This window comes from Lysobacter hankyongensis, from assembly GCF_039543145.1.
GTDB classification, from domain to species: Bacteria; Pseudomonadota; Gammaproteobacteria; order Xanthomonadales; family Xanthomonadaceae; genus Lysobacter_I; species Lysobacter_I hankyongensis.
The window spans coordinates 549638-777694 of record NZ_BAABJE010000001.1 but is presented as its reverse complement, the minus strand read 5'-3'; the positions used below and the strand labels follow the sequence as shown (position 1 = coordinate 777694).

At 67.2% G+C, this 228057-nt stretch carries 189 protein-coding genes, 2 rRNA genes and 3 pseudogenes (1 of these 194 running past the window's edge); 99 read left to right on the top strand and 95 right to left on the bottom strand.

Annotated elements, in window-relative coordinates:
• Positions 1-211 precede the first annotated feature (211 nt).
• The 3 genes from ABD974_RS03515 (at position 212) to ABD974_RS03505 (ending at position 6267) form a co-directional block, all read left to right on the top strand.
• Positions 212-3070: ribosomal RNA gene (locus ABD974_RS03515) — 23S ribosomal RNA — on the top strand.
• 122 nt (positions 3071-3192) lie between these two features.
• Positions 3193-3306: ribosomal RNA gene (rrf, locus tag ABD974_RS03510) — 5S ribosomal RNA — on the top strand.
• Between the two features lie 156 nt (positions 3307-3462).
• A complete protein-coding gene (locus ABD974_RS03505) occupies positions 3463-6267 on the top strand; it encodes an XVIPCD domain-containing protein (RefSeq protein ID WP_345301862.1) in 2805 nt (934 codons plus the stop codon).
• Between the two features lie 69 nt (positions 6268-6336).
• Here the strand turns inward: ABD974_RS03505 and ABD974_RS03500 are convergent, their stop codons facing one another.
• On the bottom strand, positions 6337-7974 hold the full coding sequence (locus ABD974_RS03500) for an electron transfer flavoprotein-ubiquinone oxidoreductase (protein ID WP_345301861.1): 1638 nt from the start codon (positions 7972-7974) through the stop codon (positions 6337-6339).
• 81 nt (positions 7975-8055) lie between these two features.
• Between ABD974_RS03500 and ABD974_RS03495 the strand changes: the two genes are divergently transcribed.
• From ABD974_RS03495 to recG, 5 genes are all read left to right on the top strand, one after another.
• Entirely contained in the window at positions 8056-8676 is a 621-nt protein-coding gene (locus ABD974_RS03495) for an alpha-ketoglutarate-dependent dioxygenase AlkB family protein (protein WP_345301966.1), read from the top strand.
• Positions 8677-8816: 140 nt separating this feature from the next.
• A complete protein-coding gene (rpoZ, locus tag ABD974_RS03490; RefSeq protein WP_345301860.1) occupies positions 8817-9119 on the top strand; it encodes a DNA-directed RNA polymerase subunit omega in 303 nt (100 codons plus the stop codon).
• A 143-nt stretch (positions 9120-9262) separates the two neighbouring features.
• Positions 9263-11437, top strand: coding sequence for a RelA/SpoT family protein (locus ABD974_RS03485; protein WP_345301859.1), 2175 nt, complete (start codon positions 9263-9265; stop codon positions 11435-11437).
• Between the two features lie 88 nt (positions 11438-11525).
• Positions 11526-11909 carry a RidA family protein gene (locus ABD974_RS03480; RefSeq protein WP_345301858.1) on the top strand — a complete coding sequence of 128 codons (384 nt, stop codon included), beginning with the start codon at positions 11526-11528 and terminating at the stop codon, positions 11907-11909.
• A 66-nt stretch (positions 11910-11975) separates the two neighbouring features.
• Entirely contained in the window at positions 11976-14096 is a 2121-nt protein-coding gene (recG, locus tag ABD974_RS03475; protein WP_345301857.1) for an ATP-dependent DNA helicase RecG, read from the top strand.
• Positions 14097-14114: 18 nt separating this feature from the next.
• On the opposite strand, the gene ABD974_RS03470 is transcribed toward recG, so the two are convergent.
• Both ABD974_RS03470 and ABD974_RS03465 read right to left on the bottom strand, forming a co-directional pair.
• Positions 14115-14468 carry an ArsR/SmtB family transcription factor gene (locus ABD974_RS03470; RefSeq protein ID WP_345301856.1) on the bottom strand — a complete coding sequence of 118 codons (354 nt, stop codon included), beginning with the start codon at positions 14466-14468 and terminating at the stop codon, positions 14115-14117.
• Between the two features lie 2 nt (positions 14469-14470).
• Positions 14471-14860 (bottom strand): rhodanese-like domain-containing protein, encoded by a 390-nt coding sequence (locus tag ABD974_RS03465; RefSeq protein WP_345301855.1) that lies wholly within the window; start codon positions 14858-14860, stop codon positions 14471-14473.
• 114 nt (positions 14861-14974) lie between these two features.
• Here ABD974_RS03465 and ABD974_RS03460 point away from each other — a divergent pair, with 114 nt between their 5' ends.
• Genes ABD974_RS03460 through ABD974_RS03430 form a run of 7 tightly spaced genes read left to right on the top strand, consistent with a single transcriptional unit; the run spans position 14975 to position 22477 of the window.
• On the top strand, positions 14975-16246 hold the full coding sequence (locus ABD974_RS03460) for an NAD(P)/FAD-dependent oxidoreductase (protein ID WP_345301854.1): 1272 nt from the start codon (positions 14975-14977) through the stop codon (positions 16244-16246).
• A gap of 28 nt (positions 16247-16274) precedes the next feature.
• A complete protein-coding gene (locus tag ABD974_RS03455; protein ID WP_345301853.1) occupies positions 16275-16478 on the top strand; it encodes a YgaP family membrane protein in 204 nt (67 codons plus the stop codon).
• Complete coding sequence (locus ABD974_RS03450) at positions 16475-17575, top strand: efflux RND transporter periplasmic adaptor subunit (RefSeq protein WP_345301852.1); 1101 nt, start codon at positions 16475-16477, stop codon at positions 17573-17575. The genes ABD974_RS03455 and ABD974_RS03450 overlap by 4 nt, the downstream gene beginning before the upstream one ends.
• Positions 17568-20846 (top strand): efflux RND transporter permease subunit, encoded by a 3279-nt coding sequence (locus tag ABD974_RS03445; RefSeq protein ID WP_345301851.1) that lies wholly within the window; start codon positions 17568-17570, stop codon positions 20844-20846. Before ABD974_RS03450 ends, ABD974_RS03445 begins: the two co-directional genes overlap by 8 nt.
• Positions 20843-21304 (top strand): OsmC family protein, encoded by a 462-nt coding sequence (locus tag ABD974_RS03440; RefSeq protein ID WP_345301850.1) that lies wholly within the window; start codon positions 20843-20845, stop codon positions 21302-21304. Before ABD974_RS03445 ends, ABD974_RS03440 begins: the two co-directional genes overlap by 4 nt.
• A 53-nt stretch (positions 21305-21357) precedes the next feature.
• A complete protein-coding gene (gene trxC, locus ABD974_RS03435) occupies positions 21358-21804 on the top strand; it encodes a thioredoxin TrxC (protein WP_345301849.1) in 447 nt (148 codons plus the stop codon).
• 34 nt (positions 21805-21838) lie between these two features.
• Positions 21839-22477 (top strand): protein tyrosine phosphatase family protein, encoded by a 639-nt coding sequence (locus ABD974_RS03430; protein ID WP_345301848.1) that lies wholly within the window; start codon positions 21839-21841, stop codon positions 22475-22477.
• 37 nt (positions 22478-22514) lie between these two features.
• On the opposite strand, the gene ABD974_RS03425 is transcribed toward ABD974_RS03430, so the two are convergent.
• Positions 22515-23378 carry an MBL fold metallo-hydrolase gene (locus ABD974_RS03425; protein WP_345301847.1) on the bottom strand — a complete coding sequence of 288 codons (864 nt, stop codon included), beginning with the start codon at positions 23376-23378 and terminating at the stop codon, positions 22515-22517.
• Positions 23379-23478: 100 nt separating this feature from the next.
• Here ABD974_RS03425 and ABD974_RS03420 point away from each other — a divergent pair, with 100 nt between their 5' ends.
• The 4 genes from ABD974_RS03420 to ABD974_RS03405 all read left to right on the top strand — a co-directional run bounded on the left by ABD974_RS03420 (position 23479) and on the right by ABD974_RS03405 (position 27696).
• Complete coding sequence (locus ABD974_RS03420; RefSeq protein WP_345301846.1) at positions 23479-24426, top strand: nucleoside hydrolase; 948 nt, start codon at positions 23479-23481, stop codon at positions 24424-24426.
• Positions 24427-24594: 168 nt separating this feature from the next.
• Entirely contained in the window at positions 24595-24837 is a 243-nt protein-coding gene (locus ABD974_RS03415) for a type B 50S ribosomal protein L31 (RefSeq protein ID WP_345301845.1), read from the top strand.
• A gap of 284 nt (positions 24838-25121) precedes the next feature.
• Positions 25122-26426, top strand: coding sequence for a citrate synthase (locus ABD974_RS03410; RefSeq protein ID WP_345301844.1), 1305 nt, complete (start codon positions 25122-25124; stop codon positions 26424-26426).
• A gap of 208 nt (positions 26427-26634) precedes the next feature.
• A complete protein-coding gene (locus tag ABD974_RS03405; protein WP_345301843.1) occupies positions 26635-27696 on the top strand; it encodes a hypothetical protein in 1062 nt (353 codons plus the stop codon).
• 84 nt (positions 27697-27780) lie between these two features.
• On the opposite strand, the gene ABD974_RS03400 is transcribed toward ABD974_RS03405, so the two are convergent.
• A complete protein-coding gene (locus tag ABD974_RS03400) occupies positions 27781-28371 on the bottom strand; it encodes a Dps family protein (RefSeq protein ID WP_425562622.1) in 591 nt (196 codons plus the stop codon).
• 81 nt (positions 28372-28452) lie between these two features.
• Between ABD974_RS03400 and hrpA the strand changes: the two genes are divergently transcribed.
• Together hrpA and ABD974_RS03390 are read left to right on the top strand one after the other, a co-directional pair.
• Complete coding sequence (gene hrpA / locus ABD974_RS03395; RefSeq protein WP_345301842.1) at positions 28453-32457, top strand: ATP-dependent RNA helicase HrpA; 4005 nt, start codon at positions 28453-28455, stop codon at positions 32455-32457.
• 214 nt (positions 32458-32671) lie between these two features.
• Complete coding sequence (locus ABD974_RS03390; RefSeq protein WP_345301841.1) at positions 32672-32920, top strand: hypothetical protein; 249 nt, start codon at positions 32672-32674, stop codon at positions 32918-32920.
• 114 nt (positions 32921-33034) lie between these two features.
• On the opposite strand, the gene ABD974_RS03385 is transcribed toward ABD974_RS03390, so the two are convergent.
• Positions 33035-34453, bottom strand: coding sequence for a S8 family peptidase (locus tag ABD974_RS03385; RefSeq protein ID WP_345301840.1), 1419 nt, complete (start codon positions 34451-34453; stop codon positions 33035-33037).
• A gap of 477 nt (positions 34454-34930) precedes the next feature.
• Between ABD974_RS03385 and ABD974_RS03380 the strand changes: the two genes are divergently transcribed.
• Genes ABD974_RS03380 through ABD974_RS03365 form a run of 4 tightly spaced genes read left to right on the top strand, consistent with a single transcriptional unit; the run spans position 34931 to position 38781 of the window.
• Positions 34931-35614: a YIP1 family protein gene (locus tag ABD974_RS03380; RefSeq protein WP_345301839.1), complete on the top strand. Its 684-nt coding sequence runs from the start codon at positions 34931-34933 to the stop codon at positions 35612-35614.
• Between the two features lie 28 nt (positions 35615-35642).
• Positions 35643-36854: an efflux RND transporter periplasmic adaptor subunit gene (locus tag ABD974_RS03375; protein ID WP_345301838.1), complete on the top strand. Its 1212-nt coding sequence runs from the start codon at positions 35643-35645 to the stop codon at positions 36852-36854.
• On the top strand, positions 36851-37561 hold the full coding sequence (locus tag ABD974_RS03370; RefSeq protein WP_345301837.1) for an ABC transporter ATP-binding protein: 711 nt from the start codon (positions 36851-36853) through the stop codon (positions 37559-37561). The genes ABD974_RS03375 and ABD974_RS03370 overlap by 4 nt, the downstream gene beginning before the upstream one ends.
• The gene (locus ABD974_RS03365) at positions 37561-38781 is read left to right on the top strand and encodes an ABC transporter permease (RefSeq protein ID WP_345301836.1); all 1221 of its coding nucleotides are present in this window, start codon (positions 37561-37563) and stop codon (positions 38779-38781) included. The genes ABD974_RS03370 and ABD974_RS03365 overlap by 1 nt, the downstream gene beginning before the upstream one ends.
• A 106-nt stretch (positions 38782-38887) precedes the next feature.
• On the opposite strand, the gene ABD974_RS03360 is transcribed toward ABD974_RS03365, so the two are convergent.
• Positions 38888-40495: an NUDIX hydrolase gene (locus tag ABD974_RS03360; RefSeq protein ID WP_345301835.1), complete on the bottom strand. Its 1608-nt coding sequence runs from the start codon at positions 40493-40495 to the stop codon at positions 38888-38890.
• A gap of 30 nt (positions 40496-40525) precedes the next feature.
• Positions 40526-41023, bottom strand: coding sequence for a hypothetical protein (locus ABD974_RS03355; protein ID WP_345301834.1), 498 nt, complete (start codon positions 41021-41023; stop codon positions 40526-40528).
• A 115-nt stretch (positions 41024-41138) separates the two neighbouring features.
• Here ABD974_RS03355 and ABD974_RS03350 point away from each other — a divergent pair, with 115 nt between their 5' ends.
• Both ABD974_RS03350 and ABD974_RS03345 read left to right on the top strand, forming a co-directional pair.
• A complete protein-coding gene (locus ABD974_RS03350) occupies positions 41139-43292 on the top strand; it encodes a RelA/SpoT family protein (protein WP_345301965.1) in 2154 nt (717 codons plus the stop codon).
• Positions 43293-43353: 61 nt separating this feature from the next.
• Entirely contained in the window at positions 43354-44865 is a 1512-nt protein-coding gene (locus ABD974_RS03345; protein WP_345301833.1) for a hypothetical protein, read from the top strand.
• 76 nt (positions 44866-44941) lie between these two features.
• Here ABD974_RS03345 and ABD974_RS03340 read toward each other — a convergent pair whose 3' ends face one another.
• Complete coding sequence (locus tag ABD974_RS03340; RefSeq protein WP_345301832.1) at positions 44942-47080, bottom strand: glycosyltransferase; 2139 nt, start codon at positions 47078-47080, stop codon at positions 44942-44944.
• Between the two features lie 126 nt (positions 47081-47206).
• Between ABD974_RS03340 and mrcB the strand changes: the two genes are divergently transcribed.
• The 5 genes from mrcB (at position 47207) to lepB (ending at position 54702) form a co-directional block, all read left to right on the top strand.
• Entirely contained in the window at positions 47207-49990 is a 2784-nt protein-coding gene (mrcB, locus tag ABD974_RS03335) for a penicillin-binding protein 1B (protein WP_345301831.1), read from the top strand.
• The gene (locus ABD974_RS03330) at positions 49987-50595 is read left to right on the top strand and encodes a tetratricopeptide repeat protein (RefSeq protein WP_345301830.1); all 609 of its coding nucleotides are present in this window, start codon (positions 49987-49989) and stop codon (positions 50593-50595) included. Before mrcB ends, ABD974_RS03330 begins: the two co-directional genes overlap by 4 nt.
• Before the next feature lie 9 nt (positions 50596-50604).
• Positions 50605-52761, top strand: a complete 2157-nt coding sequence (yoaA, locus tag ABD974_RS03325) for a DNA repair helicase YoaA (protein WP_345301829.1) — start codon at positions 50605-50607, stop codon at positions 52759-52761.
• Positions 52762-52889: 128 nt separating this feature from the next.
• Positions 52890-53657, top strand: coding sequence for a tRNA (adenosine(37)-N6)-threonylcarbamoyltransferase complex dimerization subunit type 1 TsaB (gene tsaB, locus ABD974_RS03320; protein ID WP_345301828.1), 768 nt, complete (start codon positions 52890-52892; stop codon positions 53655-53657).
• A 418-nt stretch (positions 53658-54075) separates the two neighbouring features.
• On the top strand, positions 54076-54702 hold the full coding sequence (lepB, locus tag ABD974_RS03315) for a signal peptidase I (protein ID WP_345301827.1): 627 nt from the start codon (positions 54076-54078) through the stop codon (positions 54700-54702).
• 99 nt (positions 54703-54801) lie between these two features.
• Here the strand turns inward: lepB and ABD974_RS03310 are convergent, their stop codons facing one another.
• Both ABD974_RS03310 and gshB read right to left on the bottom strand, forming a co-directional pair.
• The gene (locus ABD974_RS03310; RefSeq protein WP_345301826.1) at positions 54802-55686 is read right to left on the bottom strand and encodes an energy transducer TonB; all 885 of its coding nucleotides are present in this window, start codon (positions 55684-55686) and stop codon (positions 54802-54804) included.
• A gap of 3 nt (positions 55687-55689) precedes the next feature.
• Positions 55690-56631 carry a glutathione synthase gene (gshB, locus tag ABD974_RS03305; protein ID WP_345301964.1) on the bottom strand — a complete coding sequence of 314 codons (942 nt, stop codon included), beginning with the start codon at positions 56629-56631 and terminating at the stop codon, positions 55690-55692.
• 205 nt (positions 56632-56836) lie between these two features.
• Here gshB and pilG point away from each other — a divergent pair, with 205 nt between their 5' ends.
• The 9 genes and pseudogenes from pilG to ABD974_RS03270 all read left to right on the top strand — a co-directional run bounded on the left by pilG (position 56837) and on the right by ABD974_RS03270 (position 70451).
• The gene (gene pilG, locus ABD974_RS03300) at positions 56837-57238 is read left to right on the top strand and encodes a twitching motility response regulator PilG (protein ID WP_345301825.1); all 402 of its coding nucleotides are present in this window, start codon (positions 56837-56839) and stop codon (positions 57236-57238) included.
• Between the two features lie 19 nt (positions 57239-57257).
• Positions 57258-57626, top strand: a complete 369-nt coding sequence (locus ABD974_RS03295; RefSeq protein WP_345301824.1) for a response regulator — start codon at positions 57258-57260, stop codon at positions 57624-57626.
• A gap of 53 nt (positions 57627-57679) precedes the next feature.
• The gene (locus tag ABD974_RS03290) at positions 57680-58216 is read left to right on the top strand and encodes a chemotaxis protein CheW (RefSeq protein ID WP_345301963.1); all 537 of its coding nucleotides are present in this window, start codon (positions 57680-57682) and stop codon (positions 58214-58216) included.
• A 49-nt stretch (positions 58217-58265) separates the two neighbouring features.
• The gene (locus ABD974_RS03285) at positions 58266-60287 is read left to right on the top strand and encodes a methyl-accepting chemotaxis protein (protein WP_345301823.1); all 2022 of its coding nucleotides are present in this window, start codon (positions 58266-58268) and stop codon (positions 60285-60287) included.
• Positions 60288-60372: 85 nt separating this feature from the next.
• Positions 60373-62067 (top strand): annotated as a pseudogene (locus ABD974_RS19495) (FimL-related protein); the annotation flags it as partial.
• Positions 62068-62112: 45 nt separating this feature from the next.
• Positions 62113-64941 (top strand): annotated as a pseudogene (locus ABD974_RS19490) (Hpt domain-containing protein); the annotation flags it as partial.
• A 1053-nt stretch (positions 64942-65994) separates the two neighbouring features.
• Positions 65995-67872 (top strand): annotated as a pseudogene (locus ABD974_RS19485) (response regulator); the annotation flags it as partial.
• A complete protein-coding gene (locus ABD974_RS03275) occupies positions 67865-69937 on the top strand; it encodes a chemotaxis protein CheB (protein ID WP_345301821.1) in 2073 nt (690 codons plus the stop codon). The pseudogene ABD974_RS19485 and the gene ABD974_RS03275, both read left to right, overlap by 8 nt.
• Positions 69938-69959: 22 nt before the next feature.
• Positions 69960-70451 (top strand): chemotaxis protein CheW, encoded by a 492-nt coding sequence (locus tag ABD974_RS03270; protein ID WP_345301820.1) that lies wholly within the window; start codon positions 69960-69962, stop codon positions 70449-70451.
• 228 nt (positions 70452-70679) lie between these two features.
• Here ABD974_RS03270 and ABD974_RS03265 read toward each other — a convergent pair whose 3' ends face one another.
• Together ABD974_RS03265 and bioA are read right to left on the bottom strand one after the other, a co-directional pair.
• Positions 70680-71411, bottom strand: coding sequence for a 16S rRNA (uracil(1498)-N(3))-methyltransferase (locus ABD974_RS03265; RefSeq protein WP_345301819.1), 732 nt, complete (start codon positions 71409-71411; stop codon positions 70680-70682).
• Complete coding sequence (gene bioA / locus ABD974_RS03260; protein WP_425562621.1) at positions 71402-72787, bottom strand: adenosylmethionine--8-amino-7-oxononanoate transaminase; 1386 nt, start codon at positions 72785-72787, stop codon at positions 71402-71404. Before bioA ends, ABD974_RS03265 begins: the two co-directional genes overlap by 10 nt.
• A gap of 62 nt (positions 72788-72849) precedes the next feature.
• On the opposite strand from bioA, the gene nudE reads away from it, so the two are divergent.
• The 5 genes from nudE (at position 72850) to ABD974_RS03235 (ending at position 75833) form a co-directional block, all read left to right on the top strand.
• Positions 72850-73410 carry an ADP compounds hydrolase NudE gene (nudE, locus tag ABD974_RS03255; protein ID WP_345301817.1) on the top strand — a complete coding sequence of 187 codons (561 nt, stop codon included), beginning with the start codon at positions 72850-72852 and terminating at the stop codon, positions 73408-73410.
• Positions 73391-74200: a 3'(2'),5'-bisphosphate nucleotidase CysQ gene (gene cysQ, locus ABD974_RS03250; protein ID WP_345301816.1), complete on the top strand. Its 810-nt coding sequence runs from the start codon at positions 73391-73393 to the stop codon at positions 74198-74200. Before nudE ends, cysQ begins: the two co-directional genes overlap by 20 nt.
• A 122-nt stretch (positions 74201-74322) precedes the next feature.
• Positions 74323-75177 (top strand): nucleoside triphosphate pyrophosphohydrolase, encoded by an 855-nt coding sequence (gene mazG, locus ABD974_RS03245; RefSeq protein WP_345301815.1) that lies wholly within the window; start codon positions 74323-74325, stop codon positions 75175-75177.
• Entirely contained in the window at positions 75174-75518 is a 345-nt protein-coding gene (locus tag ABD974_RS03240) for a hypothetical protein (protein WP_345301814.1), read from the top strand. Before mazG ends, ABD974_RS03240 begins: the two co-directional genes overlap by 4 nt.
• A 12-nt stretch (positions 75519-75530) precedes the next feature.
• Complete coding sequence (locus ABD974_RS03235; protein WP_345301813.1) at positions 75531-75833, top strand: Mpo1-like protein; 303 nt, start codon at positions 75531-75533, stop codon at positions 75831-75833.
• A gap of 155 nt (positions 75834-75988) precedes the next feature.
• Here ABD974_RS03235 and ABD974_RS03230 read toward each other — a convergent pair whose 3' ends face one another.
• Positions 75989-76336 (bottom strand): DMT family protein, encoded by a 348-nt coding sequence (locus ABD974_RS03230; RefSeq protein ID WP_345301812.1) that lies wholly within the window; start codon positions 76334-76336, stop codon positions 75989-75991.
• A gap of 178 nt (positions 76337-76514) precedes the next feature.
• Between ABD974_RS03230 and ABD974_RS03225 the strand changes: the two genes are divergently transcribed.
• Genes ABD974_RS03225 through ABD974_RS03215 form a run of 3 tightly spaced genes read left to right on the top strand, consistent with a single transcriptional unit; the run spans position 76515 to position 80040 of the window.
• On the top strand, positions 76515-78023 hold the full coding sequence (locus ABD974_RS03225; protein ID WP_345301811.1) for an efflux RND transporter periplasmic adaptor subunit: 1509 nt from the start codon (positions 76515-76517) through the stop codon (positions 78021-78023).
• Complete coding sequence (locus ABD974_RS03220; protein WP_345301810.1) at positions 78020-78769, top strand: ABC transporter ATP-binding protein; 750 nt, start codon at positions 78020-78022, stop codon at positions 78767-78769. Before ABD974_RS03225 ends, ABD974_RS03220 begins: the two co-directional genes overlap by 4 nt.
• The gene (locus ABD974_RS03215) at positions 78766-80040 is read left to right on the top strand and encodes an ABC transporter permease (RefSeq protein ID WP_345301809.1); all 1275 of its coding nucleotides are present in this window, start codon (positions 78766-78768) and stop codon (positions 80038-80040) included. The genes ABD974_RS03220 and ABD974_RS03215 overlap by 4 nt, the downstream gene beginning before the upstream one ends.
• A gap of 238 nt (positions 80041-80278) precedes the next feature.
• Here ABD974_RS03215 and ABD974_RS03210 read toward each other — a convergent pair whose 3' ends face one another.
• Entirely contained in the window at positions 80279-81517 is a 1239-nt protein-coding gene (locus ABD974_RS03210) for a lipase family protein (RefSeq protein WP_345301808.1), read from the bottom strand.
• Positions 81518-81987: 470 nt separating this feature from the next.
• Between ABD974_RS03210 and ABD974_RS03205 the strand changes: the two genes are divergently transcribed.
• The 3 genes from ABD974_RS03205 to ABD974_RS03195 are packed head-to-tail and all read left to right on the top strand — an operon-like array spanning position 81988 to position 84018.
• Positions 81988-82944, top strand: coding sequence for an isoaspartyl peptidase/L-asparaginase family protein (locus ABD974_RS03205; RefSeq protein ID WP_425562627.1), 957 nt, complete (start codon positions 81988-81990; stop codon positions 82942-82944).
• A gap of 21 nt (positions 82945-82965) precedes the next feature.
• Entirely contained in the window at positions 82966-83592 is a 627-nt protein-coding gene (locus ABD974_RS03200) for an RNA polymerase sigma factor (RefSeq protein WP_345301806.1), read from the top strand.
• Positions 83593-83640: 48 nt separating this feature from the next.
• Positions 83641-84018 carry a VOC family protein gene (locus tag ABD974_RS03195; protein WP_345301805.1) on the top strand — a complete coding sequence of 126 codons (378 nt, stop codon included), beginning with the start codon at positions 83641-83643 and terminating at the stop codon, positions 84016-84018.
• Between the two features lie 84 nt (positions 84019-84102).
• Here the strand turns inward: ABD974_RS03195 and ABD974_RS03190 are convergent, their stop codons facing one another.
• The 7 genes from ABD974_RS03190 to ABD974_RS03160 form a co-directional block, all read right to left on the bottom strand.
• The gene (locus ABD974_RS03190; protein ID WP_345301804.1) at positions 84103-84591 is read right to left on the bottom strand and encodes a copper chaperone PCu(A)C; all 489 of its coding nucleotides are present in this window, start codon (positions 84589-84591) and stop codon (positions 84103-84105) included.
• A complete protein-coding gene (locus ABD974_RS03185) occupies positions 84588-84722 on the bottom strand; it encodes a hypothetical protein (protein ID WP_345301803.1) in 135 nt (44 codons plus the stop codon). The genes ABD974_RS03190 and ABD974_RS03185 overlap by 4 nt, the downstream gene beginning before the upstream one ends.
• Positions 84723-84866: 144 nt before the next feature.
• Complete coding sequence (locus ABD974_RS03180; protein ID WP_345301802.1) at positions 84867-85286, bottom strand: DUF2946 family protein; 420 nt, start codon at positions 85284-85286, stop codon at positions 84867-84869.
• A 39-nt stretch (positions 85287-85325) separates the two neighbouring features.
• Entirely contained in the window at positions 85326-85685 is a 360-nt protein-coding gene (locus ABD974_RS03175) for a hypothetical protein (RefSeq protein ID WP_345301801.1), read from the bottom strand.
• Positions 85682-86569, bottom strand: a complete 888-nt coding sequence (locus tag ABD974_RS03170) for a hypothetical protein (protein ID WP_345301800.1) — start codon at positions 86567-86569, stop codon at positions 85682-85684. The genes ABD974_RS03175 and ABD974_RS03170 overlap by 4 nt, the downstream gene beginning before the upstream one ends.
• Before the next feature lie 242 nt (positions 86570-86811).
• Positions 86812-87417: a hypothetical protein gene (locus tag ABD974_RS03165; protein WP_345301799.1), complete on the bottom strand. Its 606-nt coding sequence runs from the start codon at positions 87415-87417 to the stop codon at positions 86812-86814.
• A 63-nt stretch (positions 87418-87480) separates the two neighbouring features.
• Complete coding sequence (locus ABD974_RS03160) at positions 87481-87945, bottom strand: hypothetical protein (protein ID WP_345301798.1); 465 nt, start codon at positions 87943-87945, stop codon at positions 87481-87483.
• A 200-nt stretch (positions 87946-88145) separates the two neighbouring features.
• Between ABD974_RS03160 and ompR the strand changes: the two genes are divergently transcribed.
• From ompR to ABD974_RS03120, 8 genes are all read left to right on the top strand, one after another.
• Complete coding sequence (gene ompR / locus ABD974_RS03155) at positions 88146-88889, top strand: osmolarity response regulator transcription factor OmpR (RefSeq protein ID WP_345301797.1); 744 nt, start codon at positions 88146-88148, stop codon at positions 88887-88889.
• Entirely contained in the window at positions 88889-90166 is a 1278-nt protein-coding gene (locus tag ABD974_RS03150; protein ID WP_345301962.1) for an ATP-binding protein, read from the top strand. Before ompR ends, ABD974_RS03150 begins: the two co-directional genes overlap by 1 nt.
• Positions 90167-90301: 135 nt before the next feature.
• Complete coding sequence (locus tag ABD974_RS03145; RefSeq protein WP_345301796.1) at positions 90302-90682, top strand: diacylglycerol kinase; 381 nt, start codon at positions 90302-90304, stop codon at positions 90680-90682.
• Positions 90683-90751: 69 nt separating this feature from the next.
• Positions 90752-91483, top strand: a complete 732-nt coding sequence (locus ABD974_RS03140) for a TerC family protein (protein WP_345301795.1) — start codon at positions 90752-90754, stop codon at positions 91481-91483.
• Between the two features lie 96 nt (positions 91484-91579).
• Complete coding sequence (locus ABD974_RS03135) at positions 91580-91939, top strand: hypothetical protein (RefSeq protein ID WP_345301794.1); 360 nt, start codon at positions 91580-91582, stop codon at positions 91937-91939.
• 150 nt (positions 91940-92089) lie between these two features.
• Entirely contained in the window at positions 92090-92971 is an 882-nt protein-coding gene (lgt, locus tag ABD974_RS03130) for a prolipoprotein diacylglyceryl transferase (protein ID WP_345301793.1), read from the top strand.
• Positions 92971-93765: a thymidylate synthase gene (locus ABD974_RS03125; protein ID WP_345301792.1), complete on the top strand. Its 795-nt coding sequence runs from the start codon at positions 92971-92973 to the stop codon at positions 93763-93765. Before lgt (ABD974_RS03130) ends, ABD974_RS03125 begins: the two co-directional genes overlap by 1 nt.
• Positions 93766-93773: 8 nt before the next feature.
• Complete coding sequence (locus ABD974_RS03120) at positions 93774-94262, top strand: dihydrofolate reductase (protein ID WP_425562626.1); 489 nt, start codon at positions 93774-93776, stop codon at positions 94260-94262.
• 114 nt (positions 94263-94376) lie between these two features.
• On the opposite strand, the gene ABD974_RS03115 is transcribed toward ABD974_RS03120, so the two are convergent.
• The 8 genes from ABD974_RS03115 to lptD are packed head-to-tail and all read right to left on the bottom strand — an operon-like array spanning position 94377 to position 102176.
• Positions 94377-95045 (bottom strand): DUF1287 domain-containing protein, encoded by a 669-nt coding sequence (locus ABD974_RS03115; RefSeq protein WP_345301790.1) that lies wholly within the window; start codon positions 95043-95045, stop codon positions 94377-94379.
• Positions 95045-95887, bottom strand: coding sequence for a symmetrical bis(5'-nucleosyl)-tetraphosphatase (locus tag ABD974_RS03110; protein WP_345301789.1), 843 nt, complete (start codon positions 95885-95887; stop codon positions 95045-95047). Before ABD974_RS03110 ends, ABD974_RS03115 begins: the two co-directional genes overlap by 1 nt.
• Positions 95887-96270 (bottom strand): Co2+/Mg2+ efflux protein ApaG, encoded by a 384-nt coding sequence (gene apaG, locus ABD974_RS03105; RefSeq protein WP_345301788.1) that lies wholly within the window; start codon positions 96268-96270, stop codon positions 95887-95889. Before apaG ends, ABD974_RS03110 begins: the two co-directional genes overlap by 1 nt.
• 54 nt (positions 96271-96324) lie before the next feature.
• Positions 96325-97131 carry a 16S rRNA (adenine(1518)-N(6)/adenine(1519)-N(6))-dimethyltransferase RsmA gene (gene rsmA / locus ABD974_RS03100; RefSeq protein WP_345301787.1) on the bottom strand — a complete coding sequence of 269 codons (807 nt, stop codon included), beginning with the start codon at positions 97129-97131 and terminating at the stop codon, positions 96325-96327.
• 27 nt (positions 97132-97158) lie between these two features.
• The gene (locus ABD974_RS03095) at positions 97159-97509 is read right to left on the bottom strand and encodes a tRNA-binding protein (protein WP_345301786.1); all 351 of its coding nucleotides are present in this window, start codon (positions 97507-97509) and stop codon (positions 97159-97161) included.
• Positions 97506-98501, bottom strand: a complete 996-nt coding sequence (pdxA, locus tag ABD974_RS03090; RefSeq protein WP_345301785.1) for a 4-hydroxythreonine-4-phosphate dehydrogenase PdxA — start codon at positions 98499-98501, stop codon at positions 97506-97508. Before pdxA ends, ABD974_RS03095 begins: the two co-directional genes overlap by 4 nt.
• Before the next feature lie 4 nt (positions 98502-98505).
• Positions 98506-99816: a peptidylprolyl isomerase gene (locus ABD974_RS03085; protein WP_345301784.1), complete on the bottom strand. Its 1311-nt coding sequence runs from the start codon at positions 99814-99816 to the stop codon at positions 98506-98508.
• Positions 99813-102176, bottom strand: a complete 2364-nt coding sequence (lptD, locus tag ABD974_RS03080; protein WP_345301783.1) for an LPS assembly protein LptD — start codon at positions 102174-102176, stop codon at positions 99813-99815. The genes ABD974_RS03085 and lptD overlap by 4 nt, the downstream gene beginning before the upstream one ends.
• Positions 102177-102415: 239 nt before the next feature.
• Between lptD and ABD974_RS03075 the strand changes: the two genes are divergently transcribed.
• Both ABD974_RS03075 and ABD974_RS03070 read left to right on the top strand, forming a co-directional pair.
• Positions 102416-103207 carry a DUF4062 domain-containing protein gene (locus ABD974_RS03075; RefSeq protein ID WP_345301782.1) on the top strand — a complete coding sequence of 264 codons (792 nt, stop codon included), beginning with the start codon at positions 102416-102418 and terminating at the stop codon, positions 103205-103207.
• A 6-nt stretch (positions 103208-103213) separates the two neighbouring features.
• The gene (locus tag ABD974_RS03070; protein ID WP_345301781.1) at positions 103214-106060 is read left to right on the top strand and encodes an SUMF1/EgtB/PvdO family nonheme iron enzyme; all 2847 of its coding nucleotides are present in this window, start codon (positions 103214-103216) and stop codon (positions 106058-106060) included.
• A 101-nt stretch (positions 106061-106161) separates the two neighbouring features.
• Here ABD974_RS03070 and ABD974_RS03065 read toward each other — a convergent pair whose 3' ends face one another.
• From ABD974_RS03065 to ABD974_RS03045, 5 genes are all read right to left on the bottom strand, one after another.
• Positions 106162-108975 carry an SUMF1/EgtB/PvdO family nonheme iron enzyme gene (locus ABD974_RS03065; RefSeq protein ID WP_345301780.1) on the bottom strand — a complete coding sequence of 938 codons (2814 nt, stop codon included), beginning with the start codon at positions 108973-108975 and terminating at the stop codon, positions 106162-106164.
• Positions 108976-109072: 97 nt separating this feature from the next.
• Positions 109073-109984, bottom strand: a complete 912-nt coding sequence (locus tag ABD974_RS03060; RefSeq protein ID WP_345301961.1) for a histone deacetylase family protein — start codon at positions 109982-109984, stop codon at positions 109073-109075.
• 5 nt (positions 109985-109989) lie between these two features.
• A complete protein-coding gene (locus ABD974_RS03055) occupies positions 109990-110547 on the bottom strand; it encodes a cob(I)yrinic acid a,c-diamide adenosyltransferase (protein ID WP_345301779.1) in 558 nt (185 codons plus the stop codon).
• Between the two features lie 9 nt (positions 110548-110556).
• Positions 110557-111003 carry a hypothetical protein gene (locus ABD974_RS03050; protein WP_345301778.1) on the bottom strand — a complete coding sequence of 149 codons (447 nt, stop codon included), beginning with the start codon at positions 111001-111003 and terminating at the stop codon, positions 110557-110559.
• A gap of 11 nt (positions 111004-111014) precedes the next feature.
• Positions 111015-111614, bottom strand: coding sequence for a DUF6580 family putative transport protein (locus ABD974_RS03045; RefSeq protein ID WP_345301777.1), 600 nt, complete (start codon positions 111612-111614; stop codon positions 111015-111017).
• Positions 111615-111735: 121 nt separating this feature from the next.
• Between ABD974_RS03045 and ubiH the strand changes: the two genes are divergently transcribed.
• The 8 genes from ubiH to ABD974_RS03005 all read left to right on the top strand — a co-directional run bounded on the left by ubiH (position 111736) and on the right by ABD974_RS03005 (position 119063).
• Positions 111736-112977 (top strand): 2-octaprenyl-6-methoxyphenyl hydroxylase, encoded by a 1242-nt coding sequence (gene ubiH, locus ABD974_RS03040; protein WP_345301776.1) that lies wholly within the window; start codon positions 111736-111738, stop codon positions 112975-112977.
• On the top strand, positions 112974-114209 hold the full coding sequence (locus tag ABD974_RS03035) for an FAD-dependent oxidoreductase (protein ID WP_345301775.1): 1236 nt from the start codon (positions 112974-112976) through the stop codon (positions 114207-114209). Before ubiH ends, ABD974_RS03035 begins: the two co-directional genes overlap by 4 nt.
• Before the next feature lie 192 nt (positions 114210-114401).
• Positions 114402-114743: an ArsR/SmtB family transcription factor gene (locus ABD974_RS03030; RefSeq protein WP_345301774.1), complete on the top strand. Its 342-nt coding sequence runs from the start codon at positions 114402-114404 to the stop codon at positions 114741-114743.
• A gap of 103 nt (positions 114744-114846) precedes the next feature.
• Positions 114847-115851, top strand: coding sequence for an ArsJ-associated glyceraldehyde-3-phosphate dehydrogenase (locus ABD974_RS03025; protein WP_345301773.1), 1005 nt, complete (start codon positions 114847-114849; stop codon positions 115849-115851).
• 4 nt (positions 115852-115855) lie between these two features.
• Positions 115856-117082 (top strand): organoarsenical effux MFS transporter ArsJ, encoded by a 1227-nt coding sequence (gene arsJ / locus ABD974_RS03020; protein WP_345301772.1) that lies wholly within the window; start codon positions 115856-115858, stop codon positions 117080-117082.
• Positions 117083-117181: 99 nt separating this feature from the next.
• On the top strand, positions 117182-117961 hold the full coding sequence (gene lgt / locus ABD974_RS03015; RefSeq protein ID WP_345301771.1) for a prolipoprotein diacylglyceryl transferase: 780 nt from the start codon (positions 117182-117184) through the stop codon (positions 117959-117961).
• Positions 117962-118024: 63 nt separating this feature from the next.
• Positions 118025-118420, top strand: coding sequence for a hypothetical protein (locus ABD974_RS03010; protein ID WP_345301770.1), 396 nt, complete (start codon positions 118025-118027; stop codon positions 118418-118420).
• Positions 118421-118556: 136 nt separating this feature from the next.
• The gene (locus ABD974_RS03005) at positions 118557-119063 is read left to right on the top strand and encodes a hypothetical protein (protein WP_345301769.1); all 507 of its coding nucleotides are present in this window, start codon (positions 118557-118559) and stop codon (positions 119061-119063) included.
• A 33-nt stretch (positions 119064-119096) separates the two neighbouring features.
• On the opposite strand, the gene ABD974_RS03000 is transcribed toward ABD974_RS03005, so the two are convergent.
• The 3 genes from ABD974_RS03000 to ABD974_RS02990 are packed head-to-tail and all read right to left on the bottom strand — an operon-like array spanning position 119097 to position 123431.
• On the bottom strand, positions 119097-119840 hold the full coding sequence (locus ABD974_RS03000) for a phosphoadenylyl-sulfate reductase (protein WP_345301768.1): 744 nt from the start codon (positions 119838-119840) through the stop codon (positions 119097-119099).
• A complete protein-coding gene (cysI, locus tag ABD974_RS02995) occupies positions 119837-121579 on the bottom strand; it encodes an assimilatory sulfite reductase (NADPH) hemoprotein subunit (RefSeq protein ID WP_345301767.1) in 1743 nt (580 codons plus the stop codon). The genes ABD974_RS03000 and cysI overlap by 4 nt, the downstream gene beginning before the upstream one ends.
• Position 121580: 1 nt before the next feature.
• On the bottom strand, positions 121581-123431 hold the full coding sequence (locus tag ABD974_RS02990) for an assimilatory sulfite reductase (NADPH) flavoprotein subunit (RefSeq protein ID WP_345301766.1): 1851 nt from the start codon (positions 123429-123431) through the stop codon (positions 121581-121583).
• A 225-nt stretch (positions 123432-123656) separates the two neighbouring features.
• On the opposite strand from ABD974_RS02990, the gene cysD reads away from it, so the two are divergent.
• Positions 123657-124565, top strand: a complete 909-nt coding sequence (gene cysD, locus ABD974_RS02985) for a sulfate adenylyltransferase subunit CysD (RefSeq protein ID WP_345301765.1) — start codon at positions 123657-123659, stop codon at positions 124563-124565.
• Complete coding sequence (cysN, locus tag ABD974_RS02980; RefSeq protein WP_345301764.1) at positions 124565-126463, top strand: sulfate adenylyltransferase subunit CysN; 1899 nt, start codon at positions 124565-124567, stop codon at positions 126461-126463. Before cysD ends, cysN begins: the two co-directional genes overlap by 1 nt.
• A gap of 208 nt (positions 126464-126671) precedes the next feature.
• On the opposite strand, the gene ABD974_RS02975 is transcribed toward cysN, so the two are convergent.
• Positions 126672-126908, bottom strand: a complete 237-nt coding sequence (locus ABD974_RS02975) for a GlsB/YeaQ/YmgE family stress response membrane protein (protein WP_345301763.1) — start codon at positions 126906-126908, stop codon at positions 126672-126674.
• A gap of 143 nt (positions 126909-127051) precedes the next feature.
• On the bottom strand, positions 127052-128545 hold the full coding sequence (locus tag ABD974_RS02970; protein ID WP_345301762.1) for a M20 family metallopeptidase: 1494 nt from the start codon (positions 128543-128545) through the stop codon (positions 127052-127054).
• 578 nt (positions 128546-129123) lie between these two features.
• Between ABD974_RS02970 and ABD974_RS02965 the strand changes: the two genes are divergently transcribed.
• The 3 genes from ABD974_RS02965 (at position 129124) to ABD974_RS02955 (ending at position 131250) form a co-directional block, all read left to right on the top strand.
• Entirely contained in the window at positions 129124-129480 is a 357-nt protein-coding gene (locus ABD974_RS02965) for a ComEA family DNA-binding protein (protein WP_345301761.1), read from the top strand.
• Positions 129481-129650: 170 nt separating this feature from the next.
• A complete protein-coding gene (locus tag ABD974_RS02960) occupies positions 129651-130274 on the top strand; it encodes a HutD/Ves family protein (RefSeq protein WP_345301760.1) in 624 nt (207 codons plus the stop codon).
• A 175-nt stretch (positions 130275-130449) separates the two neighbouring features.
• Positions 130450-131250 (top strand): oxygen-binding di-iron domain-containing protein, encoded by an 801-nt coding sequence (locus ABD974_RS02955; protein WP_345301759.1) that lies wholly within the window; start codon positions 130450-130452, stop codon positions 131248-131250.
• A gap of 16 nt (positions 131251-131266) precedes the next feature.
• Here ABD974_RS02955 and ABD974_RS02950 read toward each other — a convergent pair whose 3' ends face one another.
• From ABD974_RS02950 to ABD974_RS02920, 7 genes are all read right to left on the bottom strand, one after another.
• Positions 131267-132907, bottom strand: coding sequence for a flavodoxin domain-containing protein (locus ABD974_RS02950; protein WP_345301758.1), 1641 nt, complete (start codon positions 132905-132907; stop codon positions 131267-131269).
• Positions 132904-133869, bottom strand: coding sequence for an FAD:protein FMN transferase (locus tag ABD974_RS02945; protein ID WP_345301960.1), 966 nt, complete (start codon positions 133867-133869; stop codon positions 132904-132906). Before ABD974_RS02945 ends, ABD974_RS02950 begins: the two co-directional genes overlap by 4 nt.
• A gap of 49 nt (positions 133870-133918) precedes the next feature.
• The gene (locus ABD974_RS02940; RefSeq protein WP_345301757.1) at positions 133919-134728 is read right to left on the bottom strand and encodes a DUF4198 domain-containing protein; all 810 of its coding nucleotides are present in this window, start codon (positions 134726-134728) and stop codon (positions 133919-133921) included.
• Between the two features lie 49 nt (positions 134729-134777).
• Complete coding sequence (locus ABD974_RS02935) at positions 134778-135317, bottom strand: DUF2271 domain-containing protein (RefSeq protein WP_345301756.1); 540 nt, start codon at positions 135315-135317, stop codon at positions 134778-134780.
• A gap of 53 nt (positions 135318-135370) precedes the next feature.
• On the bottom strand, positions 135371-136003 hold the full coding sequence (locus tag ABD974_RS02930; RefSeq protein ID WP_345301755.1) for a PepSY-associated TM helix domain-containing protein: 633 nt from the start codon (positions 136001-136003) through the stop codon (positions 135371-135373).
• On the bottom strand, positions 136000-136686 hold the full coding sequence (locus tag ABD974_RS02925) for a Fe2+-dependent dioxygenase (RefSeq protein WP_345301754.1): 687 nt from the start codon (positions 136684-136686) through the stop codon (positions 136000-136002). Before ABD974_RS02925 ends, ABD974_RS02930 begins: the two co-directional genes overlap by 4 nt.
• Before the next feature lie 61 nt (positions 136687-136747).
• Entirely contained in the window at positions 136748-139135 is a 2388-nt protein-coding gene (locus tag ABD974_RS02920) for a TonB-dependent receptor (RefSeq protein WP_345301753.1), read from the bottom strand.
• 243 nt (positions 139136-139378) lie between these two features.
• Here ABD974_RS02920 and ABD974_RS02915 point away from each other — a divergent pair, with 243 nt between their 5' ends.
• The 7 genes from ABD974_RS02915 (at position 139379) to ABD974_RS02885 (ending at position 151417) form a co-directional block, all read left to right on the top strand.
• Entirely contained in the window at positions 139379-140062 is a 684-nt protein-coding gene (locus ABD974_RS02915) for a histidine phosphatase family protein (RefSeq protein ID WP_345301752.1), read from the top strand.
• Positions 140063-140107: 45 nt separating this feature from the next.
• Positions 140108-141328, top strand: a complete 1221-nt coding sequence (locus ABD974_RS02910; protein ID WP_345301751.1) for an acyl-CoA dehydrogenase family protein — start codon at positions 140108-140110, stop codon at positions 141326-141328.
• A gap of 4 nt (positions 141329-141332) precedes the next feature.
• Entirely contained in the window at positions 141333-142364 is a 1032-nt protein-coding gene (locus ABD974_RS02905; RefSeq protein ID WP_345301750.1) for a phosphotransferase family protein, read from the top strand.
• 480 nt (positions 142365-142844) lie between these two features.
• On the top strand, positions 142845-144893 hold the full coding sequence (locus tag ABD974_RS02900) for a UvrD-helicase domain-containing protein (protein WP_345301749.1): 2049 nt from the start codon (positions 142845-142847) through the stop codon (positions 144891-144893).
• Positions 144893-147976 (top strand): helicase-related protein, encoded by a 3084-nt coding sequence (locus ABD974_RS02895; protein WP_345301748.1) that lies wholly within the window; start codon positions 144893-144895, stop codon positions 147974-147976. Before ABD974_RS02900 ends, ABD974_RS02895 begins: the two co-directional genes overlap by 1 nt.
• On the top strand, positions 147963-149792 hold the full coding sequence (gene drmB, locus ABD974_RS02890; RefSeq protein WP_345301747.1) for a DrmB family protein: 1830 nt from the start codon (positions 147963-147965) through the stop codon (positions 149790-149792). Before ABD974_RS02895 ends, drmB begins: the two co-directional genes overlap by 14 nt.
• Entirely contained in the window at positions 149792-151417 is a 1626-nt protein-coding gene (locus ABD974_RS02885) for a nuclease-related domain-containing DEAD/DEAH box helicase (RefSeq protein WP_345301746.1), read from the top strand. Before drmB ends, ABD974_RS02885 begins: the two co-directional genes overlap by 1 nt.
• 309 nt (positions 151418-151726) lie before the next feature.
• Here the strand turns inward: ABD974_RS02885 and ABD974_RS02880 are convergent, their stop codons facing one another.
• From ABD974_RS02880 to ABD974_RS02835, 10 genes are all read right to left on the bottom strand, one after another.
• Positions 151727-152050 (bottom strand): non-heme iron oxygenase ferredoxin subunit, encoded by a 324-nt coding sequence (locus ABD974_RS02880; protein WP_345301745.1) that lies wholly within the window; start codon positions 152048-152050, stop codon positions 151727-151729.
• Positions 152047-152586: a GNAT family N-acetyltransferase gene (locus ABD974_RS02875; RefSeq protein WP_345301744.1), complete on the bottom strand. Its 540-nt coding sequence runs from the start codon at positions 152584-152586 to the stop codon at positions 152047-152049. Before ABD974_RS02875 ends, ABD974_RS02880 begins: the two co-directional genes overlap by 4 nt.
• A gap of 20 nt (positions 152587-152606) precedes the next feature.
• A complete protein-coding gene (locus ABD974_RS02870; RefSeq protein WP_345301743.1) occupies positions 152607-153857 on the bottom strand; it encodes a cysteine desulfurase in 1251 nt (416 codons plus the stop codon).
• Positions 153854-155158 (bottom strand): Fe-S cluster assembly protein SufD, encoded by a 1305-nt coding sequence (sufD, locus tag ABD974_RS02865; protein WP_345301742.1) that lies wholly within the window; start codon positions 155156-155158, stop codon positions 153854-153856. Before sufD ends, ABD974_RS02870 begins: the two co-directional genes overlap by 4 nt.
• Positions 155155-155937 (bottom strand): Fe-S cluster assembly ATPase SufC, encoded by a 783-nt coding sequence (gene sufC, locus ABD974_RS02860; protein WP_345301741.1) that lies wholly within the window; start codon positions 155935-155937, stop codon positions 155155-155157. Before sufC ends, sufD begins: the two co-directional genes overlap by 4 nt.
• Before the next feature lie 61 nt (positions 155938-155998).
• A complete protein-coding gene (locus tag ABD974_RS02855; RefSeq protein WP_345301740.1) occupies positions 155999-156655 on the bottom strand; it encodes a hypothetical protein in 657 nt (218 codons plus the stop codon).
• 59 nt (positions 156656-156714) lie between these two features.
• Positions 156715-156960, bottom strand: coding sequence for a CBU_0592 family membrane protein (locus ABD974_RS02850; RefSeq protein WP_345301739.1), 246 nt, complete (start codon positions 156958-156960; stop codon positions 156715-156717).
• The gene (locus ABD974_RS02845; protein ID WP_345301738.1) at positions 156957-157370 is read right to left on the bottom strand and encodes an ACT domain-containing protein; all 414 of its coding nucleotides are present in this window, start codon (positions 157368-157370) and stop codon (positions 156957-156959) included. Before ABD974_RS02845 ends, ABD974_RS02850 begins: the two co-directional genes overlap by 4 nt.
• Entirely contained in the window at positions 157367-158854 is a 1488-nt protein-coding gene (sufB, locus tag ABD974_RS02840) for a Fe-S cluster assembly protein SufB (protein ID WP_345301737.1), read from the bottom strand. Before sufB ends, ABD974_RS02845 begins: the two co-directional genes overlap by 4 nt.
• Positions 158855-158864: 10 nt before the next feature.
• On the bottom strand, positions 158865-159311 hold the full coding sequence (locus ABD974_RS02835; protein ID WP_345301736.1) for an SUF system Fe-S cluster assembly regulator: 447 nt from the start codon (positions 159309-159311) through the stop codon (positions 158865-158867).
• A 194-nt stretch (positions 159312-159505) separates the two neighbouring features.
• On the opposite strand from ABD974_RS02835, the gene ABD974_RS02830 reads away from it, so the two are divergent.
• The 3 genes from ABD974_RS02830 to ABD974_RS02820 all read left to right on the top strand — a co-directional run bounded on the left by ABD974_RS02830 (position 159506) and on the right by ABD974_RS02820 (position 162749).
• A complete protein-coding gene (locus tag ABD974_RS02830; RefSeq protein ID WP_345301735.1) occupies positions 159506-159763 on the top strand; it encodes a hypothetical protein in 258 nt (85 codons plus the stop codon).
• 83 nt (positions 159764-159846) lie between these two features.
• Positions 159847-160317, top strand: a complete 471-nt coding sequence (locus ABD974_RS02825) for an SET domain-containing protein (protein ID WP_345301734.1) — start codon at positions 159847-159849, stop codon at positions 160315-160317.
• Between the two features lie 197 nt (positions 160318-160514).
• The gene (locus tag ABD974_RS02820; protein WP_345301733.1) at positions 160515-162749 is read left to right on the top strand and encodes a DUF5916 domain-containing protein; all 2235 of its coding nucleotides are present in this window, start codon (positions 160515-160517) and stop codon (positions 162747-162749) included.
• 533 nt (positions 162750-163282) lie between these two features.
• Here the strand turns inward: ABD974_RS02820 and ABD974_RS02815 are convergent.
• From ABD974_RS02815 to dnaE, 7 genes are all read right to left on the bottom strand, one after another.
• Positions 163283-163861, bottom strand: coding sequence for a DUF1439 domain-containing protein (locus ABD974_RS02815; protein ID WP_345301732.1), 579 nt, complete (start codon positions 163859-163861; stop codon positions 163283-163285).
• A gap of 98 nt (positions 163862-163959) precedes the next feature.
• Positions 163960-164247 (bottom strand): helix-hairpin-helix domain-containing protein, encoded by a 288-nt coding sequence (locus ABD974_RS02810; RefSeq protein ID WP_345301731.1) that lies wholly within the window; start codon positions 164245-164247, stop codon positions 163960-163962.
• A gap of 150 nt (positions 164248-164397) precedes the next feature.
• On the bottom strand, positions 164398-164769 hold the full coding sequence (locus tag ABD974_RS02805; RefSeq protein WP_345301730.1) for an HU family DNA-binding protein: 372 nt from the start codon (positions 164767-164769) through the stop codon (positions 164398-164400).
• Between the two features lie 251 nt (positions 164770-165020).
• Positions 165021-165692 (bottom strand): transglycosylase domain-containing protein, encoded by a 672-nt coding sequence (locus ABD974_RS02800; RefSeq protein WP_345301729.1) that lies wholly within the window; start codon positions 165690-165692, stop codon positions 165021-165023.
• A gap of 130 nt (positions 165693-165822) precedes the next feature.
• Positions 165823-166881: a polyphosphate kinase 2 gene (ppk2, locus tag ABD974_RS02795; RefSeq protein WP_345301728.1), complete on the bottom strand. Its 1059-nt coding sequence runs from the start codon at positions 166879-166881 to the stop codon at positions 165823-165825.
• A gap of 160 nt (positions 166882-167041) precedes the next feature.
• A complete protein-coding gene (locus ABD974_RS02790; RefSeq protein WP_345301727.1) occupies positions 167042-168001 on the bottom strand; it encodes an acetyl-CoA carboxylase carboxyltransferase subunit alpha in 960 nt (319 codons plus the stop codon).
• Positions 168002-168093: 92 nt separating this feature from the next.
• A complete protein-coding gene (gene dnaE / locus ABD974_RS02785; RefSeq protein ID WP_345301726.1) occupies positions 168094-171669 on the bottom strand; it encodes a DNA polymerase III subunit alpha in 3576 nt (1191 codons plus the stop codon).
• 129 nt (positions 171670-171798) lie between these two features.
• On the opposite strand from dnaE, the gene ABD974_RS02780 reads away from it, so the two are divergent.
• Positions 171799-172230: a hypothetical protein gene (locus ABD974_RS02780; protein ID WP_345301725.1), complete on the top strand. Its 432-nt coding sequence runs from the start codon at positions 171799-171801 to the stop codon at positions 172228-172230.
• Positions 172231-172341: 111 nt separating this feature from the next.
• Here ABD974_RS02780 and ABD974_RS02775 read toward each other — a convergent pair whose 3' ends face one another.
• The 15 genes from ABD974_RS02775 to ABD974_RS02705 form a co-directional block, all read right to left on the bottom strand.
• A complete protein-coding gene (locus ABD974_RS02775) occupies positions 172342-173844 on the bottom strand; it encodes a S1 family peptidase (RefSeq protein WP_345301724.1) in 1503 nt (500 codons plus the stop codon).
• A 424-nt stretch (positions 173845-174268) separates the two neighbouring features.
• Positions 174269-176152: a M48 family metallopeptidase gene (locus ABD974_RS02770; protein ID WP_345301723.1), complete on the bottom strand. Its 1884-nt coding sequence runs from the start codon at positions 176150-176152 to the stop codon at positions 174269-174271.
• A 59-nt stretch (positions 176153-176211) separates the two neighbouring features.
• A complete protein-coding gene (gene rnhB / locus ABD974_RS02765; RefSeq protein ID WP_425562620.1) occupies positions 176212-176874 on the bottom strand; it encodes a ribonuclease HII in 663 nt (220 codons plus the stop codon).
• Positions 176871-178037 carry a lipid-A-disaccharide synthase gene (gene lpxB / locus ABD974_RS02760; RefSeq protein ID WP_345301722.1) on the bottom strand — a complete coding sequence of 389 codons (1167 nt, stop codon included), beginning with the start codon at positions 178035-178037 and terminating at the stop codon, positions 176871-176873. Before lpxB ends, rnhB begins: the two co-directional genes overlap by 4 nt.
• A gap of 13 nt (positions 178038-178050) precedes the next feature.
• Complete coding sequence (lpxA, locus tag ABD974_RS02755) at positions 178051-178836, bottom strand: acyl-ACP--UDP-N-acetylglucosamine O-acyltransferase (RefSeq protein ID WP_345301721.1); 786 nt, start codon at positions 178834-178836, stop codon at positions 178051-178053.
• A 9-nt stretch (positions 178837-178845) separates the two neighbouring features.
• The gene (gene fabZ, locus ABD974_RS02750; RefSeq protein ID WP_345301720.1) at positions 178846-179328 is read right to left on the bottom strand and encodes a 3-hydroxyacyl-ACP dehydratase FabZ; all 483 of its coding nucleotides are present in this window, start codon (positions 179326-179328) and stop codon (positions 178846-178848) included.
• Positions 179325-180338, bottom strand: a complete 1014-nt coding sequence (lpxD, locus tag ABD974_RS02745) for a UDP-3-O-(3-hydroxymyristoyl)glucosamine N-acyltransferase (RefSeq protein WP_345301958.1) — start codon at positions 180336-180338, stop codon at positions 179325-179327. Before lpxD ends, fabZ begins: the two co-directional genes overlap by 4 nt.
• 45 nt (positions 180339-180383) lie before the next feature.
• On the bottom strand, positions 180384-182876 hold the full coding sequence (bamA, locus tag ABD974_RS02740; protein ID WP_345301719.1) for an outer membrane protein assembly factor BamA: 2493 nt from the start codon (positions 182874-182876) through the stop codon (positions 180384-180386).
• 173 nt (positions 182877-183049) lie between these two features.
• On the bottom strand, positions 183050-184435 hold the full coding sequence (gene rseP, locus ABD974_RS02735) for an RIP metalloprotease RseP (RefSeq protein ID WP_345301718.1): 1386 nt from the start codon (positions 184433-184435) through the stop codon (positions 183050-183052).
• Positions 184432-185604 (bottom strand): 1-deoxy-D-xylulose-5-phosphate reductoisomerase, encoded by a 1173-nt coding sequence (locus ABD974_RS02730; RefSeq protein ID WP_345301717.1) that lies wholly within the window; start codon positions 185602-185604, stop codon positions 184432-184434. The genes rseP and ABD974_RS02730 overlap by 4 nt, the downstream gene beginning before the upstream one ends.
• Before the next feature lie 77 nt (positions 185605-185681).
• Complete coding sequence (locus ABD974_RS02725; protein WP_345301716.1) at positions 185682-186518, bottom strand: phosphatidate cytidylyltransferase; 837 nt, start codon at positions 186516-186518, stop codon at positions 185682-185684.
• On the bottom strand, positions 186515-187309 hold the full coding sequence (gene uppS / locus ABD974_RS02720; RefSeq protein WP_345301715.1) for a polyprenyl diphosphate synthase: 795 nt from the start codon (positions 187307-187309) through the stop codon (positions 186515-186517). The genes ABD974_RS02725 and uppS overlap by 4 nt, the downstream gene beginning before the upstream one ends.
• Positions 187310-187321: 12 nt before the next feature.
• Entirely contained in the window at positions 187322-187879 is a 558-nt protein-coding gene (gene frr, locus ABD974_RS02715; protein WP_345301714.1) for a ribosome recycling factor, read from the bottom strand.
• A gap of 127 nt (positions 187880-188006) precedes the next feature.
• Positions 188007-189095, bottom strand: a complete 1089-nt coding sequence (locus ABD974_RS02710; protein WP_345301713.1) for a cation diffusion facilitator family transporter — start codon at positions 189093-189095, stop codon at positions 188007-188009.
• 78 nt (positions 189096-189173) lie between these two features.
• A complete protein-coding gene (locus ABD974_RS02705) occupies positions 189174-190763 on the bottom strand; it encodes a peptide MFS transporter (protein ID WP_345301712.1) in 1590 nt (529 codons plus the stop codon).
• A gap of 149 nt (positions 190764-190912) precedes the next feature.
• Here ABD974_RS02705 and ABD974_RS02700 point away from each other — a divergent pair, with 149 nt between their 5' ends.
• Positions 190913-192994 (top strand): S9 family peptidase, encoded by a 2082-nt coding sequence (locus tag ABD974_RS02700; protein ID WP_425562619.1) that lies wholly within the window; start codon positions 190913-190915, stop codon positions 192992-192994.
• Positions 192995-193206: 212 nt separating this feature from the next.
• Positions 193207-194430 (top strand): DUF819 family protein, encoded by a 1224-nt coding sequence (locus ABD974_RS02695; RefSeq protein ID WP_345301956.1) that lies wholly within the window; start codon positions 193207-193209, stop codon positions 194428-194430.
• A gap of 361 nt (positions 194431-194791) precedes the next feature.
• Here ABD974_RS02695 and ABD974_RS02690 read toward each other — a convergent pair whose 3' ends face one another.
• The 4 genes from ABD974_RS02690 to ABD974_RS02675 all read right to left on the bottom strand — a co-directional run bounded on the left by ABD974_RS02690 (position 194792) and on the right by ABD974_RS02675 (position 199632).
• Positions 194792-195190, bottom strand: coding sequence for a hypothetical protein (locus ABD974_RS02690; RefSeq protein WP_345301711.1), 399 nt, complete (start codon positions 195188-195190; stop codon positions 194792-194794).
• Positions 195191-195256: 66 nt separating this feature from the next.
• Positions 195257-197278, bottom strand: a complete 2022-nt coding sequence (locus ABD974_RS02685) for an alpha/beta hydrolase family protein (protein ID WP_345301710.1) — start codon at positions 197276-197278, stop codon at positions 195257-195259.
• Positions 197279-197369: 91 nt separating this feature from the next.
• On the bottom strand, positions 197370-197600 hold the full coding sequence (locus ABD974_RS02680; RefSeq protein WP_425562618.1) for a YbdD/YjiX family protein: 231 nt from the start codon (positions 197598-197600) through the stop codon (positions 197370-197372).
• On the bottom strand, positions 197575-199632 hold the full coding sequence (locus ABD974_RS02675) for a carbon starvation CstA family protein (protein WP_345301709.1): 2058 nt from the start codon (positions 199630-199632) through the stop codon (positions 197575-197577). Before ABD974_RS02675 ends, ABD974_RS02680 begins: the two co-directional genes overlap by 26 nt.
• A gap of 834 nt (positions 199633-200466) precedes the next feature.
• Here ABD974_RS02675 and ABD974_RS02670 point away from each other — a divergent pair.
• The 6 genes from ABD974_RS02670 to ABD974_RS02645 are packed head-to-tail and all read left to right on the top strand — an operon-like array spanning position 200467 to position 209342.
• Positions 200467-202311: an N-6 DNA methylase gene (locus ABD974_RS02670; protein ID WP_345301708.1), complete on the top strand. Its 1845-nt coding sequence runs from the start codon at positions 200467-200469 to the stop codon at positions 202309-202311.
• A complete protein-coding gene (locus ABD974_RS02665) occupies positions 202308-203660 on the top strand; it encodes a restriction endonuclease subunit S (protein ID WP_345301707.1) in 1353 nt (450 codons plus the stop codon). The genes ABD974_RS02670 and ABD974_RS02665 overlap by 4 nt, the downstream gene beginning before the upstream one ends.
• On the top strand, positions 203657-204436 hold the full coding sequence (locus ABD974_RS02660) for a hypothetical protein (RefSeq protein WP_345301706.1): 780 nt from the start codon (positions 203657-203659) through the stop codon (positions 204434-204436). The genes ABD974_RS02665 and ABD974_RS02660 overlap by 4 nt, the downstream gene beginning before the upstream one ends.
• 50 nt (positions 204437-204486) lie before the next feature.
• Complete coding sequence (locus tag ABD974_RS02655; RefSeq protein WP_345301705.1) at positions 204487-205887, top strand: GmrSD restriction endonuclease domain-containing protein; 1401 nt, start codon at positions 204487-204489, stop codon at positions 205885-205887.
• 15 nt (positions 205888-205902) lie between these two features.
• A complete protein-coding gene (locus ABD974_RS02650) occupies positions 205903-206244 on the top strand; it encodes a hypothetical protein (RefSeq protein WP_345301704.1) in 342 nt (113 codons plus the stop codon).
• Positions 206241-209342, top strand: a complete 3102-nt coding sequence (locus tag ABD974_RS02645; protein ID WP_345301703.1) for a type I restriction endonuclease subunit R — start codon at positions 206241-206243, stop codon at positions 209340-209342. The genes ABD974_RS02650 and ABD974_RS02645 overlap by 4 nt, the downstream gene beginning before the upstream one ends.
• Positions 209343-209861: 519 nt before the next feature.
• Here the strand turns inward: ABD974_RS02645 and ABD974_RS02640 are convergent.
• From ABD974_RS02640 to ABD974_RS02620, 5 genes are all read right to left on the bottom strand, one after another.
• Positions 209862-211094, bottom strand: a complete 1233-nt coding sequence (locus tag ABD974_RS02640) for a hypothetical protein (protein ID WP_345301702.1) — start codon at positions 211092-211094, stop codon at positions 209862-209864.
• Between the two features lie 152 nt (positions 211095-211246).
• A complete protein-coding gene (corA, locus tag ABD974_RS02635; protein WP_345301701.1) occupies positions 211247-212251 on the bottom strand; it encodes a magnesium/cobalt transporter CorA in 1005 nt (334 codons plus the stop codon).
• Positions 212252-212690: 439 nt separating this feature from the next.
• A complete protein-coding gene (locus tag ABD974_RS02630; RefSeq protein WP_345301700.1) occupies positions 212691-213146 on the bottom strand; it encodes an REP-associated tyrosine transposase in 456 nt (151 codons plus the stop codon).
• Positions 213147-213355: 209 nt separating this feature from the next.
• A complete protein-coding gene (locus ABD974_RS02625; protein WP_345301954.1) occupies positions 213356-214525 on the bottom strand; it encodes a lipoprotein N-acyltransferase Lnb domain-containing protein in 1170 nt (389 codons plus the stop codon).
• A 4-nt stretch (positions 214526-214529) separates the two neighbouring features.
• Complete coding sequence (locus ABD974_RS02620; RefSeq protein WP_345301953.1) at positions 214530-215441, bottom strand: CorC family transporter; 912 nt, start codon at positions 215439-215441, stop codon at positions 214530-214532.
• A 281-nt stretch (positions 215442-215722) separates the two neighbouring features.
• Here ABD974_RS02620 and ABD974_RS02615 point away from each other — a divergent pair, with 281 nt between their 5' ends.
• Positions 215723-218461, top strand: a complete 2739-nt coding sequence (locus ABD974_RS02615) for a M16 family metallopeptidase (RefSeq protein ID WP_345301699.1) — start codon at positions 215723-215725, stop codon at positions 218459-218461.
• Positions 218462-218615: 154 nt separating this feature from the next.
• On the opposite strand, the gene ybeY is transcribed toward ABD974_RS02615, so the two are convergent.
• Genes ybeY through ABD974_RS02600 form a run of 3 tightly spaced genes read right to left on the bottom strand, consistent with a single transcriptional unit; the run spans position 218616 to position 221001 of the window.
• Positions 218616-219107, bottom strand: coding sequence for an rRNA maturation RNase YbeY (ybeY, locus tag ABD974_RS02610; protein WP_345301698.1), 492 nt, complete (start codon positions 219105-219107; stop codon positions 218616-218618).
• Positions 219104-220009, bottom strand: coding sequence for a hypothetical protein (locus ABD974_RS02605; RefSeq protein ID WP_345301697.1), 906 nt, complete (start codon positions 220007-220009; stop codon positions 219104-219106). The genes ybeY and ABD974_RS02605 overlap by 4 nt, the downstream gene beginning before the upstream one ends.
• The gene (locus ABD974_RS02600; RefSeq protein WP_345301952.1) at positions 220006-221001 is read right to left on the bottom strand and encodes a PhoH family protein; all 996 of its coding nucleotides are present in this window, start codon (positions 220999-221001) and stop codon (positions 220006-220008) included. Before ABD974_RS02600 ends, ABD974_RS02605 begins: the two co-directional genes overlap by 4 nt.
• A gap of 112 nt (positions 221002-221113) precedes the next feature.
• Here ABD974_RS02600 and ABD974_RS02595 point away from each other — a divergent pair, with 112 nt between their 5' ends.
• The 4 genes from ABD974_RS02595 (at position 221114) to ABD974_RS02580 (ending at position 224861) form a co-directional block, all read left to right on the top strand.
• On the top strand, positions 221114-221803 hold the full coding sequence (locus ABD974_RS02595) for a TetR/AcrR family transcriptional regulator (RefSeq protein ID WP_345301696.1): 690 nt from the start codon (positions 221114-221116) through the stop codon (positions 221801-221803).
• A 49-nt stretch (positions 221804-221852) separates the two neighbouring features.
• Positions 221853-222782: an HlyD family secretion protein gene (locus ABD974_RS02590; RefSeq protein WP_345301695.1), complete on the top strand. Its 930-nt coding sequence runs from the start codon at positions 221853-221855 to the stop codon at positions 222780-222782.
• A gap of 76 nt (positions 222783-222858) precedes the next feature.
• Entirely contained in the window at positions 222859-223782 is a 924-nt protein-coding gene (locus tag ABD974_RS02585; protein WP_345301951.1) for an ABC transporter ATP-binding protein, read from the top strand.
• On the top strand, positions 223779-224861 hold the full coding sequence (locus ABD974_RS02580) for an ABC transporter permease (protein WP_345301694.1): 1083 nt from the start codon (positions 223779-223781) through the stop codon (positions 224859-224861). The genes ABD974_RS02585 and ABD974_RS02580 overlap by 4 nt, the downstream gene beginning before the upstream one ends.
• A 48-nt stretch (positions 224862-224909) precedes the next feature.
• On the opposite strand, the gene ABD974_RS02575 is transcribed toward ABD974_RS02580, so the two are convergent.
• From ABD974_RS02575 to ABD974_RS02560, 4 genes are all read right to left on the bottom strand, one after another.
• Positions 224910-225899 (bottom strand): hypothetical protein, encoded by a 990-nt coding sequence (locus tag ABD974_RS02575; RefSeq protein ID WP_345301693.1) that lies wholly within the window; start codon positions 225897-225899, stop codon positions 224910-224912.
• Position 225900: 1 nt separating this feature from the next.
• The gene (locus tag ABD974_RS02570) at positions 225901-226236 is read right to left on the bottom strand and encodes a PadR family transcriptional regulator (protein ID WP_345301692.1); all 336 of its coding nucleotides are present in this window, start codon (positions 226234-226236) and stop codon (positions 225901-225903) included.
• A 140-nt stretch (positions 226237-226376) separates the two neighbouring features.
• The gene (metX, locus tag ABD974_RS02565) at positions 226377-227492 is read right to left on the bottom strand and encodes a homoserine O-acetyltransferase MetX (protein WP_345301691.1); all 1116 of its coding nucleotides are present in this window, start codon (positions 227490-227492) and stop codon (positions 226377-226379) included.
• Positions 227493-227575: 83 nt separating this feature from the next.
• Positions 227576-228057 carry the 3' portion of an endonuclease/exonuclease/phosphatase family protein gene (locus ABD974_RS02560; RefSeq protein ID WP_345301690.1) on the bottom strand. 478 nt of this gene lie beyond the right edge of the window, so the window shows 482 of its 960 coding nt (coding positions 479-960); its start codon lies beyond the right edge, outside the window — the gene reads right to left on this strand; it ends in the stop codon at positions 227576-227578.

Here is a 228057-nt window from a genome sequence, read left to right as displayed (position 1 = left end):
GGATGAAGTCGCGCACACTTAAAGATTTGAATGGATCCTGGCGTTGAAGCCGGTTTCCTGTTCTTTGAAAACTTGGGACGTAACGAGCGTTTGAGACGAATGTCTAAACGTGTCGAAAGAGGCTAAGGCGAGCATCGCGAGATGCTTTATTAATGAAGTTGTAGTCGTTGTGTTCGCGACGACATGACCTTGAGGCGACTTGAGGTTATATGGTCAAGCGAATAAGCGCACACGGTGGATGCCTTGGCGGTCAGAGGCGATGAAGGACGTGGCAGCCTGCGAAAAGCGTCGGGGAGCTGGCAACAAGCTTTGATCCGGCGATGTCCGAATGGGGAAACCCACCCGTAAGGGTATCCTGCAGTGAATACATAGCTGCTGGAAGCGAACGCGGTGAACTGAAATATCTAAGTAACCGTAGGAAAAGAAATCAACCGAGATTCCCTGAGTAGCGACGAGCGAACGGGGACTAGCCCAAAAGTCGATTGAGCTTTAACAAAACGGCCTGGAAAGGTCGGCCATAGAAGGTGATAGCCCTGTATGTGAAAGGGCTCAGTCGATGAAATTGAGTAGGGCGGGGCACGTGAAACCCTGTCTGAACATGGGGGGACCATCCTCCAAGGCTAAATACTACTGACCGACCGATAGTGAACCAGTACCGTGAGGGAAAGGCGAAAAGAACCCTGGTGAAGGGAGTGAAATAGACCCTGAAACCGTGTGCGTACAAGCAGTCGGAGCCCGCAAGGGTGACGGCGTACCTTTTGTATAATGGGTCAGCGACTTACTGTTTGTGGCAAGCTTAACCGTATAGGGGAGGCGAAGGGAAACCGAGTCTGAATAGGGCGCATAGTCGCAGGCAGTAGACCCGAAACCGGGTGATCTAGTCATGCCCAGGGTGAAGGTTGAGTAACATCAACTGGAGGCCCGAACCCACTCCCGTTGCAAAGGTAGGGGATGAGGTGTGATTAGGAGTGAAAAGCTAATCGAACCCGGAGATAGCTGGTTCTCCTCGAAAGCTATTTAGGTAGCGCCTCGCGTGAATCTTCTTGGGGGTAGAGCACTGTTATGGCTAGGGGGTCATTGCGACTTACCAAACCATGGCAAACTCCGAATACCAAGACAGACTGCGCGGGAGACACACGGCGGGTGCTAACGTCCGTCGTGAAAAGGGAAACAACCCAGACCCACAGCTAAGGTCCCAAATTACCGCTAAGTGGGAAACGATGTGGAAAGGCACAGACAGCCAGGAGGTTGGCTTAGAAGCAGCCACCCTTTAAAGAAAGCGTAATAGCTCACTGGTCGAGTCGGTCTGCGCGGAAGATTTAACGGGGCTAAGCGGTAAACCGAAGCTTGGGGTGCATACTTCGGTATGCGCGGTAGAGGAGCGTTCCGTAAGCCGTTGAAGGTGGATTGAGAAGTCTGCTGGAGGTATCGGAAGTGCGAATGCTGACATAAGTAACGATAATGCGGGTGAAAAGCCCGCACGCCGAAAGCCCAAGGTTTCCTTGCGCAACGTTAATCGGCGCAGGGTTAGTCGGCCCCTAAGGCGAGGCAGAAATGCGTAGTCGATGGGAAGCTGGTTAATATTCCAGCACCTCGCGTAAGTGCGATGGAGGGACGGAGAAGGTTAAGTTGGCCGGGCGTTGGTTGTCCCGGTGAGATGGTTGAGGCGGTTCCCTTTGGCAAATCCGGGGGAGCAACGTTGAGACCAAGGACGAGTCCTATTGGACAAAGCAACTGATATCACGCTTCCAGGAAAAGCTCCTAAGCTTCAGCTTACGCAGACCGTACCGTAATCCGACACAGGTGGGCAGGATGAGAATTCTCAGGCGCTTGAGAGAACTTGGGTGAAGGAACTAGGCAAAATAGCACCGTAACTTCGGGAGAAGGTGCGCCCTCCATGGTTAATAGCTGAGGGGGGCCGCAGTGACCAGGCCGCTGCGACTGTTTATCAAAAACACAGCACTCTGCAAACACGAAAGTGGACGTATAGGGTGTGACGCCTGCCCGGTGCTGGAAGGTTAAGTGATGGGGTCAGCGCAAGCGAAGCTCTTGATCGAAGCCCCAGTAAACGGCGGCCGTAACTATAACGGTCCTAAGGTAGCGAAATTCCTTGTCGGGTAAGTTCCGACCTGCACGAATGGCGTAACGACAGCGGCGCTGTCTCCACCCAAGACTCAGTGAAATTGAAATCGCTGTGAAGATGCAGCGTTCCCGCGGCAAGACGGAAAGACCCCGTGAACCTTTACTATAGCTTTACATTGAACGTTGAGTTCGTCTGTGTAGGATAGGTGGGAGCCTTTGAAGCGATGGCGCTAGCTGTCGTGGAGGCAACCTTGAAATACCACCCTGATGTGCTTGACGTTCTAACCTGGGCCCGTAATCCGGGTCGGGGACCATGTATGGTGGGTAGTTTGACTGGGGCGGTCTCCTCCTAAAGAGTAACGGAGGAGCACGAAGGTACGCTCAGCGCGGTCGGACATCGCGCACTGTGTGCAAAGGCATAAGCGTGCTTGACTGCAAGATCGACGGATCAAGCAGGTACGAAAGTAGGTCTTAGTGATCCGGTGGTTCTGTATGGAAGGGCCATCGCTCAACGGATAAAAGGTACTCCGGGGATAACAGGCTGATACCGCCCAAGAGTTCATATCGACGGCGGTGTTTGGCACCTCGATGTCGGCTCATCACATCCTGGGGCTGTAGTCGGTCCCAAGGGTATGGCTGTTCGCCATTTAAAGTGGTACGCGAGCTGGGTTCAGAACGTCGTGAGACAGTTCGGTCCCTATCTGTCGTGGGCGTTGGAGATTTGAGAGGGGCTGCTCCTAGTACGAGAGGACCGGAGTGGACGAACCTCTGGTGTTCCGGTTGTCACGCCAGTGGCACTGCCGGGTAGCTACGTTCGGAAGCGATAACCGCTGAAAGCATCTAAGCGGGAAGCGCGCCTCAAGATGAGATCTCCCGGGGCACAAGCCCCCTGAAGGAACCATCAAGACTAGGTGGTTGATAGGCAGGGTGTGTAAGCGCAGCAATGCGTTGAGCTAACCTGTACTAATGATCCGTGTGGCTTGACCATATAACCTCAAGTTGCCTTAACCTCGACGACGCGTCGACGTTCGGCACAACCTCGTTACGTCCCAAGACCCAATGAGAGCGTGAGCGCTGCTTCGCAAGAAGCATGCGACCCTCCACCCTCTCCCTGGTGATAATAGCTGCGTGGAACCACCCGATCCCATCCCGAACTCGGAAGTGAAACGCGCATGCGCCGATGGTAGTGTGCATTTAGCATGCGAGAGTAGGTCATCGCCAGGGTCTTTACCCAAAACCCCGCAGCTAAGGCTGCGGGGTTTTTCTTTGCGCGACGATTTGAGCGAGGGATGAAATCGTCGCTCTACTTGACTTTGATGTAGCGTTCGCCAAGGCTTACTCAAACGAGCGCCATACCGGTATTGGCGCAAGGAGATGGTCATGCCCGATCCGAAAAACGATCCGGTTCCAGAGCAGGCACTAGGGTCGGATCCGACCACAAAGCCTGCAGGCGATCCGCCATTGGGGTTCAGGACACCGCTTTTTGGCGGAACATTGAGCGGAAGCGGCCGAGAGCTTTCACCGGGGCTCTTCCCGGGTAATGCCGATTACGTTTTCCGAAATGGGGATCTGCTGGGCGCGCATACGAAACTGCGCACCGACCCGGCGTTCGCGATCGACGAGTACGGTCTGAACGGTCGCTTTGGCGTGGGCAACGGCAGTCTCTTCAAGTTCGACGCATTGGCCTCTCCGAATGCGGGAACCTACCGATTTGGAAGCAATCTGCAACTCGGCGACAGCACTTTCATCAACGCCGATTGGAATCGCTCTAGCATAGGGCAGGTTTATGGTGCCGACGGCGCATTCAAGCTCGGGCGAGATGGCAATGGAACCGCGCAGTTCCGCGTCGACGAGCCCAACGGCACCGTGAGTGCCGGCACCAAACTGAAGTTCAATGACGATTTCCGGCTCAATGCCGACTGGAGTCGCACCGCCTTGGGCCAGGTCTATGGTGCCGACGGTGCGTTCAAGCTCGGTCAGAGTGGCAACGGGACCGCGCAGTTCCGGGTCGATGAGTCCAACGGGACCGCGAGTGCTGATACCAAGCTCATATTCAACGACGATTTCCGGCTCAATGCCGACTGGAGTCGCACCGCCCTGGGCCAGGTCTATGGTGCCGACGGCGCGTTCAAACTCGGCCGCGATGGCAATGGCACCGCACAGTTCCGGATCGATGAGCCCAACGGCACCGCGAGTGCCGACACCAAGCTGAAGTTCAATGACGATTTCCGGCTCAATGCCGACTGGAGTCGCACCGCCCTCGGTCAGGTCTATGGCGCCGACGGCGCGTTCAAGCTCGGCCGGGACGGCAACGGCACTGCGCAGTTCCGGGTCGATGAGCCCAACGGCACCTCGCTGTTCAACACGAAGCTGAAGTTCAACGATGACTTCAGTCTCAATGGCGACTACACCAACACCCGTAACGGCGCGATCTACGGTGCCGATGGTGCGTTCAAGCTCGGTCAGAGTGGCAGCGGTACCGCGCAGTTCCGGGTCGATGAGCCCAACGGCACTGCGAGTGCTGATACCAAGCTCAAATTCAACGACGATTTCCGGCTCAATGCCGACTGGAGTCGCACCGCCCTCGGCCAAGTCTATGGTGCCGACGGCGCGTTCAAGCTCGGCCGGGACGGCAACGGCACTGCGCAGTTCCGCGTCGATGAGCCCAACGGCACCGCGAGTGCCGATACCAAGCTCAAATTCAACGACGATTTCCGGCTCAATGCCGACTGGAGTCGCACTGCCCTGGGCCAGGTCTATGGCGCCGACGGCGCGTTCAAACTCGGCCGCGATGGCAACGGCACCGCGCAGTTCCGGGTCGATGAGCCCAATGGCACCTCGCTGTTCAACACGAAGCTGAAGTTCAACGACGATTTCAGTCTCAATGCCGACTACACCAACACCCGTAACGGCGCGATCTACGGTGCCGACGGTGCGTTCAAACTCGGCAAGGATGGGAACGGCACCGCGCAGTTCCGCATCGACGAGCCCGCCGGCACGTCGATGTTCAATACCAAACTCAAGTTCAACGACGGATTCGGCCTCAATGCCGATTACATGAACACGAAGGACGGCGCCATTTATGGCGCCGAGAGCACCTTCAAGCTCGGGAAAAACGGAAGCGGAAGCGGCGGATTCCGTGTCGACGAGCCGGCGAACAGTGCCTCGCTGAATTCGAAGCTGTTGTTCGGAAACGGCGATACGCTCAATTTCGATCTCGCCCGGACACCGGGAGGCAGTGTCTATGGCGCCGACGGCAGTTTCGGCATCGGTCGTGACGGCAAAGGGCTGGCCAGTTTCCGGATTGATGAGCCCAACGGCACATCCAACTACAAACTCGGCGCGAGTTTCGCCAACGGCAACGCCTTCAATGCCCAAGTGATGGCCGATCGGCTCGGCACATCGCTCGGCTTCGATGCCAAGCTCGGTTTCGACAAGGGCGCGGGCTCGCTGACGCTGGACGGGAAATTCGGCCCCAAGATCGATCTTGGCGCCTCCATCAATTACAAGAGCAAGGATCTCGAGTACGGCGGCGTCGTTCGCGCGGACAATGCGTCCGGTGCGTTCCGGCTTTCGGAGTTCGGCGCGAAAGTGTCGACGACCGGCAACGATCGCTACAAGTTCACGGCCGAGGCGGGTTATCGCCCCGATACCCGCGAAGCGTACGGGATGGTCGGGCTCACGATCAGTTTCGGTGGCGGATCGCGTCCTTCACGGCCGGTCACGCGGGCCTCGGAGCCTGCATTCGAACCGGTCGCCCGCATCGATGATGCTGCCGCCAATTTCCGCGAAAAGCAGGGGGTTCTGCTTCGTCCGGAGAATCGGACGCTGTACGAGCAGGCGGTCGCCGGCGTGCAGAAACTCAACGGCGAGGGCGCGAAGCTTCCGGTCACGGAGACTGCCGCCAGCCTGACGGTGCTCGCGAGACAGAACGGCATGGACCGGATCGGCTATGTCGCGCTCGGCAATCCGACGTCGGCTGGCCAGCAGAATCTGTTCATCGGCGATGGCGAACCGTCGAATCCATCAGGCAAGAAGGCGTTCGTGGACAGGACGCAGGCCGCGACCACGCCGATGGACGACAATCTGCGGAAGTTGGCCGGCGATGCGATGCAACCGAACCAGGCGAATCCGGTTACGACCGATCCGCAGGCGATGTCGACGGGCAGGCGCAGCGCGATGTGATCGTCGCATCTCACGCAGAAACGCGAAACGCCCGGGGAAACCGGGCGTTTCGTCGTTCGGGGCGTGCGCTCAGAGGTTCTGGTAGTTCGGCCCCGAGCCGCCTTCCGGCGTCACCCAATCGATGATGCGATACGGGTCCTTGATATCGCAGGTCTTGCAGTGCACGCAGTTGGCGGCGTTGATCTGCAGGCGTTTGCCCGCGTCGTCACTGACGATTTCGTATACCCCCGCCGGGCAGAATTTCGTGCAGGGATTGCCGTACTCCTCGGCGCATTGCGTCACGCAGACCGAGGTGTCGCGCACACGCAAATGCACCGGCTGGTCTTCGTCGTGCTCGGTCGCCGCGTAGTACACCGATGCGAGACGATCGCGCGGGGCGAGCGTGCGGTCGATGTAGTCGCGCTTCGGCGCTTCGTGCGCGCCGATCTTGTGTAGCGACGACCAGTCCGCCTTGTTTTTCAGGGTCCACGGCGATGCGCCGCCGGTAATGGTTTCCCACGCGGCATTGAGCATGCCGAACCACAGGCCGCGCTTGAAGCCCGGTTTGATGTTGCGGACTTTCTTCAGTTCGGCCATCGCGTCGGAAGCGCGCAGTTTCGCGTCGAAACCTTCCGGCGCCAGCGACGACGCGACGAGATGCTCCGCGGCGAGCATGCCGGAACGGATTGCCTGATGCGTGCCTTTGACTTTCGGCACGTTGAGTAGACCAGCGGTATCGCCGATCAGCAGCGCGCCCGGCATTTCGGTCTTCGGCAGCGATTGCCAGCCGCCGGTGACGATGGCGCGCGCGCCCGCGGACACGATCGAACCGCCATCGAGCAGCGGTTTGATCATCGGATGGTTCTTCCATTGCTGGAAGGCTTCCCATGGTTTGTAGTCCGGATCGCTGTAATCCAGACCGCTGACATAACCGAGCGCGATCCGGCCCTTGTCCAGGTGATACAGGAAGCTGCCGCCGTAGGTGTGGTTGTCCGCCGGCCAGCCGAAGCTGTGCACGATCTTCCCGGGCGTCACGCGATCCTCCGGCACCTGCCACAACTCCTTGATGCCGATCGAATAGCCCTGCGGGTCGCTGTCGGCATCGAGCTTGAAGCGTTCGATCAGGCGCTTGGTCAGATGGCCGCGCGCGCCTTCTGCGAGCACGGTGACCTTCGCGCGGATGTCGATGCCGGCGGTGAAGCCCGGTTTGTGCGAACCGTCCTTCGCCACGCCCATGTCGCCGATGCGCACGCCCACGACCTTGCCATCGTCGTCGTGCAGCGTTTCCGCCGCGGCGAAGCCTGGATAGATCTCGACGCCGAGGGCCTCGGCCTGCGGCGCCATCCACGCGCACATCGCGCCGAGCGAGACGATCACGTTGCCGTGGTTGTTCATGCCCGGTGGCACCGGCAGCTTGCGGCCGCCGGTCTTGCTCAGCAGCCAGAACTCGTCTTCGGTGGCGGGTACGCAGATCGGCGGCGGATTGGCGCGCCAATCCGGCAGGAGTTTGTCGAGTGGGCCGGTTTCGATCACCGCGCCGGACAGGATCTGTGCGCCGATGGTCGACGCCTTTTCGATCACGCAGACGCTGATCTCCGGATTCAGCTGCTTCAGCCGGATCGCGAACGCCAGACCGGCGGGGCCGGCGCCGACGGCGACGACGTCGTACTCCATCACGTCGCGCTCGATCGCGTCGGGCCCTACGTCGTTGTGCGCGCTGTCGGTCATTGGCTGGGCTCCGGGCCGGTGATGGCGGACCGACGATTTTCCGGGTTTGCGGCGGCGGGGGCAAATCGGCAGCATGCGTGGATGCCCGCTTCCCCCGCATTCCCCGATTCGCAGCGGATCGATCTGCCCGGCGCCGACCTGTGGTTCGCGCCGACGTGGCTGGCGCGCGGCGAAGCCGATGCGCTGCTCTCCGCGTTGTTGGTGGATCCCGGTTGGGAGGTCCATCGCATCCGGATGTTCGGCCGGACGGTCGATTCGCCGAGGTTGAGCCGATGGATCGGCGACCCTGGCGCCGTCTACACCTATTCGCGCACCCGTTTCGATCCGCACCCATGGCCGGATGCCCTGGCGGGGCTTCGGCTCCGTCTGCGGGAGGCGCTCGGTGTCGACTTCAACAGTGTTCTCGCCAACCGCTACCGCGACGGCCGCGACCGCATGGGCTGGCACAGCGACGATGAGCCCGAGCTGGGTCCTCGCCCGGTGATCGCTTCGATCAGTCTGGGCGCAACCCGGCGGTTCGCGCTCAAGCCGCGGGGCGAGGGGCGGCGTGTGGCGCTGGATCTGCCGCATGGCAGTCTGCTGGTGATGGCGGGTGCGACCCAGTCCAGTTATCGCCACGCCTTGCCGGCGACCGCCCGGCCGGTGGGCGAGCGGGTCAATCTGACGTTCCGGAGGATTCTGCAGGTCTCGGCAAGTCGTTGATTCGCAAGGCAGGCGTCGGATCGACCTGATCCGCCGATCCCGTCCCGGATGAAGCCCGGGCTTGTGCCGAAGTCCTTGAAATCGCTACAATCGCCGGTTCACACACATCAGTCGGACGGCCTCTGGCCGCCGGGAGCGCTATGGCCCGCATCACCGTGGAAGATTGCCTGGAAGTCGTCGACAACCGTTTCGAGCTCGTCATGATGGCCGCCAAGCGCGCCCGTCAGCTCGCCAACGGCGTCGAGCCGCAGCTCGACAACAGCGAAGCGAACGACAAGCCGACGGTGCTGGCGCTGCGCGAAATCGCCGCTCGCCGCATCGACAACGGCTACATCGATGCCGTCGAGAAGTCCGAACGCGAGCGCAAGGAGCGCGAAGCCCTCGAATGGGCCGCCGCGGAAGTGGTGGCCGACGACGATCTGTCGAAGGGCGACGACCTCTAACTCCGGTCGCATCATCCGGCCGCATCCGTGTTCACGAAGCCCCGCTCCGGCGGGGCTTCGCCGTTTCGGGACCATCGCCGGTCGCCATGCAGGCCGCCACGGACCGTCTCCCAAAGTCCGGCGTTTCCGCTTAGTCTTCGGGCATGAGTCAACTTGAGCCGATCCTCGCCGGTCCCACGCCCGCACCCGACGCGGAACTTCCGGACTACGTCCGCGCGCTGGAGGCGGCGGCGATCTATCTGCCCGAGGATCAGCGCGCCACGCTCGTCCGCGCCTGGCGCGTCGGCGCCGCCGCGCACGCCGGTCAGACCCGCAAATCCGGCGAGCCCTACATCACCCACCCCGTGGCCGCGGCGACCGTGCTGGCCGAGCAGGGTGTGGACATCGAAACCCTGGTGGCGGCGATCCTGCACGACACCATCGAAGACACGCCGCTGACCCGCGAGGAGATCGCCTCGGAGTTCGGCGCGACGGTGGCCGACCTCGTGGAAGGGGTCACCAAACTGGACAAGCTGCAGTTCCGCGATCGCCAGGAAGCCGCGGCGGAAAGCTTCCGCAAGATGATGCTCGCGATGGCGCGCGATCTGCGCGTGATCCTGATCAAGCTCGCGGATCGTCTGCACAACATGCGCACCCTCGGCGCGCAGAGCGCGGAAGCGCGGACCCGCATCGCGCGCGAGACGCTGGAGATCTACGCGCCGATCGCGCAGCGGTTGGGCATGAATCTGATCAAGGCCGAGTTGCAGGATCTCGGTTTTCGCGCGCTGCACCCGTGGCGCCATGCCGTGCTGGCGCGGCGCATCCGCACCCAACCGGTGGTGCGTCGGGAAGCGCTGGCGAAGATCGAGGCGCAGCTCGCGCAACGACTGGTGAAGGAAGGCTTCGATTTCCGGCTCGTGGGCCGGGTGAAGTCGCCCTGGAGCATCTACACCAAGATGCGCGCCGAGGGTAAAACCTTCACCCAGGTCATGGACATGTTCGGCTTCCGCCTGGTCGTGCGTTCGGTACCGGAGTGCTATCACGCGCTCGGCGTGGTGCATTCGGTATTCAAACCCGTGGACGGGCGGTTTCGCGATTTCGTGGCCATTCCCAAGGCCAACGGGTATCAATCGCTGCACACCGTGCTGTTCGGGCCTTACGGTTCGCCGATCGAAGTGCAGATCCGCACCGAGGAAATGGACCTCATCGCCGAGCGCGGCATCGCGGCGCACTGGTCCTACAAGCACGGCGGCAGCGCGAACAGCGCGCAGAACCGCGCGCAGTCGTGGGTGGCGAACCTGATCGAATCCCAGCGCGCGACGGGCTCTTCGCTCGAATTCCTGGAGAACGTGAAGATCGACCTGTTTCCGGACGAGGTTTATCTGTTCACGCCCAAGGGCGACATCATGGCGCTGCCGCGCAATTCGACCACGCTGGATTTCGCCTACGGTGTGCATACCGACGTCGGCAACCATGCGGTGGCGGCGCGCGTGGACAAGCGCCTGGTGCCGCTGCGCACCAAGCTCGTCAGCGGCCAGAGCGTCGAGATCATCACCGCGAAATCGGCGGCGCCGAAACCGCAATGGCTGGAGTTCGTGGTCACCGGCAAGGCCCGCACCGCGATCCGCCATCAGCTCAAGCAACTGGAACACGAGGATGCGGTGCAATTGGGACACCGGATGCTCGACCGCGCGCTGGAAGGGCTCGGCAGTTCGCTCGACCGCGTGCCGCAGACCCGGCTCGAAAGCTATCTGGCCGATCATCGCTATCCGCGATTGGAGGCGCTGCTGGCCGACATCGCGCTGGGCAACCGCATGCCGACCCAGGTCGCGCAGGTGCTTGCGCATCGTCTGCCCGACAAGAGCGATGCGGTGGATCTGGCCTTCGGTGCGCGTCAGGGCGAGAAGATCCTGATCACCGGAGCCGAGCGTGGCGTGGTGACGTTCGCGAACTGCTGCATGCCGATTCCCGGCGACGACGTGATGGGCTATCACACGGCCGGTCGTGGCGTCGTGGTGCATCGCACCGATTGCGCTAACCTGGCCGAATATCGCAAGTCGCCGGAACGCTGGGTGTCGATCGGCTGGGATCGCGAGATCACCGGCGATTACCAGGTCGCCTTGCGGGTCGAGGTCGACAATCGCCCCGGCGTGCTCGCACAGGTCGCTGCGGCGATCGCGGTCGCCGACTCGAACATCGATTCGGTCGAATACCTGGATCGCGACAAGAATATCGCGGTCATCCGCTTCGGCATCGAGGTCAGCGATCGCACCCATCTCGCCGACGTGATCCGTCGCGTGCGCCGCCTCGGCGTGGTGCACGGCGTGCAGCGGATGTAGGTCGAGCTCCGGTCCGACGATACGATCGATCGGTCGACGCTGCCCGTGACGTTAAACTACCGAAATCCTCCCTTTCCGAGCCCATGCCATGCCCCGCGAACCCATCCAATCCTCCGCCGCTCCCGCCGCCATCGGCCCATACTCCCAGGCCACCCGCGCCGGCGACATGGTGTTTCTGTCCGGGCAGATTCCGCTGGATCCGAACTCCGGACTCATCGTCGAAGGCGACATCACCGAGCAGGCGCGGCAGGCGTTCGCGAACCTGCGCGCGGTCTGCCAGGCCGCCGGCGGCTCGTTCGACGACATCGTCCGCGTCGGTCTGTATCTGACCGATCTGTCCGAGTTCGCGGCGGTCAACGCAGTGATGCAGGATGTGTTCTCGGCGCCTTATCCGGCGCGTTCGACCATCGAAGTGTCGGCGCTGCCCCGCGGCGCGAAGTTCGAGGTCGATGCGATCATGGTGCTTGGCTGATCGCACGGCACCGCTCGCCGCATCCCGCAGCGTCGCGTTCCTGAGTCCGCGCACGCACGCATCCGCATGCCTGCCGCGCCGCCACGTCGCACACCGCAGCTCGATCCGGCCGCACAGCCGCTGACCGCACTCAGCGGTGTCGGCGCTGCGGTCGCCGAGAAACTGGCCGCGCGCGGGCTGCTGACGCTGCAGGACCTGTGGTTCCATCTCCCGCGACAGTACGAAGACCGCACTGCGCTCACGCCCATCCGCAAACTGCAGCCGGGCCTGCCGGCGCAGGTCGAGGGCACGGTGGAAGCGGTCGAGCGCGGCTTCCGCTACCGGCCGATGCTGCGCGTCGCCATCGGCGACGATTCGTACGCGACGCTTGTGTTGCGGTTCTTCCATTTCCGCTCGCAGCAGGTGGCGCAGTTCGCGCCGGGCACGCGGGTCCGCGTGTACGGCACGCCCCGGCCCGGACAGCACGGACTGGAAATCGTGCATCCGAGCTATCGCATCCTAGGCGGCGCCGGCGAAGTCGAACTCAGCGACCGTCTCGATCCTGTGTATCCGGCGATCGAGGGCATCGGCCCCGCGGTATTGCGCAAGCTCATCGATCAGGCCCTGCAGCGGCTGCCGGACGAGCGGGCGATCGAACTGCTGCCTGCCGATCTGCTCGCGCACGAAGCGCTGTGCGTCGGCCTGCCGTCGCTGCGCGAAGCGCTGCTCACGCTGCATCGCCCGCCGCAGGGCAGCGACGTGCAGGCGCTGCTGGCCGGTACGCATCCGGCGCAGCGCCGGCTGGCGCTGGAAGAACTGCTGGCGCACCACCTCACGCTGCGCAACCAGCGGATCGCGATGCAGGCGCACAGCGCGCCGCCGCTGCGGGCGGTGCGGCGCGCGGGCGCGTTGCGCAAATCGCTGCCGTTCGCGCTGACCCGCGCGCAGGAACGCGTGTTCGCCGAGATCCGCGAGGACCTGGCAAAGCCGGTGCCGATGCTGCGGCTGGTGCAGGGCGACGTCGGCAGCGGCAAGACCGTGGTCGCGGCGATGGCCGCATTGCTGGCGGTGGAAGAGGGCCGGCAGGCCGCGCTGATGGCGCCGACCGAACTGCTGGCGGAGCAGCATCTGGCCAACCTGCGCGGTTGGCTCGAACCGCTGGGCGTGCGCGTGGTCTGGCTGGCGGGCAAGGTCACCGGCAAGGCACGCGAAGCGGTGCTCGCCGAGATCGCGGGCGGTGCCGCGCAGGTGGTCGTCGGCACGCATGCGCTGATGCAGGACGGCGTGGTCTTCCGCGATCTGGCATTGGCCATCGTCGACGAACAGCATCGCTTCGGCGTGCATCAGCGCCTCGCGCTGCGCGACAAGGGCAGCGCAGGCACCCAGGTGCCGCATCAGCTGGTGATGACGGCGACGCCGATTCCGCGCACCCTGGCGATGGCCGCGTATGCGGATCTCGATGTCTCCGCGATCGACGAACTCCCGCCCGGGCGTACGCCGGTGCAGACCGTGGTGTTGAGCGCCGAGCGCCGCCCGGAATTGATCGAACGCATCCGCGCCGCCTGCGCGGAAGGCCGGCAGGCGTATTGGGTCTGCACATTGATCGACGACAGCGACGAAGTTGTGGCTCAGGCCGCGCAGAGCACCTACGAGGCATTGACCCAGCAACTTCCGGCGCTGCGGATCGCGCTGGTGCACGGGCGGCTGAAAGCCGCCGAAAAACAGAAGACGATGGCGGCGTTCAAGGCCGGCGAGCTGCAGTTGCTGGTCGCGACGACCGTGATCGAGGTCGGCGTGGACGTGCCGAACGCCTCGCTGATGATCATCGAGAACGCCGAGCGGCTCGGGCTCGCGCAGTTGCACCAGCTGCGTGGTCGCGTCGGGCGCGGCAGCGCGGCCTCCAGCTGCGTGCTGCTGTACCAGTCGCCGCTGTCGCAGATGGCGCGGCAGCGGCTGGCGACGATGCGCGAAACCAACGACGGTTTCGTCATCGCCGAAAAGGATCTCGAATTGCGCGGCCCGGGCGAGCTGCTCGGCACCCGCCAGACCGGCCTCGCGGCGTTCCGCATCGCCGATCTCGGTCGCGACGCAGCGCTGCTGCCGACCGTGCAGCGCATCGGCGACGCGCTGCTGAAGACTTCGCCGGAACTCGCCGAGCGCATCACCGGGCGCTGGGTAGGCGGGGCGGCGCGTTACGCCAGCGCCTGAGCGCGCTGTTGCCGGGCGTCAGCAGGCCGCGTCGTCGCCCTCGACCGGGCAATAGATGTCGTGCAGGGTTTGGATCAACCGGTGGACCGGTCCTTCGGCCACCGAGTAATACACGTTCTGCGATTCGCGTCGGGTCTGTACCCAGCCGCCTTCACGCAATACGGCCAGATGCTGCGAAAGCGCCGATTGGCTCAGTTCGACCTCGGCATTGATTTCGCCCACCGTGCGTTCGCCGTCGATCAGCAGACACATGACCCGCAGCCGCTGCGGATTGGACAACGCTTTCAGCAGCTCCGCGGCCTGTTCGGCCTGCGCCTGCATCGTCGCGCCGAGCGCAGGCGAGGAAGGCTTCCGGCGGGATGCGGGGGCCATGTTCAGGACCTCTCTTCGGAGCCGCCGCTCTCGACCCAGCGCAGCCAGCCGCCGGCCAGCGACAGCGGCCGGTCGAATCCGAGGCGTTTCAGCGCCTCGGCGGCGAGTGCGGAACGGCCGCCGGTGCGGCAATAGACGATGACCGATTCGCGCCGGTGCGACAGGTTCGGGTCGGTCCTGAAATTCACGGCCGGGTGCGCGTCGACCTGGAACTCCAGCACGCCGCGCGGAATGTTCACCGCCCCGGGCAGATGGCCTTCGGCGAACTCGGCCGGTTCGCGGACATCGATGACCGGCGTGCCGGCGGTCTGCAGCGCGCGCAGCCGTGTCGGATCGATTTCCTCGATGACGGCACGGGCCTGGGCGACGAGGTCCTGAGCGGTGTAGGTCATGTACGGGTCTCCGGTGCGAGGTTGACAGTCTAGCAAAGTCTAATTAAGATAATTCTAAATTAGATATTGATCAAATCATATTCGGCGAGTCGACCGAACACCCTGGGAGGGGCCATGAGCAATATCGTCGTGATCGGAGCGGGTCTCAGCGGCATGAGCGCGGCCTACGAACTGCGGGAGATCCTCGGGAAGGCGCATCGGATCACCGTCGTCGGCGACGGCGAGCGGTTCAGCTTCACGCCCTCGAATCCCTGGGTGGCGGTGGGCTGGCGCACGCCGGACGAGGTCACCCTGCAGGCCGGCGACTTCCTTTCGAAAAAGGGCATCGACTTCCGCGCCGACGGTGCGGCGAAGATCGATGCCGAGGGCCATCAGATCGTGACCGGCGACGGCACCTCGCTCGAATACGACTACCTGTTGATCTGCACCGGGCCGAAGCTCGCGTTCGACGAAGTGCCCGGCAGCGGCCCGGACGGCGGTCATACCCAATCGGTGTGCACCACGCCCCACGCGCAACACGCCTGGGAAGCCTACGAGGCGTTCCTGACGCATCCGGGTCCGGTCGTGGTCGGTGCGATGGCCGGCGCGAGCTGCTTCGGCCCGGCCTACGAATTCGCGATGATCCTCGATGCCGATCTGCGCAAGCGGAAACTGCGCGACAAGGTGCCGATGACCTTCGTCACGAGCGAACCCTATATCGGCCACATGGGCCTGGGCGGAGTCGGCGATTCCAAGGGCATGATGGAATCCGAGCTGCGCCAGCGCCACATCAAGTGGATCACGAACGCGAGGGTGAAAGAGGTGCGCGAAGGCGGGATGCATGTTGTCGAGCACGACGACAAGGCGCAGCCGGTCAGGGAACACGTGCTGCCGTTCGCGTATTCGATGATGCTGCCGGCGTTCAAGGGCGTCGATGCGGTCGCGGCGGTCGAAGGCCTGTGCAATCCGCGCGGTTTCGTGATCGTCGACACGCACCAGCGCAGCCCGACATTCCCGCGCATCTTCGCCGCTGGCGTCTGCGTGGCGATTCCGCCGGTCGAGGCCACACCCATTCCGACCGGCGCGCCGAAGACCGGTTTCATGATCGAGTCGATGGTCACCACCATCGTCCGCAACATCGCCGCCGAGATGAAGGGCGAACCCGCGACCTTCGAAGGCACATGGAACGCGGTCTGCCTCGCCGACATGGGCGACACCGGCGCCGCATTCGTGGCGCTGCCGCAGATTCCGCCGCGCAACGTCACCTGGACCAGGATCGGCAAGTGGGTCCACGTGGCCAAGATCGCGTTCGAAAAATACTTCCTCTACAAGATGCGCAACGGTACCAGCGAGCCGATCTACGAAAAGTACGTGCTGAGCGCGCTGGGCATCGAGCGCCTGAAATGACAGTTCCCCAACGATCCGGAGCCCTTTCATGAATCTCGACCGTGCCGTGATGGCCTTCGCTGGCGTGATGATCTTCGTCAGCCTGGCTCTGACCCATTTCGTGTCGCCCTGGTTCTGGCTGTTCACCGCCCTCATCGGCGCGAACCTGCTGGTGGCCAGCCTTACCGGCTTCTGCCCGGCGGCGATCCTGTTCCGCAAACTCGGCGTGGCCAGCGGGTGCGCATTCAAATGAACGGAATCCTGCGATTCGTCGGTTTCGCGCTGGTTGTCGCCCTGACCGTCGCGCTGATCGCCACGCTGGCCGGATGCGGCAGCGATCCGGGCGAACGCGCTGCGACACCGCTGCCGAAGCTCGACACGTTCGTCGTCGCCGCGGACACCGCGACCGGCGGTCGCGCCTGGGACGGCACGGTCGAGGCGGTACGCGAGGCCGTGCTCTCGGCGCAGACCGCGGGCCGCGTGACGGCGGTCGATGCGGACGTGAACGACCGCGTCGCCGCGGGACAGATCCTGCTGCGTCTGACCGTGGTCGAGCAGCAGGCCGGCGTCGATGCTGCACGCGCGCAGCTCCGTGCGGCCGAAGCTTCGGCGGTGGAGGCGGAGCGCCAATTCCAGCGCTTCTCCGCGCTCGCGAAGGACAACTACGTGTCGCGCGCGCAGCTCGACCAGATCCGATCGGCGCGCGATGCCGCCAACGCGGCGCGCGATGCCGCCCGCGCGCAGTTGTCGTCCGCGGGCCAGAACGCCGATTACACGACGGTCCGCGCGCCGTACGCCGGCATCGTGTCCGCGCGACGGGTCGAGCCGGGCGAAACCGTGAATCCCGGGCAGCCGTTGCTGACGGTCTACGCACCCGACGATCTGCGCATCGAAGTGCGCGTGCCGCAGTCGGCCGCCGAATCCATCCGCGCCCAGCCCGGTGCCCGCGTGCTTTTCGACGACGGCATCGCCGTGGATGCGCGCGAAGTGGTCGTGTATCCCGCCGCCGATCCGGCCAGCCACAGCGTTCCGGTTCGCGTGCTGCTGCCGCGCATGGCCGGAGCGATCGCACCGGGAACCACGGCGAAGGTCGTGTTCCCGATCGGCGGCGATGCGCGCGCGTTGCGGGTGCCGACGGCATCGGTGCTGCGCCGCGGCGAACTGACCGCGGTCTACGTGGTGAAGGATGGCCGCGTGCTGCTGCGCCAACTGCGTCTGGGCGCGTCCGCAGGCGGCACGGTCGAAGTCCTGGCCGGCCTGCGTGCGGGCGATGTCGTGGCGCGCGATCCGGAGGCGGCGGTGCAGGCCATCGTGCTGCAGCGCGATGCCGCGGGAGCCGGACATGGCTGATCCGAATGCGAACGCCGCTGCGTCGAGCCCCGAGGTGCGGCAGTCCTCGCGGCTCGGCTTCTCCGGCCGCATCGCCAGGGCATTCCAGGCGAATCCATTGACGCCGATCCTGGCGTTGATGGGGCTGATGCTCGGCCTCGTCGCCGTGCTGATCACGCCACGCGAGGAAGAGCCGCAGATCGACGTGACCATGGCGAACGTGTTCGTGCCGTTCCCCGGCGCATCGTCGCGCGATGTCGAACAACTGGTCAGTTATCCGCTGGAGCAGAAACTGTCCGAAATCGAAGGCGTGAAACACGTCTATTCGATCAGCCGTCCGGGCATGGCGGTGCTGACGGTCGAATACACCGTCGGCGTCGAGCGCCAGCCGGCGATCGTGCGTCTCTACAACCAGGTGTTCTCCAATGCCGACTGGATGCCATCGGGCGTCGGCATCGGCCAGCCACTGATCAAGCCCAAGGGCATCGACGACGTGCCGGTGATGGCGTTGACGCTCTGGTCCGACGATGCGGGCACCGGCGTCGAAGAACTCTCCGCGGTGGCACGCACGCTCGAAACCGAACTCAAGCGCGTGCCCGGCACCCGCGATGTCTACACCATCGGCGCGCCGGACCGCGTGGTCGCGGTGACCCTCGATCCAGCCCGCCTGTCCGCGTTCGGGCTCAGCGTCGGTGAAGTCGCGCAGTCGCTGCAGGCGGCGAACGTGGTGCGTCACGTCGGCGAACGCGTCGGAGAGGATCATGCCGTGCCGGTCACCGCCGGTCGTTTCCTCGCCGATCGCGACGACGTGGCGCAACTGGTGCTGGGCATGCAGGACGGCAAACCGGTGACGTTGGCGGATGTCGCCGACGTGCGCGCCGGGATCGACGTCCCGTCGACCTACGTCTGGCACGGTGCGCCCGCGGGGCAACCCGGGCCGAAGGCCGGCACCGCAGCCGCGCTGACGATCGCCATCGCCAAGAAGCCGGGCAGCAACGCCGCCGACATCACCTCGGCGATCGCGGAACGGGTCGAAGCCCTGCGCGGCGAGCTGATCCCGGACGCGGTCCACGTCGACATCGTGCGCGATTACGGCCAGACCGCCACCGACAAGGCGCAGAAGCTCATCCAGAAACTGTTCTTCGCGACGATGTCGGTGGTGCTGCTGGTGTTGTTCGCGCTCGGCAAGCGCGAAGCGCTGGTGGTCGGCGCCGCGGTCGTGCTCACGCTCGCGCTGACGTTGTTCGCCTCCTGGGCGATGGGCTTCACGCTCAATCGGGTCTCGCTGTTCGCGCTGATCTTCTCGATCGGCATCCTCGTCGACGATGCCATCGTGGTGGTCGAGAACATCCACCGGCACATGGCTCGTGGCGGCAGGACGCTGATCGAGGCGATTCCGCCGGCGGTCGACGAAGTCGGCGGCCCGACGATCCTGGCGACCTTCACCGTGATCGCCGCGCTGCTGCCGATGGCCTTCGTCAGCGGCCTGATGGGGCCGTACATGCGGCCGATACCGATCAACGCCTCCGCGGGCATGGTGCTGTCGCTGGCGGTGGCGCTGGTGGTGACGCCGTGGCTGTCGCTGAAGCTGCTGAAGCCGCACGTCGCGCATCACGATGCAAACACCGGCGCGGGTGCCGGCGCGGGCGAATCGCGCCTGCATCGGATGTTCTCGTGGGCGATGACGCCGTTCCTCGCCGGCGAGCGCGGGCCGCGGCGCCGGCGCTGGCTGTTCGGCGGAATGGCGGTGCTGGTGCTGCTGGCGGCGAGCCTCGCGGTGTTCCAGCGCGTGGTGCTGAAGATGCTGCCGTTCGACAACAAGTCGGAGATCCAGGTGGTCGTCGACATGCCGGAAGGCAGCACGCTCGAAAGCACCAATGCGCTGCTCGTCGAACTGGCGGCGACCGCATCGACGGTCCCGGAAGTCTCGAATTTCCAGGGGTATGCCGGCACCTCCGCGCCGATCAACTTCAATGGACTGGTGCGCCAGTACTTCCTGCGCAGCGGCGCCAACGTCGCCGATCTGCAGGTGAACCTGGTCGACAAGCATCATCGCGACCGCAAGAGTCACGACATCGCCCGCGCGATGCGACCGAAGCTCGATGCCGTCGGCCGTCGCTACGGCGCATCGGTGAAAGTGGTGGAGGTGCCGCCGGGCCCGCCGGTGCTGGCGCCGCTGGTCGCCGAGATCTATGGCCCGGATGACGCCGTCAGCCGCAAGGTCGCGCAGGCACTGGCGGCGCGTTTCCGCGATACGGACGGCATCGTCGACATCGACACCACGGTGGAGGCGGCCGCGCCGCGCGAAGTGCTGGTGGTCGATCGCGAACGGGCGACCCGGCTCGGGGTGGATCAATCGACCATCGCGAACACGCTGGCGGCCGCGGTCGGTGGTTACGACGCCACGTACGTGCAGGACGGCATCTCGCGTCGTCCGCGTCCGGTGCGCTTGCGCGTGCCGGTGTCCGAACAGGCGAACCTCGAACGCCTGCTGCAACTGTCGGTGAAGGGCGGGCGGGGACAGGCCGTGCCGCTGTCCGAAGTGACGCGGACCGTGCGCGCAGAATGGGACGGCGCGATCCATCACAAGGACCTGCTGCCGGTGGTGTACGTGATGGGCGACGAGGCCGGAGAGCTCGACAGCCCGCTGTACGGCATGTTCGATGTCGTCGGCCAGGTCTCCGACAACACCGTCGGCGAGCGGACGCTGTCGCAGTTCTTCATCCGTCAGCCGGACAGCACCGCCGGTTACGCGATCAAATGGGACGGCGAGTGGCAGATCACCTACGAGACCTTCCGCGACATGGGCATCGCCTACGCCGCCGGACTGGTGCTGATCTATCTCCTGATCGTCGCGCAGTTCCGCAGCTATCTGGTGCCGCTGGTGATCATGGCGCCGATCCCGATGACCGTGATCGGGGTGATGCCGGGCCACGCATTGCTGGGGGCGCAGTTCACGGCCACATCGATGATCGGCATGATCGCGCTGGCCGGCATCATCGTGCGCAATTCCATCCTGCTGGTGGATTTCATCAATCAGGCGGTGGGCGAGGGCAGGACGCCGGCCGAAGCGGTGATCGAGGCCTGCGCGGTCCGTGCGCAGCCGATCGTGCTGACCGCGGCGGCGGCGATGCTGGGCGCGTTCTTCATTCTGGACGACCCAATCTTCAACGGGCTCGCCGTGTCGCTGATCTTCGGCATTTTCGTCAGCACCGTGCTCACGCTGATCGTCATTCCGCTACTCTATTTCGTGCTGCTGGAGCGCAACGTCGCGAAGGAAACAACGCCATGACCGATTCCCCCGATATCCGCGTAATGCTCGAACAGGAAGGCCCTTACGCCTTCAAGGTGAATTTCGAAGGGGCCGGTCTGGCGGCCCTGCATACCGACGAGCCCGCGCCGCTGGGGGAGGGCGCCGGTCCGAATCCTTCGGCGATCCTCCTGACCAGCATCGCCAACTGTCTCGGCGCCAGCCTGTTGTTCGCGCTGCGCAAGTTCAGGAACACGCCCGGCCCGATCCGCGCCGAAATCGTCGCGCGCAGGGAGCGCAATGCCGAAGGCCGCTGGCGGATTCCGCACGCCGAGGTCACGATCCATCTGTCCGACAAGGCGGCCGATCTCGAACACTTCGACCGCGTGCTCGCCCAGTTCGAGCAGTTCTGCATCGTCACCCAGAGCGTGCGCGAGGGTGTGGATGTCGCGGTGCGCATCGTCGACGCCGACGGCGTGGTCCGGGAGCCGGGCGCTTGAGCGGCGGACGACCCCGCTTCGCCCGTGTCGCCACGACCCTGGAGGATTGATCCATGTCCGATGCAGACGCCAGTCTCCGAATCGCATGCCCGGCCTGTCATGCGCTCAACCGCGTGCCGGCCGCGCGTCTCGCCGATGCGCCGGTCTGCGGGCGCTGCAAGGCCCCCTTGTTCGCCGCACATCCGCTTGCGCTCGATGTCGAGGGCTTCGAGCGCCATGTCGTGCAGTCGGATCTGCCGGTGCTCGTCGATTTCTGGGCGCCGTGGTGTCAGCCGTGCCTGATGATGGCGCCGCACTTCGAAGCCGCCGCAGGCGAGCTGGAGCCTGCGTTCCGGCTGGCCAAGATCGACACCCAGGCGCATCCCGCGCTCGGCGCGCGATTCGCCATCCGCAGCATTCCGACCCTCGTGCTGTTCCGCGGCGGACGCGAGATCGCGCGCCAGTCCGGCGCGATGGGCGCCGGCGACATCGCCCGCTGGGCGCGTGCGCACGCGCGCTGAGTCATTCCACCCCGTTCACGCTCAGGAGTTCGTCATGTCCGGTCTTCCCCTGCGTTTTCTTCTGGGCGCCATCCTCGTCGCGATGTTTCCCGTGGCGGCCTTCATGGTGAGTGGCGCCACGACCGAGACCGCGCCGGCCTCCACTGCCGAACCCGCGACCGGCGCGACGACCGTCTCCGGTGTCGCGCTGTTGCGTCCGCGCGAGGGTCTGTTCGTCGCCGGTCAGCCGGGCGCGGGCGACTGGTCGGCGCTGGCCGCATCGGGCGTCCGCACCGTCGTCAATCTGCGCCCGGAGGGCGAGTTGAAGGGGCGCGACGAGCGTGCGGAGGTCGCCGCCGCCGGCATGCGTTATGTCGAGCTGCCGGTGTCGGGGCCCGCCGACATCACGCCGGAAAACGCGAAGGCGCTGTCCGCGCTGCTCGCCCAGGCCGATGGTCCGGTGCTGGTGCACTGCGCGAGCGGCAATCGCGTCGGCGGCCTGCTCGCGGTGGCGATGGCGCAGAACGGCATGTCGACCGCGCAGGCGCTGGAGTTCGGCCGCAGCGCCGGCATGAAATCGATCGAAGGACGCGCGCGCGAAGTGATCGAACAGGCGGTTGAACGGGACGCGCCAGCCCGCTGCGTCGCCGCGCGCGACACCGCCGATCCATCGCAATGCGCCGCGGGCGGCTGATCCGTCAGCGTTTCATCCGGCGCGGCCGCGTGCCGGATCAGAAGCGATCGATCGGCAGTTTCAGGTAACGCACGCCGTTGTCATCGGGCTCCGGCAGCCGTCCGGCACGGATATTGACCTGCACCGACGGCAGCAGCAGTGCGGGCATCGCCAGGGTCGCGTCGCGCGCGGTGCGCAGGGCGACGAAGGCGTCCTCGTCGATGCCGTCGCGCACATGGATGTTGCCGGCCTTCTGCGCGGCGATGGTGGTTTCGCAGGCGTAGTCACGGCCGCCAGGCGCGTAGTCGTGGCAGACGAAGACGCGGGTGTCGTCCGGCAACGCGAACAGGCGCTGGATCGAGCGATACAGCATGTGCGCATCGCCGCCGGGGAAATCGCAGCGCGCCGTGCCGCCGTCGGGCATGAAGATCGAATCGCCGACGAACAGCGCATCGCCGATGCGATAGGCGACGCTGTCGTTGGTGTGGCCCGGCACCGCGACGACCATGGCTTCGAGGCTGCCGATGGCGAAACGTTCGCCGTCGGCGAACAGGCGATCGAACTGCGAGCCGTCGACCGGGAAGTGTTCGCCGAGATTGAAGATCGGCCGGAACGTCTTCTGCACCGAGCGGATGCCTTCGCCGATCGCGAGCGTCGCGTCGGCGAATCGCGATTTCAGCCAGTGGCCGGCGCTGAGATGATCTGCATGCGCATGGGTTTCGAGGATCCAGCGGACGTCGAGTCCGTGCGTGCGCGCATGATCGACCAGCGCCTGCGCCGAAGTCGTCGCGGTCCGGCCGGATTTGGCGTCGAAGTCGAGCACCGGGTCGACGATGGCGGCCTGCCGTGTCGCCGGATCGTGCACGACGTAGCTCCAGGTGCAACTGTCGTTGTGGAAGAAAGGCGTCGTCTCTGCGCGCATGACGGGCTCCCGCTCTTTGGTCGATCCGATTCTACGTCGTGCGCCGCGGCCGCTTCGAGTCGCGGCTTCGGTTCCGGCGCCGACCGTGCATAATCCCGCGATGACCGAAAAACTTCCCCTGCTGATCGATACCGACCCGGGCGTGGACGACGCGCTCGCCCTGTTGATGGCCTTCGATGCACCGCATCACGAGGTCGTCGCCCTCACCATCGCCGCCGGCAACGTCGGCCTGACACATACCGTCGCCAACGCGCTGAAACTGTGCGAAGTCGCCGAGGTCGACGTGCCGGTGTTCGCCGGCTGCGACGCGCCGCTGCTGCATTCCGCGCCGGACGCGTCGTACGTGCATGGCCGCGATGGTTTCGGCGACATCTGCTACCCGCCCGCCACCCGGGAGGTCGAAGCCGAACACGCGACCCAGGCGATGATCCGGCTGTCGCACGAACACGCCGGCCGGCTGGTCGTGTGCATGCTCGGTCCGCTGACCAATCTGGCGGTGGCGCTGAAGCTCGATCCGACCCTGCCGCAGCGGGTGGGCCGCATGGTGGTGATGGGCGGCGCAGTGACCGGGCAGGGCAACACGACGCCGATGGCCGAGTTCAACATCGGTTTCGACCCGGAGGCGGCGCACATCGTGTTCGAGGCCTTCGCCGCCGCCGGCGTGCCGGTGGAGGTCGCGGACTGGGAGGCGGTGGTCCGCCATGGGTTCCTGCATACCGAAGTCGACCGCTGGCTGCAGGCCGACCATCCGCGGGCGCGGTTCTACGACGCCATCTCGCGTAAGACCCGCGAGTGGTCCGCGGGCCTGCGCGGCGCGCACTGGCACGCCGCCGATGCTCTGGCCATGGCGCTGCTGGTCGCCCCGGAAGGGGCGGTGCTGCGCGAGCGCCGGCCGCTGCGGGTGGAGTTGATCGGGACCGAGTCCCGCGGCGCCACCGTGGTGGACTGGGGCCGCCGCAGCGGCCGCGCGGACAATGCCGACATCCTGATGACCTACGATCAGACCGCCTTCGAGGCTCTGATCCGCAAGGCCCTGCGGGCCGGCTGAACGCGCGCACTCGCTGGTTGTGGAGCGGGCGCCTCGCGCAGAGGCGCCTGTTCGGCCGCCGGCTCGATGTCTTCGGCAGGCCCGGATCGGGCAGCGTGCGCGGAGGCTTGAGCCGGGGTGGGGCAGGCCGCTATAATGCCCGGCTTTCCGCTCAACTCTGGTGCCGCCATGAAGGCCGACATCCATCCCCAGTACCGCCAGGTCGTCTTCCAGGACGTGACCTCGGACTTCAAGATCCTCACCCGCTCGACCCTTGGCAGCAAGGAAACCGTCAAGTGGGAAGACGGCAACGAGTATCCGCTGATCAAGATCGATATCTCGTCCGCTTCGCACCCGTTCTACACGGGTCAGCACAAGATCATCGACACCAGCGGTCGCGTCGACAAGTTCCGCAAGCGCTACGGCAAGTAATCGCGTCCGCGCGACGCGGAGCGCCCTCGGCGACTCCGGCGTTCGTGCAGCACGCCGTACGTGTCATCCGCAACGGCCGCCTTCCGGCGGCCGTTGTCGTGTCCGCGTTTCGGCGCGACAGGGCCTACGACCAAAGTCCAGACGTCGCGCCATGCGGAGGCGTCCGGATCGTTATGCGATAATCGAGCGGTGTCGCGACCGCGGTTGCGGCCTCCTTCCCCGAACGTTCCGCAGGCGCTGTCCGCGGACCACTTCACGACAACACCGCTTCATGGGAGTGCGCCGTGTCTCAACAGGATTCCAACGTCCCCACCCAGGTCACCGTGACCGCCGGCGACAAGTCGGTCGTTCTGCCGGTGCATGCACCGACCGTCGGCAGCGCGTGCATCGACATCGCAAAGCTGCCGAAGGAAACCGGCCTGTTCACCTACGACTCGGGCTTCACCGCGACCGCGTCGTGCCGTTCCGCCATCACCTACATCGACGGCGACAACGGCGTGCTGATGTATCGCGGTTATCCGATCGAACAGCTCGCCGAGCATTCGAGCTTCCTCGAAGTCGCCTACCTGCTGATGAACGGCGAACTGCCGGGCAAGGACGATTTCGCCACGTTCGAACATGAGGTCACGCATCACACGATGATGCACGAGGCCTTCCGCACCTTCCTGTTCGGCTTCCGCCACGACGCGCATCCGATGGCGATGCTGGTCGGCATGCTGGGCTCGATGGCGAGCTTCTATCACAACACCCTCGATCTCGAAGACGCCGAGCAGCGCCGCATGGCCGCGATCCGCCTGATCGCGAAGGTGCCGACGATCGCCGCCGCCTGCCATCGCTATTCGATCGGCTGGCCGAGCCGCTATCCGAAGAACAACCTCGAATACGTCACCCGCTTCCTGCACATGATGAAGGAAGTGCCGAGCGAGCCGCTGGAGCTGAATCCGGTCGCGGCGAAGGCGCTGGATCTGCTGTTCATCCTCCATGCCGACCACGAGCAGAACGCGTCGACCTCGACCGTGCGTCTGGTCGGTTCCACCGGCGCCAATCCCTACGCCTGCGTCGCCGCCGGCGTTGCGGCGCTGTGGGGCCCGGCGCACGGCGGCGCCAACGAAGCCGTGTTGAAGATGCTGGAAGAGATCGGCCGCCCGGACAACGTGCAGTCCGCGGTCGACAAGGCGAAGGACAAGAACTCCGGCTTCCGGCTGATGGGCTTCGGCCATCGTGTGTACAAGAATTTCGACCCGCGCGCGAAGATCATCCGCGAGATGTGCCACAAGGTGCTGAACGAGCTGGGCGTCAACGATCCGCTGCTCGAAGTGGCGATGAAGCTCGAAGAGGCGGCGCTGAAGGACGATTACTTCGTGCAGCGCAAGCTCTATCCGAACGTCGATTTCTATTCGGGCATCATCTACAAGGCGCTGGGCATTCCGACCGAGATGTTCACGGTCATGTTCGCCATCGCCCGCACCGCCGGCTGGGTCGCGCACTGGCTCGAGCAGCAGAACGATCCGGAAGCCAAGATCGGCCGTCCGCGCCAGATCTACACCGGTTACGACGCCCGCGATTACGCTTCGATCGACAAGCGCTGATCGGATCTGCGTCACGCATCGACACGACCCCGCCGCAAGGCGGGGTTTTTTGTGGCCGTTCGGTCAACCCCGCATCCGCTCGTGCGTTTCGCGATATCGGTGGCGCCTGCCATCGCCGTGCGCGAAAGGAATTCCGATGACCCCGACGATCGTCATATCCCCGTCCCCGTCCCGATGGGCGACCCGCTGTCTGCGCTGGTGCGCATCCATGTCGCTCCTGTTGTGCGCCACGGCCCAGGCGCAGAGCGGCTGCACCCCGGTGGCGTTGACGCATGAAACCCCGGGCAAGGACATCTGTTACGGCACCGCGGCCTGGCGGGAACCGACGCTGGGCGGGATCTGGCTGCAGCAGCGGTTCGATTTCCATCGTGCGCCGGGCGCGAGCGACACCACGCCCGCGCCGTTGATCGTCTGGGCCCATCCGAATGGCGCCAGCAAATCGATCGTGCCCGGATCGGGACCCGACAACGTGCTGCTGAAGCCGGCCCTGGCCGCCGGATTTTCATTCGCTTCGGTGGAGTTCCGTCATCCGGTGGTCAACGAGAACGAAGCGTATTCGCCGACCGATCCCGGCGTTCCGCACCGCGACCTCGCGCGTGCCCTGCAATTCATCCGCGCGAATGCCGCCGCGTTGGGGATCGATCGCCGCAATGTCTTCGTGGTCGGCGGTTCGCGCGGCACGTTGTCGCTGTGGACCGTACTGCAGAACGACATGGCGATTCCGACCAGTCCGGACCCGGTCGCGCGCCAATCGACGCGGGCGAATGCAGTGTTCGCCTACAACGCCCAGACCACTTACGACGGACGCGAATTCGCCGATCTGTTCCTGGTCGAAGCGGAACGCCCGGGGTTCAAGGCGGCCTGGCAGGCGCAACATCCGAAATACGCGCAGTTCGGCAGCTCGATCCAGAGCGCGAGTGCCGACGACCCGCCGGTGATGCTGCGCTACGACCAGGCATTCGTGGGGCGACTGGTCACGCTGCAGGAATTGGCCGCCGTCGACTCGGTGCACTATCCGGACTATGGGCTGGCGATCTGCGCGGCGTATCGCATGGCCGGAATCGGTGCGCGCTGTACGGTCGAAGCCGATCCGCGATTCGCAGGGGCGGCGGGCTACAGCGGTTACGTGGACTTTTTCCTCCAGCATCTTCGCGGCCGCCCGAAGCCGGTCCTGCCGGCCGCCGCGTCCGCGCCATCGGCTGCGAGCAAGCGCGGGGCGGACCGCCCGGTCACGGCGACAGCGACGCGCCGGTCGGTACGGTCGAAGTAGCGCGCCGGCAGCGGCGCGGCGACGGGCGCCGCGCCATGGGAAACGGTCCGCAGGGCGCCAATCTCCGCGCCCCGCGAGGGGCCGTCACGCCAGCAGCGAGCGCAGCATCCAGGCGTTCTTCTCGTGGATGTTGAGGCGCTGGGTCATCAGGTCGGTGGTCGGATCGTCGCCGGCGTTGTCGGCGATCTTCAGCACCTTGCGGCCGGTGCGGCACACCGCTTCGTTGCCGCTGACCAGTTGGCGCACCATCTCGCGCCAGTCGGCGGTGTCGGTGAGGCCCGGTTCCTCGGGAATGCTGGTGAGCCGGATGAACTCGGCATAGGAACCCGGCGCGTTGAAGCCCAGCGCGCGGATGCGCTCCGCGGTTTCGTCCAGTGCGGTCCACTGCTCGGTGTACTGGCCTTCGAACATCACGTGCAGGGTGTTGAACATCGGCCCGGTGACGTTCCAGTGGAAGTTGTGCGTCTTGAGATACAGGGTGAAGCTGTCGGCGAGAAAGCGCGACAGGCCTTCGGCGATCTTCCTGCGGTCGCTGCCGGAAATCCCGATGTCGATCTGCGGCGCGCCGGTCGCGGTGTCGGCCTTCGCGGCGGGTTTGGCGGTCCTGTCGGACTTGCTGGATTCCGACTTGCTGGATTCCGACTTGTTCGATTCCGATTTGCTCGATTTGGCCATGGCTCGTCTCCGGGCGGGGGATGGATCAGACTATGGTCCTCCAAATCGTATTCAAAAACCGTTTCCCGAACACGCCGATCGATGAGCACGACCGAACCCGCCCGGCGCCGCCCCGCGCCCGGCAAACCGCACGACTCCACGCTGCAGAACGCCCGTCGCGCCATCGATGGCGCGCTGGCGCGCGACCGCGGCCGGCTGATGGGCCTGTGGTCGCGCTGGAGCGGCAAACCGGACGACGCCACGACGCAGGCGACCTTCGCGGAGGCCCTGGCCGCTTCGGTCGCGGCGCGCGAGGCCCGCGCGGCGGCGCTGCCAACCGATGCCACGGTCGACGAGGCCCTGCCCATCGCCGCCGAGGCCGAACGCATCGTGCAGCTGATCCGCGAACACCAGGTGGTGGTGATCGCCGGCGAGACCGGCTCCGGCAAGACCACGCAGTTGCCGAAGCTGTGTCTCGCCGCCGGCCGCGGCGCCGCCGGCATGATCGGCTGCACCCAGCCGCGCCGGATCGCCGCGCGCGCGGTCGCGCGGCGCGTGGCCGAAGAGCTGAAGACGCCGCTCGGCGGTCTGGTCGGCTTCCAGGTGCGCTTCAACGACAACGTCGGCGATCGCACCGCGGTGAAGTTCATGACCGACGGCATCCTGCTGGCCGAGATCCAGTCCGATCGCTGGCTGTCGAGCTACGACACGATCATCGTCGACGAGGCCCACGAGCGCAGTCTCAACATCGACTTCCTGCTCGGCTATCTCAAGCAGTTGCTGGTCAAACGCCGCGATCTGAAGGTGATCGTGACCTCCGCGACCATCGATACCGAACGCTTCTCGCAGCACTTCGGCGACGCGCCGGTGGTGAGCGTGGAAGGCCGCGGCTATCCGGTCGAAGTGCGCTACCGGCCGTTGAATGCGGGCCGCGACGGGGACGACGAGAGCGACGACGATGCGGGCGAAGGCGGCCGTTCGGTGCTCGACGGCATCGTGTCGGCCTGCGACGAGATCGCGCGCGGCGGCGGTATGGGCGACACGCTGATCTTCCTGCCCGGCGAGCGCGAGATCCGCGATGCGCATCAGGCGCTGGAGAAGCGCAAATACCGGCACACCGAAGTGCTGCCGCTGTACGCGCGGCTGTCGGCACGCGACCAGGACCGCGTGTTCAATCCGGGGCCGCAGCGACGGATCGTGCTGGCGACCAACGTCGCCGAAACCTCGCTGACCGTGCCGCGCATCCATTACGTGGTCGATCCCGGATTCGCGCGGGTCAAGCGCTATAGCCCGCGGCAGAAACTCGATCGCCTGCACATCGAAGCGATCTCGAAGGCCAGCGCCGACCAGCGCAAGGGCCGCTGCGGACGCATCGCGCCCGGCACCTGTTTCCGGCTCTATTCGGAAGCGGATTTCCTCGCCCGCGACGCCTACACCGACCCGGAAATCCGCCGCGCCGCGTTGGCGGGCGTGATCCTGCGGATGCTGTCGCTGGGCCTGGGGCGGATCGAAGAGTTTCCGTTTCTGGAAGCGCCGGATCCGCGCGCGGTCGCCGACGGCTGGCAACAACTCGCGGAACTCGGCGCGATCGATGCCGAGCGCAAATTGACCCACGTCGGTCGCACCATGGCGCGGCTGCCGGTGGACGTGAAGCTGGCGCGCATGCTGATCGCGGCGCAGAAGCACGGCTGCCTGCGCGAGATGCTGGTCATCGCCAGTTTCCTCGGCATCCAGGATCCGCGCGAGCGTCCCGCCGACCAGCGCGGCGCGGCCGACGCCGCGCACGCCGAATTCGCCGATCCGAAGTCTGAGTTCGTCGGTATCCTCAAACTGTGGGAAGGCTATCGCGTCGCGCACGAGGATCTGACCCAGTCGCAGTTGCGCAAATGGGCCGACAAACATTTCCTCGGGTTCCTGCGTCTGCGCGAATGGCGCGAGCTGCATCGTCAGCTGAAGTTGCTTTGTGAGGAGCTGGAGTGGGAACCGGAGGTGGGAGTCGATTTCGACGCCGATCCCAAAGCTGCGGGTCGAGACCCGCCCTACGCGAAGCTTCATCGCGCGCTGATCGCGGGCCTGCCGACGCAGATCGGCAACCGCGGCGATCGCGGGCTGTACGACGGTCCGCGCGGGCGCAAGTACACGATCTTCCCGGGCTCGCCGCTGGCGAAGAAACCGCCGCCATGGCTGCTGTCGGCATCGCTGCTCGATGCCGAGAAAGTGTGGGCGATGACCAACGCCGCGATCGAACCGGAGTGGGCGATCGACGAGTTGCCGCACCTCCTCGCGCGCCGGCATCACGATCCGCACTGGGCGCGCTTGCAGGGGCGGGTGGTCGGCAGCGAGCAGATCAGCCTGTTCGGGCTGGTGCTGGCGCCGAAGAAGCCGGTGCACTACGGCGCGCTGTTCCCCGAGGAATCGCGGCAGATCTTCGCCCGCGACGCGCTCGCGACCGGCGAGATCAACACCCGCGCCGCGTTCCTGTCGCGCAATCTCGCGACCCTGGCGAAGGCGAAGGAAGAAGAGGCCAAGCAGCGCCGCGCGGGGCTCGTCGTCGACGAGGATTGGCAGGCGCAGTGGTACCTCGACCGTTTGCCGCCGCACGTGCACAACCAGCAGGCGCTGGACACTTGGTACGCGCGGCTGTCGCCGGCCGACAAGGCCAAGCTCGAATGGTCGTTCGACGACCTGATGGTCGGCGGCGCCAGCGATGCCGAGCGTTTCCCGAAATATCTGCCGCTGGGCGATGCGCGTCTGGCGGTGAGCTATCGCTTCGAACCCGGCGCGCCCGACGACGGCATGACCGTGGCGGTGCCGCTGCATCTGCTGAACGCGCTCGACGCCGCGCGGCTGTCGTGGCTGGCGCCGGGCTTCGTGCAGGACAAGGCCGCGGCGCTGATCAAATCGCTGCCGAAGGCCCTGCGTCGCAATTTCGTGCCGGCGCCGGATTTCGCGCGCGCGTTCGCCGAGGCGCACATGTCTTCGAATGGGCAACTGGACGCCGACAGCTTCGAAGGCGCGCTGGCACGTTTCCTCAAGAAACTCACCGGGGCCGAAGTCGCCGCGATCGATTTCGATCCCGCGTCCATCGATGCGCATCTGCGCGCGAATCTCCGCCTGATGGACGGCAACGGCAGGACCGTGCTGGCGGAATCCCGCGACCTCGACGACCTGCGCGAGCGCTTCGGCAAGCGCGCGGCCGATGCGTTCTCCGCGCGCGCCGCGGAAGGCCTGGCGCAGCGCGGACTGACCGATTTTCCGGCGGCTTCGATTCCGGCATCCGTGCCGGGCGCCGGCGGCGTGCCCGCCTATCCGGCGCTGCACGACGACGGCGACAGCGTGTCGCTCGCGGTGCATGCCGATCGCGCCGAGGCGCAGCGCCATCATCCGCATGGCGTGCGCCGGTTGCTGCGGATCGCGATGGCCGAGAAGATGAAGCAGGCGCGGAAGCAGTTGCCGGTGCAGCCGAAGACCTCGCTGCTGTATGCCGCGATCGAATCGCAGTCGCCGCGCAACGATGGCCTGAAGGACAGCGACCGTCTGCGTCAGGATCTGGTCGATGGTGCGTTCGCCGCGCTCGCCGCCGACGGCCTCGCGGAGATCCGCGACCCGGCGGTGTTCGCGCTGCGCCGCGATGCCATCGCGAAGACGTTGTTCGGCGAAGCGATGGAACGGTTGAAGCAGGCCGAGACGATTCTTGCCCGGGTCGCCGAGGTGCGCGTGGCGCTGGAATCGAACCTGATGGGTTGGGCGAAGGCCAATCTCGACGATCTGCATGCGCAGCTCGCCGCGCTGGCGGCGCCGGGCTTCCTGCGCGACACCCCGGCCGAGGCGCTGGCCGAATATCCGCGCTATCTGCGGGCGATGGCGCTGCGCGCCGAGCGCGCGCTGCGCGATCCGGTGCGCGACCAGGCGCGGATGCTGGAACTCAAACCCTTCGTCGACGCGCTGGACGATGCCCGCGATCGCGGCATCGACGATCGCGACGGCTGGCAGGCGCTGCGCTGGGAGCTGGAAGAATTCAGGGTTTCCCTCTTCGCGCAGGAACTGGGCGCGAAGGGCGGCATTTCGGCGAAGAAACTGGCGACGCGACTCGCGCGGCTGGGCTGATTGGAGCGCTGGTCTGCGCTGCCTGGATGCGTGACCACGGTTGCATCGAGCGGCAGGACACTTTGTTAGCCTCGCCCTGCAACCCTCGCGTCCGGGGCTTCCCTTGCCGGGATGCGGGGGCCTGAATTGCCGGCAGGATGCCGCCGACTGCCGGGCGATGTCGACGCGGAGGTTCGAAGTCGATGGCGGTCATCCCACAGGAAAAGGAATTGCAATGAAGATCACGACGAAGAAAAGCCTTGCGATGATGCTGTCCATCGCCGCGATGCTCGCGGCCGGCAGCGCCGCCGCGTTCTGGCCGCAGCCGACGACGGCCTGCACGGCCGCGAACGAAGGCGCGTTCGAGACCGTCTACCGCTGGACCCGCTGGGGCGAGGAGAGCTTCACCTATTACTGCAGCGACAGCACCTGGCAGATCTTCGAACACTGCGATCCGCGGGTCGGTTACTGCGTGGTCTATTGAGGCTTTCGCGTCGCCTCGCCGTGCGATGGCGCGTGCGGATTCCGCTTTGCGCCATCAACACGAACCCCGGCCTGAGCCGGGGTTCGTTCGTCACGACAGTACGGGACGACGCGCTTACGGCGTTGCGTTGATCGTCTGCTGGGCGTTGATGATGCCGGTGCCGATCGGCGTGCCGGCCGGCGGCACGACGCCGAAGGGCTTGCGGTTGTTCTTGATCAGCGTTTCGCAGGCCGAGGGCGTGCAATCGGTGCTGGGCTTGGAGCGCATCATCGCCACCAGACCGGCCACGTGCGGCGAGGCCATCGAGGTGCCGCTGTAATACACGTAGTTGTCGGCGCCCGGGACGGTGGTGCCGGCGTTGAGGGTGGACGCGATGCGGTCGCCCGGCGCCGAGATGTCCACGCCGGTGCCGTAGTTCGAGAACGAGGCCTTGGCGCCGGTGGAGGTGGTGGCGCCGACCACGATCAGGCCCGCGCCGGTGCAACTGGCGGGGGTGAAGCCGCTGACGTTGGCGTTGCTGTTGCCGGCCGCCACGACGACGACGGTGCCGCGGCTGAGCGCGCCGGTGATCGCGGTCTGCATGACCGAGCCGGCGCAGGTGCCGCCGCCGCCCAGGCTCATGTTGATCACGCTTGCCTTGTTCGCGCCCACCGCGGGAACGCCGGCGACGGTGCCGCCGGAAGCCCAGGTCACCGCATCGGCGATGTCGGCCAGCGAACCGCCGCAGCGACCGAGCGCGCGCACGGCCAGCACCTTCGCCTGATAGGCCATGCCGGCGACGCCGGTGGTGTTGTTGGTCAGCGCGGCGACGGTGCCGGCGACGTGGGTGCCGTGCCAGCTGGAGTTGCTGGCCGGCGAACCCGCGTAGCACTGGCCCGCGGTCGTCCAGTCGCCCGGATCCAGCGCGCTGCTGTCGCGGCCGTTGCCGTCGTTGGCGACGGTGACGTTGGAGATGAAGTCGTAGCCGTTGATGATGTTGGCGTTGAGGTCGACGTGCGGGCGGTAGCCGGTGTCGATCACCGCCACGATCTGCCCGGCGCCGCGGAAGCCGGTGTCCCAGGCGAGGTTGGCGTTGCTGCCGCCGACGCCGTTCTGCAGGCCGTACTGCACGCTGTAGAACTGGTCGTTGGGCGTGAGCGTGGGATACAGGCGGATGTTGGGTTCGACCGCCACCACGTCCGGGTCGGTGGCGATGGCGCGCATCAGCGTTTCGGCTTCGGCGCGATCCAGCGGACGATCGATGCCGATCAGGTCGGCGCCGACGCCGAGGGTGCGTTCGTGGCGGAGATTCGCCGCCTTCGAACGGGCGAAGGCGTTGCCGGCGACCGAGCCGATACGGCTCATCATGAGCGCCTTGTCGCGCTTGACCGAACTGCCGTCGCGATAGGTGACGATGATGCCGTCGATCGGCTCGCCCGAGGCGAGGCCGGACACGTTGACGCGATCGGCGGCGATGGCCTGCCCCGCGAGCAGGGTGGCGGACACGGCGACAGCGAGGGCGAGACGGCGGGTGTTGCGATGACGAATGGACATACTCGAAAACTCTCCATGTGTTGAGCAGTGACGTGGATCGCGAACGTCGGCCCCGGCGGTCCGGGGCGTCGGCATCGCATGACTTGCGACCCTGGACTTCCATCGCGATGGGGCGCGATGCGCGCTCCGCCGCCGAGCTTCGCGGGCGCTTTTGCGGCTGTCAAACCGCAATGCAGCAGGCTTCCCGAGGAAATGTGATGTTTGTCTTTGACCGAAGCGGCCTTCCTTTCGGGCAGGCGACGAGCGGTAGGCCCGGCCGCCGTCGGCCAGCGGGTGGCCGGGTGGGTGCGGCAAGCCACCCCGTCGATCGGCACGTGCGCTCTCCGGCCGGCCGGTCACAATTCGCCGCGAGCCTCGTCCTGGGAGGGTGGGCAGAACGACGACGGTGCGGCGCGATCGGCGGTTGGCGATCGCCGCTTCCGCGCCGCATGCCGCGTCCGCCGTATCTCTCCCGTCATCGACCCAGGAGCCGTTCCCGTGAGCCATCTCATCGATATCTTCCTGCAGCCGGGCAAAGTGTTCGCCGATCTCAAGGATCGGCCGACCTTCGTGCTGCCCTTCCTCGCGATCGTGGTGCCCACGGTCGCCTTCGTGATGATGTATTTCGCCAACGTCGATTCGGAGTGGTACAAGGACTACATGCTCGGCGCCGGCGGCGCGGAGATGACCGCGAAGGAGCTGGAGCAGGCACGGAAGATGATGCCGGGGGCCAACATGATGATGTGGATCAGCGCGGGCACCGCGGTGATCGGCGGCGCCTTCATGACGGCGCTGTACGCGCTGTATTTCCTGATCGCGGGCAAGCTCAGCGGCCAGCCGGTCGGCTTCCGCCACGGCCTTAGCCTCGCGACCTGGTCGAACATGCCGACGATTCTCGCCAGCGTGGTCGGCCTGATCGGCGTGTTCACCATGACCCCGCAGACGCCGATCGAATCGGTGTCGCTGCTCAACGTCGACCCGCTGTTCTTCGAACTGCCGCGCGACCACGCCTGGAGCAGCGTCGCCAAGAGTTTCAGCCTGCTGACGTTCTGGACGGTGCTGCTCGCGGCGCTGGGCTGGAAGACCTGGGGGCGCACCGGATGGGGCCAGGCGGTGCTGGTCGCTGCGCTGCCGCCGCTGACGATCTACGGCGCGATGGCGATCTTCGCGCTGCTGAAATGACCTGAACCACGACGACGGAACCGTATCGATGAAATTCAACCGAAAGTGGGCGATCGCCGGGCTGATCGTGGCCCTGATCGCCGTGCCTGTCCTGATCAAGAAAAGCCGCGGCGGCGGCGCGACCGGCGTGGACCTGGCCAAGGTCGAGGCGCAGCAGGTGCAGCCCAGCATCCTCGCCTCGGGCGTGCTCGCCTTCCGCAACGAAGTCGATCTCACCGCCGAGGTCACCGCCAAGGTGCGCACCATCCTGGTCAAGGAAGGCGACACGGTCGAACAGGGCCAGACCCTGCTGCTGCTCGATCCGGAGATCTACAACAACGCGATCGAGCGCGAGCAGGCCAGCCTGCGCCAGAGCCGCATCGGTATTGAGCGCCAGCGCGATCTGGTCGCGCTGCGCCAGAAGACCTACGAACGCAGTCGCGTGCTGGCCGAACAGCGGCTGATCGATCGCGCCCGTCTCGACGAAGACCGCAACCAGCTGGACCTGGCCCGCGCTGATCTGCGCACCAGCGAGGAATCGATGCTGCGCGCAGAATCCGTGCTCAACGACGCCCGCGAACAGCGCGCCAGGACCGAAATCCGTTCGCCGATTTCCGGCCGCGTGGTGTCGCTGCCGATCAAGGTTGGCGAAACCGCGGTGCCGTCGACTTCGGCCTTCGCCGGCGCGCAGCTGATGAAGATCGCCGACACCACGGAAATCATCGCCGAGCTGAAGGTCGACGAGGCCGACATCGCCAAGATCGACATCGGCCAGCGTGCCGAAGTCTTCGCCGCCGCGCATCCGGACACCGCGCTGAAGGGCACGGTCGAACAGATCGCGCTGGCGCCGACCATCGAAGGCCAGGGCCGCGCCTACAAGGTCACCGTGCGTCTGGTGGCGCCCGACGGCCTGCGCCTGCGCTCGGGCATGAGCGTGCGTTCGGACATCTTCCTCGGCGACGGCCAGCGCCGGCCGGCGGTGCCGGTGGAAGCGGTGGTCACCGACACCGACGAGAAGGGCGTGAGCACGCAGTCCGTCTGGGTGCAGCGCGACGGCAAGGCGACGAAGGTCGCGGTGCAGGTCGGCGTCTCCGACGACCGCTGGCAGGTGATCGAGAAGGGCGTGGTCGCGGGCGATACCGTGATCGCCGGTCCGACCAAGACCCTGCGTCTGCTCCGCGAGGGCGAAGCGGTGGAGCAGCGCAAGCCCGAGGAAACCGACGCCGGCAAGGCCGCGGGCGAGGACGGCGACGACGCATGATCGTGCTCAAGGACATCGTCAAGCGCTACACGATGGGCGACGACGTGGTGATGGCGCTCGCCGGGGTCGATCTCTTCATCGACCGCAACGAGTACGTCGCCCTGATCGGTCCGTCGGGATCGGGCAAATCGACGCTGATGAATCTGCTCGGCTGTCTGGATTCGCCGACCTCGGGCAGCTACACGCTCAACGGACGCGACACCTCCGGCATGAATGACAACGAGCTGGCGCAGGTGCGCAATCGCGAGATCGGCTTCGTGTTCCAGAGCTTCCATCTGCTGCCGCGGCTGACCGTGCTGCAGAACGTGATGCAGCCGCTGGTGTATCGCGGCATGCCTGCGGCCGAACGCCGTCGTCTGGCGGAAGACTCGCTGACGAAGGTCGGTCTGGGCGACCGCATGGGCCATCGCCCGAACCAGTTGTCCGGCGGCCAGCGCCAGCGCGTCGCGGTGGCGCGCGCGCTGGTCGGTTCGCCGTCGATCCTGCTCGCCGACGAACCCACCGGCAACCTCGATTCGCGCACGTCGGCCGAGATCATGGCGCTGTTCGACCAGCTGCACGCGCAGGGCCAGACCGTGGTGGTGGTGACCCACGAACCCGACATCGCCGCGCACTGCCATCGCACCATCCGGGTCAGCGACGGCCGCATCGTCGAGGACGTGCGCCGCGCCGATGCCGATCCGAATCCCCGCGGGAGCGCGCACTGATGTCCGCCTATCTCGAAGCCTTCCGCGCCGCGCTGACCAGCCTCGCCGGTCACCGCATGCGCAGTTTCCTCACCACCCTCGGCATCCTCATCGGCACCGCTTCGGTGATCGCGGTGGTCTCGCTGGTGCAGGGCTTTTCCGATTCGATCAAGAACCAGTTCTCCGATCTCGGCGGCAACGCGCTGACCCTGCGCGCGGTGAACGACAACGAGAACTTCCGCACCGGCAAGCTCAACAGCATCACCTTCGACGACATCGAAGTGCTGCGCTACCGGCTCGGCGGGGTGAAGGAAGTCGCGCCGGTCATGGTGGTCGACGCCGCCGGCGCCAGCTACCGCGGCCGCACCGCGATGCCGCAGGTGCAGGCCACCACCGCCGACTACTCGGCGGTGAACAATCGCTTCCCGAAGTACGGCCGGTTCCTGGTCGACAGCGACGACCAGGGCCATCGCCGGGTCGCGGTCATCGGCACCGAACTGCGCGATCAGCTGAAGATGCCCGAGAACCCGGTCGGCGAATATTTCACCATCGGCGGCGAGTGGTTCAAGGTGATCGGGGTGATGGACAAGCAGGGCGAAATCCTGGGTTTCAGCCAGGACAACTACGCCGTGATCCCGTTCGATGTCGGCCGCGCGAAGATGGGCAACAGCACCACGCCGATGATTTACGCCACCTTCACCGTCGCCGATCTGAAACAGGTCGAAACCGTGCGCGACCGCGCCAAGCGCGCGATCCGCGAGTCACGCGGCATCAAGCCCGGCAAGGACGACGACTTCAAGATCGAGGCCGCGGATTCGTTCCTGAAACAGTTCAACGAGATCACCGCCACCGCCACCGCGGTGCTCGCCGGCATCGTCGGCATCTCGCTGCTGGTCGGCGGCATCGGCATCATGAACATCATGCTGGTGTCGGTGACCGAGCGCACCCGCGAGATCGGCATCCTCAAGGCGCTGGGCGCGACCCGCCGCGACATCCTCGTGCAGTTCCTGCTCGAAGCCGGCCTCCTCGCGCTGCTCGGCGGTCTGATCGGCATCGCTCTGGGTTTCGCCATCGCGATCACCGTCTCCGCGCTGGTGCCCGGCGTTCCGCCCGCGTCGGTGCCGCTGTGGGCGGTGTTCGCCGCCGCCGGTTTTTCGGCCCTGGTCGGCGTGGTCTTCGGCATCATGCCGGCCTCGAAGGCCGCGGGGCTCGACCCCATCGAGGCGTTGCGGTACGAGTGAATCCGCTATGAAGTCATTTTTTAGTTCTGTGCAGATTGTACCTTGCTCTCAAGAATTTTCCTTGGCCAGGACGTGATGGTGAAAAATTGGTGTCCGATTTTTAATTTCATGTTTCCATCGATGCAATAATCCGCGCAAGCCCTCTCGGTTCAATCGTCCAGTGCGGTTTTAGTGATACGCCTATTGAAGTGATCAGCTTCGATCCATCACTCGCACTCATGATGTCTCTAACTTTTAATCTCCTCTCGATAGAGGACTTAAGTGCGATTTTGCTAAGCATTAATATGGCGAAAATTTCTTTTTGTGGCTTCGGTTTGGAATCGCCGGCCAAGACTGCTTCATAGCCGAGAGTCCACAATTTAGATGTATTGGAATTCGTGAGGTTCGGGTTGTTTTTGGGTGACCTGTATAAGTATTTCGGAGAAAAGGGCGCGCAGAGGAATACTTCTCCAATGTCGGAATGGTCTGATAGAAGAAATGTTTTCTCGCTTGTCGCTATTTCTGCTAAGCAGTCGATTTCTTCTTTGATCTCTCTCTTGATGGCATTTATATATCCCTCGCCATCTCCGATTTTTCCTCCTGGGGAGTGGAAATAAACTACTCCATTTTTTTCGTCCACATACCTTCTCGGCGTGACAAAGAGGTATAGGTCGTTGAAAAGTATCCTTGCGGATACAGAGATCTTTCCTTCTTGGGCTAGTTCGTCGTGACCGCCAATAATTTCGTCAATGTCGCATTGCGTTGGCGTGCTTTCGTCCCATTTTCGTTCAAAGAAAGTGTCGTAAAGGTTGTACATGGATCCTTCTTCGCCGGTTTTTTCTACCTTTAGAACTGCGGATTTTTCTGTGTTATTTTTTTGATGTATGTATGGCTGCACATACGCGAATTTATCGAATATGAATATTGTCCAATAGTAAGCTTCTCCGTGCGTTCTGCTTCGGACTAACGCGCGACTTCTCTTCTTGAGATTTTCTATTTTTTCTTTTGCGTATTTTATGTCTGATATCCATCCTTCCTGATTGGAATCTCTTTCCAAGGAGATTCTTCTTGTTAGGTATTTGTTTTTTTCGCCCGAATGGAGAATCCTAATTTTTGATTCTCTATTAACGGATTTTTCTAGATTGTCGTAGATGCTTTTTTGGGATCCTGCGAGTATTGTCTTGCCAAGATAAAAAAAAATCTTTATCTCCAGAGATGTTTTTATTTGTTCCAGTATCTCTTGTTCACATGAGGCCAAATTCTTAAAAGTCTTGACGAGGCCTGGAATGACGCCATCTGCCGATTCCCCTGTGCCTATGAGGGGCTTCGCTTTCTCCACGGGCGCTGAGGATGCTTCTGTAGAAGCTTTTTCAATGTCTCTTCTTAACTTGCTGGCCCAGTCAATATCACTGTTGTCATAAATTATCACCCTCATGCTCTTGAGGTCGAAAGGAATTTCCTTTTCTGATCTCGATATCAATACGGCGGGTTTTCCGATCGCGTGGGCTAGCCCCAGTTCGTAAAAAACATTTGGATTATTTCCGCTTATTTCGCACAAAATAAGATCGCATGCGCTGATAAGTTTTTTGATGTCTTCTATTACTGGATTCGTGGAATATGGTGCGTCGGCTTTGACCGGAATGAATCCGCTGCGTTCAAGCGCGGGGCCGTATATTTCCTCATAATACTTTCTATGGGTTTGGTCATACGGCATGATTACGAATGCATTTTTCATAAAAAATCCATTTCTTGAGAAGATTTCCCTTTACTTTACTCGCTCCACTTTCGTGCGCGTGTTGTAGCCCTTCACCGCGAGATACCATGCGTTCCCCGAGATGCTGGGGTTGATGCGCACGTCGGGGCTGTCGAGCTTCACGCCGACCAGCGCGGCGCCGTCGGTCTGACGCCAGACCTGGCCGTTGTCGAGGGTATAGGTGCGGCCCTTGCCGAAGCCGCGGAATTCGCCGGCGATGCGGGCGACGATCGGCTCGTTGGAGCCGAAGTGGAAGAAGCCGCGGTTCTCTTGTTCGACCTTGTCCTTGGCCTGCGCGGCGGCGGCGTTGGCGACCGTGTCGATCTTGCGGCCGAGCCAACCGTTGAGGCGGGCCAGTTCTTCGGGCGTGAGCTTGTCGAGGCCGGCGGCCTTGAACTCCTGCGGCGACATCTCGCGTTCGATCGGTTGTTGCTGGGCGAAGGCGGCGGCCGGGACGATCGCGATGGCCGCGAGCAGGGCGAGCGACGACAGGGAACGGAGCATCGACATGGGAGGGCCTTTGGGGATTACGCCGGAGGCGGCATGCGGCTAGTGTAGGCATACCCCCACCTGTTGAACACGCGTGTCCGTGTCCGCCGCCACCCCGCTGGATGTCCTGTTCGCGATGCCGCCCGTGGCGTCGCTGGGCGCGCCGTGGCGGCAGGCGCTGGCGCAGGCGGCCGGCCCCGAACCCCTGCCGGACGAGGTTCTCGCGCAGTTGGGCGACACCCTCGCCGCGCTGGCGCGGCTGAATGCGGACGGCGACGTGGTGCTGGCGACGATCCTGCACGACCTGCCGGCCTGGCGGGCGCGGATCGACCCGCAGCTGGCGAAGACCTGGCCGAGCGTCGCGACCCTGCTGGAAGGCCAGCGCGCCGCCGCCCAGGTGTGGACGCTGCATGCGGCCGACGCCGGTGGTCGCAACGCCGAGGGCCTGCGCCGGCTGCTGCTGGTGATGGTGAAGGACCTGCGGGTCGTGCCCGTGTTGCTGGCGCGCCAGCTGGCGCTGATGCACGCGGCCGGGCGTCGCCCCGAGGCCGAACGCCGGGCACTGGCGCAATTGACCCGCGACATCCACGCGCCGCTGGCCAACCGCCTGGGCATCTGGCAGCTGAAGTGGGAGTTGGAGGATCTGGCGTTCCGCCATCTCGAACCGGAGACCTACCAGAAGATCGCGCGGTCGCTCGACGAGAAGCGCGGCGATCGCGAGCGCTACATCGAGCAGGTGAAGCGCGAACTCGGCGAAGCGCTGAAGGCGCAGGGCGTGGATGCGGAGGTCGCCGGGCGGCCGAAGCACATCACCAGCATCTGGAAAAAGATGCAGAAGAAAGGTGTGCCGATCAGTGAGCTCTATGATCTGCGCGCCGTGCGGCTAATCGTCGAGGACGTCCCTTCCTGCTATCTTGTGTTAGGCGTTGTTCATTCAATATGGTCGCCTATTCCGAACAGAGTAGACGATTACATCGCGCGGCCCAAGCGCAACGATTACCGTTCGCTGCACACCGCGGTGGTCGGGCCGGAAGGCAAGACCCTCGAGGTGCAGATCCGCACCCACGACATGCACGCGCAGGCCGAGCTGGGCGTGGCCGCGCACTGGCGCTACAAGGAAGGGCGCAGCGCGCCCGCCGACGCCTCGCTGGACCGCAAGATCGAATGGATGCGCCGGCTGCTGGACGGCGGCCGCGACGATGCCGACAACGATCACGACAGCGGCAGGCGTCTCGCCAACGCCCTCGACAGCGAACTGATCGAAGACCGCATCTACACGCTGACCCCGCAGGGCGACGTGATCGATCTGCCCAACGGCGCCACGCCGCTGGATTTCGCCTATCACGTGCACACGATGGTGGGCCACCGCTGCCGCGGCGCGAAGGTCGACGGCCGGATCGTGCCGCTGGATTACAAACTGCGCAGCGGCGAACGCATCGAAATCCTCACCGCGAAGACCGCCGAGCCGCGGCGCGACTGGCTGGTGGCGGCGAACGGGTTTCTCGCCAGCGGCCGCTCGCGCGACAAGGTGCGGGCGTGGTTCCACAAGCTGGACCGCGCGCGCAACGTGCAGGCCGGTCGCGAGATGCTGGAAAAGGAGCTGCGGCGGCTGTCGCTGCTGCAGGCCGATCTCGCGCCGATGGTGGCGAAATTCAACGTGCCGTCGGTGGAGGATCTGTACGTGCTGGTGGCGCTGGGCGACGTGGGTCCGCACCAGGTCGGGCGCGCGCTGCTCGATCACGAGCGCAGCCGCCAGGACGCCGGTGCCGCCGCGGACAGCGGGCGCGGCGAGCAGTCCCGCGGCGAGCTCGCGCGCGCGCCGCCGAAGATCGCGCCGAAGCCGGTGTCGGGATCGGCCTTCACGGTGGTCGGCGTCGACAACATGCTGGTGCAGATCGCGCGCTGCTGTCAGCCGCTGCCGGGCGAACCCATCGCCGGGTATCTCACCCGCGGACGCGGCGTCAGCGTGCATCGCGCCGACTGCGCCGCATTCCTGCGCCTCTCCGCCGGTCAGCCGCAGCGCGTGCTGTCGGTGGAGTGGGGGCGCACCGGCGGCGGCCATAGCGCGAACGTGGTGGTGGATGCGGTCGACCGCCGCTGGCTGCTGAAGGACCTGACCAATCTCATCGCCCAGGACGACGCCCACGTGCTGTCGATCCAGAGCGAAGGGCGGGAAGGCAGCCGCGTGCGCCTGCGGCTGCGGCTGCGGGTGCGCGATCACGAACAGCTGAGCCGGCTGCTGGGCCGGATCGACAGCCTGCCCGGCGTGGAGACGGTGCGGCGGGCGTGATCGGCATGGCGCGGATTGCGCGGGCCTCATCGGCCCGGGCGCGGCGCGATATGCTCCCGCCGTGACCGCCCGCCGTGACTCCGCACTGCGACTTGTCCGCGAACGCCTGCGCGCCCATTGGCCGTGGCTGTTGGCGGTCGCGTTGCCGTTGCTGTTCGCGCTGGGCTGGCTGTTGCGCGCCTCGCTCGCGGAACGGCTGTGGCCCGAAGCCGAGGCCGAACGCCTGCGCCAGCAGGCCGAACGCGCCCTGCGGCAGGGACGGCTGACCGCAGAGGACGGCAGCGGCGCGCGCGAACTGTACGAAGCCGCGGTCGCGATCGATCCGGATCGCGCCGAACTGCGCGCCGGACTCGGGCGGGTGGCGCAGGCCGCGGTGCGCCGGGCGCGGGAGGCGGTCGACGACGGGCGTTTCGAGGACGCGCACCGCGCGCTGCGGCTGGCGCGGGCGCTGTCGGCACCGCGGGCGCAGACCGATGCGGTCGCCGAACGGCTGCGGCTGCGCGAAGCCGCGATGGCCGGCATCGACACCCTGCTGCAGGCCGCGGACGCCGCGCGCGTCGCCGGGCGTCTGGTCGGCGACGACGCGGCCGCGTTGCCGCTGTACCGGCGCATCCTCGCGCTGCAGCCGCAGCATCTGCGCGCGCTCGAGGGTCGCGAGGATGCGCTGACCGTCGTGCTGCAGCAGGCGCGCGAGGCCATCGCCCGCGGCGATCCGGCGCGGGCGGCGGCGGAGATCGCGCTCGCCCGCGCGTACGACGCCGGGCATGCCGATCTGCCCGAAGCGCAGGCCGCGCTCGCGCAATCGATCGAGCGGATGCGGCGCCGTGCCGACGCCGATCTGCGTGCGGGTCGTCTCGCGCGCGCGGCGGACGGTTATCGCGCGTGGCGCGACAGCGGTCTCGACACCGCGGATGCGGAAACGGCGCTGCAGGCGGTCGCGCGCGCGCATGCGGCGCGGTCGCGCAAGGCCGCGGCCGATTTCGAATTCGCGGTCGCGCGCGAAGCGCTGGCGTCGGCGCAGGCGCTCGCGCCCGATGCGCCCGAAACGATCGCCGCGCGCGAAGCACTGTCGCGCGCCGAGCGCGCCCGCACCGATGCCGGCCCGAAACCGCTGACCCCCGCGGCGGAGCGACGCCTGCGTCGACTGCTGCTGGACGCCGCCGCGGCCGAGGCCCGCGGCGCATGGCTCACGCCGCCGGGCGACAGCGCCTTCGACAAACTCCGTGCCGCGCGTGCGCTCGCGCCCGACGACGCCGGCGTGCGTCGCGCCAGCGCGCGGATGCTGCCGCGGGTGCGGGAGTGTTTCGAACAGGAACTGCGCGACAACCGGCTGCAGCGCGCGCGGGTTTGCCTGGATGCACGACTTGCGCTGGAAGGCGGCAGCCGCGACGCCGACCGCGCCCGCGCGCGGCTCGCGCAGCGTTGGGTTGCGGTCGGCGAAGAGCGCCTGGGCGGCGGCGATGTCGACGGCGCCCGCGCCGCGCACGACGCCGCGCGCGGTCTCGATGCGAAGGTGGACGGGCTGCAGGCGCTGAGCGAACGCCTGCGCGCGGTGGCGCCGATGGAGCGTTGATCCCGGCTCATTCGGGCCGGTAGAGCGGCCTTCAGGCCGCTGCGTTCCAAGAAAAAACAGCGGCCTGAAGGCCGCTCTACCGCGCCAGAAACACCCGCCGCACCGTCTCCCGCGCGGCATCCAGCGAAAAATGCGCGGCGACGCTGTCGAGGCCGTTGCGGGCGAGGCTGGTCCACAGCGCTTCGTCGTCGTACAGACGGACCACCGCGTCGGCGAAGGCCTGCGGATCGTCGGCGACGAGCGCGTCGATGCCGTCGCGCAGATGCATGCCTTCGACCGCGCAGGCGGTGGCGACCACCGGCTGGCCGTGGGCCATGCTGAGATTGACCTTGCCCTTCACGCCGGCGCCGTAGCGCAGCGGGGCGATCGCGATGCGGCAGCCGTCCATGAACGGATCGATGTCGGCGACGTGGCCGTGCACGATCACGCCCGGGACCGCGGCCAGCGCTTCGATGTCCGGAGGCGTGTGGCTGCCGATGCAGTGGAAGCGCACGTCCGGCAGGCGCGCGCGGATCGACGGGAACACCGACTGCACGAACCAGCGCACCGCGTCGACGTTCGGCGGATGGCGGAAGCCGCCGACGAACACCAGGTCCTGGCGTTCCGCGAACGCGCGGCCGGCGCCGGCGACGCGATGCAGGTTCGACAGGATCTCGACCCGCGCGTCCGGGGCATCGCTGCGCAGCAGCGCGCGTTCCACTTCGCTCACCACCAGGGTGATGTCCGAACTTGCGATGACATCGAGTTCCCGCGCGCGGGTTCGTTCGGCCGCGCGCGCCAGCGCGGCGTCGCCCGCGACCTCGGCGCCGCGGCGTTCGCGCAGGTAGTGCAGATCGACGGTGTCGAAGATCCGCCGCGCCTGCGGCGCGTGCGCGCGCAGCAGCGGCAGGAATTCCGCGGCGACATAGTGCCGGCTGACCATGACGGCGTCGAAACGCGCGCCGTGTTCGCGCAGCCAGGCCGGCGGACGCGCCGCGAACGGCGCATGCCAGGCCTCCACGCCCATCCGCTGCAACTGCGTCGCGTAGGGTTCGACGCGATGGCGGTCGGCGGGCAGGAAGACCACGTGCGCGCCTTCCTCGCGCAGCAGCCGCATCAGATTCACCAGCCGCAGCGAGCCCGAATCGTGATCCGGGCGCGGCGTCTGCGCGTCGATGATCAGGATCTGTTTTTGCCGGCGGTGCAGCAGGGCCGGGGTCGGCACCGTGTTCGCGGGCAACTGCGCCGCCAGCGCCGCGGCGCGATGCGCGGCGAAGGTCGCGCGGTTGCGCACCTGGTAGGCCTTCATGCCGACGGCGGTATCGGTGCCGGCGGTGCCGCCCTCGACGTGCACGACCTTTGACGCCGGCTGATAGAGCACGCGGCGCCCCGCGGCGCGCACCGCGAACGCCAGATCGGTGTCTTCGTAATAGGCCGGTGCGTAGCGCGCATCGAAGCCGCCGAGCGTGGCGAACAGCGCGCGCGGGATCGCGATCGCCGCGCCGCTGGCGTAGTCGCAGTCGCGCAGATAGGCGAAACGCGGGTCTTCGGGCGATTCGAACTTGCCGTAGTTCCAGCCGCCGCCGTCGGCGAAGACCACGCCACCGCCTTCCTGCAGGCGGCCGTCGGGATAGAGCAGTTGCGCGCCGACCAGACCCGCGCCGGGCTCGGCCGCGAAGGTGTCGAGCAGCGCTTCCAGCCAGCCCGGCTGCGGAATCGTGTCGTTGTTCAGGAAGATCAGGTATTCGCCGCGCGCCAGCGATGCGCCGTCGTTGCAGGCGGCGATGAAGCCGCCGTTCTGCGCGCGGCGGTGGTAGCGCACGCCCGCCACCTGCGGCAGCGCCTCGACGGTCTCGTCGCGGCAACCGTCGTCGACCACGATCACCTCGAACGGCGTCGACGGCGGATGCGCCGCGAGCGCGCGCAGGCAGGCGAGGGTATGCGCGAACTGGTCGTAGACCGGGATCACGAGGCTGGCGACGGGCGCGTCGGCCACGATGCCGGCGTGCGCGCCGCCGGCGTGGAGGTCGACGGTGGGGACGGCGAACGGCGCGAAGGGTGTCGGCGACGGGGCGTACAGCGCGCCCGCCGGCAGCGGCGCGGCACGACGGAACTGGGCGCGGGTGCGGTCCCAGGTGGCGCGCCAGCCGCGGCTGCGCAGGCTGGTCCAGCCGCGCCGGATCAGGCCGAGTCCGCGGTGGAACAGGAACCGCAGATCGGCGGGCGTGAACGACATCCTGAAGGAACTCCGGCGAGGGGCGGGGGTGACGCAGGAGGCCGGGGTGCCGGTTCCGACAGCCTGCTAGACTCCGGTCGGCATTTTCGCATCTTCGTCCCCCGCCCACAGGCAAGCCTCCCCCGAATGGCCCGAAACGACGATATCGACGACGATCTGGACGAGGACGATCTGGATGACGAGGTCAGCACGGACGACGACAGCGACGGAAGCGACGGCGGCTGGCGACGGCGGGTCCTGCGCTGGGGCGCGGTCGCGATCGCGATCGGCCTGGGCTTCCTGATTCCCTACACCCTGTACCTGAACCATCAGGTCAGCGTCCGCTTCGGCCAGTTGCGCTGGCAGGTGCCGACCCGCGTCTACGCCCGCCCGCTGCAACTGGCGCCGGGCCTGGCGATGGACGCGCGCACGCTGAAGACCGAGCTCGACGCCGCCTCCTATCGCGACGACGGCAAGGGCGAAAAGCCCGGCACCTACGGCCGCGACGGCGGGCGCTGGCGGATCGCCAGCCGCGGCTATCAGGACGTGGGCGGCCCGGTCGGTCCCAGCCGGGTCGAAGTGCTGCTGTCGGGCGGGCGCGTGGCCACGGTGCGCGACCTCGGCCGCAACCGCGCGGTGAAATCCGTGCGCCTCGATCCCGCCCGCATCGCCACGCTGTACGGGCAGAAGCAGGAAGAGCGCCGACTGGTGCGCATCGACGAAGTGCCGCCGATGCTCACCGACACCCTGCAGGCGGTGGAGGACCGCGATTTCGCGCGCCACATCGGCATCGATTTCAGTGGCATGGCGCGCGCCGCGTTCGTGGCGCTGAAAAGCGGCGGCGAAGTGCGCCAGGGCGGCAGCACCCTGACCCAGCAGCTCGCGCGCTCCGGCCTGCTCGGCATCGGCAAGGAGCAGACGCTCAGCCGCAAGTTCAACGAAATCCTGTACGCGCTGATCATCGATGCGCGCTACGAGAAGGGCGTGATTCTCGAGGCCTATCTCAACCAGGTCGACATCGGCCAGCGCGGTTCGCAGGCGATCCACGGCTTCGCCTCCGGCGCCGAGTTCTATTTCGGCCGCCAGCTCGACGACCTCACCACCGAGCAGATCGCGCTGCTGGTGGGCTTGGTGAAGGGCCCGTCCTGGTACAACCCGCGGCGCAATCCCGAGCGCGCGCTGGAACGCCGCAATCTGGTGCTCGCGAAGATGCTGGAGACCGGGATCATCGACCGCAAGGAATACGACCGCGCGGTGAAGACACCGCTGGGCGTGACCGAAGGTCCCGGCAGTCTGGTCGCGAACCGCTTCCCGGCGTATGTGGACCTCGTCCGCCGTCAGCTCGCCCGCGATTATCCCGAGGACGAACTGCAGGGCGCGGGCCTGACCGTGATGACCGGCATGTCGCCGTCCGCGCAGGCCTATGCCGAAGGCGCGGTCACCCGGACGATGAAGGCGCTGAGCAACGCGCGTCGCCCGCCGCTGCAGGCCGGCGTGGTCGTCACCGACGTGCACAACGGCGAAGTGGTGGCGGTGATCGGCAGCCGCACCTTCGAGGAGCACGGCTTCAACCGCGCGGTGCAGGCGCAGCGTCCGGTCGGTTCGCTGCTCAAACCGTTCGTGTATCTGCTCGCGCTGGCGCAGCCGGACAAATATTCGCTCGCGAGCCTGGTCGACGATTCGCCGGTGACCATCACTCTCGACAACGGCCGGCGCTGGAACCCCGGCAATTCCGACGGTCGCAGCCACGGGACGGTGCGATTGATCGATGCGCTGGCGATGTCCTACAACCAGTCGACGGTGCGCGTGGGCATGGACGTGGGCCCGCAGCGGCTCGGCGAACTGCTGCGCACGCTCGCGGGCATCGAGGGCGGGCAGAATCCGTCGCTGATCCTGGGTTCGCTCGACCAGAGCCCGTACGCGATGGCGCAGCTCTATCAGTTCCTCGCGTCCGGCGGCGAGATCCAGCCGCTGCACGCGGTGCGCGGCGTGCTCGACGCCAACGGCAAGGCGCTGAACCGTTACGACGACGCGCCGAAACCGGCGCAGACCGGCGACGCCATCGCCGCGCGGCTGGTCACCTCGGCGCTGCAGCAGGCGGTCACGTCCGGCACCGGCCGCCAGCTGATGAGCGACGGCCTCGGTCGGCTGCAGCCCGCGGGCAAGACCGGCACCAGCAACGACAGCCGCGACAGCTGGTTCGCCGGCTGGACCGGCGACCACCTCGCGGTGGTCTGGGTCGGCAACGATCAGAACGCGCCCACCGGCCTGTACGGCGCCACCGGCGCGATGCGCGTGTGGTCCGGGCTGTTCTCGCGGCTCCCCACCGCCCCGCTGCAGGTCGGCGGCAAGGGCATCGACTGGCAGTGGGTCGCCGGGTCGAACACCACCGACGCCGGTTGTCCGGGCGCGCGCCTGATCGGTTTCGTCGCCGGTTTCGCGCCGCCTTATCAGGCCTGCGTGCTGGCCGAACCCGACGCGGAGAACGCCGAGGGCGGCGAAGGCGACGCGCAGGGGTTCTGGCAGCGCATCTTGGGCATCGGCGGCGGCAACGACGGCGACGACGATGCCGCGGCGCGCCAGCGCGAACAGCAGCAGCGCGAAGAGCGCGAACGCCAGCAGCGCCAGGACGAGGACGACGCGCGCCAACGCGAACAGCAGACCCGCGAGGACGAGCGCATCCGCCGCGACAACGATCGCCGTTACGCTGAGCTGCGCGCCCGCGACGAGGCGTATCGCGAACAGCAGCGTCGCGATCAGGAATACCGCGAGGCGCGCGAACGGGAGGCTTACGAACGGAATGCTCGGGAGCGCCAGGAGCGCGAAGAGGCCTATCGCCGCGAACAGGAACGCCGCGAACGCGAGCAGCGCGAGCGCGAACAGCGCGGCATGCTCGATCCGCACGGCAACGCCCTGGTGCGCATCGCATGATCCGTCGTCGCCTTCGCCACGCATCGTCGGTCGCATGCGTCTGCGCGCTCGCCGGCCTGCTCGCGGCCTGCAACAGCACGCCGCCCGCGCCCGAGTGGACCGGCCCGGCGCCCGAGCAACTGGTCGCCGAGATCCGCGCGGCGGGCAAGGCCGCGGTGGATGAACTGGACGTGCAGCCGCTGCGCGACCCGATGGTCGAGGACCTGCGGGTGAAGGCCGCGCAGGCCGAACGCCGCCGCGATTACGCCGAGGCCGCGACCGCGCTCGACCAGGCGCTGGGACTGTCGCCCGAGGACCCGGCGCTGCTGCAGGAACGCGCCGAGGTCGCCGTGCTGCTCAAGGATCTCGACAAGGCCGGTGCGCTCGCGCGACGCGCGTTCGAGACCGGCGCCAAGGTCGGTCCGCTGTGCCGCCGGCACTGGGCGACGATCCGTCATCAGCTCGTCTTCCGGCAGCGGGCCCTGCAGGCGCAGGCCGCGGCGCGCAAGCTCAAGGGCGACAAGCTGGCGCAGTGGGAGCGCGCATCGATGCAGACCGCGGCCGCGCTGATCGATGCCGAACAGGCGCAGGCGGCCTGCACGCTCACCGGTCCGCCGCGTTACTGAACCCTCGGCATGCATGGATTCGACGATCCTGTCCGCAGCGACGACGGTGCGGAAACGCACGGCGACGCATCGTCGCGCTCCGCCTTCGCACGCGCCGCACGCGACGCCCTGACCGGCGGCGGTGCGCTCGCGGACGCGATTCCCGGCTTCGCGCCGCGCCTGCCGCAGCAGCAACTGTCGATGGCCATCGCCGAAACGGTGGAAGACCGTGCGGTGCTGCTGGCCGAGGCCGGTACCGGCACCGGCAAGACCTTCGCGTATCTGGTGCCGGCGCTGCTGTCGGGACTGAAGACCATCGTGTCCACCGGCACCCGCGCGCTGCAGGATCAGCTGTATCACCGCGATCTGCCGCGGGTGCGCGACGCGCTGGGCAAGGGCGTGAAGACCGCGCTGCTCAAGGGGCGCGCGAATTACCTGTGCCGATATCGGGTCGAAAAGACCAAGGGCGAGCCTCGCTTCACGTCGAAGGAACAGATCACCCAGTTCCAGCGCATCGTCGCCTGGAGCGGGCGCACGCGTCTCGGCGATCTCGCCGAACTCGACGCCCTGCCCGAGGACTCGCCGCTGCTGCCGATGGTCACCTCGACCACCGACAATTGTCTCGGCAGCGATTGCCCGTTCTGGGACGACTGCTTCGTCGTGCAGGCGCGGCAGCGCGCGCAGGCCGCGGACGTGGTCGTCGTCAACCACCATCTGTTGCTCGCCGATCTGGCGCTGAAACAGGAAGGCTTCGGCGAAATCCTGCCGGGTGCGCAGGTGTTCGTCGTCGACGAGGCCCACCAGTTGCCCGAACTCGCCGCGCAGTTCTTCGGCGAAGGCCTGAGCGCGCGGCCGCTGGTGGAACTGGCGCGCGATGCGCTGGCCGAATGCAAGACCACCACCGGCGCGCTGGCCGTGCTGCAGTCGCCGGCGCGCGCGCTGGAAGAGACCACGCGGGCGATGCGCGCCGCGATGGAGGGCTTGCCCACCCGCGGCACCCGCTGGCGCGCGCTGCAGGAATCGGGTGTGTTCGATGCGCTGAGCGCGCTCGACGACGCGCTGTGCGCCTTCATCGATGCGGTGACGCCGCTGCGCGAAGCCGCGCCCGGCTTCGACAGTTGCCACGCGCGCGCGATCGAACAGCGCTCGCGCCTGTTGCGCTGGGCGCCGCCGGATTTCGGCCGGCGTCATTTCGCGCAGAGCGATGATGCCGAGATCCCGGCGAATCACGCGCTGGAGATCGCCCACGACGATGCCCGGGACGATGCGGCCTTGGATCATGATGCAGCGCAGGATCTCGACACGCCGGCGAAGGACGACAAGCTGTGGGACGTGCGCTGGTACGAACTGTCGGCGCGCGGCTTCCGCTTCCAGCGCACGCCGCTGGATGTGTCGGGGCCGCTGCGCACGCATCGCGAACAGTCGCGCGCGGCCTGGGTGTTCACTTCGGCGACGCTGGCGGTGGCCGGCGGCTTCGATCATCTGACCGAACGCCTGGGCCTCGACGCACCGCGGACGCTGATCGCGCCGAGCCCGTTCGACTGGCCGCGGCAGGCGCTGTGCTATCTGCCGCAGCGGATGCCGGAGCCCAACTCGCGCGACTTCACGCCGGCGGTGATCGACGCCGTGCGCCCGGTGCTCGAAGCCTCGGGCGGGCGCGCGTTCCTGCTGTTCGCCTCGCATCGCGCGCTGCGCGAAGCCGCTGAACTGCTGCGCGCTTCGGCCTGCCCGTGGCCGCTGTTCGTGCAGGGCGACGCGCCGCGTTCGGTGCTGCTGCAGCGCTTCCGCGATTCCGGCAACGGCGTGCTGCTCGGCGCCGCCAGTTTCCGCGAAGGCGTGGACGTGGCCGGCGACGCGTTGAGCGTGGTCGTCATCGACAAGCTGCCGTTCGCCGCGCCCGACGACCCGGTGTTCGAAGCACGGCTCGACGCGATCCGTCGCGACGGCGGCAATCCCTTTCGCGACGAACAACTGCCGCAGGCGGTGATCGCGCTGAAGCAGGGCGTCGGCCGCCTGATCCGCACCGAAACCGACCGCGGTGTGCTGGTGCTCTGCGATCCGCGCCTGATCGGAAAATCCTACGGCCGCACGTTCTTCGACTCGCTGCCGCCGTTCGCGCGTACGCGTTCGCTGGACGAGGTGCGGGCGTTTTTCGATGACGCGATATCTCCGGAGCCGGCGCTGTAGGTCGGGCCCAGGCCCGACATCCCGCCCTGCCCGATCGTTCCGGACAATGAGCCGAGCGGCTTCGATCATTCTCACGACACTTACGGAGAGACGCAGTGTCGGGCCGAGGCCCGACCTACAATAGCCGCATGAAACTCCTCGCCTTCGAACTCTCCACAGAAGCCTGCTCCGTCGCCCTGTGGGTCGATGGCGATGTGCGCGGGCGTCACGAGATCGCGCCGCGCCGCCACGCCGAGCTGGCCTTGCCCTGGGCCGAAGCGTTGCTGGCCGAGGCCGGGATCGCGAAGTCGCAGCTCGATGCCGTCGCCGTCGGTCGCGGGCCCGGGGCGTTCACCGGCGTGCGCCTGGGCGTCGCCATCGCGCAGGGCATCGCGCTGGCGCTGGATCGCCCCGCGGTGCCGGTGTCCACGCTCGCCGCGCTCGCGTTGCGGGCGGTGCCGCTCGGCGCGGGGCTGGTCGATGCTCGCGGCGACGACGCGGGCGACCGCGTGTTCGCGGCGATCGACGCGCGCATGCGCGAGGTCTACGTCGCGGCGTTCGCGTTCGAACGCGGCATCGATGGCGGCCTGCACCCGCGCCCGCTCGACGACGCGCGCGTGCAGCCGCCGGATGCGGCGATGCCGCCCGGCGAAGTCACCGGCTGGTACGGCGTCGGCACCGCGCTCGCGGCGGAAGGCGGCGCGCTGCGGACCCGCCTCGCGCCGCGGCTGCGCGCGGTAGATGCCGACGCGCTGCCGCACGCGACGGACGTCGCCGCGCTGGCGCACGCCGCGTTCCTGCGCGGCGAAGCGGTGGCGCCCGAACAGCTCGAACCGGCCTATCTGCGCAACCAGGTGGCGCTCACCCTCGTCGAACAGCAGGCGCTGCGCGCCCGCCGCGATGCCGGCGCGCCCTAGAGCGTGTTATGCACTTTTGACAGGTCGCGAAGGCCGCCTGCGGGCCTGAGCCAAGGCGCGCGCCGCCGCCAAGGCTGGTGGCCTTGGCAAGGTGCGCAACGCCGGATCGGGCCCGCAGACGGCCTTCCCTCCGGGTTGCGCCCGCGCCATGCAGCGACTGGTCGACCGCACACCACGATCGCGCCGCCGCGCGTCGCGGCCGCTGCCGACGGCAGAAAGGCTTTTCCGCCTGCGGCCCGTGGCTTGCCTTGGCCACCAGCCAAGGCTGCGCCACGGAACCTTGTCTCGGCGCCAGAGGCTGCGCAACGCGACCTGCCAAAAGTGCATAACACGCTCTAAGGCATAGGCCATCGGTCACGGGAACTCGCGCCGGTCCGCGGAGGTCGATGCAGGATCGATACGCCATCCGGGGAATGTCATGACCGAGACCGCACCGCGCGCCACGGGCGCCGCCAGATCGCGCTTCTGGCGCAACGAATGGGCGACCTTCGCGGTCTTCCTGCTGCTGCTCACCGTCGCCCGCACTTCGCTGGCCAACCATTACCAGGTGCCGAGCGGTTCGATGGAGCCGACGCTGATGCCCGGCGACCGCATCGCCGTGAACATGCTGGCCTACGGCCTGCGCGTGCCGTTCACCGACATCGAACTGATCGATCGCGGCGAGCCGCAGCGCGGCGACGTGGTGGTGTTCAAATCGCCGGCCGACGGCACGCGCCTGATCAAGCGCGTGGTCGCGGTCGGTGGCGATACCGTCGCGCTGGTCGATGGCCGGCTGTGGATCGACGGCAAAGCGCTGCACGATGCCGACGCCAGCGACATCGAACATTTCGGCGATCGCGACGTGACCTTGAATCTCGCCCACGGCGGCGGTCCGGACATCGCCACCGGCACGATTCCCGCAGGCATGGCGCTGGTGCTCGGCGACCATCGCGGCAACAGCGCGGACGGCCGCTTCTTCGGCCTGGTGCCGATGAAATCCCTCTACGCCAAGGCCGCGGCGGTGTACTACCGTCGCGGCGAAGGGTTCGGCTGGACGCGGTTGTGACGCATCTGCAGGAGGGCCTTCAGGCCCGAGCGTTTAGCCATGCGCCGGGATCTCCGATCATCGGCATCGGGCACAAAAACCTCGGGCCTGAAGGCCCTCCTACTCGTCGATCAACTCGCCACCGGGCAGGAACTGCCAGGTGCGCACGACGTTGAGGATGTCCGGATTTTCCGGCGTCTTCGGCAACGGCGGGTAGGGCTCGGCGAGCTTCGCGATGCGCAGCGCGGCCTCGTCCAGCAGCGGAATGCCGCTGGACTGCACGATGTCCGCGCGTTCGATCGAGCCGTTGCGACGGATGCCGATGTTGATCACCACCGTGCCCGACAGCCCGCGTCGGCGCGCTTCGTCCGGATAGTTGAGATTGCCGACGCGCTCGGCGCGGTCGACCCATGCGCGGAGATAGTTCGCCCAGGCGTACTCCTGGGTGCTGGCGGAAACGAACTTGCGGGTCGGCCGTTTCGCATAGCGGGCCGAGCGCAGATGGATCTCCGCCGCCAGCCGCGCCATCGCCATGTCGTGCTGGATCTTCTTTTCGCCGACGCGGTTCGGCGTGGGCTCCGCTTCCGGTCGACGGCTGGGGGCGGGGAGCCGGGTCTCGGCGGTGGGGCTGGTCACCACCCGCGCCTCGGGCGGCGGCGAGGGCGCCGGCGATTGCGCGCGCACCGACTGCGGCGCCACCCCGGTCTCGGTCTGCGGCACGGTGCCCGGCTGCGGGTCGCGCGGACGGCTGGCCTTGTCGTGCTCGCCGCCGCCCTGGTTGTTGGCCTGGGCGAGGAAGTCGGCCTGCTTCGGCGTGAGCGGGGTCTGGGTCTGGGTCAGGATCACGTCCAGCATCGGCACCACCGGCGCCGCCCGTTCCAGGGCGAAGCCGACACCGAGGATCAGCAGGCCGTGGAACAGCAGCGACAGCACCAGGGTCGCCCCGAGGCGCTGGTCCTCGCCGATGGCCGGCGGCGGTGGCAGGGAGGCGGCGGTCGCTGCCATCGGTCAGGCGGTCGCCTCCAGCGCGTCGAACAGCAGCCCGGCGATGTTCAGGCCGAACTGCTTGTCCAACTCGCGGATGCAGGTGGGGCTGGTGACGTTGACTTCGGTCAGGTAGTCGCCGATCACGTCCAGACCCACGAAGCGCATGCCGCGGCGCTTCATCTCCGGCCCCACCTGGGCCGCGATCCAGCGGTCGCGCTCGCTCAGCGGGCGGCCCTCGCCGCGGCCGCCGGCGGCCAGATTGCCGCGGAATTCGTCGCCCTGCGGGATCCGCGCCAGGCAATAGTCCACCGGCACGCCGTCGATCAGCAGGATGCGCTTGTCGCCGTCGACGATCTCCGGGATGTAGCGCTGGGCCATGGCCAGATGACGGTCGCCCCCGGTCAGGGTTTCCAGGATCACGTTCAGGTTCGGATCGCCGGCCCGGGCGCGGAAGATCGAGCGTCCGCCCATGCCGTCGAGGGGCTTCAGAACGGCGTCGCCGTGTTCGGCGACGAACGCTTTGATTTCGGAGGATTTCCTGCTGACGATGGTGATCGGGCAGCACTGCGGGAACTCCAGCGCGGCCAGCTTCTCGTTGTGGTCGCGCAGCCCGGCCGGGTCGTTCACCACCAGCGCGCCGGCGCGCTGGGCGGCGCTGAGGATCTGGGTGTCGTGGATGAACTCCGGATCGACCGGCGGATCCTTGCGCATGAGGATCAGGTCGGCCGGTCCCAGCGCACGGTGTGATGCAGGTCCGGTTTCGAACCAGCCCGACGCATCGTCGCGCACACGCAGCGGTGCGACCTCGGCCGTCGCGATGCCGCCGCGCATGCCGAGTCCGCCGGGAGTGACGTAAAACAACCGATAGTGACGCTGCTGGGCTTCCAGCAACATCGCAAATGTGGAGTCTTTCGCAATTTTGATCGACTCGATCGGATCCATGACCACGAGAACATCGCGCATCGGTTTCGACATTCCACTGCACCTGCATGATTCGTCGGCCCGGATGGTAACAAGGCGGCGTCGTCGAAGCCCGCATTCCGTGTTGCTGGCCGGAAAATTGCTAACGGAACCTTGACAGTCCAGCTTCAGACTGGGATATAGGTGGCTGAAAATGATGACAAACACGCAGCACGGTCATCGACTGCCGGGTGCATGGGGAGACATGATGACGCAAGACGAGAATCCAGCCGGCGGCCTCCAGGGTTTGCGGGTGATGGTGATCGACGATTCGAAGACCATCCGACGCACCGCCGAAACCCTGCTCAAGCGAGAAGGGGCCGAAGTGGTGACCGCGACCGATGGCTTCGAAGCGCTCGCCAAGATCGCAGACCAACGTCCGCAGATCATCTTCGTGGACATCATGATGCCGCGGCTCGACGGCTATCAGACCTGCGCGCTGATCAAGAACAACCAGGTGTTCAAGCACACGCCGGTGATCATGCTGTCTTCCAAGGATGGTCTGTTCGACAAGGCCCGCGGCCGCATCGTCGGCTCGGAGCAATACCTCACCAAGCCGTTCACCCGCGAAGAACTTCTCGACGCCATCCGCACGCACGTCAACGCCTGACCGGGGGGACAGGCAATCCATGGCCCGCATACTGCTCATCGAAGATTCGCCGACCGATACCGCGGTGCTGACGCGCCTGCTGGAGAAGCACGGGCATCAGGTGCTCGCGTCCGGCAGTGCCGAGGACGGCATCGAGGTCTGCAAGCGCGAACTGCCCGATCTGGTGCTCATGGACGTGGTGCTGCCGGGCATGAACGGCTTCCAGGCGACGCGCGCGCTCTCGCGCGAACCGACCACCAAATCCATCCCGGTGCTGATCGTCAGCACCAAGGGCATGGAGACCGATCGCGCCTGGGGCCTGCGCCAGGGCGCCAAGGACTACATCGTCAAACCGCCGAGCGAGGACGCCCTCATCGCGCGGATCGACCAGTTGCTGGGGAACGCCTGATGAACGGAGACGACATCGCCGTCGACGATGCCTCGACCGAACCGGCCGAACCGATGTACGTCGACGCCTTCGAGATCCTCGCCGGCTACGAGCGGCGCAGCCTCGCCCACGTCGCCGGTCTGCCGGAACAGCTGCAGGCCGCGGGCCTGTGGCGCGGCATCGGTTTCCGCGTCGGCCAGCGCCGGCTGGTCTCGAATTACGAATCGGTGGCGGAAATCCTCACCGTCCCGCAGATCACCCCGGTGCCCGGCGCGCAGAGCTGGATGCTCGGCGTGGCCAACGTCCGCAGCAACCTGCTGCCCGTGGTCGATCTCAAGCAATTCCTCGAAGGCGCGCGCAGCGTGCTGCACGAAGGGCACCAGAAGGTGATGGTGCTGCGTCAGCCCGGCGGCGACGTCGCCGTCACCATCGACGAACTCTACGGCCAGCGCTCCTTCATGGACGAGCAGCAGGTCGACGTGGACGCGCTCGCCGACGGCCGCTACACCGGCTTCATCGAACGCGCCTACCGCGTGGCCGACGACGTCTGGGGCGTGTTCAGCCTCGACCGTCTGGTGCGCACACCCGAATTCCGACACGCCGCCGTCTGACGGCGAACTCTTTCACTGCAACAGTTCAAAAAACAGATCGAGGCGAGACATGAGCACTCCGATGGATAACGTCGCCGGCAAAGGCCGCAGTCAGAGCACCACCCTGTGGCTGTGGGTCCTCGCCGTGTCGCTGGTCCTGTTCGGCCTCAATACGGGCTACGCCCTGTTGAAGACGCAGCGCTTCGGCGGCGCCAGCACGGCGGCTTCGAACCTGCAGGTGAACTCGCAGCGTCTGGCCAATCTCGGCCGGGAGGCGGTCAACGGAGACGCCGCGGCGTTCAAGGCCTTCAAGACCACGAAGACCCAGATCGAAAGCGACGTGAAGCTGCTCAACGACCGCTTCGGCAGCGCAGCCGGCGTGTCCGGACCGATCGGCACCGTCACCTCGACCTGGGTGCCGATGGGCAAGAGCGCCGACCAGATCATCGCTTCGGAAACCGCCGTGCTGGCGCTGTCCGACAACGCCAAGCGCTTCACCGACCGCGTCCCGCAGCTGCAGGCGCAGCTCGACGAAGTGGTGCGCGCGATGTCCGCCGGCGGTGCGCCGTCCTCGCAGATCTACATCGCGCTGCGCCAGGTGGTGCTGGCCGCATCGATGGCCCGGCGCGTCGCGGAAATCCGCGCCGGCGGCCCCGGCGCCGCGCTCGCGGGCGACGCGCTCGCGCGTGACGCCGGCGTGTTCGCCCAGGTGCTGAACGGCCTGCGCAACGGCGACCAGCCGATGAACGTGCAGAAGCTCACCAACGCCGCCGCGCTCGGCGCCCTGGGTCAGGCCAATACCCAGTGGGGCGAAATGAAGAAGGACCTGGACGCGATCCTGGCCTCGTCGCAGAACCTGTTCCGCGCGCAGTCCGCGGCCACCGAACTGACCACCGGTTCGACCCGCCTGCTGTCCGACAGCGAAAGCCTGTTCACCGCGTTCACCGCGTTCGGCTCGCTGCGCGACAAGAACTGGTTCGGCAACATCTGGGTCAGCATCGCCTCCGGTCTGGCCTCGCTCGCATCGATCGTGTTCCTGGTGTTCTCGCTGAACCGCGCGCAGCGCCGTCGCTTCGAGAGTTCGATGGAACTCAACAACCGCAACCAGGAGGCGATCATGCGCCTGCTGGACGAAATGGGTTCGCTCGCGGAAGGCGACCTCACCGTGAAGGCGACCGTGACCGAGGACATGACCGGCGCGATCGCGGACTCGATCAACTTCGCGGTCGAACAGCTGCGCAGCCTGGTGCAGACGATCAACGACACCTCGGTGCAGGTGGCGTCCAGCGCCCAGGAAACCCAGGCCACCGCCATGCACCTCGCGGAAGCGGCGGAACACCAGGCGCAGCAGATCAACACCGCCACCAGCCGCATCAACGAAATCGCGACCTCGATCAACCAGGTGTCGAAGAACTCCGCCGAATCCGCGGACGTGGCGCAGCGCTCGGTGGAAATCGCCACCAAGGGCGCGGGCGTGGTGCGGCAGACGATCGTCGGCATGGACTCGATCCGCGGGCAGATCCAGGAAACCTCGAAGCGAATCAAGCGCCTCGGCGAAAGCTCGCAGGAAATCGGCTCGATCGTGGAACTCATCAACGACATTTCCGAACAGACCAACATCCTGGCGCTGAACGCGGCGATCCAGGCGGCCTCGGCCGGCGAGGCGGGCCGCGGGTTCGCGGTGGTGGCCGACGAAGTGCAGCGACTCGCGGAACGCACCTCGAACGCGACCAAGCGAATCGAAGCGCTGGTGCAGACCATTCAGGCCGATACCAACGAAGCGGTGAGTTCGATGGAACAGACGACCTCAGAAGTGGTCGCCGGTGCGCGACTGGCCGAGGACGCGGGTACCGCGCTGGGCGAGATCGAAACGGTGTCGAACACGCTCGCGGGCCTCATTCAGGGCATCTCCAGCGCCGCGCAGCAGCAGTCCGCGGCCGCGACCGACATCACCCAGACCATGACCACGATTCAGTCGATCACCGCGCAGACCTCGCAGGGCGCGAACCAGACCGCCGAATCGATCGGAAACCTCGCGCAACTGGCGGCCGACCTGCGCCGTTCGGTCGCCGACTTCAAGCTGCCGGCCTGAGGCCGGATACGGGCGGAGCAGGCGAGATGATCCGAATGCCTATCGATCGTGAAACCGGGCGCCGCTGCGCCCGCGGAGGCGCACGATGACCGCGCTCCACGACGCGATCGAATACAGCGCGCTGGGCTGGGTCAAACCCGAGCTCGACGAAACCCTGCGTCTGGTGCGCGTCGAGATTGAAGGCTTCGCCGACGATCCGTCCGACACCAGCCGGATGCGCGTCTGCGCCGATCTGCTGCATCAGGTGCAGGGCACCCTGCGCATGGTCGAGCTGTACGCGCCGGCGATGGTCGCCGAGGAGATGGAACAGCTCTCCGTCGCGCTGCAGAACGGCCAGGCTTCCGACCGCGACGGCGCCTGCTCGGCGCTGATGCGCGGCGTGGTGCTGCTGCCCGACTATCTCGAACGCCTGCAGAGCGGCCACAAGGAAATCTCGATCGTCCTGCTGCCGATGCTCAACGAGCTGCGCGCCGCGCGCGGCGAGGCGGGCCTCAGCGAAAGCGTGCTGTTCAATCCGGATCTCGACCGGCCGCTGCCGGCGACGCTGCCCAAGGCGACGCCGCTGTCGCCCGCGGCGCGCGCGCATGAAGTCGCGCCGTATCTGGTCCGCCTGCGCGACGCGCTGCAGTCGTGGCCCGAACAGGGCCCGCCCGGCGACGCCGAGGGCCTGCATTTCGCGGCCGAAGCGCTGCTCGCCCGCACCACCGACGAATCGCAGCGGCGGATGCTGTGGGTGGCCTCGATGGTCGCCACCGCGCTGCGCGACAAGGCGATGACGTCGAGCGCCGGCCTGCGCCAGGCCTTCGCCAGCGTCGACCGCGAAAGCCGCGGCATCTTCCAGCAGGGCGGTTTCGACGCGCCGCGCGCCGACGCTGCGCTGGAGCCGACCCGTCAGCTGCTGTATCACGTCGCCCACAGCGATTCCGTGCATCCCGCGCTGTCGAAGCTGCGCGATGTCTTCGCGCTCGACGCGCTGAAGCCGACCGAATCCGAACTCGATCACGCCCGCGGCAGCGTCGCCGGCCGCAATCGTTCGCTGCTCGACACGGTCTCCGCCGCGATCAAGGAAGACCTGCTGCGGGTGAAGGACGAACTCGACCTGTACCTGCGCACCGGCAAGAGCAATCCCGCCGAACTGCAGCCGCAGGCGGAACGCCTGCAAAACGTGTCCGACACCCTCGGCATGCTCGGCCTCGGTCTCGCCCGCAGCCTCGTGTTGCAACAGCGCGAGGCGATGCAGGAGATCGTCGACGGCAAGCGCAAGGCCGACGAGACCGCGCTGCTGGAAGTCGCCGGCGCGCTGCTGTACGTCGACGCATCGCTCGACGACCAGGTCGCGCGTCTCGCCAGCGGCGACAGCGTCGATTCCGAGGACGACCTCGCCGGCGCCGAAGCGCGCAAGGTGCTGGACGTGCTGGTGCGCGAGGCGATCGCCAACTTCGCCCTCGCCCGGCAGGCCTTCGTCGCGTTCGTCGAAACCGCCTGGAGCCATGCCGAACTCGAACCGGTGCCGAAGCTGCTTCGCGACGTCTCCGGCGCGCTGAACATCCTGGAACTGCCGCAGCCGGCCCAGTATCTCGACGGCGTGCGGCTCTACACCGAAATCGAACTGCTGGAGCGCCGCCGCATTCCGAACGGCCGCCAGCTCGACACCTTCGCGGACGCGCTCGCCAGCGTCGAGTACTACCTCGAAGCGCTGCGCGAATCGCGCGCGAATCGCGACGACATCCTCGACATCGCCCGCAACAGCCTGGAAGCCCTCGGCTACTGGCCGCTGCCGGCCGAACGGCCCGCGGCGGCGCCCGTCGCCGTGCCCGCTGTCGAAATGCCCGCTGTCGAAATGCGTGCTGTCGAAACGCCTGCCGTTGAAGTGCCCGCAGTCGTCGAAGCGGCCGTTGTCGAAGTGCCCGCCGTCGAGCCTGTCGCCATCGAAGCCGCTGCCGTCGAGCCCGCTGCCGTCGAGCCCGCTGCCGCTGCACCCGCTGTCGTCGAAGCCGCCACCATCGCGCCTGTCGCGGAGACGCCGGCACCGGCAGCTCCGGTCGAGGCCAAGCCCTTCGTGCCGCTGTTCCTGCCGCCGCGCGAACCCGTGGCCCCGACGCCGACGCCGGTGCCCGTGGTCGAGCCCGTCGCATTCGCGCCGCCGGTCGAAACCGCGCCGGCTGCCGACGTCGTGCCGCCGGTCGAAGCCGTCGAAGCGCGTTCCGCGGTGGATGTGCTCACCGATGCCGAGCCGGCCGCACCGGCCGCGCCCCCCCCGGCGGCGCCGACCGCTGCGCCGGTTGTCGAGCCCGCTGTCGAGCCGGTCGCCGCCGGATTCGATGCCACCAGCGACGACATCGACGACGAAATCCGCGAAATCTTCCTCGAGGAATTCGAGGAGGAGATCGGCAACCTCGCCCTGCTGCTGCCGGCGTGGAAGGCCGATCCGAACAACATCGAGCTGCTGCAGCCGGTCCGCCGCGTCTTCCACACGCTGAAGGGCAGCGGTCGCCTCGTCGGCGCCAAGACCCTCGGCGAGTTCAGCTGGAAGATCGAGAACATGCTGAACAAGGTGCGCGACGGGCATCGCCCGGCGACGCCGCCGGTGGTCGCCATGGTCGATCAGGCCTATTCGACGCTGCCGCAGCTGCACGCCGCGCTGCGGGGCGAAGGCGGCGTGACCGTCGACCTGCGCGCGATGGAATCCTTCGCCGAGCGCATCGCCGGTGGCGAGGAAGTGATGCCGGTCATCGCCGCCATCGCGACCGCGCCGGCCGTCGTCGACACCGCGCCGGTCGAAGCGCCGTCGGTCGAAGTCGCGCCCGTGGTCGAACCCGTCGTGGCCGAAGCGCCGGCCGCCGTCGAAGAAGACGGCATTCCGGTCAGCGTCGACGCGATCCTGCTCGAAATCCTGCAGGCCGAAGTCGGTGGCCATCTGACCACCATCCACGGCTGGCTGGCCCGCGCGCGCAGCGCGCCGGTCGCGGCCGACGAACCGCTGGTCCGCGCGATCCACACCATGAACGGTGCGTTCGCGATGGCCGAAGTGCCGTCGATCACCGACGCGCTGACGCCTGCCGAAGGGTATGTGCACCGCCTGCTCGCCTCCGCCGAGGTCGCCGACGCCGAAGGTGTCGACGCCATCGGCGAACTGGCCGAGCGCGTGCGTGCGACGATTTCCGCGCTCACGGTGCAGGGCGGACGCGTGCCGCGCTGCGATGCGCTCTCCGCGCGTTTCGTGGCGCTGCGCGACAGCCTGCCGGATTCGCGGTCGGTCGGTGGTCTGGTCGAGGAACCGGTGGGTTTCGAGGACGGCGCGCCCGCATCGACGGTCGAGCAGCCGGTCGAGCTCACCGAGCTGGATCTGAGCGCCTACGGCCATTTCGATGCGACGCCGGACGCGCCCGCGACGGTGCGCGAGACCGCACGGGCTTCGGATTTCGGCCCGCTCATGCTCACCGCGGAAGACGAGGCGGAGCTTGCGCGCCTCCTGGGCCAGGCGGAGTCCGCACCGGTCGACACGACCGCGTCCGCGCTCGACGCGGTCGACGTCGATGCGCCCCAGGCGCCGGCCGATGCCGCGCTGCCGGCCGATCCCGACGACGCCGAGCGACTGCTGGCGCTGATGGAATCCTTCGAGGCCGAACGTCTCGAAGCGGAACGTGCTGAAGCTGCGCGTGCCGAGGCCGAACGGCTCGAAGCCGAACGTCTCGAAGCCGAGCGTGCCGTTGCGGCATTGCGCGAACGGGAACAGCAGGATTTCATCCGCATCGAGAACGAACGTCTCGAAGCCGAACGTCTCAAGGCCGAACGCCTCGAAGCCGAACGTCTCGAAGCCGAACGTCTCGAAGCCGAACGCCTCGAAGCCGAACGCCTCGAAGCCGAACGCCTCGAAGCCGAACGTCTCGAAGCCGAACGTCTCGAAGCCGAACGTCTCGAAGCCGAACGTCTCGAAGCCGAACGCCTCGAAGCCGAACGTCTCGAAGCCGAACGTCTCGAAGCCGAACGTCTCGAAGCCGAACGTCTCGAAGCCGAACGTCTCGAAACGGAACGTGCCGAAGCGGCTTTCCGCGAGCAGGAACTGCTGGATCTCATCCGGATCGAGGACGAACGCCTCGAAGCCGAGCGTCAGCAGGCCGTGCAGCGCGAAGCCGAGCTTCTGGAAGCCGAGCGGCTGCTCGCCGAAGGTGGCGAACCCGAACCGGCGGAACACGTCGAGTTGCCTGCGTTCGCCGATTTCGAGATTCCGCCCGTACTTGCCGAGCCCGCGCCGGTCGAACCCGCGCCTGTCGCCGCAACCGCCACGCAAACGTCGGTGGTGTCGGTGCTGCTCGCCCATTCGGCGGTCGTCGACCCGGACGATGCGCTCGAAATGGGCGACCTGGATGCCGATCTGGTCGATATCTTCGTCGAGGAAGGCCGCGACCTGCTCGATCACTCCGACCAGTTGCTGGTCCGGCTCCGCGAGAGCCCGGACGAGCGCGAAGTCATCGCCGGTCTGCAGCGCGACCTGCACACGCTCAAGGGCGGTGCGCGCATGGCCGGGATCATGGCCATCGGCGAACTCGGTCATGCGATGGAATCGCTGCTCGAAGCCGCAGCGGAGCATCGCCTGCAGCTCGGCCGCCAGGACATTCCGCTGCTCGAAGGCGGTTTCGATCGCCTGCATACCATGGTCACACGCGTCGGCGACCGTCGTGCGGTCGCGATGCCGGACGCGCTGATCGCGGCGTTCGACACTCGTGCCCTCGGCCATGCGCTCGAATCCGCGCCGGCCGCACCGCAGGTGCAGGTGGAGGACGCGTTCGACGACATCGAGTTCACGGCGCCTGCGGTCGAAACGCCCGCCGTCGAAGAAGCGGTTATCGAATCGCCGGCTGTCGAATCCCTTGTCGTCGAAGAGATCACGCTCGAAGCGCCTGCCGTCGAAGCGCATGCGGTCGAAGAGCATGCGGTCGAAGAGGCGGCCGTCGAAGCGCTGGCGCTTGAGGAGCTGACTCTCGAAACGTCCGCACTCGATCTGGTCGAATTCGACATGCCCGAAAGCGCGGCCCCCGTCGCGGACGCGCCTGCCGGTACCTTGGTCGACGAGATCGCGCTCGAAGATTTCGTGTTCGACGAAGAGATCTCGCTCGAAACGACGCCCGAAGCGGAGCGGTCCGTCGAACAGCCGCTCGCCGAGCAGCCGCGGGTCGAGTACACCCCTGTCGACGATGCCTTCGCCGATGTCGTGCTGCCCGTGCAGGAACCGGTGTCGAACGATGGCGATGCGGCGTTCGCGCCCGACGCCGCCGTCGGCGACGCGACGTCGTCCGCGCTCGATCTGCCTGCATTCGAACTCGAAGATTTCGAAGCGCTCCTCGCCGGAACGCCTGCGCGCGAAACGCCGGCGCTCGAGCCGGCGGCCATCGAAGCGCCGGCTGTCGAAGAACATGCGATCGAAGAGTCTGCTCTCGAAGCGCATGCCTTCGATACGGATGCGGTCGATGCGCTTGTCGTCGAAACGCCCGCTCACGATGCGCCTGCTCTCGAAGAAGTCGTCCTCGAAGAACCTGCCCTCGAACAACCGGCTCTCGAAGAGTCGGCCCTCGAAGAACGCGCTGTCGAAGAGCCGGCTGTCGAAGAGCCGGCCGCCGAAGAGCCAGGCATCGACCAGCCCGAAGTCGCCGACGTTGCGCAGTCTGCGTACACGCCGCCGGTCTTCGCACCGCTGCCGGGTCTCAAGCCGCTGTCGATGCCGATGGACTTCAGCGCCGGCGCGGACGACGACCTCGGTCTGCGCGGCACCCAGGAGCAGGTCCGCGTCCGCGCCGAACTGCTCGACCGCCTGGTGAACTACGCGGGCGAAGTCGCGATCTACCGTTCGCGCCTCGAACAGCAGCTCGGCGCGTTCCGCGGCGCCACGGCGGAAATGGAGCAGACGAATCTGCGTCTGCGCGACCAGCTCCGCCGCCTGGAGATCGAAACCGAAGCGCAGATCATCGCGCGCTATCAGCGCGAGGGCGAAACCCGCGACGCGACCTTCGATCCGCTGGAACTCGACCGCTTCTCCAACCTGCAGCAGCTCTCGCGCGCGCTCGCCGAAACCGCGACCGACCTGAGCAGTTTGCAGGGCACCCTCGACGACCTGACCCAGGGTTACGAAACCCTGCTGCTGCAGCAGTCGCGCGTGAGCTCGGAACTGCAGGAAGGTCTGATGCGCACCCGCATGGTGCCGTTCGACACCGTGGTGCCGCGCCTGCGCCGCGTGCTGCGACAGGCGTCCACCGACAGCGGCAAGCCGGCCCAGCTCAAGCTCGAAGGCGCCCAGGGCGAACTCGACCGCAACGTGCTGGAGCGCATGACCGCGCCGCTGGAGCACATGCTCCGCAACGCGGTCGCGCACGGCCTCGAGAAGCCCGGCATCCGCGCCCAGTCCGGCAAGCCGGAAGAGGGCGTGGTCACGCTGTCGATCCGCAAGGAAGGTTCCGAAGTCGTGCTGCAGATCAGCGACGACGGTCGGGGCCTCGACCGCAAGGCGATCCGCGAGCGCGGCGAAGCCCGCGGTCTCGTCCGCAAGGACGTGCCGCTGTCGAACACGCAGCTCGACGCGCTGATCTTCGAACCCGGCTTCTCCACCGCCGAGGAAGTGACCCGTCTCGCCGGCCGCGGCGTCGGCATGGACGTGGTCGCCAGCGAAGTGCGCCAGCTCGGCGGCACCATCGACATCCAGTCGGAGCTCGGCAAGGGCACGGTCTTCACCCTGCGCCTGCCGCAGACGCTGGCGGTCACCCAGGCGGCCTTCGTCCGCGTCGGCGAAACCACCTTCGCGGTGCCGATCGCCTCGGTCCGTGGCGTCGGCCGCATCCCGCGCGAAGCGCTCGCCAAGGGCGACGTCAGCAGCTACCGCTACGGCAACGAAGAGTACGTGCTGCACGATCTGGGCAGCCTGATCGGCCACGCGCCGGCCAAGGCCGAAGGTCAGTTGCAGATGCCGGTGCTGCTCACCCGTTCGGGCGACCTGCACGTCGCCGTGACCGTGGACCAGATCGTCGGCAACCGCGAAATCGTGGTGAAGCCGATCGGCCCGCAGGTCGCGTCGATCCCCGGCATCTTTGGCGCCACGATCATGGGCGACGGCAGCGTCGTCGTGATCCTCGACGTCGCGCCGCTGGTGCGTCGTCAGGCCGCGCTGCTGCCGGACGAGCAGATCGAGGAGGCCGCACCGGTCGAATCGCGTGCGGTGCCGCTGGTCATGGTGGTCGACGACTCGATCACCATGCGCAAGGTCACCGGCCGCGTGCTGGAGCGCAACAACTTCGAAGTGGTCACCGCGAAGGACGGCCTGGACGCGCTGGAACGTCTGGCCGAAGTGGTGCCCGATCTGATGCTGCTCGACATCGAAATGCCGCGCATGGACGGTTACGAGCTGGCGACGGCGATGAAGGCCGATCCGCGGTTGGCGAAGGTGCCGATCATCATGATCACCTCGCGCACCGGCGACAAACACCGCCAGCGCGCGATGGACATCGGCGTCGACCGTTATCTCGGCAAGCCGTACCAGGAGAACGAATTGATGCGCAACGTCTTCGGCCTGCTCGAAGCGGTGAGGTCCGATGCCTGATCAGGCCGCCATGGATGCCGCTCCGCGCGTCGTGCTGCTGGCGCGCGCCGGCAAGGCTGCGGACAACCTCGCCGAGGCGCTGCGCCAGGCGGGGGCAGCGCTGCTGTTCGCCGGCGATCCGGCGACCATCGACGAAGCCACGCTGCGCGCGCAGCGTCCGCAGGCGGTGCTGGTGGCGTTGGAACCGAGCATCGAACCGGCGCTGGACAAGCTCGAAGCGCTGTTGTCCGATCCCGATCTGACCGTGATCTTCGACGAAGCCGATCTCGCCGCGCACCGCGCCGGCTGGGATGCGGCGCGCTGGGCGCGTCATCTGGCGGCGAAACTGCGCCGCGACGGCAACGTTCTGCCGCCCGGCGCCGAGAACGATCAGGACTGGCAGCCTTCGCCGGGCGCCATTCCGAAGCCGGCCGCGGCCTACGTCGACGCCGATCTCGCCGACTTCGCGCGTGAAGCCGTGGCGCATGCCGATCGTGTCCCGGTCGACGGGACGCCGTCGGAAGCGCCGCCGGCGCTGCACGCCGCCGCTGCGGTGCCGATGGACGCCGCGCTGATCGATGCGATTCCGTCGGTGTCGGCGAGCGCGGTACCGCCGCCGTCGGTCGTGCCGCCTCCGCTGCCGCCGGCCGGCCTCGCACTCGAAGCGCTGGAAGCCGAACTGCGGGGCATGACGCCACCGGCGACGCCCGCGGCTTCGGACAGTCTCTCGTTCGACGATCTGGCGATCGAAGAAATTTCCCTGGACAGCGCTCCGATCGAGCGTGCGCGTCCCGAAAACATGCAACTCGAAAGCATGCAGCTGGACAGCATGCAACTCGAGAGCATGCAGCTCGACAGCATGCAGCTCGAACCGATCGCGTTCGACAACGAAGACAGCATCTCCCTCGATGCGATGTCGCTCGACAGCGTCGATGTCGACGGCACCACGTTCGAGAGCGTGTCGCTGGAGAGCGTGCAGTTGGATGGCATGCAGTTGGACAGCATGCAGCTCGCGCCGCTCGCGCTCGACGATGTGCCTTCGGAGCCGACGTCCGATCTCGCGCCGATGCGTTTCGACGACGATGCCTTCTTCCTCGAAGAGCTGTCGGCGACGCGCGTCACCACTGAGACCTCGTCCGTCGCCCCGATCGCCTTCGACGACGGCTTCGATGGCGGCCTGTCGCTCGATGCCTTCGAGATCGAAGACGCGACGCCGTCGGCGCAGAAGCCGCGCGTGGTCGAAGAGGTGATCTCCTTCGAGGATCTGATCGCCGGCGGCGCGACCGCCGCGCAGGACGTTCCGACCTCAAGCGTCGCGATCGTCGAACCGCCTCGCCAGGCGCCCGTCGAACCGGCCATCGGTTTCTCGCTCGGCGATCTGTCGCTGACGCCCGTCGACGAGGCGCCGGCCGCGGTCGAAACGCCTGCGAAGTCGCCTGCGCCCGCGCCGGATCTCTCGGCGCTCGAAGCGCGCATTTCGGGCTTGTCCCTGGTCGATATCGACGACGGTTCCGCCGATGCCTCGTCGCCGTTCGGCGCGTCCCTCGCCTGCGGCATCGTCCTGGTCGAAGCCGGGCTGGGCGGTCCGGACCCGGTGCGGCAACTGCTGGCCGCGCTTCCCGCCGAATTCCCGGCGGTGGTGCTGGTCCGCCTGCATCTGCAGGGTGGCCGCTACGATCGTCTGGTCGCGCAGATGGAACGCGCGTCCGCGCTGCCGGTCGCGCTTGCCGAAGCCGGCGCCACCGCGAATCCCGGCACGATCTATTTCCTGCCCGAAGGCATCGGCCTCGCCGCGCGCGGCGCCAGTTTCGGATTCGTCGCCGATCCCGCGCCGGCCGCCGGCATGTTCGCCGCGCTGCCGCCGAAGAACAGCGCGCTGGTCTTCCTCAGCGGCAGCGATCCGCAGCTCGTCGATGTCGCGCAGGCCACCGCCGCGGCCGGCACGCTGGTGATCGCGCAGTCGGCCGAAGACTGCTACGACGGCACCGCCTGCGCCGAACTGCGCGCCCGCGGCGTCGTCTCCGCGCTCCCCGTCGAACTCGCCGGCCGGCTCGCATCGCGCTGGCCGAGCTCGCGCTCCGATTGATCGCATTCCAACGAGTACCGCCGTGAACAGCTCCGCTTCCCACAGTGCGAACGTCAACGATATCCGAGGCGTCCTGATCCAGATCGCGGGTTCGCAGCTGCTGCTGCCGAACGCCGCGACGGTCGAAGTGCTGTCCTACGCCGATCCCGATCCGGTGGACAACGCGCCGGCGTGGCTGCTCGGCCAGATCCGCTGGCGCGGCTGGCGCCTGCCGCTGGTCTCGTTCGCGCGGCTGGCGGGCACGCATACCGAAGGCGCGGCCGTCGGCAACAAGGTGATCGTGCTCAAGGCCCTCGGCGGCGATCCCAAACTGCCGTACTTCGCGCTGGTGGCGCAGGGCTTCCCGCGCCTGGTCACCATCACCCGCGACAACATGATCGTCGACAGCGCGCACCTCGAAACGCTGCCCGACGGCATCCGCCTGCGGGTGATGTTCAACGACGACGTGGCGCTGGTGCCGGATCTCGACGTCGCCGAGAAGATGATCGCCGACGTGCTGCGTCCGGCGGCGTAACCGCGCTTCTTGTAGGAGCGACGCAAGTCGCGACGGATTGCGGCTAGCCTGATGGTTACCCGGTCGCGCCTCCCGGCGCTCCTGGAAAAGCGAAACGGTCTCGACTCGATCGGCCATTCCGCTGTTGAAAACCCGAAGAGCGTCGCGACTTCCGTCGCTCCCACAGGGGCTTCGGTCTCGATCGTTAGCCACGGTCGAACAGGCGCCAGTTCGCCTACAGAAGTTCGCTTACAGATCCCCGAATCGCGCCTGCATCGCCGCGATCGCGGCCAGCCCTGCGGTTTCGGTGCGCAGCACGCGCGGGCCGAGGCGCAGTCCGCTGAAACCGTGCTGCTGCAGCACGACGCGATCCTTCTCCGACCAGCCGCCCTCGGGGCCGATGCCGATCACCACCGTGCCCGGCGGTCGCGCCAGGGTCTCGAAGCGGTGTTCGCCCTGCGGATCGAGCGTGAGCTTCAGCGCATCGGCGTCCAGCGCCGCCGCGGCCTCGGCCAGCGCGCGCGCCGGCGACACGTCGGGAATGCGCGCACGGCCGCTCTGTTCGCAGGCCGCGACCACGACGCTGCGCCAGTGATCCATGCGCTTCTGCAGGCGGTCGCCGTCGAGCCGCACTTCGGTGCGGTCGGCGAACACCGGCGCGATCGCTTGCACGCCCAGTTCGGTGGCTTTCTGCAGGATGAGATCCATCTTCTCGCCGCGCGCGATGCCCTGCAGCAGCACCATCCGCAGCGGCGATTCGTTGTCGACGATGCGCTCGCCGACGATTTCGGCCTCGACGCCGCGCTTGTTCGCGGCCAGCAGGCGCGCGTCGCAATCGCGGCCATCGCCGTTGAACAGCACGCAGGCCTCGCCTTCGCGCAGACGCAGCACGCGGACCAGATGCGCGCCGGCGTTTTCGGGCAGGACCACGCGCGCACCGGGCAGCAGCGGCTGATCGACGTAGACGCGGGTCAGGCGCATCGGGCGGCTTCCTCGATGGAGGCATGAGTGGCGTCGGCGAGCAGCGCGAGCTGCGCATCGTCGACGCAGTAGGGCGGCATCCAGTACAGCACGTCGCCGAGCGGCCGCAGCAGCACCCCGCGATCCAGCGCCGCGCGATACATGCGCAGGCCGCGGCGACCGGCGATCTCGACCGCATTGCCATCGTCGGCGTTCTCCGGTTCCGGCCGCAGTTCGATGGCGAGGATCATGCCGGTCTGTCGCACCTCGGCCACCAGCGGATGCGCGGCGAACGGCGCGGCCAGTGCGGCCATGGTCGCGGCGGTGTCGCGATTGCGCGCGATCACGTCGTCCTGCTGCAGGATGTCCAGCGAGGCCAGCGCCGCCGCGCAGGCCAGCGGATTGCCGCTGTAGCTGTGCGAATGCAGGAAGGCGCGTTCGCGCGAATCATCGAGGAAGCCGTCGTAGATCTGCTGCGTGGCCAAGACCGCGCACAGCGGCAGGAAGCCGCCGGTGAGGCCTTTCGACAGGCACATCAGATCGGGCTGGACCCCGGCCTGTTCGAAAGCAAAAAGAGAGCCGGTGCGGCCGAAGCCGGTCGCGATCTCGTCGGCGATCAGGAACACGCCGTGCGCGTCGCACAGGTCGCGCACGCGCTTGAGGTACACGGGATGGTGCATGCGCATGCCGCCTGCGCACTGCACCAGCGGTTCGAGGATCAGCGCGCAGACTTCGCCCGGATGCGCATCGAGCAGGCGGGCGAGGGCATCGGCGGCGTCCTCGGCGCGCGCCGCCGCCGCGCGGGCATCGGCGGTGCCGAAGGCGTCGGGCGTCGGCGCGAACAGCACGTCCAGCAGCAGCGGCGCGTAGACGCGGCGATACAGCGGGATGTCGCCCACCGACAGCGCGCCCACGGTCTCGCCGTGATAGCTGTTGGTGAGGGCGACGAACTTCGTGCGTCGCGGTTCGTCGCCGCGGTTGCGATACCAGTGGAAGGCCATCTTCAGCGCGACTTCCACGCCGGCCGACCCGTTGTCGGCGTAGAAAACCTTGGCCAGCGGCGCCCGCCCGGGCTGGCGCGGCGCCACCGCCAGCAGGCGTTCGGCCAGCTCCACCGCCGGCGCATGCGAAAAGCCGGCCAGGATCACCTGTTCCAGCGTGCGCGCCTGACGGGCGATGGCCTCGGCGATGCGCGGTTCGGCGTGGCCGTGGAGGTTGGTCCACCAGCTGCTGACCCCGTCGAGGGTGCGGCGGCCATCGTGGCCGACCAGCCATGCGCCGTCGCCGCGCGCCACCGGCAGCAGCGGCAGGGCGTCGGGGTGCTCGCGCATCTGCGTGCAGGGGTGCCAGAGCACCGCGAGGTCGCGCGACCGCCAATGGTCGGCGTCGTTTATCATCGGGGCATGCCTGCTCATCCCATCGTTCATCCCTTCATTATGGCTCGCTGCGCGGGTGCGCCGTGAGCCGTCCGCTGCCGATCGTCCATGCCGTGCGCCGCCGTCAGGGTGATCCCGGGCGCGTGATCGAGGAGCTGGATCTCGAATTCAGCAACGGCGAACGCCGCTGCTATCACCGCGCCCCCGCCATCGGTCACGGCGCGGTGATCGTGGTGCCGCTGCTCGACGACGACACCGCACTGCTGATCCGCGAGTACGCGGCCGGCACGCACCGCTACGAACTCGGACTGGTGAAGGGCAAGATCGATCCCGGCGAAACGCCCGAGGAGGCCGCCGATCGCGAGTTGAAGGAAGAGGCCGGCTACGGCGCGCGTTCGCTCACGGTGCTGCGCCGGATCAGCCTTGCGCCGACCTACATGGGCCACGAGACCGTGCTGGTGCTGGCCCGCGATCTGTACGAAGAACGGCTGCCCGGCGACGAGCCGGAGCCGCTGGACGTGGTGCCGTGGCGGCTCGATGCGCTGCACGAGCTGATCCTGGACGACGCGTTTTCCGAAGGGCGTTCGATCGCCTCGCTGTTTCTGGTCAGGGAGTGGTTGCGTCATGCCGACATTGCTCGATGAATCGATCCGCGAAGGCGTGATCGCCCTCGCCGCCGCCGCCGCCGCCGACATCCTCCGCATCTACGAACATCCCTTCGACGTCGACCACAAGGCCGACGACAGCCCGTTGACCGCCGCCGATCTCGCATCGCACCGGCGCATCGTCGATGGCCTGCAGGCGCTGACCCCCGACATCCCGGTGCTGTCCGAGGAGTCCGCGGAACTCCCCGCCGCGGAACGCCGCCGCTGGTCGCGGCTGTGGCTGGTCGACCCGCTCGACGGCACCCGCGAGTTCGTGAAGCGCAACGGCGAGTTCACCGTCAACATCGCCCTGATCGAGGACGGCGTGGCGACCTTCGGCGTGATCCAGGCGCCGGTGACCGGCGTGCTGTGGTGGGGCGATCCCGCGCACGGTGCGTATCGTCGCGCCGACGGCGGCGAGGTCGCGCTGGAAACGCGCACGCCGGCCGAAGCGCCGCTGCGCGTCGCCGCCAGCCGCTCGCATCGCGACCCGCGCACCGAGGCGTTCATGGCGAAGATGGCCGCCGACCGCGGCGAGCTGGAAGCGATCGGCGTCGGTTCGTCGCTGAAGTTCTGCCGCGTCGCCGAGGGCGCCATCGACGTCTATCCGCGCTTCGCGCCGACCAGCGAATGGGACACCGCCGCGGGCCAGGCGATCGTCGAAGCCGCCGGCGGCGTCGTGCTCGATCCGCAGGGCCGCCCGTTCCGCTACAACCAGCGCGACACGCTGCTCAACGGCGATTTCGTGGCGCTGGGGGATCCGCAACTGCCTTGGCGGGACTGGGTGTGATCCCGGTGTTTTCCGTCGCCGGTAGAGCGGCCTTCAGGCCGCTGCTCTTTGCATCCGCAATCGATCAGCGGCCTGAAGGCCGCTCTACCGGGGTGTCGTGATGCATTCGTGGGAGTTGGCGCATGTCTGAGACCGATCCAACCGACATCCGGCGCCTCCTCGCGATCATGGCCCGCCTGCGCGACCCGCAGGGCGGGTGTCCGTGGGATCTGAAGCAGACCTTCGCCACCATCGCGCCGTACACCGTCGAGGAGGCCTACGAAGTCGCCGACGCCATCGATCGCAACGATCTCGACGACCTGAAGGACGAGCTCGGCGATCTGCTGTTTCAGGTCGTGTTCCATGCGCGCATGGCCGAGGAACAGGGCGCGTTCGCGTTCGCCGATGTCGTCGCCGCGATCAGCGACAAGATGGAGCGCCGTCACCCGCACGTGTTCGCGGGCATGAGCATCGCCGACAGCGATGCGCTCAACGCGATGTGGGACGCCGAGAAGAAGAAGGAACGGCTGGCGAAACATGCGGCGCAGGGGCATGGCAGCGCCGTCGACACATCGGCGCTGGCCGGCGTCGCCCGCGGCCTGCCGGAATGGCAGCGCGCGGTGAAGCTGCAGAAGAAGGCCGCGACCGTCGGGTTCGACTGGCCGGGTCCGGCGCCGGTGATCGAGAAACTGAAGGAAGAACTGGACGAAGTCCGGGTCGAGTTCGATGCCCTGGCCGCGGCGCCGGGCGATGCCGCGGTGCGCGACCGGCTGGAGGACGAACTCGGCGATCTGCTGTTCGTCGCCGCGAATCTGGCGCGGCATGCGAAGGTCGATCCGGGCGCGGCGATGCGTCGCGCCAACCACAAGTTCGAGCGCCGCTTCCGCGCGATGGAAGCGATGGCCGCCGCCGACGGCGTGCAACTGGAGGACCTGTCGCTGGCCGACCAGGACGCCTATTGGCATCGCGCCAAGGCCGCGGAGCGGAGCGGGGCATGAACTGCTGGCGCCATCGCGACCGCGTCGCGGTCGGCGTCTGCACCGCCTGCGGCAAGGGCCTCTGCAGCGAAGCCTGTGGCCACGACGACGGCGCCATCGGCCTGCACTGCGACGAGGCCTGCGCCGCGCATCTGCGTCGCCGGGGGGCGCGCGGCGATGCGCCGGTGGGCGTGGTCTGGTCGATGCTGCTGGTCGCGCTTGGCCTCGCGCTGTTGTACTACGGTTGGCATCAGACCGAGTGGTCGCTGAGCGTCCCGAACCTGCTCGGTATGTTGTTCCTCTGGTACGGTGTCGTCCTGCTGCTGCAGCGTTTCGCGCAACGACGCGCGCCATCGCCCTGACGGGAGGGGCCCATGTCCGGATTTTCGAGCTTCCGCGAGTTCTATCCGTTCTACCTCGGCGAACACCACAACCGCACCTGCCGGCGCCTGCATTTCGTCGGCACCAGCCTGTCCATCGTCTTCATCGTCACCGCGATGCTGCGCGACAACGCCTGGTGGCTGCTGGCCGCGCTGGTCAGCGGGTACGCCTTCGCGTGGGTCGGCCATTTCTTCTTCGAGAAGAACCGCCCGGCGACGTTCAAATATCCGTTCTATTCGTTTGCCGGGGATTGGGTCATGTACAAGGACATCCTGATCGGAAAAATCAAGTTCTGACACTTCGCGCCAGAATCCTCCCGCAAATCGCACCCGCGTAGGCTGGCGCTGAGCGCAGCGAAGCCCAGCGCTTCGACCGGCGACATGCTCGTGACGCTGGGCTTCGCTGCGCTCAGCGCCAGCCTACGGCCGTGGCGCGCGACGCGGCGTTCGCCTCACTCCATGAAGATCAGCCACGCGGCCACGACGATCAGGCCGAAGCCGGCCCAGTGGTTCCATTTCAGCGGTTGATCCAGGAACCACGTCGAGAAGCCCGCGAACACCAGCAGCGTGATCACTTCCTGCATGCCCTTGAGCTGCGGCGCCGAGTAGTACGCGCTGCCCCAGCGGTTCGCCGGCACCATCAGCAGATACTCGAAGAAGGCGATGCCCCAGCTGGCGGCGATGACCACCGGCAGCGGCGAGCTTTTGTATTTCAGATGCCCGTACCAGGCGAAGGTCATGAAGACGTTGGAGCACAGCAGCAGGGCGATGGGGGTCAGGCGTTCTATGGCGAAAGGCATGGCAGCGTCGGCATTGGGTGTCGTGCGATGATGCGCGGAGCCGCCGGCTTCGCCAAGGCGGCCCCTGCCAAGGCCGGCGCCCCGCTTCGCATCCATCACGGGAACTCCCGTGCGCGCCCTGTGTCAACCCCGGTGCCGCCCGAGCGTTCATACCCTCCACCTCCGACCCGCAGCCCCCATGTCCCCATATCGCAAGACCGGTTCGCGCATTCCCCGTTTCGTCATCGTCTCGATCGCCCTCGTGGCGGTGGTGGCCGCGCTGTGGTTCTGGAAAGGCAGAGGCGGTGGCGACGATGAACAACGGTTCCGCACTGCCGCGGTGGAGCAGGGCGACATCCGCGTGGCGATCTCCGCCACCGGCACTCTCGGCGCGCTGTCGACGGTGGACGTGGGCAGCGAGGTGTCCGGCAAGGTCGAGGAAGTGCTGGTCGACTTCAACGACCGCGTCCGCAAGGGCCAGGTCATCGCCCGCATCGACCCCAGCACCTTCGAGGCCCAGATCGCCCAGGGCGATGCCAGCATCGCCAGCGCCCGCGCCAGTCTGGCGACCGCGCAGGCCACGCTGCGCAACGCCGAACTGGCCTACAGCCGCAACCGCGAACTGGCGGCGCAGAAGCTCGTCGCCCGCGGCGACCTCGATCAGGCACTGGCCGCGCGCGATCAGGCCCGTGCGCAGGTCGCGCAGGCCGAAGCCCAGATCCGCCAGCAGGAAGCCTCCACCCGCAACGCGCGCCTCAACCTCGGTCGCACGGTGATCTATTCGCCGGTCGACGGCGTGGTGCTGAACCGTTCGATCGAGCCGGGCCAGACCGTGGCCGCCAGCCTGCAGGCGCCGGTGCTGTTCAAGATCGCCGAAGACCTGTCGCGGATGGAGATCGTGCTGGCGGTGGACGAATCCGACATCGGCCAGGTCAAGCAGGGGCAGACGGTCAGTTTCACCGTCGACGCCTTCCCCGACCGCCAGTTCCGCGGCGAAGTCAGCCAGGTGCGGCTGTCGGCGACCAACACCAACAACGTCATCACCTTCCCGGTGGTGGTTGCGGTCGACAACGCCGATCAGGCGCTGCTGCCGGGACTCACCGCCAACGCCGAGATCGAAGTCAGCCGCCGCGACGGTGTGCTCAAAGTGCCGAACGCGGCGATGCGCTTCAAGCCGCCGGTGGACCCGGCCGCGACGCCCGAAACCCCGCAGCGCGGCGGCGGCATGACCGAAGAACTGCCGGCGATCGCGGCGACGCTGAAGCTCGACGCCGCCCAGCAGGCCGCCTTCGACGACGCGCTGGCGAAGATGCGCGAACGCATCGCCGCGCGCACCGCGACGCCGCCCCAGGGCCAGACCGGCGGCAGCGCGCTGTTCGGCCGGATGCCCGGCGCCGGCGGTGGCCAGGCGCCGCGCGGGGGCAACGCCAGCGGTGCGATGCGCCAGCGGATGATGGAGCGCTTCAACCAGCAGTTCGGTGCGTTCCGCGCCGCGCTGAACGACGATCAGCGTCGCGAGTGGGACAGCGCGATCAATGCCCTCGTCGGCGCGCGCCGCGCTCCGGTCTACGTGCTCGCCGACGGCAAGCCGAAGGCGGTGACGGTGCGGGTCGGCGCATCCGACGGCAGCAGCACCGAAATCATCGGCGACTTCAAGGTGGGCGACGAAGTGATCGTCGGTCTGCAGACGGCGGAGCCTGCGAAGTGAGTGCAGCGCTCCGCCCGCATGAAGCGCTGCGGACCGGCGCGACGCATCCGGTGATCGAAACCCGCGCCCTCGGCAAGGTCTATTCGGCCGGCAGCGAAGCCGAAGTGGTGGCGCTGAAGAATGTCGATCTCAAGATCGGTCTCGGCGAGTTCGTCGCGATCATGGGGCCGTCCGGTTCCGGAAAGTCGACGCTGATGAACCTGATCGGTTGCCTCGATACGCCGACCTCCGGCGTCTACCTCTGCGACGGCGTCGACGTCGCCACGCTCGATGCGGAAGAGCGCGCGATGCTCCGCCGCGACAAGATCGGTTTCGTGTTTCAGGGCTTCAATCTGCTGTCGCGGATGAGCGCGCTGGACAACGTGGCGATGCCGCTGAGCTATGCGCGGGTGCCGCCGGCCGAACGCCGCCGCCGCGCCGCCGAGGCTTTGGCCGCGGTCGGCCTGGGCGAACGCATGCAGCACCGGCCCAGCGAACTGTCCGGCGGCCAGCAGCAGCGCGTGGCGATCGCGCGCGCGCTGATCCAGCGCCCGCCGATCCTGATGGCCGACGAACCCACCGGCGCGCTCGACACGCGCACCGGCCAGGAGATCCTGGCGTTGTTCGAACGTCTGCGAGGCGAGGGCCACACCATCATCCTGATCACCCACGATGCCGAAGTGGCCGAACACGCCGATCGCACCTGCGTGATGCGCGATGGCGAGCTTCACGACGGCGTGCCGCCCGCGACGGAGACATCGGCATGAGCCCGCACGATCCGGGCACGCCCGCACCCGGCGGATTGACCCTGCTCGAAGTGATGCGCACCGCGACCTTCGCCCTGCGCGGCAATTGGCTGCGCAGCGCGCTGACCTCGCTGGGCGTGATCATCGGCATCGCCGCGGTGATCGTGATGGTGTCGGTCGGCCAGGGCACCCAGGCCGAGATCGAGAAGCTGGTGTCCGGGCTCGGCTCGCAGCGGCTCGACATCAACCCCGGCGCCGGCCGCGGCATGGGCGGCGTGCGCATGAGCGCCAGCAGCTTCTACACGCTGAACGAGGACGACATCGACGCCATCCGTCGCGAAGTCGGCGGCATCCAGTACATCAGCGGTGTGCTGCGCGGCGGCACCCAGGCCGTGTACGCCGAGAACAACTGGTCCAGCAGCTGGTACGGCGTCGAGCCCGACTGGTTCGAGATCAACGGCTGGGAATTGGCCAGCGGCCCGGGCTTCGAAGCCGGCGATTACAGCGGCGGCGACAAGTCCGCGATCATCGGCGAAACCCTGCGCCGCGAGCTGTTCGGCGACGAGGAAGCGGTGGGTCAGACCCTGCGCCTCGGCCGCGTGCCGTTCACCGTGGTCGGCGTGCTGAAGTCGAAGGGCCAGGGCGGTTTCGGCCAGGATCAGGACGATCTGATCGTGATTCCGCTCGACACCGCGCGTCGTCGCATGTCGAGCAACGCGTCGCTGCCGCCCGGTGCGGTGCAGCAGATCAGCGTCGGCGTGGCCGATCCCGACGGTCTCTCGAACGCGCAGGCCGAGATCGAAGCGCTGCTGCGTCAGCGTCACAAGATCCAGCCGGGCGAGGAGGACGACTTCAACGTCCGCAATCTCGCCGAGATCGTCAGCGCGCGCACCCAGACCACGAAACTCATGTCGTGGCTGCTCGGCGCGGTGGCCGGCATTTCGCTGATCGTCGGCGGCATCGGCATCATGAACATCATGCTGGTGTCGGTGACCGAGCGCATCCGCGAGATCGGCCTGCGCATGGCGGTGGGCGCGGGACCGCGCGACATCCGCCGCCAGTTCCTCGCCGAAGCGATGCTGATCTCGCTGATCGGCGGCGTGGTCGGAATCGCCCTGGGCGTGGTCGGCGCGCTGCTGGTGAGCAAGGTCGGCGCGCTGCCGGTGGCGCTCAACAGCCAGGTCATCGGATTGGCCGCAGGCTTCTCGATCGCGACCGGTTTGTTCTTCGGTTATTACCCGGCGAGCAAGGCGGCGAAACTCGATCCGATCGAAGCGTTGCGGCAGCAGTAAACCGGTTTTGGCATCGCGGCTCGGCCGCTTTGCCGCACAGGTTGCCGAAGCCCCTTGTAGGAGCGCCGGGAGGCGCGACGGGCGACGGCCTGTCTATCCGCTCCCTGTCGCGCCTCCCGGCGCTCCTACAGGGATGGCTCCTGACGACGTGGCGGACCGGAGTCCGCCACGTCTGCCTGCCGATCTTCAAGGACTCGGCAAGCGTGTCAGCTGTAATGCAAGCACGAACGGCAGAGGCTTACAGCCACAGATTCATGGCGTGGTTCGCGACCGGATTGATCACCGACACCGAGCTGCCCCAGTAGGTGCAGCCGTTGTTGCTGCCCACGTGTTCCAGCCCCACCGGCACGGTCCAGACCGGATCCAGATTCCTGCAGAACACCTCGACCTTCGCGCTGCCGAGAGCAGACACCAACTGCGTGCGGAAGCTGGCGTTGCCGACGCGCGCCGGATTGTAGGCTTCCAGGTTCGGTCGTTTGCCGCGGATGGTGAACGAATAGGCCTCGGCCATCGCGCCGCCCAGGCTGTGTCCGGTCACGCTGTAAGCGTTGTTGCACGCCACCGCATCGACGGCGGCCTTGTAGCTGTTGAGCCTGCTGGCATACCCGTTTCCGATCCTCGCCGCGTTCGACGGTTCACCGGGCACGGCCACCGCGCTGCCGAACTGGTTCTGGATGTTCGTCAGCCAATCGCCCGCGGTCGAGCTGCCGCGCCAGGAGACGATGCAGTCCGTGGTGCCGTTGCTGGTGCTTCTCCAGACCTTCACGACATCGCGATTCAGCGCGACCGAGTAGAACCGGGTGCCCAGCGTTTTGCTGCTCGCGGTGGCCTGGTAGGCGTTGTTGGCGAACCATGCATAGTTGCTGCCCGGGGCCACGGCCTTGGTCAGCCGCTCGTTCGCGAGCAGCGCTTTCGCTTCGGAGGTCTGCCGGTAGTCGATGCCCACTTCGACCGCCGCTTCGGACGGTACGAGGTCGGTCGCGACCGCGCGATCGTTGTCCCAGGCGATGCGGACCGCGACGTTCTGGAGATTCTTCGTGTTCACCTGCGGGAAGTGCGTGGCGAGGAAGGCGTGCAGGCGCGGCACGTTCCAGCTCCCGCTCTCCGCCATCACGACCCAGTTCAGATCCCGGGCGAGATTGAGGGTGGCCTGCATCCGCTTTCTGTTCCATTCGATGCTGTCGACATCGATGTACACGATGGCGTTGTCGACGTTCTTCGGCAGCGTCGAAAGGTTGTAGCGGGGCGTGTTGCCGTCGAAAATCTCGAACCCGACATCGCCCATCGTCCGGGTCAGCGACACGACGGGCGTGCGATTCGCGGCGATTGCGGCGGAGGTCTGGGCCTTGCCCGACATGTCTGCGGTGGAAGCGGTGTTGCCGTTGCCCGCCGAGCCGTTGCCCGCTGAGACCAGCGAGCTCGCCGCGATGGCCGCTGTCAGCAAGCCGATCCTGATCGATACCTGATGTTGTTTCATGTTGTCCCTAATGTGTGTGGATAGTCGTCTTCGCTTGCTTCCGAACGTGGGGAGTGCCTGGTCCAAAGCGACGGACATCGTCGGTCGTGAATCCTGTCACGCCGTCTTCTGATGCATGGCCTCGTCAGTGTCCCCAGCTTTCGCGGGGGCGACAACGCGCATCATCCTCATGTTCTCATGCGCAAATGGAATGCACTCGGGCGATCGATGGTCATGGCGCGTGTCGGCTGTCGTTCGCACGGATCGCGCGCGCTCCCGCGGCGACGCCTTCGCGGACCCGCGGGCCGGTTTCTGGCCGGGCGATGTTGCACTGCAGCGTGCGGCTGCCCCTGTTGCCGCGATGTTCTATGCTCTGACGTTCGCCGACGGAGACGCCGATGCGCCTGCTGCTCACCCTCTGCCTTGCGATGACCGCCATGAGCGCACACGCCCAGCACCGCCCCGAGAACGATCCGAATCCCGACCGCCCGATGCCGGTCAAGGTGGCGCATCCGACTGCGCTGGTCATCCACGGCGGCGCCGGCGTGATCGACCGCGACCAGCTCGATTCCGCGCAGGAAGCCGCGATCCGCGCCGACCTCGACCGCGCGCTCGACGCCGGGCATGCGGTACTCGCGCGCGGCGGCCGGGCGATCGATGCGGTGGAAGCGGCGATCCTGGTGCTGGAAGAGTCGCCGCACTTCAACGCCGGCAAGGGCGCGGTGTTCGACGCCGAAGGCCGGCACCAGCTCGACGCGTCGGTGATGGAAGGCGACACCCGCCGTGCCGGCGCGGTGGCGGGCGTGCGCACCGTACGCAATCCGATCCGGCTGGCGCGCGCGGTGATGGAACGCAGCCCGCACGTGATGCTGGCCGGCGACGGCGCCGAGGCCTTCGCCGACACGCTGCAGGACATCGAGCGCGTGCCCAACACCTGGTTCGACACCGAACATCGCCGTCGCCAGCTCGAAGCGGCGCAGGCGCGGCAGCAGGCGGGCAATCACGATGTGCGCGGGACGTACTTCGGCACCGTCGGCGCGGTGGCGCTGGATCGCGGCGGCCACATCGCCGCGGGCACCTCCACCGGCGGCATGACCAACAAGCGCTGGAACCGCATCGGCGATTCGCCGGTGATCGGCGCCGGCACCTGGGCCGACGACCGCTGCGGCGTGTCCGGTACCGGCTGGGGCGAGTTCTACATCCGCGCCGCGGTCGCGCACGACATCTGCGCGCGCGTGGCCTATGCCGGCGACACGCTTGCGGCGGCCGCGCATCACGTGGTCAACGTCGTGGTGCCGCAGCTCGGCGGCGACGGCGGCGCGATCGCGCTGGATCGCGACGGCAACATCGCGATGCCCTTCAACACCAGCGGCATGTATCGCGGCTGGATCAACCCCGACGGCAGCCGCGGCACCGCGGTGTTCCGCGAAGACGACGGCGAGGACTGAAAGCACGGCACGGCCGCTCCGATGGATCTCGCTGCTTATCGACGCCTGCGCACCGAAGCCCGCCGCCATGCACGCCGTGCGGCCGACGCCGACGATCTGGTGCAGGACGCGCTGTTGATCGCGCTGGAACAGGGGCGTGGCGACGACCCTGCATGGTTGGCCGGTGTGATCCGCAATCAGGCCGCGATGCAGGCGCGCAGCGCGATTCGACGCCGTCGTCGCGAAGCGACGGTTGCGGAAGACGATGTTGCGCCCGCGCAAGAAGAGGCGCCGCCATCGGCCTGCGCATTGCTCGAACGGCTGCCGCCTGCGGCCCGCCGCGTCGCAGTGTTGGCCCTGCATGGTTTGAACGCCGAGGAAATCCGTTGGGTGCTGGGCATCGCCGAGACCGCGTTCCGGCAGCGGCTCACGCGTATCCGCAAGGCGCTGTGCGCACTGCCGCCGGCGCAGCGCGCCGAAGCGATCGCGCTGGCCTACGTGCGCGATCCCGCGCGCAGCGCCGATCTCCAGTTCGGTCTGGTGCGGCGCGCGCTGAAGGCCGCGCTGCAGGGCGGGGCCGGCATCGGCACCCACGATGCCGACGGTCATCTCCTCGTGGTGCGCGGGCGCGCTCACGGATCGCCTGCCGGCGGCAACGAGAGTACGTGACCCGGACGCAACCGGGCGCATCCATCCATTCGTTCCAGGAGGTCTTCCATGCTCGCTCACGCCCAGGTCGGCGCCATCGTGTTCTTCGTCGCGGTGCTCGACCGCACCGTCGGGTTCTATCGCGACACCCTCGGTTTGCCGGTGAACGAGATCGACGGCCACGACGGCCCGTTCGCGCTCGCCGAACTCGGCGACCTCAGTTTGGTCTTCATCCAGCGCCCGGCGAAGGCCGGCGACAGCCCGGTGGTGGTGTTCCGCCTCGACGGCGGCATCGACGACTACGCCGAAGCGCTGGCCGCGAAGGGCGTGGAGATCGTGGTGCCGGTGAGCGAAGCGCCCGACGGCGGACTGACCCTCGATTTCGTCGATCCCGACCGCAACGCGCTGAGCCTGTACCAGCCGCCGGGTGCGCCGCGCCGCGGCTGACTGTGCAGTGTCCGGCGCTGCCGCTGGCGACGATGCCGAGGAACCTCGTCGCCAGCGGACCGCAGGCGCAAAGACGCAGCGGCGTCAGCGCTTCGGCGGCGCGCCGCTGCCGAGCGGGCGGACCTCGAAGCGGACCTCGCGCATGCCGCCGTGTTCGAAGCGCAGCGTCGCGGTGACGGTTTCGCCCGCCACGAACGGATGCGTGGGCTTGATGAACATCAGGTGATAACCGCCGGGCTTGAGTTCGAGCGTGGCGTTCGGCGCGATGGCGAGCCCATCGTCGAGCCTGCGCATCCGCATCATGTCGCCGTCCATGCGCATCTCGTGTATTTCCACGCGTTCGGCATCCGGACTGGTCGCCGACAGCAGATGGTCGGCGCGGCGCCCGTTGTTGCGGATGGTGAGGAAGCCGCCGGCGACAGGCGCCTGCGGCGGCGTGGCGCGCGTCCAGGGCGCTTCGATCATCAGCGCGGGTTTCGCGGGCGGGGCGGCCAGCAGGCTTGCCGCGAACAGCGCGGAGACCGTCGAGATCGCGATCGCTGCTGAGAGAAGAGGCCGTGGGAAAGTGTTCATGGTTCGACCTCGATGTCGTCGAGCAGCGTGTGGGTGCGGATCTGCCGGCCGTCCTTCTGGACCAGCGCCGACAGCAGGAAGATGGCCCAGCCGATCAGCCAGAACAGGGCGAAGAAAAAGAACGATTCCATGGGTGATTCCGATGAAAGCGCTGGCCGTGCGTGGCGCACGACGGCGATCCGCGCAGGGATGCGGCAGCGGAAGTGTCGGGTGTCTCCGGCGACCGGCGAAGCGTGAGCGTGCCGGGCCCGGCGATGTTCAGGGATGGCGCGGAGTCAGGCGGGTGGACCGCGGGAGCCGAGGCCGTTGGGATGGTGCCGCGAGGGCAGTACGGGAGGGTGGCCGGCGATGGCATCGGCCGCGGGCGGCGATACCGATGGCATCGCGATGAGGCCGGCCAGCACGGTGGAGGCGGCGAGGGTGCAGTAGTCGCAATCCGCGTCGTCGTGCGGCGACGGCGGGTTCGGCGCGTCTTCGAGGGCGAAACCGAGCGCTTCGTCGAGCGCGACCGCGTTGTCGTAGGCCAGTCCGCGGGTGGTGCAGATCGCGCCGAAGGTCGATTCGATCGCCGAGGTGCCGCCGGTGACGGCGACGAGGCCGCGATCGATCCGGCCGACGCTCGGCAACAGCGCGAACGCGAGCATCGCCAATAGGGCGATGCCGGCCATCGAGCGCTGGAAGGTCGATCTGGACATGGCCGGCAGTATAGCCAGCGCCCGGCGAGGCGGTTTGCGTCAGGTCAGTTTGATCGCGTCGAGCACCTTGTCGACCTGACCGAGGAATTGCGAGGTCGCGCGGACGATGTCGTTGACCCGGGTCAGCGACTTCAGCGCGGCATCCAGATCGGCGCTGGCCGCGAGCACGCCTTCGATGCGCGTGTCCATCGCCGCGGTGGTCTGCTTGAACAACAGGCTGCCGCTGACCATGACCCGGAAATTGACTTCCTGCATTTCCAGCAGGAGGGCCTGCGCGTCAGTGGGATTAATGGTGTTGCCGAGCAGGGTCGACAGCGACTGGTGCTGTTTGACCAGGCTCTGCTGCAGTTGGCGGATGTCGCCGTTCATGCCGCTGGCCGCGGCGTCGTTCGGGCTCATGGCTTGCTCCCCTGGCTCTGGCCGTCCTGTTGGCGCAGCGCATCGACGCGCTGGCGATAGGCCGCGTACTCGGCCTGCACTTCATCGAGCATCCGGCGCGCGCTCGGCGGGTCGCCGGCGGCGAGCTCGCGATGGGCCGCGGCGAGCAGGCCGATCGAGCGCCGCAGCGACGCGAGGCTGGCGTCCTGCGCGTCGCGCTGGTCGAGCGTGCCGACGTAGCGCGTGGCCACGTCGCGTTTGGCGGCGGTGCCGCCTGCGGTGAGGAATTCGACCTGGATCGCGCCGAGCACGTCGCCCCACGAGGTGGCGACCATCGCGCGCACGCCGTTGTCGCGGTCCTCGCCGATCGCGGTCATCATCGTGTCGAACACGCTCTGGATCGCCGGGTCCGCCTTGCGGATCGCGGCGAGCGCTTCCTTCTCCGCGCGCATCTGCACCAGCAGGCCGCCGAGTTGGGCGAAACCGCCGGCCACGCCGGCCGGCAACCGTCCGCCCTCGATCGTGCCGATCTTCTCGCCCAGTTCGGCGAGCGCGGTTTCGGTGTCGCTGCTGCGCGCGGGATCCAGCAGTGTTTCCAGCGATGCGGCGTAGGCGTCGATGAGTCCGAAGGCGCGATTCCATTTGGCGACGTCCTCCGATGCCAGCGGCGAAAAGAACTCGCTTTCGTTGAGGGTCGGCAACTGGCTGGCGCGATCGATCTGCTGCTGGCGCAGGAAGGTGTTGATGTCGGCGAAGGTCGACTGCGACTGCTGATTGGCGGTCGCGGCGCCCTGGCGGAAGCTGGTGATGCCGTCGCGATCCGGGACCGTCATGCAGCCGACGGTCAGAAGCAGCACGGCCGCCAGCGACAGGTGTCGCGCGAAGGCGACGGCCGTGCGTCGCAAGGGGTGGTGATCGGGCATCCCTGTCATGCGCGTCCCTGTCATGCGTGTTCCTGTCGTTGAGAGGCGTCGACGTGCGTGGTCGATGCGACATGCCGCCCGGCAGCGTATGGAACGCGGTCCCCCCGGCGGCGCCGATGCCGAAGATGCGCCGCAAACGGCTTCGAATCAAGTCGTGCCCCTGTCCGCGGACGCGACGCGGCGGGCAGATGGGCCCGCCGCGCGTGCCGCGGATGCCGATTCGATCAGGGCTTGCAGGGAACGACGTTGCCGCCGGCGTCGTAACAGGTCGTGGTGCGGGTGTAACCGTCGTTCTTGTTGCCGGTCACCGTCGACTGATAGCTGTTGCCGTTCTGGCCGGTGGCGTCGACGTTGCGGTCGAGATTGCCGTTGGCGTACTGCGTGTCGGCATCGTAACTGCCGCCCTGCGCGCCGGTGGCATGGGTGGTGCGGCCACCGCTGACGCTGCCGTCGGCCGTGCGCACGAAACCGCCTTCGCTGCTGCCGCTGCCGTTCTGGCCGTTCCACTGCGCGCCGGACTGGTGCTGCGCGCTGCCGTCGGCATTCCAGGTGCTGGTGCCGGCGCGCGCCGCGGTGCCGCCGTTGGGGCCACGGACGGCGCTGCCGCTGGCGGCCTGGCCGTTGCCCTGGCCATCGGTCTTCACGCCGCGGGCGCGGACCGCGCCGCCGCCGTTCGGGCCGCGTGCGGCGGACGCGCGGCCCGCGGTGACGCCGCCTTCGGCGTTCTGGGTCGCGCCGCGGGCCTTGACGCGGCCGGCGGCATCGGCATCGTGGGGCGCCAGTGCGAAGGCGGCGGCGAGGGTGCAGAGGACGAGCAGGGACTTGTGCATGATGAAACTCCGGAAAGATGCGCGAAGGGACGCTGGGGAGGGAGAGGGAAGATCGCGCGCGGCTTACTGGCGCGCGTCGAGGAAGCGGCCGAGGCGTTCGCGCATCGCCGCGAAACGGTCGAGGCGTTCGGCCATTGCCCTGCGCACCTTCGCCTGGTCCTGCGGCGAGAGCGATTCGTAGAGATCCAACTGGCGATCGCGCAGCGCGCGCGCTTCCGCCATGTGCGCGTCGACCTTCCGCTGCGATTCGCGGCTGTAGGCGCGCAGGTCGGGCGATGGCTGATCGAGCAGCGCGCGGAATTCGCCGACGCCGTCGCGCAGGTCGTCGCGGCCGACCGCGCGCAGGGCCACGGCTTCGGCGCGCAGCGCGTCCCATTGCCGGGCGTGCGATGCCGCGATGCCGAGTTCCGCCGCGGTGGGCGGCAGCATCGCGTCGCCGCGCGCCATGCGCGGGGCGGAGAGCGCCGTGGTGGCGGCGAGGGCGACGGTCAGGCCGGCGGCGAGGAAGAGCATGTGTCGGGTTTTCATGGAGCACCTGTGTGGATGCGTTGGGGTGATGCCAGCGTGCGCCGCGGGCCGCCGCAAGGCGTGTCCATGGCGCGTCGGAATGCGAATGGAGGTGTCGGCAGGGCGCGATGGACACATCCGTTCACAACTCGGTCGCGGAGAGGGCGTCGCAGGGCGTCGTCTGCGCTTGCCGGTGGCCCGGCAGCGGCGACAATGGCGGCATGACCCATGCACACGACACGCCGACCGCGACGACGCCCGCGCCCCGCCTGCTGGTGGTGGACGACGACGACCGCATGCGCGATCTGCTGGTGCGCTATCTCGCCCAGCAGGGTTTCGAGACGCTGGCCGCGGGCGACGGTCGCGAACTGGATCGCCAGCTGTCGCGCAACCACGTCGATCTGATCGTGCTCGACCTGATGCTGCCCGGCGAGGATGGACTGTCGATCTGCCGTCGACTGCGCGGGCAGGGCATCCAGACGCCGATCGTGATGTTGACCGCGAAGGGCGACGACATCGATCGCATCGTCGGCCTGGAGATCGGCGCCGACGACTATCTGCCGAAGCCGGGCAATCCGCGCGAGCTGGTGGCGCGCATCCGCGCGGTGCTGCGTCGAGGCCGACCGGTGCCCGGCGCGCCGAAGGAAGCCGGCGGCCGGGTCGCGTTCGGGCCCTGCGTGCTGGATCTCGGTGCGCGCACGCTGCATCGCGACGGTCGCGAACAGCGCATGACCACCGGCGAATTCGCGGTACTGGCGGCGCTGGCGCAGCGTCCGCGCCAGGCGCTGACCCGCGACCAGTTGATGAGCGCCGCGCGCGGCCGCGAACACGATGCCTTCGACCGCAGCATGGACGTGATGATCAGCCGTCTGCGCAAACTCATCGAGGACGATCCGAAACATCCGCGTTGGCTGCAGACGGTGTGGGGCACCGGCTACGTGTTCGTGCCCGAGGGCGCGGCGTGATGCCGCGGCGCCTGCACGCGCGGCTGGTGTTGCTGCTCGCGGCGGTGGTGATCGCCGCGCTGGTCGCGGCCGCGATCGCGTTCGGTCTGTCGACGCGCGAGAGCAGCGCGGGGCGCGTCGCGCGCGCGCTGCACGCGCAGGTGCTCGCCGCCGACGCGCTGCTCGCGCAGCCGGATCGCGCCGCTGCGCGGCGGCAACTGGATGCGCTCGGGATCGTGGTCCGCAACAACCTGCCGCCGGGCGAGCGTCCGCCGATGCGTTTCCTGCAGCGCACCGAATCGCGGGTCGGCGCGCGGTTGCCCGGACGCCCGCTGCGCCTGTCCGGCGCACCGGCGCGGCTGTGGGTGCAGGCACGGGCGCCGGCGCGGGGCTGGATCGGCATTCCGGTGCTGGGCGGGCCCGAACCGCTGCGCCGCGGCCTGCTGATGTCGCTCGTCGCGATCGGCGCGATGGTGCTCGTGGCGTCGGCCCTGTTCGCGCGCAGTCTGACCCGTCCGCTGCATCGGTTGGCGGAGGCCGCGGCGGGCATCGTCGCCGGCGAGCCGCCGCCGCCGGCGCCTCGATTCGCCAGCGCCGAGATTCTCGAACTGCAGGGCGCGCTGGCCGATGCCGCCGAGCGCACCCGCATCGCCGCGCGCGACCGCGAGCTGATGCTGGCGGGCATCTCGCACGACATGCGCACGCCGCTGGCGCGGTTGCGCTACGCGCTGGCGCTGGCGCCTGCGCTTGACCCAGCGATCGACGACGGCACCCGCGTCGGCATGGAGCGCGACATCGACGAACTCGATGGAATCGTCGGCCAGTTCATCGATTACGTCCGCGACGGACGCGACGAACCGCTGGACACCGTCGATCTGGCGGCGATGCTGCGCGCCCTGGCCGAGGACGAGGCGCGACAGGGACGCGCATGGACGCTCGCACTGCCCGACGACGCGCGGTTGCCGGGCCGGCCGCTGGCGCTGCGCCGCGCGCTGGCCAATCTGTTCGACAACGCCGCGCGCCACGGCGCGGCACCGTTCGAGGCCACGCTGGCGCGGGTGGGCGACGACTGGCGGTTGCGGGTCGGCGACCGCGGGCCGGGCGTGCCCGCATCGGCCCTGACCGAGCTGGGGCGACCGTTCCACCGGGTCGATGGCGCCCGCGGCACGCCGGGCAGCGGTCTGGGGCTGGCCAGCGTGGCGCGGGTCGCGGGTGTGCACGGCGGCGATCTCGCGCTGCACAACCGCGACGGTGGCGGGCTGGAAGCGGTGCTGCGGCTGCGCGCCGTCGAGGGCTGAGCGGCGGCGCGCGGGCTCGGTCCCGGGCGGTCATTGGGGGCTTGTGGCAGAATTCCCGGCCTCCGATCGCCCGAGTTGCGCCGCCGATGCCGGTTTCCGCCCCGTCCGTCTCCGTTCTGCCCGTCGGCCGCTGACATGGCCGACCACACCGGACATCTGCCGCGCACCCCCGCGCGCATCTTCAAGGCCGCGAAATGGTCGATGCAGGGCCTGCGCGCGGCCTGGCTGCACGAGTCTTCGTTCCGGCTCGAGGTCTATCTGTTCGCGGTGCTGGCGCCGCTGGCCTGGTGGCTGGGCGGAAACGGTCTGGAGCGCGCGCTGATGATCGGCAGTTGCATGCTGGTGATGAGCGCCGAACTGCTCAACTCCGCGATCGAAGCGGTGATCGAGCGCTACGGCCCCGAATTCCACGAACTGGCCGGTCGCGCCAAGGACATGGGCTCGGCGGCGGTGTTCGTGCTGATGATGAACGTGCTGCTGGTCTGGGGCGTCATTCTCGCCGACCGCTATCTCTGATCGACAACGCCCGATCGCGCGGCGTCGCCGCGCGCCCGCGCTCCGACAACCCTGGAAAACGATGCAATGATGGAACTGATTTCCGATCCGCAGACCTGGATCACCCTCATCACCCTCAGCGCGATCGAGATCGTGCTGGGGATCGACAATCTGGTGTTCATCTCGATCGCCGTGTCCAAACTGCCGTATGCGCAGCGCGAGCGGGCGCGCAAGTTCGGCATCGCGGTCGCCTGTCTCTCGCGCATCGCGCTGCTGTTGACGCTGGCGTGGCTGGCGGGGCTGACCAGCGACCTGTTCTCGATCTTCGGCCAGGGCATTTCGGTCCGCGATCTGGTGCTGATCCTCGGCGGCGTGTTCCTGCTGGTGAAGGGCACCGGCGAGATCCGCGACATCGTCAAGGGCGAGCACGAAAGCGAAGACATCAACACCCAGCCGAAGAACGTGTTCTGGGCCGTGATCGCGCAGATCGCGGTCATCGATATCGTGTTCTCGCTGGACTCGGTGATCGCGGCGGTGGGCATGGCCAACCAGACGCCGGTGATGGTGGCCGCGATCCTGCTGGCGGTGGCGGTGATGCTGCTGGCGGCGACGCCGCTGGGCAAGTTCATCGACAGCAATCCGACGGTCAAGATGCTGGCGCTCGCGTTCATCGTGCTGGTCGGCGCCTATCTGATCGCCGAAGGCTTCGAAGCGCACGTGCCCAAGGGCTACATCTACTTCGCGATGGGCTTTTCGGCGGTGGTCGAAAGCCTGAACCTGTGGGCGAAGAAGCGCGCGAGTCAGCGGTTGTTGCCCGAATAACCGCTGCGTCCCTGACGCCCGTTGCACCGCGGGTGCCCCGATGATGCAATGCGCGCTCCAGCGTCCTTCCGACCCGTTTCCTTCCGAGCACCCGACATGCATGCCAACGTCGCAACGATTTCCACGCTGCTGATCGCGCTGTCGCTGGCGGCCTGCAGCCGCGATGCCGCCGAAGCGGCTGGCGCGGCCGGCACACCGTCCGCCGAAACGGCGGGTCCTCCGCCCGTCTCCGTGCCTCCGCCACCGGCGCAAACGCCGGGACCGGCCGTGGATCCGCGCATCGCACCCATCAAGTCCGCCTCGGGCGAAGGCCAGCCGGTCGGCCCGGTCGTGCCTCCCGAGGGCCTGCCGCCGCCGCCCATGCCTGCCAAGGGCAGTCCGTCGCCGCTGCTTCCGCCGGGGGCGCCGGTTCCGCCGCCGCCGCCGCTGCCGCCCCCACCGCCTGCAGGCGGTTGATCGACCGATTGCCGGTGTCCGGCTCGAAATCCTGTCCGACCGCGGCCTCGACGGTCGCGATCAGTGGCATGCCGCGAATTGCAGCCGTTCGGACGAAGCCGCACCCGCTTCCGGCACAATAGGCCCTCCGTTCGCGATGCCGTCCCGCCGATGACCTTTCTGCACCGGATCGACCCGATCCTGCTCGAACTCGGGCCCCTGAAAGTCCACTGGTACGGCGTGATGTACCTGCTCGGCTTCACCGTCGCATGGTTCCTCGGCCGCAGCCGTGTCCGCGCCGGCCGCTTGCCCGGCGTGAGCGAACAGGCCTACAGCGATCTGTTGTTCTACAGCATGCTCGGCGTGATCTTCGGCGCGCGCATCGGCTACATCCTCATCTACGATCTGCCCTCGTACATCGCCGACCCGCTGCAGATCTTCAAGATCTGGCAGGGCGGGATGAGTTTTCACGGCGGTCTGGTGGGCGTGCTCGCGGCCTCGCTGTGGTGGGCGCGCAAGCACCGCATGCACTATTTCGACGTGGTCGATTTCGTCGCGCCGCTGGTGCCGCCGGGCCTCGGCTTCGGCCGTCTGGGCAATTTCATCAACGGCGAACTGTGGGGCAAGTACACCGAGGGCGGTTGGGGCGTGGTGTTCCCGCACGCGGAACCCAGCCTGCAGGGGCTCGACGCCTCCACGCTGCAGGCGCTGCACGACAGCGGCGCGCTGGACGCGCTCGCGCGGCATCCGTCGCAGCTCTACCAGCTGTCGCTCGAAGGCATCGCGTTGTTTTCGGTGCTGTGGTGGTTCTCGCGCAGACCGCGGCCGCGTTATGCGGTCGCGGGTCTGTTCGCGCTGCTGTACGGCTGTTTCCGCTTTCTGGTCGAATTCGTGCGCCTGCCCGACGAGCAGATCGGCTATCTCGCCTTCGACTGGCTGACCATGGGCCAGGTGTTGAGCCTGCCGCTGGTCGCGCTCGGCCTGGTCCTGCTGTGGCTGTCGCGACGCGCGCCGACGCTGCAGCCGCAACCGCAGCCGGCCGGAGCCGCCTGATGCATCCCTACCTCGATCTGCTGCACCACGTGCTCGACGAAGGCACGGAGAAGGCCGACCGCACCGGCACCGGCACGCGCAGCGTGTTCGGCTGGCAGATGCGCTTCGATCTGAACGAAGGCTTCCCGCTGGTCACCACCAAGAAACTCCATCTGCGTTCGATCGTGCACGAACTGCTGTGGTTCCTGAAGGGCGAGACCAACATCGCCTATCTCAAGGCCAACAAGGTCGGCATCTGGGACGAATGGGCCGACGCCGACGGCGAACTCGGCCCGGTCTACGGCAAGCAGTGGCGACGCTGGGCCACCGCCGATGGCGGCGAGATCGACCAGATCCGCTGGGTCGTCGACGAGATCAAACGCAATCCGGATTCGCGTCGCCTCATCGTCAGCGCCTGGAACGTGGCCGATCTGCCGAAGATGGCGCTGATGCCCTGCCACACGATGTTCCAGTTCTACGTCGCGGACGGCAGGCTCAGCTGCCAGCTCTACCAGCGCAGCGGCGACATCTTCCTCGGCGTGCCGTTCAACATCGCCAGCTACGCATTGCTCACGCACATGGTCGCGCAGGTCTGCGATCTGGGCGTCGGCGACTTCGTGCACACGCTCGGCGACGCGCACCTGTATTCGAACCACTTCGAGCAGGCGCGCGAACAACTGTCGCGCGAACCGCGCGCCCTGCCGACCCTGCGCCTGAATCCCGGGGTGAAGGATCTGTTCGCTTTCGGCTACGACGACATCGTCATCGACGGCTACGACCCGCATCCCGCGATCAAGGCGCCGGTGGCGGTGTGAGCGTCGCGCTGACGCTGATCGCCGCCCTCGACCGCAATCGCGCCATCGGCCGCGAATGCGCCTTGCCGTGGCACCTGCCGGACGATCTGAAGCGCTTCAAGGCGTTGACCCTGGGCAAGCCGGTGCTGATGGGCCGGAAGACCGCGGAGTCGCTGGGGCGTGCGCTGCCGAAGCGACGCAATCTGGTGCTGACCCGCAGCGGGCGCGTGCCGTTCGAGGGCATGGAAGCGGTGGATTCCATCGATGCGGCCATCGCTCTGGCGCAGGCCGATGGCGCGGCGGAACTGTGCGTGATCGGCGGCGGCGAGCTCTACGCGCTCACCCTGCCGCATGCGGCGCGGATGCATCTGACCCATGTCGAGACCGCGGTCGACGGTTGCGATGCCTTCTTTCCCGTATTCGATCCCGCGCAGTGGCGCGTGGTCGCGCGCGAAGCGCATGCGGCGGACGAGAAACACGCCGTCGCGTTCGCGTTCGTGGATTACGCGCGCGCCTGAGTCACACTCGCCTGAATCACACTCGGTGGGGCGGGCTTCAGCCCGCTTGCATTCGAGCACATGAAGCAGCGGCCTGAAGGCCGCTCTACCAACCTTCAAATCGCGCGCATCGCGTTACCGGGACAGCACCGGCCGGTAATGCCCGGTGATGGGATACGCGAACAGGATGTTCTCCTCACGCGTGCCGCGGCCGATGTTGTGAACGATCAGCGGCGTGCCGGCGAGCGATGTGCGGTCGCCGACAATGCCGATATGCGGCAGGTTGCCGGGCAGCATCCAGGTAACGAGATCGCCGGCGCGATAGTCGACGGCGTTGCGGGTCGGCGTTCGCGACCAGCCCTGACGTGCGAACCACGTCTGCAGGTTCGGCACGCGGCGGTGGTCGATGTTGCGGTCCGGGCCGCGCAGGCCCCACTTCTGCGGGTATTCGGAGAAGTGCGCGCGCATGTCCTCGTGCACGCTGCGCTGCAGATCGATGCCCTGGGTGCGCAGCGCGCGGATCACCACGTCGGTGCAGACGCCGCGATCCTGCGGCACATCGCCGTTCGGGTAGGGCAGGCGCACATAGGCGGGGTCGTAGCGCGTGGTCACGCCGATCTGCCGGCGTGCGGCGATCACCAGCGGCGGCGTCGAGGTCGCGGGTGCCGCCTGCGGCGCGGCGGCGAGTGCGCGCGCGGTGCCGGCATTCGAATCCGTGCAGGACGCGAGCGCGACCAGGCTTGCGATCAGGGTTGCGATTCCGGTCGCGACCACCCGGATGCCGCGGGTCGCGATGCGGCGCATCAGTCCTGCTCTCCCGGCGTCGCGACCTCGCGTCCCGGGACCTGCACGATGCGGAGTTCGTCGGTGTCCAACTGCAGCGCGGTGAGTTTTCCGCCCCAGACCGCGCCGGTGTCGATCGCGTGCACGCCGTGGCCGATGAACAGGTTCAGCGTCGACCAGTGGCCGCAGACGATCTTCAGTTCGCGCTCGACCCGGCCCGGCACTTCGTACCACGGATACAGCCCCGGCGCCTGCGTGCCGGGACTGCCTTTTTCGTTGAAGGCGATGCGTCCGCGCGGCGAGCAGTAGCGCAGCCGGGTGAAGATGTTGATGATCGCGCGCTCGCGCTCCACGCCGCGCAGCGCCGGCGACCACGCCGGGAAATCGCCGTACATGTTGCGCAGCAGCTTGCGGCGGCCGTCGCCCTGCAGTCGTCGTTCGACTTCGCGCGCGTGCCGCTCGGCGTGGGCGATGGTCCATTTCGGCGCGAGACCGGCATGCACCATCATCCAGCCGAGGTCGCGATCGGTGTGCAGCAGCGGACGCTCGCGCAGCCAGCCGATCAGGGTGTCGCGATCCTGTGCGAACAGGATCCGCTGCAGGTCCGGATTGACCTTGCGCTGGTCGTCCGGCGTGCGCTCGGAGATCGCCAGCAGCGACAGATCGTGATTGCCCAGCACCACCGTGCAGTGGTCGCGCAGCGAATGCACGAGGCGCAGCGTTTCCAGCGATTCGCCGCCGCGGTTGACCAGATCGCCGCAGAACCAGATCCGGTCCTGCGCGGGATCGAAGCGGATCTTCTCCAGCAGGCGTTGGGTCGGGCCGTAACAGCCCTGCAGATCGCCGATCGCCCAGATCGCCATCAGTGCAGCATCCGCGGGATGCAGAGCACGAACTGCGGGATCGGCGCCTCGAACAGGGTGCCGTCGTCCTCGCGCATCGTGTACGCGCCTTCCATCGTGCCGAAGGGCGTCTTGAAGAACGTGCTGGAGGTGTACTCGAACCGTTCGCCGGGACGCAGCCGCGGCTGTTCGCCGACCACGCCCTCGCCGACGACCTCGCGCGGGAAACCGATGGCGTCGACGATCAGCCAGCGCCGGCTGATCAGCTGCGCGGCACGGGTGCCGGTATTGCGGATGCCGATGGTGTAGGCGAAGTAGTACAGCTCCTCGTCGGGCTTGGATTGCTCGTCGAGATAGCGGGTCGCGATATCGATCGCGATGGCGTGGTCCGGTGCGTCAGGCATGACGCAAGTTTAGTGGCTATCGCGTCGTTTGCGGACGCCATTCGCGGACGATTCTCAGTCGCTGTCCACCGGCGGCGCGGGGGCGAGGTTGGCCAGGCGCACGAAGTCCGCGACCTCGAGTTGTTCGGCGCGGGTTTGCGGGTCGATGCCCGCGGCGAGGATCCGGTCCGCGTCGCAGACGCCGCCGAGGGCGTTGCGCAGGGTCTTGCGGCGCTGGCCGAAGGCGGCCCGCACGACATCGGCGAATCGCCGCGGATCGTCGATGCCGACCTGTTCCGGCGGCCGCGGCACCAGCCGCACCACGGCCGAATCGACCTTCGGCGGCGGCCGGAACGCACCCGGCGGCACCTTGAACAGCGAGGTCACCATGCAGTATGCCTGCAGCATCACGCTCAGCCGACCGTAGACCTTGCTGCCCGGTGCGGCGGCCATGCGGTCGACCACTTCCTTCTGCAGCATGAAATGCATGTCGCGGATCGATGCGGCGTGGTCCAGCGCATGGAACAGGATCGGCGAGGAGAGGTTGTAGGGCAGATTGCCGACCAGACGGAAGGGCTCGCCCGCGGCCAGCGCCGTGAAATCGACGTTCATCACGTCGGAGTGGATCAGCGTCAGCGCGCCGTGCGGCTTCGACGCGGCAGTGAGCGGTTCGAGCAGGTCGCGGTCGAACTCGATCGCGGTCAGTGCACCGTGGCGGTCCAGCAGCGGAAAGGTCAGCGCGCCCTGGCCGGGGCCGATCTCGACGAAACGGTCGCCCGGCTTGGGCGAGATCGCCAGCAGCATCTTGTCGATGACGCCGCGTTCGTGCAGGAAGTGCTGGCCCAGCGATTTTTTCGCGGGCTCGCGGAATCCAAGGGTCATCGGCCAATGCTCATTGGGAAAAGGCGTTCACAGCAGTCGTGTGCCGAGCGGCACCTCGCGTTCGGGCGCGCACAGGACGACCGCACCGTCGGCGTCGTGGAAGCCTGTGACCAGACATTCCGACATCAGCGGGCCGATCTGCTTCGGCGGGAAATTCACCACCGCGACCACCTGCCGGCCGACCAGATCCTCGGGCCGGTAATGCGCGGTGATCTGGGCGCTGGACTTGCGCATGCCGATCTCCGGGCCGAAGTCGACGTGCAGGATGTACGCAGGTTTGCGCGCCTGCGCGAAGGTTTCCGCGGACAGCACGCGCCCGACTCGCAGTTCGACTTTCATGAAATCGTTCCAGTCGATGACGGCGGGTGCGGCGCTCATGCGGCCGCCGTGCGCGCGATGCGGGCGCGCGCCAGCCGGGTGCAGGTCTCGATCGCGGCGAACAGGCTGGACGGATCGGCGATGCCGCGACCGGCGAGCTCGAGCGCGGTGCCATGGTCGACCGCGACCCGCGGATAGGGCAGGCCGAGCGTGAGGTTCACGGCGCGCTCGAAACCGCTGTATTTCAGCACCGGCAGGCCCTGGTCGTGATACATCGCCAGCACCGCGTCGAACCCCGGCAACTTCGCCGGCAGGAAAGCGGTGTCCGCGGGCAGCGGGCCGATCAGCGTCCAGCCTTCGTCGCGCAGGCGATCGAGCAGCGGGATGACGATGTCGAGTTCTTCGCGGCCGAGATGGCCGTCTTCGCCCGCGTGGGGGTTGAGCCCGAGCACGGCGATCCGCGGTGCGGCGATGCCGAAGTCGTCGCGCAGCGCGTCGCGGACGATGCGCAGGGTGCATTCGAGGCCCGCGGCCGTGATCGCGTCGGGCACCGCGCGCAGCGGCAGATGGGTGGTGGCGAGCGCGACCCGGACGATGTCGTTGGCGAGCATCATCACCACCACGCGGCCGGCCTGCGTGGCCAGCAGTTCGGTGGTGCCGGTGTAGGGAATGCCGCCGTCGTTGATCGCCGCCTTGTGCACCGGGCCGGTGACCAGACCGTCGCAAAGACCCTCCAGGCAAGCGTTCGCGGCGACTTCGAGCGCGGCGATCGTGGTCCGCGCATTGCGCGGCTCGGGTTGGCCGAAGGCGGCGCGATCGCGGTTCGGGATTTCGACGTGCGCCAGCCGGCCGGGGCCGGCGGCGGACGGGTCGTTCGGAGAGATCAGCCGCAGCGGCAGGCCGATGGCGTCGGCGGCGCGCAGCAGGGTGTCGCGGTCGCCGTAGCAGATCAGCTGCGCGTCCCAGTCGCGCTGGGCCGCACGCACCACGAGTTCGGGACCTATGCCGGCCGGCTCGCCCGGAACCAGCGCGAGACGGGGGCGTCGGGTCATGGCGTCAGCCGGCGCTGGCGGCCGGGGCGGCGCCGACCCGGATGTCGATGAAGGCTTCGCCGCGCATTTCGCGCAGGAAGCGGTTCCACTCGTCTTCCAGCTTGCGCTGGCCGATGCTCTCGCGCACCTGGTTGCGGCGGCTCTCGGTGCCGACATCGGCCTCGCGGGTGCCGACGCGCTGGACGATGTGCCAGCCCGCCTGGGTCTTGAAGGGCGGCGAGACCTGGCCGTCGCTCAGCAGCGCGACCTGGGCGCCGAAATCGGGGCCGAAGTCGTCCTTCGCGAACCAGCCGAGATCGCCGCCGCGGGCCTTGCTGATGTTGTCCTGCGAATTCTCGGTCGCCAACTGGGCGAAATCGGCACCGCCGACGACGCGGGCGCGCAGGGTTTCGAGCTTGGCCTTGGCGGGCGCATCGGCATCGCCTTCCTGCACGCGGATCAGGATGTGGCGGGCCTGGAACTGGGTAACCTTCTGGCCGTCGCCGCCGGCGCCGACGTTGCGGGTCTCTTCCAGCTTGATCAGCTGGAAACCGCTGGGGCCGCGGATCGGGCCGATGATCTGGCCGGTCTGCATGCCGCGGATCGTGCCGGCGAAGCTGGTCGGAATCTGATCGAGGGCGCGCCAGCCGAGGTCGCCGCCTTCGAGCGCGTTGGGACTGTCGGAATAGCGCACGGCGGCGGCGCTGAATTCCATCTCGCCGCGTTCCAGCAGGCCCTTGATGCCTTCGATCTTGCGCTGGCCGGTGGCGATCTGCTCGGCGGTGGCGCCTTCGGGCAGGCCGACGAGGATGTGCGCGAGCCGGTACTGGGTGTTGCCGCCGGCCTGGGCCGCGAGCGCGGCGTCGATTTCGGGCTCGCTCACGCTGATGCGCTGAGCGAAGCGCTGGCGAAGGCGCTGGACCACGATTTCGTCGCGCAGCGAACTGCGGAAATCGCCGAAGCTCAGGCCGTCCTTCGCCAGCTGCTGGCGCAGCTGGTCGACGCTGAGGTTGTTCTGGCGCGCGATGTTGCCGACGGCCGTGTCGACTTCTTCGTCGCTGATGCGCATGCCGGTGGAGGCGGCGCGGGCGGCCTGCAGGCGGATCAGGATGAGGCGTTCCAGCACCTGCCGCTGCAGCACGTCGGCCGGCGGCAGCTGGGCCTCGCGGCCGGCGTACTGGCCGCGGATGTTGGCGACGGCGCGATCCAGTTCGCTCTGCAGGATGATGTCTTCGTCCACGACCGCGGCGATCCGGTCCAGCGGCTGTTGGGCGAAGGCGTTGAGACTGCCGGCCAGGACGGCGGCAGCGAGGAGAGCGCGGAGCGTTCGGATCATGGGACGGAATCTGAAGAGGGAAGATCGCCGCCGCGCGACTGGGGCGGCGGAACGAGGGACAAATCCTCGCGGTAGTAGCCGAGGATAGCACGGCGCAGACGGCCCTCCGTGTCGGGTCCTGCGGAGCCTAGACCCTTGAGTTCGATCTCCAGCTGAATGGCGTTGTTGAGGTCGCCGTCGCGGTTGCGCAGGTAGCGCCGGCCCACCAGCCGCACCGCGATGCAGCAGCTCTCCCATTGCACGCCGGCGATGCCTTCCAGCAGCTTGTCGTCGCGCAGCGAGTAGTAGTAGCGACCGACCAGACTCCAGTTCGGATTGATCGGATACAGGAACGACAGGTCGGCCTGCTCCAGCAGGTCGCGGCGGTAGCGGTAGCTCAGATTGACGATGCCGTCCTCGCCGATCAGGTATCGCGTGCGCAGGCTGGCCAGATCGCGGCGGCCTTCCTTCGGGTCCCACTGGTAGGACGCGCCGATGGCCCAGCGATCGTTGGGCGCGTAGTTCGCGTCGACGATCCAGGCCGACTTGCCCTGTTCGATCGGATTTTCGCCGGGCACCGTGACCCGCGAGTCCTCGAAATAGCGGATCTGGCCGAAGCTGGCGGACAGCTTCTCGCGGCCGTCGGCTTCGCGGATCAGGCGGGTGGAGACCGCCAGGGTCAGCTGGTTGCCATCGGCCTGGCGGTCGGCGCCGGAATAGCGGTTGTCGCGGAACAACTGGCCCCAGCTGTAGGTCAGCGGCCGGGTGTCGAACAGCGGAATGCCGCTCTGGTCGCGGTACGGCGCGTGGAAATAGAAGATGCGCGGTTCCAGCGTGTGCAGATAGTCGCCGTCCTTCCAGCGCGTGTGCCGGTCGAAATACAACCCGGCGTCCAGCGTCCCGATCGGGACGCTGCGGCTCGGGCGGTCGTCGCGGCCGGGCAGGGCCGGGTCGTCTTCGAGGTTGTAGCCGGTGTAGCGCCAGGCCAGGGTCGGCTTGAGGAACCAGCTCGCGCCTTCCAGCGGCATGCTGACGTAGGGCCGGAGGTCGAGGCGGCTGCCGCCCGCGAAGGTCTCGTGGTCGAAGCGCACGGCCTCCGCGTCGATGCCCACGGCGAACATCGGCGCGACCCGCTTTTCCCAGCGCGCCGCGAGGCGCGGCAGGCGGTTGTAGGGCAGGTTGGTGTCGCGCAGGGTGTAGTCGGCCAACTGCCAGTGATCGGCCATGAACGTGGCCTCCCAGTCGCGGCCGCGGCCGTACAGGCCGATGTCGCTGGTGACGAAGGAGTTGGCGCCGCTGTTCAGATTGTTGCTGGCGTCGTCGAGATAGCGCGGGTCGCTGATCCAGGCCATGTTGGCCCGCGCCTGCCAGCGCGGCCCCAGGTCCTGGCTGCCGACGAAACGCAGGAAGCCGCGGTCCGACTTGCGCCGGTTGTCCAGCGGCACGCCTTCGGCGATTTCCTCGTCGCGCTCGCGGTCGGTCAGGTTGTCCGACGGCAGGAACGCGCCGTCGATCACGCCGCGGCTGCTTTCGGTGAGATAGCGGAATTCGCCGCCCACCTGCAGGCCGCGCTGGGTCATCAGTCGCGGGGTGATGGTGGCGTCGTAGTTCGGCGCGAGATTCAGGTAGATCGGCTGGCGCCAGTCGAAGCCGTTGCGGCCGGAGGAGGAAATCGCCGGATACAGCAGGCCGGTGCGGCGGCGGTCGTCGATCGGGAATCGGAACCACGGCAGATAGAGCACCGGGATCTTGCCCACGCGCAGGGTCGCGTTGCGCGCGGTGCCCATGCCTTTTTCGGTATCGACGTCGATCTGCTGCGCGCGCAATTCCCAGCGCCGGGCGTCGGGCGGGCAGGTGGAATACGTCGAGCCGTACAGCGAGCCCTCGCTGCCATGCATCGTGATCCGCTTGGCGCCGCCGTTGCCGCGCCGGCGGACCAGCTGGTACTGGATGTCTTCCAGTTCGTGGATGTCCTTGGCCTGGTCGCCCTTGGCCCGGGCCGCGATCAGTCGCATGCCGCGGTCCCGGTAGCGCACGCTGCCTTCGGCGGTGTAGGTCTCGTTGTCCTGGTCGTAGCTCAGGCGGTCGGTGGCCAGCACCTGATCGCCGCGCCGCAGCAGGACGTTGCCGCTGAGGTTCATGACCTGGCCCTCGGTGCCGTCGAGGCTGTCGCCGTCGATGTCGGTGGCCTGGGTGGTCGGATCGACGCCCGCCGGCGTCACCGTCGCGCCGTCCTGCGCGGGCAGTTCCTCCGCGAACATCGGCACCGCATCCTCGATCGGGCACAGCGCCCAGTCTTCGGGACGGTCGTCGGCGGCATGCGCGGACAGCGAGAGGGCGATGCAGAAAGGCAGCGGCAGCAGTCGGAGAGTCTTGCGCACGTTGGACCGGGGTCTGGACATATCCGGTTAGCTTGACGCATCCGCCCCGGGGGGGCAACGCGGCGGGGCCCCGTAGGAGAGGCTTCAGCCCCGAGCGTTGGTTTTCCATGGCCCTTGGCTCGCCAAGGCGCCAAGGCCCGCTTGCCGACCGGCCGTCGGCAGTGATTCGGGTCGCATCGCCCCGGTCCATTCATCGTCGCTACACTGCTGCCATCACAGGGAACCACAGGGGGTGGGTGATGCGGGGTAAGACCAATACCAGGATTTTCATCGCCTCTTCGTGGCAGTTGCGCAAGGACCGGGCCGCCTTCCGCGAGCTGATCATGGAGCAGAACAACGCCTGGCACGAACAGGGCGCCTTCCTGCAGGTGGTGGGCTGGGAACATTTCCTCGACGCCATGTCGCCGACGCGCCTGCAGGACGAGTACAACCAGGCCATCCGCGATTGCGATATCTTCGTGATGCTGTATCAGAGCAAGGTCGGCAAGTACACGCGCGAAGAATTCGAAGTCGCGCTCGCCCAGTTCCGCAAGACCGGCAGGCCGCTGATCTACACCTACCACAAGACGCTCGCACCGAAAAAACCGCCTAGCGACGAAGACGCTCAGAGTGTTGCCGAGTTCGAAGGGCGACTGAAAGGGCTGGAGCACTTCAAGACCGAGTACCCGAGCCGCAAGGGCCTGCAACTGCATTTCCTGCAGCAGTTGCATCGACTGGCGAAAGAACACGTGATCGATTTCGCACCGCCGGGCGGAGCGCTGCCGCCGGGTGCGCCACTGCCGGCATTGACGCACATCTCCATCACGGTGAATGCGGGGCGGGATACGGTAGTCGCGACGGGCCATGGCGCGACTGCCGTCGGCCGGGGTGGAATGGTGATCGGCGACAACAGTTCGGGCAACAACAATACCGGCCATCAGACGATCATCGACCGGCAGACGCTTGTCGATACCGGTGGTGGTGCGTACGTCGGCGGCGACGTCAATGTGACGGGCGGCAATGTCATCGGTCGCGATCAGAAGGGTGCTTGAGCTGCCATGACCGATCCCAAGGACGAAATCGAAGCCCTCAAACGTCGGATCGCGGAGTTGGAGGCGCTGCAGGCAGCGCAGGCCGATCCCGAGCAGTCAACGCGGATCAAGACCGATGGCGGCGCCGCGATCGGCGGCGGTGTTCGTGTGGCGAATGGGCATTTCATTGGTCGCGATTACGTCGCCAGCGTCACCCACATCGTGCAGTCGGGTGAAAGTCAGGCAGACGCCGAACACGTCGTTGGGGCGTACCTGCAGCTTTTGACGACGGAACTGTCGACGTTGCATCTGGGCGAAATCGACGGCCGGGACCATGGCCAGCGTGAGGCATTGCAGCTGCGTGATGTGTACGTGCCGCTGAATACGACACTGCGCATCAATGCGGGATACGACCTGCACGAATGGCTGACGTTGCCCGTGCAATTGAGCGACAGGACTCTGATCGATCGACAGGGGCATGCGGTTCGAGACAAGGAATACCGACCGGTCTCGGTCCTGGAAGCGCTCGCCGAACACAAGGTATTGACCTTGCTGGGAAAGCCCGGTAGCGGCAAGACCAGCTTTGGTGCGCGAATGCTGTTGGCGTTGGTCGAAGCGCTTAGCGAAGACAAGTCGGCACTCGCGCATTTGGGCGAACGCTGGCCAGCCGGTGCCCTGTTCCCGATCCGCGTGGTGCTGCGCGAATTCGCCGACCAGTTGCCCGCCGGCGATGCGCCCGCCTGTGCGGGAGATGTGTGGGATTTCATCGGCCGTCGGCTCAGGGACAATGGCGTGGTGATGCAGGCGGGTCAAATCGGATTCCTGCAGCGTTTTGTCGTCCGCCACGGCGCGCTGGTGGTTTTCGATGGCCTGGATGAATGCGGTGGCGACGCACGCCGCGCACGGGTACAGGCCGCTGTCGATGGTTTCATGCGCAGTTGCGGCGAACGCAGCCGCTTCGTACTGACGGCTCGTCCTTATGCATTTCCCGGCGGCCAAGATCCGTCGCGCGGTGTGTATCTGCTGGCGGATTTCGATGACGATCAGATCGAAGATTTCATCCGGCGCTGGTACGAAGTGCTGCCTCAGCGTCGCTGGTGCCTGCCCATCGATGCCGAGCGCAAATGCGCCGATCTGCTGGTCGCCTGTGCGCGCCCGGCCTTGAGAGCGCTTACGCCCAACCCGCTGTTGCTCACATTGATGGCTGTCCTGCATTACGAGCAGGGTCATGTGCCGGGCAACCGCGCCGAGCTGTACGATGAGTCGGTCAAGCTGCTGCTGCAGCGGTGGAACAGGAAAAGCGGCAGTGAGCGCGCACTCTGCGATGCCGTTGGCGTGCCTGATCTCGATCTGTCGGAAGTGCGCAGGGTGCTGCAGCAGCTCGCATTCGATGTGCATGCATCCAGCATGGACGAAACCGAAGGCGAGGGCGACCTCGACATCGGCGAGAACGCGCTGCTGCAGGCGTTCCGCCCGCTGTTGCAGCAGAGCCTGGACAAGGCCGAGGCGGTGGTGGAATACATCGAGCACCGCACCGGCCTGTTGCTGAGCCTGGGCCTGCGCGTTGGTGAGCGTCGTTTCTCATTCCCGCATCGCACCTTCCGCGAGTATCTGGCGGCGTGTCATCTGACCGAGAGCGACGATTTCGATGGCGAATGCCTGCGGCTTGCGCGTGCCGATCCCGACCATTGGGCGCAGGTTCTCCCCTTGGCAGGGCGTATTGCCGGTCTGCCTCGCGCCGCGAATGCCGCGGATGAATTGATTGGTGGCGAGCGGATCGAGGATCATCGCGCTGCGGGCAAGCCGATCTCCGCAGTGCAATGGAAATGTGCCGCGATGGCTGGCTTGATGCTGCGCGAGCAGAATGCCAGTGCCTTGCAAAGCAATACCGGAAAACCTGCTGCGGTCTTGCGCCGGGTCCGCCACTGGTTGGCTGCCGCGTTGCCGGTGCACCCCGATGAAGGTGGTCTGCCAATCAGCCAACGAGCAAAGATGGGAGAAATTTTGAACGATCTTGGGGACATTCGATTTAATCCCGAAAATTTTTATTTCCCAGAAGATGGGCGTCTTGGGCTGATAATGGTTGCCTCAGATAGTTCATTTTATGTCGGAACGAGATCTGGTGATGTCAGAGCTGTCGAAGAAAATTTCGACATAAAAGTACCCAAGGATGAAGTCAACGATGTTGTGACTCCTGTGGGTGATTTTTGGATTTCAAAATACCCTGTTACGGCTGGTCAGTTTCGTTTATTTTTTGAAGAAACGGGTATTTTTTCTGGGGACATTGATTCTTTGTATGGGCTTCAGTCGAGCCCGATGACGGGTGTTAATTGGTTTGAATCTGTCGAGTACATAAAATGGATTTCCAATAAGGCATTGAAATTAGAATTTCCTATTGATAATGAGGTTTTAGAGTTAATCAAGAGCGGCGCGTGGATTTTTGACCTTCCAAGTGAGATCGAGTGGGAGCGGGCTTGTTTTGGCGGACGGGCCAGAGCGCTCTTTCCTTGGGGAAATCATGTTGATTACGATCGTGTTCGCCGCGATGGGTGCGGTGTAGGAGAGCCTTTTGTGGTCGGGTTGTTTCCTTCAAATGAACTTGGATTGTTTGATATGATTGGTGGTTTTTGGGAGTGGACGAGAAGTATCTATGGAAAATATCCGGGATCTGTTTATGTTGCTGCTCGCCATGATTCGAATTCGCGCAGAGTTCTTCGTGGGGGATCATGGAGCTATGGCAGGGCGATAGCGAGGTGTTCTTCTCGATATCGGCTTCCGCCTCAGTATCGACGTGGGGCCGGGTTCCGCATCGTGTTGCGTCGCACTCTGCCCGCGCTTGATAAGCTGAAAGACAAAGGACAGGAAATGCTTTAACCCCGGTAGCGTAAGCCACTAGTTAGGTTGCTGTCCTGAGGTGATGGTCTTCAAAGCCCCAGTTGTAATAAGGCCTTATCCTATTGAGTCCGACCATCTAGTCACCGAACAGGCGAGCAACACAACACCACGCGAAAACCCAGGCCGCCGTAGCGACCGTCTGGGCGCACTCTGACGCGGGAGGCGCAGCGCGCGGCGAAACGAGGAGCGCTCCAGCAGCCGCCCCGCACAATGCGCATAACACTGTCGTCAGCTGACAATACCTCACGAGCGATTTCGTCTGGACGATAGGGGTATGTGTGCGCGGGCTTTTGCCAATCTTCACCCCAGAGGCTACGCGTCCAATCCCAGACATTGCCGCTGAGATCCTCGCAGCCGATGGGACTGTGGCCCTGCGGGTAGACACCGATGGCGTTGGCTCCGCCAATGTCGTGCTCGACGTTGACAAGGTCTTCGTTGTGACCGTGTATGTCCCAAGGGTATTCGCGCTGCGGCTGGATGTTGTCTCGAAGGCTCTGTGGTGCCGCTGAGGCTATATTACCTATAACACTGATGCAGGGAGCGCTTGGGATTCGCAGGCCGCCCCGCGCAGCTTTTTCCCACTCGGCTTCGGAAGGCAGCGCCACCCGCCAGCCCGATGGCAGATGCTTGGCCCAGCGCACGCTGAGCCAGCGGCAACAGGCCAACGCTTCGTGCCAGCTGATCCAGAGGGCTGGCGCATTGCCTGCACCCAGCAGACTGTCGCGGTCGCCGGGTCGATGTCTACTTGTAGTCACGTATTCCCGCCACTGCGCCACCGTGACCGGATGACGTGCGATCCAGAAGGCGGGCAGATCGACCTGATGCATCGGTTTTGCATTGTCATCCGCATCGTCGCCCATCCAGAACGGCCCCGCCGGCACGTAGCAGAACTGCATGCCATCGAGGGTCATGACTTCAGGGCGTGGGTCGCCCAGGGCGTCCAGACTGCGGCCGGCGAGGGCGCGCTCCACGGCGGGCAGGGCTTGACGCCGCAGGATCGCCAACTGCCAGTCGCGAATACGCTCACGCTTGGATTCATCGCGTTTGGCGATGCGATCGAGATCGACCGTTTCGCTCAACACCTGACCTGCCAGCAGTGCACCCCAGGCATCGGTCTCGGTCAAGGGCAGTGCGGTGTCCTCCGGGTTGCCGTCCACATCTTCGGGGCACAGGGTTTCCGCCAGCAGCCAGACGCTGGCGGCACTGCCGCGACCGGCCTTCGCGGCGGCCAGACGCACGACTTCGCGCCAGCGCTGCGGATCCTGCTTCGCCAGTTTGGCCAACTGATCGGGAAAATCGTCATCGGTGAGATGACAGGCGGCCAGATATTCCTGGAACGTGCGGTGCGGGAACTGGTAGACGCCGTTGCCGTGCTCGTTCAGCAGACCGGCGCGGTGGCTCAGGTAATCAGTGAGGCGTTGCGGTTTGGCGTCCGGGTCCTGTGCGGCGGCCAGCAGCGCAGCGACCAATCGCTCTCCGGCGATATTGGCGGTACCGGTGGCTTCGGCCTGGTCGCGGTGCGCCTCGAAGGCCAGCTGGTCCAGCACCTTGCGGATGCGGTCGCGGCCCACGCGCAGGTATTCGGCCAGACTGGGTTCGGGCTCTGTACTGCCGTTGGCATTGCGTCGCGGCTTGGTGCTTTCCCATTCGTCCAGCAGCAGGTCCACCGCACGCGCGTACAGCTCTTCGGGCTGTTCCGGCAGGTTGCCGCCCTTCTCGGTCTGCAGCTTGGCGATGAGGGTCAGCAGCAACGGACGCTCGGCGAGTTCGCGGATGCGCGGGTTGTTCACGGCTGCCGTGGTGAGGCGTGCAGCGCGGTCTTCGGCGTCGACAGCGGTGAGTCGCTGCAGCGCGGTCATCTGCCCGTACCACGCCGTGACGAACGCTTCGATCTGCCAGGGCTGGAACGGCAGCAGCTGGGTTTCGGCGAAACCCTGGAGTTTCCAGTCCTGTTGCTGATAGGCGTAGGTGCGGCTGGTGGCGAGATAGCGGCAGCGCTGGAAGGTCTGGGCGAAGGTTTCCACCGCGCGTTTGATCCGTACGCGGCGATCCTGTGCATCGGGCACTTCGTCCAGGCCGTCCAGCAGGATCAGGCCGCCGAGTTCGAGCAGTTCCCGTTTGAGATGCGGCAGGAATTCGCCCAGCCCGGCCGCCTGCAATTGACGTTCGACGTGCCCGAGCAGGGTGTTGGCGTCGATGGCCGTATCGGCATCGGGCAGCTCCGTGGCCAACTCGCGCAGCACGATGCGGACCGGCAGCAGGGCGCCGTGATCCCAGTGCTGGGGTGCGGGCGTTTCTTCTTCGGCGCGGCGCTGGATCGGTATGGTCAGGGTTGCGAGATTGTCGTCCGGTGAGCCCAGCAACTCGCCGGCCATCGCCAGCGCCAGGATGTGCGCGACGCTGGTCTTGCCGCCGCCGGGGTCGCCGAGCAGGGCGAGTTTGGATTCACGGTTCAATTGGTCGACGACACTGAGGTACGGCGCCTTTTCGCGCCTCCCGAAGTCGTCGCTCTCGATGCGCTGCTCGGTCGTCAGCAGGGCGGTGTAGACCCGGCTCAAACGCAGTTGCCCGGCGCGTTCGTCGCCGGCCATCAGGCTCACCTGGTCGCATTGGCGCATCAGCCGCGCCAGATAGGCCTTGCGCAGGGCATCGGCGCTGGCGCCCGGCTGTCTGCCGGCTTTGATGTATTGGATCAGGGTGCCGGTATTGAAGGTGCCGTTGGCGTGGTCGCCGACGATCATGCCGCGCTCGCCGACGGCCTTGGCGTCTTCGCCGATGGCCGCGACGCTGTCTCTGCCGAGTGTCCCTGTCAGTTGATCGAAGACTGCCTGCGTGATCTCGCCGCTGGCGAGCAGGCGGCGCAGGTCTTGCAGCATCGGATTGTGGTCGTCCATGTCGAATCCCTCCCTGCGGGCATCGTAGGGGATTCGGTGGGGATTTGGGTGCGTTGTGGAAACGCTCGGGCCTGAAGGCCCTCCTGCGAGGGGGCGGTCAGCCCCGCAGCGCACCGACGTGGGCGATGGCGGATTCGCGCAGGGCCTGCAGGTCGTAGCCGCCTTCGAGGCTGGAGACGACGCGGCCGTCGGCGTGGCGGTCGGCGATGGCGACGAGCTCTCGGGTGATCCACGCGAAATCGGCGGCGTCGAGCTGCAGTTGCGCCAGCGGGTCGAGGCGGTGGGCGTCGAAGCCGGCGGAGATCATCACCAGTTGCGGGCGGAAGGCATCGAGCTGCGGCAGCAGCCGGTTCGTCCAGGTCTCGCGGAACTGTTCGCTGCCGGCGCCCGGGGGCAGCGGCGCGTTGAAGATGTTGTTGACGCCGCGATCGTCGACGTGGCCGCTGTCGGGATACAGCGGCATCTGGTGCGAGCTGGCGAAAACCACGCGCGGTTCGTGATCGAAGATCGCCTGGGTGCCGTTGCCGTGGTGCACGTCGAAATCGGCAATGACAATGCGCGACAGGCCGAACTTGTCGAGCGCGTGCGCGGCGCCCACCGCGATCGAATTGAACAGGCAGAAACCCATCGGCGCGCAGGTGGTGGCGTGATGGCCGGGCGGGCGCACCGCGCAGAACGCGCGCTTCGCTTCGCCGTTGAGCACCATCTCCACCGCGGCGACCACCGCGCCGGCGGCGCGCAGGCCGGCTTCGGCCGAGGCCGGCGACAGCACGGTGTCGGGATCCAGCCAGATGCGATCGTGCGGTCGGGTTTCGAGCACGGCATGCAGCAGCGCTTCGGTGTGCACGCGCAGCAGCTGCCCGCGGCTGGCGCGTGGCGCGTCGATCCATTCCAGGTCGGCGTAGCTGTCGCGCAGGCCGCGCGTCACCGCTTCGAGTCGTGCAGCGCATTCCGCGTGCATGGGCCCGGTGTCGTGGGCCAGGCAGGCGCTGTGGCTGAAGACCGGCAGCCCCATCACTGCGGCTTGCGGCGCTCGTGCTGCCAGAGCACTTCGCCGTGACCGTCGCGGCGCGCGAGCACCCGCGCCAAGACGAACAACAGGTCGGAGAGACGATTGAGATAGCGGATCGCCTGCGGCCTCACCGCGTCGTGATGCGAGAGGGTCACGCTTTCGCGTTCCGCGCGACGCACGATCGTGCGCGCCAGATGGCAGCGCGCCGCCGCTTCGCCGCCCGCGGGCAGGATGAAATCCTTCAGCGGCGGCAGCGGGTCGTTGTAATGATCGAGCTGCTGTTCGAGGCGCTCGATGTCGGCGTCCTCGATCGCGGCGTGGCCGGGAATGCACAGCTCGCCGCCGAGATCGAACATCTGGTGCTGCACCGTGGTCAGCAGCGCGCGGATGTCGTCGGGGAGATCGCAGGCCAGCAGCACGCCGATCGCTGAATTCGCTTCGTCGACCGTGCCATACGCGGTGACCCGCGCCGAATCCTTCGCCACCCGGCTGCCGTCGCCGAGCCCGGTCGTACCGTCGTCGCCGGTCTTCGTGTAGATCTTGGAGAGACGATTGCCCATGGGAATCCCTCAGCGCCCGGCAGGCACGGAGGACGGCATGGCTGCGGCGCCCAGCAGGCCGACGCGGTAGCCGTTCTGCTGCAACATCTTCGTGGCCTGCGAACTCGAACGCACGAGGATCAAGAGTCCGATCAGCGGCACGAACATGAACACGAGCATCAGGATGCGATAGATCATCGGTGTATCGAGACCCGACCACATCCGAAACAGGCCCATGAACGACATGACGAACATCGCAACGACCATGGCCACGATCAGCAGGCCGAGCACGCTCGCCATGGCCGGATCGCTGCCGCTCAACGCCGACAACGCGCCCATGCCGAAGTAGAGCAGGATCGACCAGATGACCAGCCGCTGGCCGGTGCGCACTTTTTCCAGACGCTCGCGATCGGCCGCGGTATGCGTCCTGGTCTGTTCGATGTTGGCCTGCGGCGGGCTGTAGGGATTGCTGCTCAAGCCTGCGGACCTCAGACCGTCTGCGCGCGCAGCGCCGGCGCCCGCCGACGCAGCAGCGCGAAGCCGCCGAACAGCAGCGCCGAGTAGAAGAGCGTGCCGAGCACGGTCCACTGGAAGAACGGAATCGCGGCGACGTAGGCCGCGACCAGGCCGGCGCCGGTCTGCGGGTACATCGTCCCGCCGAACCAGGTGAAGAAGTTGGTGACCACGAAGAACAGCACCGAGCCGGCGAGCGAGTAGCCCAGCACGTTCGCGCCGTTGGCCCTGCCGCGCAGGCCGAAGCCCATCGCCGACGACAGCGCGATGCACAGATAGACCGACCAGAAGCCGAGGCTGGCGACGTAGTCGAGATAGCTGCCGCCGTGGATCAGGCCCAGCGCCACGTCGGACAGCACCATCGCGATCAGCGGGATCACGACGGCCCAGCCGCGATGGGCGAAATACGCGCCGCCGAACAGGGCCATGGCTTCCACCGGCGAGAAATTCGGCGGATGCGGCAGCAGGCGGCTGAGCGCGGCGAGGGCGATCATCGCGGCCAGCATGAGCGGGCCGGGCGCCAGCAGGCCGCGGGGGTCTTGGCCGGAGGAAGAGGAGGAAGCGGAAGCGGTCATCGGCGGTCGCAGGCGGGAGAGGACACGGAGGCGTTAGCATAACGCAATGTCTCCGCCCGACCCCGTGCCGCAGAGCCCGGCATCTCCCGCGTCTCCGCCCGCCCCGGCGGCGTCCGAAACCATGCACGATGTCCTGATCGTCGGCGGCGGCCTGGTCGGCGCCAGTCTCGCCATCGCGCTGGACCGCCTCGGCCACAAGATCGGCCTCGATGTCGGTCTGCTCGAAGCCGCGCCCGCCGGCGCGCTGCCCGCGGTGTTCGACCAGCGCAACCTCAGTCTCGCCGAGGCCAGCGTCCATGCGCTGCGCGCGCTCGACGTGCTGCCGCGCCTGCGTGCGCCTTCCGGCGCCATCGCCCGCATCCACATCAGCCGCGATGGCGACTTCGGTCGGGTGTTGCTGAATGCGCGCGATTACGGTCGCGACGCCTTCGGCCAAGTGGTGGTGGCGCGGGACTTCGGCGAGGCCCTGGAGGCGAAGCTCGCCGATCTGCCGCGGCTGGTGCGTCATCGCCCGGCGCGCTTCACAGGTTTCGCCGCGGACGGCGGCGATGGACTGCGCCGCGCGCGAATCGCCACCGACGACGGCGAACGCCTGATCGCGGCCCGGCTGGTGGTGGCCGCCGACGGTACCGCCAGCGCGGTGCGCGATGCGCTGGGCATCGCGGTCGAACGCCACGACTACGGCCAGACCCTGTTCGTGGCCCGGGCGCGCGCCGAGCGAGCGCCCGACGGCACCGCCTGGGAACGTTTCACCGATCACGGCCCCACCGCGGTGCTGCCGCGCGGCGATGGCCACTACGGCACCATCCACGGGGTCGCCGCCGACGAGGCCGATGCTGTCGCCGCACTCGACGACGCGGCTTATCTCGACCGCCTGCAGCGCGCGTTCGGCTGGCGCGCAGGCCGTCTGCTTTCGGTCGGCCCGCGCAGCGCCTATCCGATCGTGCGCGTGCTCGCCGAGCGTCTGGTCGCGCCGCGCGCCGCCGTGATCGGCAACGCCGCACAGACCCTGCATCCGATCGGCGCGCAGGGGTTCAACCTCGGCCTGCGCGATGCCTTGACCCTGGTCGAATGCATCGATGCCGCGCATGCGCGCGGCGAGGACATCGGCGGCGACGCCGTGCTCGCCGCCTACGCGCAGCGCCGCCGCGACGACCGCGAACGCACGCTCGCGTTCTCCGACGGTCTCGCGCGGTTGACGTCCAACACAGCGCCTCTGTTGTCGCCGCTGCGCAGTCTGGGCCTGTTCGCCATCGATCATGACGCCGCATTGCGTGCGCTGCTGGTCGGCGGCGCGATGGGATATCGCGGCGACGTTCCGCAATTGTGCCGTTCGCCATCTTGCCGTGGAGCCGCCGCATGACCCGTCGCAGCATCGAACGTCGTGGCGCCGCCGGCCGTCGCGCGGACGTCGCCATCGTCGGCGGTGGCGTGGTCGGCGCGGCCTGCGCGCTGGCGCTGGCGCAGCAGGGCCTGCAGGTCGTCCTGATCGAACACGCGGAGCCACCGGTCTGGTCGGCCGATGCCCCCGATTCGCGCGTCTACGCGTTCGCGCCCGACAACGCCGCGCTGCTCGCATCGCTGGGCGTGTGGGACGCGGTGACCGCGGCCCGCGCGCATCCGTACCGGCGCATGCGGGTGTGGGATGCGGCCGGCGGCGACGAGCTGCGTTTCGATGCCGATGCCTTCGCGGTGACCCAACTCGGCTGGATCGTCGAACACGCGCTGCTGCAGGATCGGCTGTGGGCGGCGCTGCGCAAGTCCGATGTCGTCCTGCGCTGCGGCGCGAAGGTGGTCGCGCTGGAGCAGGACGCCGGCGATGTGCCCGACGGCATCGCGACGCTCGAACTCGACGATGGTCTGCGCGTCGAAGCGCGGATCGCGATCGCCGCCGACGGCGGCCGTTCGACCCTGCGCGAACGCGCGGGCATCGCGACGAAGACCGAAGACTACGCGCAGCGCGGCGTGGTCGCCTACGTCGCGACCGAGCGTCCGCACGAAGACACCGCATGGCAGCGTTTCCTGCCCACCGGGCCGCTGGCGTTCCTGCCGTGCGCGTCGTGGCCCCATGCAGCACACGTCAGTTCGATCGTGTGGACGCTGCCCGAGGCCGAGGCCGTGCGCGTGGCCGCGCTCGACGATGCGATGTTCGCCGAAGAATTGACCCGCGCCTTCGCTTCGCGCCTCGGTGCATGCCGCCCGCTGACGCCGCGCGTCGCGTTTCCGCTGCGTCGCCAGCTCGCCGATGCCTACGTCGCCGGCCGCGTGCTCGCCATCGGCGACGCCGCGCACGTCGTGCATCCGCTGGCGGGGCAGGGCGTGAATCTCGGCCTGCGCGACGTGAGCGCCCTGCGCAACGCCGTCGCCGACGCGCAGTCGCGCAAGGCCGACTGGACCGCCCCCCACCGGCTGCAACGCTGGTCCCGCGCCCGCCGCAGCGACGCCACCGCCTCCGCCCAGGCCTTCAGCCTCATCAACCGGGTCTTCTCGAACGATGCCGTCGCGCCGACCCTGCTGCGCGGGCATGCGCTCGGCCTGGTCGGCAGGCTCGCGCCGTTGAACCGGGCGCTGTGGCGGCATGCGGCGGGGGTGTGAGGCGTTAACGTGATCGATGCCGCCGGCCGTGGACGCCGTGCGGTATCCGCTCCGCAGGCGGACGCGCGCCGCTGACGTCGCGGGCCGCAGGCGCTTCGCGAGCACCGGACATCCAGTCTCGAATCCGCGCGGACAGTCGCCGAACTGTCATATCGACCCGGCACACTGCATTCATTCGATTATTCTGGAATCATGGAACTCAAAGACGCCACCCTTGCCTTGGCCGCCCTGGGACAGAGCACCCGCCTGTCGGTCTTCCGCCTGCTCGTCGAGGCCGGCCGCGACGGTCGAATGGCCGGCGAGATCGCCGAGCGCCTGTCGCTGCCGGGGGCGACGCTGTCCTTCCACCTCAAGGAACTCGTCGCGGCGGGCCTGATCCAGGGCGAACAGCGCGGGCGCCAGATCTGCTATCGCGCCCATTTCGAGGCCATGAATGCCCTGATCGACTTCCTGACCCACAACTGCTGCGCCGGCGATCCCGATGCGGAATGCCTGCCGTCGGTGCCCGCCGCGGGCAAGGGCTGCCGGCCGTGAGCGTCCCGCTGCCCACGCGGGGCGGGGCGCCCGATCGCCGCCGCCGGCAGAGCACGCGTGAATCCTTCCGACTGTTCGATCTTCCAAAACTGGACATCCGATCATGACCCTTCGTGTTGGCATCAACGGCTTCGGCCGCATGGGACGACTGACGCTGCGCGCCGCCTGGGGCGACTCCGCGCTCACGTTCGTCTGCATCAACGATTCCGCAGGCGATGCGGCGACGCTCGCGCATCTGCTGAATTTCGATTCGGTGCACGGACGCTGGCGCCACGAGGCGACCCACGATGGCGATGCGCTCGTCATCGATGGTGTCCGCATCCCGGTCACCCGCAACAAGGACATCGCCGCGACCGACTGGTCGGGATGCGATGTGGTGGTCGAAGCCTCCGGCAAGTTCCGCAAGCCGGACGTGCTGCAGCCGTATCTGGACCAGGGCGTGAAGCGCGTCGTCGTGACCGCGCCGGTGAAATCGGCGGGCGCGCTGGACGTGGTGGTGGGCGTGAATCATCAGCGCTTCGATCCCGCGCAACACCGCATCGTGTCGGCCGCGTCCTGCACCACCAACTGCCTCGCGCCGGTGGTGAAGGTCATCCACGAAGCGCTCGGCATCCGCCACGGCAGCCTGACCACGATCCACAGCCTGACCAACACCCAGGTCATCGTCGATGCGCCGCACAAGGACCTCCGGCGCGCGCGCGCCTGCGGCAGCAGCCTGATCCCGACCTCGACCGGCTCCGCCACCGCCATCGCCGAAATTTTTCCGGAACTGAAGGGGCGGCTCAACGGGCATGCGGTGCGGGTGCCGCTGACCAACGCGTCCCTGACCGACTGCGTGTTCGAGGTCGAGCGCGCGACGACCGTCGAAGAGGTCAACGCCCTGTTGCAGGCGGCGTCCGAAGGCGAACTGAAGGGAATCCTTGGATATGAAACACGGCCGCTGGTGTCGATCGACTTCCTGACCGATCCGCGCTCCAGCATCGTCGATGCCTTGTCGACGATGGTGATCAACGGCACCCAGGTGAAGATCTATGCCTGGTACGACAACGAATGGGGCTACGTGAATCGCACTGCCGAGCTGGTGCGGCTGGTCGGCCGGGCAGGTTGATCGCATGCGGTCGCGACTCTCCACGCCAGGCGTTTCGCCCGACGTGCGCCAGTATCTGCTGATCACCGGCAACTACTGGGCGTTCACGCTCACCGACGGCGCGCTGCGCATGCTGGTGGTGCTGCATTTCCATGCGCTGGGCTACAGCCCGCTGCAGGTCGCGATGCTGTTCCTGTTCTACGAAGTGTTCGGCGTCGTCACCAATCTGGTCGGCGGCTGGCTGGGCGCGCGCCTCGGCCTGAATCGCACCATGAACATCGGTCTGGCGATGCAGGTCGTGGCGCTGACGATGCTGCTGGTGCCCGGCGCGTGGCTGACCGTGCCGTGGGTGATGTCGGCCCAGGCGCTGTCGGGCATCGCCAAGGACCTCAACAAGATGAGCGCCAAGAGCAGCATCAAGCTGCTAGTGCCGGACGACCGGCAAGGCGCGCTGTATCGATGGGTCGCCGCGCTCACCGGATCGAAGAACGCGCTGAAAGGCGTCGGCTTCTTCCTCGGTGGCGCGTTGCTGACCACGGTGGGATTCGCGCCTGCCGTCGCGATCATGGCCGGCGCGTTGCTGGTGGTCTGGCTGCTCAGTCTGATGCTGTTGAAGCGCGATCTCGGCAAGGCCAAGGCCAAGCCGAAGTTCCGCGACCTGTTCTCGAAGAGCCGGGCGATCAATCTGCTGTCGGCGGCGCGCCTGTGCCTGTTCGGCGCGCGCGACGTGTGGTTCGTGGTGGCGTTGCCGGTGTTCCTGTCGACGTCGCTGGGCTGGGATTTCTGGCAGGTGGGCGGATTTCTCGCCGCGTGGATCATCGGTTACGGCATCGTGCAGTCGATCGCACCGCATGTCACCGGTCGCCGCGGCGGCCGATTGCCGGATGGCCGCGCGGCCTTCGTCTGGGCGCTGGCGCTGGCGACGATCCCCGCCGCGATGGCGATCCTGCTGGCGCAGGATGCGCCGGCGCAGACCGTTCTCGTCGCGGGGCTGACGCTCTTCGGCGTGCTGTTCGCGATCAATTCGTCGATGCACAGCTATCTGATCGTGAGCTACGCCGCCGAGGACGGTGTCTCGCTGGATGTCGGCTTCTATTACATGGCGAACGCGATGGGCCGACTGCTCGGGACGGTGCTGTCCGGCTGGTTGTTCCAGTCGTACGGACTGGCGATGTGCCTGGCCGTCTCCGCGGGTCTGGTCGCGGTCGCGGCCATCGTATCGCTGTTCCTGCCGCGGCATGGGGCGACCTGACGCCTATCGCCGCCGCCTCGCGTCGTATCGCAGGTTCGACATCGCCATGCCCCGCGCGCATGATCCGCAGCCTCGTCCTCCGTCGCACCGCCCGGCCCCATGATCCTGCACTGGTCCTTCGATCCCGTCCTGTTCTCGCTCGGTCCGCTCACGGTGCGCTGGTACGGGCTGTTGTTCGTCGGCGGCTTCTTCGCCGGGCAGTGGCTGCTGGCGCGGATGTTCAAGGCCGAAGGCGTGGCGCCGGGGCAGGCGGAGCGGTTGTTGATGTACGCGCTGCTGGGCAGCATCGTCGGTGCGCGCCTGGTGCACTGCCTGTTCTACGAGCCGGCGTATTACCTGTCCAACCCGCTCGCGATCCTGCGCATCTGGGAGGGCGGGCTGGCCAGTCATGGCGGCCTGATCGGTCTGGTGGTCGGCCTGTGGCTGGCCCGCCGCGGCGCGCAGCCGCCGTTGCCGCTGCCCTGGCTGCTCGATCGCGTGTCGATGCCGGCGATGGTGGCCGCGGTGTGCATCCGTGTCGCGAATTTCCTCAATTCCGAAATCGTCGGCGAGCCGACCGGCGGCGCGTGGGGCGTGGTGTTCGAGGCGGTCGATGGCGTGCCGCGGCATCCCGCGCAGCTGTACGAAGCGGCGGCCTATGCGCTGATCCTCGTCGTGCTGACCGTGGTCTACCGGCGTTGCGCGCGCACACCGCCGACCTGGCTGCTGACCGGACTGTGCCTGCTGCTGACCTTCCTCGCGCGCATCGCGATCGAGTTCTTCAAGACTCCGCAGGCCGCCTACGAGGCCGGCCAGGCGTTCAGCGTCGGCCAGTGGCTGAGCCTGCCGTTCGTGCTGTTGGGCCTGGTGCTGGTGGTGCGTGCGCTGCGACGGCGCTGAGGCGCGGGGTATCCGCTATGCTGCAGTCGATCGCCTGATCGCACGATACGGGGAAACATCAGCATGTCGCTTCCGGAGCCATCCCGCCGTTTCCTGTGCGCGCTCGCGCTCGCTGCATCGCTGTCGTTGTCCGCCTGCGGCGAGCAGCCCGTGCGTTACAGCGGCACCACGCTGATCGTGCAGGGCACGGAGTACGAGCGCAGCCGCGACAAGGATTACGACAGCCTCTGGGGCCAGGGCGCCGTGCTGGTGACGCCGCGACCCGGGCGCGAAGCCGAGGTGGACGCACTGCTCAGGGAATTTTCGTTGACGGTGATCCCCAAAGCGCCGGCGACGTCGGGCACGCCGATGATCGTCGCCGTGCCGGTCGGATTCGAGGAGCAATGGGCCACCGCGCTGTCGGCGCAGCCCAGCGTGTTCACCACCGCGAACGAAGATCCCACCGTGGACCGGCGCTGAGGCGGAGATTCGCGATTCGATCCGCGCTCCCGATACGACATTCCCGGTGGTCGGTTGTCCTCTCGCCGGGCTGTGATGCCAATGAGATCCGACCACGCGCTTTTCCGGTCAATCCCGTTCTGTTATCACGCATCAGGTGTCCCTGGACGGTCGTGAGATGAACGAAATCAATCCGTATGCGCCGCCGGAGGCGGCGGTGGTCGACATCGGAGCGCAGGCGCCTGCGCTCTGGAATCCCGGAGCGGCCACCGCCTGGTGTCTGCTGTTCACGCCGGCCTTCGGTGCGATTCTGCAGATGAAGAATTGGCATGCGCTCGGCGAACCCGCGAGAGCCGCGAGATCGCGGGCCTGGGCGATCGGCACTGCGGTCTTCACCGTGCTGGTCGCCATCGCCGGGATTGCGTTGCCGATATCGCTCGCAGTCGACCGCGCGCTGAACCTGTCGAGTTTCGTGCTGCTGCTGGTTTGGTATTTCGCAGATGGACGCGAACAGGTGGTTTTCGTGAAGGCCCGGTTCGGCGCGGGTTATCCGCGCCGCCGTTGGATGGCGCCGCTGCTCATCGGGTTGGCCGTGCTCCTGGCTTTTTCCCTGCTCGCGATGGCGGCGCTGTTCGTGGTCATGCGCGCGCGGGGCGAGCTCTGATGCGGCATTTCCGATGCGGCATTTCGGCCGCGATCACGCGCTCTTCGCCAACTCGCTCCAGTCTTCGTGCAGGCCGCATTCGCGCTTGAGGCCGAAGAAGCGGGTGTCTTCCGCGTTCATGCCGTCTTCCAGCCGCCGCGTGGTGTGGATGTCGCCGATCGAGACATAGCCTTCGTGCCACAGCGGGTGATAGGGCAGGCCGTGGGCTTCGAGATATTTCCAGACGTCGCGGTCGGTCCAGTCGGCGATCGGGTGCAGTTTCCAGCGGCCGTCGCGCAGTTCGAGGAAATCGATCGCGGCGCGGCTGCTGGACTGGGTGCGACGCAGACCGGCGATCCAGGTGCGCACGCCGAGTTCGCGCAGGGCGCGCTGCATCGGTTCGACCTTGCGCAGCTGGTTGTAGCGCTGGATGCCTTCGATGCCGTTTTCCCAGAGTTTGCCGTGACGCGCTTCCATCCATGCGATCCCGACCTGCGGCCGGTAGACCTTGAGGTTCAGCGACAGGCGCTCGGTGAGTTCGTCGATGAAGCGGTAGGTTTCCGGGAACAGATAGCCGGTGTCGACGACGATCACCGGGATGTCCGCCTTGGCCTGCGTGCTCATGTGCAGCGCGACCGCGGCCTGCGCGCCGAAGCTCGACGACACCGCGTGATGGCCTGCGAGATGTTCGACCGCCCAGGCGACGCGCGCTTCGGCGCTTTGCGCGCCGAGCCACTGGTTGAGTTCGGCGAGCGCCTGCGGCGATTCGGCGGCGGTGACGGGGTCTGGAAGGCTCATGCGACCAACTCCAATGGCAGCGTCCGGCTGCCGGTACTGTCGATGGAAACGATGCCGCCGCGGACGAGGAAGTCGCCGAAGCGTTCGCCCGGTTCGCGTTCGCCGGCGTAGCGCCGGAACAGCGGGTCGAGCGTGTCGAGAATGGCGGCCTCGTCGATGTTTTCGCGGTAGAGCGTGTTGAGGCGCTGGCCGCGGTGATCGGCGCCGATCATCAGGTTGTAGCGGCCCGGAGCCTTGCCGACCAGCGCGATCTCGCCGAGGTACGGCCGCGAGCAGCCGTTCGGGCAACCGCTCAGGCGGATGTGCATATCGGCGCCGTCGAGGCCATGCTTCGTCAGCAGCGCGTCGATGCGGTCGACGAACGCGGGCAGATAGCGCTCGGCTTCGGCCATCGCCAGGCCGCAGGTCGGCAGGGCGACGCAGGCCAGGGCCGCCTTGCGCACCGGCGATGCGGCGACGTGGGTGTCGAGGCCGTACTCGCGCACCAGCGCATCGACGATGTCGCGCTGGGCCGCGTCGAGATTCGCGATCAGCAGGTTCTGGTTCGCGGTGAGGCGGAATTCCGGCGCCGCGCCGACGGCCCGGTCGTGTTCGACGTCGAGCACGCGCGCGATTTCGCGCAAACCGCTGAGATGGCGCAGACCGTCGCGGTCCCAGATGCGGCCGGCGATGATCCGCAGGTTGAGGTGCCACAGACCGTCGTCGCCCATGCTGTCGTCGCTCTGGGACCAACCGAAGGTGTCGGTGTTGTGGTCGAACGCGAACGCGCGCGCCGGCGCGAACGTCAGGCCCGCCCGACGCTCCACTTCGGCCTTGAACGCGTCCAGGCCGCGGTCGTCGATGGTGTACTTCAGGCGCGCGCGCTTGCGCACCGCGCGGTTGCCCCAGTCGCGCTGGGTGGTGACCACCGCTTCGCCGACCGCGATCACCTGCTCCGGCGTGATGAAGCCGATGACGTTGGCGACCCGCGGATAGGTTTCGGGGTCGCCGTGGGTCGCGCCCATGCCACCGCCGACGCTGACGTTGTAGCCGGCGAGCCGGCCGTCCTCGATCACGGCGATGTAGCCGAGATCCTGCGCGAACACATCGATGTCGTTCGACGGCGGGACCGCGAAGCCGATCTTGAACTTGCGCGGCAGGTACAGCGCGCCGTAGATCGGTTCTTCTTCCTCGCCGCTGCCGGCGACCTTCTCTTCGTCGAGCCAGATTTCGTAGTAAGCGCGGCTGTTGGGCAGCAGATGCTTCGACAGCGCTTCGGCCTGCGCCTGCACCGTGGTGTGCACCTGCGAGAGGTAGGGATTGGCGGCGACCGCGATGTTGCGATTGACGTCGCCGCAGGCGGCGAGGGTGTCGATCAGCGCGGCGTTGATCGCCTGCATCGTCTTCTTCAGATCGCGCTTGATCACGCCGTGGAACTGGAAGGCCTGGCGGGTGGTCACGCGCAGGCCGCGCTCGGCCCAGGTGGTCGCGATCGCGTCGAGCTTCAGCCACTGCGCCGGCGTCACCACGCCGCCCGGGGTGCGGGTGCGGATCATGAACGAGAAGTCGGGCTCCAGCTTCTGGCGGCGGCGCTCGTCGCGCACGTCGCGGTCGTCCTGCTGGTAGCTGCCGTGGTACTTGATCAGGGTCTGGTCGTCTTCGGCCAGCGCGCCGGTGATCTGGTTCGCGAGCGACGCCACCAGCGTGCCGCGGAGGCGGCCGCTCTGGCGTTTGATGTCTTCGACCGAATGCGCGCTCATCTCAGTACACGTCCCGCGCGTAGCGGCCCTGCGCCTGCAGCGCGTTGAGGTAGTCCGCGGCGTCCTCGGCGGACTTGCCGCCGTGGGTGGCGATGGCGTCGAGCAGCGCCGCGTGCACGTCCTTGGCCATGCGCGTGGCGTCGCCGCAGACGTAGAGGTGCGCACCGTTCTCCAGCCAAGCGAAGAGTTCGCGGCCGTGCTCGCGCAGTTTGTGCTGCACGTAGACCTTCTGCGCCTGATCGCGCGAGAACGCCAGGTCGAGGCGGTGCAGACTGCCGCGCTTCAGCGCGTCCTGCCATTCGACCTGGTAGAGGAAATCGGTGCGCGCGTGCGGATTGCCGAACAGCAGCCAGTTGCGGCCGCCGGCTCCGACGACCTCGCGCTCCTGCACGAAGCCGCGGAACGGGGCGACGCCGGTGCCGGGGCCGATCATGATCACGTCCCGCGACGCGTCCGCCGGCAGGCGGAAACGCTCGTTGCGTTCGATGAACACCGGCAGCGATGCGCCTTCCTCGCGGGTGGCGAGATGGTGCGAACCCGCGCCCCAGCGCAGCGCGTCGCCGTGAAGATATTCGACGTGGGCGACGGTGAGATGCGCTTCGTCGCCGACGGCCTTGCGGCTGGAGGCGATGGAATACAGCCGGGGCTGCAGCGGACGCAGCGCTTCGACCAGCTGTTCGGCGGTCCACGCGCCGGGATGTTCGCGCAGCAGATCGATGACCTGCGAGCCGGCCATCAGCGCGGCGAGGCCGTCGCGCTGGTCGGGCGCCAGCAGGCGATTCAGATCTTCGCTGCCGGCGTGCGCGGCGTGGGTGGCGACGAACGGCCGGCTGAGGCGGGTGATCTCGCGCTTGCGGCCGAGCCATTCGCGCAGCGGCAGGGTGTCGGTGCCGAGGGTCACCGGCGCGTCGACGTCGAGGTCGAGCGCCTCGGCCATGGCCTGCACCAGCGCCGGCGGGTTCTCGATCCACACGCCCAGCGCGTCGCCGGGCTCGTAGTCGAGGCCGCTGTCGGCCAGCGACAGCTCCATGTGACGGATGTCTTTGTCGGAACCGCGGCCGCTGATCGGCAGGTTCGCCAGCAGTTCGGCCGCGAACGGGCGCTCGCGGGTCCACGCGGCCGGGGCCTGCGCATGCGGACGCAGCGGGGTCACGCTGGCGAGGGTCAGGGCGGGGGATTTCGCCTTCAGCGCATCCTTCGCTTCGGCGAACAGGGTCGCCGACCACGGCGCGGCCACGGTGTCGATATCGAGGTCGGCGTCGCCGCGCGCGATCCAGCGCTGCGCGCCGAGGGCTTCGAAACGGGCGTCGAGGCGCTGGCCGATGGCGCAGAACTGCGGGTAGCTGGAATCGCCGAGACCGAGCACCGCGTAGCGCAGCTGCGGCAGTTTCGGGGCGCGCTTGCCGTCGATGAATTCGACCAGCGCCCGGGCATCGTCCGGCGGATCGCCGTCGCCCTGGGTGCTGATCACGATCGCGAGGAAGCGCTCGTCCTTGAGCTCCCGAGTCGGATACGCATCGGCGCGCAGCAGGCGCACCGGAAGGCCTTCGCCTTCGAATTTCGCGACCAGCGCCTCGGCCACCCGGCGGGCATTGCCGGTCTGGCTGCCGTAAACCACCGTCAGGCGGCCGCGCTCCGCGGCGTCGGCGACGGTCTCGACAGGCGCATGCGCCGACGCCACGGCGACCGCACCGCTCTGGGCGCGGGCCAGGCCGGCGGCATAGCCGGACAGCCACCACAGCCCGGCGCTGTCCAGGCTCTCGGTCAGCCGGGCGATCTGGGCGCCGGTCTCGGCGGCGATCGGCGACTGTGCGGGGAAGGCGTGGGTCGCAGCGGGCTGGGCAGGGGACATGGTGGGGTCTGCTGTCCGGGTGGATGGACGGGAGTTCAGCCTAGGCCCGCCCCCTACGGTGCGGAAAGGAGCGGTCGTTATGCGCTTATGCCCGGCTGCACTTTCAGCCTCGGAAGCGCTCCCCGATACTGCAGGTCCGTCGCGGGATGGCGTCTCGACGATCCGGCGACCGTGTCGGAAGCCCCGTCGCCGTCGCCCGGCATGCCAAAGCACACACAGGACATCATGTCGTACCCAGCGTTGAGTCACCTCGATCGGCTCGAAGCCGAGAGCATCCACATCCTGCGCGAAGTGGCGGCCGAGTTCCGCAACCCGGTCATGCTGTACTCGATCGGCAAGGACAGCTCGGTGCTGCTGCATCTGCTGCAGAAGGCGTTCGCGCCCGCGCGCTCGCCCATTCCGCTGATGCACATCGACACCGGCTGGAAGTTCCGCGAGATGATCGCCTTCCGCGACCGCCGCGCCGGCGAGACCGGCATTCCGCTGCGGGTGCACACCAATCCCGACGGCGTGGCCCAGGGCATCGGCCCGATCACCCACGGCGCCACCGTGCACACCGACGTGATGAAGACCCAGGCGCTGAAGCAGGCGCTGGATCTGGGCGGTTTCGATGCGGCCATCGGCGGCGCCCGCCGCGACGAGGAGAAGTCGCGGGCCAAGGAGCGGGTGTTCTCGTTCCGCAGCGCGCAGCACCGCTGGGACCCGAAGAACCAGCGTCCCGAACTGTGGAGCCTGTACAACACCCGCATCCACAAGGGCGAATCGGTGCGCGTGTTCCCGATCTCCAACTGGACCGAGCTCGACGTGTGGCTGTACATCTACCGCGAGAAGATCCCGGTGCCGTCGCTGTATTTCGCCCAGGAACGCCCGGTCGTCGATCGCGACGGCGCGCTGATCATGGTCGACGACGAACGCCTGCCGCTGCATCCGGGCGAAACCCCGGCGATGCGCCGCGTGCGCTTCCGCACCCTCGGCTGCTATCCGCTGACCGGCGCGATCGAGTCCGAGGCCGATACGCTGGAGAAGATCATCGCCGAGATGCTGGTCGCGACCACCTCCGAACGCCAGGGTCGGGTGATCGACCACGACCCATCGGCGTCGATGGAAAAGAAGAAACAGGAGGGCTATTTCTGATGAACGTCGCCCTCACTTCCGTGATCGATGCCGACGCCGCCGTCGCCGCCTATCTCGAACAGCACGAGCGCAAGCAGTTGCTCCGCTTCATCACCTGCGGCAGCGTCGACGACGGCAAGAGCACGCTCATCGGCCGCCTGCTGCACGACACCAAGCTGCTGCTGGACGACCAGCTGGCGGCGCTCGAAGCCGACAGCCTCCGGCACGGCACCCAGAACGGCCAGATCGATTTCGCGCTGCTGGTCGACGGCCTGCAGGCCGAACGCGAGCAGGGCATCACCATCGACGTGGCGTACCGGTTCTTCAGCACCGACCGCCGCAAGTTCATCGTCGCCGACTGCCCCGGCCACGAGCAGTACACCCGCAACATGGCCACCGGCGCGTCCACCGCGGATCTCGCGATCGTACTGGTCGACGCGCGCAAGGGCCTGCTCACCCAGACCCGTCGGCACAGCTACATCGTTTCGCTGCTGGGCATCCGCCACGTGGTGCTGGCGGTGAACAAGATGGATCTCGTCGACCACGACGAAGCGGTGTTCGCGCGGATCGTCGACGACTACCGCGCGCTGGCCGCGCAGCTCGGTATCCCGCAGGTCACCTGCATTCCGCTGTCGGCGCTCAACGGCGACAACATGCTGTCGGCCTCGACGCGGATGCCGTGGTACGCCGGCACCACCCTGCTGGAACACCTGGAAACGGTGGAGATCGACGACGACCGCCGCGACCTGGGGCTGCGCCTGCCGGTGCAGTGGGTGTGCCGGCCGGACCAGAATTTCCGCGGTTTCGCCGGCACCATCGTGTCCGGCGCGGTGGACGTGGGCGACGAGATCGTCGCACTGCCGTCCGGGCGCCGCTCGCGGGTCGCGCGCATCGTCTCCGGCGACGACGATCTCGAGACCGCCGTCCGCGGGCAGGCGGTGACGCTGACCCTGGAAGACGAGATCGACATCAGCCGCGGCGATGTCATCGCCGCCGCGGATTCCCCGCCGGAAGTCGCCGATCAGTTCGCCGCGCACCTGCTGTGGATGGGCGAGCACGCGCTGCTGCCGGGACGTCCGTACTGGCTGAAGATCGGCGCGCGCACCGTCGGCGCCTCGGTCACCGAGATCAAGCACCGCGTCGACGTGAACACGCAGGAGCATCTCGCCGCCAAGCATCTCGAACTCAACGAAGTCGGCGTCTGCAATCTGCATCTCGACCAGCCGGTGACCTTCGAGGCCTATGCCGACAGCCGCGAGCTCGGCGGCTTCATCCTGATCGACCGCCAGACCAACGCCACCGTGGCCGCGGGCACCCTGGACTTCGCGCTGCGCCGCGCCGCCAACATCCACTGGCAGCACCTGGAAGTGGACAAGGCCGCGCGCGCCCGCAGCATGGGCCAGACGCCGCGCTGCGTCTGGTTCACGGGCCTGTCGGGCTCGGGCAAGTCGACGGTCGCCAATTTGGTCGACAAGCGGCTGATGGCGATGGGCCTGCACACCTACACGCTCGATGGCGACAACGTGCGCCACGGCCTCAACAAGGACCTCGGTTTCAGCGACGAGGACCGGGTCGAGAACATCCGCCGCGTCGCCGAAGTCGCGAAGCTGATGGTGGATGCGGGGCTGATCGTGCTGGTGAGCTTCATCTCGCCGTTCCGCGCCGAACGGCGACTGGCGCGCGAGCTGTTCGACGCCGGCGAATTCGTCGAGGTCTTCGTCGACACTCCGTTGGAAGTCGCCGAAAGCCGAGACGTGAAGGGGCTGTACGCCAAGGCCCGCGCCGGCAAGATCCCGAACTTCACCGGCATCGATTCGCCGTACGAAGTGCCGGAAGCGCCGGAGCTGCGGCTGGATACGATGGCCGCCTCGTCGGAAGCGCTGGCGGAGCAGGTGGTGGCGCGGCTGCTGGGCGGCTGAGGCGCTGCGCTTCCGGTAGAGCGGGCTTCAGCCCGCTGCACCTGGCGTTAGTGCGGCCTGACCAGTCATTCGACTGTTGAACACCGGGCTGCTGTGTTCCGGGCGTGGAGCAGCGGCCTGAAGGCCGCTCTACCTTCTATCGCCCCGCCATGCGCAGGAAAAAGAAACGCCCGGCGCGAGGCCGGGCGTTTCGCGTTGCGTGCGTCTTTCAGCGTTTCCTGCGGATCATCTCGAACACGAACAGCAGCACGACCGCGGCGAGGATGGCGACCGCCCATGTCATCCAGCCGTGGCCGGGATAGACGTAGCCGCCGATGGCGGCACCGGCGATGCCGAGCAGGATGGTCAGGATCCAGCCCATCGAATCCGCGCCGGGCTTGATCAGCCGGGCGAGGATGCCGATCACGGCGCCGCCGATGATGTAACCCAGGATGCCTTCGAACATGCGGGTGCCTCCTCTGGAAACGGGCGTCGGATCGACGCACCCGCATCCTACGCCCGATACGTCCGCCGCATGCGCCCTCCGCCTCCGGAAACGAGACGCCCCGGCGTGCCGGGGCGTCGAAGAAGCCTGTCGTGAGGGTCGCGTCAGCAGCAGCCGTGCTCGCCGTGATGATGGCCGCCGGCCACGGCGGCGACGCCGGTGGTCTCGCCGCGGACGCTGGCGTTGCGATGTTCCGCGATCACCCGCGAGACGCAGGCGGTGACCCGCTTGCCCATCGGGATGTGCAGGAATTCGTTGGGGCCGTGCGCGTTGGAATGCGGGCCGAGCACGCCGGTGATCATGAACTGCGCGCCGGGGAACTTCTCGCCGAGCATGCCCATGAACGGGATCGTGCCGCCTTCGCCCATGTACATCGCCGGCTGGCCGAAGAATTCGCGGCTCGACGCGTCGATCGCCTGTTCCAGCCACGGCGTCATCGTCGGCGCGTTCCAGCCGGTGGAGTCCTTTTCGAGATTCAGCGACACCTCGGCGCCGTACGGCGGATCGCGCAGCAGCGCCTCGCTCAGCAGTTCGCCGGCGCGCTTGCCGTCCAGCGTCGGCGGCAGGCGCAGGCTCAGCTTCACCGAGGTGAAGGGGCGCAGCACGTTGCCGGCCGACGACAGCGGCGGCATGCCGTCGACGCCGGTCACCGACAGCGCCGGGCGCCAGGTGCGGTTGAGCACGAGTTCGGTGAGATCCGCATGCATCGGCGACATGCCGGGCAGGAACGGGAACTTGTCGTAGATCGCGGTGCCGAGCACTTCGGAACAGGTGCGCGCCTGGGCGAGACGGTCGGCCGGAATGTCCACGTGCAGGCCGTCGAGCAGGATGCGGCCGCTGTCCTGGTCCTCGATCCGCGACAGCAGCTGGCGCAGCACGCGGAAGCTCGAAGGCACGATGCCGGACGCGTCGCCCGAGTGCACGCCTTCGTTGAGCACCTTCACCGTGAGATTGCCGCCGGCGAGGCCGCGCAGCGACGTGGTGCACCACAGCTGGTCGTAGTTGCCGCAGCCGGAATCGAGGCAGACCACCAGCGATGGCCTGCCGATGCGCGCGGCGAGATGGTCGACGTAGGCGGGCAGGTCGTAGCTGCCGGATTCCTCGCAGGCTTCGATCATCACCACGCAGCGCGCGTGCGGCACGCCCTGTTCCTGCAGGGCCTGCACCGCGGCGATCGAACCGAAGATCGCGTAGCCGTCGTCGGCGCCGCCGCGGCCGTACAGGCGATCGCCCTTGATCACGGGCGTCCACGGGCCGAGGTCGTCGTCCCAGCCGGTCATTTCCGGCTGCTTGTCGAGATGGCCGTACAGCAGGATGCAGTCGTCGCCGGTGCCGGCATCGGCGCTGGCCGGGATGTCGACGAAGATCAGCGGCGTGCGGCCTTCGAGGCGCACCACTTCGACCTGCATGCCCGGCACGTTCTGCGCGCGCGCCCAGCGCTCCATCAATCCGACCGCATCGTCCATGTAGCCGTGGGCGACCCAGTCGGCGTCGAACATCGGCGACTTGTTGGGGATGCGGATGTATTCGACGAGCTGCGGAACGATCTCGTCGTCCCATTTGGCGCCGACGAAGCGATCGACTTTGCTGATGTCCATGCGGGGATTCTTGGCCGGGAAAGGATGGCGGGATTGTACGCCCGGCGCTTAGAGCGTGTTATGCACTTTTTGATAGGCCGCGAAGGTCGTCTGCGCGCCTGAGCCAAGGCGCGCGCCGTAGCCAAGGCTGGTGGCCTTGGCAAGGTGCGCAACGCCGGACCGGGCGCGCAGACGGCCTTCCCTTCGGGTTGCGCCCCTGTGGCGCCGATCCTGCGGCCCATGACTTGCCTTGGCCACCAGCCAAGGCTGCGTCACGGAACCTTGTCTCGGCGCCACAGGCTGCGCAACGCGGCCTACCAAAAAGTGCATAACACGCTCTGGTGGGCGCCCGTGCCCGGCCGGCGGGGTAGGACTTTTCCGACACCCGCGTGCGCCATCGCCCGGCCCGCGGGCGGGTGGTCCGGCGATGGGTCGGGACAGGCCGAATCCGGAGACTGTCCCTGTCGACGCGAACTTGCTACGGCGAGGTCGCCGACAGCGAAGACCGCAACCGGTCCGAACCGTCAAACCAGCTCGTCAAACCAGACCCACACATCCATCCAACCCCTCATTCAAACCATCATCAAAGGAGCATCACCATGCATCTGTCCAACAACACCTCGTTCTTCGGCCGCACCCTCGCCACCGTCGCCCTTTCGCTGGCCCTGATGGGCAGCGCCTTCGCCGCCGAGAAGGTCAATATCAACGCCGCCGATGCGGCCACCCTCGACCGCGTGCTGGTCAACGTCGGTCCCTCCAAGGCCGAGGCCATCGTCGCCTATCGCAAGGCGCACGGTCCGTTCCGCAGCGCCGAACAGCTGGCCCAGGTGCAGGGCATCGGCCTGAAGACGGTGGAGAAAAACCGCGAGATGATCGTGCTCGGCGGTGCCGCCGCCGCGGCGCCGGCCCGTCCGGCCGCGGCGAAGGCCCCGGTCGCGGCGCCGAAGAAGCGCTGAGCGCGGACCGACCCGCATCCCGGGCTTCGCGCCGCGGGCACCGGACCCGGGAAGGAACCGCACGACGACGGCCGCGAGCGATCGCGGCCTTCGTCGTTCCGCCTCCGCTACACTCGCGCCCGCTGCATTTCCGCCCACTGCACTCCTGTATGTCCCGTCCGGAGACCGGCATGACCTCGCATCCGCAGTCGCCTCTGCGCCTCCTTCCCGCCCACGAATACCGGCGCGAGCGCTGGCGCAACGGCTTCGGCTGGACCCGGGAGATCCTGCGGTCGACCGATTGCGACGCCGGACGCGGCGACGACTGGGACTGGCGGCTGTCGATCGCCGAAATCGAATGCGACGGGCCGTTCTCGTCGTTCCCGGGCATCGACCGCGAACTGGTGCTGCTGCACGGCAATGGCGTGCGCCTGCGTTTCGACGACGGCGAGGTGCGCGAAGCGGCGCCGCCGCACGGCCGCGTTCGTTTCGCCGGCGAACGCACGGTGTCCGGCGAACTGATCGACGGACCGACCCACGATTTCAATCTGATGTGGCGTCGCGACCGCATCGACGCGGACCTGTGGCATCGGCCGCTGGTGGGTTCGATGGTGTTGTTCGTCGAACCAGGCGAGCGTTGGGTGGTGCACGTGCTGTCCGGACACGCGCACTGCAGCGATGGCGCGATGCGATGCACCGCCGCGATGAGCGATAGCTTGCTTCTATCGACGAGCGATGCGCGCCATCGCTTTGCAATCGATGGCGGTGGTGAAGTGCTGATCATCCGCATGCGCAGGCGCGATCGCGAAGTGTGACCATCGGCGCCAACACGTCGCGAAGCGGGTCGAGGAATCCATCGCGGTGCTCGCCGCATGCCCGAATTTCCCGGAGATTTCCGCGAAATGTCGACGGATGTTGAGAATGATCAATATTCCATGCGTGGTGGATCACTAACCTGCGCGGCACTTTACCCGCGCAAGGGGAGCGACCATGGGATTCATGCTGCACACGTCCGGCGAGCATCAGTGCATCGCCTTCAACGATCTGGTGCGAGGCGAGGACGGTGTGCAGGCCAACCAGTTCCTGGTCAAGCACGGCAATCATTCGGCGCTGATCGATCCGGGCGGCTCGCTGCTGTACACGCCGCTGGTGCTGGCGCTCGGCCGGCATGTGCGTCCGCACCAGATCGATCTGGTGCTGTGCTCGCACCAGGATCCGGACATCATCGGTTCGGTCGACAAGTGGCTGCTCTACACGCAGGCCACGGTGGTGTGCTCGAAGCTGTGGGGACGGTTCGTGCCGCATCTGGTGCCGCACTACATGGAGAACGCCGGACGCGAGCGCTATCTGCTGGTCGAGGACGAAGGCGCGCGCATCGAGCTGGGGTCGACCGAGATCATCGCCCTGCCGGCGCATTTCCTGCATTCGGTCGGCAATCTCTCGTTCTTCGATCCGGTCAGCCGGATCCTGTTCTCCGGCGACATCTGTTCTGGCCTGGTATCGAGCGGCACGCCGTATGGATTCGTCGAGGATTTCGAAAGCTACCGGCCGTGCATGGAAGGGTTCCATCGCCGCTACATGGCCGGCAACCGCGCGGTGCGGCTGTGGGTGGACATGGTCCGCGAACTCGATCCGCAGATGATCGTGCCGCAGCACGGCATGCCGTTCCAGGGCGAGACGCAGCGCGCGATGCTCGAGTGGCTGTACGGCCTGCCCTGCGGCGTCGATCTCATGGGCCCGGCGAACTATCGCGCGAAGGTGCTGCGCCCGCCGGTGCCGGCGAATTTCTGAAACGGCGCGTGCGCGCTCAGTACACGTCGCGGCGATAGCGCCGCTGCCGCTGGAGATCCGCCAGCGCATCGCGGCCCAGCAGCGTCGCCAGCGCATCGTCCACCGCGGGCGCCATGCCCGCGGCGCTGCCGCAGACCAGCACGCTGGCGCCGTCCGCGATCCAGGCGCGCAGGGCGTCGCCGTGCGTCGGCAGCAGGTCCTGGACGTAATGCGGTTGTCCCTCGTCGCGCGAGAACGCGAGATCGATCCGCGCCAGCGTGCCGTCGTTGCGCCAACCGTCGAGTTCGTCGGCCCAGTACAGATCGCAGCTGCGCTGGCGTTCGCCGAACAGCAGCCAGGCGCGGCCCGCGCCCGCGGCGGCGCGCGCGGCCAGATGCGCGCGCAGGCCGGCGAGCCCGGTGCCGTTGCCGATCAGGATCAGCGGCGCATCGAACGCGGGCGGGTGGAAACCGGGATTGCGCCGGATCCGCAGCGCGATGTCCTCGCCGATCGCGGCGTGCTCGCAGAGCCAGCCGCTGCCCAGCCCCGGATGCCCTTCGGGCGTGCGCATGCGCCGCACGAGCAGGCGCAGATGTCCTTCGCCGGGGATCGAGGCGATCGAATAGTCGCGATGCGGCAGCGGTTCCAGCCGCGCCGCGAGCGTCGCCGCATCGATGCCGTCCGCCACCGACGCCGGGTCCGGCCAGCGCGAGCGCGCCAGGAGTTCGTGCAGCGCGAGGGTGTCGCCGTCGTGATGGATCCTGACGTTGCCGTCGAGCGCATGCGCCTGCAGCCAGGCATCGACCGCTTCGGCGGCGTGCCGCGGGCCGATCTCGGCGATGTCGCCGGCCGTCCATGCGAGTTCGCCGGCCTCCGGCCACAGCCGCAGTTCGCAGGTCGCGCCGCCGAGACTGCCGGGGTTGAGCGTGCGCCGCGCGCACAGCCGCCACGCGCCGTACTGCGCCGGCGACCAGTCGGGGCGATCCGCGGCCGGCGCCATGCCCGGCAACTGCGCGAGATCGTGCTGCCATCGACGCAAGGCGCCGCCGTCGCCGTTGTCGACGTCGATCAGATCGAACAGCGGCTGCGCGCCGCAGCGGCGCAACCAGTCGTCGAGCGCATGACCGAAGGCGCAGTAGCGCGCGTAGCGGCGGTCGCCCAGCGCCAGCACCGCGTACTGCAGGCCGGCCAGCGACGGTGTCGCCGACATCGTGTCGTCGACGAAGGCCAGGGCCGTGTCCGGCGGATCGCCTTCGCCGGTGGTGCTGACCACGAACAGCGCCAGCGGCGCGCGCGCGAGTCGCGCGGCGTCCAGCGATCCCAGCGGCTGCAGCGCCGGCGACAGGCCGCCGTCGCGCAGCCCTGCGGCGGTGAGTTCGGCGATGCGCTCGGCGAAACCGGTCTGGCTGGCGTGCACGACCAGCGCTGCGATCGCGGTCTGTGCGCGATCGGCATCGGCGTGGCCCGATGCGCGCCGCCGCTGCGTGCGCAGCCACAGCGCGCAGGCGACGACGTAGACGATGAGGCATGCCGTCGCCGCGATCGTGCGCGACATCGCGGGCGCGCCGTGCGGCCACGGCGCGCGCTGCAGGGCGAACGCCAGCAGCGCGATCGCCGCCAATGCGCCGAGGACCAGCCATTGGCCGAAGGTTTCGAGGTATTTCGTGCCGCGCGTCATTCCGCGATTTCCGACAACGCCTCGAAGCGCGGCGACAGGCGTTCGCGCAGACGATCGCCATCGCGGACGAGGAAGCGCACGGCGAAGTCGTGGGTGCGGGCGAACGCCAGTCCTGCGTCGGCGCCCATCACGGTCAGCGCGGTGGCCCAGGCATCGGCCCGCATCGCGCTGTCCGCGATCACGGTGGTGGCGACCGGCGCGTCGGCGAGCGCGCGGCCGCTGCGCGGATCGAGCGTATGCGCGTGGCGCACGCCGTCGTGTTCGAACGCATGCCAGCGGTCGCCGGAGGTGGCCACCGCGAGACCGTCGAGCACGACCGCGCGCAGCGGCGGCGCGTCCGCCGCGGCCACCGCTGCGGCGTCTTCGGCGCAGGCCTCGATCAGCACGCGCCAGCGGCCGCCGTCGGGTTTGCGGCCGTAGCCGACGAGTTCGCCGCCGACTTCGACCAGCGCGGCGGGCACCGAGCGCGCGCGCAGCGCGCGCGCGACGAGATCGGCGCCATAGCCCTTCGCGATCGCGGAGAGATCGAGCGCGACGCCGCCCGGTTGGATCAACGTGGACGTGGCGGCATCGAACGACAGCCGGCGCCAGCCGGCGTTCGCGCGCAGCGGCGCGAGCATCGCGTCGGCCGGGACGGCGTGGGCCGACGCCGATGGGCCGAAGCCCCAGGCGTCGACCAGCGCGCCGAGCGTGGGATCGAAGGCGCCGTCGCTGGCTGCGGCGATGTCCAGCGCGCAGCGCATCACCTCGGCGAATTCGGCCGGCAAGGTCCACGCGCTTCCGGCCGTCGCGTGGTTGTAGCGGCTCAGGTCGCTGTCTTCGCGCCAATGGCTCATCTGCGCCACCACACGATCCAGTGCGGACTGCGCGACCGTGTGCAGGACGTGCGCATCCGTGCCCGGCGCGCAGACCGCGCGCACCGACCAGGTCGTGCCCATCGTCGTGCCGCCGAGCGCGATCATGCCCAGAACGGCCGTGTCCAGCGCTTCGCGCACCCGCGGCTCCGTGCGGTTACTGCGGCAGCACTTCGAAGGTGGCGACGTAGCTCAGCCGGCGCTGTTTCGCCTGCGGCAGACTGGTCCTGGCGTCTTCGGACGTGGTTTCCAGCCAGTACATGCCGGCTTCCGGCCAGGTCACGCTGAAACGGCCGTCGGCGCCGGTCTTCACCTTGATCTCGTCCTGCGCGTTGCGATAGCGGGTGCCGCCGCGGACGATCTCGATCTCCAGGCCGGCGGCGGGTTTGCCGTCGATCTGCAGCGCGAAGGTGGCGCTCTCGCCTGCGAACAGATCGTTGGGATGCGTCACCGGCACCAGTTCCAGACCTTCGCCCGATGCTTTGAGTGCGGTCGTGTTCGGCGAGCCGCGGGTGACGAAGGTTTCCACCCGGCCGAGACTCTGCGACACCTGCAGATTCTTCGCGTCCTTCGGCACCTCGGTCGCGAAGGTGGCGGGCGTGCCGCGCCAGCGCTTAGGTTTGCCGTCTTCCTCCCAGCTCGCGGACAGTCCGGCGTTGACCATCGCGATGCGATACGTGCCTTCCTGCTTCAGTTCGACATCGAACACCGTGCGGAATTTGCCGGTGGCGCCGTTGGCGGCCTCGGCGGGCGTGCCGTCCGGTGCGGTGACCGTCAGCCGCGCCAGCGGCAGCGGCACGTGATTGAAGTAGAACAGATCGTTGGAGACCGCGGCGTCGACGGTGACCCAGGCGTTCTCGCCGGCGATCACGGTCTGCGACGGCAGCAGCCAAGCCTTGTGGGCGGAGGCGCAGAACGGCGCCAACGCGCCGGCGATCACGAGCGGAAGCAGGAAACGGGATTTCATCGGAGGCTCCAAGCGGAAAGAAGAACGGTGGAGAAGACGTGGCGCCGGATCAGGGTTTGATCGCGAGCGTGATCGTGCCGAGTTCGCTGCCGCCCTTGGCGCTGCCGTTCTGCGCCTTGGGTTTCGGCGCCCAGGTGAAGGGCACCTTCAGCAGTTCGCGGCCGCCGACTTCGCGCGCGGCTTCCACCACCAGGGTGTAGTCGCCGGCGGCGAGCCCCGCGAGTCGGGGGTCGCGATCGGAGACCGCGATCGTGTGGGTGCCGACGGGGCGGGTCGGCCCGCTCACGCCGTCGACCGGCAGCTTCAGCGTGCGCCCGCTGCGGCGCCACCACTGGCGCAGGTCGGGCAGCCATTTGGTGCCGTGGCCTTCGCTGTTGCTGCGTTGCTGGTACCACACCGCGAGATTCGCGGCGACCTTCTGGTCGGCGCCTTCGATCCACACCGCGACGTAGGGCCGGTGGTATTCGGCGACATTGAGCTGCGGAATCTCGACGCCGACGCGCAGTTCGGCGGCGTACGCAGGGGCCGCGAGGCCGGTGCCGACGACGACGGAGACGGTCAGCGGAACGACGATGCGACGGACGTGCATCGGAAAAGCATCCAAGGGAAATGCATTCATGGGAAAAACGCTCATGCAAGGAATCAATGGACGAACAGGAGGGCGAGCAGCACCGGCAGCAGCAGGCCGAGACCGACCCACGGCCAGGTGCCCGGCCGCTGCCGCGCGTGCATCTGCAGCAGGCACAGGCCGGTGATCGAAAACACCATGCAGGCCAGCGCGAAGATGTCGATGAACCAGGCCCATGCGGCGCCCGCGTTGCGGCCCTTGTGCAGATCGTTGAGATAGGCGATCGCGCCGCGGTCGGTGCGCTCGTATTCGATCGCGCCGCTGTCGCGGTCGATGCTCAGCCAGGCGTCGGCACCCGGCGAGGGCAGCGACAGATAGACTTCCTCGGGCGACCATTCGCCCTTGCGTCCGCGCAGCGCGATGCCCAGTTCCCCGTCGAGCCAGCGTTCCACCTTCGCCGGCAGCGGCGCTTCGCCTGCGTCGCGCGTGCCGAGCGCGGCCAGCAGCGGCGGCGGCAGGGTCGCGGTGCGTTGTTCGGTGTCCGGCTTCGCTTCGATCTGCGCGGCGTGGTTGAGGGTGACGCCGGTCGCCGCGAACAGCAGCAGCCCCGCGAGCGAGACCGCGGCGCTGATCCAGTGCCACTGGTGCAGCGTGCGCAGCCAGAAGCCGCGTCGCCGCTGCGCGCTCGCGACATCCGTCGGGCTCATACCTCGGCCCACTGCCTCAACAGGTTGTGATACACGCCGGTGAGCTGCACCAGCGCACCGTGGTCGGGCACGTCGCCGGTCAGCTGGCGGATGGAGACATCGAGTTCGAACAGCAGCCGGCGCTTGCCGTCGTCGCGGACCATGCTCTGCATCCAGAAGAACGAGGCCACGCGCGCGCCGCGGGTCACCGGCAGCACCCGATGCAGGCTGGTGCTCGGATACAGCAGCATGTGCCCGGCCGGCAGCTTGATCCGCTGCGTGCCGTAGGTGTCCTCGATTTCCAGCTCGCCGCCGTCGTATTCCTCCGGCGCGCTGAGGAACAGCGTCGCCGACAGATCGGTGCGCACCGGATCGACGCCGCCGCGGCTGCGGTCGTAGCGCACCGCGTTGTCGACGTGATAGCCGAACGACTGCCCGCCCGCGTAGCGGTTGAACAGCGGCGGATAGATCCGCTTCGGCAGCGCGGCGGCGAAGAAGGTGGCGTTGCGCGCGAGCGCGTCGAGCACGGCCGCCCCCAGATCGCGCGCCGCCGCCGAGGTTTCCGGCAGCTGCGCGTTGTCCTTCGCCTTCGCGGACTGATGGCCGGCGGTGATCTTGCCGTCGGCCCAGTCGGCGGCGTCGAGGGTCGCCCGGAACGCGGCGACCTGGGTGGCATCGAGCACATCGGGAATGGCGAGCAGCATGGTCGTGGGCGTGGCCGTGTCTGTGGTGCGAGGTCGACGGTGCAGGATCGAGAGTGCGGTGTCAGAAGCGCCAGGTCGCGGTGAGCGCGGCCGAGCGGCCTTCGCCCGGCGTGGCCCAGCCGTTGCCGCCGGTCACGACGCCGCCGGTGAAGGTGATGTTGTTGCGGATGCGGGTGTAGTACGTCTCGTCCAGCAGGTTGTTGATGTTCAACTGCAGCGACAGCCGTTCGTTGACCGCATAGCCGAGCATCGCGCGATGCACCCAGTAGTCGTCGGTCTCGAACAGCGGCTGGCCGTCGAGGCTGTTGTTCTGCACCACGAACGCGCCCTGATAGGTCGCACCGTAGCCGAAGGTCCAGTCGCCGATGTCGTAGGTGGTCCAGACGCTGCCCGAATGCTTGGGCGTGTTGGTCAGCGGATTGCCTTCGAACGGATCGCGGTCGGTCGCGGAATTGCCGCAGGCCGTCCCCGGGTTGTCGAAACAGAAGGCGGAGACGCCGCGCACGACCGCGCTGTCCAGGTAGGTGTAGTTCGCGAACACCTGCCAGCCCGGCAGCACCGTGCCGGCGACGCCCAGCGCGAGGCCGTCGACGCGGGCGCGGCCGTCGAGCTGCTGTTCGCCCGAAGGATTCAGCGGGTTGCCCGGATCGGCGACGCGGTAGTTGCGGCGTTCGTTGCGGAACAGCGCCGCGGTCAGCGACAGGCGCCGGTCCAGCAGTTCCCACTTGGTGCCGAGTTCGAGATTGATCGCGGTTTCCGCGTCGACATCGCAGTTCGCCGTGCCGGTGGTGCTGGTCGCGGTGCAACTACCGTTGACCGAGGTCTTCGAGGGCGTCTTGCTGTTGGCCCACGACAGATAGACGGTGCCGTGCTCGACCGGCTTGAACACCAGGCCGGCGCGGTAGGACATCAGGTTTTCGTCGTTGCGCGCGACCGGATTCGTGCCGAGCAGTTGTCCGCGGGTCGCGTTCGCGGTCGACACGATCCAGGTTTTGGTCGCACCGCGGTTGCGGTCGTAGCGCGCGCCGACGTTGAGCATCCAGCGGTCGCCGAACTTCAGGGTGTCGAACACGTACGCCGACGCGCTGTCGAGATCGCCTTCGGTCTTGCCGCTGCGGAAATAGTTCAACGGCCCGGTCCAGATGTTGTCGGGGTCGCGGAAGCTCTGCAGCGGATAGCCCGCGCTGGTGTTCGGCAGGGCGCTGCCGTCGGCGTTGAAGAACACGCCGCCGCTTTCCAGGTCGAAGGATTCGGTGCTGAAGGACAGGCCGCCGACCAGCGCGTGCTCCACCGCGCCGGTCGAGAAGCGCGCGGTGAGGTCGGTCTGGCTGATCGCGATGGTGTTGCGGGTGTCGCGGACGAGGCCGCGCGGGCCGGCGACCGGCGACCAGGTGCCCGCAGGCTGTCCGCCGATGCAGGCCGCGCCGGTGTAGGGATTGGTGCCGTCCGCCAGACACCAGTTGCCCTGCAGCGCGGTCACGTTCGACAGCTGATCCACGCGCTGCAGCCGGGCGAGGCTGCGCAGGCTCACGGCATCGCTGAAATCGTGCGCGAACACCGCGGTCAGCATGTCCACGTCGATCCGCTGTTCGGAGACGTTGCGATAGCCGAAGTAGGTCTGCGGATCGACGCCGGGCAGCGGACCGTCGTTGTAACTGTTCAGCGCGTAGGGCACGCCGTACTGCGGCAGGTTGTCGTCGCTCTGGTGCAGATAGGAGACGGTGAGGCGCGTGTCCGAACCCAGGCCGATCGCCAGCGACGGCGCGAAGCCCCAGCGCTGGAAGTTTTCGTGATCGCGGCCGGGGACGTCGTTCTGGTGCGCCATCGCGTTGAGGCGCAGCGCGGTGCCGTTGCCGAAATCGAAATTGCTGTCGGCGGTGACGCGCGCGTAGGCATCGCTGCCCACGCCGACGCTGAAGGCATGGCTGTCGCCTTCGCGCGCGGTCTTGCTGACCAGGTTGATGTTGCCGCCGACCGAACCCGCGCCGGACACCGCCGAGTTGGCGCCGTTGATCAGTTCGATCGATTCGAGGTTGAAGGTGTCGCTGCGGGTGTACTGCGCGCTGTCGCGCACGCCGTCGGTGGTGATGTCGCTGCTGGCGGTATAGCCGCGCAGGGTGATGCTGTCGCCGTAGCCGCCGCCGCCTTCGCCGGCGCCGAAGGTGATGCCGGGCAGGGTACCGAGGACATCGCGCAAGCCGAGCAGGTTCTGCTGTTCGATCACCTGCCGGTTGACGACGGTGATCGTCTGCGGAGTGTCGTTGAGCGCTTCGGTGTACTTCGGCGACTCGGCCTTGTGGACCTGCGAGCCGACCACTTCGACCTTGTCGATTTCGGCGACGCCGGCGGCGGCATCGGCGGGCGTGTTCGCCAGCGCGGGGCCGCAGACGGCGAGGGAGAGGGCGACGGTCAGCGGGGTCAGGCGCGGGGAATAAGGGTGGGTGTTCATCAGCCGGGGATCGATGGGGACTGCGGCTGGCTGTCATTGGCTGCCGCGAGGGCTGCATCTTAATGATAATCATTATCAAATGAAAGGCCTCGGATACGTGCGACGTGTTTCCCGGGTCTTTCGACACAGCGTCGCGCTTGGAGGCCGTCGGGCACCGTCGTACGATGCCGCGAGCCCTCCACGGATGCCCGTCTTGAACATCGATCACGCCCCCGCCCGCCGCCGACAGGGTGGGCGCGCACCGTGAGCCTGCTGCTCGTGCGCCACGGACAGGCGAGTTACGGCGCCGCCGATTACGACAATCTTTCCGATCGTGGCTGGCAGCAGTCGCGGCGCCTCGGCGAGTGGCTGGTGCGCGGCGGGCATCGCTTCGAGGCCGTGGTCGTCGGCGGCATGCGCCGCCACCGGCAGACCGCCGAAGGCGTGGCCGAGGCGTTCGCCGCCCGGGGCCTGCCGCTGCCGGAGCCGGTGGCCGATCCGGGCTTCGCGGAATTCGATCACCACGCGGTGTTCAGCGCGTATCTCGAACGCGACCCCGAACACCCGATCGCCGTCGCCAGCCGCAGCGGCGATCCGCGCGATGTCGGCGCCATGCTCCAGGCGGCCCTGCTGGCGTGGGCGCACGACGAACTGCCGGGCCTGCCGGAAAGCTGGGACGTGTTCGGTGCCCGCGTTCGCGCGGCCGGCGAGCGGCTGGAGTCCTTGGCTGGCGGTCGTGAAGTGCTGGTGCTGAGTTCCGGCGGCGTGATTTCGCGCTTGGCGCAGATCGCGCTGGAGGTGCCGGTCACACGCGCGGTGGAACTGAATCTGTCGCTGCGCAACAGCGCGCTGTCGGAATTCCATCCGCAGGGCGGCCGGCTGCGACTCGGATCGTGGAATGCGCTGCCGCATCTGCACGGGGATCGCGCGCTGTGGACCTACTATTGATCGCGCCGCCGTGCGCGATTCCGAAAACACCATGAGACAAGCCCGATGAACACCGGACGCATCGCCACGCTGTTTCCCTTTTCCGACCGCTCGCGCGCGCTGCAGGCGGCGGTCGCGCGCTTCGTCGCGGAGCGCATCGTGCCGGCGGAAGCCGCGTTCCACGCGCACGCCGCCGATCCCGCGGTGCGCTGGACGATTCCGCCGCTGCTGGAATCGCTGAAGGCCGAGGCGAAGGCGCAGGGCCTGTGGAATCTGTTCCTTCCCGATCCGACGCACGGCGCCGGACTGAGCAATCTCGATTACGCGCCGATCGCCGAACTCACCGGCCGCAGCCTGTTCGCGCCGGAAATCTTCAACTGCAGCGCGCCGGACACCGGCAACATGGAAGTGCTGCTGCACTTCGCCACGCCGGAACAGCGGGCGCCGTGGCTGCCGCGGCTGCTCGCCGGCGAGATCCGCTCCGCGTTCGCGATGACCGAGCCCGATGTCGCGAGTTCCGACGCCACCAACATCGCGCTGCCGATCGTGCGCGACGGCGATGAATTCGTCATCAACGGCCGCAAATGGTGGACCACCGGCGGCGGCGATCCGCGCTGCGAACTGCTGATCGTGATGGGCGTGACCGATCCCGACGGGCCGGCGCACCGGCGGCAGTCGATGGTGCTGGTGCCGATGGCGACGCCGGGCGTGCGCGTCGTGCGCCCGCTCACCGTGTTCGGTTACGACGATGCGCCCAATGGCCACGTCGAGATCGAATTCACCGACGTGCGCGTGCCGGTCGCGAACCTGCTGCGCGACTCCGGCAGCGGTTTCGAGATCGCGCAGGCGCGGCTCGGCCCGGGCCGGATCCATCACTGCATGCGCCTGATCGGCCTGGCGCAGCGCGCGCTGGAGGCGATAGTCGAACGCGCTCGCACCCGCGAAGCCTTCGGCCGGCCGCTGGGCGGACACGGCATGGCCCAGGAGGCGATCGCGCGCTCGCGCTGCGAGATCGAACAGGCGCGGCTGCTCACGCTGCAGGCCGCGGCCGCGCTCGACGCCCATGGCAACAAGGGCGCGAAGGATCTGATCGGCATGATCAAGATCGTCGCACCGCGGATGGCCTGCGACGTAATCGACCGCGCCATGCAGATCCACGGCGGAGGCGGTCTCTCGCAGGATCATTTCCTCGCCCAGGCCTACGCCGGCGCGCGTTCGCTGCGCCTCGCCGACGGCCCGGACGAAGTGCATCTCGCCGCGCTCGCGCGCTCGATGCTCAAGGGCTGAGACGATGGCGACGAACGCGACCCATCCGCTCGATCTGCCCGCCGAATCGCTGGCGACGTATCTCGAAACTTACGTCGCCGGCTTTCGCGGCCCGCTGACCGCGACCAAGTTCAAGGGCGGCCAGTCCAATCCGACCTATCGCATCGATGCCGCCAGCGGCACCTATGTGCTGCGGCGCAAGCCGCCGGGCGCGCTGCTGCCGTCCGCGCATGCGGTGGATCGCGAATTCCGCGTGCTGCAGGCCCTGCACGGCGGCGCGGCGCCGGTGGCGCGGCCGCTGCATCTGTGCACCGACGACGCGGTCATCGGCTCGATGTTCTATCTGATGGACTTCATCGACGGCCGCATCTTCTGGGACCCGTCGCTGCCGGACCTGTCGCCGGACGGACGCCATGATATTTACGACGCGATCGTCGATGCGATGGCCGCGCTGCATGCGATCGATCCGGCGGCCGTGGGCCTCGCCGACTACGGCAAGCCCGGCAACTATTTCGAACGCCAGCTGCGCCGCTGGGGCGAGCAGTACCGCGCCAGCGAAACCCGCGCGATTCCGGCGATGGACGCGCTGATCGCCGCGCTGCCGGCGCGCTGTCCGGCCGACGACGGCAGCGTGGCCCTGGTGCACGGCGATTTCCGCATCGACAACCTGATGTTCCATCCGGACGCACCGCGGGTGCTCGCGATCGTCGATTGGGAACTCTCGACCCTCGGCCATCCGCTCGCGGATCTCGGCTATTTCTGCATGGCGCTGCGATTGCCGCGCAATCCCGCGCTGCCGGGGCTGGCCGGACTGGACCGTGCCGCGCTCGGCATTCCCGACGAAACCGCGCTGCTCGCGCGCTACGCGCACGCCACCGGCCGACCGATTCCCGAGGACTGGCCGTTCGTGCTCGCCTTCAGCTTCTTCCGCCTCGCCGCGATCGCGCAGGGCGTGGCCAAACGCGCGGAACAGGGCAACGCCTCCAGCGATCAGGCGGTGCAGGCCGGACGCATGGTCGAGATGCTGGCGACGCTGGGGCTTGAAGCGTTGGGGTGATCGCCGACGGCGATACCCGCTGCGCATCCTCCCTCCCCCGCATGCGGGGGAGGGTTGGGGTGGGGGCGCGCAGTCTATGCGTGTCTGCAGATCGATAGCGAGAAGCTATGGATTCGCAACGAGCATCGACGTGCCGCTGCTTGTAGCCGCTGCGGAGAGGCAAGATTGCCGTGTCGTCCGAGATGTTGAATGCGATTCTGGATAGTCGCTTGCGGCCTTGTTATAAGCATTGCAAGGCTGGCGTGAGAGCCGAGCAAGTAGCTGCTTTCGACCCATAGCAGTCGTTTCGCCGTTGCGCTGGCTGGCTTAGTATTGGCGGCGTGTTCTGGCTTTCGAGCCCCATAACGCATTGGTGCTGATCCGCGGCGTCTCATGTGGGTGTGCGCCCATGACAGCCGCTCGTCGCCAGACTTGAGGCGGACGCTGGGAGGATCGTCTCCAACCAGCTACCCTCAGCTTTGCGCGACAGGGGAGGGGGCCGTGTCAGGGGAACAACTGGAGGTTCACGTTCGCGAGAACGGCAGGGTCGTAGCCACTATTCAACGGCCACTGCGGGAGCTCGACGGGAAGCCGGCGATCACCTACCGCAAGCAGCTCTGGCTGCTGAGCGGGAATTCCATCGAGATCGGTGGGACCGCTGCCGCGCCTGTCCCGCCGCCAGCCCCGCAACAGCTACCTGCTGATGCCGAAGAGGCGTTCGAGCGGGAGATTCTGGTGCGCTCCCAGCCGCCGCCCCCGCTGCCACCAGAGATCGAAGACATTGGCGCGAACGCGCCGACTTGGCAGGACGACCCGGTTGCCGAGCCGCCAGATGCTCGTCTGATCGTTGACGCCGGCCCTGGCACCGGCAAGACGCATGCGGCCTGCGCGCGCGTAGCGGCGATGGTCGGTAACGGAATCCCCGCCTCCCGCATCTGCCTAGTGAGCTTCACCCGCACCGCCGTTGTCGAGATCCGAAACCGCATTGCGCGTGCACTGGAAGAGCCCGGCGACGCCGCGAGCGTTCGCATCATCACGCTCGACGCATTCGCGTGGGCCGTGCACTCGGGCTTCATGAAAGAAGCGGCCCTTACCGGCAGCTACGAAGACAACATCAACGCCGCTCTGCAACTCCTTCGAGAGGATCAGGATGTGCGCGACGATCTGGCGCGCATGGAGCACCTTATCGTTGACGAGGCGCAGGACATCGTCGGCCCCCGCGCCGACCTTATCCTAGCTATGGTGGACGGTCTCAACCCCGATAGCGGGATCACGGTCTTCGCCGACCGCGCCCAAGCGATCTACGCTTTTGCCGAAGGTGAGGATGACTCCAATGGCACGAACCTGCTCGACGCGCTGGCGGCGCGTGGCTTTCGCCAGATGCAGCTGACCGAAGTGCATCGCACGGCGGACCCGAACCTCCTCGCCATCTTCACCGGGCTGCGCCGCGACCTCCTGTCTGGCCGCAAGGTCAACATCGAAAAGCACGTCAAGAGCGAGATTCGGCGACTGGCCCATGCGGATGCCGGCGAAGTGGCAAATCTCAAACTCGATACGCTGCCAGATGATGCGCTCGTTCTTATGCGCAACCGTCTGGACGTCCTGATCGCGTCGAGCCATGCCGGGCTTCTGCCGCACCGCCTGCGGCTGTCCGGAATGCCCATCTGCGTGCGGTCCTGGGTAGCACAGATGTTCTGGGACCACTCCCAGCGGAGGATTAGCCGCGACGATTTCGAGAAGCGCTGGCACGAGCGCGACATCCAGGCACCTTTCGATTGTGCTGAGGCGTGGAGCCGCTGCGTGGAGGTCGCCGGGGACTCAGTTTATGTGGTTGATCTCCACGCGCTGAGAAAGGTGCTGGCGCGCACGAACCCGCCGATGCAGTTCTGCACCCCCGAGTTTGGCACGGCCGGGCCGATCCTTGGCACCATTCATGCCAGCAAGGGGCGCGAAGCGCCGACTGTCTATCTCTATCTGCAAGAAACGGCCGTCGCTGACGAGACGGGCGAAGAGTCGCGTGTCATGTTCGTCGGCGCTACCCGCCCCCGCGAGCGCCTGCTGGTTGGCACGGCGGGCGCACACTGCGGAACTAAGGTCAATGGCCGCGTGTGGCGCCGCACTGGCAGCTCGATCCAGGTCGAGGTGGGGCGTCCGCACGATATCGAGCCGTCAGGTCTTGTGGGGCGCTCATTCTTTGCCCGGCAGGAAGACGCCCTCGCCACGCAGGCGGCATGGGCGAATCAGCCCCGTCGCCTGCGCCTGATGTTGCGCGCCGAATCGACGGTGGGCTGGCACTTCACCATCAACGATGGAGAGCAGCGGCTGGGCGGGCTAAGCGAGCGCTTTGGCGCGGACATCGGAAAGATCGCTTGGCATCTCAACAAGTCGATCAGTTGGCTCGCATACGGCCGCTCGATCGGTCTGCGCACGATGGTCGTTGCGCCTGACAGCCCTCACCTCGAAAGCATGCTCGAACCGTGGAAGTCGAGTGGCTTTTTCTATGCGCCGCTTCTGACCTCCTTCTCTCCCACCAAACCGAAATCCCGCTGATGTCCGCCCGCGACGCACTTATTGAACGCCTTGCCATTGACTTGATTGGCCCGTTTGCGCCTGACGAAACTGTCGACGCCAAGCCTTCCGACGTTTACCTCACCGGCATCCTGTGGCCGCAGAACCTCGCACTCCCGCCCGAGCAGGACGAGCGGCTTGCGGTGGCAGGCGAGGACGGCGATAGCAACGAAGAGAGCGACGAGTCCTCCCAGCCGCCCGCGGCACAGATGCGACGCCCTTCAACCGCCGGAGTTTCCTTCGCCTGCGCATCCGGCGACGCCGCCGCGCCGCGCGTGCTCGTGGAGATCGCTTGCGGGCGCTACCAGCCGCACCTGGAAGAGAAAGACAAGTGGAACCGGGTGGACATCGCGCTCCCGCCGATCGAGATCGAACTCACCCCGGGCAATCACGACATTCTCTTGGCGGAGGTCGACGTCGCAGGCGTTCGCCTGAATGTGCGGGTTCTGCCTTTCGAGGCCGGCGTGCTGGCCACCATCACGCTGGTCAACGGATCGACGCCCGATCGCAGCCGCGAGGCGATCGAGACCTCAACGCTCTTCCAGACAAGTCTCACGATCCGCGCTACGAGTGGCTCCCGCCTTATCACGCGCCCGAGCCGCAAGGCCGCCATCGACGCCGATGACCGCTCGAACGCGCTCCTCTTCCGACGCTCTCGCGAATACGCCACGGGCCACACCTGCTCGGCGCAGTGGGACGCGGGCACCGAAGGGCGCGAGATCGACGCCGTGCGGACGGCTTGGATCCCCGAGGCCACTTCCCCAGCTGTCAGCCCCGATGGCTCGCGCCACTTCGCAGGCCTAGCAAAGTCCTGCTCGCTGGCAGCCGCCACTCTTGCGCAGAGCACGGATGGCGAACTGGTTGGCCACCTTGGCGCGCTCTGCGACGCCTACGGCGCGTGGCTGGACGATCAGCGCGCGACTCTTGAAGACATTCCGGCGCCTCTTGTGGAAACCGCCAACGCGCATCTGGATGAGATCGCGCATGTGCTTGGGCGGATGCGCCGCGGCGTCGATCGGCTGGTGTCAGATGGCGCGATGGCGAAAGCGTTTCGGCTTGCCAACCTCGCGATGGAGACGCAGCGGGTCTGGGGCGGCTCGTCGCTCGTCTGGCGCCCCTTCCAGCTTGGCTTCCTGCTGCTTTCGATGGAGTCCACCCTCGATCCTCAGCACCCCGATCGGGGCGTGATGGACCTCCTCTGGTTCCCAACCGGCGGCGGCAAGACCGAGGCCTATCTGGGCCTCGTGGCCATGGTGGCTTTCTATCGCCGCCTTGTTGGCGCGCGGCCCGAGGACGGCGATGGCGTCGCCTGCATCATGCGCTACACGCTGCGCCTCCTTACCACGCAGCAGTTCATCCGCGCCGCGGCCACGATCTGCGCATGCGAGGCGATCCGGAGGGGCACAGTCAACTCTGGACGGAAGCTTGTGCTTGGAAAAACACCCTTCTCGCTCGGCCTCTGGGTCGGAGGGGACGCAACGCCGAACTCGCGAAAGATCGCGTTCGACAACAAAGGTGATGTTTTCAAGCCCCAGGCCCGCCAGCTCACCAAATGCCCGTGCTGCAACGCCGACTTGGACTATGTCCAGCGGCGCGACACTGACCCGGTCGTCGTCGAATGCCGCACTTCTGCATGCGCGCTATCCAAGGCGCCGCTTCCGGTGTTCACGGTGGACGAGGACATCTATGAGCAGCGGCCGACGATGCTGCTGGGGACCGTCGACAAGTTCGCGCAGATCGTCCGAAACCCGGCGTCGCGTGCGCTCTTTGGTGTCGGCACGCCCATGCAGCCGCAGCTCATCCTCCAAGACGAGCTCCACCTGATCGCAGGCCCACTGGGCACGCTCACCGGTCTTTACGAGGCGGCCGTCGACATCATCCTCTCCGACAGCGGCAGCCCGCCCAAGATCGTGGGCTCGACGGCCACGATCCGCCGCGCGGGCGAGCAGGTGCGCGCCCTCTTCGATCGTGATACCTGCCAGTTCCCGCCGCCAGGCCTCGATGCCCAGGATTCGGGCTTCGCCGTGCAAGACACTGCGCTCGCGGGCAGGCGCTACATCGGCGTTACCACGGCCGGCCGGTCCGCCAAGTTCACCCTGCAAGCCGTCTCTGCCTCGCTCTTGCATGGCGCGCTGCACGCACTGAGCCCTGAGGAGCGCGACCCTTACTGGACGCTCCTCGCCTACTTCAACTCGCTTCGCGAGCTGGGCGGCGCGCTCGTGCTGATGCAAGACGACGTTTCAGACACCCTCACCCTTCTCGCGACGCGCGCAGGCACGCAGCCGCGGCAGCTGTCGGAGATCGAGGAGCTCACCTCTCGCCGCACGCAGACAGAGATCCGCGACATGCTCGACAAGCTCGCCGTGCGCGTGGATCAGCCCGGTGCCGTGGATGTCGTGCTCGCCACCAACATGGTGAGCGTGGGCGTCGACATCCCGCGTCTCGGCCTCATGCTCGTGAATGGACAGCCGAAGACGATGGCTGAATACATCCAGGCCACGAGTCGCGTAGGCCGCGGCAAGGTCGAAGGACTCGTAGTTGCACTTCTCAACAATGCCAAGCCTCGCGACCGTTCGCATTACGAGACATTTAGCACTTGGCACTCGATGCTGTATCGCTTCGTTGAGGCCACGAGCGCAACACCCTTTGCCGCGCGCGCGCGCGACCGGGCGCTCCATGCCGTCCTCGTTGCACTCGTGCGCCACCTGATCCCCGAGATGCTCGAAGAGCCTGCGTGGTCGGACAAAAGCATTGCACGCACCCGTCAGTTGATTGATCTGGTCGTGGCACGCGCTGGCAGGATCGACGCCGACGAAGGGGGCGTGCGCGACGAGCTGCACCGCCGCCTCGACGCATGGATCCGCCGGGCGCCCGAAATCTACTGGAAGAAGAAGGGCTCTCGCGCCGCGCCGCTGATGCAGAGCGCCGAAGAGGCGGCGGCGCGCCGGGCCTCTGGCCGGGTCGTAGGCCAAGCCTGGCCGACCCCGAACTCCATGCGAGGAGTGGAACCCGCTACGCCCTACCGTCTCGTGCCCGGCCTGAGGAGCAACGATGTCGCGCAATAAACTTGGCGATCTGCGCCGCAGCGCGGCAGCGTCCCTCTTCGGACCCGGCGCCGTGATCGATTTCCGGGCGGGGGATGCGCCGATCTCGGCCGTCGCGGCCGGCCTTGAAGAGTGGGACCGGAACTTCCCGCCTGCCGGAATGCGAAACGAGCAGACCGTGCTCGAAGCACGGCTCCAAAAGAAGCTAGGCGTGCAGGGCTTTCGTCTCCCTCCGGTGTCGGCCGAGGAGTTCAATCGGTCCGATGGCAAGGCCCTCGTGGCCGTGCGCTTCCCAAACTGGCTGCAATGCCCGCAATGCAGTCGCCTTGCCGAGTCGCGCGCGTGGTCGGATGAAGCGGGCCAGCCTGGCCTCTACTGCGCGCAGTGCACGCAGCGTATGCCCGGGCGGCGCAAGGTGTGGGTGGTGCCGGTTCGCTTCGTGATGGCCTGCGAGGCAGGCCACCTTGATGAGTTCCCTTGGCACTCTTGGGTGCGCCACAAGGAAGGCTGCCAGAAGCGCACCTTTCTGAGCTTGGTGTCCGAGCGCGCGGGTCTTGCCGGCCTGATCCTCAGCTGCCCCAGCTGCCATGCCAGCCGCTCAATGGATCGGGTGTTTTCCGAGGAGACTTGGGAGACCTTCCCTAACTGCCGCGGTCGAAGGCCTTGGCTCGCGGGCGGGGACGAGACCTGTGATCACAAGGCACGCACTGTCCAGCGCGGCGCGTCCAACCTTTACTTCCCGGTGGTTGAGTCTGCACTGAGCATCCCCCCATGGTCCGATCAGATTCAGGAAGCGATGGGCGTGATGTGGGATCAGTTCATGCACGTCGAGGACCCCGACGAACGCGCTCTGCTGGTGAAGATCCTCGCAAAAAGCGAGCTCAAACCGGTGCTGGCGGAACTCGGGCTGACTCCCGAGGAGTTCGCTGATCTCCTCAATCGTCGCATGACCTCCCATGAGGAGATTGATGTCGAGAACCTTCGCTGGGAAGAGCACCGCCAGTTCACCAGCGGCCTTGCGGACCATGGCCCGGACCGCGAGTTCGAGATGCGGCCCCACGCCGTCCCGGCTACGCTCTCGCAGTGGTTCTCCCACCTGGTGCGCGTCGTGCGCCTTCGTGAAGTAAGCGCCTTGAAGGGCTTCACGCGCATTCACCCGCCGGGCGACCCTGACTCGCCCAACTACGCACAGCTTTCAGTGCGAGGTCTTGGATGGCTACCCGCCATCGAAGTGCGCGGTGAAGGCATCTACCTGGAACTCAGTGCTGAGGCCCTGACGCGCTGGGAAGCGCAGGCTAGCGTCGTCGAACGCATTCGTGCGATTGATGAGCGCTATCAGGCCGACTGGAAGCAGCGCTTTGGAGACGAGAAGCCACCTCGCCCGATCACCCCGAGGCGCGTTCTGGTGCATACCCTTGCCCACGCACTGATGCGCCAGCTCACGCTCGACTGCGGCTATTCCTCGACTGCGCTCCGCGAACGGCTCTATGTCGATCACGGCGACGCGCCAATGGCGGGCCTGCTGATCTATACGGCGACTACCGATGACGACGGCACGCTCGGCGGTTTGCAGCGCGAAGGGACACCCGAGCGGATGGAACGCACGATCCAGGCGGCCATCCAGGCCCAGGCGTGGTGCTCGTCGGATCCTCTCTGTATCGAGGATCTTCTCGTAGGCGAGGCCGGTATGTCCCTCGCTGCCTGCCATGCCTGCGTCCTCTCACCTGAGACCTCGTGCGAGGCCTTCAACCAGTTCCTCGACCGCGCGCTTCTGGTCGGCTCCCCTGGCGATTCCTCGCTCGGCTTCTTTCATTCGCTTGTCGAAGGACACCATTAATGGCGACGATGTGGCCACGGCTGCTCCCTGCCGCGATCCGGGCTGAGTCGCGCCGGGCGGCTGAGATCCGCGTGTTCGATGCGCTGGCGGCACAGCTCGGGCCCGGCTGGACGGTGTTCTACTCGCGCCCTTGGCTTGGCGAAACTGCTTCGGGCGCCGAGATCGATGGGGAGTCTGACTTCGTCGTCGCACACCCCGATCATGGGGTGCTCTTCATCGAGGTAAAGGGTGGCGCGATCAGCTATGACCCCGCTACGGATCGCTGGACCAGCCGCGATCGCCATGGCATCAGCCACACGATCAAAAACCCCGTCGAGCAGGCGTCGAAGAGCAAGCACACGCTATTAAGAAAGGCGCAGGCCGAACGGGGCTGGCCACGCGGCCACTTCCGTTTCCGCCACGGCGTGATCTTTCCGGACGTCAAGGCTGTGCCGCAACACATGGGCCCCGACAAGCCGCGGGAGCTATTCGCAACCCGCCCCGAACTCGATCACCTTGCCGACTGGGTCGCCCAGCGCCTCTCGGGCGGGAATGATGACGCGCTCGGACCGCACGGCATGCGCGTGCTCGAACAGCTCCTTGCCCGCCCCATAAAGCTCCACTCGCCCCTCGCCTATTCCAGTGCGGATGATGACGAGGCCATCGAGAACCTCACGCCGCAGCAGTTCCATATCCTCAACGCCTTCGAGGATCTGCGGCGCGTGGCCATCTCGGGCGGCGCCGGCACAGGCAAGACCGTACTCGCATGTGAGGACGCCCGCCGTCTCGCCGCAGCCGGACAACGCACCCTCCTCACCTGCGGCTCAGCGCAGCTTGCCGAGCACATCCGGCTGGTGCTGCGTGATAGCGGCGTCGAGGTATCGACCTTTTCGGAACTGGCCACGCGCCTTGGCACCGAGGCTGGGATCCTGGCGGGCGGGACCACGCCGCGCTCCGAGCAGCTTCCTGAGGTCGTGTTCGATAGCCTTGCCGCGCGGGCTGATCTCGCCTACGACGCAGTGGTGGTGGACGAGGCGCAGGACTTCACTCCGAGCACCTGGGTGTCCATCGATGCACTGGCGAGCCGGAGCGACGGGGCCACTCTGCACGCCTACTTCGATAGCAATCAGCGGCTCTACGGCGAGCTGCGCAGCCACTTCGACGCCTACATGCTCCTTCCGATCCGCCTGAGCCGGAACCTGCGCAACACCCAGAACATTCACGACGCCACGCAGCGTTTCTATCGTGGCCCGGGGCTGATCGCAGATGGCCCCCTTGGGGCCGAGGTGCAGTGGCTCGCCTGCGAAGACGGTCAGATCGAGCGGACCGCGCTCGGCGAAGTTCGCCGCCTGATCAACGCTGAGAGCGTATTGCCCGAGGACATTGCAGTGCTAAGCCCAAGCGCTGCTACGCTGGGGCGACTCGCGACGTCCCTGCAAGATGAGGTTTACGCTGGCCTGACATTCTCAACAATCACCGACTTCAAGGGCCTCGAACGCCGCTTCGTCATCATTCTCGCCACGCGCGAGCTGTCGGATGCTCCCGAGCTTGCCTATGTAGCGCTGTCTCGTGCACGGGCGCATCTGACAGCCGTGGGCCCTGTCGAGGTGCTGGACTGGCTAAGGACGGACGCGCCACGCGCGTAGCAGGTCAACGCTAATCCCGGGTTTTCCCTGTTTGCACGGACGCTTATGAGTAGGCCAATCTAGGCAATGAGGAGTGATGCTTGGGCCTCCATAAATGGCTGCTTCTGGCCGATAGCCGCCCGTTGTCGGGGAGAAGGCAGGCTGGTGTTCGACAGCCGGATGACTGGTCAAGGGTTTCTGTCATTCGTCGCGACTTCCGTCGCTCTTACAGGGGCTTCGGTGACAGGTCCGGCCGTTCTATCAATGTTGCCGAAAGATTTCTAGCGGGCTAAGGCCCGCTCTACCGCAGTTGGTGACTACGCGCGAGCATCACTCGCGATCGTCGCGGGTCCAGATGCCGCCGTGTTCGATCTTCACCGGGAATTTCGCCACCGGGTCGTAGGCGGGGGCGCACAGGGCGCGGCCGTCGCGGAGGTCGAAGCGGGCGCCGTGGAGGATGCAGGCGATGCTGCCTTCGGCGACGTCGACTTCGCCCGAGGACAGTTCGTATTCGTCGTGGGTGCAGCGGTCTTCGACCGCATACAGCTCGCCGTCGAGGTTCACAACCAGGATCGGCGTTTCGTCGGCCCAGACCACGGCCTTTTCGCCGGGCAGCAGCTGCCCGGTGGCGCACACGAAGACCCAGTCGCTCATGCCGCGGTCTCCGTCAGGTCCTTTTCGAGGATCTCGAAGCGCAGGTCGTCGCGTTTCGGCTGCCCGTAGCGCGGATTGCCGTACGGGAAGGGTTTGGTGATGCCGGTGCGGACGTAGCCCCGACGCTCGTAGAACGCGATGAGCTCGTCGCGGCAGTCGATCACGGTCATGCGCATGCGCGCGCAGCCGAAGGTGTCGCGGGCGACGCGTTCGGCTTCGGCGAGCACGATCTTGCCGATGCCGCCGCCCTGCGCCGTCGGGTCGACCGAGAACATGCCGAAATAGCCGGCGCCGTCCTCCACGCCGACGTGCGCGCAGGCGACGAGGCGCGCGTCGTCTTCGGCCAGCAGCACGACGCTCTGCGGTTGCGTCAGATCGGCGCGCAGCATGTCGGCGTCGATGCGCTGGCCGTCGAGCAGATCGGCCTCGGTGGTCCAGCCTTGGCGGCTGGCGTCGCCGCGATACGCGGACGTGACGAGGTCGATCAATGCGGGGATGTCGTCTTCGGTGGCGTTGCGGAAGCGGAGTGCGGGCACGGTGCGGAATTCCGGTCTGATCAGCCGAGCAGTCGGCGGACTTTGGTCAATGCGGCGGCGAAGCGTTCGATCTCCTCGTGCGTGTTGTAGAACGCGAACGAGGCGCGGCAGGTGGCGGGCACGCCGTAGAACTGCAGCAGCGGATGCGCGCAGTGGTGGCCGGAGCGCACCGCCACGCCTTCCAGATCGAGCAGGGTGGCGAGATCGTGCGCGTGCGCGCCCTGCACCAGGAAGCTGATCACCGCGGCCTTCTCCGGCGCGGTGCCGATGATGCGCAGGCCGTCGATCTTGCGCAGCGCTTCAGTGGCGTGCGCCAGCAGTTCGGCCTCGCGCGCTTCGATCGCGTCCATGCCGATCGCGTCGAGATAGTCCACCGCGGCGCCGAGGCCGATGTGGCCGGCGATGTTCGGCGTGCCGGCCTCGAAGCGGTGCGGGCCATCGTTGAACACGGTGCCTTCGAAGCGCACTTCGCGGATCATCTCGCCGCCGCCAAGGAACGGCGGCATCGCGGCCAGATGCTCGCGACGTGCCCACAGCGCGCCGGTGCCGGTGGGGCCGCACATCTTGTGGCCGGTGATGGCGTAGAAGTCGCAGCCGATCGACGGAATGTCGAGCGCGCGGTGCGGCGCCGCCTGCGAACCGTCGATCACGGTGACGATGCCGCGCCTGCGCGCTTCGCGGCAGATCTCGCGCACCGGATTGACCGTGCCCAGCACGTTGCTGACGTGGGTCAGGCCGAGGATCTTCACCTCGGATGTCATCGCCGCGTGCAGCGCGTCGAGGTCGAGGCTGCCGTCTTCGCGGATCTCGGCGACCTTGATGGTCGCGCCGGTGCGCTCGGCGACCAGTTGCCACGGCACGATGTTGGCGTGGTGCTCCATCCGCGACAGCAGGATCGCGTCGCCGGGTTTCAATCGCGGCAGCGCCCACGAATACGCGACCAGATTGATCGCGAAGGTCGTGCCGCTGCACAGCACCAGTTCGTCGCGGTGCGCCTTGAAGAAGCCCGCGAGTTTGCTGCGCGCGCCTTCGTAGGCCTCGGTCGCCTCGGTGCCGAGCGCGTGCACCGCACGGCTGACGTTGGCGTTGTGGCGGCGGAAGAAATCGTCGACGGTGTCGATGACGGCAGCCGGTTTCTGCCCGGTGTTGGCGGAGTCGAGGTAGACCAGCGGCTTGCCGTGGACCTCGCGGGTCAGCAGCGGGAAGTCGGCGCGGATCGCGGCCCAGTCGCGGGTGTCGCCGGAAGTCTGCTCGGAAGCGGTGGCGGTCATGCCGGCGTCACTCGTGCGAGGTGGGTGTCGAGCACCGCGGTCAGCGATGCGCGCAGTTCGGGCGCATGCACGCCCGCCAGCACTTCGCGGCAGAACGCGGCGGTGAGCAGGGCGCGCGCTTCCGTCTCCGGAATGCCGCGCGAGCGCAGATAGAACAGCGCGGTCGGGTCGAGCTGGCCGACGGTCGCGCCGTGCGCGGCCTTCACCTCGTCGGCGTGGATCACCAGCACCGGCTGGGTATCGATTTCGGCGTCGGCCGAGAGCAGCAGGTTCTTGTTCGACAGATCGGCATCGCTGCCGTCGGCGCCTTCGCGGATGGTGATGCCGCCGTGGAACACCGCGCGCCCGCGGCCCGCGGCCAGTCCGCGCCACAGCAATGCGCAGGACGTATCGCGGGCGATGTGTTCGATGCCGAGGCGGGTGTCGACATGGCGTTTGCCGTCGGCGAACAGCACGCCGGAGGCGGCTAGGCGTGCCAGATCGCCTTCGAGTCGGACGTTCAGTTCGTGCCGCGACAGCGCCGCGCCGAGTTCGAGGTCGAGACGGACGTAATGCGCCCGGCGCGCGAGCACCGCATCGCTGCGCGCGATCACGGTGGCGCCCGCCGCTTCGCTCTGCACGCGCACGTGTTCGAGCCGCGCGCCTTCGCCGAGGTGCATGTGGAAGACGTGATTGGACAGGCCGCGATGTTCGCCCAGCGCGATGTGGTGTTCGACCACGGTCAACGCGCTGTCCGTGCGCATGTCGATGACGTGACGCATGTGCACGGCCGCGTCGGGCTGCCGGCCGCTGGCGACGAAGACCAGATGCAGCGGAAAGGCATTCGCGCATTCGCGGTCCAGCCGGATCACCGCGCCTTCTTCGGCCAGCGCGGCATTCATCGTCGCGAACACCTCGTCGGCGCCGGCGTAGCGGCGCTGCAGGACATTGGCGTCGCGCGGTTCCTGCTCGCGGAGCACCTGCGACAGCGGCAGCACCTCGATGCCCGGCATCGCGATCGCGGACAGCTGGCTGCGATCGGGATCATGCCGGCCGTCGACGAAGACCATGCGCGGGAACGGCACCGCGGCGAGCGCCGCGTCCAGCGCGGCGGCATCGATGTCCGTCGATACCGTGGGCGCGAACGTGCGGCGTTCCAGCGCACGCAGCGACGTGTACTTCCAGGCTTCGCTGCGCGGGCCGGGCAGGCCGTCGCGCAGCGCCGCATCCAGCGCCTTGCGCCGGTGCGGGCCGAGATCGGCGGCATCGCGCTGCGCGAGGCCGTCGAAGGCGGCCGCGAGCGAGTCGAGCAGTGCGCTCATCGTGCGGCGGCTCCATCTGTTTCCGCGCCCGGCGCCACGCGATCCTTGATCCACGCGTAGCCGTGCTGTTCCAGCTGCAGCGCCAGCTCCGGACCGCCGCTCTGCACGATGCGGCCGTCGGCGAGCACGTGCACCACGTCCGGCTTGATGTAGTCGAGCAGGCGCTGGTAGTGGGTGATGACGATGAACGCGCGATCCGGGCCGCGCAGGGCGTTGACGCCGTCGGCCACGGCCTTGAGTGCGTCGATGTCGAGGCCGGAGTCGGTTTCGTCCAGGATCGCCAGCTTCGGTTCCAGCACGGCCATCTGGAAGATCTCGTTGCGCTTCTTCTCGCCGCCGCTGAAGCCTTCGTTGACGCCGCGATGCAGCAGTTCGTCCTTCAGGTGCAGCACCGCCAGCGTCTCGCGCACCAGCTTGAGGAACTGCATCGAATCGAGCTCGGTCTCGCCGCGCGCCCGGCGCTGCGCGTTGAGCGCGCTGCGCAGGAAGTAGGTGTTGTTCACGCCCGGAATCTCGACCGGATACTGGAACGCGAGGAACACGCCCGCGGCCGCGCGCTCTTCCGGCGACATCGCCAGCAGGTCGCCGCCTTCGAACGACACCGTGCCGTCGTCGATCGCGTAGCCTTCGCGGCCGGACAGCACGTTCGCCAGCGTGGATTTGCCGGCGCCGTTCGGGCCCATGATGGCGTGCACTTCGCCGGGCTTCACCTCGAGCGCGAGCCCTTTGAGGATGGATTTGCCGGCGACGCTGGCGTGGAGGTTGTCGATCTTCAGCATGATGGTGTCGTCGTGTGTGTTGCGGCGGTTCGTCGGAAGGTCGCGATGCGGATCGGGGCGCTCAGCTGCACACGCCTTCCCAGGCGAGCTTGCGGCGCTGGCCGGCGGCGTCGGCGACGTCGTAGCATTGTTCGTATTCGGATTTCGCGAAGGTCGGCAGCGCGGGGCAGTCCAGCAACGGCGCATCGAGCGCGGGTGGCGGCGCGTCGCCGGCTTCGAGCGCGCCGATCGCACCGGCCGGATCGGTCCAGTACGCGTGCGAAGCGTCGGTGCGGAACGAGAGGCGGTCGCCGTCCAGGCCGATCACTTCGGCTTCGTAGGGCTTGCCCCAGCGTTTGATTTCCTTGCCGGCGGTGTCGTACTCGACCACGAAATCCGGCAGCAGCGCCTTGTCGTCGAGCGGCATGACTTGCACCCGCGCCACCGGCGATTCGCCGCAGGGGCCGCCTTCCCAGCGCACGACCCGGGCATCCTTGTCGGCGGCATCGCCTTGCGCGGTGAACGCGAACTCGTAGGTCGCGGGCGCGGTCGGCGTGGCGTCAACCGGGGGCGAAGGCGGTGCGGCCTCAGCGGGGGCGTCCGCGGCCGGGGCGGGCGCTTCGACCGGCGCCGGCGCGGCGGCAGGCGACGGATCCTGCTGCCGGCTGCACGCGCCCAGCGCGATGCCGGCGCACAGCATCAGCATCAGGGGGGGCGACGTCTTGTCGTTGCGGGTCATGGTGCTCGTCCTGGTCGTTGTCGGTGTTGTCGCTTCGATGTGCGTCGTATCGGGTCGGGTCAGTCCGCGGTCGCGGGCGACCAGCGCCACAGGCCCCACGCGGCGAACAGCGCCCACACCGTTTCCAGCACCACGAACGGCATGAAGCGCACCAGCCAAGCGGAATACGCGCAGAGCAGGGCGCCGATCATGTTCATGACCAGGAACGTGCGCGAGTGCTCGGAGATCGTCCGCCGCTGATTGAGCACGAAGGCGATCAGCAGGATGGACACGCCGAACGTGCCGATGAGATCGCTGGTGCTCATGCGGAATGACCTTCGGTGAGCGCGTGCAGCGCACGCATCGCGTCCGCGCGACGTTCCCACGGCACGAACAGGTGATCGTGGTAGTAGGCCGACACGGCGTTGCAGGGAATGCCGCGCGCGGCGAGCGCGGTGGCGATCGCCGCCATCATGCCCACCGCTTCGAGGCTGGAATGGATGCGCAGGGTGATCTGCGCCCAGTGCGCGGCGTCGACGCCGTCGTCGTCGGCGACCACCACGGTCAGGCCTTCGTCCTCGCGGAACAGCATGATCGCGTCGGCCGGCACCGGTGCGTCGGCGGGCTGGGTGCGGATCGCGCGCGGGCGCTCGGCCAGCGTCGGCGCCAGGCCGGCCAGCAGCCGCTGCAGATCGGTTTCGCCGGGGGGCGGCGCGATGGCGGAGCGGTCGTTCATCCCACCGAGCCTTCCAGCGAGACTTCCAGCAGCTTCTTGGCTTCCACCGCGAATTCCATCGGCAGTTCGCGGAACACCGAGCGGCAGAACCCGTCGACGATCATCGACACCGCGTCTTCCTCGGAAATCCCGCGGCTGCGGCAGTAGAACAGCTGGTCGTCGCTGATCTTGGAGGTGGTGGCTTCGTGCTCGACGGTCGCGGTCGGATTCTTCACCTCCACGTACGGGAAGGTGTGCGCGCCGCAGCGTTTGCCGATCAGCAGGCTGTCGCATTGGGTATGGTTGCGCGCGCCGTCGGCGCCGCGCTCGACCTTCACCAGCCCGCGGTAGCTGTTCTGGCCGCGGCCGGCGCTGATGCCCTTGCTGACGATCTTCGACTTGGTGCGCTTGCCGACGTGGATCATCTTGGTGCCGGTGTCGGCCTGCTGGCGATGATGGGTCAGCGCGACCGAATGGAACTCGCCGACCGAATCGTCGCCGATCAGCACGCAGGACGGGTACTTCCAGGTGATCGCCGAACCGGTCTCGACCTGGGTCCAGCTGATCTTGCTGCGCGCGCCGCGGCATTCGCCGCGCTTGGTCACGAAGTTGTAGATGCCGCCGACGCCGTTTTCGTCGCCGGGGTACCAGTTCTGCACCGTCGAATACTTGATTTCGGCGTCTTCCAGCGCCACCAGCTCGACCACCGCGGCGTGCAGCTGGTTCTCGTCGCGCATCGGCGCGGTGCAGCCTTCGAGGTAGCTGACGTGGCTTTTCTCTTCGGCCACGATCAGGGTGCGCTCGAACTGGCCGGTATTCATCGCGTTGATGCGGAAATACGTGCTCAGCTCCATCGGGCAGCGCACGCCCTTCGGGATGAACACGAAACTGCCGTCGGAGAACACCGCGGAATTCAGCGCCGCGAAATAGTTGTCGCCGGTCGGCACCACGCTGCCGAGATAGCGCTTCACCAGATCGGGATGGTCCTTGATGGCTTCCGACATCGAGCAGAACACGATGCCCTTCTCGGCCAGTTCCTTGCGGAAGGTGGTGCCGACGCTGACCGAGTCGAACACCGCGTCCACCGCCACGCCGGCGAGCTTGGCGCGCTCGTGCAGCGGCACGCCGAGCTTGTCGTAGGTGTCCAGCAGTTCCTTGGGCACGTCGTCGATCGAGGCGTACTTCGGGCCCTTGGGCGCGGCGTAGTAGCTGATCGACTGGAAATCGATCTCGGCGATCTGCAGCTTGGCCCAGTGCGGCGGCGTCATCGTCAGCCAGTGCCGGTAGGCGGCGAGCCGCCACTCGGTCATCCACTCGGGTTCTTCCTTCTTCGCCGAGAGGAAGCGGATCACGTCTTCGTTCAGCCCCGGCGGCAGGGTGTCGGTCTCGATGTCGGTGACGAAGCCGGCGTCGTAGCGGCGCCCGAGCTGTTCGAGGATGCCGGCGTTCTGCACGGGCGCTTCGGGAGCGGGCGCGTCGACGGTCTGTGGTTCGATGACGTTCATGGGAGAGTCCTCAGCCCGACGCCAATGCGACGGGAATGGCCTTGCGGTTCTCGACGACGGGCAACGCCATGTCGGCCAGCGATACCCGGCGCAGGGCGTCGGCGACGACGTCGTTGATCCGGCGCCAGTTGGCGCGGGCGCCGCAGGAGTGTTCGATCCCGCACTGGCCCGCGTGCACGCTGCATTCGGTCATCGCCAGCGGGCCTTCCATCGCTTCGACGATTTCGACCAGCGAGATCTCGGCGGCCGGTCGCGCCAGGCGATAGCCGCCGGTCGCGCCGCGGAAGGCCTGCACCAGCCCGGCCTGCGCCAGCGGCTTCAGCAGCTTGGCCACGGTCGGCGCTTCCAGGCCGGCGCGTTCGGCCAGGCCGCTGGCGCTGAGCACGACGTCGGGCGCGCTGGCCAGGACGGTCAGCACCACGGTGGCGTAATCGGTGAGTCGGGTGACGCGGAGCATGCGGTCTGGCGGGCGGCGGGCGCGCTGGCTGGATACAGGACCGAAATTGTACGCTTTCGGTCTGGTCGACTCAAATGCGCCGATGCGACGGCGGCATGACGGCTGTCATCAGCGATGGCTGACGGTGGCCAATCGTGCCTCGGCGGTGGCTGTGGAGAATGGGCGGCGTCCACTCCCGGACGCAGGAGCCCACGATGAACGCCCGCACCGACACCCGATTCGAACGCAGTGCCTTTCAGACCACCCTGCAGAACAGCGTCGGCCAACTGGTCGAGCGCGCGGTCGCCGCGCCCGCGGGCGCAGAGCGTTCGCGGCTGCTGCGCTGGCTGTTGGCCGCGGCCGCGGTCTTCGTCGCCTGGCGCATGTGGCGCGGTTTCAAGTCGCTGTTCTGGACCGCCTTCGGTCTGGGCATGGCGTTCTGGTGGACCGGCCTGTGGCATCGGCTGTTCTGAGGCGGGCCGGAACGACGTGCCGCGCAGGCCGGCATGGGCCATAATCGATGCCCACGCAACTTTCAGCCGGAACCGTTCCCGCCATGCCGAAGAAGAAGATCGTCGCCCGTCTTTCGTCCATCCACGGCAACGGCGTGTTCGCCGACGAGGCGATCCGCAAGGGCGAGCGCATCGTCCGCTACAAGGGCACGATGCGCACCCACGCCGAAGTGGACAAGCTGTACGGCGAAGCGCAGGAGAACGGCCACACCTTCCTGTTCACGCTCAACGAAGACTATGTGCTCGACGCCAACGAGGGCGGCAACATCGCGCGCTGGATCAACCACAGCTGCTCGCCGAACTGCGAGGCCGTGCAGGAAGAGAACGCCAAGGGCAAATCGCACAAGGACAAGATCTTCATCGAGGCGATCCGCGATATCGCGCCCGGCGAAGAACTGACCTACAACTACGGCATCGTGCTGGACGAACCGCACACCGCCAAGCTGAAGAAACTCTGGGGCTGCCGCTGCGGCTCGAAGAAGTGCACCGGGACCATGCTTCAGCCGAAGCGCTGAGAACATGCGCTGACCCCATGCACTGAACAGATCCACCGCGCGCACGCACGGCGGCGCGCCGCCGGCGTTGCCGCCAAGGTCGGCACAGCCCGTGTGACGCAGGATGCGCAGGGGCGGAAAGTTCCCGTGACTAAAGACAGTCGTCCGCTCGTGGCGACGGGTGCAGGATGCGCCCAACTTCACGACGGGAGACCGCCATGCGCGCTCTGTTCATCGCCGCGGCGGTCCTGATGGCGCCACCGGCGCTGGCGCTCGACATCGACGGCAGGGTCGACGAGGCGGAATGGTCGGGCGCGCAGCGCGTCGACGACTTCCGCATGACCCAGCCGTTGACCCGCGAGCCGAGCCGGCACCGCACCGAAGCCATGTACATGGCCACCGCCGACGGTCTGGCGGTGGCGTTCCGCAACCTGCAGCCGGCCGACGTGCCGCGCACCCGCCAGCGGTTCCAGCGCGACAACAACGGCAACGTCGACCGGGTCAACGTCTATGTGGACTTCGACGGCGACGGCCGCAGCGGCTACAACTTCATGGTCGCGCTGTCGAACGGCATCGCCGACAGCACGATCAGCAACGAAAACCAGTTCAACGGCGACTGGGACGGCCACTGGTCGCATGCGGTGGCCGAGGACGAACACGGCTGGTCCGCGGAACTGCTGATTCCCTGGCACATCGCGCCGATGCGCAACGATGTCGGCGGCAAGCGCACGATCGGCATCGCGTTCGACCGCGTGATCGGCGACAGCAACGAGCGCATGGCCTGGCCGGCGATCAGTTTCAACGAACAGCGCTATCTCAGCGCGCTGAACAAGGTCGAGGTGCCGCAGTTCAGCCAGTCGCTGCTGGCGGTCACGCCGTACGTGGTCGGTCTGGTCGACAACGTCGACGGCAAGGCCGATATCGATGCCGGCGTCGACCTGTTCTGGAAGCCCAGCGGCCAGTTCCAGCTCAGCGCCACCCTCAATCCGGATTTCGGTCAGGTCGAGAGCGACGGCATCGTCGTCAACTTCGGCGCGGTCGAAACCTTCTTCGGCGACAAGCGTCCGTTCTTCACCGAGAACCAGGGGTATTTCGAGGTGCCGTTCGGTTCGCTCGGCAACGCCCAGCAACTGGTCTATACCCGACGCGTCGGCGCGCCGGCGGACGACGGCAGCGGCGCCGGCGACGTCACCGCGGCGGTCAAGATCAACGGCAGCGCCGCCGGTTTCGGTTACGGCGTGTTCGCCGCCACCGAAGGCGACAGCGCAGGCCGCGATTTCTATGCGTTGCGCGCGACCCGCGATTTCCAGGGGCAGGGCCTCGGCGCCATGGTGACCCGCGTGAACCGCCCGTTCCTCGATCGCGAGGCGACCGTCTTCGCGCTGGATCATCGCTGGTCGCCGAACGACAAATGGACCATCCGCAGCAATCTCGTCGGCTCCAGCATCCTGCAGCGCGGCGACACGGTGCGCGACACCGGCGGGCAGTTGCGGATCGATCACCAGATCGACCCGGCATGGCGCCAGCAACTCTATCTCCTGCACACCGGTGGCGACCTGCAGCTCAACGATTTCGGCTTCCTTGACCGCAACAATTTCAACTACGCCCGCTACGAACTGTCGCGGCGGATCACCGCGCTGCCGGAGACGTCCCCGTACGCATCGCACCAGTGGCGTTATGCCGTGTCGCGCCGGGTCAACGACGATGGCGTGAAGATCGCCGATGCCTTCGCGATCAACCGCGGCAGCGAACGCCGCGATGGCGGCAACCAGTTCATGGAAATAGCCGGCTGGACATCCGGCCACGACGATCTGATCACCCGCGGCAACGGCGTGGTGAAGCATCCGGGCCGTCTGTTCCTGTTCGCCGAGCGTTTCATTCCGAAGAAGAAACACTGGTCTCTGTACGGCAGTCTGCGCTACGGCGCCGAAGGTCTGGGCGGCGTGGATCGCGGCGCGTGGACGGCGTACATCGAGCCGAATTATGCGGTGAACGACAACCTGAGCTTCTTCGCGGGCCTGGAATTGCAGCGCAATCCCGACTGGCTGCTGTGGCGCGGCGGCAATCTGCTGGGGACGTACGGCGCCGACCAAGTGTTCCTCAACGCCGGCAGCGTCTGGCTGCTCGGTTCGAAACAGGAACTGCGCGTGCGCCTGGAAGCGCTTGGGCTGGATGCCGACGCCAAGCGCGCCTGGCGCGTGGCCGCCGACGGCACGCCGGTGCGCAGCGCCGATGTCATCGACGACTTCGCCTTGCGCAACCTCGGGTTCCAGGTGCGCTACCGCTACGAATTCGCGCCGCTGTCGTATCTGTATATGGCGTACGTGCGCGGCGGTGCGATGTTCGACGCCGGCGCCGGCCCGTACTCGGCCCGCGAGGAGTTCGCGGGCGCCTTCGATCTGCGCGACAGCGAGCAGTTGCTGCTGAAGCTGTCCTATCGCTTCGAGATCTGAGGACGGCTCGGGCCCGCTCTACTGCTGAGGTATCCTCACTTTTTCCCTCAACAGATCATCGGGTTTTGGCCATTCTGGATACGGCTGTCATCCCGAACCGCAGGCGAGGGACCTGCTTTCGATCGATTGGAATCCAACTTGCTACGAAGGCTTGCAGAACGGTCTTCCGCTCGGCCTTGGTTTCGCTCGCTGCCGCGAGCGAGTCACCTTTCTTTGCTTGTGCAAAGAAAGAGTGACCCAAAGAAAGCACACCCCGTCGGTCGCGCCCGGCGCGTTGCGCCGGGTCCACGGGTTTCGCGGGGTTTTTCGACAGGACATCCGTGTCCTGTCGAAAAACGCGCGGCGTCCTGCCGCGCGCCCGTTGGGCCAGATCCGCGAAACCCGTCGCGACCAGGGGCCCCGGCAGATCAAGCCCAGAACCGGCTCAAAAATGCCATTGAAACCGACAAATCACAGCATCTCATGAGGAATTTCTGGGGAGACATCAGGCTCTACCGGAATTTTCGCAGCGATGCCGTTGCGGAGATCGCCGCCTATCGATCGAGCTTGATCACCACGCGGCCGTTCTGGATCAGGGTGCCGGCGACCTGGCGCGCGCCGAGCTTGTCCTGCAGGTCCGCATCGAGCCGATAGACCGGTTCGCTGCGCGCGTAGTCGCGCAGCCAGCCGTTGATCAGATCGCGGCCGGTCGCGTTCATGCGTCCGCCGAGCAGCGGCAGCTCCGCCGATTCCAGTTCCGGTTCTTCCAGATACAGCGCGTTGGCGCGGGTGTCGTAGCGCAGGCCGCTGGTGATCGCGAAATGGCCGGCGGTTCGGTCGCTGCGCAGGCCCATTCCGTCGACGCCGACATCGAAATCGAGATGCAGTCGCGTGCTGTTCTCGGGCAACGCGATCCGCGGATTCATCACCGTGAGTTCGACCAGACCGCCGAGCTGTTCGTACCGGCGCGGGTAATGGCGATCGAGCTGCGCCTGCAACTGCGGTGCGGTGAACGCGACCTGGTTGCCGAGCAGCGCCTGCGCGGTGTCCAGCGCGGCGCAGCCGGCGAGGAGCGTGGCGGTGGCGGCGAGGGCGGCGATGCGCAGGAAGCTGCGGCGGCGCGGGTCGGTCATGGCGTTGTGCTCCGGAGGGTTCCGTGAAGCATAGGTGCGATCGGTGAACCGCGGTTGATCCGTGCCGCCGATATCTGCGTCGCTGATCTGGGCCGCGCTCAGCCGCGTTCCAGCGCGGCCTTGCGCTGCGGCGTGTAATGCCACCACGGTCGCGCGGGTGCGCCCTGCATGAAATCCACGGCCGCCAGGAACACATCGATCACGCAGGGATCGTGGCGCACGCCGGTGATCTCGCAAAGTCTGTGGTAAAGCGCGAATCCGTCGCAGCGGGCCAGCTCCGCGGGCGCGCGCAGTCCGAGGCGTTCGAAATCGCCGGCGGTGGCCGGGCCGACATTCGGGATGTCGGTGAAGCGACGCACCTCGGACGCGTGTCGGGCTTTGGCCATGGTGTGTGCGGTGTCGCAATGGAAAGAGGGATGCGGACAGCATGCGGAACACGGAATGCCGCTGAAACGAAAAGACCGGATTCCTCGCGGAGATCCGGCCTTTCGTTCGCCGTCGCGAACGGGCCGCGACGGGAAGGACAGCGACGGCGATCAGGCCGTGGCGGCGTCCTTGAGCTTCTTCATCGGACGGACCTTGACCTTCACGGTGGCCGGCTTGGCGGCGAAGGTGGTTTCCTGACCGGTGAACGGGTTGATGCCCTTGCGCTTCGGCTTGGCGGCCACGCTCACGGCGGTGATCTTCAGCACGCCCGGCAGCACGAACTGGCCGGCGCCCTTCTTGCCGATCGAGGCGTGGATGGCACCTTCGAGAGCGGCCATCACGGCGCGGACGTCTTTCGCGGCCACTTCGGTGGCGCCGGCGATGTGGGCGACCAGAGCGGACTTGCTCATCACGTCCTTGATCGGCTTGGCGGCGGCCGGCTTCGCGGCGGCCTTCTTGGCGGCTTTCTTTTTCGTTGCCATGAGAATTCGTTTTCCTCGTCGGATGGTTGATCTGTCTTGGGGCCGGATCTGGCCGGCATGCGCACTGTAGGCCAAGGTACCCTCGACGCCAAGCCCCCGAGCGGCTTTTTTTCAGGCTTTTTCCGCCTGTTTTCGCGGTCCGGTCGCGGAACGGCCGCGCTGCGCGGCGAAAAACCCGCGATGACGATACCGAGCCCCGAAAAACGCGGTCCGCCGCGCGATGCGGACATCATTCCGGCGCCGCGCGGCGCTCAGCGACGGTCGCAGGACATCGGCCGGAATCGCGTCAACGCGGCCGCTGCGGTCCAGTCCGGCCCGGTGTGTCCGAGCCTCCGTGCCAGATGCGCATATCGCTGGTCGAAACGATGCCGGTGACAGTCCGGGGCGTACCAGGAAGGCGCCTGCATCAGCGCGATCAATGCCAGGCTTTCCTGCGGCCGGAGTGCGTTGGCCGGTACGCCGAACATGGATCGCGCCGCCGATTCGATACCGACGACATCCCGGCGGAACCGGGATTCCGCGAGCAGCGTGTTCGCGGCATCGTCCGGCGTCCAGTTCCGGCCGATGCGGATGGCCAGGGCGATTTCCGCGAAATGGCGATCGAAGCCGCGCGGCATGTCGCGATCGCGGGAGGCCACGACCCGGGCCGTCGATGTCAGCAGTCGACTTGCGTCGCCGGGGCGGCGGTCGCCCGACATCTCCCACAGGGCATGCGGCAGCCAGGTCAACGGATTCAGGCGCGGCAGCGCACGCGCGGTCGGCGCTTCCATCGCAAGGAACTGCGCGCGGATCGTGGCCGGCGCGCGATACGGATTCGGTGCGAGCGTGGCCGGCAGATGGCGTGCGCCGGCCGCGTAGGACACGAAGCAGAGCGCCATGTACAGCATCGCTGTCGCCAACAGCGTCGCTGCCGGCAGTCGCATCGCCCATCGCGCAGATCCGCGCATCTCCGCTCCCGCCGGTCCGATCCGGCGATCCGTTCGTGAGCGTCGAGTCTCGGGTACTGCGCACGCCCGCCGCAAGCGGCGGCGGGCGTCACCGTTGTCGCCGTGTCTACTGACCGTTCGCGAGCACGTTCGCGGCGGTGCCGACGATCAGCGGATCGGCGGGGCGCGCCACCTGCGGCGCCTTGCCGGGATATGGCAGGGTCTCAAGGAAATGGCGCATGCAGTTGAGTCGCGCGCGTTTCTTGTCGTCGGACTTCACCACCACCCACGGTGCGTCCGCGGTATCGGTGTGGAAGAACATCCCGTTCTTCGCTTCGGTGTATTCCGGCCATTTGTCCAGCGACTGCAGGTCGATCGGCGACAGTTTCCAGTGTTTCAGCGGATCGCTGCGCCGTGACTTGAAGCGGCGCAGCTGTTCCTCGCGGCTGACCGAGAACCAGAACTTGTAGAGGCGGATGCCGCTGCGCACCAGCATGCGTTCGAATTCAGGGGCTTCGCGCAGGAACTCCAGATATTCGGCGGGCGAACAGAAGCCCATCACGCGTTCGACGCCGGCGCGGTTGTACCAGCTGCGGTCGAAGAACACGATTTCGCCGGTCGTCGGCAGATGTTCGATGTAGCGCTGGAAATACCACTGGCCGCGTTCCTGGTCGTTTGGCTTTTCCAGTGCGACCACGCGCGCGCCACGCGGATTGAGATGTTCGGTGAAGCGCTTGATGGCGCCACCCTTGCCCGCGGCGTCGCGGCCTTCGAAGAGCACCACGATGCGCTGGCCGGTGTCCTTCACCCAGCTCTGGACCTTCAGCAGTTCGATCTGCAGTTTCTTCTTCTCGGCTTCGTATTCGGATCGGCGCAGCCGGGTGCGGTAGGGGTAGTCCGCGGGCAGCGGCGCGCTGGTGCTGTCCTCGTCGGTCAGCGGAACGGCATCCATCCGCAGGGCGGCTTCCGGCGACAGTCCGGCTTCCAGCGGCCGTGTGGCTTCCGGCGGCATCGCGGCTTCCGGTGCGGGTGCGGGTGCGGCAGCATTGCCGTTCGTTCGCGTTGCGGAACTCTCGGATGCGGTCGGCGCGTCCGCGGCGGCTGCGGTGGCCTGCGGTTCGCGCCGCGTGCGCGGTGTCGAAGCGGTACGGGATTGCGATGGTTTGCGCGAACGCGAGACGGGCATGAGGGGCTCCTGGCGACGATGGACATGCACGGCATCCGTATCCGTCGATGCGGTGCCGGATGCCGTTTCCATCGTCCGCGCGCCGGGGCGGGCGCGCTTGAGCCGGGTCAAGTTTGCGCACGACCTGCGGCGACGCATGCGCGCCGCAGGTCGCAGCCGGTCAGGCGGCTTCGTAGGCGCCATAGCCGCGCAGGCGGCGATAGCGGCGATCGACCAGTTCGTCGGCGGGCAGGGCTTCCAGCGCGTCGAGTTCGTTCATCAGCACGGCCTTGAGTCGCTTGGCCATCTGCACCGGATTGCGGTGCGCACCGCCGATGGGTTCGCGCACGATCTTGTCGATCAGGCCGAGGTCCTTGAGGCGCTTCGCGGTGATCGCCATCGCTTCGGCGGCATCCTGCTTCCTGTCCGCGGTCTTCCACAGAATCGATGCGCACCCTTCCGGCGAGATCACCGAGTAGGTGCTGTATTCGAGCATGATCGTGCGATCGCCGACGCCGATGGCCAGCGCGCCGCCGGAACCGCCTTCGCCGATCACGGTGCAGAGGATCGGCACCTTCAGTTCGGCCATTTCCATCAGGTTGCGGGCGATCGCTTCGGACTGCCCGCGTTCCTCGGCATCGATGCCCGGCCAGGCGCCGGCGGTGTCGATGAAGGTCAGCACCGGCAGGCGGAAGCGCTCGGCCATCTTCATCAGGCGCAGCGCTTTGCGATACCCCTCGGGCTTGGGCATGCCGAAGTTGCGGCGGACCTTGGTCTTGGTGTCGCGGCCCTTTTCGTGGCCGATCACCATCACGCTGCGGCCGTTGATGCGGGCGAGGCCGCCGACGATCGCGTTGTCGTTGGCGAAGGCGCGGTCGCCGGCCAGTTCCTGGAACTGGTCGCAGATCACGCGCAGATAATCCAGGGTGTAGGGACGCGCCGGATGCCGGGCCAGCTGCGAGACCTGCCATGCGCTCAGGTCGCGGAAGATCTGTGCGGTGCGCAGGCGGAGTTTGTCTTCCAGTGCGCGGACTTCGGCGTCGATGTTCACCGCGGGGCCGGTGCTGGCCTGGCGCAGTTCGCGGATCTTCGCTTCGAGGTCGGCGATGGGCTGTTCGAAATCGAGATAATTCGGATTCATGCGGTGCGTTCGGCGGTCCTTGGCCTGGGCTGTCTGTGGATCTCCAGTCTAACGGACCTCGTCCGGAACCGCCGTACGCGGGGGTATGCGCGTCAGGCGCCGCCCGTGCCGGCCCAGGGCTTGGTCATCGCGACCTTGACCGCGCGCACGCCCGGCAGGGCGCGCAGGGCGCTGGGCAGGTCGGCTTCCACCCGTACCGACTGGCCGCCGTTGAGGTCCAGGGTGCCGGCGGTGCCCTGGGGCAGCAGCAGGTCGAGCCGCAGCGGGGTGTGACCGGGACGGTGCTGGGCGAGCAGGCCTTCCACCTTCTGCATCAGGCCCGGTTCGCGCAGGTCCAGGCGCAGCGACAGCCGCTGCGCCTGCTGCGCGCAGATCTGCCGGAAGTCCCAGCAGCGGCGTGCGCGCAGGGCGAAGCCGCCGCTGAACTCGTCCTCGCGCAGCCCGCCCTCGACGATCAGGATGCGATCGCGGGTCAGCAGGGTCTGGTATTCGAAATAGGCTTCGGCGAAGAACGCGCACTCGATCCGGCCGCGGCCGTCCTCCAGATGCACGAAGGCCTGCGAATCGCCGCGCTTGCGCATGCCGACGACCTGCCCGGCGAGAATGACCGTCGCCTCGGCGCGCCACTGGCGGCCGCCGCCGTCCTCGCCGCCCTGGCTGCGGCCGCGCGCGGGCGCAGCGCTTTCGTACAGCTGATCGAGCCGCCCCAGGTGCGTGCCGACCAGGCTCTGCAGTTCGTCGCGATACGGGTCCAGCGGATGGCCGCTGAGATAGTGGCCCAGGGTCTCGCGTTCGCCGTTGAGTTTCTGCGACAGCGGCCATTCGGCACAGGTCGGCAGATCGATGGCGATGTCCGGCGCGCCGCTGCTGTTGCCGAACATGTCGACCATGCCGGCATTGCGGTTGCGGTTGATCTGGTCGGTGGCCTTCAGCACTTCCGGCAACTGCAGCATCAGCGAAGCGCGGTTCGGCGCCAGCGCATCGAGCGCACCTGCGCTGATCAGCGCTTCGAGCGTGCGCCGGTTGAGTTTGGCGGTGTCCACGCGCTTGCAGAAATCGAGCAGGTCGGCGTAACGGCCGGCGTTCGCGCGTTCCTCGGCGATGGCTTCGCAGGCGCCGCGGCCGACGCCCTTCACCGCGCCCAGGCCGTAGCGGATGGTCCGGTCGTCGATCGCCTCGAACATGTAGTTCGAACCGTTCACGTCCGGCGGCAGCACGTCGATGCGCAGCGCGCGCGCCTCGTCGAGGAAGCTCACCACCTTGTCGGTGTTGTCCATGTCCGAGGACAGCACCGCGGCCATGAATTCGGCCGGGTAGTGCACTTTCAGCCATGCGGTCTGGTACGCGACCAGCGCGTACGCGGCCGAGTGCGACTTGTTGAAGCCGTACTCGGCGAATTTCTCCATCAGGTCGAAGATCTGGCTCGCGGTCTTCGGGTCGACGCCGCGTTCGGCCGAACCGGCTTCGAACTTGGCGCGCTCCTTGGCCATTTCCTCGGCTTTCTTCTTGCCCATCGCGCGGCGCAGCAGGTCGGCGCCGCCCAGCGAATAGCCGGCCAGCACCTGCGCGATCTGCATCACCTGTTCCTGGTACACGATCACGCCGTAGGTCGGCTTCAGCACCGGCTCCAGCGCCGGGTGCGGATAGCTGACCTCGGTGCGACCGTGCTTGCGGTCCACCCATTCGCGATCCATCCCCGAGCCCAGCGGGCCGGGGCGGAACAGCGCGGCGAGCGCGATGATGTCTTCGAAGGTGTCGGGTTTCGCGCGCTTCAGCAGTTCGCGCATGCCGCGGGATTCGAACTGGAACACCGCGACCGTGTCGCCGCGCGCGAACAGTTCGTACGAGGCCTTGTCGTTGAGCGGCAGCGCGCCGATGTCGAGCGGTTCCTCGCCCGAACGCGCGCGGCGGGCGTTGATCGCCTTCACCGCCCAGTCGATGATCGTCAGCGTGCGCAGGCCGAGGAAGTCGAACTTCACCAGGCCGATCGTTTCGACGTCGTCCTTGTCGAACTGGGTCACCGGGTTGCGGCCCTTGCCGGCGCCGTCGTGTTCGGCGAACAGCGGGCAGAATTCCGACAGCGGCTGCGGTGCGATCACCACGCCGCCGGCGTGTTTGCCGGCGTTGCGGGTCAGATCTTCGAGCTGCAGCGCGAGATCGATCAGGTCGCGGACGTCGTCCTCGCTGTTGTAGCGTTCGATGATCTCGCCGATCGCGCGATCCGGTTCCTTCTGCGCGCGCGGACTGCGGCCGAGCACGTCCTCCAGCGACAGCGGATCGGCCGGCTGCAGCGGGATCAGCTTGGAAATGCTGTCGACGAAGCCGTAGGGCAGGCCCAGCACGCGGCCGACGTCGCGCACCACCGCCTTCGCCGACATCGTGCCGTAGGTGATGATCTGGCTGACGCGGTCGCGGCCGTATTTCGCGGCGACGTAGTCGATGACTTCGTCGCGGCGGTCCATGCAGAAGTCGATGTCGAAGTCGGGCATCGACACGCGTTCCGGATTCAGGAAGCGCTCGAACAGCAGATCGTAGGGCAGCGGATCGAGGTCGGTGATGCCCAGCGCCCACGCCACCAGCGAGCCGGCGCCGGAACCGCGGCCGGGGCCGACCGGGATGCCCTGCTGTTTTCCCCAGTTGATGAAGTCCGCCACGATCAGGAAGTAGCCGGGGAAGCCCATCTTCACGATCACGTCGAGTTCGATGTCGAGGCGCGATGCGTAGCTGGCGCGGTCGTGGCCCTGCGCCATCGGATACTTCTGCAGGCGTTTTTCCAGCCCGTCGTGCGCTTCCCTGCGGATCCAGCTGTCGAGCGTGTGGTCGTCCGGCACCGGGAACGCCGGCAGGTAGTACTTGCCCAGCGAGAGTTCGAGGTTGCAGCGCTTCGCCAGTTCGACCGCGTTGTCGATCGCGTCCGGCGCATCGGCGGCGAACAGCGCCGCCATGTCTTCCGTGGTCTTCAGATACTGCTGGGCGCTGTATTCGCGCGGCCGCTTCGGGTCGTCCAGCACGCGGCCGGTGGCGATGCACACGCGCGCTTCGTGCGCTTCGAAGCCGTCGGCGTCGAGGAAGCGCACGTCGTTGCTGGCGACCACCGGCAAGCCGCGCTGGCCGGCCGCGTGCAGGGCGAAGGCGTTGAAGGCGTCCTCGCCGTCGAGCCCGCAGCGCGTGAGTTCGAGATGGAAGCGATCGTCGAAATGGCGCTGCCAGTCGCCCAGCCACTGCAGCGCGAGGTCGTGGCGGTTGCCGGCGGCCAGTTGCCCGGCCTGGCTGTGGCGACCGGCCAGCGCGAACAGGCCTTCGTTGGCGTCGGCCAGCCATTGCGGCCGCACCACCACGCCATCGTGGCGCTGGCCCTCCATCCAGGCGCGGCTGAGCAGCCGGGAGAGGGCGAGATAGCCGCTGCGGTCGCGGCACAGCAGGGTCAGCTTCCAGGGCGTCTCATCGCCTTCGGCGACGCTGATGTCGGCGCCGGCGATCGGTTTGATGCCCGCGCCTTCGCAGGCCTTGTAGAACTTGACCAGCGCGAACAGGTTGTTGCGATCGGTCATCGCCACCGCCGGCTGGCCCTGGGCCACGCAGCGGGCGACGAGCTCCGGAATGCGGACCGTCGAGTCGGCGAGCGAGTATTCGCTGTGCAGGTGGAGATGGACGAAGCGGGAGGACATCGGCGGACCGGGAGGCGCAGACGGGCAGGGTAGGGCCGGGCCCGGTCGGGGGCAAGGCTTGACGACGCGGGTTTCCGCGCTGCGGCCGACCGGCGACAATGCGCGTCGCCAGCCCATTCGCCGCCGCCCATGCCCGTCCTGACCGGAATCTGCCGCTTCGCGCCGCCGCTGCGTGCCGACGGCGGTCGCGTGCGTCGCGATGGCCGCACCACCGACGGCTGGATGATCCTCGCGTGCGAGCCCGACCTCGGCCGCTATCTGCGCGAGTTGTACGCGCTGGACGCGTATCGCACTCGCAGTCTCGACGACCCGCTGTGGGGCCCTCACGTATCGATCGTGCAGGAGGACCAACCGCCCGACGCGCCGCTGTGGCGCGCGCTGGAAGGACAGCCGATGACCTTCGAATACCACCATCCGCCGCAGGCGTTCGGGCCGTATGCGTTCTACCCGGTGATCTGCCCCGAAGCGCTGGACTACCGCGAGTCGCTCGGTCTGCCGCGCGAACCGCAGTGGCCGCTGCATCTGACCATCGGCAACCGCAAGCGACTGTCGACGGATTGAAGGCGACGCAGACCGCCGGCGCGTGTGCGGTCGCGCCATGGACCTGCGGAGGAGACGCCCACGGAGCGCGTCACCGCTCCGTGGGCATGCCGTCAGCGAGTGTGTTCGCGATCAGGGAATCGGGCCGGTCGGGCAGTTGAAGTTGCCGGAGGTCCGGGCGACCGCGCCGGCGCTGTTGGTGATCGTCACGGTCAACTGCTGCCGCTGGCCCGAACTGCAGTAGCCGACGAACTCGGTGTAGCCGCTGTAGTCGTAGGCCGAACCGCCGCCGCCGGACCACGCGCTGGTGGCGGGGCTCCCGGAGGTGTAGGTCGCGTAGCACACGTACATCCCGCCGCCGCTGTTGGCCATGTCCGGGCAGGCGAAGCCGGTGATGACGGGCACCGAGCCGCCGCCACCGCCGGTGTACAGGGTCAACGCGTACTGGTTGAGCAGCGGCTGCAGCGGCTGGTAATACGAGACGGGTGCGCCGAGACCGCAGTTGTCGTTGCTGCCGGCGGGAATGTTGCCGCCCGAGGTCACGCCCTGCGCCTGGCCGGCCGGGGTGATGTAGGCGCCGCCGGAGTCGCCGAAACCGACGCAGGCGGACGAGCGCGTGAGTCCGTAGGTCGCGCCCTGCGGGTAGTTCACGGTCACGTTCTTCGCGGTGATGGTGCCGCAGCGATAGCCGGTGGTCGCGCCGGACCGGCAGACCGCCGCGCCCACCGGGGCTTCGCTGCCGCCGTTGATCGGCACGGTGCCGCCGGCGTAGTTGTTGACCCAGTTGCGCAGCGGCCAGGCGGGCGTGTTGGTGATGCGCACCCAGCCCATGTCGGCGCCGGGGAAGAACGAACCGTCGAACACGCCCTGCGGGGTGGTGCCGTTGGCGCCGTAGGTCGGGGTGCCGACCGTCGCGCAGTGGCCGGCGGTGGCGAAGCCGGTGTCGGCGCCGCGGGTCACCGGGAAGGCGATCGAACAGCCGGCGCTCGGGGTGTAGTAACGCTCGCCGCCGACGATCTGGGTCGTGCGCGGCGCGGCCTGCGCGGTTTCGAAGCGCACCGCATCGACCGCGATGCCGCTGCGCGCGATGAAGTCGATCGCGGCATCGCGCGAGCGGCCATCCGTTTCGACGACCACCTGGTTCGTGCGCTCGTCGACATACCAGCCATGGACGCCGGCGGAAGGCCGGCTCTGGCGACCCAGGCGGTCGAGTTGGCCCTTGGCGCTTTCGAGCTGGGCGAGGCTCCGCTGCACGAGGCGGGATTCGACGCCGAGCGCGCGGGCCCGGGCGACACCCTCGGCGGTGGTCGCGGCGACGACGAAGCGGAAGCGACCGTCCTTGCCCTGTTCGATCCAACTGCCGGCATAGCTTGCGCCGAGCCGTTGTCGGGCTTGCGGCAGACGCGCGGTGGCCGAGCGTTCGGTGCGCAGAAGGCGCGCGGCGGCCTGCGCATCGAGACCGAGGTCGCGTTGCATGGCCTGGATGACGCGCGCATCGACGGCGGACGCGTCGGACGGTGTCGCCGCCAGCACCGACGACGCGACGGCGGACGAGACGAGTACCGACGTGCACAGGGCGACAGCCCGTGCGATCCGGCGGTTGCGGGAGGAGGGGATGTTGCGGTGTTCGCGCATGCGTGGATCTCCTTGTCTGCGTGTTCCTGGAATGAGCCGCTCCGGCGATCTCCGGAGGACCGCTGCGCTGCGATGACGCGACGCCACACGGCCGGCGTCGTCGCAGCGCGGCGTGGATGCGCGGCACCACGATGTCGAGCCGGGAGAACGTCCCACGAACCTGTGGGCGCGTGAACGGACGCGCGAGCGACCGCAGCGGAACGATGATAGCGAGCGTCGCGATCGCGACATGAGACGGACGCAGAGGAAATGAGAATCGATCCGCGATGTCGGCACGAAGTTCGATCGCACCGAGCGGACTTGCGAATGTGCGCCTGTCACATGTTCGTCACGCGACACACGCGCCGGCGCGGCACTGGGGATGTCGCGGGCATGATCCTTGCGGCCGGACTGCTGCTCGTGCCCGCGTCGCGGAGACCGCGCTTCAGCGCGCGCTGTCGTCCGGCAGTGGCGACGCCCCGAACTGCGACGACACCGCATGGCTGTGCGCGGCCTGATGGCGCGTCCAGTAGCGGCCCAGCGCTTCGCCCAGCCGATCGCGTTCCTCGCGTGCGATGGCGATCGGGATGCGGGTCGACCTGGCGCCGAGCATGCCCTTCTCCGGATGCGTCACCACCAACCGGTTGGCGCGGAACGACGGTTCGTCGAACTGCAGCCCGGCGACGTGCTCCCAGCGGATCAGTGCGCCGGTTTCGGGATGCACGATGCCCTCGTGATTCACTTCGATGTGGCGCCCCTGTTTCAGCATGAAACGCATCGGCGGGAAATAGCGCAGCACCAGCGCGGTTTCCTCCTCGGTTTCGGGCAGATAGCGATAGGCCAGCGATTCCTCGTGCATCTGCGAGAAATCGCTTTCGTATGCGCGCCAGAGCCGGGTCTCGATGTCGACGGCGTCGTTCACCGCGTCGGCCCAGGTCGCCTCCGGGCGATGACAGACGATGTCCGCGAACCGCGTTTCGTCGACCACGTGGCCGACGCTGCGCATGCGCTCGGACAGCGGCGGGTGCGAGTCGAACGGATGCGGGACTTCGCCCGCGCGCAGCACGCCCGCGAACTCGTCCGAACGCCCGAATTCCTGCAGTCCCGTCGCGATCCGGCGGGCGATGTCGAGGGCGCCGTCGTGGCGGCGGTCCTCGGCGAACAATGTGCCCTGGATCTTGTTCTGGTAGGCGGCATAGGCCGAGATCTTGATCAACGCGTGCACCACCGCCTGCAGCGAGGTGGCCTTCGCGGCGGCGCGGTCGGCCGCGAATTCGCGTTCGCGACTGCTGCGCATCATCGCGATCTCGAAGATCACCCGGTAGAAATCCAGCAGATAGGCCACGACTTTGGTCAGTGCCATGCCGTGCATGTGCATGCGATACAGATCGAAATGCGCGAGCAGCGGGCCCAGCGTCGCGCTGTTGCGGGTGTCGCCGCCGGCGAAGTGCTCCAACTCGTGCGCGAGCACCGCATCGGCTTCCTGCGTATCGAGAAGGCGCAGCAGCGGCAGGCTCACGTACAGCGTCCGGCCGTCGACGCCGTGACCGGAGACCATCAGCGGCTGTTCGGTGACGAAGAAATTCGCGTCGATGCCGGCGACGATCTGCCGCGGCGGCGCGGTGCCGCGGGTCTGCGCAAGCTCGCGGATGCGCCGCCACAGCGCCGGCGCGGCGTCCTCGGGCACCAGTTCGCCGGTCACCGCGTTCTGCTCGTCCGGGCGGCGGAAGATCGCGACGACCACGGTGGCGATGGCGATCAGCGCGAAGAGGCCGGCGATGGCGATCAGCTTGACCGCATACATCTCCAGGAAGAACGCGGTGATCCAGAACGACAGCCACACCACGAACGCACCCTGGACCACGACTTCCGCCGCGGCGAAGACGCTCAGCAGGCGCCAGCCCAGCGCGAAACTCAGCGATTGCACCTCGCGCCGGGCGAAGGCCAGCGCGCCGAGCCCAAGCACGATCAGCACGAGCAGCGCGCTGGCGACGAGCGTCCACAGCGCGACCGTCTCGGCGACGAGGAATTGCCACAGCGCCGAATACCGCGTGCAGGTCGCTTCGCGATACGTCGCATTTTCCGTGGTGTCGTCGAAACACACCGCCGACGGTGGGGTTGCGCGGATGCGCGCCTGCAGCGCGGTGGCCTCGGCGCTGTCGGGCGGAGCCGACGCGGCGATGCCGGCGACGATGTCCTGCTGGTAGCGCGCGTCCGTGCTCTGCTTGAAATGATGCGCCAGGAAGAAGGTGATCGTCGGGATCAGGAACAGCGCCAGCACCGCCTTGAGCGTGATCGTGGCGAGCTGTCGGCGAAAATCTGCGTGCATGACCGGTGCGGTGCGGGTGGCGGTGTCGCGCACTGTAACCGAAGGCCGGCGCTGCGCGATCAGGTCCGGCCGTGGCGTTCGCAGGCGGCGCGGACCGGGGCGTAGCTGCGGCGGTGTTCGGGGCAGGGGCCGTGGGTCATCAGCGCGGACACGTGCGCGGGGCTGGGATAGCCCTTGTGACGGTCGAATCCGTACAGCGGATAGCGCGCGTGCAATTCCTGCATGCGCCGGTCGCGCGCGACCTTGGCGAGGATCGACGCGGCCATGATCGCCGGTTCGATCGCGTCGCCGCCGATCAGCGCTTCGGCCGCGCAGGGCAGATCCTTCGGCAGGCGGTTGCCGTCGATCCGCGCGAGGTCCGCGGCCGGCGACAGCGCCTGCAGCGCGCGGCGCATGCCGGTGAGCGTGGCCTGCAGGATGTTGAGGCCGTCGATCTCGTCGCGTTCGACGAATTCGATCCGCCACGCCAGCGCGCGTTCGACGATCTGCGGGTACAGCGCCTCGCGCGCGGCTTCCGACAGTTTCTTGGAATCGTCGAGGCCCATGATCGGGCGCGCCGGATCGAGGATGACCGCGGCCACCGACACCGGCCCGGCCAGCGGTCCGCGGCCGGCCTCGTCGACGCCGGCGATGCGCAGTGGACGCGCGCGCGCCAAGGCCGCGAGCGGGTCTTCGAACAGTGCGCCCGGGCCGGCGTCGCGCGGTGCCTTGCGCCGACTCACGGCGCGACGGCGACCGTGGCCGGCGCGGCGATCAGTTCGGCCACCGCGTCGGCCGCACGCGCCGAGGCGTCGCGGCGCAGCTGCCGGTGGATGTCCTCGAAACGCGGCAGCAGCGCCTCCACCGTCTGTGGCTGTCCGAACCAGCGCAGGCAGGCGGCGGCGAGTTTTTCCGGGATGCAGTCGTGTTGCAGCAGTTCGGGGATCAGCGGCGCGTCGGCGAGCACGTTCGGCAGGCTGACGTAACGCGATTTGAGCAGGCCGAGCCGGGTGACGATGCGATAGGTCGTGGGCGAAATCCGGTGGCCGACCACCATCGGCCGCTTGCACAGCATGCCTTCCAGCGCGGCGGTGCCCGAGGCCAGCAGGACGACATCGCCGGCGATCATCGCGCCTTGTGCGTTTCCGTCCAGCACGCGCACGCGCGCGGCCATCGCCGGCCGCGGCGCCAGTTGCGCGCGGATCGCCGCATCGCACTGCGCGTTGGCGGCGGGCAGCAGGATCTGCAGCGCGGGGATGCCCTTGGCGATGAGTTCGGCGGCGTCGAGGAAGACCGGCAGCATTTTCGCGATCTCGCCGAGCCGGCTGCCCGGCAGCAGCGCCAGCACCGGTGTCCCGGCATCGACGGACAGCGCGGCGCGCGCGGCGGCGCGGTCGGGCTGCAGCGGAATCGCATCGGCCAGCGGATGGCCGACGAAGCGCGCGTCGACCGCGTGCTTCGCGTAGATCGGCGGCTCCATCGGGAACAGGCACAGCACGCGGTCGGCGCTTTCGCCCAGCTTCGCGGCGCGGCCCTCGCGCCACGCCCACACCGACGGGCTGACGTAGTGCACGGTGCGGATGCCGCGGCGCTTGAGCCATTTCTCCACGCCGAGGTTGAAGTCCGGCGCATCGATGCCGACGAACACGTCCGGCCGCCATGCCAGCAGCCGTTTGCGCAGGCCGCTGCGCAGGCGCAGCAGCCGCGGCAGGTGCGACAGCACCTCGGCCAGGCCCATCACCGCGAGTGCCTGGCTGTCGTGCCAGGCGTCCAGTCCGGCCGCGCGCATCGCCGGTCCGCCGATGCCGGCGAATTCGGCCTGCGGGAAACGGGCCCTGAGTTCGGCGATGAGTCCGGCGCCGAGCTGGTCGCCGGAAGCTTCGCCCGCGACGAGCGCGATGCGCATGTCGACGCGCGCTCTAGCGCAGCAGCGGCCGTTCGCCGCGTTCGATGAAATCGAGGAAATCGCGCACGTCGTCGCTGGCGTCCGCCTGCGCGCCGAGCTGCTGCTTGGCGTCGGCGAGATTGGCGCCGGACATGTACAGCGTGCGGTAGGCGCGCTTGATCGCGGTCACGCGTTCGGGACCGAACCCGCGGCGTTTCAGGCCTTCGCTGTTGATGCCGCGCGGCCGGCCGTAATCTTCCTGTGCCACCATCAGGAACGGCGGCACGTCGCCGTTGACGAACGCGCCCATGCCGATGAACGCATGCGCGCCGATCCGGCAGAACTGGTGCACGCCGGTGAAGCCGCTGAGGATCACGTGATTGCCGACCTCGACGTGGCCGGCGAGGGTGGCGTTGTTCGAGAACACGCAGTCGTTGCCCACCCGGCAGTCGTGGGCGATGTGCACGTAGGCGAGGAACCAGTTGCGATCGCCGATGCGGGTGACGCCGCCGCCGTTGCCGGTGCCGCGATGGATGGTGACGAACTCGCGGATGACGTTGCCGTCGCCGATCGTCAGTTCAGTGCGTTCGCCGGCGAATTTCTTGTCCTGCGGATCGCCGCCGATGGCGGCGTGGCCGTGGATGCGGTTGTCGCGGCCGATCCGGGTCGGGCCGTGGATGCTGCAGTGCGGGCCGATGCGCGTGCCGTCGCCGATCTCGACGTCCGCGCCGATCACGGTGAACGGCCCGATCTCCACGTTCGCGCCGACGATCGCATCGGGATGCACCGAGGCCAGCGGACTGATCGAAGAGGTGCCCATGCGCGGACCTCAGGCCTTCGATTCGGCGCAGAGGAATTCGGCGCGCGCCGCTTCCCTGCCGTCGATGCAGGCCACGCCCGCGTACAGCGCCATGTTGCGCAGCCGGCGCTTGAGCGAAACCTCGAGTTCGAGCCGATCGCCCGGGAGCACCAGTTTGCTGAAGCGCGCGTTTTCGATCTTCACCAGATAGAACAGCTTCTCCGGATTCAGGCCGATGCCCTTGGAGAGCTTGGTCATCTGGTCCAGCACGCCGCCGGCCTGCGCCAGCGCTTCGACCACCAGCACGCCCGGCATCACCGGATGGCCCGGGAAATGGCCCTGGAAGAACGGCTCGTTGATGGTGAGGTTCTTGTACGCCAGCACGCGGGTCTCCGGCTCGAACTCGACCACGCGATCGATCAGCAGGAACGGATAGCGATGCGGCAGCAGCGCCTGGATCTCGGCGATGCCCAGCGGCAGTGCGGGCACGATGCAGGTGTCGGTCGAACTCATTGCGGTTCCTTGTTGCGCCCGCCGACCTGTTTCGCCAGGGCGTCGAGCTGTTTGAAACGGGCGGCGCTCCTGCGCCAACTGCGGTTGTCCATCAGCGGGGTGCCCGAAGAATACTCGCCCGGCTCCCGGATCGAACTGGTGACCAGGCTCATCGCGGTGATCACCACGCGGTCGCAGACCTGCAGATGCCCCAACACTCCGGCCCCGCCGCCGATCAGGCAGTAGCGGCCGATGGTGGCGCTGCCGGCCACCGCGGAACAGCCGGCCATCGCCGAGTGAGCGCCGATGCGGACGTTGTGGCCGATCTGGATCTGGTTGTCGAGGCGCACATCCTCTTCCAGCACGGTGTCGTCGAGCGCGCCGCGGTCAATGGTGGTGTTGGCGCCGATCTCGCAGTCGTCGCCGATCGCGACGCCGCCGAGCTGCGGCACCTTCAGCCAGTGGCCGTGTTCCATCGCCAGGCCGAAGCCGTCGGCGCCGAGCACGGCGCCGGGGTGGATCAGCACGCGTCGGCCCAGGCGCACGCGGCGCACGAGGGTGACGCGCGCGACCAGTTCGCAGCCTTCGCCGACGATGCAGTCCTCGCCGATCACGCAGCCCGGGCCGATGGACGCGCCGGCATCGACGCGCGAGCGCGGTCCGATGCTGACGAACGGTCCGATGCTGGCGTCGGGCGAGATCTCGGCACTCGGGTCGATGGCCACCGACGGGTGGATGCCGGCCGTGGCCGCAGGGCGATGGTCGAACAGGGCCGCGATCTTCGCGAACGCGACGTAGGGGTCCCGGGCGATCAGCGCGGTGCCGGCATAACCCTCGGCATCCTCTTCGCGCATCACCACCACCGCGGCGCCGCTGTCGGCCAACTGGCTGCGGTAGCGGGGATTGGCGAGGAAGGCGAGCTGCGCGTCGCCGGCACGGGCGAGCGTGGCCACGCCGTCGACGCGGCGTTCGCCATCGCCGCGCACGGACAGGCCGAAGCGCTCGGCGAGCGCTGCGGCCGTGTGGGACAGGGTGGTCGGCATGGGACGCTCCGTCCGCGGATCAGAGCGCCGCGATCAGAACGCGCCGCCGAAGGTGAACTGCAGGCGTTCCAGCTCGTCGTCCTCGCCGGTGCGGAACGGGAAGGCGTAGCTGATCGAGATCGGACCCACCGGCGCGCGCCACAGCAGCGCGACGCCCGCCGAAGCGCGCAGTTCGCCGGCATCGACGCTGTCGATGTCCTTGAACACGTTGCCGACGTCGACGAACGCAGACACGCGCGCCGCCGGGGTGTCGAGCAGCGACGGGAAGAACATTTCCAGCGAACCGACGGTCTTCACCGCGCCGCCCACCGGCTGACGGAAGAGACTGGCGGTGGAGAAGTCGACCGGACCGAGCGTGTTGTCGCGGAATCCGCGCACCGATCGCACGCCGCCGGCGTAGAAGTTCTCGAAGAACGGCAGGCCGCTGGCGCGCAGCGTGTTGCGGTAATCCGGCGAGGTGGGGAGGCATGGCTCGCTGGGCGCCGGACGCGGCGGCTGGATCGGCGGCGTGGCCGGATTGTTGTCGTCGTCCACCGGTGCCGGCAGATTCTGGAAGCACACGTTGCGCTCGAAGTCGCTGCCGTAGCTGTCGCCGTAGCCGAGCTGGAAACGGGTGTTGAGCACCATCAGGCGGTTGAGCGGCCAATACTTCGAGAACTCGTAATTGAGCTTGAAATATTCCGCGGTCGAACCCGGGAGGGTGATTTCCGCCGACAGGCGCTGGTAGGTGCCGTAGGTCGGGGTGAAGAAGTCGTTGCGGGTGTCGCGCGCCCAGCCGAGTTCCGCGCGCCAGGCGTGGAAGGTGCTCTGGCCGACGGCGTCGACGTAATCGACGATGGAGGCGGGCGACGAGCCCGGGAAGGCGAGGATCTGGTTGCGGTCGATGCCGAACACCAGCGAGATGCTGTCGTTCTCGGTCAGCGGCACGCCCAGCACCGCCTGCGCCGCGGCGCTGGTGGTCGAGTACTGCGCGGTGTTGAAATCCGAGTTGTCGAACTCGCGCCACCACACGTTGTAGCCCAGCGACATGCCCTCGTCGGTGAAATACGGATTGAGGAACGAGAACGAATAGCGCTGCAGATAGGTGTTGCGCTGCACTTCCACACCGATCTGGTTGCCGGTGCCGAGGAAGTTGTTCTGCGACAGCTGCAGGGTGGTGGTCAGGCCCGACAACTGCGAGTAGCCGAAGCCGAAGGTGAAGCTGCCGGACGTGGTTTCCTTCACGTTGAAGACCACGTCGACCTGATCGTTGCTGCCTGCCACCGGTTCGGTTTCCACTTCGACCGAGCCGCTTTCGAAAAACCCGAGGCGCTGCAGACGGACCTTGGAGCGATCGATCGCGGCCTGCGAATACCACGCGCCTTCGAACTGGCGCATTTCGCGGCGCAGCACTTCGTCGGTGGTGCGGGTGTTGCCCTTGAAGCGGATCTGGCGGACGGTGACGCGCGGACCGGGCACGACCTGCAGGTTGATGCCGACGGTGCGCTTCTCGCGGTCCAGTTCCGGAACGGTGTTCACTTCCGCGAACGCGTAACCGATGTTGCCCAGCGCGGCGATGATCGAATCGGAGGTCAGTTCCAGCAGGGTGCGCGAGAAGGTCTGGCCGGACTTGATCAGCACGTAGCGGTCGATCTGCTCCTTCGACAGGACGGTGTCGCCGGTGACCTTCACGTCGGACACGGTGTACACCTCGCCCTCGGTGAGCGTGGCGGTGACGAACATGTCCTTCTTGTCGGGGCTGATCGCGACCTGGGTGCTGTCGACGCTGAAGTCGACGTAGCCGCGGTCGAGGTAGTACTCGTTGAGCTTCTCGAGATCGCCGGTGAGTTTTTCGCGCGAGTACTGGTCATCGCGGCGGTACCAGCTCAGCCAGTTGCTTTCGTTGGATTCCCAGCCTTCGCGCAGATCCTCTTCCTCGTATTTCTCGTTGCCGACGAGGTTGATGTGGCGGATGCGCGCGGCCTTGCCTTCGTTGACGTTGATGGTCACGTCGACGCGGTTGCGGTCCAGGCGGGTGATGGTCGGGTTGATCTCGACGTTGTACTTGCCGCGGTTGTTGTAGGCGCGGTTGAGTTCGAGGGTGACGCGGTCGAGGGCGAGACGGTCGTAGGTCTCGCCCTCGGAGATGCCGATCTCCTTGAGATTCTGCATCAGGTCTTCGGTCTTGATGTCCTTGTTGCCGGACAGCGTGAGCGTGTTGATCGCCGGGCGCTCGGTCACGCTGATCACGAGGATGTCGCCCTCGCGGTCGAAGCGGATGTCTTCGAAGAAGCCGGTCTTGTACAGCGCGCGCATCGCTTCGGAGATGCGGGCCGAATCGATGGCGTCGCCGCGCTCGATCGGAAGATAGGTGAAGACGGTGCCGGCGCCGATGCGCTGCAGGCCGTCGACGCGGATGTCGGACACCGTGAAACGCGAGTCGGAAGCGGAGGACGCGGTCTGCGCCATGGACGGCGCGGCGTGGAGCGAGGCCAGGCTCGTGGCGAGGGCAAGTGCGAGCAGGCGGCGGTTGGGCGTGCGCGTCATCAGAACATCCGGTAATGGGGCGGTGGCGAAACGGTGGGATGGAGCGGGTCGAGCGGCGGAGCGGGACATCCGGTGCGGGACATCCGGTGCGGATCAGGCACCCGGTCCGTCGTCCATGGACGGCCGGTGGCGACCCCGGTCGTGATTCCGGTGGCGATCGGCGTTGTCTTGCGTCATCGGATCAGCCCCTGCAGGTCGTTGTAGAACGCGAGGCCCATGAGCCCCAACAGCAGCGCAAGGCCCACATATTGCCCAGCGGCCATGGCACGTTCGCTTAACGGGCGGCCTTTGACCAACTCGATAAGGTAATACAGCAGATGCCCCCCATCCAAGACCGGAATCGGGAGCAGGTTGAGAATTCCGAGGCTCAGACTGAGCAGGGCGAGCAGGCTGAGGTACCAGGCCACGCCGTTCTTGGCGTAGGCATTGGCCGCGCGGGCGATGCCGATCGGCCCGGAGACGGTGTTCTGGACCGCGAGTTTGCCGCTGAAGGCGCGCTGCAGCATGCCGAAGAGTTCGACCGCCTGGAACCGGGTTTCGCGCAGGGCGGCGGGGAATGCCGCCAGCGGGCCGTAGCGCAATACCGCGTCCTTCGGGGCCTTTTCGGCCTGGTCGGGGCTGACCACGCCGATCATCCAGACCGGTTCGGCCCCGGCCCCCGCGCCGGGGCGCTGGCCGAGCCGGGGGACGAGGCGGACGGTCTTCGCGGCGCCATCGCGCAGCACCGCCACCTCGCCGCCGCCGGCCAGGCCGATGCGCTCGACCTGCGGGGCGATGTCGGCCCAGTACTGCACGGGGGTGCCGCCGATGGCGGTGATGCGGTCGCCGGGCTTCAGCACGCCGTCGCTGGCCGAGTTCGGGGCCACGTTGCCGACCACCGCCGGCATCGTCTGGTGCCGCGGCACGATCCCGACGCCGCCCATGGTCCGCTGCAGATCGGTGCCGGCCGGCAGTCGCGAGAAATCCATGCGTCGGACCAGTTCGGTGCCTTCGGCCGTGCGCACCCGCACCGGCGTTTCGCCGCGGTCGATGGCCGCGGTGAGCAGGGCCATGCTGGCCTCGGTCCAGGTGGGGGTCTCGCGCTCGCCGATGGCCAGCAGGGTGTCGCCCCGGCGCATGCCGCTCTCGGCGGCGATGCCGCCGACCTGGCCGATCACCGGCGCGTAGTCCGGTCGGCCGATCACGAACATCAGCCAGAGCAGGGCGATGCACAGCACGAAATTGGCGAAGGGGCCGGCGAAGCTGATCAGCATGCGCTGGCCGACCGTCTTGTGGTCGTGCGACTGATGCTGCTCCTCGGCGGACACTTCGGTCTTGCGGTCGGCGAGGTCGTGTTCGCCGAGCATGCGCACGTAACCGCCGAGCGGAATCGCGGCGACCGCCCATTCGGTGCCGTGGCGGTCGCGGCGCATCCACAGCGGTTTGCCGAAGCCGACCGAGAAGCGCAGCACCTTCACGCCGCACCAGCGGGCGGCCCAGTAATGGCCGAGTTCGTGGAAGGTGACGAGCACGCCGAGGGCGACGATCAGCCACCAGGCCGAGCCGAGAAAATCAGTCATGCGATGGCCTCGCGGGCGATGGCGGTGCGCATCGACGCGCGCGCGGCGGCGTCTGCGGCGAGCAGGGCGTCGAGCGAACCGGCATCGGCGTGGGGCATGCGCTGCAGGACGTCTTCGACGAGTGCGGGAATGGACAGGAAACCGATCCGGCCCTGAAGAAAGGCTGAAACCGCTTCCTCGTTCGCGGCGTTCAACACCGCGGTCGCGGCGCCGCCGGCGGCGAGCGCGTCGTAGGCCAGGCGCAGGCACGGGAAGGCGTCGAGATCGGGTGCTTCGAAGTCGAGCCGGCCGTGCGCGAGCAGGTCGAGGCCGTCGACGCCGGAGACGATGCGTTCGGGCCAGGCGAAGCCCACCGCGAGCGCGGTGCGCATGTCCGGCAACCCGAGCTGCGCGAGAGTCGAGCCGTCGACGAATTCCACCAGCGAATGCACCAGACTCTGCGGATGCACCAGCACGCCGATGCGTTCGCCGGGCAGACCGAACAGATGATGCGCCTCGATCACCTCAAGGCCCTTGTTCATCAGCGTGGCCGAGTCGACCGAGATCTTCGGCCCCATCGACCATTTGGGATGCGCGATCGCCTGGGCCGGCGTCACCGCCGCCAGCGACGCCCTTGAACGGCCACGGAACGGACCGCCGGAGGCGGTGAGCTGGATGCGCTTCAGGCCGGCGTGGGACTCGGCGTTCGGCAGGCACTGGAAGATCGCGTTGTGTTCGCTGTCGATCGGCACGATGGTCGCGCCGTGGTCGCGCACCGCCGCCATCAGCAGGTCGCCGGCGAGCACCAGCGATTCCTTGTTCGCCAGCAACAGACGCTTGCCGGCGCGCGCGGCGGCGAGCGTGGACGACAGCCCGGCGGCGCCGACGATCGCAGCCACCACGGTGTCGGTGCCGGCATCGGCGGCCAACGCGTCGATCGCCGCCATGCCGGCGTGCGCCTCGGTGTCCAGCCCGGCCGCGCGCAGGCCGTCGCGCAATGCGGTGTAGGCGTCCGCGTCGGCGACCGCGGCATGCGCGGGACGATGGTGGCGGCACAGGGCGACCAGCGCGTCGACGTTGCGGCCGGCGACGAGGACCTCGGCGTGCAGCCGGTCCGGATGCCGGGCAATGACGTCGAGCGCGGACGTCCCGATCGAACCGGTCGCGCCGAAGACCGCCACCCGCTTCATCGACGGGCTCCGGGCAAGGGGGCGGCAGGGGCGGAGAAGGGCATGGCGGTCATGGACCGTGGTACGCGCGTCGAGTTTCAGAATCCGAACAGCAATTTGCCCAGCGCGAACACCGGCAGGGCGGCCAGGATGCTGTCGATGCGGTCGAGCACGCCGCCGTGTCCGGGAATGAGATGGCTGGAGTCCTTCACCCCGACGTGGCGCTTGAGCAGGCTCTCGAACAGATCGCCGACCACCGAGAACAGGATGGTCCAGATCGCGACGATGGCGATGTAGGGCAGCTGTTTCATGCTCGCGCCGGCGAACGGGGCCGCGACCAGCGCCAGGACCATGCCCGCGGCGACGCCGCCGATCATGCCTTCGACGGTCTTGTTGGGGCTGATCCTCGGGCTGAGTTTGACCCGGCCGAAGCGGCGGCCAGCGAAATAGGCGCCGCTGTCCGCGGCCCAGACGATCGCCAGCGCCAGCAGCAGCCAGCGATTGCCGTTCGGCTGGCTGGCGTGGATGAGAGCCAGCGCGCACCAGGCCGGGATCACGCTGAGGGTAGCCGCGGCGAGCTTGAAGATGCGGGCGTGGCCGTCGTGATTGGAGGCGAAGTCGTAATGCCGCAGCCACAGCGCGGCCAGACACCACCAGCCCACGCCGATCATCACCATGATCTGCAGCAGCACCAGCGAACCGCCGGAGTTGGAGCGCGACGCCCAGACCAGCGCCACCATCAGCAGCAGGTTCACCACCAGCAGCACGCCGCGGGCGATGGGGTCCTCGATGTCGGTGAGCTTGAGCCATTCCCACAGACCGATGAGGAAGGCGGCGGCGCTGAGCGCGGCCATCCACGGGGTGGGCAGCAGCAGCACGGCGGCGATCGCCAGGGGGGCCATGACCAGAGCGGCCAGCAAGCGCGTTCGGGTCATGGATCGGTCCTGTCGGCGGGAAGGGACGGGGGCGTGCCGCCGCCCGCGGAATTCGAGGGGTCGACCTGGGCGCTGGTCAGGCCGAAGCGGCGCTCGCGGCCGGCGAAATCGGCCAGCGCGAGGTCGAGCGTAGCGACATCCAGGTCCGGCCACAGCGCTTCGGTGAACCACAGTTCGGTGTAGGCCAACTGCCACAGCAGGAAATTGCTGATGCGGTGGTCGCCGCCGGTGCGGATGAAGAGATCCGGCGGCGGCAGGTCGGCGAGCGCCATCCGGCGGCCGACCATCGCCTCGTCGATCTGCTCGGGCCGCAGACGGCCGGCGGCCACGTCTTCGGCCAACGCGCGCGCGGCGAAGGCGATGTCCTGGCGGCCGCCGTAGCTCGCGGCGACCACCAGATGCAGCGCGCGGTTGCCGGCGGTGCGGGTCTCGGCGTCGCGCATGCGCGCCAGGATTTCGGGCGCGAAGCGCTCGCGTTCGCCGATGAAGCGCAGGCGCACGCCGCGACGATGCAACTCGTCCACCTCGCGTTCCAGCGCGTTGAGGAACAACTTCATCAGCGCGCCGACCTCGTCCTCGGGGCGGCCCCAGTTTTCGCTGGAAAACGCGAACAGGGTCAGCGCTTCGATCCCGCGCTGCAGGCAGTAGTCGATGCACAGATTGACCGCGCGCGCGCCGGCGCGATGGCCGATCGCGCGCGGTCTGCGGCGGCGTTCGGCCCAGCGGCCGTTGCCGTCCATGATCACGGCGAGGTGGCGCGGAACGCGTTCCGGTGCGGGCGGAGCACTCATCGGAGGATGGCCTCAGACCGCCATCAGCTCCTGCTCCTTGGCCTTGACCACCTCGTCGACGTCCTTGATCGCCTTGTCGGTCAGCTTCTGGATCTCGTCCTCGCTGCGGCGCTCTTCGTCTTCGGTGATCTTCTTGTCCTTCAGCAGTTCCTTGACGTGCTGATTGGCGTCGCGGCGGATGTTGCGGATCGCGACCTTGGCGTCCTCGCCTTCCGCGTGCACGTGCTTGGACAGTTCCTTGCGGCGCTCTTCGGTGAGTGGCGGCAGGTTGATGCGGATCGCGGTGCCGGCGGTGTTCGGGGTCAGGCCGAGGTCGGAGGCGTAGATCGCCTTCTCCACCGCGGCGACCATGTTCTTTTCCCAGGGCGTGATCAGCAGCGAGCGCGCGTCGGCGACGGCAATGCTGGCGACCTGCGACAGCGGCATCTCGGAGCCGTAATAGTTGACCTTCAGGTGGTCGACCAGCGAGGCGGAGGCGCGGCCGGTGCGCACCTTGGTCAAGGTGTGGCGCAGCGCCTCGATGCTTTTGGCCATGCGGGATTGCGCGTCTTTCTTGATGTCGTTGAGCATGCCGGTTCCTGTTTCGATACGTGTTTCGGAGCGCCCGAGCGATCCGGGGAGGCCACGCCGGGGGTGCCGGGCGGCCAAACGCGAAGACCGCCGATTATATGCGAAGGCACCCCGGATGCCGGGGCGGTCAGTGGCCGTGCCCGGACGGGCGCAGGATGTCGCCGTGCGGCGCGCGGTCGTGGCGATCGTGGCCGCAGGCGGCGCCATGCTCGATCTGCAGGGTCGGATGGTTGATGCCGAAGCGCGCGTCCAAGCCGTGGACCACCGCGTCGAGGAAGGCATCGTGGTCGCTGTCGCCACGGTCATCGTGGTCGCTGTCGACACCGTCCCGGCCCGGCCGGACCAGATGCGCGGTCATCGCGATCTCGCCCGCGCCCAGCGACCAGATGTGCAGGTGATGGACGGCCTGCACCCCGGGCTGGGCGGCCAGAAAAGCCTCGACCTCGCCCGGATCGATGCCCCGCGGCACCGCGTCCATCGCCGCGTCGAAGGCGTCGCGCAGCAGCCGGAACGCGCCGATCGCGACCACCGCCGCGACCAGCACGGCGGTGGCGGGGTCGAGCCAGCGCCAGTCGAACCACAGCATGCCGAGGCCGGCCAGCACCGCCGCCAGCGACACCGCGGCGTCCGCGATCAGGTGCAGGAAGGCGCCGCGGCGGTTCAGGTCGCTGCCGTGGCTGTGGTCGTGGCCGTCGCGCAGGAACCAGGCCGCGCCGAGGTTCACCGCGATGCCGATCGCCGCGACCACGATCACCGGCAGCGCCGGGATCGCCGGCGGGTCGGCGAAGCGGCGCACCGCTTCCCAGCCCAGCGCACCGCTGAAACCGACCAGCAGCAGCGCGTTGCCCAGCGGCGAGAGCAGGGTGGCGCGGCGCCAGCCGTAGGTGTGGCGGCCGGTGGGCCTGCGCTTGGCCATGGAGGCCGCAGCCCAGGCCAGCGCCAGCCCCAGCACGTCGCCGAAGTTGTGCAGCGCGTCCGACAGCAGCGCCAGCGAATCCGTCCAGAAGCCGTAGCCCGCTTCCAGCGCGGTGTAGGCGAGATTGATGAACAGCGCGACCGCGAACGCCCGGGTGCCGGTGGCGAAGCCATGGCTGTGGCCGCCGGCGCCGTGGTCGTGAGTGTGGCCGTGAGCATGGTCATGCTCATGATTGGGACCATGCGCGTGCGGGCCATGCGCGCCGTGCGCGGCGTGGGAATGATCGTGATGCGATGTCATGCCGCGATGTTCCCACCTCCCCGGCGTGGACACTATCCGCCGATGCCCGGATCGCGGGCATCGGCGGAGGCGGTCGGGTCACTCGCGCGTCAGGCGCTTCAGCAGCGGCGTGGCCAGGAACAGCAGCGCGCCCGCGCCGACGCCAATCCACATCATGTCGGTGAACACGTCGGCGTACAGTGCCAGCGCCGCGGGCACGTCGTATTTGCCGGCGGCATCGGGTTCGATCGTCGCCCAGGTGCCGAGACGGCCCGCGATGATCTCGCCGAAGGCCGAGAACAGGAACCACGCGCCCATCATCAGGCCGACCGCGCGCGGAATCGACAGTCGCGTCACCGCCGACAGGCCCACCGGCGACAGCACCATCTCGCCCATCACCAGCACCGCATAGGCCAGCACCATCCACCACAGGCTGGTCTTGCCGGCTTCGCCCGGATTCGCGGCCGCGAAGGCCAGCACGCCGAACGACAGCCCGCAGAACACCAGGCCCCAGGCGAATTTCGCCGGATAGCTCGGGTTGAGACCGGCCCGGTCGAGCTTCGGCCACAGCCAGGCGAACGGGAAACTGAAAATGATCACGAACAGCGCGCCGATCGCGGTGGTCTGGCCGGCGGTCCATTCGATCCCGAACGTGGTGCGATCCATGCCGATGTCGGCCATCAGCACCCAGGGGCCGTAGGTCTGCTCGTACAGGCCCCAGAACAGCGCGCTGACGGTGATCAACACCATCAGCATGATCATGCCGCCCTTCTCGGTGCGGCTCAGGCCGGAGAACATCAGGCGGATGAACCACAGATAGAGCACCGCCCCCATCACCACCGCGACCACTTCGGTCAGGGTGACCTGATGGCCGCCCATCAGCTTCGTCAGCGGACCGAAATCGATCTTGGTCTGCAGCACCTGCCACACCACGACCGCCAGAACGAGGCCGCCGAGATAGATCAGCCATTCGCGCGACAGGCCCGCGAATACGGGCGTTTTCAGCATCGCCGGATCGGCGGGCTCGGCGTGGCCGTGCAGATGTTTCTGCCCGATCACGAACTGCACCAGGCCCAGCGCCATCATCACGCCGGCCAGCGCGAAACCGTAGCCCCAGCCGATCTTTTCGCCGATCCAGGCGACGATCAGCGACGACAGGAACGCGCCGACGTTGATGCCCATGTAGAAGATGGTGAAGCCCGAATCGCGGCGCGGATCGTCGGCGCTGTAAAGGCGACCCACAATCGTCGAGATGTTAGGCTTTAGGAAGCCCACGCCGACGCCGATCAGCGCCAGCGACATGTACATGATCTGGATCGCGAAGGCGTCGCGCACCGCGTTGTCCGGCGTGGTGCCGGTGGCCGCGCTGCCGGTCCAAGCCATGCCCAGCTGACCGAGCACCAGCAATGCGCCGCCGAACAGCACCGCCTTGCGCATGCCGAGATAGCGGTCGGCCAGCAGGCCGCCGAGCAGCGGCAGGGCATAGGCCAGGCCGGCGTAGGTGCCGAGCAGGATGGTGCCGTCGGCCTGTGCGAACAGATGGTGCTTGACGAGGTACAGCAGCAACAGGGCTTTCATGCCGTAGAAGGCGAAGCGCTCCCACATTTCGGTCAGGAAGCAGACGTAGAGGCCCTTGGGATGGCCGAAGAGTTCGTCCTGGGCGGACAGGGCGGGAGTGTGAGTGGACACGGCGGATTCCGGTGAGACGACCGCCGGAGTATGCCAGTGCCGGGCGGGTCGCGTGCCAATGACCCGTCGGGGGGTGCCTTTCGGACTATGCCCGCGCCGCCCGAGCGGCCTACCATCCGGGGTTGCCCGCCATTCCGACAGGACGCCCCATGTCTCCGATGCGTACCGCCTTGTGCCTCGCCCTCGCGATGGCGTTGCCGATGACCGCTTCCGCCGCCCGCGGCCTGCAGCCGCGCGACCTCGCCACGCTCGATCGCTATTCCTCGCCGACGCTCTCGCCCGACGGCCGCGTGCTGGTGTTCGCCAAGCGCACGGTCGATTTCGACGCCAACAAGTCCAGCACCGGGCTGTGGATCGAGAGCCTCGTCGCCCGCGACGCGGCGCCGCCGAAGCGGCTGACCCCGGAAGGCTGGAACGTGAATTCGCCGGCGTTCTCGCCCGACGGCAAGTCGGTGTATTTCCTCAGCGCGAAGTCCGGCAGCCAGCAGTTGTACGTGATGCCGGCCGGCGGCGGCGAGCCGAAGCAGGTCACCGATTACCCGGTCGATGTGGGCGGCTACAAGCTCTCGCCCGACGGCACGCGGGTCGCGCTCGCGGTCGAACTGTTCGTCGACTGCAAGGCCGATCTCGATTGCACGAAGAAGCGCCTCGACGACACCGCCGCGCGCAAGAGCAGCGGCGTGCTCTACGACAAGATCTTCGTCCGCCACTGGGACACCTGGGCCGATGGCCGCCTCAACCGCATCGTGATCGCGCCGGTGCAGAACAAAGGCGCGACAACGTCGGCCACGCTGGTCGGCGCCGATATCGTCGGCGACGTGCCGTCGAAGCCGTTCGGCGACATGAGCGAAACGACCTGGTCGCCCGATGGCGCGTCGCTGGTGTTGTCGGCCCGGATCTCCGATCGCACCGAACCCACCAGCACCAATTTCGATCTGTATCTGGTCGCCGCCGACGGCAGCGGCAGCGCCCGCAATCTCACCGCCGCCAACAAGGCCTGGGATACCGGTCCGGTGTTCTCTGCCGACGGCAAGACCCTCTACTACCGCGCGATGAAGCGCCCGGGTTTCGAAGCCGACCGCTTCGCGCTGATGGCGATGGATCCGGTCAGCGGCAAGACCCGCGAGATCGCGCCGAAGTGGGACGCGTCCGCCGACGGCATCAGGCTGTCCGCCGACGGCAAGTCGATCTACACCACCGCGCAGGAGCTCGGTCGCCATCCGCTGTTCTCGGTGTCGCTGCAGAACGGCGAAGTGACCCCGATCTTCAAGGAGGGTTCGGTCGGCGCGTTCGAACTCGTCGGTTCGACGCTGGTCGTCGCCGCGAATTCGATGAACAGCGGCGACCAATTGTTCGTCACCCGCGCCGACGGCAAGGGGTCGCTGCGCGCGATCACGCCCAGCGCCGGCGAGATGCTGCCCGAGGTGCGCTTCGGCGCGTACGAGCAGTTCCGCTTCCCCGGCTGGAACGACGAAACCGTGCACGCCTACGTGCTCAAGCCCTGGAATTACGAGGAAGGCAAGAAGTATCCGGTCGCGTTCCTGATCCACGGTGGCCCGCAGGGCAGCTTCGGCGACGGCTGGAGCTATCGCTGGAATCCGCAGACGTACGCCGGCCAGGGCTACGCGGTGGTGATGATCGATTTCCATGGTTCCACCGGCTATGGCCAGGCGTTCACCGATTCGATCAGCGGCCACTGGGGCGACCGCCCGCTGGAAGACCTGCAGAAAGGCTGGGCGCACGCGCTGAAGCAATATCCATTTCTCGATGGCGATCGCGCCTGCGCGCTCGGCGCCAGCTATGGCGGCTACATGATCAACTGGCTCGCCGGCAACTGGTTCGATGCGCAGGGCAACGCGCCGTTCAAGTGCCTGGTGAACCACAACGGCGTGTTCGACACGCGCTCGATGGGTCTGGTCACCGAGGAACTGTGGTTCAGCGAATGGGAATTCGGCGGCACCGTGCACGACAAGCCGGAAGGCTACGAGCGCTTCAATCCCGCGCGCCACATCGCGAAGTGGAAGACGCCGACGATGGTGGTCGCCGGACAGAACGATTTCCGCGTGCCGATCGACCAGAGCCTGTCGACCTTCACCGCGCTGCAGCGCAAGGGCATCGACTCGCAGCTGCTGTACTTCCCGGACGAGAATCACTGGGTGCTGAAGCCGCAGAACAGCGTGCTGTGGCACGACACCGTGCATGCGTGGATGAAGAAGCACATCGGGCCCTGATCGCGGGCGCGGGTCTCCGCCATCGATACGACGCGACGCCCCGGGAGACCGGGGCGTTTTTCGTGACGGCCTCCGTCGCGCGATGTCGTGCGGCCAGGCATGCGCGCGGCACGTGCGCGCATCGCGCGGCTCGGGCATGATCGACCCTTCTCAAGACACCGGACACGATACCCATGCTGGCAGCCGAAGACGTTCCCGCGGGCCCTCCGCCGATGCTCGACAACGATGCGGTGGTGCTTGGCCTGCTGCTGGCGATCCTCGGTTTCGTGTTCTGGTCGTCTTCGCGCGACAGCGGCTTCTGGAAGCGTTTCTATGGCGTCGTGCCGGCGCTGCTGCTCTGCTATTTCCTGCCGGCGCTGCTGAACTCCTTCGGCGTGATCGACGGCAAGACCTCCGGCCTGTATCCGATGGCCCGCGATTACCTGTTGCCCAGCGCGCTGGTGCTGCTGTGCGTCGCGATCGACTTCAAGGCCATCGTCCGCCTCGGTCCGAAAGCGGTGATCATGTTCCTCACCGGTACCGTGGGCGTGATGCTGGGTGCGCTGGTCTCGCTGCTGGCGATGCAGCTCATCCATCCGGAAACCGTCGCCGGCGACACCTGGCGCGGCATGACCACCGTCGCCGGCTCGTGGATCGGCGGCGGCGCCAATCAGGCAGCGATGAAGGAAGTCTTCGTGGTCGACGCGACCCTGTTCGGGCAATTCGTCGCGGTCGACGTGATCGTCGCCAACATCTGGATGGCGGTGCTGCTGTATCTGGCCGCGCGCAACGCCGCGTTCGACCGCTGGACCGGCGCCGATACGTCCGCGATCGAGGACGTGAAGCACAGGATCGAGACGTATCAGGCCGAACACACCCGCAACCCCTCGCTGACCGATCTGATGCTGATCGTGGCGCTGGGCCTCGGCGCCACCGGTCTGGCGCATGCCATCACCGACCCGCTGGTCGCGTGGATCAAAAGCCTGCCCGCGGAATGGCGCCTGCAGGATTACAGCCTCACCGCGAAGTTCTTCTGGATCACCGTGCTGGCGACCACCTTCGGCCTGCTGCTGAGCTTCACCCGTGCGCGCACCCTCGAAGGCGCGGGCGCGTCGAAGATCGGCTCGGTCATGCTGTACGTGCTGGTCGCCACCATCGGCATGCAGATGGACCTCGGCGCATTGTTCGAACGCCCGTGGCTGTTCGCGCTCGGCCTGATCTGGATCGCGGTGCACGGCGGCCTGATGCTGCTGGTCGCGAAGCTCATCCGCGCGCCGCTGTTCTTCATGGCCGTGGGTTCGCAGGCGAACATCGGCGGCGCGGCGTCGGCGCCGGTGGTGGCCAGCGCCTTCCATCCCTCGCTGGCACCGGTGGGCGTGTTGCTCGCGGTGCTGGGCTATGCGCTCGGCACCTATTGCGCGTACATGGTCGGTCTGATGCTGCAGCGCATGGTCTGATCCGGATCGAACGCACCGAAAAGGAACGGGCCGCATCGCGGCCCGTTCTTCTTTCCGCATATCGACCTTGTCTGTGCGAGTGATCTGCAGGCGCGTGACGTTCAAAGCGCCGTCGTCCCGGCAAAGCCATCGTCGTCCCGGCGAAGGCCGGGACCCCGCTTCTGATCTTGACGACATCCGGCCTGAAGGCAGGCTCGGATTCTTCGCATTTGGCCGGATCGTCGTCCATCACCGGTGGTGCGCGGACAGGATGAAGCGCGAAGATGCTGGGCCCCGGCCTTCGCCGGGGCGACATGTCTTGGCTCCGTCGTCCCGGCAAAGCCATCGTCGTCCCGGCGAAGGCCGGGATCCAGCGTCTGATCTATACGGCATCAGGCCTGAGTGCAGGCTCGGATTCTTCGCGTTTGGCCGGATCGTCATCGATTACCGGTTGCGTGTGGACATCATGAAGCGCCAAGACGCTGCGCCCCGGCCTTCGCCGGGGCGACATGTCTTGGCTCCGTCGTCCCGGCAAAGCCACCGTCGTCCCGGCGAAGGCCGGGACCCCGCTTCTGATCCATACGGCATCAGGCTTGAGTGCAGGCTCGGATTTTTCACGTTTGGTCGGATCGTCATCGATTACCGGTTGCGTGTGGACATCGTGAAGCGCGAAGACGCTGGGCCCCGGCCTTCGCCGGGGCGACATGTCTTGACGATGTCCTGAAAAAGGAACGTCAAAAAAAGGAACGGGCCGCATCGCGGCCCGTTCTTCTTTCTGCATGCTCCGATCGACCTGCTCCGATCGACCTGTTCCGATCCGCATGTCGCGATAGGCAGCCCGCGTCGCTCAGCGCCCGCTGCGCGCGCCGCCCGTCGCGGACGCGCCGCCGATGTGCTTCGCGAAGAAATCCAGCATCGCGGTGTACAGCGCGACCTTGTTCTCGTCCTTGTAGAAGCCGTGCATTTCGCCGGTCGTGATCATCATGCCCTCCGGCGGATTGCCGGCCGCGATCAGCGCCTTGTTCATCGCCTCGGTGTTCTCCGGCGGGCAGCGCGGGTCGCGCGCGCCGGCGGCGAGATAGACCGGAATCCTGATCTTGTCCGCATGATTCACCGGCGACATCGCGTCGCGCTCGGGCTTGGTCTTGCCGAGCGCGCGCAGCAGGTAACGGCGACCGCCTTCGTACTGGCTGGTATCGCTCTTGGTCATCTGGATCTCGGCGTCGTAGGCGCCGACGTAGCCGAACGCGCATTTGAACAGGCCCTGTTCGCGCGCCGGCGCCATCATCGAGGCGTAGCCGCCGAAGCTGCCGCCGTAGATGCAGATGCGGTCCTTGTCGGCGTAGCCCTGCGCGATGCTCCACTTCGTGGCATCGATGATGTCGTTCATGATGCCGGTGTGCCACTGGCCGAAGGCCATGTCCTGGAAGCCCTTGCCGAAACCGCCCGAGCCGCGGTAGTTGATCTGCAGCACCGCGTAACCGCGGCTGGCGAACAGCTGGCTTTCCCAGTTGAAGCCCCAGTCGTCGCGCGGACCGCGCGGACCGCCGTGGACGTTGACGATCATCGGCAGACCCTTGCCGTCGCTGCCGTGGGGCAGGGTGAGATAGCCGTGGATCTTCAGGCCGTCGCGGGTGGTGAGCGCGACCGGCTGCACCGTCGCCATGCGCTTGCTGTCGATCCACTTGCGCTGCTGCATCAGGAACCGCGCCTTGTTGGTCGCACGGTCGTAGAGATACAGCTCGCCCGGATTGCGGTCGCTGTAGACCTGCACGACGATCTGCCTGCCGTCGCGGGTGGCGCTGGCGAAGTTCACGAACTGGCCGGGGAACGACGCCGCCAGCGATGCGTACAGCTTCGCGTCCGGGTGATCCTTCTCGATCATCGTCACTTCCGGCGCGCCGGCCTCGGTGACCACGCCGAGCACCACTTCGCTGCCGTCGACCGAGGTGATGTAGCTCGCCGGATCGGACACCGGATCCTCGAACAGCGCGTCGAACGCGCCGGTCTTCTGATCGATGATGCCGAAGGCCTCGGGCCCCTTGCCGTCGCTTTCGGTGGCGTAGATGCGGCCGTCGCGCGCGCTGCCGAGCACCTGCAGCGACTTGCCCGACGACGTGGCGCTGTTCACCAGCGTCCACTCGCCGCTTTCTTCGCGCTTGTACAGTGAGGTGACTTCGTCGAATTCGCCGGCCGCGTTCTTGGAATCGCTGCACACCGCGTAGCGCGGCTTCTTGTCGGCGTCGAGCGCCATGCCGCAGTTTTCGCGCGGCGCGCGGCCCAGGCTCTTCCAGCGGCTGGTCGACGTATCGACCTCGGCGACTTCCGTGTTCACGCCTTCGGATGAGCGCGGGTAGTTGATGGTCATCAACACCTTGCCGTCGTCGCGCTGCGGGTTGTCCAGCAGGCTGAAGCGCGCGTCCTGCATGTCGCGGGCGCCCTTCGCGCCCATCTCCAGCACACGCGGCGCCGAGCCGTCGGCGTTCACCGAATACCATTCGCCGGTGCCGAACGGCTGCGCGAAGCGGCCGACCTTGCGTACCGAATTGAACATCAGCCGCTCCGGGCTGACCCAGTGGAACGCGCCGACGCTCTTCTCGTTCGGCAACTGCGTGACCTTGACGATGCCCAGATCGCGGGTGCGCAGCACCGTCAGCACATCGATGTCGCCGCGATCGACGGTCATCGCCAGATATTCGCCGGTCGGCGAAATCTTCACGCTGCTGTAGGTGGGATTGCGGACGAAATCCTGGATCGAAGGCGTGCCGGTCGGAGGCTTGGCGGCCGCGGGTTCCGCGGCGGTGGCGGCATCCATGCCGGCGAGATGGACGGCGCAGGCGAGCGCGAGCGCGGCGAGAGTGCGGTGCATGGTGGTTCCCCGGTCTGACGAAAGAAATCGACGCCGGGCGGAACGGCCGCCCGGGCGGGTCGATGCTAACGCAAAACCGGGCGGCCCGGCCTCAGCAGCAGCGCGACGCCCCGCGGCCGTAGCGGGCCTGCATGCGTTCGGCGAAAAACGCCTCGCGGCTCATCGGCGGGGTGTCCGGATGCGACCGCCGCATGTGCGCCACGTACAGGTCGTAATCGGGCACGCCCACGATCAGCCGGCCGGTCTGCGCCAGCAGGCGCCAGAACGCCGCCAGCCGCGCCCGCCATGTCATCCGCTCAGCGGAGGGCGTCGAAGGCGACATGGGCGTTCTCCTGCGCGGTGGGCGACGGTTGCCGGCGCGCTGCCAGCGCGGCGCGGATGCCGAAGATCAGCATCAGCGTCACCACGCTCATGAACAGCACGCACAGCGCGGCGTCGAGCTGGTTGTTGAAGACGATGCGCTCCATGTCCTTCAGCGATTTCGCCGGCGCCAGCACCTCGCCGGAGGCGAGGGCGGTACTGAATTTCTCGGCGTTGGCGAGGAATCCGATCTTCGGGTCCGGATGGAACAGCTTCTGCCAGCCCGCGGTCATCGTGCAGATCAGCAGCCACGCGGTCGGCAGCAGCGGGATCCACAGATATTTCTCGCGCTTCATCTTCACGATGGTCACGCACACGAAGATCATCGCCATGCCCGCCAGCATCTGGTTGGCGATGCCGAACAGCGGCCACAGCGTGTTGATGCCGCCCAGCGGATCGACCACGCCCTGGTAGAGGAACCAGCCCCAGCCCGCGACCGCCAGCCCGGTGCAGACGATGTTCGCGGTCCAGCTTTCGGTGCGGCGGAACGGCGCGTACACCACGCCGATCACTTCCTGGATCATGAACCGCGCCACGCGGGTGCCGGCGTCGATCGTGGTCAGGATGAACAGCGCTTCGAACAGGATCGCGTAGTGGTACCAGAAGGCCATCATGCCGCTGCCGCCGATCATCCCGTGCAGGATCTGCGCCATGCCCACCGCCAGCGTCGGCGCGCCGCCGGTGCGCGACAGCACCGTCGATTCGCCAATCTCGGCCGCGGTCGCGGTCAACATCTCCGGCGTGATCGTGAAACCCCAACTGGAAATTGCCGCCGCCGCGGACTCCGGCGTGGTGCCGATCAACGCCGCCGGCGAATTCATCGCGAAATACAGGCCCGGATCGAGCACGCAGGCCGCGATCAGCGCCATCACCGCGACGAACGCCTCCATCAGCATGCCGCCGTAACCGATCATCCGCGCATCGCGTTCGTTCTCCAGCATCTTCGGCGTGGTGCCGCTGCTGATCAGCGCATGAAAGCCCGAGATCGCGCCACAGGCAATCGTGATGAACAGGAACGGGAACAGCGAACCGGAGAACACCGGCCCGGTGCCGTCGATGAACTTCGTTACCGCCGGCATCTTCAGATCGGGCATCGCGAACAGGATCGCGATCGCCAGCATCGCCACCGTGCCGATCTTCAGGAACGTGCTGAGGTAATCGCGCGGCGCCAGCAGCAGCCACACCGGCAGGACGGCGGCCACGAAGCCGTAGCCGATCAGCATCCATGCCAGCGCCTTGCCGTCGAAGGTGAACATCGGCCCCAGCGTCGGCGACGCCGCCACCGATTCGCCGAACCAGATCGACAGCAGCAACAGCACCAGGCCAATCACTGAAACTTCCATGATCCGCCCCGGCCGCAGCCAGCGCAGATACACGCCCATGAACAGCGCGATCGGGATGGTCATCGCCACCGTGAACGTGCCCCAGGGGCTGATCGCCAGCGCCTTCACCACCACCAGTCCCAGCACCGCCAGCAGGATCACCATGATCGCGAGAATGCCGATCATCGCGGTCAGCCCGGCGGCGTTGCCCAGCTCGCTGCGGATCATGTCCCCGAGCGAGCGCCCGTCGCGCCGCGTCGACAGGAACAGCACCATGAAATCCTGCACCGCGCCGGCCAGGATCACGCCGAACAGGATCCACAGCATCCCCGGCAGATAGCCCATCTGCGCCGCCAGCACCGGGCCCACCAAAGGCCCCGCGCCCGCGATCGCCGCGAAATGGTGGCCGAACAGCACGCGCTTGTCGGTCGGCACGTAATCCAGCCCGTCGTTGCGCCGCCACGCCGGCGTCGCCCGCGTCCCGTCCAGCCGCAGCACGTGATCGGCGATGTACTTCGAATAGAAGCGGTAGCCGATGGCGAAGATCGACACCGCCGCGGCCACGATCCAGAACGCACTGATCGTCTCGCCCCGCGACAACGCCACCGTGCCCAGACAGAACGCCGCGAACAGCGACAACAGCCCCCAGCCGGCCATCTTGATCATCGTCATGCCCCACACCCCGAATGCGCGGCCCCTCCGGCCGAAGCCCGAAGGGTGTCGCGGAAGCCCGCCGCGGTCAATGCGCGCCGCCGCATCGCCCTCACCGCAGGAGGCCCTTGTGTAGGAGGGCCTTCAGGCCCGAGCTCTTGATCTTCCGTAGGAGGGCCTTCAGGCCCGAGCGGTTGATATTGATCCCATCGCAGAGCTCGGGGCTGAAGCCCCTCCTACAAACCACCGCACATCACCGCCCCACGTAGGAGGGCCTTCAGGCCCGAGCCCTTCCCACAACACCCGCAGCGCACCTCACTCGCCGCCACCCATCGATGCCCGCTGTAGGAGCGCCGGAAGGCGCGACCGACCCGTCGGCCGCGGCCGCACCGTCATCCATGCGACCTCGATCCGCGAGCGGATCGCGATGCCGTCATTCCCGAGCCACCATCGGACACATCCCGCCCCGATCTATCCACGCCGTTCCAGAAGACCATCACCTCACGGCTTCCGTTCCACGCATTCCCTGTCATCCCGAGCCGCAGGCGAGGGACCTGCTTTCGATCGCACCGCCAAAACGGTGGACACGGGCGCATACCGCCGGCAGCCGCTCCCGTAGGAGGGCCTTCAGGCCCGAGCCCTTCCTCCATCGCCCGCAGCCCACGCACTCGTCCGCAAAAGCCTGCCCGACCACCATCGCATAGGGCACTACGCAAGCCGTCGAATCAGACAGGTTCCGCGCAGGCACACGCACAGGGTGGCGCCGAGGATTGCCGGCCTGACGTATGCTTCCCGCACAGGGGAGGGGATGCAGGGCTGACGCGGAACCTCCCGTCGTTTTCATCACGGGACATCATGAATCAGTCTTCGCTTTCCGCTTTCATCTGGGCCGTCGCCGATCTGCTGCGCGGCGATTACCGGCAGTCCGAATATGGCAAGGTCATCCTGCCCTTCACCGTGCTGCGCCGCCTCGAATGCGTGCTGGCGCCCACCCGGGAGAAGGTACGGAAGGAGAAAGCCAAGCGCGAAGCCGCCGGCGTCGATCCGCACCACTTCCTGCTGCGCGCCTCGGGCGTGACCTTCTACAACACCTGCGAGATGGACCTGAAGGCGCTGCTGGGCGACCAGGACCACATCCGCCAGAATCTCTACGAATACCTCCAGGGCTTCTCGCCCGAGGTTCGTGACATCTTCGACCGCTTCGAGTTCGGCATCCAGATCGAGCGCCTCGCCAAGGCCGGCCTGCTGTACCTGGTCACCGAGAAGTTCGCCGGCATCGACCTGCATCCGTCCCGCGTGGACAACGCGCAGATGGGCCATGTGTTCGAGGAGCTGATCCGCAAGTTCGCCGAACTGTCGAACGAGACCGCCGGTGAACACTTCACGCCGCGCGAAGTCATCCGGCTGATGGTCAACCTGATCTTCATCGAGGATGACGACGTGCTGACGCCCGGCACCGACGTCGTCCGCACCCTCTACGACCCTACCGCCGGCACCGGCGGCATGCTCTCGGTCGCGGCCGAACACCTGCTGGAACACAACCCGGTCGCGCGCCTCGGCCTGTACGGGCAGGAGCTGAATCCCGAGTCCTACGCCATCTGCAAGGCGGACATGCTGATCCGCGGGCAGGACGTCAGCCACATCGTATTCGGCAACACCCTCAGCGAGGACGGCCACGCGCGCAAGCGCTTCGACTACATGCTGTCCAATCCGCCGTTTGGCGTGGAGTGGAAGAAGGTCGAGAAGGCCGTGCGCGCCGAGCACGAACTGAAAGGCTTCGACGGCCGCTTCGGCCCCGGCCTGCCGCGCGTGTCCGACGGTTCCATGCTGTTCCTGCTGCACCTGGTCGCCAAGATGGCGCCGGTGGTCAACGGTACGGGCGGCAGCCGCTTCGGTATCGTGCTCAACGGCTCGCCGCTGTTCACCGGCGGTGCGGGTAGCGGCGAGAGCGAGATCCGTCGCTACCTGCTGGAGAACGATCTGGTCGAGGCGATCATCGGCCTGCCAACGGACATGTTCTACAACACCGGCATCGCCACCTATGTCTGGATCGTCTCCAACAAGAAGCCCGCGCCGCGCCGCGGGCAGGTGCAGCTGATCGATGCCAGCGGCTTCTGGCAGAAGATGCGCAAATCGCTGGGTAGCAAGCGCAAGGAAATGTCCGATGCGCATATCGCCGAAGTGACGAAGCTGTTCGGCGACTTCGCCGAGGCCGATGTGGTCACGCTGTTCGACAAGGACGGCAGGGAAGTCGGCCGGCATGTCCTGCGCGACGGCCAGCCGGAACCCGCCGTGCCCGAGGGCGGCAAGCGCAAGCGTGCCCCGCTGTCGCGGCGCTTCCGCAACGACAGCTTCGGCTACACCACCATCACCGTTGAACGTCCGCTGCGCGACGAGAAAGGCAAGGTGGTGCTGGGGCAGAAGGGCAGGCAGAAGGGGCTGCCGCAGCCCGACAGCAGCCTGCGCGATACCGAGAACGTGCCGCTAGGCGAAGACATCCGGGCGTACTTCGAGCGCGAAGTGCTGCCGCACGCGCCGGATGCGTGGATCGACGAGAGCAAGAGCAAGGTCGGCTACGAGATTCCCTTCAACCGCCACTTCTACGTCTACGAGCCGCCGCGCCCGCTGGAGGAGATCGATGCGGAGCTGCGGCAAGTGTCAGCGAACATCATGCGGATGTTGGGGGAGTTGGCGGAATGAGTTTGCCAAGGTATCCAGTGTACAAGCCAGCAGAGACGGAATGGTTGCACGAAGTGCCCAGTCATTGGGATGTTCAACCTTGTCGATCTATTGTGACTGAATGTGTCGATAAAAACGAGGATGCGAAGAATCAGGACTATTTGTCACTTATGGCGAACGTGGGTGTCATTCCGTATGAAGAAAAGGGTGATGTGGGAAACAAGAAGCCGGAAGACCTAAGTAAGTGTAAGTTGGTTTTCAAGGGCGATTTGGTTATCAATAGCATGAACTACGGTATTGGTTCCTATGGTCTTTCCGCTTTATCGGGGGTTTGCAGTCCTGTTTATATCGTTCTCCGGCCAAAGCTGGAGAGGGTGAAGGCTAGGTTTGCATTTCGCATTTTTGAGAATCGTGCTTTTCAGTCATATGCGCAATCGTTTGGGAACGGAATCCTTGATCATCGTGCAGCCATCAATTGGGACATTCTCAAAGGCATAGGCGTTGGATTGCCACCTGTAGATGAGCAAGAAGAAATCCTCTGCTTCCTCGACCGCGAAACTGCCAAGATCGACGCGCTGATCGCAGATCAGGAAAAGCTGCTGGCGCTGCTGTCCGAAAAGCGGCAAGCAGTAGTCATGCGTGCGGTTACTCGGGGCATTGATTATCGTGAGCCCGTAACGGATTCACAGGTTCCTTGGATGGGGGCGGTCCCAGCGCATTGGGACTTGGTCGCGTTGTCCAAGGTCACTCTAGAGCGATGCGACGGACCATTCGGCTCTGGCATCAAGTCGGATCACTATACGGACGCTGGCGCGTTGGTGGTCAGGCTCCAGAACATACGAGCAGGTAATTTTCACAAGGGCGAATCTGTCTTTCTGGATGAAACCTATTTCTTGACAGAGCTGCAGAGGCATGCGGTAGTCGAAGGAGATCTTCTCGTCGCAGGTCTTGGAGATGAGAATAATCTTCTTGGGCGTGCCTGTGTTGCCCCTCCGGGTTTGGGGTCTGCATTGGTGAAGGCGGACTGTTTCAGGTTTCGTCTTGATCCTGAAGCGGCGATCCCTGAGTTCGTTGCATGGCAGCTGTCTGCAGGTGCTTCTTTCGATGCCGGGATGCTTTCCACCGGTACCACCCGCTCCCGCATTCCTTTGAGCGTAATGGCGTCCAGGAAGATTGCGTTGCCTCCCCTTGAAGAGCAAAAGGAGATCGTTGATTTCATTGCGAGCCAAAACGCCATGTTCGATTCCGTAAAGGCCGAGGCCGAGTCCGCCATCTCCTTGCTTCGGGAGCGCCGTGCCGCGCTGATCTCCGCCGCCGTCACCGGCAAGATCGATGTGCGCGGTCTGGTCGGACCTAAGGTGGTGGCATGAGCGGCCTCGACGCCTTCATCGTGAACGGGCGCATGCCCGACATCGAATACCGGACCGATGCGCCGGCAGAAGTCGTCTGCCCGCGCGTCACGACGCGGGAGGGCGTCCCGGTCGTCTACATGCACAACAAGCGCGACGAAGCGGACAAGGGCTTCGTTCCGGTCGAGCAGTTCCTGGAACGGCTGGCGCGTCGCGAACCCGACCTGGCCGTCACCGGCTACCGCGCCAACGGCCGGCAGACGACGATCTCCTTCAACAAGCGCGAGCGCGTCGCGTTGTCCGCCCGCCTGCAGGCCCATCTTTCCGCCATCACTGCCCCGCGTGGCGGCCGGAGCGGCGCCATCGTCGCTTTCCTCGGCAACCTGATGCCGCTCTATGTGCATGAGCGCTTCGGGGCCGCGCAGTGCGCTCGCTCGCTTCAGGACGGCACCCTCATCCTGCCGGTCGACGAGTCGGAATGGGATCAAGAGGACGGCGAGGTACTCGTCTACTGGCAGGGCGACCCCGCGCGCAGTACGCGCGTCCATGGCGACCACATCGCCGCGCTGGCCATCGAACGCTACGTCCGTCTGCACGGCACAGGTGCCAGTGAAGAATCGATCGCCGCGGAACTGTGGTTCATGGCGCGCCACTACCGTTTCAAGACCGGCGGCGCTGCGTATCTGCCGCAGCTTCAGGAGCCCCCGCATCGCCTGGTGCGCGCAGGCAAGACTGCCGTCCGCATGGGCGAGGGCATCCTCGTCAATTTCATTTCCAGACTCGTCGGCGCAGGCTGACGAAAAGCACTCGCCACCAGGCCATCGTTCGATTACACGGGGGATGCAGGATGCAACAGCAGAACATTTCGATTTCGACGTTGGTGGACATGTACAAGCGAGGCGAACTGCGCCTCCCGGAGATCCAGCGCCACTACGTGTGGCGGGCGACGCGCGTACGCGATTTGCTGGATTCGCTCTACCGTGGATACCCCAGCGGTTCGATCCTCATGTGGGAAACGGATGAGCCGGTCCCTACCCGGGACTCGGCCATCGCGCAGGACACCAGTGCTTTCGTCGGCCGCAAACTGCTGCTGGATGGACAGCAGCGCCTGACCTCGCTGACGGCGGTGGTCAACGGCGAGCCGGTGCATGTGCGCGGCCGCAAACGCCCCATCGAAATCCTGTTCAACCTCGAACACCCGGATGGCCCGCCGACCGATGTCATCGAGGTCGAGAGCGACGAGGAGTCGCCGCTCAGTGCCGAGGACGAGTTCGACGGCGACGAGGAAGATGCGGACGAGCGTGAGGGGTTTCATGAAAAGCTGAGTCGCCGGACGTTCGTGGTCGCCAGCAAGGGCCTGCTGTCCCAGCCGCAGTGGGTACGCGTCAGCGAAGTCTTCGGCAACAACAACGACGGGCAGCTGCTGCAGAAGGCAGGCGTCAAGTCCTTCGACGATCCGCGATACCAACGCTATTCGGATCGGATCAAGAAACTGCGCGCCATCTGCGACTACAGCTATGTCGTCCACGTGCTGGAACGGACGATGAGCTACGAGGAGGTGACGGAGATCTTCGTCCGTGTGAATTCCCTGGGCGCCAAGCTGCGGTCTTCGGACCTGGCGCTTGCGCAGATGACGTCGCGCTGGCCGAATCTGTTGAGGCAACTGGAGGAATTCCAGGACGAGTGCGAGCAGAGTTGGTTCACGATCGAACTCGGGCAACTGGTTCGTGCGATCGTCGTATTCGCGACCCAGCAATGCCTGTTCAGGAGCGTTGCGACGACGCCCGTCGACAAGTTGAAGAAAGGCTGGGAAGAAGCAAAGGAAGGCCTGCGCTTCGCAATCAATTTCCTGCGCAGCAATGCGGGCATCGAAGACGAGTCGCTGCTGTCCTCGCCGATGTTCATCCATGCCCTGGCGGCGGTCAGTCGGGTCAAGGACAACAAGCTGACTGGCGACGAGCAGAGGAAGCTGCTGCATTGGCTGCTGGTGGCGAACGCACGCGGACGTTACTCGCGCGGTTCCACGGAAACGCTGCTCAACGAGGATCTGGCGATCATCTTCCGCGGAGCGGGCATCGAGGGGCTGATCGACCCGGTGAAGCGCCAGTTCGGCCGATTGCATGTCGAGCCCGGTGATCTCGCCGGACGCGGCGTCAACAGCCCGCTGTTCTCGCTGGCCTATCTCGCCCTGAAGGCCAATCATGCCAAGGATTGGTACAGTGGACTCGGGCTTTCGCTGACGCACTAGGGCAAGCTGCACTTCGTGCAGTGGCATCACGTCATCCCGAAATCCCTGCTCAAAGCCAAGGGATACGAGACGGGCGAGATCAACGAGATCGCCAACATGGCGTTCATCACGGGGCAGACCAATCGCCGCATCAGCAACAAGGAGGCCTCCCAGTATCTGGCCGACATCGTCCAGAAACAGGGCGCCCAGGCACTTTCCAGTCAATGCGTCCCTCTCGAAGCCGAGCTGTGGAGCGTGGAGCGCTACCGCGACTTCCTCTCCGTCCGACGCGCGGCGCTTGCTGATCGGATGAATGCCTTCATCATGGCGTGCGCTGGGCTGCAACACGCTTCGACGGGCGATGCGGAGGCCACGTGAACTTGCACCAGGAACACCACTTCGAACGCGAGATCTGCGACTACCTCGCCGCGCATGGCTGGCTGCATGCGGAGGGGGACGCCGGCCTGTACGACCGGACGACGGCGTTGTTCCTGCCCGACCTGCTGGCCTGGATCGAGGCGACCCAGCCGCAGGCGTGGCAGGCGCTGACGAAGGCGCATGGCCCGCATGCGGGCCGGCGCGTGGCCGAGCGCGTGCGCAAGAGCCTCGACGAGCGCGGCACGCTGGACGTGCTGCGCCGCGGCGTCGAACTGGTGGGCCTGAAGGCGCCGCTGTCGCTGGCCCAGTTCAAGCCGGCGCTGGCGACGAACCCGGTGACGCAGCAGCACTACGCTGACAATCGGTTGCGCGTGGTGCGGCAGGTGCATCATTCGCCCAACCGGCCGCAGGACGCGATCGATCTGGTGCTGTTCGTCAACGGCGTGGCGGTCGCCACTGCGGAATTGAAATCCGATTTCACCCAGTGCGTCGACGATGCGGTGGACCAGTACCGCCACGACCGCAGTCCGCATCCCAAGGGTGGCGTGAGCGAACCGCTGCTGTCGTTCCCCGGAGGGGCGCTGGTCCATTTCGCGGTCAGTCAATCCGAAGTGATGATGACGACGCGGCTGGACGGGACGGACACCCGCTTCCTGCCGTTCAATCGCGGCAACGACGGCGCCGCCGGCAATCCGCCGAACCCGGAAGGTTTCGCGACCGCCTACCTGTGGGAACAGGTCTGGGCGCGCGAGAGCTGGTTGCAGATCCTCGGCCGATACCTGATCGGCAAGCGCGACGACAAGAAGCAATTGGTGTCGGTGATCTTCCCGCGCTATCACCAGTTGGATGTGACCCGGAAGCTGGTGGCCGACATCCGCGCCAACGGTGCCGGCCAGCGCTACCTGATCCAGCATTCCGCCGGCTCGGGCAAGACCAATTCGATCGCATGGACCGCGCACTTCCTCGCCGACCTGCACGATGATGCCAACCACAAGGTCTTCGACAGCGTGCTGGTGGTCTCCGACCGCAACGTGCTGGACGCACAGTTGCAGGAGGCAATCTTCGACTTCGAACGGACGACCGGCGTGGTGGCGTCGATCACCGGCGAGCAGGCTAGCAAGAGTCGGCAACTGGGGCAGGCGCTGAAGGACGGCAAGAAGATCATCGTCTGCACGATCCAGACATTCCCGTTCGCCTTGAAAACCGTGCAGGAATTGGCGGCGACCGAAGGCAAGCGGTTCGCCGTGATCGCCGACGAAGCCCACAGCTCGCAGACGGGCGAAGCCGCCGCGAAGCTGCGCGAGATCCTGAGTGCCGAGGAATGGGCCGAGTTGCAGGATGGCGGCGAGGTCGATTCGCAAACCATCCTTTCCGCCAGTATGGCGGCGCGCGCGGGCGGCCATGTCGGGCTGACCTATGTCGCCTTCACCGCGACCCCGAAGGGCAAGACGCTGGAACTGTTCGGCCGCCCCGGCTCGGATGGCAAGCCCGAGCCCTTCCACGTCTACAGCATGCAGCAGGCGATCGAGGAGGAATTCATTCTCGACGTGCTGTGCAACTACACGCCGTACAAGCTGGCGTTCCGGCTTGCGCATGGCGGCGAGGAGTTCGACCAGTCGCAGGTCGAGCGTTCCGCGGCGATGAAGGGCCTGATGCAGTGGGTGCGCCTGCACGACTACAACATCGCGTCCAAGGTGCAGGTGGTGGTGGAGCACTACCGCGAGAACGTGCAGCCGCTGCTGGCCGGCAAGGCCAAGGCCATGGTGGTCGTCGCCAGCCGCAAGGAGGCCGTGCGCTGGCAGAAGGCGATTCGCGCCTACATCGAGCGGCAGGGCTATCCGCTGGGCGTATTGGTGGCGTTCTCTGGGGAAGTGGACGACCCCGAGAGCTACCCCGAGCCAGTCACCGAAAGCAATGCGCTGCTCAATCCCGGGCTGAAGGGACGCGACATCCGCGAAGCGTTCGCGCGACCCGATTACCACCTGCTGCTGGTCGCGAACAAGTTCCAGACCGGATTCGACCAGCCGCTGCTGTGCGGCATGTACATCGACAAGCTGCTCGGCGGTATCCAGGCCGTGCAGACACTGTCTCGGTTGAATCGCGCCTACCCGGACAAGGACACGACATACATCCTCGATTTCGTGAACGACCCGGCCGAAATCCTCAAGGCTTTCCAGACTTACTACAAGACCGCGCAGTTGGAAGCGACGACCGATCCCAACCTCGTGTTCGATCTGAGGGCGAAGCTGGATGCCGCGGGCTACTACGACGCTTTCGAGGTCGACCGGGTGGTGGCCGCGGAGATCGATCCTTCCGCAACGCAGGCGAAGTTGAGCGCGGCGATCGAACCGGTCGCCGACCGATTGCTCAAGCGCTACAAGGCGGCCCGGCAGGCGCGTGTCGCCGCGGAAGCAGGCGGACATGCCGAAGCGGCGAAGGCGAACAAGGACATCATGGACGAGCTTGTCCTCTTCAAGGGCGACATGGGCGCATACGTCCGCCTCTATGCCTTCCTGTCGCAGATTTTCGATTACGGCAACACGGACATCGAGAAGCGCGCCATCTTCTACAAGCGTCTGATCCCGTTGCTGGATTTCGGCCGGGAGCGCGACACGGTGGACCTGTCCAAGGTCATCCTGACGCACCATTCCCTGCGAACGTCAGGCAAGCAGGCGTTGAGCCTGGACACCGATGGCAACTACAAGCTCAAGCCGATCGACGCCACGGGCAGCGGTCGGGTCCAGGACAAGGAGCGGGTCTATCTCGTCGAGATCATCGAGAAGGTCAATGGTTTGTTCGAAGGCATCCTGTCGGAATCCGATCAGTTGCAGTACGTCGACGGTGTCATCAAGGGGAAACTGCTCGAGAACGAAACCCTGCAACGCCAGGCACTGAGCAATTCGAAGGAACAATTCGCCAATTCCCCCGACCTGCACACGGAGTTGTTGCACGCCATCATGGACGCGCAGGAAGCACATGCCTCGATGAGCAATCAGGCGCTTGCTTCGGAGCGTATTCGCCTGGGGCTGCTGGGAATTCTTCTGGGCCCTGGGCGTTTGTACGAGTCTTTTCGGGAGCGCTCCGCGCCGGGGCCATGATGCGGTAAATGAGTGCGACAGCGGGTACGCTGGTCGCGACTTGCGTCGCTACTACAGGGGCAGGGCGGCGGGCTTGAGCCCGCCCTACAACCCGCGGACCTTCTTGAGATAGCGGTACAGCACCACGCGGGCGACGGCGATGTCGATGAGGATGGCGTTCGCTGGGTAGGGTGAGCGCAGCGATGCCCACTCTTCCGACATCCGATACCTGCAGGCATCGAACGTAGCGACGATCGCATCGCAAGCGGATTCGGGATGGGCGGTGGTTCGAGTGGGTCTGGTTGCGCGCCCTCACCCCTCTAACCGTCGATCAGAAGATCGGGCCTGAAGGCCCTCCTGCCGGGGCGGCGGGCGTGTAGTGTTGCAGGAGGGGCTTCAGCCCCGAGCCTTGCGACGGATCAAGATCAAGCGCTCGGGCCTGAAGGCCCTCCTACGGGGATGGCGCTGCGTCGCGGCGCACATGCCGACCGCCCGCCGTGCGGGCGATCGGCCGGATCGGTCCCGGACATTCGCCGGTGGTTAGAGCCAATCCACCGAGAAGTTGGTGATGTAGACCGTGTAGTCGCGCTGACTGCCCGTGGCGTAGCCCAGCGTGTAACCCGTCAGCTCCACGGGAAAGGGGCTGGCGGGATTCGCGAATTGTCCGCTGGCGTTCCAGATGTCCGACTTGACCAGCGTGTTGGTGCCGGTGTCGATGATGCTGTACGAGATGTTGCCGTTGTCGCTGACGCGGATGTCCACGGAATACGTGCGGTTGTTCGCCAGCGTGCTGCTGCCCGGGTTGGCGCCGCGGAGGTTCCCGCCATCGTTGCCGGCCACCCACCAGGATTCGGTGAAGACCTGGTTGGGCATCTGGGCCGGCCAACTGTTGTTGGGCATCGATATCGATTGCCCGAAGATGATCATGCCGAGACCGCGATGCCAGGTGCAGCTCGGGCCGACCTGATCCTGGCTTGGGCAGACATTCAGCGCATTCGGCGAGCCCAGCGAGAATCGGCCATGCAGGGAAAAGAACAGATGGTCGGTGCTGCCGAAGTAGTCGGGCGACCAGAACCTGAAGCGCATGCGCTGCGTGGTTCTGCCTGCGGGTTTCGAGGTGGCGGCGACGCCGGTGCTGCCGAAGTAGTAATCGCGGTAGTTCGGAATGTTCGGATTGGTGCCGTTGCAGTCGCCCGCCGCCCTGCCCGGGCAGCGCAAGCCTAGGATCATGCCGCCGCTGACCGTCGGGTTCGCGGTCGTATACACGTAGCCCTGGAGACCGTCCGATCCCCAGCCCTGGGTCGTCAGGTTGTAGAGTTCGGTCGAACTGAGCGTGTACTTGTGGACGAGATCGCCGGTGGCGCCATCGTATTTCGCGGCGCGGTACATCGGAACCGAACCCGGCACTTGGGTCGTGTAGATGTAGCCTTCGATGCCTTCGTACACGTAACCGGCGGCCAGCACCTGACTTTCTTCGGTCGCCGATGCCGTGTAGAAATGATCGAGCTGCGGTGCGCCCTTGAAGAATCGCTTGAACGGCCTGGTGCTCGGCTGCTGCGTTTTCTCCATGTACGCCAGAATGCCCGTGTTGGCGTATCCGTGGTTGCCGACGGCCGTCGCGTGTTGCTGCGCGTCGATGGTGTAGAAATGGTCGGTGTATTGCGCGTTGTATGCCGATCGCAATGCGACGAGGGGCGGTTGCGGGGTGATCTGCCCGATGCTGCCGGTCGAAAACACCATGAGGAGGGCGAAGATGCCGATTCTGGTTTTCATGATCGTTTCCTTTGTCATGTCGTGCGCATTGTCGTGGGGAATTCGGCAGATGAGTCCGCGGTTCGTTTCGCGAATCTCAAGCACCAGTCTGCGATGGAACGAGGATGCCTGCTGTTCCGCGGCGGGATCGTTCGGGCGGGCTTGAGCCCGCCCTACAGCCAGCGGACTTTCTTGAGATAGCGGTACAGCACCACGCACACGACGACGACGGTACCGATGAGGATCCAGTAGCTGTACTTGCCGTGCAGTTCGGGCATGTGTTCGAAGTTCATGCCGTACCAGCTGGCGATCAGCGTGGGTGCGGCGAGCAGGGCCGCCCAGCCGGCGAGTTTCTTGACGGTTTCGCCCTGCTGGATGGTGACCAGCGAGAGGTTGACGCTCATCGCGGCGCTGAGCATTTCGCGCAGGGTGTCGATGGCGTCGTTGAGGCGCACGACATGGTCGAGCACGTCGCGGAAGTAGAGCTTGGCTTCCTCGGTCACCTGGGTCATCTGGGTGCGGGTGAGCTGGGCGAGGATGTCCTGCAGCGGCGCGATCGCGAGCCGCAGTTGGGTGAGTTCCTTCTTCAGTTCGTAGAGCTTGACGATGGTGTCGCGGCGCCACGAGGACGCGAGGATCTCGTGCTCCAGCGCGTTCAGTTCGTCGCGGAATTCGTTGACGATGGGCTGGTAGTTGTCGACGATGAAATCGAGGATGCCGTACAGCGCGAATGCCGGGCCCTGCGACAGCAGCTCGGGTTCGCGCTCGAAGCGGGCGCGGACGTGGCGGTACGACAGCGAGGCGCCGTGGCGTACCGTCACCAGAAAGCGCGGGCCGACGAAGGCGTGGGTCTCGCCGAAGCGCACGTGGCCTTCGACCAGCTGCGCGGTGTGCACGGCGAGGAACAGCGAATTGCCGTAGGCCTCGATCTTCGGGCGCTGGTGCGCGTGCTGCGCGTCCTCGATCGCGAGGTCGTGGAGGCAGAATTCCTCCTGCAGTTTGTCGAGCAGGGTTTCTTCCGGTTCGTACAGGCCGACCCAGACGAAGCTGCCGTCGTCCGCGGCGAGCACGTCGCTGATCTGGTCGAGGCCGATGTCGGTGCGGACGCCGTCGCGGTAGACGGCGCAGTTCACGACGCATTGCGGCAGCGTCGGGACGGCGGGATTGGGCGTGCTCATGCGCGGCATCGTGCCGGGATCGGGCGGGTGGGGCAAGCGTGGGCCTGAGCGCCGCAGGATCCCGTAGGAGGTGGGCGGTGTGAGATGGCCTGTAGGAGGGGCTTCAGCCCCGAGCTCTGCGATGAATCAAGATCAAGAGCTCGGGCCTGAAGGCCCTCCTACGGGGGCGACGGGCGTGTGATTTGTAGGAGGGGCTTTAGCCCCGAGCTCTGCGACGGATCAAGATCAAGAGCTCGGGCCTGAAGGCCCTCCTACGGGGGCGACGGGCGTGTGATTTTTGTAGGAGGGGCTTTAGCCCCGATCTCTGGGATGGATCAAGATCAAGAGCTCGGGCCTGAAGGCCCTCCTACGGGGGCGACGGGCGTGTGATTTGTAGGAGGGGCTTTAGCCCCGAGCTCTGCGACGGATCAAGATCAAGAGCTCGGGCTTGAAGGCCCTCCTACAGAGGGAGGCCTTGCGAAAACGGATAGGCGTCGGCGGTGTCGACCAGGCCCGCACGCACGGGATTGTTGAGGATGTAGTTCGCGACGGTCGGCAGGTCTTCTTCGGCGCGCAGCGCGCGATCGTGGAAGCTGTCCTGCCAGACGCGCCCGGCGTGCGGATGACGCTGCCCCAATGTGCGTGCGCTCGCGCCTTTCAGCCTGCCGATCAGTTGCGAGAGAGAGATGTCCGCATCGAGCCGGATCAGACCGTGCCAGTGATCGGGCATCAATACCCATGCCATGAGGTGCGCGCCGGTCCAGTGCCGGGATTCGAGCAGTGCGGCGGCTGCATCGGTGGCGATTCCGTGTTCCCGGAAGATCGGTTTGCGTGCGTGGGTGCAGAACGTGACCAGGTAGATTCGGCCCGGTTGCGAAACGCGGCCTTTTCGGAGTCGATGATGTCCGTGGTTCATCCGGGCAGGATGCGTGGATGCCCGAGTCTGTGGAATCAGGCCAAGCCGCGGTTGGAGGTAGGCGTTTTCCGAGGGCGGGAAAGCTCGGGCCTGAAGGCCCTCCTACGGGGCGACGGGCGTGTGGTTTTGTAGGAGGGGCTTCAGCCCCGAACTCTGCGATGGGATCAAGATCAAAAGCTCGGGCCTGAAGGCCCTCCTACAGGGGCGATCTATGGGCGCGGGCGCAGCCACGCCAGCGCGAGGGCGGCGTGTATCGGCAGCAGCAGGGCGATCCAGTGGCCGTTGGCCTGCGGTACGGCGGCGACCCAGTGCGCGAAGGGTGCGAGGACGGCGCCGACCGCGACCGTCGCGAGCGCGATACGGAACAGGCGTCCAGGTGCGCGGCCGCGCAGCAGGCGCCAGCCGCCCGGCAGCAGCAGCCAGCACAGCGGGCTGAGCAGCAGCAGATTGCGGTTGGCCCAGCCGAAGCGGTGTTCGGTGCCGAGCCAGACGAGCAGCATCACCGTGCCGAGTGTGGCGGAGGCGAGCCAGAACAGCGTCGCGGCGGCGGCGGCGCTGCGCGGTGCACGCGAACGCCAGAGGCTCCACAGCGCGGCGATCGCGAGTCCGGCGAGCAGCCAGCGCCACCACACAAACGCGAATTCGGCGGGTTCGGGCGCGATGCGGTGCGGCGCGACCTCGTCTTCCGCGAGTACCAGCGGACGGCCGTCGGGAAGGCGCGCTTCGCGCAGGCTGTCTGCGAGGCGCATCGGCACGTAGGCGTCTTCCCAGCGCGACAGCGGCATATCCGAGGCCGGGCCGAGACCGATGTCGAAACCCAGCCACATCCACGACGCCGGACTGGCCAGGCGCACCGCTTCGTTGCGGTAGGTGTTGCCCTGCGAGCGCGAGACGAGCTGCGGTTTCAGCGCGCCGCCGAGCGCGCGGTCGACGGCGTCGCGCACGCGGGTGGCGCAGTTGTCGGTGAAGTAGTCGTAGCGGTAGCGCGCGTTCTCGGGCTTCGCGTTCTCCGCCAGCGCGGCGGCCATCGCCTCGGCCTGCGCCGGTGTGAGGTCGAGCCATTGGATGCGCACGCCGCGGCCGCTGTCGAGGTAGTACTGCAGGTCGTCGCGCCACGGCAGGCGCGCGAGGTAATAGCGCATGTCCCCCTGGATGAAGCGACCCATGAAGCCGGCTTCTTCCATGTCGAAGAAACCGAAGTTGTAGGACAGCGTTTCGTTCGTCGCCGGATCGTCGACGACGATGGCGTTGTGGCCGAAACGTTCGAAGAAGATCTCGCCCGGCTGCATCGTCGCCACGCCGATCCGCGGCGCGGCCTGTGCCGCCAGGGCGAAGAACAGCGCGCAGAGCCCGATCAACAGGCGCCGCGCGCGTTGCATCGGCTTACGCGGCATGCACGCTCACGTGCAGCGTGTGCAGGCGACGCGCGTCGGCGTGCGCGATGCGGAAACCGAAGCGGCCCAGCGTCAGCTCTTCGCCGGCTTCGGGCAGGTGGCCGATGGCCGAGGTGACCAGCCCGCCGATGGTGTCGTATTCGTCGTCGGCGAAATCCGCGCCGAACCGGGCGTTGAAGTCGGCGATCGGGGTCAGCGCGTCGACCAGATACTGGCCGTCGGCCTGGGCCGCGATCAGCGCGTTGGGGTCTTCGGCGTCGTCGTGCTCGTCGTCGATCTCGCCGACGATCTGTTCCAGCACGTCCTCGATGGTGACGAGGCCGGCGACGCCGCCGTATTCGTCGATCACGATCGCCATGTGGTTGCGCGACTGGCGGAACTCGCGCAGCAGGATGTCGAGGCGCTTGGATTCGGGGACGAGCACCGCGGGGCGCAGCAGTTCGCGCACGGTGCTCGGGCCGTTGTCGGTCACCACGCCGCGCAGCAGATCCTTCGCGAGCAGGATGCCGAGGATTTCGTCCTTGTCTTCGCCGTGTACCGGGAAGCGCGAATGGCCGGATTCGACCACTTCCTTCATCAGCGCGAGGAATTTGCCGTCGACCGGCAGCACCACCATCTGCGCGCGCGGCACCATGATGTCGCCGACGCTCATGTCGGAAATGGCGACCGCGCCTTCCATGATCCGCAGGGTGTCGGCATCGATCACGCCGTCGGCCTGCACGTCGCGCAGCAGCTCGACCAGATCTTCCTGATTGTCGGGCTCGCCGGAAATGGCGGCGCTCAGGCGGGAGAGCCAGGAGCGGCCCTTGTCGGCCTTGCGGCCGTTGGGTTTGTCGGAAGCCGGCTTGTCGGCGGGCTTCGCGGCGCCGTCCGGCGCGCGGGTACTGTCGTCCTCGGACATTGTCGTCATGGCATCGCCCGTGCGGGCGGAGTGGGCCAGTTTAGCGGAGCGGGGCGAGGTGCGCATGCGGGGTGGGGCGTTCGCGACCGGGGTCGGCCGGGGGATTCTTTGCAAAATCAAACGCTTGGATGAATCCGGGGCGTTGCGGACACGAATTGCCCCTGTCTTCCGGCCCTGTCGTGCGCATCGGCGGCGCTGCTACGGTCAGCGGCCCGAAAGCCGTGCGTGCCGAGCGCACCGGCTCCGGTCCCGTCTCCATTCCCGTCCGATCGAGCCTCGCCATGCGCAGATTCGCCTCCGCCCTCGTCCTCCTCTGCGCGCTCGCGGCGCCCGTCGCCGCGGCCTTCGCCGCCACGCCGGTTGTGCCCGATGTGGAGCAGCTGCGCATCAAGCACGAACGCTTCGTGCTGCCCAACGGCCTGACCGTGCTGGTGCACGAAGACCACAGCGTGCCGATCGTGGCGGTGAATGTCTGGTATCACGTCGGCTCGCGCGACGAACGTCGCGGGCGCACCGGCTTCGCGCATCTGTTCGAGCATTTCTTCTTCAACGGCAGCCAGAACTATCCGCACGGCTTCCGCGAGGCGATGGACGATCTCGGCGCGAACAACCGCAACGGCACGACCAATACCGACCGCACCAATTTCTTCGAGGACGTGCCGGTCTCGGCGCTGGAACGCACGCTGTATCTCGAAGCGGACCGCATGGGTTTCCTCGCCGCGAACATCAATCAGGAGATGCTGGAGCGCGAACGCGGCGTGGTCCAGAACGAGAAGCGGCAGGGCGAGAATCAGCCCTACGGCCGCAGTTTCGAGCGCCTGCTGCAGGTGATGTACCCGTATTCGCATCCCTACAGCTGGTCGACGATCGGCAGCATGGACGATCTGCAGGCGGCGAAGCTCGAAGACGTGAAGGCGTGGTACGCCACCTACTACGGCCCGAACAATGCGGTGCTGGCGCTGGCCGGCGACATCACCGTCGAGCAGGCGAAGGCGCTGACCACGAAGTATTTCGGCGCGATTCCGCCGGGCCCGCCGCTGCCGCGGCTGGAAGCCTGGGTGCCGCGGCTCGACGGCGACATCCGCGACACGATGCAGGATCGCGTGCCGCAGCACCGCATCTACCGCGCGTGGCCGCTGCCGCCGGGCGGCGCGCGCGACGTGCATGCGATGGAACTGTTTGCCAGCGTGTTGTCGGGCAGCGACAGCGCGCCGCTGGATCGCCGGCTGGTGTTCGAGACCCAGCTCGCGACCAATGTCGGCGCCTTCGTCAACGATGGCGAACTCGCGAGCACCTTCATCGTTACCGTCGACGTGAAGCCCGGCGCCGATCCGGTCGCCGCCGAACGTGAACTCGACGCCACGCTCGCCGCGCTGTTGAAGCAGGGGCCGGCGCCGGCCGATCTGCAGCGTGCGCGCACGCGGTTCCTCGCCGCGTTCGCCCGCGGCATCGAGCGTCTCGGCGGTTTCGGCGGGCGTTCCGACGTGCTCGCGGAAAGCCAGACCTATCACGGCGATTCCGAAGCCTATCTGCAGCGGCTGCGCGATCTGGCGGGACTGAGCCCGAACCACGTTCAGACCACGGCGCAGACGTGGCTGCGCGGCCATCACGCGACCCTGGTGGTGGAACCCTTCCCGAAACTCGCTGCCGGTCGCGACACGTTCGACCGCACCGCGCTGCCCGCGCTGGGCGCGCCGCCGAAGGTCGCGTTCCCGCGGATGCAGCGCGCGACGCTGTCGAACGGCATGAAGGTGGTGTTGCTGGAACGCCATTCGGCGCCGCTGGTGAGCATGGCGCTGGCGGTCGATGCCGGCGCCAGCGCCGATCCGGCGACGGCCCCGGGCACCTCGCGTTTCGCGCTCGATCTGTTCCTCAAGGGCACGACCACGCGCGATGCCTTCCGCATCGCCGACGAACGCGATGCGCTCGGCGCGACCCTGGGCACCGGCAATTCGCTGGACCAGTCGTTCGTGTACATGACCGCGCTGCGCGCCAACCTCGGCGGCTCGCTGGATCTGCTCGCGGATGTCGCGCGCAATCCCGCGTTCCCGCAGGACATGGTCGACCTGCAGCGCAAGCAGCAGCTCGCCGCGATCGAACAGCAGCGCGCGAATCCGGGCGGCGCGGTGCAGCGACTGCTGCCGCCGCTGCTGTACGGCGCCGAACATCCCTACGGCCGTCCCGGTGGCAGTCTCGGCACGGCCGCGTCGGTGTCGGCGCTGCAGCGCGACGCACTGCTGGACTGGCACCGGCGCTGGTTCGTGCCGTCGAACACGACGCTGGTGGTCGCCGGCGACATCGATCTGTCCACGCTGGTGCCCGAACTGGAACGCAGTTTCGGCGCGTGGCGCGGCGGGCAGGCGCCGGCCAAGGCGCTCGCCGCGGCGAATTCGCCCGGCCGCGGCAAGGTGTATCTGGTCGACAAGCCCGATGCGCCGCAGTCGGTGATCGTGGCCGCGCATCTCGGTCCGGATGGCGCCACCCCGGGCGATCTCGCGCTGGAAACGGTGATGCGCAATTTCGGCGGCATGGCGACGTCGCGCCTGAACCGCAATCTGCGCCTGGAGAAGCACTGGTCGTACGGCACCTCCGGCGGGCTGTCCGGCGCGCGCGGCACCCGCAGCTTCGTGGTCACCGCGCCGGTGCAGACCGACAAGACGAAGGAATCGATGATCGAAGTGCTGAAGGAAATCCGCGGCGTCGCCGGCGCGCGTCCGCTGGTCGGAGAGGAATACGACAGCATCATGCGCAGCCAGGTCGCGCGCCTGCCGGGTCGCTTCGAGACGCTCGACGCGCTGATCTCGGCGGCGGTCGATCACGTCAACACCGGCCGTGCGCCGGAGTACTACTACGATTACGCCGACAACCTGCGCGCGCTGGATCCGGCCGCGCTGGCCGAGGCCGGCCGCGTGGTGAAGCCCGATGAGCTGGTGTGGATCGTCATCGGCGATCTGAAGACGATCGAAGCCGGCGTGCGCGAACTCGGTTTCGGCGAGGTGGTGCGAGTGCAGGTGGAATAAACGCCGAGCCCGATCATCGCAGGAGGGCCTTCAGATTTTGTAGGAGGGCCTTCAGGCCCGAGCTTCACGCGCGGACATCGCGATCGGGCATCGCGATCGGACCGAAAAGCTCGGGCCTGAAGGCCCTCCTACGACAGCGGCGTGCTCCGCGGCGTCAATCGCGGATGCGATAGGGATCGGCGATGCCCAGTTCGGCGAGGATGTCGCGCTCCAGTTGTTCCATGCATTCGGCTTCGCGTTCGTCCTGATGATCCATGCCCAGCAGATGCAGCACGCCGTGCACGGTGAGGTGGGCGTAGTGGTGCGCGACCGGCTTGTCCTGTTCGGCGGCTTCGCGGGCGACGACCGGCACGCACAGCACGATGTCGCCCATCAGCGGCAGGGTCACGCCCTTGGGCAGCTTCACGCCTTCCGGCAATTCGCCGGGGAAACTCAGCACATTGGTCGCGTAGTCCTTGCCGCGGTAATGGCGGTTGAGCGAGCGGCCTTCATCCTCGCCGACCAGGCGGATCGCGATGTCGGCCTCGCGGATGCGTCCTTCCAGCGCGGTCGCGACCCAGCGCCGGAAACTGGTCGCCGCCGGCACGCCCGCGCGCGGCGCGGCGTAGCCGACGGCGACATCGAGGCGGATCGGGCCTTTGGTCATTGCACGCTCCAGTCTGCTGGCTCGTATCGGATGGTCACGACTTCGCTGCTGTCATTCGATGAGGTGAGCGTGGCGGCCGTCGTCGATTCGACACAACTGCGCCAGCCCATTTCCTCCATCGCATGGAGAATCTGTCCGATGCTGGCGGTCGCGGCGTCGTTCACGTACATCGACATTGCGCCGCAACGGCCGATGTTCTCGATTCCAATCTGGGAGACGATGTTTTCGATGATCTCGTCCGATCGTTTTTCGAGTTCCTGATTTGGGAGAACTCCGGTGTTCGTCACCGTGGCGCGGATGAAATACATATGGCGATTGAAGAGATAGATGTACTTGCTCCGGCGGGACGGCGCATCGTTGCCGGCTCCGCGGTCCAGATAGGTCGTCGTCATCCGCTGTCCGCGCAGCGGTTTCTGTGGATAAAGGACATCGTTCTGCGAGGAGGGCGTCGGATTGGGTATCGGCTGACCGGTGGCGAGGTCGATGGTCGTCGAGTTGCCGCGCTTCGGCGGCAGCTTCACCGATACGCCGGAGACATCGACGACTTCGTAATCGGCATGACCGGCGCTGGCGGCGCCCTCGGCGAGCCGTGTCTGCAAGGCACGGAATTCAGCCTTGAGCGACTTCTGCTCCGGCTCATCCCCGGCCGGGTGGATCACGAACGTGATCGTCGTTTCCGGAGCGTTGCCGTCGCGGTAACGAAGGACGACGCCGGACATCCTTCGAGCGACATCGTGCTCCGCAGCCGTCAGCAGCAGCGAGCCGGCATGCTTCGGCGCGGAGATGCGGGATTCCTCGACGTAGGGGCGCAGAAGGGGCGCTGGCGTGTCCGCAGCGCGAGCGGCAGACAGCGCCGACGCGATGCAGACCAGCGCACACCACGCGCGGATGTCGGATTTCATGGGGCGGCCTGTTCCCTTGAGGTCTGCGCTTCATACGCCCGCACGATCTTCGCCACCAGCGGATGGCGGACCACGTCGCGGGCTTCGAAGAAGGTGAAGCTGACGCCGTCGACCTCGCGCAGCACGTCGATGGCGTCGCGCAGGCCGGATTTCACGTGCTTCGGCAGATCGATCTGGGTCAGGTCGCCGGTGACCACGGCGGTGCTGCCGAAGCCGAGGCGGGTGAGGAACATCTTCATCTGTTCGATGGTGGTGTTCTGGGCCTCGTCGAGGATCACGTAGGCGTCGTTGAGCGTGCGTCCGCGCATGTACGCCAGCGGCGCGATCTCGATGACGTTCTTCTCCAGCAGCTTCGCGACCTTTTCGACGCCGAGCATTTCGTACAGCGCGTCGTAGAGCGGACGCAGGTAGGGATCGACCTTCTGCGAGAGATCGCCAGGGAGGAAGCCGAGCTTTTCGCCGGCTTCCACCGCCGGGCGCACCAGGACGATGCGCTGGATGCGCGCGGTGTTCAGCGCTTCCACCGCCATCGCCACGGCGAGGAAGGTCTTGCCGGTGCCGGCGGGGCCGATGCCGAAATTGATGTCGTGGGTGGCGATCGCGTGCAGATATTTCTGCTGGTTCGCGCCGCGGCCGCGCACGGTGCCGCGCTTGACCTTCACCGCGACGTCCTGCGGCTGGTAGCCGCCAGCGTTCACGGGCGTGGCGGGCTCGTCGCCGCCGAGGCGCAGATGGATCGCCTGCGCGTCGAACGTGGTTTCGGCGGCTTCCTCGTAGAGCGCGCGGAGCAGTTTCTCGGTCGCGGCCACGCTGGCTTCGTCGTCGCCGCTGACGCGGAAGAGGTTGCCGCGACCGGCGATTTCCACGCCGCGCCGCAGTTCGATCTGGCGCAGATGGGCGTCGAAAGGGCCGGCGAGGTTGGCGAGGCGTTCGGGATCGGCGGGGTCGAGCGCGAAGTCGCGGCTGTAGGGGCGGAGCGCATGGGTCTGCATAGGCCGGAAAGGGTAGCGCGCGATGCGGGCGGAGACCATGCCGCCGACCGTTCGTCGGTCGGGCCGGGGTTCAGGCTGGACATTAATTAATCGAACAATTAATTTTATGATCATGTCGCCATCCAAACCTTCCGGCACCGCTTCCCGCCCCGCCTTGCGGCCTCGCGGCCGGTCGCCCGGTCGGCCCGCCGCGGATGATGGTGCGGATCTGCGCGGACGGCTGCTCGACGCCGCCGTCGCCTGTTTCGCACGCCAGGGCATCGCCGGCAGTTCGCTGCGCGACATCGCCACCGCGGCCGGGGCCACGCCGGCGCTGCTGCACTATTACTTCGGCAATCGCGATGCGCTGCTGGACGCGGTGATCGAGGAACGATTGATGCCGGTCACGCAGCATCTGCGCGCGCCGCTGCTGGACGCCGGCGACGATCCGCGCGCGCTGATCCGCGGGTTCGTGCGCGCGGTCTTGGCCACCGCGATGGCGCATCCGTGGCTGCCGCAACTGTGGGTGCGCGAAGTGCTGCACGAAGGTGGCGGACTGCGCCGGCTCATGCAGGAGCGCATCGGCCCGGTGGTGGCGCGCGCGCTGGCCGAGCGCTTCGCGCAGGCGCAGGCGCAGGGCCGGCTGAATCCGCGGATCGACCCGCGCCTGCTGGTGCCCTCGCTGATCGGCCAGACGATGTTCATGGCCGCGAGCGCGCCGATCTGGCGCGGTCTCTTCGACGCCGCCGACATCGATGCCGACGCGATCGGCGATCACGTCCTCACCCTTCTCGAACATGGTCTGGAGCTGCGCGATGCGTAGACGGTGCTGTTTCCTTTCGAAGTGTTTCGTTCCGATTGTTACGGTTCCCATGCTGGCGGCACTGCTGCTCGCCGGCTGCGCCGACGACGCGCCGCAGGCGCTGGGCACGTTGGAGTACGACCGCATCGCGTTGCCCGCGCCGTCGGCGGAGCGGATCGTCTCGGTCGACGTGCGCGAAGGCGACCGCGTGAAGGCCGGCGCCACGCTGATGACTCTGGAACCCACGCGCATCGCTGCGCAGACCGATGCGCTGCGCGCGCAGACCGACCAGCAGCGCGAGGTGCTGGCCGAACTGGAGGCGGGCACGCGCGACGAACAGATCGATCAGGCGCGCGCGCGGGTGGCGAATGCGCAGGCCGTGGCCCGCGACGCCCGCGCCTATCTCGCGCGCGTGCAGCCGCTGGGGCAACGCCGGCTGGTCGCGGCGGCGGAGGTCGATCGCGCCCGCGCCGCGGCCGAAAGCGCGGACGCGAGCGTGGGGACGGCGCAGGCCGCGCTGGATGAGTTGGAACATGGTGCGCGGCGCGAGCGCATCGCGCAGGCGCAGGCCGCGGTGCGTGCGTCCGAAGCGCAGACCGCTGCACAGGCGGTGACACTGGACAAACTGAAGATCGTGGCGCCGCGCGCGGGACGCATCGACAGCCTGCCTTACGAACTCGGCGATCAGGCGCCGGTGGGCGCGCCGCTGGCGATCCTGCTGATTGGCGACGCGCCGTATGCGCGCGTCTACGTGCCCGAGCCGATCCGCGCGCGCGTGAAGATCGGCGATGCGGCCTCGGTGCATGTCGACGGCCGCGATGCCGTGCTGCGCGGGCGCGTGCGCGCGATCCGCAGCGAACCGAGTTTCACGCCGTACTACGCGCTGAGCGGCAAGGACGCGGCGCGGCTGAGCTATCTCGCCGAGATCGTCATCGAAGGCGGCGCGGATCTGCCGGCCGGGCTGCCGGTGCGGGTGGATTTCGCGGCCGCGAAACGGTGAGCCCGTGAACGCCCCCGACCATGCCGCCTTGCCTCGGGAAGATCGTCCCGCGGATCGTTCGGCAGATCGTCCCGCAATTGTCGCCCGCGGTCTCGGCAAGCAGTTCGGCGCGCTGAAGGCCGTCGATGGCGTCGATCTGCGCGTGCCGCGCGCCAATGTCTACGGTTTCCTCGGACCGAACGGTTCCGGCAAGTCGACGACCATCCGCATGCTCTGCGGCCTGCTCACGCCGACCGCGGGCGAGATCGAAGTGCTCGGCTTCCGCATTCCGGAGGAAGCGGAGGCGCTGCGGCGCCGGATCGGCTACATGACCCAGAAGTTCTCGCTGTACGAGGACCTGACCGTGCGCGAGAACCTCGAATTCCTCGCCGAGGTGCAGGGCCTGAAGCGGCCGCAGCGCAAGGTACGGATCGATGCGTTGATCGAGGCCTACGATTTCGCCGATCGCCAGAAACAGCTCGCGGGCACGATGAGCGGCGGGCAGAAGCAGCGCCTCGCGCTCGCCGGCGCGATCGTGCATGCGCCGGAACTGCTCTTCCTCGACGAACCCACCAGCGCGGTCGATCCCGAATCGCGTCGCGACTTCTGGGAAAAACTCTTCGATCTCGCCGACGCCGGCACCACCATCCTCGTGTCCACGCACTACATGGACGAGGCCGAACGTTGCCACCGGATCGCGATTCTCGACACCGGGCGGCTGGTCGCCGACGGCACCCCGGCCGAGCTGACCCGCGCGCTCGCCGGACGCACGCTCGGCGTGCGCGCACCCGAGCCGCGACGCGCGCAGAGCGCGCTGCATCGCGCGCCGGGCGTGCTCAGCGTCGCCCAGATCGGCAACGAACTGCGGGTGCTGACCGCGGCCGGCGGCGACGCGGCGCAGTTGCAGGCCTGGCTGCGGCAGGCGGGCATCGACGGCGAGGTCATGGACATCGAGCCGAATCTGGAAGACGTGTTCGTCTCCGCCACCAGCCACCGCACCGATCCGGCGAGGGCCGCATGAAATTCGCGCAGATCTTCGCGGTGATGGTGAAGGAGCTGCGGCAGATGCGCCGCGACCGGCTCACGCTCGGCATGATGATCGGCATTCCGACCCTGCAGCTGATGCTGTTCGGGTTCGCGATCAATCCGGACGTGCGCAATCTGCCCGCCGCCGTCGCCGACATGGCCGACACCGCGGGTTCGCGCGCGCTGGCGCAGGACATGCTGGCCACCGGCGTCATCCGCCAGGTCGCGCCGGCGCGCACGCCGCAGGACATCGACGCGCTGCTCGACCGCGGCCGGATCAAGATCGGCGTGATCATTCCGCACGATTACGAACGCCGGCGTCTCGACGGCCGCGAAGCGGTGCAGGTGGTCGTCGACGGCAGCGATACTTCCGTGCAGGCGACCGCGCGCCAGCTCGCGGCGATGCCGCTGGACGGCGGCAGCGGGCTGAAGACCGCGTCCATTTCGGTGTTGCCGCTGTACAACCCGGAGCGGCGTTCGGCGGTGAACATCGTGCCCAGCCTGATCGGCGTGATCCTCACCATGACCATGGTGATGTTCACCGCGATGGCGATCGTGCGCGAGCGCGAGCGCGGCAATCTGGAACTGCTGATCACCACGCCGGTCTCCAGCGCGGAACTGATGATCGGCAAGGTGCTGCCCTACGTCGGCGTCGGCCTGGTGCAGACCAGCGTGGTCCTGCTGCTGGGGATGACCGTGTTCGATGTCCCGGTGCGCGGCAGCCTGATCGACGTCTACGGCGCGGCGATGCTGCTGATCGTGGCCAACCTCTCGCTCGGCTTGATGGTGTCCACCCGCGCGCAGACCCAGTTCCAGGCGATGCAGATGGCGTTCTTCCTGTTCCTGCCGTCGATCCTGCTGTCGGGTTTCATGTTCCCGTTCGACGGCATGCCGGTCGCGGCGCAGTGGATCGCGGAAGTGCTGCCGCTGACGCATTTCGTGCGCCTGATCCGCGGGGTGATGCTGCGCGGCGCGGATCTGTGGGCGCTGTGGCCCGATGCGCTGGCGCTGATCGCGTTCACCGCGGTGATGATGACGCTGGCGATCGCGCGGTTCCGCAAGCGGCTGGATTGATGCGGCATTCGATATCGGCCCCGGGCAGGTCGCCCGGGGCCGTGTCGATCAGCGCAGGGCCTGCGTTTTCGGGGTCGGCCGGACCCGGCGATACGCCACGATCGCGTGGTGCAGCAGCACGTATGCGACGATCAGCCCCATCAGCGTTTTTGCGGTGCCGTCGCTGTGCGTGGACAGGAAGATCGGGCCGTCCACGATCGCCCACACCATCGCCGCACAGGTGATCAGGCCCAGCACCGTTTCGATGCGTCGCAGCCGCGGCGACCAGCGGCCCTGCGCCATCACCGTGATGTACAGCGGCACGTTCACCGCGATCAGCGCGAGCAGCACGAAGGCGGGACCGTGCACGAACGTGTCGGTGTAGGTCAGCGCCGTGTACGCCGCCGGCGCGGCGTTGCCGCCCCAGACGATGTCGAGGATCCACCGGGGCTCGATCAGAAGCGCCATCCCGCAGAGCATGCCGACCACGCCCATCGTCATCGCGATGCGGCCGCCGGCGATGCGATGTTCGGGGCGCGGCGTCCAGTTCGAGGTGCGCGACCGGCGCCGCCGGGACGCCGCCGCCATGGCGAAGCCGGTCACCAGCACGCCCGGCCACCACAGCGACGAGACCACGGTGCCGCCCAGCCACTGGCCGAGCAGGGTCAGCATGCGCCCCCAGCCCCAGCCGTCCTGGGCGCCGCGCTGCAGCAATTCCAGCAGCCCGAGGCCCCAGATCACCGCCAGCCCCACAACGCTCCAGACCAGGAACGTGCGGCCGTCGGCCGGATCGACGATGGTCAGCGCCGGGCGATAACGCGCGGCCACCTCCGCGGGCTGGCCGAACGCGCGCAGGAATTCCAGCGCCATCGCGGCATCGACGACGCGCCCGCCATCTTCGGCTTTCGCCTGCAGTTCCTCGTGGAGCAGGGCGCGCAGTTCGAACGCCACGTCGTTGCGCTGCGCCCGCGGCAACCGCACGGCGACATCGGCGACATAGCTGTCGATCATTTCGTTCGCATCGAATGTCGCATGCGCATTCATCTCGGTGCTCTTCATGTCAGTCCCCCTGGAGGAGTCGATGCATCGTGGTGTTCATGCCCTGCCACGACTCGGTGAGTTTCTTCAGCAGTGCGAGCCCGTCCGCGTTGACGGCGTAGTAACGCCGCGGCGGACCGTCCTGGATCTTCCATTCGCTGGTCAGGAAGCCCTGGGTTTCCAGTCGACGCAGCAGGGGATACAGCGTGCCTTCCTCGATGACCATGCCCCTGTCCGCCAGCGCCTGACGCAGTTCGTAGCCGTAGCGCGGGGCCCGCAGCTGCGACAGCGTGGCCAGCACCAGCACCCCGCGCCGCAGCTCGAGTTCGAGTTTTCCGAAGGCATCCGTATCGACCATGGGCCGCACAGTACTGTGCGAAACACAGTATGTCAACCGCAGAATGGGGACAGCGGTGCGACCGCGTACGCGGAGGGATCCTGCGGGGGTGCTTTCGCGCGATCGTCGCGCGAGGTGGCGGTGGCGGGCCGGAGCCCGCCTTACAGCGAATCGAGGAAGCCGCGCACCGCGGGTCCGAAGCGGGCGATGTCCACCAGGAATGCGTCGTGGCCCTGCGGCGAGGGCAGGGCCAGACATTGGGCATCGGTGCCGCCGGCCAGCAGGCCGTCGGCGATTTCCTGTTGCTGCTCGATCGGGAAGAGGATGTCGGTGTAGACGCCGATCGCCAGCGCGCGGTTCACGCGCACTTTCGACAGGCCTTCTTCGCAGGTGCCGTGGCAGGATTCGCCGAGATCGAACCAGTCCATCGAGCGGCTGAGGTAGAGATAGCAGTTCGGATCGAAGCGGCGCACGAAACGGCGCGCATGGCCTTCGAGATAGCTTTCGACCTCGAATTCCAGCCCGAACGGGTCGTCGCCGACGCGGCGGTCGGCGTCCAGGCGCACGCGACCGAAACGGCCGTCCCACTCCAGCGCCGAGCGATAGGTGATCACGCCGAGCTTGCGCGCCATGCGCATGCCGGCTTCGGGGTAGGCGTCGTCGTCGTATTCGCCCAGGTTCCACTGCGGATCGAGGCGGATCGCTTCCCGCTGCAGCGAGCGGATCGCGATCGAGAACGGCAGCGCGCGTGCGGCGCCGGAGATGTTGATATGGCCATGGGCGATGCCGGGAAAGCGCTGCAGCAGCGCCAGCGCGACCATGCCGCCCATCGAATTGCCGATGACGCAGGCCAGACGTTCGACGCCGAGCGCGCGGACCACGTGCGCGGCGGCATCGGCGCCGTCCTCGACCGACAGCTCGGGGAAATCGAGCCGATAGCTGCGGCCGGTGTCGGGGTCGATCGAGGCGGGTCCGGTCGAGCCCTTGCAACTGCCGAGCGAATTCACGCAGATCACGAACCAGCGGCGGGTGTCGATGTACTTGCCGGGCCCGAGCATCGATTCCCACCAGCCCGGTTCGCGATTGCCGGCATGGCTGGCGGCATGCGCATCGGGCGAGAGCCCGGTGAGGATCAGGATGGCGTTGCCGCCGTCGGCATCCAGTGCGCCCCAGGTTTCGTAGGCCATGCGCGCGCCATGCAGCGCGCCGCCGCGCTTCAGCGGGAACGGTGAGGGCAGGTCGATGAAGCGGCTGCCTGGCGGAATGAATTCGGTCATCCTTGCGATCCGGTCGTTCATCTGGGGCGGAAGCGCGGATCGTACGCGATGGACTGCGGTTTTCCGAGGACGCCGCCGTGGCATCAGCGTTCCACGAAGCGCCCGGCGCGCCGCAGCGTCGCCCTGACCGGCAGGTGATCCGAGCCGATGGCGGGCCCGCGCACGGTTTCGCCGCGCCGCCAGTGCGCGCTGGCCAGCACATGATCGATCGGAATGCCGATATGCCGCCCGGGCCAGGTCGGCGCGCTGCCGGTGGCGCGGAACAGGCCACCGCGGGCGCCGCCGGCCAGCGCGGTCGACCACGGCGTGGCATTGAGATCGCCCGCGACCACCATGGGCGTTGCGGCCGCGCCGCCCGCCAGCATCCGCAGCAGGCGATCGCGTTCCTCTTGCCAGTGCGGCGCCATCGGCGGCATCGGATGCACGGCGACGACGCGCACCGCGGCGCCGTCCAGCGCGATGTCCGCGCCCAGCGAAGGAATGCCGTCGACGCTGCCGCGGCGTTCGATGCGGGTCAGCGGGTGGCGCGACAACAGGCCGATGCCGAAGGCAGAATCGTCCGGCG

Bases quoted from the DNA above. Each gene is read 5' to 3' on its own strand.
- ABD974_RS03505 (WP_345301862.1), top strand. From the start codon at position 3,463: ATGCCCGATCCGAAAAACGATCCGGTTCCAGAGCAGGCACTAGGGTCG.
- ABD974_RS03500 (WP_345301861.1), bottom strand. From the start codon at position 7,974: ATGACCGACAGCGCGCACAACGACGTAGGGCCCGACGCGATCGAGCGC.
- ABD974_RS03495 (WP_345301966.1), top strand. From the start codon at position 8,056: ATGCCCGCTTCCCCCGCATTCCCCGATTCGCAGCGGATCGATCTGCCC.
- rpoZ (WP_345301860.1), top strand. From the start codon at position 8,817: ATGGCCCGCATCACCGTGGAAGATTGCCTGGAAGTCGTCGACAACCGT.
- ABD974_RS03485 (WP_345301859.1), top strand. From the start codon at position 9,263: ATGAGTCAACTTGAGCCGATCCTCGCCGGTCCCACGCCCGCACCCGAC.
- ABD974_RS03480 (WP_345301858.1), top strand. From the start codon at position 11,526: ATGCCCCGCGAACCCATCCAATCCTCCGCCGCTCCCGCCGCCATCGGC.
- recG (WP_345301857.1), top strand. From the start codon at position 11,976: ATGCCTGCCGCGCCGCCACGTCGCACACCGCAGCTCGATCCGGCCGCA.
- ABD974_RS03470 (WP_345301856.1), bottom strand. From the start codon at position 14,468: ATGGCCCCCGCATCCCGCCGGAAGCCTTCCTCGCCTGCGCTCGGCGCG.
- ABD974_RS03465 (WP_345301855.1), bottom strand. From the start codon at position 14,860: ATGACCTACACCGCTCAGGACCTCGTCGCCCAGGCCCGTGCCGTCATC.
- ABD974_RS03460 (WP_345301854.1), top strand. From the start codon at position 14,975: ATGAGCAATATCGTCGTGATCGGAGCGGGTCTCAGCGGCATGAGCGCG.
- ABD974_RS03455 (WP_345301853.1), top strand. From the start codon at position 16,275: ATGAATCTCGACCGTGCCGTGATGGCCTTCGCTGGCGTGATGATCTTC.
- ABD974_RS03450 (WP_345301852.1), top strand. From the start codon at position 16,475: ATGAACGGAATCCTGCGATTCGTCGGTTTCGCGCTGGTTGTCGCCCTG.
- ABD974_RS03445 (WP_345301851.1), top strand. From the start codon at position 17,568: ATGGCTGATCCGAATGCGAACGCCGCTGCGTCGAGCCCCGAGGTGCGG.
- ABD974_RS03440 (WP_345301850.1), top strand. From the start codon at position 20,843: ATGACCGATTCCCCCGATATCCGCGTAATGCTCGAACAGGAAGGCCCT.
- trxC (WP_345301849.1), top strand. From the start codon at position 21,358: ATGTCCGATGCAGACGCCAGTCTCCGAATCGCATGCCCGGCCTGTCAT.
- ABD974_RS03430 (WP_345301848.1), top strand. From the start codon at position 21,839: ATGTCCGGTCTTCCCCTGCGTTTTCTTCTGGGCGCCATCCTCGTCGCG.
- ABD974_RS03425 (WP_345301847.1), bottom strand. From the start codon at position 23,378: ATGCGCGCAGAGACGACGCCTTTCTTCCACAACGACAGTTGCACCTGG.
- ABD974_RS03420 (WP_345301846.1), top strand. From the start codon at position 23,479: ATGACCGAAAAACTTCCCCTGCTGATCGATACCGACCCGGGCGTGGAC.
- ABD974_RS03415 (WP_345301845.1), top strand. From the start codon at position 24,595: ATGAAGGCCGACATCCATCCCCAGTACCGCCAGGTCGTCTTCCAGGAC.
- ABD974_RS03405 (WP_345301843.1), top strand. From the start codon at position 26,635: ATGTCGCTCCTGTTGTGCGCCACGGCCCAGGCGCAGAGCGGCTGCACC.
- ABD974_RS03400 (WP_425562622.1), bottom strand. From the start codon at position 28,371: ATGGCCAAATCGAGCAAATCGGAATCGAACAAGTCGGAATCCAGCAAG.
- hrpA (WP_345301842.1), top strand. From the start codon at position 28,453: ATGAGCACGACCGAACCCGCCCGGCGCCGCCCCGCGCCCGGCAAACCG.
- ABD974_RS03390 (WP_345301841.1), top strand. From the start codon at position 32,672: ATGAAGATCACGACGAAGAAAAGCCTTGCGATGATGCTGTCCATCGCC.
- ABD974_RS03385 (WP_345301840.1), bottom strand. From the start codon at position 34,453: ATGTCCATTCGTCATCGCAACACCCGCCGTCTCGCCCTCGCTGTCGCC.
- ABD974_RS03375 (WP_345301838.1), top strand. From the start codon at position 35,643: ATGAAATTCAACCGAAAGTGGGCGATCGCCGGGCTGATCGTGGCCCTG.
- ABD974_RS03370 (WP_345301837.1), top strand. From the start codon at position 36,851: ATGATCGTGCTCAAGGACATCGTCAAGCGCTACACGATGGGCGACGAC.
- ABD974_RS03365 (WP_345301836.1), top strand. From the start codon at position 37,561: ATGTCCGCCTATCTCGAAGCCTTCCGCGCCGCGCTGACCAGCCTCGCC.
- ABD974_RS03360 (WP_345301835.1), bottom strand. From the start codon at position 40,495: ATGAAAAATGCATTCGTAATCATGCCGTATGACCAAACCCATAGAAAG.
- ABD974_RS03355 (WP_345301834.1), bottom strand. From the start codon at position 41,023: ATGTCGATGCTCCGTTCCCTGTCGTCGCTCGCCCTGCTCGCGGCCATC.
- ABD974_RS03350 (WP_345301965.1), top strand. From the start codon at position 41,139: ATGCCGCCCGTGGCGTCGCTGGGCGCGCCGTGGCGGCAGGCGCTGGCG.
- ABD974_RS03340 (WP_345301832.1), bottom strand. From the start codon at position 47,080: ATGTCGTTCACGCCCGCCGATCTGCGGTTCCTGTTCCACCGCGGACTC.
- mrcB (WP_345301831.1), top strand. From the start codon at position 47,207: ATGGCCCGAAACGACGATATCGACGACGATCTGGACGAGGACGATCTG.
- ABD974_RS03330 (WP_345301830.1), top strand. From the start codon at position 49,987: ATGATCCGTCGTCGCCTTCGCCACGCATCGTCGGTCGCATGCGTCTGC.
- yoaA (WP_345301829.1), top strand. From the start codon at position 50,605: ATGCATGGATTCGACGATCCTGTCCGCAGCGACGACGGTGCGGAAACG.
- tsaB (WP_345301828.1), top strand. From the start codon at position 52,890: ATGAAACTCCTCGCCTTCGAACTCTCCACAGAAGCCTGCTCCGTCGCC.
- lepB (WP_345301827.1), top strand. From the start codon at position 54,076: ATGACCGAGACCGCACCGCGCGCCACGGGCGCCGCCAGATCGCGCTTC.
- ABD974_RS03310 (WP_345301826.1), bottom strand. From the start codon at position 55,686: ATGGCAGCGACCGCCGCCTCCCTGCCACCGCCGCCGGCCATCGGCGAG.
- gshB (WP_345301964.1), bottom strand. From the start codon at position 56,631: ATGCGCGATGTTCTCGTGGTCATGGATCCGATCGAGTCGATCAAAATT.
- pilG (WP_345301825.1), top strand. From the start codon at position 56,837: ATGACGCAAGACGAGAATCCAGCCGGCGGCCTCCAGGGTTTGCGGGTG.
- ABD974_RS03295 (WP_345301824.1), top strand. From the start codon at position 57,258: ATGGCCCGCATACTGCTCATCGAAGATTCGCCGACCGATACCGCGGTG.
- ABD974_RS03290 (WP_345301963.1), top strand. From the start codon at position 57,680: ATGTACGTCGACGCCTTCGAGATCCTCGCCGGCTACGAGCGGCGCAGC.
- ABD974_RS03285 (WP_345301823.1), top strand. From the start codon at position 58,266: ATGAGCACTCCGATGGATAACGTCGCCGGCAAAGGCCGCAGTCAGAGC.
- ABD974_RS03275 (WP_345301821.1), top strand. From the start codon at position 67,865: ATGCCTGATCAGGCCGCCATGGATGCCGCTCCGCGCGTCGTGCTGCTG.
- ABD974_RS03265 (WP_345301819.1), bottom strand. From the start codon at position 71,411: ATGCGCCTGACCCGCGTCTACGTCGATCAGCCGCTGCTGCCCGGTGCG.
- bioA (WP_425562621.1), bottom strand. From the start codon at position 72,787: ATGATAAACGACGCCGACCATTGGCGGTCGCGCGACCTCGCGGTGCTC.
- cysQ (WP_345301816.1), top strand. From the start codon at position 73,391: ATGCCGACATTGCTCGATGAATCGATCCGCGAAGGCGTGATCGCCCTC.
- mazG (WP_345301815.1), top strand. From the start codon at position 74,323: ATGTCTGAGACCGATCCAACCGACATCCGGCGCCTCCTCGCGATCATG.
- ABD974_RS03240 (WP_345301814.1), top strand. From the start codon at position 75,174: ATGAACTGCTGGCGCCATCGCGACCGCGTCGCGGTCGGCGTCTGCACC.
- ABD974_RS03235 (WP_345301813.1), top strand. From the start codon at position 75,531: ATGTCCGGATTTTCGAGCTTCCGCGAGTTCTATCCGTTCTACCTCGGC.
- ABD974_RS03230 (WP_345301812.1), bottom strand. From the start codon at position 76,336: ATGCCTTTCGCCATAGAACGCCTGACCCCCATCGCCCTGCTGCTGTGC.
- ABD974_RS03225 (WP_345301811.1), top strand. From the start codon at position 76,515: ATGTCCCCATATCGCAAGACCGGTTCGCGCATTCCCCGTTTCGTCATC.
- ABD974_RS03215 (WP_345301809.1), top strand. From the start codon at position 78,766: ATGAGCCCGCACGATCCGGGCACGCCCGCACCCGGCGGATTGACCCTG.
- ABD974_RS03210 (WP_345301808.1), bottom strand. From the start codon at position 81,517: ATGAAACAACATCAGGTATCGATCAGGATCGGCTTGCTGACAGCGGCC.
- ABD974_RS03205 (WP_425562627.1), top strand. From the start codon at position 81,988: ATGCCGGTCAAGGTGGCGCATCCGACTGCGCTGGTCATCCACGGCGGC.
- ABD974_RS03200 (WP_345301806.1), top strand. From the start codon at position 82,966: ATGGATCTCGCTGCTTATCGACGCCTGCGCACCGAAGCCCGCCGCCAT.
- ABD974_RS03195 (WP_345301805.1), top strand. From the start codon at position 83,641: ATGCTCGCTCACGCCCAGGTCGGCGCCATCGTGTTCTTCGTCGCGGTG.
- ABD974_RS03190 (WP_345301804.1), bottom strand. From the start codon at position 84,591: ATGAACACTTTCCCACGGCCTCTTCTCTCAGCAGCGATCGCGATCTCG.
- ABD974_RS03185 (WP_345301803.1), bottom strand. From the start codon at position 84,722: ATGGAATCGTTCTTTTTCTTCGCCCTGTTCTGGCTGATCGGCTGGGCC.
- ABD974_RS03180 (WP_345301802.1), bottom strand. From the start codon at position 85,286: ATGTCCAGATCGACCTTCCAGCGCTCGATGGCCGGCATCGCCCTATTG.
- ABD974_RS03175 (WP_345301801.1), bottom strand. From the start codon at position 85,685: ATGAGCCCGAACGACGCCGCGGCCAGCGGCATGAACGGCGACATCCGC.
- ABD974_RS03165 (WP_345301799.1), bottom strand. From the start codon at position 87,417: ATGCACAAGTCCCTGCTCGTCCTCTGCACCCTCGCCGCCGCCTTCGCA.
- ABD974_RS03160 (WP_345301798.1), bottom strand. From the start codon at position 87,945: ATGAAAACCCGACACATGCTCTTCCTCGCCGCCGGCCTGACCGTCGCC.
- ompR (WP_345301797.1), top strand. From the start codon at position 88,146: ATGACCCATGCACACGACACGCCGACCGCGACGACGCCCGCGCCCCGC.
- ABD974_RS03150 (WP_345301962.1), top strand. From the start codon at position 88,889: ATGCCGCGGCGCCTGCACGCGCGGCTGGTGTTGCTGCTCGCGGCGGTG.
- ABD974_RS03145 (WP_345301796.1), top strand. From the start codon at position 90,302: ATGGCCGACCACACCGGACATCTGCCGCGCACCCCCGCGCGCATCTTC.
- ABD974_RS03140 (WP_345301795.1), top strand. From the start codon at position 90,752: ATGGAACTGATTTCCGATCCGCAGACCTGGATCACCCTCATCACCCTC.
- ABD974_RS03135 (WP_345301794.1), top strand. From the start codon at position 91,580: ATGCATGCCAACGTCGCAACGATTTCCACGCTGCTGATCGCGCTGTCG.
- lgt (WP_345301793.1), top strand. From the start codon at position 92,090: ATGACCTTTCTGCACCGGATCGACCCGATCCTGCTCGAACTCGGGCCC.
- ABD974_RS03125 (WP_345301792.1), top strand. From the start codon at position 92,971: ATGCATCCCTACCTCGATCTGCTGCACCACGTGCTCGACGAAGGCACG.
- ABD974_RS03115 (WP_345301790.1), bottom strand. From the start codon at position 95,045: ATGCGCCGCATCGCGACCCGCGGCATCCGGGTGGTCGCGACCGGAATC.
- ABD974_RS03110 (WP_345301789.1), bottom strand. From the start codon at position 95,887: ATGGCGATCTGGGCGATCGGCGATCTGCAGGGCTGTTACGGCCCGACC.
- apaG (WP_345301788.1), bottom strand. From the start codon at position 96,270: ATGCCTGACGCACCGGACCACGCCATCGCGATCGATATCGCGACCCGC.
- rsmA (WP_345301787.1), bottom strand. From the start codon at position 97,131: ATGACCCTTGGATTCCGCGAGCCCGCGAAAAAATCGCTGGGCCAGCAC.
- ABD974_RS03095 (WP_345301786.1), bottom strand. From the start codon at position 97,509: ATGAGCGCCGCACCCGCCGTCATCGACTGGAACGATTTCATGAAAGTC.
- pdxA (WP_345301785.1), bottom strand. From the start codon at position 98,501: ATGACCCGACGCCCCCGTCTCGCGCTGGTTCCGGGCGAGCCGGCCGGC.
- ABD974_RS03085 (WP_345301784.1), bottom strand. From the start codon at position 99,816: ATGATCCGAACGCTCCGCGCTCTCCTCGCTGCCGCCGTCCTGGCCGGC.
- ABD974_RS03075 (WP_345301782.1), top strand. From the start codon at position 102,416: ATGCGGGGTAAGACCAATACCAGGATTTTCATCGCCTCTTCGTGGCAG.
- ABD974_RS03070 (WP_345301781.1), top strand. From the start codon at position 103,214: ATGACCGATCCCAAGGACGAAATCGAAGCCCTCAAACGTCGGATCGCG.
- ABD974_RS03065 (WP_345301780.1), bottom strand. From the start codon at position 108,975: ATGGACGACCACAATCCGATGCTGCAAGACCTGCGCCGCCTGCTCGCC.
- ABD974_RS03055 (WP_345301779.1), bottom strand. From the start codon at position 110,547: ATGGGCAATCGTCTCTCCAAGATCTACACGAAGACCGGCGACGACGGT.
- ABD974_RS03045 (WP_345301777.1), bottom strand. From the start codon at position 111,614: ATGACCGCTTCCGCTTCCTCCTCTTCCTCCGGCCAAGACCCCCGCGGC.
- ubiH (WP_345301776.1), top strand. From the start codon at position 111,736: ATGCACGATGTCCTGATCGTCGGCGGCGGCCTGGTCGGCGCCAGTCTC.
- ABD974_RS03035 (WP_345301775.1), top strand. From the start codon at position 112,974: ATGACCCGTCGCAGCATCGAACGTCGTGGCGCCGCCGGCCGTCGCGCG.
- ABD974_RS03030 (WP_345301774.1), top strand. From the start codon at position 114,402: ATGGAACTCAAAGACGCCACCCTTGCCTTGGCCGCCCTGGGACAGAGC.
- ABD974_RS03025 (WP_345301773.1), top strand. From the start codon at position 114,847: ATGACCCTTCGTGTTGGCATCAACGGCTTCGGCCGCATGGGACGACTG.
- arsJ (WP_345301772.1), top strand. From the start codon at position 115,856: ATGCGGTCGCGACTCTCCACGCCAGGCGTTTCGCCCGACGTGCGCCAG.
- lgt (WP_345301771.1), top strand. From the start codon at position 117,182: ATGATCCTGCACTGGTCCTTCGATCCCGTCCTGTTCTCGCTCGGTCCG.
- ABD974_RS03010 (WP_345301770.1), top strand. From the start codon at position 118,025: ATGTCGCTTCCGGAGCCATCCCGCCGTTTCCTGTGCGCGCTCGCGCTC.
- ABD974_RS03000 (WP_345301768.1), bottom strand. From the start codon at position 119,840: ATGAGCCTTCCAGACCCCGTCACCGCCGCCGAATCGCCGCAGGCGCTC.
- cysI (WP_345301767.1), bottom strand. From the start codon at position 121,579: ATGAGCGCGCATTCGGTCGAAGACATCAAACGCCAGAGCGGCCGCCTC.
- ABD974_RS02990 (WP_345301766.1), bottom strand. From the start codon at position 123,431: ATGTCCCCTGCCCAGCCCGCTGCGACCCACGCCTTCCCCGCACAGTCG.
- cysD (WP_345301765.1), top strand. From the start codon at position 123,657: ATGTCGTACCCAGCGTTGAGTCACCTCGATCGGCTCGAAGCCGAGAGC.
- cysN (WP_345301764.1), top strand. From the start codon at position 124,565: ATGAACGTCGCCCTCACTTCCGTGATCGATGCCGACGCCGCCGTCGCC.
- ABD974_RS02975 (WP_345301763.1), bottom strand. From the start codon at position 126,908: ATGTTCGAAGGCATCCTGGGTTACATCATCGGCGGCGCCGTGATCGGC.
- ABD974_RS02970 (WP_345301762.1), bottom strand. From the start codon at position 128,545: ATGGACATCAGCAAAGTCGATCGCTTCGTCGGCGCCAAATGGGACGAC.
- ABD974_RS02965 (WP_345301761.1), top strand. From the start codon at position 129,124: ATGCATCTGTCCAACAACACCTCGTTCTTCGGCCGCACCCTCGCCACC.
- ABD974_RS02960 (WP_345301760.1), top strand. From the start codon at position 129,651: ATGACCTCGCATCCGCAGTCGCCTCTGCGCCTCCTTCCCGCCCACGAA.
- ABD974_RS02955 (WP_345301759.1), top strand. From the start codon at position 130,450: ATGGGATTCATGCTGCACACGTCCGGCGAGCATCAGTGCATCGCCTTC.
- ABD974_RS02950 (WP_345301758.1), bottom strand. From the start codon at position 132,907: ATGACGCGCGGCACGAAATACCTCGAAACCTTCGGCCAATGGCTGGTC.
- ABD974_RS02945 (WP_345301960.1), bottom strand. From the start codon at position 133,869: ATGATCGCGCTCGGCGGCACGACGATGGGCACGACCTGGTCGGTGCGC.
- ABD974_RS02940 (WP_345301757.1), bottom strand. From the start codon at position 134,728: ATGAAATCCCGTTTCCTGCTTCCGCTCGTGATCGCCGGCGCGTTGGCG.
- ABD974_RS02935 (WP_345301756.1), bottom strand. From the start codon at position 135,317: ATGCACGTCCGTCGCATCGTCGTTCCGCTGACCGTCTCCGTCGTCGTC.
- ABD974_RS02930 (WP_345301755.1), bottom strand. From the start codon at position 136,003: ATGAGCCCGACGGATGTCGCGAGCGCGCAGCGGCGACGCGGCTTCTGG.
- ABD974_RS02925 (WP_345301754.1), bottom strand. From the start codon at position 136,686: ATGCTGCTCGCCATTCCCGATGTGCTCGATGCCACCCAGGTCGCCGCG.
- ABD974_RS02920 (WP_345301753.1), bottom strand. From the start codon at position 139,135: ATGAACACCCACCCTTATTCCCCGCGCCTGACCCCGCTGACCGTCGCC.
- ABD974_RS02910 (WP_345301751.1), top strand. From the start codon at position 140,108: ATGAACACCGGACGCATCGCCACGCTGTTTCCCTTTTCCGACCGCTCG.
- ABD974_RS02905 (WP_345301750.1), top strand. From the start codon at position 141,333: ATGGCGACGAACGCGACCCATCCGCTCGATCTGCCCGCCGAATCGCTG.
- ABD974_RS02895 (WP_345301748.1), top strand. From the start codon at position 144,893: ATGTCCGCCCGCGACGCACTTATTGAACGCCTTGCCATTGACTTGATT.
- drmB (WP_345301747.1), top strand. From the start codon at position 147,963: ATGTCGCGCAATAAACTTGGCGATCTGCGCCGCAGCGCGGCAGCGTCC.
- ABD974_RS02885 (WP_345301746.1), top strand. From the start codon at position 149,792: ATGGCGACGATGTGGCCACGGCTGCTCCCTGCCGCGATCCGGGCTGAG.
- ABD974_RS02880 (WP_345301745.1), bottom strand. From the start codon at position 152,050: ATGAGCGACTGGGTCTTCGTGTGCGCCACCGGGCAGCTGCTGCCCGGC.
- ABD974_RS02870 (WP_345301743.1), bottom strand. From the start codon at position 153,857: ATGACCGCCACCGCTTCCGAGCAGACTTCCGGCGACACCCGCGACTGG.
- sufD (WP_345301742.1), bottom strand. From the start codon at position 155,158: ATGAGCGCACTGCTCGACTCGCTCGCGGCCGCCTTCGACGGCCTCGCG.
- sufC (WP_345301741.1), bottom strand. From the start codon at position 155,937: ATGCTGAAGATCGACAACCTCCACGCCAGCGTCGCCGGCAAATCCATC.
- ABD974_RS02855 (WP_345301740.1), bottom strand. From the start codon at position 156,655: ATGACCCGCAACGACAAGACGTCGCCCCCCCTGATGCTGATGCTGTGC.
- ABD974_RS02850 (WP_345301739.1), bottom strand. From the start codon at position 156,960: ATGAGCACCAGCGATCTCATCGGCACGTTCGGCGTGTCCATCCTGCTG.
- ABD974_RS02845 (WP_345301738.1), bottom strand. From the start codon at position 157,370: ATGAACGACCGCTCCGCCATCGCGCCGCCCCCCGGCGAAACCGATCTG.
- sufB (WP_345301737.1), bottom strand. From the start codon at position 158,854: ATGAACGTCATCGAACCACAGACCGTCGACGCGCCCGCTCCCGAAGCG.
- ABD974_RS02835 (WP_345301736.1), bottom strand. From the start codon at position 159,311: ATGCTCCGCGTCACCCGACTCACCGATTACGCCACCGTGGTGCTGACC.
- ABD974_RS02830 (WP_345301735.1), top strand. From the start codon at position 159,506: ATGAACGCCCGCACCGACACCCGATTCGAACGCAGTGCCTTTCAGACC.
- ABD974_RS02825 (WP_345301734.1), top strand. From the start codon at position 159,847: ATGCCGAAGAAGAAGATCGTCGCCCGTCTTTCGTCCATCCACGGCAAC.
- ABD974_RS02820 (WP_345301733.1), top strand. From the start codon at position 160,515: ATGCGCGCTCTGTTCATCGCCGCGGCGGTCCTGATGGCGCCACCGGCG.
- ABD974_RS02815 (WP_345301732.1), bottom strand. From the start codon at position 163,861: ATGACCGACCCGCGCCGCCGCAGCTTCCTGCGCATCGCCGCCCTCGCC.
- ABD974_RS02810 (WP_345301731.1), bottom strand. From the start codon at position 164,247: ATGGCCAAAGCCCGACACGCGTCCGAGGTGCGTCGCTTCACCGACATC.
- ABD974_RS02805 (WP_345301730.1), bottom strand. From the start codon at position 164,769: ATGGCAACGAAAAAGAAAGCCGCCAAGAAGGCCGCCGCGAAGCCGGCC.
- ABD974_RS02800 (WP_345301729.1), bottom strand. From the start codon at position 165,692: ATGCGACTGCCGGCAGCGACGCTGTTGGCGACAGCGATGCTGTACATG.
- ppk2 (WP_345301728.1), bottom strand. From the start codon at position 166,881: ATGCCCGTCTCGCGTTCGCGCAAACCATCGCAATCCCGTACCGCTTCG.
- ABD974_RS02790 (WP_345301727.1), bottom strand. From the start codon at position 168,001: ATGAATCCGAATTATCTCGATTTCGAACAGCCCATCGCCGACCTCGAA.
- dnaE (WP_345301726.1), bottom strand. From the start codon at position 171,669: ATGTCCTCCCGCTTCGTCCATCTCCACCTGCACAGCGAATACTCGCTC.
- ABD974_RS02780 (WP_345301725.1), top strand. From the start codon at position 171,799: ATGCCCGTCCTGACCGGAATCTGCCGCTTCGCGCCGCCGCTGCGTGCC.
- ABD974_RS02775 (WP_345301724.1), bottom strand. From the start codon at position 173,844: ATGCGCGAACACCGCAACATCCCCTCCTCCCGCAACCGCCGGATCGCA.
- ABD974_RS02770 (WP_345301723.1), bottom strand. From the start codon at position 176,152: ATGCACGCAGATTTTCGCCGACAGCTCGCCACGATCACGCTCAAGGCG.
- lpxB (WP_345301722.1), bottom strand. From the start codon at position 178,037: ATGCGCATCGCGCTCGTCGCGGGCGAAGCTTCCGGCGACCAGCTCGGC.
- lpxA (WP_345301721.1), bottom strand. From the start codon at position 178,836: ATGGGCACCTCTTCGATCAGTCCGCTGGCCTCGGTGCATCCCGATGCG.
- fabZ (WP_345301720.1), bottom strand. From the start codon at position 179,328: ATGAGTTCGACCGACACCTGCATCGTGCCCGCACTGCCGCTGGGCATC.
- bamA (WP_345301719.1), bottom strand. From the start codon at position 182,876: ATGACGCGCACGCCCAACCGCCGCCTGCTCGCACTTGCCCTCGCCACG.
- rseP (WP_345301718.1), bottom strand. From the start codon at position 184,435: ATGACTGATTTTCTCGGCTCGGCCTGGTGGCTGATCGTCGCCCTCGGC.
- ABD974_RS02730 (WP_345301717.1), bottom strand. From the start codon at position 185,604: ATGAAGCGGGTGGCGGTCTTCGGCGCGACCGGTTCGATCGGGACGTCC.
- ABD974_RS02725 (WP_345301716.1), bottom strand. From the start codon at position 186,518: ATGACCCGAACGCGCTTGCTGGCCGCTCTGGTCATGGCCCCCCTGGCG.
- uppS (WP_345301715.1), bottom strand. From the start codon at position 187,309: ATGAGTGCTCCGCCCGCACCGGAACGCGTTCCGCGCCACCTCGCCGTG.
- frr (WP_345301714.1), bottom strand. From the start codon at position 187,879: ATGCTCAACGACATCAAGAAAGACGCGCAATCCCGCATGGCCAAAAGC.
- ABD974_RS02710 (WP_345301713.1), bottom strand. From the start codon at position 189,095: ATGACATCGCATCACGATCATTCCCACGCCGCGCACGGCGCGCATGGC.
- ABD974_RS02700 (WP_425562619.1), top strand. From the start codon at position 190,913: ATGTCTCCGATGCGTACCGCCTTGTGCCTCGCCCTCGCGATGGCGTTG.
- ABD974_RS02695 (WP_345301956.1), top strand. From the start codon at position 193,207: ATGCTCGACAACGATGCGGTGGTGCTTGGCCTGCTGCTGGCGATCCTC.
- ABD974_RS02690 (WP_345301711.1), bottom strand. From the start codon at position 195,190: ATGCAGAAAGAAGAACGGGCCGCGATGCGGCCCGTTCCTTTTTTTGAC.
- ABD974_RS02685 (WP_345301710.1), bottom strand. From the start codon at position 197,278: ATGCACCGCACTCTCGCCGCGCTCGCGCTCGCCTGCGCCGTCCATCTC.
- ABD974_RS02680 (WP_425562618.1), bottom strand. From the start codon at position 197,600: ATGTCGCCTTCGACGCCCTCCGCTGAGCGGATGACATGGCGGGCGCGG.
- ABD974_RS02675 (WP_345301709.1), bottom strand. From the start codon at position 199,632: ATGACGATGATCAAGATGGCCGGCTGGGGGCTGTTGTCGCTGTTCGCG.
- ABD974_RS02670 (WP_345301708.1), top strand. From the start codon at position 200,467: ATGAATCAGTCTTCGCTTTCCGCTTTCATCTGGGCCGTCGCCGATCTG.
- ABD974_RS02665 (WP_345301707.1), top strand. From the start codon at position 202,308: ATGAGTTTGCCAAGGTATCCAGTGTACAAGCCAGCAGAGACGGAATGG.
- ABD974_RS02660 (WP_345301706.1), top strand. From the start codon at position 203,657: ATGAGCGGCCTCGACGCCTTCATCGTGAACGGGCGCATGCCCGACATC.
- ABD974_RS02655 (WP_345301705.1), top strand. From the start codon at position 204,487: ATGCAACAGCAGAACATTTCGATTTCGACGTTGGTGGACATGTACAAG.
- ABD974_RS02640 (WP_345301702.1), bottom strand. From the start codon at position 211,094: ATGAAAACCAGAATCGGCATCTTCGCCCTCCTCATGGTGTTTTCGACC.
- corA (WP_345301701.1), bottom strand. From the start codon at position 212,251: ATGAGCACGCCCAATCCCGCCGTCCCGACGCTGCCGCAATGCGTCGTG.
- ABD974_RS02630 (WP_345301700.1), bottom strand. From the start codon at position 213,146: ATGAACCACGGACATCATCGACTCCGAAAAGGCCGCGTTTCGCAACCG.
- ABD974_RS02625 (WP_345301954.1), bottom strand. From the start codon at position 214,525: ATGCAACGCGCGCGGCGCCTGTTGATCGGGCTCTGCGCGCTGTTCTTC.
- ABD974_RS02620 (WP_345301953.1), bottom strand. From the start codon at position 215,441: ATGTCCGAGGACGACAGTACCCGCGCGCCGGACGGCGCCGCGAAGCCC.
- ABD974_RS02615 (WP_345301699.1), top strand. From the start codon at position 215,723: ATGCGCAGATTCGCCTCCGCCCTCGTCCTCCTCTGCGCGCTCGCGGCG.
- ybeY (WP_345301698.1), bottom strand. From the start codon at position 219,107: ATGACCAAAGGCCCGATCCGCCTCGATGTCGCCGTCGGCTACGCCGCG.
- ABD974_RS02605 (WP_345301697.1), bottom strand. From the start codon at position 220,009: ATGAAATCCGACATCCGCGCGTGGTGTGCGCTGGTCTGCATCGCGTCG.
- ABD974_RS02600 (WP_345301952.1), bottom strand. From the start codon at position 221,001: ATGCAGACCCATGCGCTCCGCCCCTACAGCCGCGACTTCGCGCTCGAC.
- ABD974_RS02595 (WP_345301696.1), top strand. From the start codon at position 221,114: ATGTCGCCATCCAAACCTTCCGGCACCGCTTCCCGCCCCGCCTTGCGG.
- ABD974_RS02590 (WP_345301695.1), top strand. From the start codon at position 221,853: ATGCTGGCGGCACTGCTGCTCGCCGGCTGCGCCGACGACGCGCCGCAG.
- ABD974_RS02580 (WP_345301694.1), top strand. From the start codon at position 223,779: ATGAAATTCGCGCAGATCTTCGCGGTGATGGTGAAGGAGCTGCGGCAG.
- ABD974_RS02575 (WP_345301693.1), bottom strand. From the start codon at position 225,899: ATGAAGAGCACCGAGATGAATGCGCATGCGACATTCGATGCGAACGAA.
- ABD974_RS02570 (WP_345301692.1), bottom strand. From the start codon at position 226,236: ATGGTCGATACGGATGCCTTCGGAAAACTCGAACTCGAGCTGCGGCGC.
- metX (WP_345301691.1), bottom strand. From the start codon at position 227,492: ATGACCGAATTCATTCCGCCAGGCAGCCGCTTCATCGACCTGCCCTCA.